This window comes from Hanstruepera marina (assembly GCF_019880635.1).
Classification (GTDB): domain Bacteria; phylum Bacteroidota; class Bacteroidia; order Flavobacteriales; family Flavobacteriaceae; genus Hanstruepera; species Hanstruepera marina.
Genome location: NZ_JAINVX010000005.1, coordinates 230,686 through 395,195, shown reverse-complemented (window position 1 = coordinate 395,195; position 164,510 = coordinate 230,686). Strand labels below are relative to the sequence as shown.

Below are 164,510 nucleotides of genomic sequence, written 5' to 3'. Positions count from 1 at the left end.
TCTCGGAAATTCCTACGTGTTTGCTAACTTTGGTTTACGGCGGAATAGTTCTCCCGAACCATTCCGCAACGAAACCATAGCCAAAACCGTTGTACATAATGCTGAAAAAACTGAATTACATATCAATTTTCGTTCTGATTTTAATCAGTATTTCGTGCAAAAACGAAAAGAGAAATAACGGACTGAACTCAAATACGGAATCGGAATTAAAAACTGATTCTCTAAATGGATACAATGAATTGGCAAATCCTGACAAACAAGAAACGTTTACGATTTCAGAATATAACACTGACAACCCTGAAATAGAAAATATAAAACGTCCTGAAAAAACAATCATACGGAATTTAACGATTGACACAACTCAAGCGTTCGGAATTTGGACTCAAGACCCAAATGGACCACACGCCATTTTTGGTTGACTGCAAAGGATTTCCTTGTGGCTGACTACGATGGCGATGGACATATGCCATACATTTTAGACGGAAATAAAATCACGATATTTTATAATGACTTTGTTCAAAAAGGAACAATAACTTCAGCAGAAAATGACACGCTGAAAATTAAATGGGTGGAATTTGACTTTGAAACTAAATATGTGAAATTTAAAAACTAAAAGCACTATGTACAACACCGGCTATAGTTCATTGCGGCGGAATTTCCTCTCGGAAATTCCTGCGTGTTTGCTAACTTTGGTTTACGGCGGAATAGTTCTGCCGAACCATTCCGCAACGAAACCATAGCCAAGACCGTTGTGTGCAATTTGCCTACGTTACCAAGATTTGGTATATTTGATAAAATTTAATTCAAAATGGGAAAAAACACATCAATATCACTCGGAAATCATTTTGAGGATTTTATAAGAGAAGAAGTAAAATCTGGAAGATATGGTTCGGTTAGCGAAGTAATTCGTTCCGCATTACGTTTATTAGAACGTGAAGAAAAAAAGGAAAGAGAATTGATTAAAGCGCTCGAAGTTGGAGAAAACAGCGGATTTGTTGAAAATTTTGACCCAAAACAGCATCTGAAAGAATTACATCGTAAACACTTATGAGTAAAAATAAATATCGCATAAGTCAACAAGCGATTGAGGATTTAGATAAAATTTGGATTTATACTCTTAACAAATGGTCTAAAGAACAAGCTGATAGATATTACGACTTGATAATTACGGAAATCGAATTTATAGCTGATAACTTTATGACAGGAAAGTCAGCAGAACAAACTCGAAAGAATTATCGAGTGACTAAAATAAAATCACATCTGATTTTTTATAGAAAAGTGGAAAATGATATCGTAGAAATTGTTAGAATTTTACACCAACGAATGGACATTAAAAAACGACTGAAATAAAAAACTGCACACAACAATGGCTATAAATAATTGCTTGTTCTAGCCTACTTCTGAAAATCCTCGCGGATTTTCAGTTTGGTGTGTACTTGCTAAGTTTAGTGCTAAACCACGCAACTACTCATAGCCGAGACCGTTGTAGTGCATTTGAGAAAAAACTTTGGGAAGAAAAAAGAAGAAAAAATATTGGAGTAAAAAAGACAAAGTCTATTCAGTTTTAACAGTTGTCGGAATTGTAACTTGTTTAACAGTTTTAATTACACACAACCGAAAGAATCGAGCTGAAAAATTGGAAAATGAGTCTTTTGAAACATATGGAATTATTGAAAAATTAAGACCGAATGTTTCCAAAAGTACAACAACTCGGAGAGATGTTGTTTACTTCTATTTCGTGAAAAATGATTCCGTATTTCATAAGATAAAATATTTGACCAATGGTGGAATTAAGAATCTTGGAATAAAACTGAACGAAAGTTATGCTTTAAAAGTTGTTGAATCTGACTACGGAATTTTTGACATTGATTTCAAAAAACGGAAAGACACATTAATTGACAAAAGAAAATATAAAGTCCAAATTTACAATACGACTATTCATCGAAATATAATTGAATGAAAAAACGCACTACAACAATGTATAACCGCAATTACGGCGGATTCGACTACGTCCGAATCCACTCGGAATTGCTAAAGTCTGTGCTTAACCGAAAAGTCTGCGAATATTAACCCGTAACTGACGGTTATACTAGACCGTTGTACACCATTTAAGAAAACGCAGAATTGAATCAAGAAATCAAAATATCACGTTCGGACTTAATCGCAAAATGCGACCAATATCTGAATGGTGAAATTCGAGAAAAGGATTTTGAGAATTATGCGTGGAATCTAATCACAGAAGACCATTTTGATTGGGACGATGATGTAATATCTGATATTATTTTTCAATGGGACAATCCAGAAATTAACTTTCCGATTACAGAACAAAACATAAGACTTTGGAAACATCAATTGGAAACGGATGAGGATTTATTAGCGGATTACAATTTGTGGAACGTACATATCGACCGACAAAAAAAGATTTGCGAAAAATATGAGTCTAATTGGAATCCGATTAATAAAAAACTGAAAATCGGAATTGGTTCTGACTTGAATGCTGACCCAATTCACGGATTGAGACATCCAAAGGAAAAAGGAACTACAGGTTGGTATATTTGGACAGGAGAATATTCGGAATCTGATGACTTTTTCCGACCAATGTGTGCCGAACATTTGCTTCAAATGCGACCTGAATTAATTAAATATTTCGGACTTGATGTTGGCTATCGATTTTTAATTGACAAAAACGGATACGAAGATGTTTGGTTTGACGAAAAAATAAAAATAACGGAATGAAAAAACGGTGTACAACAATGTATAACCGCAATTACTGCGGATTCGACTACGTCCGAATCCACTCGGAATTGCTAACGTCAGTGATAAACCGAAAATCATTAACTTTAATCCCGTAACTGACGGTTATACGAGACCGTTGTGGTGCATTTAAGCAACCATTCCGAAACAAAGAAAATTAAGTGAAAGCTGAAATAATAAATCAACCATACTCTGGAGAATTTGAAGAACGAATTTATGACGTAGAAAGCGTGTGGAATTCTCAATCTTGGACCTGGATAAAGTTCACAGACGAAAGCGGAATAGAAAAAGTCGGACAGTTTCGCGGATTCCCAAAAGACGTAAAAGTATCTAAACAGAAAAACGAAATTCTTGTTTTGACTTCTGACTGTGCATTTCGTATGGATTCGCTTGAATTGAATATCATCGAATCGGAAAAACAAGCTGATTATGGAAACTTGGAAGTAACACCAAACGGAACTTTTATCCTTTCAGAATATAGCGACATTTATAAATTGGAGAATTCACTTTCTGATTTGCAAATTATCAAAAGTCCCTTTGAGATGGATATGATAGAATTTAAAAGTTGGAACGGAAATATATTGGAATTTGAATGCACAGAAATTGCCAATTACGAAAGAAATGAATTGATGGAATTAAACACAACTGATTGGACAATAAAAATAAAAAAAACGACACCACAACAACGTGTATAGCTCATTGCGGCTGAATTCCTTATCGGAATTCATTGCAATTTGCTATCTTTCGGTTACGGCGGAAAATCATAGCTGATTTTCCGCAACAAGCCATACACAAACCCGTTCAGATCAATTCACCTGCGGTGAACTTTAATCTGCGCTGCTTCGCAGACTCTGCATCTTAAAGTAAATTGATCTGAACTACGGGGCTAAACCAAATTACTACTTAATCCTTAACCTTTTAATAGTCACCGCAGGCGGGCTTCGAGCCCAAACTGAACTGAACGTCGGCTAAAAGTAATTTGGCACAACCATTCTAACTCCCAATAAGATAAAATGGCAATTAACGATAATTTCATTATCTAATTGAAAACCGATGCCATGATCATTAACAGAACACTATCATGGCATCGTTATCCATTTTATCGTATCTTCGTTATAATGGCTGAACTACGTTTAGCCCCGTAGTTGTGTGTAATACCGAAACCATCTAAATGAAAAAAATCCTTCCTCTTCTGATTGTCTTTCCTTTATTTTTTCAATGCTCAACTGGAATGAAATTAGATTATGAGATTGATTTAAATACACCATTTAATCTCATTGTTTTCAAGGAAACAGATAATTCTAAATTATCTTCTGAATATTTAGAAATAGAACCTTCAAGTGAAAAATGGATTCAAATCAACGACTGGATTAAATCTAATATATATGGCTGGAGTGAAAGCAAATATCCTAAAATGACAAAAAAAACTTTTATAATTGAACAAGGGGATTTTCGCATCATTTCTGAATATAACTCTGATTTTGTAATAATTGCTTTTTCTGATTCAAACGGAATTGACCAAGATTATATCAAAACTATTGACAAAAAAGAATTAAGTTTTATTATTGATTAAAAGTACATACACACAACATTGGCTATAATTCAGTGTGGAGATGGTACATAAACCAAAAGTAAAACCTATATTTAAACTGATTTCTTGTGTGGAATAGTCCTGCGGACGATTCCACGCCGAAATCATAGCCGAGACCGTTAGGTAACATATGAAACCGACTTCAGAACTATATAATAAATCATTCCGAATTCTATTCTTCGACGAAATGTGGGAATATGAAAAAACAATATCGGAATTGAATGAAAAACTGAAAACGGAGAAAAATAGCAATGCGTATAATAATTTAGGAGTTGCTCATTTTGAGATTGGACAACTTGAAAAAGGAATTGAAAATCTGAATTTAGCAATTGAATTTGATAAGCGGAATTCCATAGCTTACTCAAATCGAGCGGAATTGAATAAAAAGTGGAATAAAAATCAGGACGCTGAAAGCGATTACGGAAAAGCAATCGAGTTAAACCCAAAAGACGCAACCTTTTGGAGATGTCGAGCTTATTTGAGAAAAGAAAATGGAGAATTAGAAAAAGCCTTATCTGACTTTAAACAAGCAAAGAAAATTGAACCAAGATTTCAACCAACAAAGAACGAAATAGCTGAATTGGAAAAAGAACTCGGTATCGAACCAAAAAATTGGATTGAAAAATTAATCGGAAAATGACAAAACAAGAGTTCTTATTTCATTTACAAGGTGCAAGTTTAGTTGCTTTAAAATTTGCGGAGAATTATATAAAAAATAAGTTGACAACTGATTTCAAGTATAATGTAGTTTTAAATGCTTCGACAGATGACCCAAGTCTTTCTCAATTTGATATCTATCGAGAAGATGATGGAAAAATGGAATTGGATATAACTGACCAAGAGGTTGTTGAATTACTTTATCGCAATGGAAAAGTACCTGTTTGGATTGATATTAATGTGCTAAAATCGAGTAGAAAAAGTACAACTTTCAATCTGCTTTGTTCAGGTAGATATTCGGATGATAAAAAAGAATATTATTATAATGACAATGGTTCTGGACCATTTGGAATAAAAAGTCCAAAATTGCCAGTTGATTATAAAGAAGGAAAGAAATTTAAACTAAAATAAATACGTTGCCTAACAATGGCTATAAGTAATTGCTCGTTCTCGCCTACTTCTGAAAATTTGCTAGCGCACAGTTCGCACTTCGTGCTCGTGTCTCGCGGATTTTCAGTTTGGTGTGTACTTGCAAGGTTAAGTGCTAACCCACGCAACTATTCATAGCCGGAGACGTTAGCAAAAAACACCTAGTTTATTGTTTCTTTTTTTTTTTGAATTTTAAAGTAGTATTTTCAAAAAAACTATGTGTACTCAACTCAAATTTTTAGCTCCAACTCTTCATAAGTATATGGTTCAATAATGTCAGGAACATCACTAATAACTTTTGTGTTAAACAAATCCTTGCTAACAGAGTAAGCATCCAATCGTTCTTCAGGAAAGGAATAATTAATAACCTCACTTATATCTTCCTCATTTAAATCTGCTGAAAGCCAATTGTGAGCGTGATTCATACCCAATATTAAGGGTTGACGCCTCTTTAAATTATGGACTTTTTCAAAAAGTGGTGATGCTTTCCTTGTAAGTATTGTAAATGTTATGTACGTGTCTATGTTTGTATATAACCCCGCTAATGCCAACGGTTCATCCTCCTTACCACGAAATAAAAATGGATACTTTTTACCTTTTTGGTCGTGTGGTTCAAAAAAACCAGAGACAGGTATAATACACCTATTATACATAATTGAATCCCTGTAAATAAAATGATTGAATACCTTCTCGGATTGTCCGTTCAGTCCACCTCCAAACCTTACAGCTTCTTTATAGTAATCCTTTATCTCATCATGTTTTTTGTTATTTGGAACAATACCCCACACAGCTGGAGCAAGCACATCAGATTTCTCTTGTGGAATCACCATCATATTGGGATGTGAAAAGCCATTTAAATGGTATCTTGGTTTTTTAAAATAAGGTCTCAAACGTTCATCACTTAATTTGACCCTAAACTTTTTTTCCCAATACTCTGGTTCTTTCCAAATTGCAGTATGAAAGCACATAATCTGTAGTTTTATGTGTTAAATTACAAAAATTCTAATTCAGTCTAGGGTCTGGTTTCAAGCTCAATTTAGTAGTCCGAATAATTTCAACGCTACAAAATCCAAATTCCTCAATAATTTTCCCATAACAGGCATAAATACCAATACCATGTATAGGATATTTATCTACTGTATCATGAAAATGTACCGTATCAAAATAATCCCCTACACTATCAACTAATGTGCAGAATCGCATAAGCTTGCCGTTAGATGCTTTATGAAATCGGGTGTTAACTAACTTACCATATAAAAGAACGCTTTTGTTTACATTATGCATCATTTCACTTGCCAGTATATGCGGGTGTAATGGTTCATTTATCAAATCAAAATAATTACATAGAGGGAAACCCAATAATTCCATTTGGTCATAGGAATCTTCAACCCAAGTAGTATTAAATTTTGGAAGGTTAAAAACCTTATGGTTTAATCTAAACAATGGTTTTTGTGTGACATTAGCATTGCTACTATTAACCTTAAAAATGGCATTCCACAATAACTCTGATTTTGAAATGCCTGTAAAACCGAAAGCTCCAATTCTAATTAGAATAGTTAATTGTTCAATACTTACTGTTACACGATCAATAAAATCATCCAAAGATTTATAATTTCCATTCAGTTGACGCTCGGTTAAAATGCGCTTTATCGTAAAAATCTCTAAATTCTTTAGATAACCAAACCCTAAATAGATGATGTTTCCCTTAATTATGTTTGGGTGGTCACTATTATTAATGCATGGGGCCTTTACAATACCACCACACATTTTGGCTTCGTGAATGTAATGTTCCGTACTATAAAACCCGCCACCATTGTTTAAAACAGCTACCATAAACTCCAAAGGATAGTAACATTTTAAAAATAAACTTTGGTAACTCTCAACAGCATAAGATGCTGAATGCCCTTTTGCAAATGCATAACCTGCAAAGCTTTTAATTTGGTTCCAAACTTCCAAAGTCAATTTATCGTCATAGCCTTTATCTTTACAATTAGCAATAAATTTATCCTCAACTGCTTTAAATTCCGCTCTTGAACGAAATTTACCGCTCATCCCCCTACGCAATACATCAGCCTCACCCAAGTCCAAACCTGCAAACTGATTTGCCACCTTCAGAACATCCTCTTGATAAACCATGATACCGTAGGTTTCTGGCATTATTTCCAAAAGTATCTTATTGGCATTTTTTCTTTTTTCTGGGTGTCTTTGCCTGATTATAAACTCATTTTTCATGCCTGAACTGGATACTCCTGGTCTAATAATTGAACTTGCTGCAACCAATCCCAAATAATCCTGTGTTTGTAGTTTACACATTAAGCCCCTCATAGCTGGAGATTCAACATAGTATGCACCTGTAGCCTTGCCTTCTTTTAGCATGGCATTTACATTTGGGTCTTTCTTGAACTTTTCAACCTGCGTTATGTCAATTGCAGGTAATTCAGGTCTGTTGTACTTGACAATATCTAAAGTATCCTTAATTTTTGCTAATCCTCTTTGACCTAAAATGTCAAATTTGAAGATTCCTACATCTTCAGCAATTATCATATCAAATTGAACGGTCGGAAATCCTTTGGGTGGCAAATCAGTTGCAGAATAGTAATATATTGGCTTGTCTAAAATTAATATACCACAAGAGTGGACACTTACATAATTAGGAAACCCCTTGATTAACTTCCCATACTTAACAACCAATTCTCCCAATTCATCTAATTGTGGTGTTTCATATCGTCCAGTACTTAACTTATCTATCTCCTCTTTTGGCAACCCAAAGACCTTTCCCAATTCCCTGACTACTGAACGATATTTAAACGTGTTATAAACTGCCAATAGCGCCACGTGTTCAAACCTGTTAAAAATATACTCTGTTATTTCCTCTCGTTCTTTCCATGAAAAATCAATATCAAAATCTGGTGGAGAACTTCTATATGGGTTGATGAATCGTTCAAAGTATAAATCTAATTCAATGGGATCAACATCCGTAATTCCTATTATATAAGCTACAATACTATTGGCTCCACTTCCCCTACCTACATGAACAAAACCTTTACTTTTGGCATAGTTTACTATATCATAATTAATTAGAAAATATGCCACAAAATTCATGTCTCTAATGGTATTTAGTTCTCTTTCAAGACGATGTTTGACTTTATTGGAAGGATCTGTGTAACGCAACGGTAACTTTTCAAAACAGAGGTTTTTTAACAAATCAAAATCTGCTTCTTTAGAGTCTAAATACAAACCTTGGTTTTGTGAAATTCTATCAACACCAAATTCAAATTCAATGCTACATTGTGACATTAAATTTTCAGTATTTTTTAATATGAATGGGAAAAGTTCAAAGTACTTATTCAAATCGTCTTTGGAGTATATTTTATCATTTTCTGAACATTCTTCCGATTTTGACAATTTGCTCAACAAAGTGTTTTTGTCAATTGCCCGTAATAACCTATGCGCATTAAAGTCTTTTTTGTTTCTGATGGTTACCTGCTGTTGCAAAACCAATCTGTCCACAAAATCCTTATAGATTGTAAACGGAAGTTTTTTAAGGTCATTGATACTTATTCCTATAAATTCATGGGATTGAAAACTCCTTTTTTCAATCTGCATGACCTGTTCCAGTGGATAGACTACAATTGCATTTTTAAAACTAGGAGCTATATCATCAAACGGTTTTTTACTATGTGACTGGTTTGACAAAAAACGGTTTAACTCATAAAAACCATTATTGTTTTTTGCTATCCCTACAAACTGTTGTTTTGCACCATTCCTAAAATCAATTCCAACAATCGGTTTGATACCAAAATCTTTAGACTTACGAATAAAGTTTAGACATGCTGAAGTATTGTTAATATCCGTAAGTGCAATGCTCTTTAAATTGTTGGCTATTGCAAGCTCCAAAAGTTCAACTTCTGAAAATGTGCCAAATCTTAAAGAGTAGTATGTGTGACAATTGAGATACATTATTGTTTACGATGGGCTAATACAATTGGTGGTTCGCCACTAAATGGATTGTTAAATCTCCCAATGGTTTTGGCTCCCATTGATGCTGCTCTTTGAATACTTAATTCTCCATATTTGCTCCTTATAGTATCCATTGCATTATACAGGTTCAACATTTCTTCGGTGTCATCAAATAGGTTAATTTGATAATTACCACTGACTATATTACTGAACTTAACACCAACCAATCTGATTAGCAACCTGCGCTCATATAATTTGTCAAAAAGCTCCAATACAGCAGGAACAATTACATGGTCAGCACTGGTGTAAGGAATCTTAAGTTGTTTGGTATAGGTATTAAAATCTGAATACCTAATCTTTACCGCAATACAAGCTGATAATTTATTAGCTCTTCTTAATTGAAAAGCCAAGTTTTCAGCCATAGCGAATATGGTCGTCCTCAATTTAACAATGTCAATGGTATCTTTAGTAAATGTCCGTTCTGTAGAAATTGATTTTCGTTCATGAAATGGAATCAATGGCGGATTGTCCAAACCGTTTGCTCTTTTCCAGATTGTTTTGCCATTTAAACCCAAAACACTTATCATCAACTCCAATGGCATCTGCTGAACAACCCTTACCTTATCAACACCAAAATTTCTTAAAACTTGATAGGTTTTATCTCCAACAGAGGGAATTTTACGAATGGATAGAGGTGCTAAAAACGATTTTTCATACCCCATATCAATGCGCAATTGGTTATTGGGTTTTGCTTCACCAGTTGCAACCTTGGAAACAATCTTATTTGTTGACAGTCCGAAAGAAATTGGCAGACCTGTTTCACTTATTATTTTTTGACGTAGTTCTGAAGCATACTTATAGCTTCCAAAAAACTTATCCATGCCACTTAAATCAGCATAAAACTCATCTATACTAGCCTTTTCAAAAACGGGCACGCGCTCTTTGATTATTTCGGTGACCATATGGGAGTATTTAGTATAAATTGAAGAATTACCTCTTATGACTACTGCTTCAGGACACAACCGCCTTGCTACTTTCATGGACATACCAGAATGCACTCCAAATTTTCTAGTTTCATAACTACAAGCAGCTACAACACCTCTATCTCCTGTTCCACCAACCATAAGTGGACGTTTTTTTAGCCGACTGTCAATTAATCGTTCACAGGACACAAAGAATGTATCTAAATCAAGATGTAAGACTTGTTTATTCATATAACAAAATTAGCTACATTTATAAGCATTTATTGCTTATATTTGTAGCAATATGGAAAATATCCAAAAAAACATCAGACACTTAAGAAATCTGAAGTCTTTAACCCAAGAGGAGCTTGCAGAGGATTTAAAAGTTACTCGTTCACGGATAAGTTCCTATGAAGAGGGACGATCAGCTCCCAATATTAAAATGCTGGTTTTGTTGTCGGACTACTTTAAAATACCCGTTGACATCTTAATCAAAAATGATTTGACCAAATCAAAGGACACATCCTTTATAGAAGTGGGAAACAAACGTGTATTGTTTCCAATTACTGTTGATGAAAGTAATGAAAACCTTATTGAAGTAGTTCCTGTTAAGGCATCTGCTGGCTATTTATCTGGGTATGATGATCCCGAATACATTGAACAGTTACAAAAGATTAAATTACCTTTTTTGCCTTCTGGAAAGCATCGTGCTTTTCCTATTAAAGGTGATTCCATGTTGCCGTTAAAGGAAGGTTCTTATGTAGTTGGAAAATTTATAGAGGATCGAAAGGATATAACAGATAATAAAACCTATATTCTCTTGACATTAAATGATGGTATGGTTTACAAACGGATTAATAATAACATAAAAGAGCGTAACTCGTTATTATTAATTTCGGACAATCCTCTTTATCAACCTTATGAAATATCAATTGATGAAGTTTTGGAAATTTGGGAATATACCTGTAGCATTAACACCCAAGAATATGACAAGGAAGAACTTAAAATAAGCAGTATCATTTCTATGTTTAATAGTTTGGGTGTTGAGTTAGAAGCATTAAAAAAAATCAGTTAATTGTATTAACTCTATCCATAACGAAAAACGACTTCGCCTTTTTCCAAATCAAAATATGGGCTTTGACCTATATTATTTTTTGACATAATTTCAATTGCAAAGATGAATAGTAATTGGAAGTATAAACTATACTAGGATTAATCTATTCTAAAATTTTGTGATAACAATTATTGAGGTATGTGTGTGATTATTATAAGGTTTTACACCCAAAAGCGGCTGTTTTAGACCACATTTGTAGTCTAAAACAATGGTTTGTTGCTCTCGTTTGTATTTTGTGATAAAAAATTATCACAGATTTTATCACAATTATTTTTGTTCTAAATTCGGAATATTAAACCCCTTTAAATCGGGCACTTCAATATTCTTGACTCCTTTAGTGTTTAAAAATACTTGTTGCATTCTTTCATCCAAGAAGTATTCTTCAACCGACTTCAAATTAAATTTTTGGTATTCACGACTGGCTGCATGAAACTCAAATTTACTCCTAGATGCATAGCTGTTATCATCTCTTAAATCTATTACATCCTTAAGAACTTTATCAAACTCTCTAGTAATTTTTTGAGGAAGATGTCCATCAATATTTTTCAATGTTTTTATATACCTATCCAATTCATTCTTTTCTATCTCTAACTCCCCTATTTCCTTCTTCCTGTAAATCCATATCATTAATTGTAAAAATTCTTTAGAATACAAGAATGATTCTACCCTATCCTTTACCTGTTCTTTGTAACAGTAATCACCATTAAGTACGCTCTCTAACAAGTCTCTTAAATATGCCGAACTCGTTTGATTTTTTTCTTGAGCCTTTTCTTCAATAGATGCCTTTAGTTCTTTGGGCAACCTAAAGTTTATGGAAGGGTCACTATTCTTAATAGGGTTTTTTTTTGACATAATGATTTACTTTTAATGGTAATCTTGAACTTGATGCTTTCAATACTATGAATTTACCTTGAAAACTGTTTTGAGCAAGAACTTCTCTGCTTCCTCATCTGTTACAAGTATTTTCTTTTCTTTCTTTTTAGGTTTTAGTTTCGCATTTATACCATGTTCCGTTTTTGCTACATTGGGAATATTAATCAGATTATTTACCGTCTTGAGATCTTCTTTCTTGATTTCCCCTTCAAGTGGATTAGTAGTTTGGTGGTCTTCCTTTTTAAAGTTTTCTTGTAAATAATTCCAATGTTCCTGGAAAATTTCCATCTGCTTCTCAAATGAAAACAAGGTCTCTTTTCGAATCTCCTTGATGTCTGTTATGATATTGTCATACATCCATTTGGAAATCCTGACATAAAAGACGAGGTTCTTTAAATAATTATCCAATAAAAAACGAAAAGAAGGATCGTTTTGTTTTTCCTTTAGATCAAATAAGTCATAGGTGTTTTTACTCAACACCAATCCTTTTGGAAGAATGTAAAAGTTGGATGGGCCATCATCAAGAGCTTGATTGCTTCCATCCTCCTTGATAAGGACAACCGTATCAAACACGCCATCAAACTTTTCATGATCCCAATTCCCTTTTGGATCTAGTTCCGTGTAAAGCCTTCTGGGTATATAGAATATGAAAGGTTTATAAAGCCTTTCAACAAATCTCTGGTGTTTGTCCTTGAGTGATTCTTCCATGTTTACATTTAAGGTTTTATTAGCTCGGAATAATCTTCAGGAAGTTCAGCATCAATCTCTCTCAAGTATTTTTCAAGTGCTTTCATCGATGTATGTCCAGTAATTTGCATCAAATGGCTTTTTGCTTCAAATGGAGTAGCTGTTTTCCTTATCTGACGGTAAAGCTTGGTAATAAATGTATGCCTAAAACTGTAAAGTCCAAATTCCGGACCTAGTCCAAATTTATCCTTGACAGTCCTTTTAAAACGTTTGGTAAAGTAGTCACGCCTATTCTCAAGTTCAGTATTCCAATCTCCTCCAATTCCTTCTGGAGTAAACAGCCACATTCCTTTTTTCATTTTCGATAGATCAGGAATCTCTTCAATCATGATGTCAGGAATAATTTTAGTCTTTAGGGGACTATTTTTTGCTTGAAAATTGACTTTCTTGTGCTTTATGTCCAAATCACCAACTTTCAGTCTACAGACTTCAATGGGTCTCAAAAAATTATAAGAAATAAATTTGATGAAAAGCAACAAGTCCTTATCATGCTTTTCAAGGTATTCAAATATTTCTTCTTGTACTTCTGGAGAGTAAGCTTTATTTCGTTTAGGTATGGATTTGAGAACTGGTATTTTTTTTATGAAATTTGCCTCAATAATGTCATCATCTTCCAATGCCTGGAATAAACTGCTTAAGTCAGTTCTATAATTATTTCTGTTCCTTGGACTTGTCCTACCCAACATCTCGTTTAAAAAGTCCATAACAAGTCTCTTGTCAATTTCCGTTATGGAAGTCTTTTCAGGATGGTTGTCGATTATCCATTTACCAAAGTTCTTTATTCGGTTTTCAAAACTCCTCTTGGTTGTATTGCTCAAAAGCTTATCCTTTAGCTTTAAACCTCTTGAAAAGGCATCTTGTATCGATATAGAAGGCTCTGCAACATCAATTGACCCTTTAGGCTCTTCAATGCTATCAGACGAAATAAATTCCTCAACTTTCTCATCAGAACTTTTTTGATTTCGTTTTTCAATAAGTTTAGAATTATCTTCAAATGGATTAAAACCTTCTTTTAATAATTGCTTTAACTTGTTTCTGTAAACTGTTAGAACTGCTAAACGGTCTTCTTTGGAATCATAATTATTTGCAGTTCCATAAATATTCTTCATTCTTTGAAGCTTTCCTGTTTGAGGATTTCGAAATGAAAAATAAACATACCAGCGCCTGCTTAAATTACCATTGGCATTGTAGATTTTTGGAGAGGAGAAATTTTTCTTTTTTAGCAAATTGTGTTCTAAATCGTGTTCAATTCCGTGTTCATCGGCAAGATAATCATTTAATGTAAACATAAAAAAAATGGTTTTGCGTAAACAAAACCATTGATTTTAAAACCGATTATCGATAGTAGCGGGAACTGGACTCGAACCAGTGACCTTCGGGTTATGAGCCCGACGAGCTACCTACTGCTCTATCCCGCGATGTGGACTGCAAATATACAACCGTTTTTAAATATAACAAGCATTATTTGCATAAATTATTGCTCAATACTTTTGGCTTCAAACAATATCACCTCTGCTTTATCAATTATGAATTGAATTTGAATAGGGTTACAACATACTTCACAATCTTCAATATAGTCTTGTTTAGTAATGGATTCATCCAAAAACATAGATATAGTTTCCCAACAATAAGGGCATTGAAAAAATTGCTGAACCATACCTTAAAAATACAAAAAAAGAGGCCTTTAATTTGACCTCCTCTTTTTTAATGATATTAAAACTTAATAATTAATCATTATCTGTAATTGTTGTTGCTTCAGTACTGGCATTGAAATCCAGGAAATTTGGATTATTGCCATTTATCATACTAATGTAGTCTTGATTTAATTTGTTGTCACTTACCATAAACGTTTCTAATTTAGGAAAATGAGAAATCTCGAACGGCAAGTCACCTGTTAATTCATTACTGGCTAAAATCAATTCTTCCAATTGTAATAATCCTGCAATCTCAACTGGTACTTCACCAGAAATCTCATTATCGATTAAACTTAATTTTTGTAGGTTAATTAGGGTAGCTATTTGAGTTGGAATAGTTCCTGTTAAATTGTTGCTTCCAAGTAATAATTCTTTCAAATTGGTTAGGTTACCAATAGTTGTTGGAATTTCTCCTATTAAATTATTACTGTATAATCTTAATATTTCTAAATTTGAAAGTTGTCCAATTTCGTTAGGAATTTTACCTTCTAAACTATTCATGAATAATTCTAAAGACACCAATTCCTTTAAGTTTCCAATAGAAGTCGGCAATTCTCCAGAAATCTTATTAAAACCTAAATTTAGTTTTTGTAAATAAGCAAGTTCACCTATTTCTTGTGGCAAAGGCCCTTGAAGGTTATTAAACTCTAAACTCAATTCAACAACATGATTGTTTTTAAGGGTTACTCCGTACCATGTTTCAACTGGAGCATTCAAATCCCAAGTATTTTTCCACTGCTCGCCTTGTGTTGAGTTATATAAAGCTATTAGTACTTCCTTTTCGTTTGTAGAGACATTTGCAAACGTAATCGCAGAAACAAAAAGACACATAAGTGTTTGTGTAAAAGTTCTCATATTTCAATAGATTTGGGTTTAATCTATATCAATATTAGACTTAATTAGGTTTAAAACCAAATTTATTCGACGAACTGCACGTTTCGTTAAGAATTTATAGTACTAATTATCAATTAATTACTAGAATCTATAGCTTCTTGGACCGTTTCCCATTCAGCCATTAGGCTTTCCAATTTCTCCTTTTTGGCATTATATTTATCAAAAAATCTAGGGTTGGATACCACTTCATCATAATTAGTTGCAAGCTCAACATCAATACCTTTTATTTCGTTTTCTAGGTCGTGAATTTTAGACTCTAAATTACTCAACTTATTGTTTAGAGATTTTAGCTTCTTTTGAGTTTCATAAGAGTCTTTATTACTTGCTTTAGGCTTTTCTTTTTCAACATTACGCTTTTCAACCTCTCTTAAATTCTCCACATTGCGTTGCTCTAAATAATAGTCTATGTTACCTAAATACTCTTTTATTTTGTGATCTTTAAACTCATAAATTGTTTCTGTTAGACCTTGTAGAAAATCACGGTCATGTGATACTAAAATTAAAGTGCCATCAAAGTTTTTTAAAGCCTCTTTTAGTACATTTTTCGATTTGATATCTAAATGGTTTGTAGGCTCATCCATTACCAAAACATTAAAGGGTTGAAGCAATAATTTAGCCAAGGCCAATCTATTCCTTTCACCTCCTGAAAGCACGCGAACGTATTTTTCTACTTCGTCGCCACGAAACAAAAACGAACCCAGTATATCCCTTACTTTACTTCTGTTTGATTCATTTGCCGCATCAATCATCGTATCCAATACAGTTTTATTACCATCAAGATATTCTGCCTGATTTTGGGCAAAATAGGCTATCTGTACATTGTGCCCTAATTTTAATTCGCCTTGGTGCTTTAAATCTCCTACAATTATTTTAGCCAAAGTAGATTTCCCCTGACCATTTTGTCCTACAAAGGCTGTTTTAGTATCTCGTGGTATAGATAGGCTAATATTGTTTAATACTTGTAAGTCACCATAGCTTTTAGAAACATTTTGCGCTTCAACCACCACCTTTCCAGGGGTTACAGAAACAGGAAATCTTAAAGTCATTACACTATTATCGTCTTCATCAACCTCAACACGGTCCATGCGGTCCAATTTCTTTATTAAAGATTGGGCCATAGTAGCCTTTGAAGCTTTGGCTCTAAACTTTTCAATTAACTTTTCTGTTTGTTGTATATGCTTCTCTTGATTTTTTTGCGTAGCTAGCTGTTGCTCTTTTATTTCTTTACGAAGTTCTAGAAACTTTGTATATGGTTTATTGTAATCATAAATACGCCCTAAAGAAATTTCAATGGTACGATTGGTTACATTATCTAAAAACATCTTGTCATGCGATACAATAACAACAGCACCAGGATAATTTTTTAAGAACCCTTCTAGCCAAATTATGGATTCAATATCCAAATGGTTTGTAGGCTCATCTAACAACAGTAAGTCATTATTTTGAAGCAAAAGCTTGGCGAGCTCAATACGCATTCGCCAACCTCCAGAAAACGTGTCGGTTAGCTTATTAAAATCTTCCCGTTTAAACCCTAGCCCTTGTAATATCTTTTCGGTCTCACCTTGATAATTATAACCACCATGAATCTCATACTGATGCTGCAACTCATTTAAATCAATCATTAATTGATGATAACTATCGCTTTCATAATCCGTTCTTTCGGCCAATTGCGTATTGACTTCGTCTATTTCACGTTCAATTTTTTTAATCTCATGAAAAGCTTCATAAGATTCTTCTAAAACCGTTCTACCAAACTCAAAATCCAAATCCTGCTTTAAAAACCCTATCTTCAAGCTTTTGTCAGCAGCTATTTGCCCTGAATCTGGGTCTAGTTCTTTTGCAAGAATTTTAAGCATGGTTGACTTACCTGCTCCATTTTTTCCAATTAAACCAATACGGTCTCCCGCAGATAATTTAAATGCAATCTCCTCGAACAAGTATTCGCCTTGAAATGAAATAGAAAGATTATGAATATTAAGCATTATGTTACAATTGTTACCGGAGGTTACTAAATAAAAGTATAATTTTGTATTCCTAAAGCGCAAAAATAAACTTTTAAATATGATAACAAAAGGAACCAAGCTATATAGTATACTTACAGGTGCTTGCCCAAAATGCCATCAGGAGTCTATGTATGAAAACAAGAATCCTTACGTTTTATCAGATGTTTTGAAAATTAAGGAAACTTGCTCGAAATGTCATACCAAATACCGTATTGAACCGTCGTTTTTTTATGGTTCTATGTATGTTAGTTATGCTGTTGGAATTGCCTTTGCTGTAGCGGCATTTGTTATTAGCTATTTATTTATAGGCACCAGTTTATTAACGGCTTTTATAGCTATCGTAGGCACTTTAATATTATGCGGACCTATTATTATGCGTTTATCGCGTAACATATGGATTAACATTTTTATGCATTACGATAAAACACTTGTTAAGAAATAAAGCGCGAAATATCTATTTCAGGATTTAGGGATGCACCTTCTTCTATATTATTATAAAGTTGCCCTGCGACATAAGGCCCTATCATGACACCTCTTGTACCTAACCCATTTAAAACATGAATATTTTTATACTTGTTATGTGAACCTACCAATGGCCTTCTGTCCTTTACGGTTGGGCGAATTCCTGCTTTTTGACCAATTACTTCAAAACTACATTTTAAAAACGTTTTCACTTTAGCAACTAATTCTTCTCTTGCCTCATGGGTTGGTTGGTTGGTTTTATCTTCCCAATTATATGTTGCTCCAACAGAATAAATATCGTTTCCTTCTGGAATTAGAAACACTGAAGCTTTTAATGAAAAGTCAATCTTTAAATCTGGAACTTTTATTGTAATTAGTTCGCCTTTTGTACCATTTAAAGGTAAATGATTAAAGTATGGGTTGGCTTTCAGTCCGAATCCTTCGCAAAAAACTATATGTTTTGCTGTTATTCCTTTGTATGAAATAATACTTTTTTCTGAATTTAATTCAGCATAATTAAACGATTCATTAAAAAACACACCTTCATTTTTTAAATAATTCACATATTCCTCTAACAATACATCTGTGTCTATTCTGCCTGCATTTAAAACCTCTCCAAAGCCAAACGGTGCATCTATACAGGAATTATAGTTATGGACCAATGAGGTGCTTAAAAAAGGCTCTAAAACAGGGTTATCGGTAGCATGAAACCACATATTCTGTTCTTCTATGGAAGCAAACCGTCTTAAAACCGATAATTTATAATCAATTTTTTTATTTAAAATAAGTTCCAATTCCTTATAAAAAGGCAAAGCTATCTCCAACTGTTCTTGCGCCTTCCAAACTTCAGAAAATCGTTTTAAAATTACCGGATTATACATACCTGCAGCAACTAACGACGAGCGTTGCGAAGCATTGTCTATTACTACAAACGATTTCTTGGCGTTACGCAAGGTTTCAGCAAACGAAATGCCTGCTAATCCACAACCAACAATTATATAGTCCACATTCATAACAACAAAAATAGCATTCTTTAAGCTAGAGGTAAAAAAAACGCCCACTTAAAAAGTGAGCGTTCAATTTTATTGTATTATCCGCCTAATTAATAGGCCCACATATCTAATTCGAAGTTTCTAATCTTCTCTTTAATTCTATCTGATTCCAATAACTGCATCAATGCGTTTTCAGAAATGTATTCGGTTACCTTACGGTCGCCATATACATTTTCCTCTTTATAAACGTAACCATTAAAACGTCTTGAATTTAATAGATGATCAAACGAATACGGCATGGCACTATTCTCATTATTAAAGGCTTTTGCCTCATGCAGAATATCTCTTGCATCTGGATAGAATACCCAGAATAATGGAATTGGTTCTTTATTGGCCTCATCATCTGAATCTAAAAAGTTTACGTCTGGAGCAGCAGGTGCTATTCCAATTAAACGGAACTTCATTTCAGCTTGACGCTTATCAAAATACCATAAACCTTTAATTAAATAGGCACTAATATGATACGATGTAATATCAGTCTTCACAATATACTCTGGATCAACATACCCATCAGCATTATATTGTTCGTAACCAATATCCAAAGTATCTATTTTAGACATACTAGCTTTAAGATCATTCATTGTACGTTTAGCTGTAAAATAAGAGTCATCGTACATGTTTTCTAAATCACCATTTTTAACGCTTTTCCATAAAACATCAAATAACGATCTTCTGTTTTTACCAATATTCATGGTGTCTATTGGGTAGTACAGCGGGAAATTAACACGCTCGTCAAGAACTACCTTTTCCCATGTCATTTTAGAATACATAATATCTCTATCATCTACATAACCATATTCTAATGGTTTATCATCATCTAAAGCTTTTTGCGCTTCTGTTTTAACACCAATTTCTTCTGGAGATTTGGCATTTAACAGATTTGCTTGAGCCATAGAATTAGCAGCAAATGACATGCATAAAACGGTTAATAAAAAACTTTTAAATTTCATCTGTTTTAATTTTAGTTATTAGGGCTTATCATCAGATGGTAAAACCTTATATTAATTTGAAATTTCAACAATTACAGCAGAAACTCCTTTTAACTTGTAAGAAGAATTCCCTCTAATTTGAGCTTTAATATCAAATATTTGAACATTATCGCCACGTCTTGCTTTACGCAACGCATTTTTCGCTTGAGAGTTTAATTTAGTACCATTTACATTCACTGAAGGCTGACCTGGAACCTTAAACTTAAACGACGTTACTTGAATTGGTAAATCGAAATCAAAATCATCTAACATCGCTCCTACTGTACCAATCTCTACACTATTACGTGGTAATTTAACTAAACCATCTTGACCACTAATAGTACCTGTTGGTTTAGGAATATCTTTAATTCTGAATTTAGCATTATCGCTAACTTTAGTTCCATCTGGTAATGTACCTGTAACATTAATAGATACTTCTCTACCTTTTCCTGGATTCATAACGTATTTACCAACACCTGATACTTTACTTAAACCAGGCGCACTTGCAGACACATTGTTATCAGAAACACCAGCAAAAGAAATAGTCATTGGGTTAGATACACCACGATATACTACATTCATTTTATCAGCTGAAATAGTTGCTGAATTTGGTTTAGGCACAACTGCATAAGTAGACTTAACCGGAATGGTAATAATAGAGTCACCTTCCTTAAATTGGAATTCACCTTCTATTTCACGTTCACCTACAGCACCTGCAGGGAACTTCAATAACGTTTGTCCTGCTTGCATAGATGTATCAGCTAATTCAGTACCATTAATAATTACTTTATCAGCTTTTAACGTTTTATCGTTCTTACCTAAAATAATACGTCCTGTAAAGTCTTCACCTGAAAAGAACGCTGTTTTATCTGGTACAACAATAGCATCAAAATTAGTTAAAGAGGCTTCAACTTTTAATTTACCAGCTAGCATAGATGATAATACTTCAGATTCTGTAGTCTTAACATCGGCTTGTAACTGTGTCATTTTTGTTAATGACGCTACTAATGGGAAACCTTTATAGTGATAATCTAGCCAATCGATTTTATTGTTATCTCGATTAACTACTGGCTCTGTTGCAAATTTCTTTTTAACATCGTCAGCTATATCAGCTAAATCAGGGTTTTGCTGAAGTACAGCAACAACACCTTCTCTAAATTTAGTGATCTCATCGATAAATTTTTGCCCTTCTGGCTTTAATTTATCACCAATAAAAAAGTGTTCGTCAAGAAAATCACCTTTATCCATAATCTCATAATCTTGAGGATTATCAACGGTTGCGGTCATCTTCCCTTTTAATTCAGTTAAATAACTATTAAAATCGTCAGCCAATTTACTTATTTGATCAGCTTGTTGTTTTAATGGTTGATATTTAGCTGGTTGTTCAGATACTTTTTCAGCTAAACCTTGCATAAAGGCTTGGTTACGTTCTTCGGCTAACTCATTTGATTCGGTTAATTTTTCATTCATTAAACCAAATGCAGATAGCACTTCTTTTGACATATTTAAGGCAAGCATCGCAATGAATACCAAATACATCAAGTTAATCATTTTCTGCCTTGCAGATAATTTTCCTCCTGCCATTTCTAATTAGTTTTTTTAGTTAATTGTTAAAATAAAATTTAGCTTTTAAACTAATTAGCTTTTGTTCATTGCAGATAACATTCCACCATATACACCATTTAATGATGATAAGTTAGATGCTAATGATTGCATTTGTTCTTTTAATTTAGTTGCATTTTCAACAGCTTCTTCATTGATAGCAGCTTGTCTGTTTGCAGCGTCCATTTGAACTTTATATAAACTGTTTAATGATTCCATTTGTGCAGCGGCTAATGACATTTCTTCGCCATACTTTTTTGTTGCAGCAATAGAGTCTACAGTTGGGCTAATTCCTTTTGCAGCACCTTCAAAGTTTTTGATACTCTCACCTAAACTAGACATTAATTCAGCATCAATTTTAGCTTCTTTTAATAAGTTGTCTAATTTTTTAGATAATAGACCTTCTGCATCTTTAGGCTCTTCTTTCTTTTTGCCCATAGACTTTCCACCTGCTAATTCAGGGTATACTAATGACCAATCTAATTCGTCATCAACTGGTTCGAATGCTGAGATAGCAAATACAATTGCTTCTGTTACCAGACCTAATGTTAACATTACGTTACCAGTAAGTGGTCCTATTTCAAAGTGAATAATTTTAAATAGTGCTCCAATAATTACAATTGATGCTCCAAATCCATAAGACATAGTCATGAATTTCTTAAATGCTCTTGATTGTCCTGCCATAATTTTAGGTTTTAGTTAAGTAAATATTACTTAGGTAGTTTAATAGTTATAGTTATTGTTTAATTATTTGTTTTTTGCATTTAGAGTAACATCTGTACCCATATACTGTTGCACAGTTCTGAATCCAATGTAACTTCTAGCTGAATCTGCATACTCATAGTCCCTTGAGCTTACTTGCATGTAATAAGCAACATCTTTCCAAGAACCACCACGAACAACTTTACGTTGGTTATCAACATCATTTACACTTGGATTTACAGATGACACAAATTCATAAGAAGATGGATCATAAGATGCATGCACCCATTCTGAAACATTACCTGCCATATTATATAAATTATAATCGTTTGGCTCGAATGATTTTGCTTCTACTGTATATAATGCTTGATCTGCTGCATAATCTCCACGAAGCGGTTTAAAGTTTGCCATAAAACAACCTCTGTCGTTTTTAGTATAAGGCCCACCCCAAGGATATGTTGCAGCTTGCAGTCCACCACGAGCAGCATATTCCCATTCTGCTTCAGATGGTAATCTATACTTATTTACAAAATGTTGTTTTTTCTGTTTTCTGTATTCATTGTGATGTAAAGTTCTCCACTCACAAAATGCTTTTGCTTGTTTCCAAGAAACACCAACAACTGGATACTCGTCGTAAGCAGCATGCCAGAAATAATCGTTATGCATTGGCTCATTATACGAATAAGCGAAATCACGGATCCAAGCCGTAGTATCTGGATAAACTTCTACTTCTTCAGTAATGATGAATTCAGAACGTTTTTTCCCTTTATTTTTAGCTTTGGCTGCTTTTTCAATATCCATATACTTATATTGGAACTTGAACTTTGTTACATCCCAAGTACGTTGACCGTTATAGGATTCTTCCAATGGTAGGTACATGGTATCCATAACTTCAGCATAGTACTCATCTATGTAATTAGCAGTGTCAAATTCTATATCTATATCCTTGTTTAGCTTTCTTCCTTCGTAACCTGTAGGACCTAAACCTGCATAGTTATCATACATGTATTTTTCATACACAGACATATCTTCTTCATTTGCATCAACAAAAGCATAGTCTCCAATTGTACCAGCATCGGTTTGCGTTAAACCTACCTCATCGGCCAAAATAGCCAAACGGGTTCTGATAGTAGAATCACGTACCCACTCTACAAACTGTCTATATTCACTATTTGTGATTTCAGTTGCATCCATATAAAAAGATGTTACTGTAACAGTTTTAGCAGGTGCATCATGAATACCAGCAAGATCATCGTCTGCTTTACCCATAATAAATGCGCCACCTGGAACCAATTCCATACCGAATGGTTTTTCAGGGTGCCATTTCTTTCCTTTAGCTCCAACAAGCTGTCCTCTGTCGCCAGATCCACAGCTAGAAAGTATAGCTAAAATTGCGGTTAATAAAAATAATTTCTTCATATCCATAGAAAACTCGAGGTTAATAATTGTCTTAAAAAAAATTTAAGAGCGTAAACATATTTATATAATTTGTAAAAAACAACTTTTTTTACTAAAAAAATTACATTTCATCGTTAAAAAAGTGCGTTTTACCGATGAAAAATAGCACTAAACACACTAAAAATCTACACACAATTCTTCTGAAACGCTTTATACCAGCGCTCTGGAACACTATTAGCACAAGCATCAAGATAATCCTGATGTGTGCAAGGTAATAACGTATGTCTTTTTAATTTATTATTTATTTCCTCTAAAAAAGGTATTTCAATCCACCATCTTTCAGTTTTTACACTTTTATAAAAGATTAATTCTTGATCATCTACTAAAGTGATGAATTTCTTGAAGTTACTGTCATTTAAAAAATCGTCATCTTTAACTCGGTAGTTAACACCTTCAATAAAATACCAAATCATTTGGGCTATTAAACCTGATGTAATTTCATCGTCTTGTGATGGTTTATATTCATAAATACCAAAACTTGACACCTTATTACTTATACCCGCGTAACGCGAAATGGCACAAATTTCTTTTCCATCCAATCCATTTGGTGAGAATTTCTGCCTCAAGTTAACTTCTGAAGCTTTTAGTGCATTTAAATCTACACTTACTATATTAGCGTCTCTTAAAACTGGCTCAACTATAGTAATATCTTTGGATACTTGCCCCAACCTGTACGATTCAAAATACAACTTATCCATCAAGTCTATTTCCTCTTGCGAATTAAAATAGGTTTGGTACCCAATGGTCGCATAGTTAAACAAGTTGTAAGGTTGGTCTAAAATAACTTTGCCTACAAAACTGTTGTTCTTCATTGGTTTTGCCGAATCACCCAAATCAAATCTAGAATCCACATTAACAATATTAACCATGGGCATTAATGTGTCGTAAGCACGATAATTTGGATAGGTTAAATCTTGACTTCCTCCTATAATAATAGGTATGATGTTTTTTTGAACTAAAATTGAAATAGTAGTTTTTAAGGCAAAATACGTGTCTTCAACAGACTCCCCTTTATTAATGTCGCCTAAATCGGCTATTGCTGTATGCCAATTCCCAGGAAATAGTGCATATAGGGATTTTCTAATTTCATTTAAATTAAACTCCTCACCTATATAATTAATATCATTTCTATTTTCAAGAACACCCAAAATAGCAATCTTAACATCGTCTATTTCCGGAATACCATTCTGTTGCGAGTGAATTTTAATTTTTTTACCCATTGTTTGTTGCGCCAATAATTCATTATGGGCAAGTACACTGTCTGGAACAGGAGATAAAAAATTAAAATTCATTAGGTATTATTACTTTTTTTTGGTTGTTTTTTTCTTGACTGCTTTCTTCTTTGGTGCGTTTTTTTCAATTATGGCTTTAGCCTCTTCTAGTGTCATATCAGACACATCTACTGTTTTCGGTAACTCAACTTTTGTTTTCCCTTTAATAACATTATGTCTTCCCCAACGCGCCTTTTCTACACGAATACCTTCATCTTCCCAACTGTGAATGAGTTTATCTTTTTCTTTTTGAATTTTATCCTCAATCAGAGTTACAATATCATCTTCGCTTAAATTATCCCAATCATATTTTTTGTTCACATTTATAAACATGTTGTTCCATTTAATAAATGGACCGAAACGCCCCTTACCTTTTTGCACAGGTAAATCTTGATATACATATATAGGTGCATCGGCTTTTTTCTTTGCTTCAATTAATTGAATAGCATCATCAAGTTCAACACTCAAAGCATCCATACCTGCAGGTAATGAGACAAATTGTTTCCCAAATTTTACATACGGTCCAAATCGACCATTGTTAACCTGTACCTCTTCCCCTTCATAAGTTCCTAGATCTTTAGGCAATTTAAACAAATCCATAGCCTCGTCATAGGTAATGGTGTTTAATTGTTGGTCTGGAGACAAACTTGCAAACAATGGTTTCTCTTCTTCTTCGGCTGTTCCAATTTGAACCATTGGCCCAAACTTACCTAAACGCACACTAACCTGACGACCTGTTTTTGGATCTGTGCCTAAAACGCGCTCTCCAGACTCCCTATCTGCATTCTCTTGAACATCTTCAACAACAGGATGAAAATTTTTATAGAAGTCTTTCATCATTTTAGACCAATCAACCTTGCCTTCGGCAATATCATCAAAATCTTCTTCAACTTTTGCCGTAAAATTATAATCCAAAATCTGCTGAAAATGATTTACCAAGAAATCTGTTACAATCATTCCAATATCAGTTGGTACCAATTTCCCTTTGTCAGAACCTACTTTTTCGGTCAATAGCTTATCCTTAACAATACCTTTTTCAAGGGTTAATTGCGAGTAGTTTCTTTCTACTCCTTCAACAGTTCCTTTTTCAACATAGTTTCTATTTTGAATGGTTGAAATAGTTGGCGCGTAAGTTGATGGTCGACCTATACCAAGCTCTTCCAACTTCTTAACCAACGAAGCTTCTGTATATCTAGCCGGAGGTCTCGTATAACGCTCGGTTGCTGTAATATAAGTATTGAGAAGCATTTCGTTAATCTTCATAGCAGGCAACATACCATCTTGCTCTGTATCTTCATCGTCAGTACCTTCAAGATAGACTTTTAAAAAGCCTTCAAACTTAATCACCTCTCCATTTGCAGTAAACGTTTCATTATGTGTTGAAGCTCCTATCTTAACATTTGTACGCTCCAATTGCGCATCGCTCATTTGTGATGCGATAGCTCGTTTCCAAATTAAATCGTATAACCTAGACTGATCTCTTTCAACATTCACAGATTGCGCTGAAAAATTAGTTGGTCTAATAGCCTCATGTGCTTCTTGGGCTCCTTTTGCTTTGCCTTTATAATTTCGCGGCTTACTAAATTCAGAACCATAAGTGTTTTTTATTTCTTCTTCAGCTCCTTTTCTAGCTTCATCAGATAAGTTCACACTATCAGTTCTCATATAAGTTATTAAACCAGCTTCATACAACCGCTGGGCGTTAGACATGGTTCTACTTACTGAAAATCCTAATTTTCTGGCCGCTTCCTGTTGCAACGTTGACGTCGTAAATGGTGCTGCCGGCGATTTTTTGGCAGGCTTTTTTTGCAAATCGTCTACTTTAAAAGTCGCATTAATGTTAGCCTCTAAAAACGTATTAGCCTCTTCTTTTGTAGCTATGTTTTTTGGTAATTTAGCTCTAAAGGATTGCCCTTCTTCATTTGAAAATTCCGCATCAATTCTGTAAGATGCTTCTGGAGTAAAATCTTGAATTTCGCGTTCGCGTTCTACAATTAATCTTACTGAAACCGATTGTACACGACCAGCCGAAAGACCTCCTTTAACCTTTCGCCATAAAACAGGAGATAATTCATAGCCTACTATTCTATCTAATACACGACGTGCCTGTTGTGCATCAACCAAATCGTAATCAATTCCTCTTGGATTTTCAATAGCTTTTTGAATGGCCGATTTAGTAATCTCGTGAAAAACAATACGCTTGGTTTTACTTTTATCTAAATCCAACGATTCTGCTAAATGCCAAGCAATAGCCTCTCCCTCCCGGTCCTCATCACTAGCTAACCAAACCATCTCAGCTTTTTTGGCTAAATCTTTCAGTTTTTTTACAACAGCTTTCTTGTCTTTCGAAACTTCATATTTTGGTTTAAAATCGCCATCAACATCTACGCCCAACTCCTTGGAAGGCAAATCGGCTATGTGCCCAAAACTAGATTCAACTTTAAAATCCTTTCCTAAAAATTTTTCTATTGTTTTGGCCTTGGCAGGTGACTCAACAATTACTAAATTCTTTGCCATGTATCATTTTTTAAGGCTACAAATGTATATGAAAAAAACGGTATGTTCCTAATTTTAAAATTCTCAAGATTCAGAATTAGTGTTCAACCGAACAAAAAAACCTGTGAATTTCAAGTTGTGAAAACACAGGTTTATTGGTCTAAAAATTTTTGTTTGCAGGTTACTCCACTATATGATTTACTGTTTCCTCATCTTTAAAACCCACAACATTCTTATACACTAAATATGTTGGATGGTAAACAAAAGCAGCTGTAAAAAACACGCCTATACCACAAAGTATCATCCCAACTATTTGAGCCAATAACGACGAAACTATAAGCAGCCCAAAAACCAACCACCATTTTTTGTTTCCTAAAGCAAAGCTACCTTTTATAATGTCTCCAACTGTTAAATCAGGATTATAAGCAAAAAACATTGTAAAGAAAGACATGGGCACCATCACATAAATTAAAGGCAAGAAACATAATAATGTAGCAAGAGTCGAAATAAAAACCGAGGCTAACATTAGCACAAATAATTTACCCAAATATTTTCCTTTTATAAAATAAAAAAAGTCAGAAGTCAAAACATCTTCATCATGGTCTAACCGTTTCATAATTCTGAAAAAACCAGCTTGCAAAGCAATGGTTACAACGCTCAATACCAGAGCACCTATAATTATTAAAATGATAAACAAAACTGAAAAGCCAGCAAAAACCGCATTATAGGCATCAGGATCTACTTGACCACTTTCAACTTGTGCTATATAAACTCCAATTAAGGGCACATACACAATAAGTATAAGAGGCAACATAATAATCATTGAAAATATTTGTAATAAAAACCCTTGTATCCAAGTTTTTTTAAACAGATCAATTGAATCGCTAAAAATATTCCCAAAGTCTAAACTTGGTGCAGATTCTATACGTTCTAAAATTCGAGTTAGTGAAGTCATTTTGTGTGATTTTTGTTAGTGTTATTACTCAAAGTAAATACATATTAACAGTATAAACAAAAATATTTTTACCGTATGACACTTTGTCATTATCATGAAAATAATTGTAACTTTGCAAGCGCCTGTAATTACAGGCATGAATATTGACTATTTATTATTTGAAATTTAAGATTCCCTGATTTGGGAAATTGATTATGGAGAAGATTATAGACGAATCTATACAAGGACAAAGCCTTAATTTAGAAGCCAAAAAAAATAACGCACGCAAACTTTTTATTGAAAGTTACGGTTGCCAAATGAATTTTAGCGATAGTGAAATTGTGGCTTCAATTCTTTCCAACGAAGGATTTAATACCACTCAAAATCTTGAAGATGCCGATTTGGTATTGGTTAACACCTGCTCTATTCGGGATAAAGCTGAACAAACCGTGCGTAAGCGTTTGGAGAAATACAATGCCGTAAAGAAAATAAATCCTAAAATGAAAGTTGGTGTTTTGGGCTGTATGGCTGAACGCCTAAAAAGTAAATTTTTAGAAGAAGAGAAAATAGTCGATTTGGTAGTTGGTCCAGATGCCTATAAAGATTTACCTAATTTATTATCTGAAGTTGAAGATGGTCGTGATGCCATTAACGTCATCCTTTCAAAAGAGGAAACTTATGGCGATATATCACCTGTACGTTTAAACACCAATGGTGTTACGGCATTTGTATCCATCACTCGTGGCTGTGACAACATGTGTACATTTTGTGTTGTGCCATTTACTCGTGGCCGCGAACGTAGTCGCGACCCTCAAAGTATTATAGAGGAAGTCAACGATTTATGGAACAAAGGCTATAAAGAAGTTACGCTTTTAGGTCAAAATGTAGATAGCTACTTGTGGTATGGTGGCGGATTGAAAAAAGATTTCGACAAAGCCAGTGATCTTCAAAAAGCTACTGCTGTAAATTTTGCAAAACTATTGGATATGTGTGCACAGGCACAGCCAAAAATGCGCTTTCGTTTTTCAACATCTAATCCGCAGGATATGACATTGGATGTTATAGAAACTATGGCAAAGCATCGAAATATCTGTAATTACATCCACCTACCAGTTCAAAGTGGTAGTAATCGTATATTAAAAGCTATGAACCGTCAGCACACACGTGAAGAATATTTTAAGTTGATTGACGATATAAGAGCCATTATTCCTGATATTGCCTTAAGCCAAGATATGATTGCCGGTTTCCCTACCGAAACAGAAGAAGACCATCAGGACACATTAAGCCTAATGGAGTATGTAAAATATGATTTTGGTTTTATGTTTGCATATTCTGAACGCCCAGGAACATTAGCCGAACGTAAACTAGATGATGATATTCCTGAACCAGTTAAAAAAAGACGCTTGCAGGAAATTATAGATTTACAGCGTAAGCATGGTCATTATAGAACGCAACAACATTTAGGTAAAGTAGAAGAAGTATTGATTGAAAAAGAATCTAAACGTTCAAACACGCATTGGTCAGGTAGAAACACGCAAAACACGGTTGTAGTTTTTCCAAAGGAAAATTATAACGTAGGTGATTTTGTGAATGTAAAAATTACAGATTGTACGACTGCTACACTTATTGGTGAAGCTGTTGGGCTTTCTGAAAATAATTAAACTATGGAATCTGTTCAAGCTATAAAACAACGTTTTGGTATTATTGGTAACGATCCCAGTTTAAATCGTGCTATAGAAAAAGCTATCCAAGTGGCTCCAACTGATATTTCGGTACTAGTCACTGGAGAATCTGGTGTTGGTAAAGAAAGTATCCCTAAAATAATACATCAATTATCGCACAGAAAACATGGTAAATATATTGCCGTTAACTGTGGTGCTATTCCAGAAGGGACTATTGACAGTGAATTATTTGGACATGAAAAGGGTGCTTTTACAGGAGCTACCCAAACCCGATCGGGTTATTTTGAGGTAGCTGATGGTGGCACTATTTTTCTTGATGAAGTAGGCGAATTACCATTAACTACACAAGTTCGTTTGTTACGTGTACTGGAGAATGGTGAGTTTATAAAAGTAGGTTCCAGCAAAGTTCAAAAAACCAACGTACGTATTGTGGCAGCAACAAACGTCAACATGTTTGAAGCCATTAAGAAAGAAAAATTTCGAGAGGATTTATATTACAGGTTGAGTACTGTAGAAATACACTTACCTGCACTTCGTGAGCGTAAAGATGATATCCATTTATTATTCAGAAAATTTGCAAGTGACTTTGCATTAAAATATAAAATGCCGACTATCAAATTATCTGATGATGCTGTAAATTTGTTATTGAAGTATCGTTGGAGCGGTAACATCCGTCAATTGCGAAATGTTGCTGAACAAATTTCTGTTTTAGAGCAAAATAGAATCATTAGTGCTTCAACACTTCAAAGCTATTTACCCAATTCAGGAAGCAATTTACCAGCAGTTATAAACAACTCCAAGTCTGAAAGCGATTTTAGTAACGAACGTGAAATACTGTACAAGGTACTTTTTGATATGAAAAGTGATCTTAACGATTTAAAAAAATTAACCTTGGAACTTATGAAAAGCGGAAATGCTTCAGAAGTTCAAAAACAAAACGAGGGCCTTATTCAAAAAATATATGGTGATGACGATAGTACAACCGAAGAAGATGTTGAAGAATTAGAAGTGCTTTCTATTCCTGAAAAGTCATCAGAAACCCAATATTCAAGTACACCAGAAGACACTCAAGATAAATATCACTTTGCTGAAGAAATTGAAGAAGAAGAAACCTTATCTTTACACGATAAGGAACTGGAACTTATAAAAAAATCGCTTGAAAGACATAACGGTAAGCGTAAATTAGCCGCTCAAGAATTAGGCATTAGCGAGCGCACCTTATATAGAAAGATTAAACAATTTGACCTATAAAATACATGAGATTTTTAAAATATATCGTATTACTAGTTATCGTTGTTTCCATTAATGGTTGTGCCGGAGGATATTCATTTACAGGAGCCTCCATATCATCAGATGTAAAATCATTTCAAGTTAATTTCTTCCAGAACAATGCCCTTTTGGTAGAACCTGGGTTAGATCGTGATTTTACAAATTCATTAATCGATTTACTTTTAAATCAAACCAACTTAGATTTAGTAAAAAGTAATGGGCATTTAATTTACGAAGGCGAAATTACCGAATACCGTATCTCCCCTACTACTGCAACTGCAGAAATTACTGCTGCCCAAAACCGATTGACCATGACTGTTAATGTTCGATTCTTCAACATGAAAAATGAAGAAGACAATTTTGAACAGCGTTTTTCATTTTTTTATGATTATCCAGCAAGCGCGCAATTAACAGGAGCTGTTAGAGCAGCCGCCTACGAAGAAATTTTTGAGCGCCTAACACAAGACATTTTTAATGCTTCATTAGCTAAATGGTAAAAAATGACTGCTACTCTGTTTTCTGAAATAATTCAAGACCCTCAAAAAATAACTTCTGAATATACAGATGAACTTTCAGATATCATTAGTCAGTTTCCTTATTTTCAATCAGCTCGAGCAATTTATTTAAAAGCCTTAAAAAACAAACAGAGCGTTAAATATAACCAAGAGTTAAAAACAACTGCTGCCTATACCACAGACCGTAGTATTTTATTTGATTTTATAACTTCAGAAGAATTCATTCAAAACGAAATTTCCCAATTCATTAAACAGAATACCGAAAACGTTCGTGATTTAGATGTAACTATTGAAGATATTTCAGTTAACAAAAGTGTCCAAATTGACGACGCTCTTAAGGAGCAGATTAAAGACACCCAAAATGTTCTCGATCCAGAATTATTTCAGCCTAAAGTAGAACGTACAAAAATTGCCAACTTCAAACTGGACACCGAAGCTAAAATTGAGGAATCATCAGAATCAGAAAAGACTGAGGCAAATATTCCGGAAGTCGTTTTAAACTTGGGAGCGCCTTTGCAATTTAGCCATGACGAAAAGCACTCTTTTAATGAATGGTTAAAACTTACAAGTTTTAAACCTATTGACAGGGAAATCCAAAAAGAACCTGAAGAAAAAGCTCATATTAAAGTTACAGAAGTAAACCTAGCTTCTAATTCACGTGATAAAAAATTTGAATTAATTGATAGTTTTTTAAAGAAAACACCAAAATTAAAACCCACAAAAACGGCTGCTAAAAATATCAATCTAGCCGAAGAGCAAATGATACAGCCAGAAGCTTTAATGACTGAAACTTTGGCACGAATTTATGTGGAGCAAAAGAACTATAAAAAAGCCATTCAATCTTATAAAATTTTAAGTTTGAAATATCCAGAAAAAAGTGGTTTCTTTGCAGACCAAATTAAAGCAGTAGAACAATTACAAGAACAAAATAATATAGAATAATGAGTACGTTTACAATATTTTTAGCCTTAATAGTTGTTGTAGCATTTTTATTAGTTGTAGTAATCATGGTACAAAATCCAAAAGGTGGTGGATTATCGTCTTCATTTGGAGGTGGTGGCACACAACAATTAGGAGGTGTAAAAAAGACTACAGACTTTTTAGACAAAAGTACTTGGACATTAGCAACACTTATGCTAGTCTTAATTTTACTTTCTAACGTTGCTATCAACAGAGGTTCTGGCGATGCCGAATCTAAAGCCATTGATGACGTTAATACAGAACAACCTGTAGTTCCTGCCACTACACCTGACCAAACCGACAATGGTGGTGTAGCAAATGATTCTGCACAATAATTTTAACGAGAAAAACATTTTAAAAGCCAACTTAAAAGTTGGCTTTTTTTATACTATAAAACTAGTGATGAAAATTTGTCAGTATGAGTCTATTGGCACATTTTTGGCTTATTCATTAATCATTAAAACAAGTTTAATTAATCAAAATAATATAAAAATGGCATTAAACATTAAACCATTAGCAGATAGAGTTCTTATAGAACCTGTTGAAGCTGAAACTAAAACAGCATCAGGTATTATAATTCCTGACAACGCCAAAGAAAAACCACAACAAGGGAATGTTATGGCTGTTGGAAAAGGAACAAAAGACGAACCAATGACTGTGAAAGTTGGCGATAAAGTTCTTTACGGAAAATATGCTGGAACCGAATTAAAGCTAGACGGAAAAGACTATTTAATCATGCGAGAGAGCGATATTCTTGCAATTGTTTAATCATTATTAAAAAACTAAAAAAATGGCAAAAGACATAAAATTTGATATTGACGCACGCGACGGATTAAAACGTGGTGTAGATGCATTGGCAGACGCCGTAAAGGTGACGTTAGGTCCAAAGGGTAGAAACGTAATTATTAGTAAAAGCTTCGGAGCACCTCAAGTAACTAAAGATGGTGTTACTGTTGCAAAAGAAGTAGAGTTAGAAGACGAGCTTGAAAACATGGGTGCTCAAATGGTAAAAGAAGTAGCCTCTAAAACTAACGATTTAGCAGGTGACGGTACAACTACAGCAACCGTTCTTGCTCAAGCTATCGTTAAAGAAGGTTTACGCAATGTTGCCGCTGGTGCTAACCCAATGGATTTAAAGCGTGGTATAGACAAAGCCGTTGAAGCTATTACTAATGATCTTGAAAAGCAGTCAAAACAAGTCGGTAATTCTTCTGAAAAGATAAAGCAGGTTGCCTCTATTTCTGCAAATAACGATGATACTATTGGTGATTTAATTGCAAAAGCTTTTGGTAAAGTTGGAAAAGAAGGTGTTATTACTGTTGAAGAAGCTAAAGGAACTGATACTTATGTTGATGTTGTAGAAGGTATGCAGTTTGATAGAGGGTATTTATCGCCATACTTTGTAACTGATGCTGATAAAATGATTGCCGATTTAGAAAATCCTTACATTTTATTATTCGACAAAAAAATATCTAACTTACAAGAAATCCTTCCAATATTAGAACCAGTTGCTCAATCTGGCCGTCCATTATTAATCATCGCTGAGGATGTTGAAGGACAAGCATTAGCTACTTTAGTAGTAAACAAACTACGTGGCGGGTTAAAAATAGCTGCAGTAAAAGCACCTGGATTTGGTGATAGACGTAAAGCAATGCTTGAAGATATTGCTATCTTAACAGGTGGTGTTGTAATTTCTGAAGAAAGAGGATTCTCTCTAGAAAATGCTGATTTAAGTATGTTAGGTACTGCTGAAACAGTAACTATTGACAAAGACAACACGACTATTGTAAATGGTTCAGGTAAAGCTGCTGACATCAAAGCTAGAGTGAATCAAATTAAAGCTCAAATTGAAACGACAACTTCAGATTACGATAAAGAAAAACTACAAGAGCGTTTAGCTAAATTAGCAGGTGGTGTTGCTGTATTATATGTTGGCGCAGCGAGTGAAGTGGAAATGAAAGAAAAGAAAGACCGAGTAGATGATGCATTACATGCTACAAGAGCAGCTGTAGAAGAAGGTATTGTTGCTGGTGGTGGTGTTGCATTGGTAAGAGCTAAAAAAGTCCTTGAAAAAATTACCACTGAAAATCTTGATGAAGTTACTGGTATTCAAATTGTAGCACGTGCTATTGAAGCACCGTTAAGAACAATTGTCTCTAATGCAGGTGGCGAAGGTAGTGTTGTAATTTCCAAAGTAATGGAAGGCAAAAAAGATTTTGGTTTCGATGCTAAAACTGAAACTTATGTAGATATGCTTAAAGCTGGAATTATCGATCCTAAAAAAGTTACACGTGTAGCTCTAGAGAATGCGGCTTCTGTTGCAGGTATGATCCTTACCACAGAATGTGCGTTAGTTGACATTAAAGAAGACACTCCTGCAATGCCTCCTATGGGTGGTGGCGGAATGCCAGGCATGATGTAAAATCATATTAAATACAAATAATTTAAAAACGCTTCAAGAATAATCTTTGGAGCGTTTTTTATTCTATATTTATTCCCCAATAAGTCACAAACAAATGAAGATTAACCACTTTTGTCTATTTATTTTATTACTTACTTTTAGCCTTACAAATGCCCAAAATGATTCTATAAAAAGTATTGAGGAACAATACATTGATTACTTTAGTTTAAATCATGAAACGATTTACACTCAACTTAATAAAACTAAATTTTTCACAGCAGAAGATTTATGGTTTAAAACATATGTATATTATACCAAAACTCAAAAACCATATCGTAGAACCACTAATATTTATGCTAGTATTTTTGATTCCAAAGGCAATTTAATTGAGAAAAAGTTACTCTTTGCAAAAAACGGTATGACCTCTGGAAACTTTGATTTAAAACCTGATTATCCGCCAGGAACTTACTATTTAAAAGTATCCACCAACTGGATGCGTAATTTTAAAGAAGATCATTACAGTCTTGATAAATTTCAAATAGTTGGTGCTAATTCTGAAGAAAACATATCAAAGAACACTTTAGAAAAGGAATTCGATTTTCAGGTTTTACCAGAAGGCGGACATGCCTTAAACCATGTAATTAATAATTTTGGATATAAAATTATTGACAAAAAAGGCGAAAGTGTAAAAATAGACTCTGGCTATGTAATTGATAGTCAAAACAACAAAATAACCACTTTTAAGAGTAACGATTTCGGAATGGGACAATTTAGCCTATTGATTGATGAAAAAGAGCATTATACAGCGGTCGCTATATTAAAAGATGGAAAAACAGTTCGAAAGCCCTTACCATTGGCAAAACCAATTGGAGTCGTTATGAATGTATTTAATAATACTGAAAAAAGTGATATCGCAGTTGCAATTAAAACCAATAAAGCGTCCTTGCCAAAATTAGTAGATAAATCATACTTCTTACTTGTTCACAGAGATGGTTTAGTCTATAAAATAAATGTAAAATTTGAACCAAATAAGCACACTTACTTACTTAAAATCCCCAAAGCCAATTTATATTCTGGCATCAATATTATCACCCTATTTAACGATAGCAATCAACCTATATCTGAACGTTTGACCTATAACTATACCGACAAATCGGTTAAAAACATTTTGCTTTTGGGCTTCACCAAAGAGGAAGACTCAACTATAGTAAGGTTTGGATTTAATGGTAAAAAGGATTCCATTTCCCAAAACATGAGTGTATCTGTTTTGCCAGCAATCACAAAATCTTATAACCAAGATAAAACAATACTTTCAAAATTTCTATTAAGCCCCTATGTTAAAGGTCATATTGAAAATCCCAATTACTATTTTAATAGTGAAAGCCCAAAAGCAGCTTATGATTTAGATGTTCTTTTAATTACTCAAGGATGGAGCAAATATTCTTGGAGTAATATTTTCAATTCTCCGCCAAAATCTTATTTCCCTTTTGAATTTGGTATAACCATTAATGGTACCATTTCAGATAAAAATGATTTATCCCAAGGCGAAATTATGCTTGTTTCTGGACTTAATGAAATTTTCTTACGTTCCGATATAAAACCTGGCAATAAATTTACTTTTGAAAAACTATATTTATCTGATGATTCCAGAGTGTTTTTTAGCCTAAAAGATAAAAGCGGTAGAGTTACCACTCCAAAGGTTTATTTCAATGCTTTCCCTAATTTAATTAAAGAGTCCATTAGGACGGAAACTGACACAATGCAAGAAGATAAGTTAAACCTTCAAATTAGAATGGATGAGTTTATCTATGATAATGTAACTATACTGGACACTGTAGATCTAAAACATTCCCGAGACACCTTAAGACATACTTCAAGATACACTAATAGGTATGAATCGGCTTTACGAGTAGGAAGCTCTGACTATCGCAATATTTATGCTAGAAGCAATAGAAATTATGACATTCGAATTTTTGAAGGACAATACGGCAGATATGCTGGTAGCGGTAGGTACTCCAACAACATCTATGGCCAAGGTGGCTATTTTGGAACGCGTGACGTTGCTCCGGGAGATTTTAATCAAATATTTACCCAACACAACCCCATGATTCGTAGTAATCTAGCTAGTCAAACTCACTCTACCATTTTTAACGCTGTATCTGCCCCTAATTTTGATTACCAAGATTATCAAAAAAAGGCGATGATTGAAATAAAAAACTCTATGATTGAATTTGGCTTTTCTAGACCTGAAACTTATTACACCCCTTTTTACAACAAATCACAACGAGATACTTTTGCAGCATATGGAGTATTACATTGGATACCCAATGTAACTTCAAATTCTAATGGTATATTTAGTTTTAAGATTCCTAACTATTTTTATGGAAGTATTAATTTACATATAAATGGTATGGGAAATGATGGTAGTTTATTTTCAAAAGTTGAGACCATTGATTTAAAGTAATTTTTCTATTTCTAAAAACATTTAAGTCTATAGGTATAAAAACAAAAAACACGGTTTAGAACCGTGTTTTTTGTTTTATTTAGATAGGTGTTATTACTTTATATGCAACGAATTCCACATTAAGTTAATCATTTCTACACCCTCAGGGTCTATTTCGTCATTCATATTCATAGTCATAATTAATATCCCCTCATCCTTACCTCCAAGAGCAGTAATTTCATAAGTTTCAATCTCACCTTTATACTCCAAAACAGATTTTAAAATCTCTAACTTTTGTCCAGACACTAAAGCCCGTTCGTAATCTTGACGCTCCATGGTGTAACCATAACTAATACTTTCTTTGGTCACTTCATTAAGCATCATTTCTTGCAACATTGTAGGATCAAACGCCTCATACTTCTGAATTAAAACACCTGACCCAGAAGCTGTCATGATCATGATTTGCTCTATCCCTTCTTCCAATACCGTTTTTGAAATACTGTAATCTTTTATATACTTAAAATTATAAAAGGAATCTTCATAAACCAATGTATCTTTCTCTCGAACGGAAATTGTTATTGCTTTACCATTAACTTTAAATTCGTTGCTCTCATCTAGAGCAATTTCATGAGACTCGTCTCCAATGGTTAGGATAAAATCTTTCTGACTAAAACTCACCAAAGTTATTAGGAAACATGCTAGACATATTAAATTTTTCATAAAATAGGTTTACTGGTTAATGAAACGAAAATAACCAATTGAAACAATTAACACTTAAATAAGTTGTTATTTTTTATGATCATCTTGAACCTCTTCATCTCTATACCTACAACAGTCATGAACAGAATTATAGGCTTCATCTGTTGCTTTTAATTCTTTAGTATCATGACCTACGGCAACAATGTTTTCTGTTATTGTTTTCAGATTTGTTTTGCGCTCATCATAAATTAATTTTAATTCATGAGTTTCAACATTCCATACGGCAGATTTTACGCCTTTTGTTTTAATACATGCTTTTTCAATTCGTTCTTTACACATATTACAAACACCATCAACTTCCATACTAGCCTTTGCATTTTTGTTTTGCGCGAAGCTTAATGCGCCAAAAAACACGAACAATACAACTATTAATTTTTTCATCTTTTTATTTTTTAAGTTTTTAATTTATTTTAAATCGTAATCCAGCATAATACATACTTCCAAAAACTGGACCATACACAAAGGTTGTATCAAAATTTGATTCAAATGGATTATCTGCAGACATTACTGGATTATTCTGTCTAACATTAGTAATATTCTCACCTCCTAAATATACTTCAAATTTAGGAGAAAACACTTTGGTTATTTGCGCATTCAACGTAGCAACAGTTGGCGAATATTCTGGCAACTGATATTGCTGGGGGTTATTAGCCGTTGATGAAAAACGTTGCTTGCTTAACCAATTAAAAGTAGCATCAAATTTCCAGTGGCCAGACCCGACTTCCTTTAAGTGGGTTTCATAGGCTGCATTAGCAAAAAAGCGATGCTTTGGGGTTAAAGGATTTTCCAACTGTCCTGACAGATATTCTGTCTGTACATTATAGTATTTATAGGCTAATCGCAAATCAAACCGTTCGAAAACATTATAGTTAACTTCGGTTTGAAAACTATTAGCGAAGCTTTTCCCTTGAAGGTTATAAAAGTTTACTTCTAATGGGTTTTCATAATCAACTACTATTTGATTTGTAAAATCGGTTCTATAAAAGTCTAATGTTACATCACCCTTCCGATTAAACAAGTTAAACCCTTGTAAAAACGAAACTCCATAGTTCCAAGCTATTTCTGGATCTAAACCATAAATATCTCCTCCAGAGCTTAAAATATTAATCTGTCTAGAAGTTGAAAATAGTTTTTGATTTTCTGCAAAAATATTAGCACTTCGTTTACCTCTTCCTATAGATGCTCTAAAAGCTGATTTTTCCCAAGGGGTATATCTTAAATGCAATCTGGGAGTTACAAAAAAACCGAGTAAATTATGTTGATCCACCCTAACTCCTGCGGTCAAGTTTAACTTATCTAAATTATCATAATTGTACTCAAAAAAACCACCTATTGAGGTCTCCGTGCGTTCATAATCTGCTGTATTAACCAACTCATCATAATGGTCGTAAGTATAACTTACGCCTGTTTTTATTTTATGACGCGAATCGCTAATAATTGAATTATACACTACATTAGTATACAAGCTGTTGTGCCTAATATCGTATATATTAAAGCCAAAATACGAATCTTGTTTATGGCTACTAAAAGCGGTTTGAACGCCCAAACTTTGATAAGGTATTTCTGGGTTTACATAACCAAATTTAGCAGACAACTCGTAGCGCTTGGTATTTATTTCACTTCCCCAGGAGTTTGTTGTAAACTTATCGGTATCAGGATTATAATCCACTTGACCCGCCAACTTGTTATCTGACAGGTATTTTAAGTTTATAAAACTGACCAAACCCTTTTCTGGATTAGTATATTGCCAACGGTTCATAACATTTACTTGATCGTACAAAGGCATATCCATAAAACCATCGTTATTAACATCGTGTCGCTTGTTATGATAATTTCCATGCAGGTACAAACCTGTACTCCACTTATCACTAACTTTAGTATTAAAATGTGTGTTTAATTCCACACGCTGGCTACTTGCGCCATATAAGTTTACAAACAGTTTATCATCGGTTAAAGGTTTAACCAATTCGGTATTTATTTGTCCAGCAATACTTTCAAAACCATTTACAACACTACCAGAGCCTTTGGTTATTTGAATACTCTCTACCCAGGTTCCTGGTATAAAACTCAATCCAAAAGCTTGCGAAGCTCCTCTAATAGATGGAATATTTTCAGTTGTAATTAAAATATACGGACTCGTCAACCCCAACATTTTAATTTGTCGGGTTCCTGTTAAGGCATCAGCAAAATTAACATCAATTGAAGGGTTGGTTTCAAAGCTTTCTGACAAGTTACAGCAAGCAGCCTTCAATAACTCATCACTGCTAACCATTATTACATTCTGCGCTTGCAAATACGATTTTGCCGTTGCTTGCTTTCTAGAAGTCACAACCACTTCATCTAAATTACTTGTGGGTTCTAAAAAGTGTTCAATTGATTTAGCTGAACTTATAGTTAAGGTATCGGTTTTATAACCAACATAGCTAATTATCAATTTTTTATATTCCGAACTATACGGAACAGTGAATTTCCCGTTAAAATCAGTAACATCACCCACTTCGGAATTTAACCAATATACATTTGCGCCTGGTAATGGAATTGTTTGATTTGAATCGTTTTTGTCAAAAACGGTTCCTTGCAATTCTTCTTGAGAAAAAAGCATTCCAGGTAACATAATTATCAATAACAAAAACGTCCTCATGAGTAGTAGGTTTTAAATATCATTATAATCGCCATAACTATCATGACAGTATTCTCTATAAATGTGGCCTTGGTCATCGGAAGTTTTAAAGCAGTTCCCAAACATGCGCATTGAATACTCTTTTTATCCAATAATGTTTTTGTTACACCAATAGTTGTAATTCCCAAAATCACCAATGTGATTACTAATGCCAAAAGAATTTGAAAACGCATGAAAAACATCAACCCTAGCACTACCTCCACAAAAGGATATATCCAACCATAAGCGGGAAATATTTTAGCCAACGGATCATACATTTTAAATGATTCTGGGAAACCCTTTAAATCCAATAGCTTAAAAAAGCTAAAAACAATATAGAACAAGCCCATAAAATCGAGCATAAAATTGCTCCAATCCATTGGATTATTATTTAGCAGAAATGATGCAATAATGATGTAGCCAAAAATTAAAAACAAAGGAAATAATTGTTTTAACTCCGATTCTTCTTCTTGATTTACAGTAGATGCAAATACATTTATCTCCTGTTTCTCTGAAATTTGATATTTGTCAGATAAAGCCTCTTGCAAGGTTTTAGTTGCTATGTGTTGAGACATGGTAATTATAGCTTCGCTATTTTCTAAATTCACCTTAACAGTGTCAATATTGGCAACATGTTGTAGAGCACTTTCAACTTTTACTCTACAGTTATTACAGGTCATACCTGTAACCGTATATATATGTGTCATTTTTATTTGATTTTATTGATTGAACAATTAGTTATTCTATCCGTTTTCACGAAAATTGTTCAAAAAATCAAATTAAGAAGGCTTGGTCACGAACCTGTATGTCGTAAACCAAGTTGGGAGGGGAATAGTCTTGGTGAGAAATTTCCCTTTCCTGTAAATCCTCAAAAAGGTTTAAATAAGAATATGAAAAAGTTGTAAGAAAAACCTGTTGTTCAAACTCAAGATCATCGAAGGTCTTTACTGTAAGCTCATCCTGTCCCTGAACTACATCAATCGTGTCTTTACAACAACTTTTTTTAGTTATTGAAGATTGCTCCATTTCATAAGCTTCCATAGCGCATTTTTGGACTTCTGCAAACAAAGAAACATCTACCAAAACATCACCACAATAGTGTTTTTCAACAGTAAAAGAAACCGTTGAAAACAACACTAAAAGTGCCATGCCTACCGAAAATACTCTATGAACTATGTCTTTCATTATATTGCAAATTTACAAAAAATCGCACACTTGGGGATAATTTAAAATACTATTAACACTTAAGCTCGTTGCTGGTGATAGTAAAATGCTGGAATAAGGAGCAGTAATATAACAGGTTGAATTAGGAATCTACGCGTATTAAAAAATAAATAATAGTCAGATTGTTTAGGGTTAATTACAAAATACAAAAACAAAGTTATAAGGGTGACATAAGCTATTACATAAATAAGGGTTGCAAATTTTAGCACTCCTAAATCCTTAAACAAAACAAACAAAATACCGAGCGAAATTATAGTATTCATAACATAGCGTAACGTTGTAAATAATGTTAGTTTAAATACTTCCTGTCTAGGTGAATCTATATACAAATAGTCATTTTTAAAAAACGCCAAATATGGGTCGTAGAATAATTGCTCCTCAAATACACGTATTAAGATCAACAGTCCAAAGAGCAAGACTAAACTTATATATTTGAGAGCTTTAGTCATTAACCTTTTTTATATTAGAAAAACGATTGACCCAAAATACCCATAATAAACAAACCATTCCATAAATAATTCCAGGAAAAATAACCGTGTGCAAAATGTCTTTTCGCCATGGGTAATGATATAAGCCAATAGACAAGATTACCACTCGAAATAAATTAGCAATGTAAATCAATACACTTCCTGCAAAAATATATAAAACCGTAACTTTAAAATGACCAGAAAAAGCAATAACAAATGAAACAAACAAAATTATAACACTTACCGAGTTACATCCTTCTATGACACGCGCAACATATTTTTCATTAATAATCAACTTAATTGAGGCTTCATTTGGATGTGGAATTACCTGCGCCCTATAATCCAAATCATGCAATAAATCTGCACTCTGTTGAGCAACAATATATGTCATATAATCTGGGTAATATTTTTCACCAGTTGATAACTGCAAATAGAATTTATAAGTAATAGTGAGTACAGAATACACCAATAAAAAACTGAAAATAAATTTTATGACCGACTTATATTTGCTAATTAGTTTTTTCAAAAAAAATACACCTAAAATTGTAGTTAAATTTATATAAAATTAACCTATGTATTCGTGCTTTTTAAATACTTTTGTTTAAACTTTTAAACAATGACGCTCCAAGAACTAAAACCTTTAGTTACAGAAATTACAACAGATAGTTCACTATCTGTTAATGATAGACTTTTAGCTGTATGCCAACTTCTTGAAAAAGAGGTGCCATATTATAATTGGGTAGGGTTTTATTTTAAAAACGGAGATAAAAACGAGCTAAAACTTGGACCATATATTGGCGAGCCCACAGACCATACAATCATTCCATTTGGCAAAGGCATTTGCGGGCAAGTTGCTGTCAGCAATCAGAACTTTGTAGTTCCAGATGTATCAGCTCAAGACAATTACATTGCATGTAGCATTACTGTAAAAGCAGAAATTGTTGTCCCAATTTTTGTTAACGGACTAAACATTGGGCAAATAGATATCGACTCAAACACACCAGATCCTTTTACAGAAGCTGACGAGCGCTTTTTGGAATTTGTTTGTAAAAAGGTCTCCTCGATTTTATAGTTGTTAATAACTTCCACTTTAAGTTAAAAAAATCGAGCATTTGCTTTGTTTTTAAGCTTCAATTTTTGATTGAATTACCTACTTTTGCATCCATATAACAACACATCAAAAATGAGCAACAACAAAACCATTAAATCAGCCTTAATTTCAGTTTTTAGTAAAGACGGATTAGAGCCAATTGTTAAAACATTACACCAACAAAATGTCACTATTTATTCAACAGGTGGAACAGAAAGGTTTATAAAAGATCTTGGTATTCCAGTTGTACCAGTTGAAGACGTTACATCCTACCCTTCTATTTTAGGTGGCCGTGTTAAAACCTTACATCCAAAAGTATTTGGAGGTATTTTAAATCGCCAAAACAATGAGAGTGATGTGGCTGAATTAGCAGATTTTGATATTCCGCAAATTGATTTAGTAATTGTTGATTTATACCCTTTTGAAAAAACTGTTGCTTCTGGAGCAAGCAATCAGGACATTATTGAAAAAATTGATATAGGTGGTATTTCATTAATTCGAGCTGCAGCTAAAAATTATGCTGATGTTGTATGCGTATCTTCAGTAGAAGATTACAGCGAATTTTTAGAACTATTAGAAACTAAAAACGGAGAGACTTCTGAAGAAGACCGCAAGCGTTTTGCAGCCAAGTCTTTTAATGTATCTTCACATTACGACTCTGCTATTTTTAATTATTTCAACAGTAATCACGATATAGCCAGTTTAAAAATAAGCGAACAAAAAGGTCAGGTTTTACGATATGGTGAAAACCCACACCAACGTGGTTTTTTCTTTGGTGATTTTGATGCCATGTTTACCAAACTTCATGGTAAAGAATTAAGCTACAATAACCTACTTGACGTTGACGCAGCAGTTAATTTAATGTTAGAATTTAAAGGTGAAGCGCCAACTTTTGCTATTTTAAAGCATAACAATGCTTGTGGTTTTGCTCAACGCGACTCTATTTCCAAGGCTTATGTTGATGCATTGGCTGGCGACCCTGTTTCAGCATTTGGCGGTATTTTAATTGCCAACACTGAAATTGACGAAACAACAGCCAGTGAAATCCATAAACTCTTCTGCGAAGTTGTTATTGCACCATCTTTTTCTGATGAAGCATTAGAGATTTTAAAAGGGAAAAAGAATCGAATTCTTTTGGTTTTAAAAGATATCGAACTCCCACAGACTACAGTTAGAACCTGCCTTAATGGTGTTTTAGTTCAAGATAGAGACAATAAAACGGACAGTATTGAAAATTTATCTCATGCCACAAACAATAAACCAACAGAAAGTGAGTTAGAAGATTTGATTTTTGCATCCAAAATTTGCAAGCACACCAAATCTAACACCATAGTATTGACAAAAAACAAACAATTATGCGCAAGCGGAACTGGTCAAACCAGCCGCGTTGACGCACTTAACCAAGCCATTCACAAAGCGCAATCTTTTAATTTTGACTTAAAAGGAGCTGTTATGGCCAGCGATGCGTTTTTTCCATTTCCAGATTGTGTTGAGATTGCCAACAATGCAGGAATTAAAGCTGTAATCCAACCAGGCGGCTCTATAAAAGACCAATTGAGTATTGATTATTGCAATGATAATAACATGGCTATGGTATTTACAGGAACACGTCATTTTAAACATTAATTTTATTACATTTACGAGATAGACTTAATTAACCTCAAAAATTTACTTAAAGCCCATGGGATTTTTTGACTTCTTAACCGAAGAAATTGCAATCGATTTAGGAACCGCCAATACACTTATCATCCACAATGATAAGGTGGTTGTAGATAGCCCCTCTATTGTTGCCAGAGATCGAATTTCAGGAAAAATTATTGCAGTTGGTAAAGAAGCCAGCATGATGCAGGGAAAAACTCATGAAAACATTAAAACCATTAGGCCATTAAAAGATGGTGTAATTGCTGATTTTGATGCCAGTGAGCAAATGATAAGTATGTTTATTAAAAACATTCCTGCACTTAAAAAGAAGTTATTCCCACCATCACTACGAATGGTAATCTGTATTCCTTCTGGTATTACCGAAGTAGAAATGCGAGCGGTTAAAGAAAGTGCCGAGCGTGTTAACGGTAAAGAGGTTTACTTAATTCACGAGCCTATGGCTGCTGCCATTGGTATTGGTGTAGACATCATGCAACCTAAAGGAAACATGATTGTTGATATAGGTGGAGGAACTACGGAAATTGCCGTTATTGCTCTTGGCGGCATCGTCTGTGATAAGTCGGTAAAAATTGCTGGTGATGTGTTTACAAACGATATCATATACTATATGCGTACGCAACACAATTTATATGTTGGTGAGCGTACTGCCGAAAAAATAAAAATCCAAATTGGTGCGGCAACTGAAGATTTAGAATTGCCACCAGAAGACATGAGCGTTCAAGGTCGTGATCTGTTAACTGGTAAACCTAAACAGGTTTCTATATCATACCGCGAAATTGCCAAAGCTTTAGATAAATCTATTTTACGTATTGAAGATGCTGTCATGGAAACTTTATCGCAAACACCTCCTGAATTAGCTGCTGATATTTATAATACAGGTATTTATTTAGCTGGAGGCGGATCTATGCTTCGTGGGCTTGATAAACGATTATCTCAAAAAACGGATTTACCTGTTTATATTGCTGAAGACCCTTTACGGGCAGTAGTTCGCGGAACGGGAATTACACTTAAAAACTTATCTAAATACAAAAGCGTATTGATAAAATAGCATTTAAACCATGCAACAAATTATAAACTTCTTTTTAAGAAACAAAACGTTTTTGTTGTATTTGTTTTTACTGTTTCTGTCTTTAGTTTTCACTATTCAGTCTCATTCATACCACAAAAGCAGATTTATTAATTCAGCTAATTTTTTAACGGGTGGCATTTACAATTCGGCCAATAACATACAATCGTTTTTTAATTTAAAATCACAAAACGAACTGCTTCAGGAAGAAAATAATTATTTAAAATCTCTGCTTTATAACTCATCAGGTAAACCCCAAGAAGGTTTTATTGATAGCACGCGTTTTTCAAGCAATTATAAATTTACACCTGCCAGAATCATTAAAAACAGTTACGCGTCAACCAATAACGTTTTACTTCTAAATAAAGGAAAAAACGATAGTATAAGTCAAGATTTCGGCGTAATAACCTCAAAAGGTATTTTAGGAATTGTTGATGAAACCAGTAACAAGTATGCTACTGTTATCTCTGTATTAAACACCAATATCAAAATTAGTGCACAACTAAAAAACACCAACCATTTTGGATCTTTGGAGTGGGACACAAAAAACCCAAACCGTGTTCAATTACATGAAATTTCAAAAATAGCGCCCTTAAAAAAAGGAGACACCATTGTTACATCTGGTCGTTCAATAATTTTCCCGAAAGGGATTCCTATTGGCACCATTGAAACCTTCAATTTAGATTCGGCTGAAAATTTCTACACCATTGAAGTTAATTTGTTCAATGACATGACCAATATAGAACATGTGTATATTATAGAAAATACAGATAGGAAAGAAATAAACAACCTACTGAATAATGAATAATACCATTATCTCACATACAATTCAGTTTATTGCGTTGGTTTTATTACAGGTTGCCGTACTTAACCATATCAATTTTTTAGGGGATATTAATCCGTATTTATACGTTATTTTTATTTGCCTTTTCCCAATTAACAACAACCGAATTGCGTTTATTTTTTTAAGCTTCTTATTGGGTTTATCAATAGATTTATTTTCAGACTCAGGAGGCGTTCATGCTGCTGCATCGGTTACTATTGCATTTATAAGACCAGTTATTCTAAAATTTTGTTTTGGATCAATATATGAACATCAAACTATAAAATTCAAACAGGTTGACTTTGGTGCCAAAGTCATCTATTTTATAATAATAATATTTATACATCATCTCATTTTATTTTCGCTAGAAATTTTTAACTTAAGCAATATACTTTTAGTGCTTAAAAAAACGTTGTTTTCTGGTATATTTACCTTACTCTTATGCGTAATTACAACTGTCATTTTTAGTAGAAAAAAATAATGCGACAACTTTTACTTTTCTTTTTAATAATAATTGTAGGTCTCACCTTTATTGGGCGTCTATTTTATTTACAAGTTTACACCTCATCAGCTCATAATTTGTATGAGGATAATGCCATTAGAAAAGTATATGATTACCCTAAACGTGGTTTTGTTTATGACAGAAATGGGAAGCTTTTGGTAGGCAACCAACCGTCTTACGATGTTATGGTTATTCCAAGAGAAGTTAAACCATTAGATACTGCTGAATTTTGCTCACTTTTAAAGATAACCAAGGAACAGTTTATAAAAACTTACGAAAAAGCATATAGGTACTCACCGCGTTTACCTTATGTCTTTATTCCGCATTTGTCAAAGGAAGACTATGCTGTGCTTCAGGAAAAAATGCGTAAATATGAAGGGTTCTACATACAAAAACGATTATTGCGCGATTACCAAACACAATACGCAGCCAATGTTTTGGGTTTTATAGCCGAAGTTACCCAAAGTCAAATTGAAAAATCGCCTTACTATAAAATGGGTGATTTAATTGGCAAACAAGGTGTAGAATTATCTTATGAAGAAGAACTACGTGGCGTTAAAGGCATTAAATTTATTCAAAAAGACCGATTTAATCGTGACATTGGCCCTTACAAGGAGGGAAAATTTGACACCTTACCTCAACAAGGCAAAGACATTACTATCACTATTGATTCCAAATTACAGGAGTATGGCGAATGGCTAATGAAAAATAAAAAAGGAGGTATCGTTGCCATAGAACCATCGACTGGTGAAATTTTAACATTAGTTTCTGCGCCATCATACAACCCAAACCTTTTGGTTGGAAGAAAACGGTCAAGAAACTACACCAAACTCCATAACGATAGTATTCATTTACCCCTTATAGACAAAAGTCTTTTACGTGAGCACGAACCAGGATCACCGTTTAAAGCACTTGTAGCTTTAACAGCTTTACAAGAAGGTGTTATTACTACTGAAACTGCTGTAAGTTGTTCAGGTGTTTATCATTATGGACGAAACGGAAAAATGGGCTGCCACTGTGGCGGTGGCAGACGTAGTCTAAATTTAGGTATTGCAAAATCTTGCAACTCCTATTTCGCCAATGCTTTCAGAAAAACAGTAGATAAATATGATGATTCTCATAAAGCCATGGATATTTGGAGTAATCATATAAAAAGCTTTGGTTTAGGACAATATTTAGGCACCGATTTACCTATTGGAAAAAAAGGAAACATACCCGATGGGGCTTATTACGACAAGTGGTACCCAGATTTTAATTGGGGAGCTACAACAATAATTTCAAATGCTATAGGTCAAGGTGAGATTCAAGTAACTCCTATTCATCTAGCAAATATGACTGCTGCCATTGCCAACAGAGGCTACTATTACACACCACATATTATAAAAGATATTGAAGGTCAAGAAATAAATAAAGATTTTGTAACCAAACATCAAACAACAATAAATGAAAATCATTTTGAGCCTGTAATTCAAGGCTTATATGATGTTTACAATAAAGGAACAGCTCACTTTTTGCAAGTACCTGGTATTGAAATTTGTGGCAAAACAGGTACTGCAGAGAATTTCACAGTAATTGATGGTCAGCGTACGCAATTAACAGACCATTCCATATTTGTGGCTTTTGCTCCAAAAGACAATCCCAAAATAGCCATAGCTGTATTTGTTGAAAACGGATATTATGGTGCTCGATTTGCTGGTAGAATAGCCAGTTTAATGATTGAGAAATATATTAATGATAAAATCAGTAGAACTGATTTAGAAAATTGGGTTTTAACACATAGTCTAGAAAATGAATATCAAAAACCGTTTTCTAGAGAGCCATTTAAAATCAATGCCGAATCTCAATATCAATTAATTGATTTGCCAGAAAAACTAGAGACAGTTAACAAACCAGTAGAAGCTCAAAACCAAACCATAACGATACCTGCTAATGAGACAAACCGATAGATACTTTAAGTTTGATTGGATTACCATAGTATTGTTCTTACTTTTAGTAGGTTTTGGATGGATGAATATTTTATCGGCTTCGCATATTGGTGAAACAATCGATTATTTCGACTTTACACAACCTTATGGCAAGCAGTTGGTTTTTATAATGCTTACGTTTTTATTGATAGTTATATTATTATCCATTGAAGCTAAATTTTATGAACGTTTCTCCAGTATTATTTATTTAATAGGCCTTTTATCTTTAGCCGGCTTATTTGTTTTTGGAAAAAACGTTAATGGAGCTACATCATGGTATGGTATAGGAGGCATGACCATACAACCAAGTGAGTTTGCCAAAGCTGCAACGGCACTTGCAGTGGCTAAATATGTTAGCGACATGAATACAGACATTAAATCGTTTAAAGACCAAATAAGACTCTGTGTTATCATTGCACTACCTGCTGTTCTTGTGCTTTTACAAAATGATGCAGGAAGCACTTTAGTATATGGCTCATTCTTTTTTGTTCTTTATCGTGAAGGTTTACCAAAAATATATTTATGGATAATAGTCGTCCTTGGTTTAATATCTGTAGCAGCATTAAAATTTGGCCCCTTAATTACTATTGCTGCAACTAGTGTTATTGTTTTTGGCTTTCATTTTCTACGGAAGAAAAAACCTTCTATAATCCAACCTATTGCTATGCTTTTAGCGGCAGTCATCTTGACATTTGGAGTCAACCTTTTCTATCAAAAAATATTGCAACCACATCAACAAGACCGTATTAGCCTTTGGTTACGTTTAGAAAAAGATCCTGAAAAAATTGAACAAATGCGTCGCGATATTTTATATAATCTTTACGAATCTGAAAAGGCCATTAGTTCAGGTGGTTTCAATGGAAAAGGATTTCTAGAAGGCACACGTACAACAGGGAAATTTGTACCAGAACAACACACCGATTATATTTTCAGTACGGTTGGTGAAGAATGGGGGTTTTTAGGAAGTGCACTTGTTGTTATTGTTTTTGTGTTACTGTTATTACGCATATTAAGGCTTGCTGAAATGCAAAAATCACAATTTAGTCGGGTTTATGGTTACAGCGTGGCCTCTATTTTATTCTTTCATTTTATGATTAATATTGGAATGGTTATGGGACTCATTCCGACCATAGGAATACCACTACCTTTCTTTAGCTATGGAGGCTCTGGACTTTGGGGCTTCACTATTTTATTGTTTATTTTTATTAAGCTAGACTCTAATAAAATTAACGAATGGTAGCTCGTTCTTCAATTTAAATTTTTTTTGCGGAAAATATTTCGCTACTTTTATTACTTAACTCTTTTTCTTTATTATTAAAAAGTTAAGTTCCAAATCTATTACAAAAAAGCATTACATTACACGATGTAATTTCTTACTTTTATAAAACTTATAACTATTTGAGTTATGTACAGGTTAAAATTTCATAAAACTACCATCACATGAAAAAGCACATTATATTTTACTCTTTCCTAATTACTGGATTACTAGGTTTCGGACAAACAACAAAAGACCACGATTCCACTGCTATTTTTATTCTCGACAAAATGGCTGACAATATTGGCAATTTAGAAGCTGTTTCTTTTAATCTAGCTCATTCATCTGATGAATTTGATGAAAATGGCAACGTTGTAACCCAATTTTCAACAAACTCTATTACCTTTTCTGGCCCAAGCAAACTCTTGGTTAGGAAAAATGGTAATAAAGGTAAAGTAGGTTTTTGGTATGACGGTACTTATATGACTTATTACAATTATGATGAAAATAATTATGTAACTCTAGAAGCTCCTGAAACAACCATTGAAATGATTGACACCATGCATGAAAATTATGATTTTGTTTTTCCTGCTGCCGATTTTTTCTACCCAAGTTTTACGGACGATATAATAGATCAATTTGATAGTATTTCCTATCTAGGCAAAAAGACTATTCATGGGGAAGAGTGTTATCATATCATGGCTCAAAATAAAGATTTAAGTGTCCAAATATGGGTATCTAACGAAACGTTTTTATTGCCTAAACATTTTGTGTTAATTAACAAGGCTAAATCTAATATGCAATATGAGTCAACTTTTAGCAATTGGTCATTAAACCCAATAGTGCCTGAATCGGCTTTTAGTTTTATGCCTCCTCCTACTGCAAGAATGATAAGTATTCTAAAAAAGTAACAACCATACATTTTAATAAAAAAATTACAAATCATGTCAACATATAATTTAAATATTAAACACCTACTTGGAATAGTTTTAGTCTTTTTTGCTCTTATACTTCCTTCAGAAATAAGTGCACAACGCATGAGACATAATGCCTCAAGAGGTGGAGGGCATACAATGTCAAGACCTACAAGCAGGCCATCAAACAATAGAGCCACCACGAATAGAAGCTCAAGTAGAAATAAAGCAACTACAAGGCCAACAACAACTAATAGAACACCAAATAGAAGTATTAATGGTGGCCATAACAAAAGCACCAATAGGAGCTATTCCAAAAATAAAATGCCTAATAGAAGTACCAATCGTACTACAAACAATAATGCTTCAAGAGATAGGTCGACAACTGGCAACAGGTCTGCACGCGATAAATCAACACGCGACAAGTCAGCCCCTAAATTAGACACCCGTAATCGTAAAACTTCAAATGTTAAAGATAGAAGTGGCAATAGAGGAAGCGGAAACCGAGGCAACAATGTTAATAGTGGCAATAGAAGAAATATTAATATAGATAATAGTAGAACCGTTAATGTTAACAGAAGAAACACGTATGTTCGCCCTAGTCCTCGGGCATACGCAAGACCGCCATACGCATATGGAGGATACCACTATTACTGCCACAGACCGTATTTCTATCATCCCTTTACTCCTTTTTATTGGGGACCCTATTACCACCCTTGGGGTTATTTTGTAACCTCTTTGGCAACAACAGCAATTATAGTAAGTATTGTTAACGACAATAATGATGACAATGATGAGGAATACCACTACGAAAATGGTAATTATTACCTTAAAACTGAAGATGGTTTTGTAGCTGTTCAAGCCCCTGTAGGCGCAGAAGTTCCAGAGATACCTGACGAAGCTGAAAAGGTTGAAGTAAACAATACCACTAACTATTACTATGGCGGTGCTTTCTATGAACAAAACAAAGATGGCTATATTGTAGTTCCAGCAACCGCTGGAACCATTGTTCCTGGATTACCTGAAGGTGGTGAAGAAGTTAAAATAGGTGATGTTACCTATGTGCAATTTGGCGAGACATATTACCAACCTATTCAAGTAGACGGTAAAGACATGTACGAAATTGTAGAAGTGAAGAAAGAGTAATCAAATAGAGAAATTTAATTAAACTATTAATCGATAAACTAAACCTTATGAAAAAAATAAACATTCTTTTTTTGCTAGCATTAGCTCCCTTGCTGGCAATTTCTCAAAACAACAAAAAACCCAATATTTTAGTGATATGGGGAGACGACATTGGCACTTGGAACATTAGCCACAATAACCGTGGTATGATGGGTTACAAAACACCCAACATTGATCGTATCGCCAAAGAAGGTGTTGGCTTTACTGATTATTATGCACAGCAATCTTGTACAGCAGGTCGTGCAGCCTTTATTGGCGGTGTAGTCCCTGTTAGAACAGGAATGACTAAAGTTGGTATGCCAGGCGCCAAGGAAGGTTGGCAAAAAACCGATGTCACCATGGCAACCGTTCTTAAAAGTCAAGGCTATGCTACAGGTCAGTTCGGTAAAAATCATCAAGGCGATCGTGATGAGCATTTACCAACCATGCATGGGTTTGATGAGTTCTACGGAAATTTATATCACTTAAACGCTGAAGAAGAACCAGAAAACTTTGATTATCCTGGTGATATGGTCTTAAAAGACGGACAAACCTTTAGAGAAAAATTCGGTCCACGTGGTGTCATTCACAGCTGGGCAGATGGTAAAGGCGGACAACGTATTGAAGATACAGGCCCATTGACCAAAAAACGCATGGAAAATGTCGATTACGAGACACTCGAAGCTGCCAAAGCATTTATCAAAAAGCAGGTAGAATCAGGAAAACCATTCTTCACTTGGTGGAATGCTACTAGAATGCACTTTCGCACACACGTAAAAGACGACATGCGCAATCCAGGACATGATGAATATACCGATGGGATGATTGAGCATGATATGCATGTTGGACAATTACTGGATTTATTGGATGAATTAGGCATTGCCGATAATACAGTAGTTATGTATTCTACCGATAATGGGCCACATTACAACACCTGGCCAGATGCTGGAACAACACCTTTCCATGGTGAGAAAAACAGTAGCTGGGAAGGAGCCTTTAGAGTACCTGCCTTTGTAAAATGGCCTGGGCATTTTCCAGAAAATGTAACCTTAAATGGTATTGTAGCTCATGAAGATTGGTTGCCAACTTTTGCCGCTATTGCAGGTAATCCAAATATCAAAGATCAATTGGCAAAAGGTACTTCCTTGAATGGCAGAAGCTATAAAAATCATATTGACGGATACAACCAATTAGATTATTTAACTGGTAAAACAAAAGAATCACCAAGAGAAGGCTTTATTTATGTAGATGATGGTGGATCTATTGCAGCCTTACGTTTTGGAGATTGGAAAGCCATGTTTCTAGAAAATAGAGCAAGACAACTACAAATATGGCTCGAACCATTTGTAGAATTACGAGCTCCCTTATTATTCAATCTACGACGCGACCCATTTGAAAAAGCTTATGAAGGGTCCAATACATATTACGATTGGTACATTGATAGAGCTTACATACTTATAGCTATTCAAAGTTATGCCTTTAATTTCTTGTCCACATTCAAAGATTATCCGCCAAGTCAAACGGCTGGAGATTGGAGTCTAGGCAAAGTTGAAAAGCAAATTGAAGCAATGGTTACTAAAAGCCATTAACAAATAATTTTAAGAAAGCTGTGTCTATTTAAGACACAGCTTTTTTTATTCAATTGATAATTATGAAAAAATATTTAGCCCTAATTGGAGTCGTACTAACCCTATTAACATGCAAAGAAGAAGGCAAAACAAACGCTGACACTGAAACTGTTGTAGGCACAGTAGAAGAAATTGACCCATTACCTTCTTGGAATGATACTGATACAAAAAAAGCTATCATGGCTTATGTTGAAGATGTTACCAATTCAGAAAGTCAAAATTTCATTCCTGTTGCAGATCGTATCGCTACATTTGATAATGATGGTAATCTGTGGAGTGAGCAACCGGCTTACTTTCAATTGTTTTTTGCCATAGACAGAGTAAAAGCTTTGGCTTCCGAAAATCCTGATTGGGAAACTACTCAACCATTTAAAGCTGTTTTGGAAGATGACATGAAAGCACTTGCTTCTTATGGTGAACATGGTTTATTGGAACTGGTTATGGCAACACACTCGGGCATTACGACTGATGAGTTTGAAACTATTGTTAAAGATTGGATAGCCACAGCTAAACACCCAAGATTTGACAAACCCTATAATCAACTGGTGTATCAACCCATGTTAGAACTCCTAGATTATTTAAGAGCCAATGATTTTAAAACTTTTATCGTTTCAGGTGGTGGCATAGAGTTTATGCGCCCTTGGACTGAAGAAGTCTACGGTATCCCAACTGACCAAGTAGTTGGCAGTAGTGTCGCAACAGAATACGATTACAATAACGGCAATCCAGTTATAAAACGTTTACCAAAAATCGACTTTATAGATGACAAAGTTGGAAAGCCTGTAGGTATTAATAAACATATTGGTAAAAAACCCGTTTTTGCTTCTGGAAACTCTGATGGTGATTTGCAAATGATGCAATGGACAGATTCCAATACCTATAAATCATTTCAATTGTACTTACATCATACCGATGCTGACCGTGAATGGGCCTACGATAGAAACTCACACATTGGAAAGTTAGATAAAGGACTAGATGAAGCTAAAGAAAAAGGTTGGACAGTAATTGACATGAAAAACGATTGGAAAGTAATCTATCCTTTTCAATTAAATTAAAATTATATGACTTTTTCAAAGTCTGAAATAAAACAACTTGTAAAAAAGTTTATTCCTTATTTAAAAAACAAAGAAGTGGATATTTTCTTAAAAATGTCTACTTATGAAGTTTATAATAACAAAGAAATAATTCTCAAAGGAGGACGAACCGATAAGTTTCTGTTTTTATTATTGAAAGGGAGTTCTAGAGCCTATATTATAGACGAAAAGGGAGAAGAATTAAACTGTCACTTGAGAGCAGAAGGCTATTTTTTTGGTGACGCCAGAGTTTTTGAAGACAAAGAACAAGTACTAAATGCTGAAGCTATTGGGGAGGCTCATATTCTAAAATTCAATGTTGAAGAGTTAGAGGAAATAGGATATCAAAATCCAAAAATCATGACTCTATATATAAATTTATTAAAAGAGGTTATTGCAGCTTTTTCACATCGAATTCACACATTTGTATCAATGACATCAGAAGAGCGATATTTAGACTTAATACAAATGAATCCAGAATATTTAAAATCAACTTTTGATAAACATATTGCAAGTTTTTTAGGTATAAAACCCTTAACGCTTCATCGCATCAAAAAAAAGCTAAAAGTTATCAAATGATATTTTTTTAAAGACAATGATGCAATAATTTTGTGAAGCTATAATTAATCATATAAACAAACAACTATGAAAAATCACAAATTAAGAAAGCAAAGCTTGTTCTATTTTTTTAGTTCACTTTTTTGCTTAATGCTAATCGCAGCATGTAACAATAAACAGGAATCACCTTCAGAAGAGCCTTCTGTAGCAGATGATGGTTTTAAAGGAAAAATAGCTCTAGATGTCAGAGACTCTGAAGCCGACTGGACTCCTTATGCACCAAAACAAGCACCTGAAGGCGCTCCAAATATTTTGTTCGTCCTTTATGACGATACAGGGTTAGGGGCTTGGTCACCTTATGGTGGTCGTATTAATATGCCAACTATGGATAGGTTAGCTGCCAATGGTTTAACCTATACACAATGGCATACAACTGCTTTATGTTCACCTACACGATCAACTATTTTAACAGGTAGAAATCATCACCTAAATGGTATGGCTTCCATTACAGAAACTGCTGATGGCTTCCCAGGATCAAATGGTCGTGTTCCAGACGATTGTGCTCCTTTTGCACAAATTCTTCGAGATAATGGTTACGGAACATTTTGGCTAGGTAAAAACCATAATGTCCCAGAAAGTGATATTGCTGCAGGAGGCAATCGTTCAGAATGGCCAACACAAATTGGTTTTGACCGTTTTTACGGATTTTTAGGAGGAGAAACAAACAATTGGTATCCAGATTTAGTAATGGATAACCATTTTATTGAACCTCCAGCAACTCCAGAAGAAGGCTATCACTTATCAAAAGATTTAGCAGATCAAGCAATTAATATGTTGCAAAACCAACGATCAACTAATCCATCTAAACCATTTTATATGTGGTTCAATCCAGGTGCTAATCATGCACCACACCACTCACCTGCTGAATATACAGCAAAGTACAAAGGTATGTTTGATGATGGTTACGATGCTTATCGTGATTGGGTTGTTAATCGTATGAAAGAAAAAGGAATTCTTCCAGAAGATACAGCAATGACACCTTTTAATCCTATGCCTGAAGATATGGCAAATCCAGCTGATTATGTTCGCCCTTGGGATGAATTAAATGATGACGAGAAAAAACTATTCTCAAGAATGGCTGAAGTATATGCTGGTTTTTCAGAATATACAGATGCTCAAGTTGGTAGAATCATTGATTACCTCGAGGAAACGGGACAATTAGAAAACACCATCGTACTTTATGCTGCAGATAATGGTGCTTCTGGAGAAGGAAGTCCGAATGGTTCTGTAAACGAAAACAAATTCTTTAATGGTTATCCAGATAGTTTAGAAGAAAATTTAAAATATATGGATGTTTTAGGTGGTCCTGAAACTTACAATCACTTTCCTACTGGTTGGGCAGCTGCATTTTCAGCACCTTTTAAAATGTTTAAGCGTTATTCTCAATTTGCTGGTGGAACTAACGATCCTTTAGTGATTTCTTGGCCAAAAGGAATAAAAGCTAAAGGTGAAGTTAGACATCAATATCATCATTCTGTAGATATTGTACCTACTTTGCTTGAAGCAATTGGCATTGAAATGCCCGAAGTTTATAACGGTGTTAAGCAAACGCCACTTTCTGGTGTATCTATGATGTATTCATTTGATGCTGAACCAGATGCTCCAACACAAAAAGAAGTACAATACTATACTATGCTTGGAACACGAGGTATCTGGAAAGATGGTTGGAAAGCTGTTGCTATTCACGCACCATTATCTGGAAAAAGTAACTTTGACAAAGATGTCTGGGAGCTATACAATGTAGAAGAAGATCGTTCTGAATCTAATAATCTTGCGGAAGAGTATCCAGAAAAACTTCAAGAATTAATTGATGAATGGTTCCGTCAAGCTGAAATTAATAAAGTATTACCTTTAGATGACAGAAGTGCTGCTGAAATTTTAACTATTGAAAGACCAAAAGAAGAACCACCTAGAGATCGTTTTATTTATAAACCTGGAACAGATCCTGTACCAGAAGGTGTAGCTGTTAATATTAGAGGTCGAGATTATAAATTATTAGCAAATGTTGAAATCACAGATGCTAATGCTCAAGGTGTTATTTTTGCACATGGTTCACGCTTTGGTGGACATGCTCTTTTTATTAAAGACAAAAAGTTATATTATGTATATAATTTCTTAGGTATTAAGCCAGAACAAGTTTTTGTTTCTAATGTGCCAATTCCAACTGGTAAACACACTTTTGGTGTTGAATTTAAAAAGCAAGATAAAGGTGAATATGGTGAACCAATAGGTTATACTAAACTATATATTGATGAAGAAGTAGTTGCAGAAGGTCCAATGAAAACACAACCTGCTAAATTTACGTTATCTGGTGATGGCTTGTGTGTTGGTTATGATAGTGGTGATGCTGTAAGTGAACATTATCCAACTCCAAGTGAGTTTGAAGGTGGAACTATATTTGGTGTTGGCGTAACTGCTGAAGGTACACCTTACATTGATTTAGAAGCTGAAGCGAAACGTTTAATGATGAGTCAATAAATTTTATAAATTGATTGATAGCACTGCAAAAAGGGAGTTCAAATTTAATGAACTCCCTTTTTATTTAAGAGTTATATTTTGATTCACATTTTTTTGTATCTTGACTATAATTTACTAATAATGATTACTTTATTATCTAACTAAAACTAAAATCATGAAAAAACTTTTAGCAGAATTTATTGGTACCTTTTGGCTTGTTCTAGGAGGTTGTGGAAGTGCTGTTTTAGCGGCAGGTGTTCCAGATATTGGCATCGGACTTGTTGGAGTCTCACTTGCCTTTGGGTTAACCGTTTTAACAGGAGCTTACGCATTAGGGCATATCTCAGGAGGCCATTTTAATCCAGCTGTATCTATTGGGTTATGGATGGGCGGACGATTTGAAGCCAAAGATTTACTTGGCTATATCGTTTCGCAAGTGTTAGGAGGCCTAGCTGGCGCAGCTATTTTATACTTAATTGTTAGTAGTGCTACTGATTTTTCTGGTTTTTCTGGTCCTGGAGCTTTTGCTACAAATTTTTACGATGCTAATGTTTATGGTGTAAACTATGGGTTGGTAGGCGCTCTTGTAACTGAGATTGTTATGACCTTTATGTTTTTAATTGTTATCCTTGGTGCCACACATAAAAATGCCTCTCCAGGCTTTGGCGGTATGGCCATAGGATTAGCTTTAACCTTAATCCATTTAATTAGTATTCCTGTTACCAATACATCGGTTAACCCAGCAAGAAGTACCAGTCAAGCTTTATTTGTTGGCGGTGATGCAACTGGTCAGTTATGGTTATTTTGGGTAGCACCTATTATTGGAGCAATTTTGGCAGGTATTGTCTACAAATATATGGCTCCAAACAAAGACTAATACAACCAATAAATATTTTAAAAATAGAGGAAGTTAAGTCTTTCTCTATTTTTTTAGCTCTAATTTTTCAGCAAAATAATCACAAAAATCTTTCATGGTTGCTGTCATTTTTTCGTCTTGCGTAGCACGATTGAAGGTATCACTCATGGCAACTAAAGTTTGATGAAAAAACACTTTCATTTCTTCAACAGGCATATCTTTTGTCCACAAATCTATTCGTAATGTCTCTTGCGATTTATGATCCCAAACCGATAAAAGCATAGCCTTTGCTTCTTCATTATTAATGCCTCCATCTTCAGCAGTCCAGCTTAATTTTTCGGGCACTCTATTATCATCTAACTCAACTTTCAACTCTATTGTAGATTCCATTCTTGCTATTCTTTACGTGGTTTGTATTTACTGTTATTAAATATGTTTATAGGCTCTTCAGTTAGCATATCCTTTAAAGACACATCGTTGTTTTCCATGTAAGCCTTTACAATCTGCCATCCTATAAAGCGACCTATTCTTCCAGGTGACTCATTATCTATTATCTCTAAATAAAATTTTGAAAACGGTGTAGGATTAACAAAACGGCTTGGTAATTTTGAATCTGTACTATACAACAATTCCTTATCAATAAAATAGTTCCATATAAAATACTCGTTGTCATGCGACCATTTGAGTTGCTCATCGGTATACCCAATTTTTTCAGCATCCGATTTAAAAGGAATCATTACATCTTTAAAGTATAATATCTTACCATAGTATATCATTTCGTCTAAAAATGTCTTGCGCTCTAATTGATAAACATATTTCTCGCCATAAGATGCTGCCATATCCACAACTATCTGGTCTTTATTGAAATTCTGTTTTAAATAGTTTTGGATACCATCATAAAACTCATGTTCTGCACCTAAATACGTATCTACAGATATTAAAGCAATAGTATCGGTAACAATAACTTTATTTCTATAATCTACATCAGAAGGTGTTGTTATTACACGAGGCACCGTAAATTCTGGAAAATAATATTTTAGATGTTGGAATAATTGCTCAACTTCTAATCTTACTTCGGTAAAATCATCAAATGCTGAAACGCTTTCTGCTAACAACTCCTGTCTCAAACTATCTTGCATACGCTCTATCCAAAATGAATCTGGATAAGAATTTGGGAACATAAAAGGATAGGCCTGTTTCAATTTGGGCAAATCTGATTCATTTGCTTCATAAAACGCCTTATCAAACCGCTCTACCATAAAATCAACATCAATTTTAGCAATCTCTTGCTCCACTTTAGATTCCTCATTGCAAGAAACCAAAACAAACATTGAAAATAATATTATAATATACTTCATATTTAAGATTCTAATCCTAATTTTTATTAGTTATGATATTGCCTTACTTTTGTGCAACAAAGGTACACTTCTTTGGTTAAAAAACTTCTATAAAATGCAAACAGAAAAAGTTATTGAACACATTGTAAATTGGCTTAAAACTTATGCAATTAATGCAAAAGTCAATGGTTTTGTTGTTGGTATTTCCGGCGGTATAGACTCTGCTGTAACTTCTACCTTGTGTGCCAAAACAGGATTAGATGTTTTATGTATTGAAATGCCAATCCACCAAGCAGCAAGTCATGTGAGTCGGGCACAAGAACATATAGCACAATTAAAGCAACGATTTGAGAATGTACGTGATGCTAATGTCGATTTAACACCTGTTTTTGAAGAATTTAAAACCGAAATTTCTTTGGAAGGCGAACAAGCCATAGTAGATATGGCTTTGGCAAACACACGGGCCAGATTGCGCATGACAACACTTTATTACTACGCTGGTCTACAAAAACTATTGGTTGCTGGAACAGGAAATAAAGTAGAAGATTTTGGAGTTGGATTTTATACCAAATATGGTGATGGTGGTGTTGATTTAAGCCCTATTGCCGATTTGCTAAAATCTGAAGTTTATGAACTTGGTGAATTTTTAAAGGTTCCTAAATCCATAATGGACGCTGCTCCAAGCGATGGGTTATTTGGTGATGCCAGGAGTGATGAAGATCAAATAGGAGCTTCTTATCCAGAACTGGAATGGGCAATGCAAATGGATGCCGAAGGAAAAACAACAGATGATTTTGAAGGTAGGAAACAAGATGTATTAAAAATATACCAGCGTTTCAACCGATCAAACAAGCACAAAATGCTACCTATTCCTGTGTGCGAAATACCAAACAATTTAAAGTAAGGCTCTTATTTATCATTAGAATTTATTATCTTTACTAGGCTACTAATATATTTGTAGCTTTTTAAGCCTCAACAATATCAACATCAAAAAAAATTTCTAGACATGATAAATCTGTTGGTAGTTGATAACCACCCTATTGTAAGAAAGGGCATTGAATTGCTTTTTGTCACCTCACCACATATTCAAGTTGTAGGTGGAGTTGGGAATGGTGAAGCCATTTTTGAATTCCTAAAAGAAAATAGAGTTGATATTATTTTGTGTGAAATTGATTTGCCAAAATTAAATGGTTTAACAGCTTTAAGGCGACTTAAAAAAGATTTTCCTGAAGTTAAGACCATTATATTTAGTGCGCAACCTGAAGGCATTTACGCTATCAACGCCATAAAAGCTGGTGCAGATGGTTATCTTTCCAAAACTGCTGGTATAATTACACTTAAAGAAGCCATTTTAAGGGTTCATGAAGGTGGAACGTATTTGAGTAATGATATGGAAGAGCAAATGAAAAAAGGCAGGCGTGTGGGGCGCTCTGGTTCGTATTATAGAAAATTATCTACACGTGAGATTGAAGTTTTAAAATTAATTTCGTCTGGACGAAAAAATAAAGAAATTGCTGCAGAATTAAACATCAACGAAAAAACGGTTAGCACCTATAAAGCGCGTTTAATGAAAAAATTACAGGTAGATAACATTGTAGATTTAATTAGTCGCGCCAAACTATTGGAATTATAACACCCTATTTAATTTTCTCGACAATAACATTTTAAGTCCAGAATAATCTTTAACCTCTTCTAAAACTTCTCGATTTACTTCAGTTTTATTCTCTAAAGTTTCTTGTTTAAATTCACTTACTTTTTGTTCAATTAAAAAGCATCTTAAACTCAAAATAGTCTCACTTACCAATTGTGCTATGGTTTGATTTTTTTCCTTTGGAAATATATTCTTACTCTCCCAATTGGCCAAAGTATAGCGTTCATCCTCCATAAGAATGGTTGTTATTTCGTTAGCATTTTTGGGATCAACCTTATTAATAAAACTCTCTAAAGGAAAATCAGGGTCCTGATTTAAAGTATCAATTATTATATAATATAAATCCTTGAAGGTTGGGTTTGAAAATTGCATTTCATCATCCTGTAAATCCAAATAAATTTTTTCAAAAACACGAGCTTCCTGTTTTACTGGCTCCAGTATTAATTCATTCTTCTCGTTTTCCTTTAAAATTAAATCTTCAAAATCTTCGATTCGATTTCCATAAAGCAGCAAAATTTGAATAATTTTTCGTTCTAATTCATACTGAACATCCACCTTTTTAACGGGCTCTTTATGTTTAATTACTTCAAAAGCCTTCTGTTCTTGTTTATATTGCTTGTTGGTTTCCTGAAACTCCTTTTTATTAATTTGTGCCAGCGTACTAAAAAGCACTTCTTCACTTATATCCATTATTCTAGCACACTCTTGAATATAAATTTCCTTTTTTATCCGGTCTGGTATTTTTGAAATACTATTTACAATATCACGAACTGTATCGGCTTTCTTAATAGGATCGTTTTTAGATTCTTCAAATAAAACTGAAGCTTTAAATTGAATAAAATCTTTTGCTTGCTCATCTAAATAAATGGACAGCTCTTCTAATGTATTCGCTTTAGCAAAACTATCTGGATCTTCACCTTCTGGAAACGTACAAACTTTCACATTCATACCTTGCTCTAAAATTAAATCGATGCCTCGAAGTGAGGCACGAAGTCCAGCTGCATCGCCATCAAACAACACAGTAATATTCTTGGTAAGCCTATTTATAAGCCTGATTTGCTCGGGTGTTAAAGCTGTACCCGAAGAGGATACCACATTTTTAATTCCTGTTTGATTAAACTGAATAACATCGGTATACCCTTCAACCAAATAGCAATTATCTTCTTTCGCAATACTTTGTTTGGCTTGATAAATACCGTAAAGCACTTTACTTTTATGGTAAATATCGCTTTCAGGTGAATTTAAATATTTAGCCGCCTTTTTATCATTGGTTAGAATTCGACCACCAAAACCAAGAACCCTACCACTCATACTGTGAATTGGAAACATAACACGCCCTTTAAATCTATCGAAACGTTTATCATCCTTTACAATAGTCAACCCCGTTTTCTCTAGAAAATCAAGCTGATAACCTTTTTTTAAGGCCTCGTCTGTAAAGGCTTGCCATTCATCCAATGAATACCCTAAATCAAATTTCCTGATGGTTTCAGTAGTAAAGCCGCGCTCTTTAAAATAACTTAAACCAATAGCCTTCCCCTGATCTGTTTTATGAAGAATATTTTGAAAATACTGACTGGCATATTCACTTACTAAATATAAGCTTTCGCGTTCATTAGCCTGCTCTTTTTCCTTATTTGACTGTTCGGTTTCTTCTATTTCAATATTATACTTTTTAGCTAAATATTTTATAGCTTCTGGATAAGTAAAATGCTCATGCTCCATTAAAAAAGCTACAACGTTACCTCCTTTACCACTTGAAAAATCTTTCCAAATTTGTTTTACTGGAGACACCATAAAACTGGGAGAGCGTTCATCGCTAAACGGACTCAACCCCTTAAAGTTGCTGCCTGCTTTTTTTAATTGCACAAAATCACCTATAACCTCCTCTACACGGGCAGTTTCAAATACTTGGTCTATAGTTGTTTTTGAAATCAATTGCTAAAAGTTAAAGTCTTGTAAAATTACTAAAAGATACGAGACTTTAAAGCATCTTCTATTTGATTTATAGCATAAATCGACTAACTTTCTAAAAAATTACATTAAACCACTACTCATGAAAATTTTTAAACATTCAGCACTGTTAATTATACTTTTTCTCTTTAGCTCATTTCAACTTGTTGCCCAGGAAAAAGTAGAACCTATTTTTGTAAATGGCGAAGCACAAGTTGTTCCTGAATTTAATAATCCAGATGAATGGATTAGACATGATTTATGGGTTGAGACAACCTTTGATACAGATGGTGATGGTAAATTAGACCGTATGCATGTTGCTGTTACCCGACCACCGCAAACAGAAAACGGATTAAAATTACCCGTAGTTTATGAGTCTAGTCCGTATTATGCAGGTGTTGCGCCCAATGTAGATGGTTTATTTTGGGATGTTCACCACGAACTTGGAGAAGAAGCTAAACCACGCACACAAGTAGAAGTTAAGCGCATTGGAAAGCGACCAATAATTTCAAATTCACAAATAAAAACTTGGGTTCCTCGTGGTTATATTGTTGTACATTCATCATCACCCGGAACTGGTTTATCTGATGGCGCTCCAACCGTAGGTGGCGACAATGAGTCTTTGGCCCCAAAAGCCGTTATCGATTGGCTTAATGGTCGTGCAAAAGGCTATACAGAGCGTGACGGTAACGAAGAAGTTGAAGCCTATTGGTCTACTGGGAAAGTAGGTATGACCGGCACATCATACAATGGGACAATTCCATTGGCCGCTGCAACAACTGGAGTTGAAGGCTTGGAAGCCATTATTCCCATTGCTCCAAACACATCATACTACCACTATTACCGATCGAACGGATTGGTACGTTCACCTGGTGGTTATTTAGGTGAAGATATAGATGTGCTTTATGATTTTATTCATAGTGGTGGCGAAGACTTAATTCTGAATAAAAACTATATCAAAGACAGTAAAGACTCCAAAAAATTTATTAGAAAAAGAGATTATAATAATGCTAAAATTCGAGATACCGAAATGAAAAATGGTATGGATCGTATTACTGGAGATTATAACGAATTTTGGGCTGGACGCGATTATTTAAATGATATGGAGCCTATGAAAGCTGCTTTACTTATGTCTCATGGTTTTAACGATTGGAATGTTATGCCAGAACATAGCTATCGTATTTATAAAGCAGCATCAGATAAAGGCTTACCTACGCAAATATATTATCACCAATTTGGACATGGCGGTCCACCACCAATTAGTATGATGAATCGTTGGTTTACACATTATTTACATGGTGTAGATAATGGTGTTGAGAATGATGCTAAAGCATGGATTGTTAGAGAAGATGATAATATGAAAGAACCAACAGCTTATAAAGATTATCCTAATCCAGACGCCAAAGATGTAACCTTACATTTAAACGCTGGTGGAAATGCAATTGGCAAACTATCGGTTGAAAAAAACAAAAAACAAGGCTCTGAAATCCTTGTAGATAATGCCAATATTTCTGGAAACGATTTAGCTCAAGCTAAAAACTCAAAAAACAGATTATTGTATGTTACACCTGAATTAAAAGAAGATATTCATATTTCAGGCTTGGCTAGCATATCGATAACATTAGCGAGCAGCAAGCCAGCTGCAAACTTGTCAGTTTGGTTGGTGTCTTTACCATGGAATACAGAAGGTAAGCCTAAAATTACCGACAATATTATTACACGAGGTTGGGCAGACCCACAAAACCACAAATCTTTAACTGAAAGTGAGCCTTTAAGCCCTGGCAAATTTTACAGCCTAAAATTTGATTTACAGCCAGACGATCAAGTGATTAAAAAAGGGCAACAAATTGGTTTAATGATATTCTCTAGCGACAGCCAATTTACCTTGTTGCCAGAACCTGGCACAGAATTGACTATAGATTTAGACAAAACAAGTTTGACCTTACCTATAGTTGGTGGTGAAGACGCTCTGAGAAAAGCAACAGAATAGCAATTGAAAAAAGGCTTCAATTTATTGAAGCCTTTTTTCTTACTAATTCAATGTAATTAACACTAATCCATATCAAAACGAATACCTAATGATATGTTATTTTGGTCTATTGCTTGATTATTAAATATAGGCTGTAAATCATATTTACAATAGATACCAATTCCGCCCCAAGCCAAATAGCCACTTAACCCATAAACAAAAGCATTGGTGTTATAATCTCTAAACTTATCCTTCTCCTTATTACCATTTTCAGAGTATTTTAGTTTTTGCTGAGATTGTAAATTTAATCCTGCATAACCTCCTAATCCTACTTTAAATTTTCTGTAAGTCGAATACCTAAAGTAATCCTCGCGCTCAATTTTTTTAGATGGGCCAAATTCAAAATGAATAGGAATTACCAAATTGGTTGTTCTGAATTTCGATTTATTGACGTTAACCCGAAACTCTTCTAAAGAGACATTGCCATCATCATCTTCTACAAAATAAAGATTGTCCTTAATATCTAATTTATTCCATTGAAAAGACACACCATATTTAAACCTTAACGCATTTGAGTTTTTAAACACACGTGTTTTCCAAGCCCAACCTAACTCCACAAAACCAGAACCTCCAATTTTGTATGGTGAGTCGCTTAACGATTGGCCTTCAATAATAGCGTTGTTGAAGCCAATGGCGAAAACTAAATCGCTTGTAGTGCGTCTATCGTATTTACGTGGTCGTCTCTTATGATCTGGGCCAATATAAAAACTGCCCATATCGTACTCATCTGACTCTTCATTTTTTCCAATTTCAATTTTAAAGCCTTCAAGGTTGGCACCAGTATCGTAATCAACATACTCATTACGCTCCAATAACGCAATGCGGTTGTCAATAATTGCCAAGCGGTTTTCAATGTTTAAAGCATGCTTTTCAGCTTGTTCATTTTTAAGTCTTGCGGCTTCTTCTAAAGAAATCTCACCGTCATCAAGTCTCTTATTTATGGCTTCAACCTCTTCTTTAAGCCGTGCTTTTTCTTCTTCTTTAACAACTTCTTTTTGTGTCTTTAAAGCTTCAATCTTTTCTGAATTGTCTTCTTGTGCAAAACTAAATTGCACAACGCATAAAAGCATGAAACATAGTAAGTGTTTAGTAATAATTTGCATAACTGTTTGATTTTTAATTGATGATTATTTAATCGTTTCTGTGTGCCACTGCAGTAGACACTTTTTTATAACTTGATTTTAATTTTTGAAACACTTTATCTCGAAAGGATTGGTCCAAATCGAATTCAATTTCTTCTAATAATCCTTGCGGACTTATTTTTAATTCCTCTTTGTTATCAGCTGTTTTCGAATACACATCCTTTTGGGCTTTGGATAATAAACTATCTATTTCATTATCAATGTTTTTCGTATTATCAGGAACTAAATCCGTGATAGCAAGTGTGCTTATTTTTTCTGCGCTTTCAATATTTAATTTGTTTATACCTTCTTCTTTATCATTAACTTTATTAGATGCCATTCTTTCAATCTTAACGTTTTTAGAACTCGTATTTCTTGGCTGGTTTTTCTTTTTAACAGTTGCAACTTTTTGTTGTTGTATAAAGTTTGGTTGAATTTTGTTGTCCTTCTCTATCTTATCTTTTTCGGTTTCATCATCAGAAACCTCATCGGTTGTAAAAGTCTCGCTACTATTTGGTTGTTCTTTAACTTCGCTACCTGTTTCATTACTGTTTACCACTTTAATGGTATTGGTTCCATTAGAAACTTCATTATTGTTAAAAAAGATATTGGAAACCACCAGTACAATTACAATACTTGCAGCTATTCCAATCAACCAAAACTTGGCATGAGATAATTTTTGGTCATTAGCATCTAACCTTTCGGCCAATTTATTCCATGCTGTTTCCCTAGGTTTTATAGCACGTTGCTCTAACTTATCTTTTATATGTTCTTCAAATTTAACTGGTGCCATAATTCTTACTATTTAATTCCTTTAATTTTTTCTGAAGCAATTTTCGAGCTTTTGACAGCTGTGATTTTGATGTGCCTTCGCTTATTTCCAACATCTTTGCTATTTCCTGATGCTTATAGCCTTCAATGGCATACATAACAAATACTACTCTATAGCCTTCTGGCAATGTATCTATCAGTTCCTGTATTTCGGCTACATTTATTTTGTCATAAATATCATTTTGATACTCTACTGCATAATTTGTGTCTTCTAAACTGAACTCAATTTTTTTTTGTTGCCTTAAAAACGAAATAGCCTCCCTAACCATTATTTTACGAAGCCAGCCTTCAAAACTTCCTTTGTCTTCAAACTGCTTTATGTTGGTAAAGGCTTTAAAAAATCCATTTAGCATAACCTCTTCGGCATGTTGAATATCCTTTATATAATATCTGCACACACTTAACATTTTAGGCGAATACTCCTCATAAAGTACATGTTGCGCTTCACGATTATTCTTCTTGGCTTTGCCAATTAGGTTAGTGTTATTATAAAGTTGAATAACCTTCAAAATAGCTTTCATTATATCTTCTATTTATAAAGACGCAAAAAAAATACAAATGGTTGCCTGACATTTATAATTTTATAAAAAATTATGTATTTAATATATACATTAATAATTAGTAGTTTTACCACTTAACAAAATCATTTCCTAATGACCTACTCTAAATTACCATTTTTAATACTGATTTTAACTTTATTTTTTACAGGTTGCAATAATGATGATGACTTTTCAATAAATAATCAACCAGACCCTATTGAATTATCACCAAATGTAGAAGTTTACAACTCTAATTTGGTTGAAAACAGCTATGTATTTGCCATTGAAAATGGAGGGACAAAATCGTATTTATTAAATAAGGCTGGATTTAAAGTCTATGAATGGGAATTAGACACTAGGTTAGGTAACGACTTGGAAATATTACCAGATGGAAGGCTAATCGGAATGTTTAAAGTAGATGACCCTATCTTTACTTTTGGCGGAGGTGGTGGTATTGTTAAAATTTTAAATATAGATGGTACTGTTGATTGGGAATATGAATATGCTTCAGAAAATTATATTGCCCATCATGATGTAGAGTTATTACCTAACGGAAATGTTATGTTTTTAGTTTGGGAAAGAATCCCAATGAATGAAGCTATCGCTACTGGTGTAGATACTGATCATGATATTTTTACTGAAACCCTTATTGAAGTAAACCCTACTTCCAATCAGATTGTTTGGGAATGGCATAGTTTTGATCATATTATTCAAGATCAGTTTCCTGCATTACCTAATTTTGGAAACCTAACAAACAATCCCAACCTAATTAATATTAATTATAACATTATTGATAATGGCGATATCATGCACGCTAATGGTATTGACCACGACCCATTAAACAATGTTATTTATATAAGTGTGAATTATTACAGTGAAGTTTGGGTAATAGACCATAGCACTACTACTGCTCAAGCAGCTACCTCAGAAGGTGGAAACTATAACAAAGGCGGAAATCTGTTATATAGGTTTGGTAACCCTGAAACCTACAACAATGTAGGTGAACGATTATTCTACAACAATCATTTTGCCAACATACTTGAAAACAATGTGCCTGGTAATGGTAATGTTTTAATTTATATGAACGGAAGCCATATTGAACAGTCTACTGTTTATGAATTTGAAATGCCATCTGCACTTGAGTTAACACCAAACGTTAATAATGAACCAACAGTGGTTTGGAGTTTTACAGATGATGATTTATTCTATGGTAGAATTTCTGGTGCCGTTAGACTACAGAATGGTAATACTCTAATTTGCGAAGGCGACTTTGGCTTTTGGGAAGTATCTCCTTTAGGTGAAATTGCATGGAAATATTCTGGTGATGATGGAACCTCGTTTTGGAGATGTTATAACTACAACCTAGATGATTCTGCTATAACAGACCTAGGGTTGTAAGCATTATTTTTTTCGGTCAATCACATAATTAACCATAAGTTCTAAAGACGAGCGGTAAGTTGATTCTGGATACGTTTCTAAAATAGCCAATGCTTGTTTTTGAAAATCTTTCATTTTTTCAATAGCATAATCTAATCCGTTATTGGCCTTTACATAAGCTATAACTTCTTTTACTCTGGTTTTATCCTTATTGTAATTCTTTATTGAGTTTATTAACCAGCTTTTGTCCTTCTTTGATGCATTGTTTAGAACATGAATTAATGGCAAGGTCATTTTCTGTTCTTTAATATCAATACCTGTTGGCTTACCTATTTTATCTTCACCGTAATCAAACAAGTCATCTTTTATTTGAAAAGCCATGCCTATCAGCTCCCCAAATTTCCTCATACGCTCCACATCGCTAGAATCTGGTTTTACAGAAGCTGCTCCCAAACTACAACAGGCAGCGATTAATGTTGCCGTTTTTTGTCTAATAATTTCATAATAAACGGCTTCGGTGATATCCAGTTTTCTTGCTTTTTCAATTTGAAGTAACTCACCCTCACTCATTTCCCGTACCGCAATTGAAATGATTTTTAATAAATCGAAATCATTATTGTCTATTGATAAAAGCAACCCTTTAGAAAGCAAATAATCACCAACCAAAACGGCTATTTTATTTTTCCATAAGGCATTAATTGAGAAGAAGCCACGACGCCTATTACTATCATCTACTACATCGTCGTGTACTAATGTAGCTGTATGAATTAACTCTATAACAGATGCCCCTCGATAAGTACGTTCGTTTACTTCACCATTTGCCACCATTTTGGCTACCAAGAAAACAAACATAGGCCGCATTTGCTTTCCTTTTCTGTTTACAATATAATGGGTAATACGATTTAAGAGTGCAACTTTGGAAGACATTGACAACTGAAACTTTTGCTCGAAAAGTTCCATTTCAAAGGCAATAGGGTGTTTTATTTGCTCTACAATTTTCAAATACCAATCTATAATTGAAGGGTAACAAACTTACTGAAAATGCACGTGAAAAACTATTCTGAAATATTGGAAAAAAGCCATCCACTAACTTTTATTGGCCAATTGGCCACAAGCAGCGTCGATATCCTTACCTCTTGAGCGCCTAACAGTAACTGTAATATTATTTTTTTCAAGCTGACTGACATACTTATCAATTGCCTGATTACTAGCCTGCTGAAATTCGCCGTCATCTATTGGATTATACTCTATTAAATTAACCTTACTTGGTGCAAACTTGCAAAATTCTACCAGGGCATCAATATCCTTTTGCTTATCATTGATATCCTTCCAAACTACATATTCGTAAGTAATTCTGTTTTTCGTTTTTAAGTACCAGTATTGTAAAGCTTCACGTAAATCAGCTAAAGGAAAGGTAGCATTAAACGGCATGATAGAAGTTCTAACCTCATCTATGGCAGAATGTAAGGACACGGCCAATTTAAATTTAACACCATCATCTGCCATTTTTTTTATCATTTTAGGCACACCTGAAGTAGATACTACAATTCGCTTTGGTGACATTCCCAAGCCTTCTTCTGAAGTAATTTTATCAATAGCCTTTAAAACATTATTATAATTCATGAGTGGTTCTCCCATTCCCATAAATACAATATTGCTCAAAGGTCTGTTGTGGTACAAACGACTTTCCTTATCAATTGCCACTACTTGATCGTAAATCTCATCTGGATTTAAGTTACGCATACGCTTTAATCGTGCAGTTGCACAAAACCTACAGTCTAAACTACAGCCTACTTGGCTAGACACACAGGCTGTTGTTCTATTTTTTGCTGGAATCAATACAGATTCAACAATTAATCCGTCATGTAATTTTACGGCATTTTTTATGGTGCCATCAGAACTTTTCTGCATGGCATCTACCTTAATGTGGTTAATAACAAAATTTTCTTCAAGCATAGCTCGCGTTTCTTTGGATATATTGGTCATATCGTCAAAACTGTGAGCCGATTTCACCCATAGCCATTCGTAAACTTGATTTCCGCGAAAAGCTTTATCTCCTTCTTTCACGAAAAAATCTCGAAGTTCTTCTTTAGATAGTGCCCGAATGTCTTTTTTGGTATTCATAATTGTACAACGAGTTAAACGTACAGCAAAAAAAAGCCTTGATTAACAAGGCTCTCTTTGTTTATAAAATTAGCATGGCATCACCATAACTATAAAATTTATACTTTTCTTTTACAGCCTCTTCATAAGCCTTTTTAATGAAATCGTGACCTGCAAACGCAGAAGCCATCATTAATAAAGTAGATTTTGGCATATGGAAATTGGTAATCATACAATTAGCGATACTGAAATCATAAGGTGGAAAAATAAACTTATTTGACCAACCATTGAATTCATTTAATGTCCCACTAGACGACACAGAACTTTCGATTGAGCGCATGGCTGTTGTACCTACTGCACACACTCTCTTTTTATTTTTTATTGCTGTATTAATTGTATTAACTGCTTTAGAATCGATAATAATCTCTTCACTATCCATTTTGTGTTTTGAAAGATCTTCAACCTCAACTGGATTAAATGTACCTAAACCAACATGTAAAGTAACTTCAGCAAAATTTACACCCTTGATTTCCAAACGTTTTAATAAATGTTTAGAAAAGTGCAATCCAGCTGTTGGTGCAGCAACTGCTCCTTCGTTTTTCGCAAAAATGGTTTGGTAGCGTTCTTCATCTTCTGGCTGTACATCTCTTTTAATATACTTTGGAAGCGGTGTTTCGCCTAGTTCTGTAAGTTTTGCCCTGAAATCTCTGTAAGATCCGTCGTATAAAAAACGTAAGGTTCGCCCTCTTGAGGTCGTGTTATCGATAACTTCTGCCACTAACGATTCTTCTTCTCCAAAATATAATTTGTTACCTATTCTTATTTTACGAGCTGGGTCTACCAACACATCCCAAAGACGTTGTTCTTCGTTTAATTCGCGAAGTAAAAAAACCTCTATTCTTGCTCCAGTCTTTTCCTTATTCCCATATAATCTTGCAGGAAACACTTTGGTATTGTTTAAAATCATCACGTCGTCTTCATTAAAATAATCAATGATGTCTTTAAACATTTTGTGTTCAATAGTTTGATCTTTTCTATTCAAAACCATTAATCGAGATTCATCTCTATTTTCAGATGGATACTCGGCTAATAATTCATCAGGAAGATCGAAGTTAAAATGGGATAATTTCATATGCCTATTATATTTTGTTTGTATTTAATTTTGCAAAGTTGCAAATATACAATCTGAAAGTAGGGGTTGTCAAGTATTTAGGCAATTATTATTGAGATACTTTAATTCCAAGAGTATTCATGTCATCCCAAAAGCTTGGATAAGATTTTGAAACCACAACTGCATCATTGATATAAATATCAGTTTTTAATGCCAAAGGTGCAAAAGCCATGGCCATTCTATGATCATTATAAGTGTTAATAAATACATTGCTTTTTATAGCTTTAGTTGTAGGGTGCAACATTAAGGTTGACTCTGTGACCTCTACCCTTGCCTCTAGTTTTTCCAGTTCAGCCTTTAAAGCTAATAGTCTATCGGTTTCTTTAATTTTTAATGTGTGTAATCCTGTAAGCTGACATTGTAAACCTAAACCAAAACATGTTACAGCAATGGTTTGTGCTATGTCTGGTGCGTCAGACAAATCCAATACAATTCGCGATGTATTATCAATATTCGCAACCTTACGAAGAACGAGTTTGTTGTTTTTGATGTTAGAAACCACTCCAAAGTGTTCATATATTTTTGTTAGTCGAGAATCACCTTGAAGACTATTTTGCCTATAGGATGTCAACGTAACTTGAGTGTTAATCTCACTTAAAGCTATTAAGCTGAAATAGTATGATGCTGATGACCAATCGCTTTCTACAGTAATTAATGTATCCTCAATTTTTGATTTTGGTTTAACAATTATTGTATTGTTTGAAAATAAGGTTTCAATTCCCAATTGGTCAAGTAAGCTCAATGTCATTTTTATGTATGGGACTGATGTTATTTTACCTTCTAAAGTCAGCTCAATACCGTTTTTTAGTTGTGATCCTATTAGCAATAATGCCGAAATGTACTGACTACTCACATTGGCCTGGAGGTTTACTTGACGTTTTGTTAATGCCTTACCATTAATTCTTAAAGGTGGAAAGCCAATGTTTTCTAAATAAGAAATATCTGCGCCTAATTGAACTAAGGCATCAACCAATATCTTTATTGGGCGTTCTTTCATTCTTGAAGAACCAGTTAGAACAACCTCTTGCCCTTGCTGCGTTGAAAAGTATGCAGTTAAAAAACGCATGGCTGTGCCTGCATGATGCACATCAACCTCTTTAGGGTTTTTAACACCTAGAGCCTTTTGCATGACCTTGGAATCATCTGAATTTGATAGATTATTAATTTTCAGATTTGGTAATAAAGCCTGAAGCAACAACAATCTATTAGATTCACTTTTAGAACCCGTTATTGCAATTGTAGTATCAATATTTGATAGTACCGATTTTTGAAGCTTTATAGTCATGATAACTATTTCAACTTGGTGTTGTTTTGATGACGGTCATGATCGCGCTTGGTTTTCTTGAGCATTTTTTTGGAAAAGGCTTCTTGCAAATCAATTCCGGTTTGGTTAGCTAAACACAGTACCACAAAAACAACATCGGCCAATTCTTCTCCTAAATCCTTGTCTTTGTCGCTTTCTTTCTCACTTTGCTCACCATAACGCCGTGCAATAATACGTGCAACTTCGCCAACTTCCTCTGTTAATTGAGCCATGTTTGTTAATTCGTTAAAATACCGAACACCATGTTCTTTAATCCAATTATCAACTTCTTTTTGCGCGTTTTCTAGATTCATTTTAAACTTTTTTAAGCACTATTTTTTCGGTTTCCTTCTCAATCATTAATTCAAAAAACTTCTTGAAATCTGGATAGTTTTCCGGAAGAATTAATGTTCTATTCATATCCAAACTTATAGTGAATTGTAACATTTTACCATTCTCTCTTGCAAGATAAGTAAATTCTCCTTCGTTATTGTTGTATTGAATTTTTGTACTCTCGGGCAAACTTTCAACGGCATAACCTTCTGGTAACATAAGGTTTACAACATATTTAGCTGATCTTGGATAAATAATATCAATAGGGTAAAGTCTGGTTTCTTGTTTAAATGGATTTTCTTTTGGCTCCATAAAAATCATTGGAGACATATACAACTTATCTCCTATTTCTTCTATAGCATTCTCTAGGTGGTAATCATACGAATACATAATTGGCTTACTTAATTCTTTATCACCATTTATCTCTAAATTTGAAATTTCTATTTCGCCTTTACCTTCTTCTAATTTTTGAATATAAAGTTCGTTATTGATATTGTTGTATTGTTCTCTAAAATTAAACGCTAAATGATTGGTTAAATGATCTCTTACTTTCCCATCAATTGACAAATCATCGTTTATTTTAACATTTAAGGAAATAGTTTCTTTTGATTGCGCAGTGCTATTTAAAGGAATCCATGCCGAACTACCATGTTCACGAACTATTCTGCCCTGCCAATTAATAACATGTTCTGGTAGGATATTTGCAGTTGCGTAAGGGTTGGTAGCATCTAATAAAATCAAACCATCTTGTACTTCTATTGCCGAAATAACGTAATTAAAACCCGAGCGCGTAGGCAATATTGGAATTCCATGACTACGTGTACTTACCAGAACAGGGTTTGCTGTTAAACCTGCATAACGCAGCATAGCAGTTAGCATTAAGTTGATTTCAGAAACATTACCTAAACCTGTTTTATAAGCATTCTTAACTCCATCGTTTGAATAAATAGAAACAATCTCGTTCCATTTTACTTTAGATTTAACAAAATTAAATACTCTAGCTGCTTTTTCCATAGGGTCTTCTATACCAGCTAAAACGGAATCTAGATCATCATCAAAATAACCTGTTTTATTAAGTTGCCCTCCAAAATTATCGTTTCTATATATGGTTTCAACAACTTTGTCCCATGTTGTCGAGTAGGTTTTTATTTCACCATCTGGTCCTTTAAAAAAAGCATAATCCCAAGAAATTCTGGTTTGATAATTTCTTAAATTATCTACATAGGGTTCATAAACCAAAGCCGGTATATTAGTTTCATGTACTTCTGTTTTACGTTCTTTAAATCTCCATTTCGAAGCTTCAGTCGTACTTGATTGTGTTCCTCGACTTGTAGTAACTCTATTTCTTGCATATGTATTTTCTACGCGATCATATTCTGAATCTAAAACTTCAGGATAATATGTTGATTTTGGGTTAACCGTTTTATTAAAATTAAAAAACTCTGGTATTCTTACTTCAAAATCCAATTGCTTGATTGGAATTAATTCTTGCAGAACCACATCTTCGATGCCGATATACGGAGAATGAATGGCATATTCATATTCAATAACAACGCCATCGTTAATATTAGGCAGCGTGAATTTTAGTATTTCCCAATCATCACTTTTTTTTTCGTTAAAAATGCTTTCATTTTTTAGTTTAGTTTTTTTCACTTTTCCACTCTCTAAATGGTAGGTATAGCCCCTTAAGTTTTTTAAATCCTCCCCGCTTGAAGCCGATTGATCATATAATCTGATTTGGTGAGTTGCCCAATCATAGCCTTCATTATCATAAATTTTAATACGTCGATATATTGTATTTACTTGTGAAAAGCCATCATTTTGACTGTACTGATAGTAGATTTCTTGATTGTGATACAAAATTGTGGCATGTGACGAAGTATCTTGTGGGTTTCGCTTTTCTAACAACTCCTCTTTGCTAACCTTCCCAAAACGGAAATCTTGTGAGGATGCATGCAAACTAAATAATGCTAATAAAATTAAAGTGATTTTTTTCATTTAGGACTTTTTTATTAAAGCTATTTTAGACTTATCATATTTTACAACCTTTAGCCAAAAGGCTCTAAAATCTTTATAATCTTCTTTAGGGAAGTTTCCTTTTTTCAGTAAGAACTTACGCTTAAATAATAGTTCATTATCATTAATCTGCTTGATACTGAATTCATATTCTCCAAACTTATTACTTATGTTTATATCATCTTGTAATGCTTCAACTTGAATTGAGCTAGGTAGTTTTATTATAAACTCATCATAATCTACAAAACCTCTATCAACCTCGACAGGCAATTTTCTTTTCTTATATCTAGGTGGTGCTTTTGTTACACGGTTAAACACATTAGGTTGAAAAAGCAGCCTATTTCCTGCTTTGGTTGCATATTTCAACCCTTCAACAGACACATTTTCAGTAAAAACCACATTATCCTTGTCATTGGTCAAGGACTTTGATATGATTGATAAATTATTAATGTAATCCCAGTATTCTTTGTAGTATAATTCTTGATCCTTATGTGTTTTATATAATAATCGTTCGTGGGTTCTATATTGGCTGCCTAAAGATTCTAGATTAACTTTGGCTACTATATTTCCAGAGGCATCCAATTCAATCGTTGCCTTGGTATTTAAAATATTGTCCTTATCCTTATACACTGTTGTGTGTACAATTTTCCCTCCATCGGGTGTAATTATCAAGGCATCTCTATCGTCAGTAAAATTAGCTATATATCCAAAAGGAACCGTTTGATTTGTACATTCCAGCCAAACATAATCTCCATTATTGGGCAGACAAAGTATAGCATGATTTCCTTGTGTAGCTGAAAACTCTTTATCAATATTTCTAATGTCTTTGTCACCATAAATTATAGTATAATATGATGGCACACCTACTTCGTCTAGTAATGATTTTGTGTAATTTGTCAATGCTTTACAATCACCATAGCCTAATCTATCAACATCTGAAGCATACATTGGCTTCCAGCCACCTATACCCACTTGAACACTAATATAGCGTGTTTTGCCCTGCATGTATTCATAGACTATTTTTGCTTTCTCTAAATCTGTAGTTGCATTTGCCGTCAAGGCTTTTACTTCAGATTTTACCGCTTCAGGTAATTCTTGTGTCCCGGTAATTAATTTGTCGTTCATCCACTGACCAAAATCTGTCCAATTATTGTTAACACCTTTTACACCTTCCATATCAAATTCAGTTAGGGCAGCTTTTAAATTCGGCGCAAATGTTTTGTAGGGCGGACTATATGATTCTGGTGCAATTGACATTAAATTCGATGCTTTGTAGTGAAAATCACTAAACTTTTCAATTCCGTAGTCTCCAAAATTTTCTGTTTTAACCTTAACAGTAGAACTTGAATTGTTGATAATTTGATATTCCGCATTTTGGGTACTAGAGTAATAGCCTTCAATTGGATACCACGACGGCAAAAACGCTGTTGTACGGTAGTCCACTTCCGATTCATACACAATAGTATAAGGATAGTTAATTGGTGTATAATCTAAATATTTCACTCTATTGTCTGAATACAACGAAATCCCATCAACAGCGCTTTCATCAATAAAGTCTTTTTCTCTAAACTTTTTTATTTCATTCCCTTTGGCATCATAAACTCTAGCCTCAAGGTCGCGGATACTGACATTATTACTATATGATTCATAGGTACCTGCATCAGAATCTCCATACTTATTAAACACTGTAACAATCCTATTATTGGTCACAATCATATGGTTGTAATCTTTAATCTCGATTACCATTTTATTCTGCCGTATAACAGAATTGGCTTTATTTTTCAATTGGAATGGAATAGAATCCGGAATGAGTAAAGCATTCTCTTGAGCTATGGAAATGTGAAAACATAAAATAGCGAAAAATGCAATAAGGTTGGTTGGTTTGGGCATGCTAATAAATTATGGATATAAAAATATGATTATTTTTATAAGCCTCTTAAGGAAAGCTTAAAGATTTTTGTCTTTTGAGTCTATTATTATTGTTACTGGTCCATCGTTAATTAATGAAACTTTCATATCGGCTCCAAATTCACCTGTTTGAATAGGCTTTCCCAAGCTGATCTCCAATGCTTTAATAAAAGCCTCGTAAAGTGGAATGGCAATATCTGGCTTTGCTGCTTTTATATAACTTGGCCTATTGCCCTTTTTTGTGTTGGCATGTAATGTAAATTGACTTACAACAATTATATCGCCTTTACAGTCTAAAACAGAACGATTCATAACACCATTGTCGTCTGGAAAAAGGCGCAAATTAACAATCTTTTTGGTCAGCCAACTTATATCTTCATGAGTATCATCATCAACAATTCCAAGTAACACTAGAAGCCCATTACCTATTACTGCAACTTGTTTATCATTAATAGTTACACTAGATTCTGAAACGCGTTGAAGAACTACTCTCATAATTAAACATTATCATAATTATCGGTTCGGTAATGCTCATCTTCGCCTTCTAAAATTTGCACATAACTACGGTAACGAGAATAGGCAATTTCATCATTATCTAAAGCTTCCTTTACCGCACATTTAGGCTCGTCAAGGTGTATACAATTGTTGAATTTGCAATCTTGCTTTAACGCAAAAAACTCTGGAAAATAATCACCGACTTCTTCCTTATCCATATCTACCACTCCAAAACCCTTTATCCCAGGTGTATCAATAATTTTAGCCCCAAAACCTAAATCGAACATCTCGGCAAAAGTGGTAGTGTGCTGACCCTGCATATGTTGTGACGAAATAGCTTTTGTTTTTAAATCCAGTTCAGGTTCTATGGCATTAACCAATGTAGACTTCCCAACACCAGAATGGCCAGCAAACATGCTTACCTTATCTTTCATTAAGGACTTAACCTGGTCTATATTTTTACCATTTTTAGCCGATATGCCAATGCACTCATAACCTATTTTACGATATACATGTGCTAAATATTTCACCTCATGAAGTGCATCACCATAATAGGTATCAATTTTATTGAACAATAAAATGGTCTTAACCGAATAGGCTTCTGCCGTTACCAAAAAACGATCTATAAAACTTGTAAATGTTGGCGGATTATCAATTGTAATCAGTAAAAAAACCTGATCTATATTGGCTGCAATAATATGGGTTTGCTTAGAAAGGTTAACCGATTTTCTAACAATATAGTTTTCACGGCCGTGAATATTTTCTATAACACCAGTAACCTCATCATTTTTAGTTTCGAGCTCAAAATCCACTATATCGCCTACCGCAATTGGATTCGTGCTTTTTATACCTTTTAAGCGAAATTTACCTTTAATTCTGCATAAATACGTAGCACCTAAATCGGTTTTTACCGTGTACCAACTTCCTGTAGATTTATAAACAATTCCTGTCATTACTACAAAGATGCTAAATTTCTAATTAGCATTTATAATCTTCTCTTGATGATTTATAGATTCTTGATGTACCGCTTTAAAAACCCGTAAAATAAATTCCTCACTTAAATTCTTTTCTTCTCCTTGCAAAATCATTTTACCTAATATTTCATTCCACCGTTTTGTTTGTAGTACTGCCACATTAAATTCTTTTTTAAGTGCTCCTATATCATCAGCAACTTTCATACGCTTACCGAGCATTTCAATTAGCTGGTGGTCTATCACATCTATCTGTGTACGAAGTGTGTTAATTTTATTTTTAAACTCTGCTGCTTCCCCAGTTTCTTTTCTAATTTTTAAATCTTCCATAAACTGAATTAGGGTCTCAGGTGTAATCTGTTGAGCAGCATCGCTCCATGCATTATCAGGATCAAAATGGGTTTCAACCATTAAACCATCATAGTTTAAATCTAATGCTGTTTGACATAAATCGAAAATAATATCACGTCGTCCAGCAATATGTGAAGGATCCAAGATTAATGGCAAGTCTGGAAACCTATTTTGCAAATCGATAGGTAACTGCCATTCTGGGTTATTACGGTAACGCGTTTTTTCATAAGTTGAAAAGCCTCTATGAATAACCCCTAAATTCTTAATATTTGCGGTATGAAAACGCTCTACGGCTCCAAGCCATAAAGCTAAATCTGGATTAACCGGATTTTTTATCATAACAGGTTTTTCGGTTCCTTTTAAAGCTTCTGCAATTTCTTGTACAATAAACGGACTTACTGTTGTTCTTGCACCAATCCATAACACATCAACATCGTGCTGTAAAGCTAATTCTACATGGTTGGCATTAGCTACTTCTGTAGAAATAAGCATTCCGGTTTCCTCTTTAGCTTTTTGCAACCACTTTAATCCCAAAGCACCTACTCCTTCAAAGTTTCCTGGCCTTGTTCTTGGCTTCCAAATACCGGCTCGTAAAACTGTAGCGTCACTATCTTTTAATTGATGAGCAATTTTAAGCACTTGAGATTCCGTTTCTGCACTACAAGGCCCTGCTATTACCAATGGATGACTTAATCCAAAGTTATCTAACCAATTTCTTAATTCTTTCTTGTTTTCCATACTCTTATTATTAAGCAATTCCGTTTAATATTTCTTTTATATGATTGGTATTAGCCATTTCATTATGAATTTTGTCAAAATTATCATTTTCCAAATGCGTTTTAAATGCTTTTAGATTCTGAATGTATTCCTCTAGGGTTTCAATCACATTAGTTTTATTTTGTTTAAATATTGGTGTCCACATATCTGGGGAACTTTTGGCCAAACGAACTGTTGAGGCAAAGCCACTTCCGGCCATATCAAAAATATCGCGTTCGTTTTTTTCTTTTTCAATAACCGTTTTCCCTAACATAAAGGAGCTTATATGCGATAAATGCGACACATAAGCAATGTGCTTGTCATGCGCTTCAGGGTTCATATAGCGAATGCGCATTCCCATAATTTTAAATATAGTTAAAGCGCGTTCTTGAAGCTTGAATGCTGTTTTTTCTATTTCACAAATTATATTGGTTTTGCCTTTAAATAAACCTAACAAAGCCGCTTCCGGTCCTGAAAATTCTGTACCTGCTATAGGATGCGTTGCCAAAAAATTTCTCCGTTTAGAGTGATTTTCAACAGCTTTACAAATTTCAACTTTAGTAGAACCAGATTCCATAACCAAAGTATCGTCACCAACTACATCTAAAACTTTAGGCAAAAGCTCTACAGCTGCATCAACCGGAATTGATAAAATAACACTATCAGCCTGTTTTAAATCGTTCCATTCTGCCTTAAAATCAATTACTCCCAGCTTTATAGCTTTTTCTAGATGTGCTTCATTGGTATCTATTCCATAAATTGAAATTTCAGGATTTAAGTGTTTAACATCCTTCGCAATACTACCGCCTATTAACCCTACACCTATTATATAAATATTCTTCATAATCTAAATTCTTGCAATAGCCTCTTCAATATCTTCTGTATTTGCACAAAGTGAAAACCTAACATAGCCTTCGCCATTACTACCAAAAATTGTTCCTGGCGCAATAAAAATGTCATTTTCCTTTAATAGTAAATCAATAAACTCTTCCGATTTTATATAAGGCGGCAACTTGGCCCAAACAAACATTCCCGATGCATTTTTATTGTAAGTACAATTTAAGGCATCGGCCAGTTTCCAGATTAGTTCACGACGCTGCTTATAAACCTGATTTAAGCTAACATACCATAGCTTTGAGCAATTTAAGGCTTCAATAGCTGCTTTTTGAACACCGTAAAGCATACCTGAATCCATATTACTTTTCACTTTCAAAATGGCATTAATAAATTCTGATTTTCCTAAAACCATCCCAACGCGCCATCCTGCCATATTAAAAGTCTTACTCAAACTATTAAGTTCCAAACACACGTCTTTAGCTCCCGAAACCTGAAATATGCTTTTAGGTTCTGTGTTTAAAATAAAACTATAAGGATTATCATTAACCAATAAAATATTATGCCGCTTGGCAAAAGATACTAACCTTGTAAAAATAGCATCACTGCCTTTTGCTCCTGTTGGCATATGCGGATAATTTATCCACATAAGTTTTACTTGTGATAAGTCTTGCTTTTCTAAAAGTTCTAAATCTGGCAACCAATCATTTTCTTCCGTTAAACTATATAAAATAGGTTTTGCACCTACCAACTTTGTAACTGATGTGTAAGTAGGATATCCTGGATTGGGAATTAAAACTTGATCACCTGCATTTAAAAACGCCATGGAAATATGCATAATACCTTCCTTACTTCCCATTAATGGCAATACCTCTGTTGATGGGCTTAAATACACATTGTATTGCTCTCTATAAAAGGAAACCATGGCTTCGCGCAACTCTGGAAGGCCTTGATAACTTTGATATTGATTGGCTTTAGGGTTAGTAAAACTCTCGGCTAAAGCCGAGATAACTTTTTGTGGCGGACTTAAATCTGGGCTACCAATTCCTAAATTAATAACGGGCTTACCATTTGCCATAAGCAACCTAACCTCTCTTAATTTTTTAGAAAAGTAGTACTCCTCAACCGTTTGTAATCGATTTGCTAATTCAATCATGATCTTGCTTGTTTATACAGCCCTAATACTTTAAAATCTTCTGCCATAATTTTGATAATGGATTGTGCTTTTTCAAAATCGTTGTAATCGTCAAAAGTAACATCAACAAAAAAGGCATATTTCCAAGGCGTTTCAATTTTTGGTAGCGATTGTATTTTGGTTAAGTTCAATTTACAATCGCTCATAACATTTAATATGGTAGCCAAGCTCCCTCGTTTATGCTCTAGTTGAAATTTTATAGATGCCTTATTTATTTCTCCTTTTGGAATTTCATGATTTTCACGCTTTACTATAACAAAGCGTGTTTCATTATGCTTAATTGTTTGAATACTTCTTGCTAATATGTTGAGCTCAAACAAATCAGCTGCAAGATAACTTCCAATAGCTGCAACTCCTTTTAATTGGTTTTGTTGAATACGTTTGGCCACTTCGGCTGTGTCCTTATCTTCAACCAACTTAATATGAGGATATTGTTTTAAAAACACCTTGCATTGCAACAAAGCCATAGGATGCGAACATACCTCATTAATATCTTCAATTGTTTGCCCTGGCAATACCATGAGATGGTGCTGAATATCTAAATAATATTCACCAACTATATGCAGGTTATATCCATCAATCAAAGCATAATTGGGTATTATTGAGCCTGCAATAGAATTCTCGATAGCCATAACAACAGCATCAGCTTGTTTTGACAATAGGGTGTCTACTGCTTTATCAAAAGACAAACATTCCTTTAAAACAACGGTATCACCAAAGTAGTTTTTTGCAACTATATGATGAAACGATCCTTGAACTCCTTGTATGGCAACAGATTTTATCATAAACAAAAAAAGTCTCGATTATTAACCGAGACTTTTATCTAATATATTTTTAATTAAAAATTACATATACTGCGTCTCGTTTCTTTTTTGATAAAAGAAATAAAACCAGTTATAATATGTAAAATTCGTACTTGCTTTCATAATTACATAGGCTAAAGTAATTAATAAATTGAAAAAACAAAATCTTTTTTCTGTTGTTTTAGCATTATAACGTTTTCGTAAAGTAAATCCTTTAAAAATAATAGTTATTTTTGAAACAAATTATAAGCGGTCTATGTCTATAAAAGTTGAAAACCTCACAAAACTTTACGGAACCCAAAAGGCGTTAAACAATATATCCTTTAACGTTAAAAAACCAGAAATTGTTGGATTTTTAGGTCCAAATGGCGCTGGCAAGTCTACTATGATGAAGATACTAACCACGTTTATTGAAGCTACAGATGGCATAGCACTAGTTAACAGTTTTGATGTTGACTCTCAAAAACAGGACGTACAAAAAAGTGTTGGGTACTTACCAGAACACAATCCGTTGTATTTAGACCAATATGTTAGAGAATATTTAGCTTTTAATGCCCAAGTTTATTGTGTTTCAAAAGATAGAATTCAAGAGGTTATTGAATTAACAGGGCTTACACCTGAAGCGCACAAAAAAATTGGCCAGTTATCCAAAGGATACAGACAGCGTGTTGGCTTAGCTAATGCCTTGTTGCATAATCCTGAAGTCTTGATTCTTGATGAACCTACAACAGGATTAGATCCAAATCAGTTAATTGATATTAGAAAATTGATTAAGAATTTAGGACAAGATAAAACCGTATTCCTTTCCACACATATTATGCAAGAAGTTGAAGCTATGTGCGATAGGGTTATTATCATCAATAAAGGTGAAATTGTTGCAAATAAAACACTTAAGGAATTACGGGATGACAAAGAACAAGTTGTAATAGTTGAATTTGATTATCGTGTTGAAGACGCTTTTCTTTTAAAATTACCTAAAGTGAAACAGGTAACAAACACTTACGATTTTGTTTATGAAATTACTTTTAATACTGCCGAAGACATGCGCTCTCATGTATTTGATTTTGCGCATGACAATCAACTAAAAATCCTTCAGCTCAATCAAAAAAATGCTAGCTTGGAAAGTTTGTTTAGGGAATTGACTAATTAGAGATAAAACTTCAGTTTAAGAAATTTTCTGCTTTTAGAATTTTCACTTAACCACTTCCAGAATTATAATTGGGAATTTATCTTTTAACCTCCTTTGTTCATCGCTATATCCTTCTGGATTCTCGTACTCATACTTCTTGAAGATTGTTTGATTAGCTTTCCGTAGTTGATTTATTGCATTAAAATGGGACGAAAGAACTGTGATGTAATTTTGATATGTTGCTTTATCCTCAAACTGATAAATAAAAATAGTTTCTTTAGATTGATGGGTTTTAAATTCTTTAATTAAGTCATCTTTATTCACAAATTTATTATTCCAATAAATTTGTTTACCAACAGAAATAAGAACACTATCCCTTAATCTTGATTTAGTCGCATCAAGCGAATCACTATCAAAAAATGAAGGTGGCAACAAGCTTTTAGCATCACTAATTTTTAAAAAACCTTTATTTAAACGTTTACTAATTTCTTTCTCTTCAAATCTATTTTCTAATGCCTCATCAGTACTTACTTTGTAAGAAATTAATCTCTGATCGATATTTAAAAGAATTTGTTCCAAACGTTTTAAATTATGGATGTTTAAACTTTTGTTGGCTTCAATGCTTATGGTAAAAAACGGAATCATCTCTTCTCTTATATTCGATCTTTCGCGAGTAATAAAATCTGGTATATCATCAAAAGTATACTTTTTCTTATTAGAGTAAAAATGAAGGATTCCTAAACTATCTTCATCTAGTTTTATCGTAACAGAATTAAATCTAAAATTTTTTTGCTCACTATAATAAGAAGAATATGGCAATTCCATTATTGGGTTATTCTTAAGCATAGCTTTGTCTAACCCTTTATAGTTAACGATGTTAATTTTACCTAATCCTAAAGAAATAAATAATAGGAATATAACATGTAACCCTATAAATTTTAAACGAGTTATATTTTTTAATAAAAAATTAAAAGATTTTAATGACTCTAAATATAATACTAGAATAAGAAGAAATGAGACTTCTTTAAAATATGGTAAAAATTCGTATTCCATACAACACATAGAAAAAACACCAAAGGAAAGGCCTATTTTTGCAAACCAGTATGAAAAATTAAAACTTAAAAAAATATTATCATTTAAAAGCCGTTTTCGCTTTGAGTTAAATCTATGAGTTACTTTTTGTGGTCTGCTAAAAACAAAATTAAATGCAATAGAATTACCAAAAACAACAGATAAAGAGGCAAAAAAAAGATTGTAATATTCTCTATTTTCTTCAGAAAGAATATTAGGCTCATTATCCAAACTTGTTGCCATTACTCTGAATACTTCTCTTAAAACATAAAAAAATGAATAGATAGTTAATGCAGATGCTATTCCAATAATGACAGCTATAATTAATCTGCCTTTAGGAATAGATTTCATTTTAATTGAAGAATCATAAAAAAGACTTCTAAACTTCATATTACAATTAGATATCAATTATAAGTATGGAATTGACATAAAAAGTTTCACAAATTAGAATGAAATTATTCAAAAATAAGTTCGCCAGTATAATGTTGAATAACATCTATAACATCAGGTCTATTAATCGATATTAAATTTCCTGTTCCATATAAATTTCCTGTTAATTCTTGTTGCGGATTCACAATAATATCATTGCTCCCTCTGTGATAGACATCAACATGTTGAGCCACCAAACTTTCACCTTCAAAACGGCCGATGCCAGAATAAAAACCTACAAATAAATTGTCTACTTCACCAGAAATATAAAAGGATGATAAATTGTTAGAAACGATACGAAGCCTATTGACATTAACAGCCAAACTAAAATTACCACTCGTTATAGTGCCTTCACCACTAACATCTTCAGAAAACAATTTTAAAACATCGTAATTTAATGTCCCTTCAGAAACAACAGAGTATTGTGTAGAACTTCTAATATCGGTAATATTAGGTGCTGAAACATAGATAGTGGTTAGTCCATATTCGCGAACAAAATTACAGGTATTGTTATTGTTAAGCTGCAACTCATCTCCAACAACCTTTGCTTCAACATCATTTATTAGATATTCACCAGATTCAACAATTACAGAAAAATCAGCCGCTTCCTTTACCACCAATTTAATATCGCGATTTACGAGAATTTTACTAAAACTTGTAACACTAACTTCCTGTTGAACTGTTGTTCCTGCATTTTGAATACAATCAAAAGCATCTTCCTTACTACAAGAAACAATCAGTACTACAGTTACTATGTAAATTATTCTTTTCATAATCATTACAATCGTATTCCAACACCAAATTCAACAGCCTCGGCCTTTGCTCCGTGAGACTTTAGAGAAATGGCCCCAAACCATTTATCGCCGAAATAACGTTTCAGTCCGATTCTAAAATAAGTCCTACCTTCAAAATCAAACGGATAATAAATATAATAACCTAATTGGGTAATAATTGAGAATCGGTTTATAAATAATTCGTGCCCAGCAAAAAGTCCAACACGTTTATAATCTTCATCGCCAGATACGTTTTCTTCAGGAAATGATACCGATTGATAATAAATCAACTCTTTTAAAAACATTGAAAAAAAGGCATCTACACCCAACTGTACAGCACTTTTATGCGATAGCCGTTTGTCGGCATAAGCAGATAGAATATAAAATGGATATTGCCCGCTTCCTACTACATCACTTTCATTGATTCCACTTCTAAAAACCAAATTATACTTTATGGGCTGTGTAAATTTTTCTTTAGTAATAGTATGAATATACTCCTGGTCTTCATCATCTAAATTATAGGTCATCCCTACATTAAAAGCAATAGTATTTATACTAGCGTTAGGTGCTTTTATATTGGCATTGGAATAATGAACCAAAGATAATCCGGCTTGAACCCCAAAATTTTTAAACAAGCGTTCTTTTTTATAATTAAGCATGACGTAGGTGCTGCTTAAAAAATGGGTACCAAAGGCATTGTTCCTATAATTTGTTTCTTTATCATAGGGGTTGGTTGTGTAGCCAATTCCCTGTCCTATTCTAAAGACTAAATGACGTTTTAAAAAGTAAAAATTGTAATGCGCATAAACGGCAAAATTGTTTCCTAAAACTTCATTCTTTAAATCTTGATAGGCAAATGACACACCATAATCAGGATAGCCATAGCGTTGTTCCCAATCTTCATTTCCAAATGTTTTTTTATTCCAACTCAAAATAAAACCACTAGGATGCCCTTGGATCAAATGCAGGATATCATCGTTATGATTGGCTATAGTCCCGTGAAAATAGTTGAGATCAAAATACGAATCTGTAAGCTTTTTTTGGGAATAAAGCAGACTAACACTCACGCAAAAAATACAAAATAGAAGTTTCTTCATGAAAAGGTTTAAGGCGTAAATGTAAATAATTTCTTATTAGATACTATTTTAATTGTTTTAAGGCGTTTTCCAATAAATTAAATATGGTTTCAATATCTTCTTTTTTGGCTGTACCAACAGACAGTCTAAACCAATTAGAATCTGTTGATGTTCCAAAAGCATAAAAAGGTACGATGGCTAACTTTGCCTCTTGAATTAGATAACTGGTAACATCTTGAATAGTATTAAGCACAGTTCCATTAGCAGTAGTCATTCCAACTAAATCAAATTGAACGGTTAAATATAAAGCTGCTTGTGGCTCAATAGCTTTAACTGAAAAGCCTTTACTTTCTAAATCGTTAAATCCTTTATAAAAAGCAACCAATCTCTCATTTAACTCACTTTTAATATGTTCTAAATAATTGGATACCGGTTTGTCTTGCTGTAAATAAGCAGCTGTAGCCATTTGTTCGGCTTTAGGAGCCCAAGCACCAATATGACTTAACATAGCTTTCATTTTACTAATGACATGATTTGGTCCAAATGCCCAACCTACACGAACACCGGTTGCGGCAAAAGCCTTGGAAATTCCATCAACAAAAATAGTATACTCTCGCATATCAGGAACTAATTCTACTGGATTGTAGTGTACGGTATCACCATAGGTTAATTGCCAATATATTTGGTCGTATAAAAGATAAAGTGGTTTCATGTTTTCACGCTCTCGCCTTTTGTTTTCCAATAGAACTAATTCAGAAATGTCTTGCAAAACCTCTTTCGTAAAGGTTGTTCCTGTTGGATTTAACGGTGAGCATAAAGCAATTAAGTTTACATCTTGAATATGTGGCTCTAAATCAGAAGCCGTTGGCATAAACTTATTTTCGGCTTTCGTTTCTACAATTACCGCATTGTTTCTAGACAAGTAGGTATAAGCATCATTATTCCATGATGGCACAGGATATAAAACGGTATCATTAATATCTAAAATGGTTTGATAAACGGCATAAATTAATGGTCTAGCGCCTCCTGAAATTAAAATATCGTCCTTAGAATACTCTAAACCTAAATTCTTTGATAGATATTTTGAAACACTTGCCCGCAAGCCTTCCATACCATTTGCAGCCGGATAATTGGTTTCGTTATTATTATAGGCTTTTACTATTTCAGTATTCAATTCTTCGGGGATTGGAAAAATTGACGCATCAAAATCACCAATAGTTTGATTATAAATCACTTCACCTTGCGCTTTCAATGCATTAACTTCTCCAGCAATTTTAATGATTTCTGAACCTTTTAAACCTTCGGCTAATTTTGATGTTTTCATGTTGAATTAATTTTTCGCAAAAATACAGTTTCTTGGCTTATTTCTGCAACAAGACAACCTGTTTTATCAAAACACCTGTGAAGCTATGGCTTTTATGTTATCACTTTTGCCCATAGAATAGTAGTGGAGTATTGGTATACCCGCTTTCTGCAACTCTTTGGATTGTTTAATACACCATTCTATCCCAACTTGCCTAACATGTTCGTTGTTTTTGCATTTAATAATTTCAAGAATCAAATCTTCGGGTAAATCAACATGAAATCTGTGCGGAATTAAGTTCAATTGTTTTTTGGTTGCAATGGGTTTTAATCCAGGTATTATAGGAATTGTAATGCCTTCTTGCCTGCATTTTTCCACAAACTTGAAGTATTTATCATTATCAAAGAACATTTGGGTTACAATATATTCTGCACCCTTCTTTATTTTCTTTTTTAAAAAATGGATGTCACTTTCTAAACTGGGAGCTTCCATGTGTTTTTCAGGATAGGCTGCTACACCTATGCAAAAATTGGTCTTTGATGAGTTTTGCAAATCGTCATCTAGATAATTCCCTTGATTTAACTCTTGTATTTGATGTACCAATTCACTTGCATAAGCATGCCCTTCTTTTTCGGGTTTAAAATAGGTCTCGGTTTTTACAGCATCGCCTCGTAAGGCCATGACATTATCGATCCCTAAAAAATCCAAATCAATCAAGAAATTCTCCGTGTCTTCTTTGGTGAAACCTCCACATAAAATATGTGGAATGGCATCTACGTTATACTTGTTCTGAATAGCTGCACAAATACCAACCGTTCCAGGTCGCTTTTTTACAACTTGCTTTTTTAGTAATCCATTACCAGCGTCCTTATACGTATACTCTTCTCGGTGGTAAGTAACATCAATAAATGGTGGTTTGAATTCTATTAAAGGATCAATGTTATCAAAAATGGATTGAATGTGCTGACCTTTTAATGGTGGCAAAATTTCGAATGAGAATTGTGTCTTTCCGTTGGCTTTTTTTATGTGTTCTGTAACTTTCATACTAATTTGTTAAGTTAGGATTCAACCATTTATTAGCGGCTTCTTTGCTTATGTTCCTTCGCTTAGCGTAATCTTCCAATTGGTCTTTGGTAATTTTCCCTAAACCAAAATATTTAGCTTCAGGATTTGCAAAATAATAACCGCTTACGCTTGCTGCTGGCCACATCGCAAGACTTTCGGTAAGTTTTACACCAATGGTTTCTTCAACTTTTAAAATATCCCAAATGGTCTTTTTCTCTAAATGATCTGGGCAAGCTGGGTAACCAGGGGCTGGACGGATACCTTTATAGTTTTCGGCAATTAATTCTTCGTTAGTTAAATGTTCTTCGGAAGCGTAATTCCAATGTTTGGTACGTACTTCTTTATGTAAATATTCTGCGAAAGCTTCAGCTAATCTATCGGCTAATGCTTTAATCATTATGGAATTATAATCGTCGTGATTCGCTTCAAATTCTTTTGCTAATTCCTCGGTTCCAAAACCTGTAGTTACGCAAAAACAACCGATGTAATCTTGAATTCCTGTGTCTTTAGGCGCAATAAAATCGGCTAATGCAAAATTGGGAACGCCTTCTCTTTTTTTAAGTTGCTGACGCAGTGTTAGGAATTGGTGTTTGGTGTTTGGTATTTGGTTTTCAACCGTTACTTCAATATCATCATCATTTACCGTATTTGCTGGAAATAAACCAAAAACGGCTTTAGCTTTCAGTAGTTTTTCATCAAATACTTTTTGAAGTAATACTTTAGCGTCTTTAAACAACTCAGTAGCTTGTTTACCAACAATATTGTCGGTTAAAATATCTGGATATTTTCCGTGTAAATCCCAACTTCTAAAAAATGGCGACCAATCGATATAGTCTTCTAAAATAGTAATATCAAAATCTTGAATATCTTGTATTCCTAATTGTTTTGGTTTTACAATTTCAGTTGTTTTCCAATCGATTTTAAATTTTCGTTCACGTGCTTCTTCAATAGAGACATATTCTTTTTGCTTACCGCGTTTTAAAAACTGTTCACGGAATTTTTCGTATTCCTCACGAATCTGTTCTTTATACACTTTGTTGTCTTTTTGCAACAGATTTCCAACAACCGTTACAGCTCGAGACGCATCGTTTACATGTACAACAGTATTGGAATAATGTGGTGCAATTTTTACTGCAGAATGTGCTCTAGACGTTGTTGCGCCACCAATTAATAAAGGAATATTGAAACCTTGTTTTTCCATTTCTTGTGACACATAAACCATCTCGTCCAACGAAGGTGTTATCAATCCGCTTAAACCAATCACATCGACATTTTCTTTTTTGGCAGTTTCAATGATTTTTTCTGGCGGAACCATAACACCTAAATCGACTATTTCATAGTTATTGCAACCCAAAACAACACTCACAATATTTTTACCAATATCGTGTACATCGCCTTTTACAGTTGCCATAAGAACCTTGCCCTGCCTCCTAACCTCCAAAGGAGGAACCGCAAGATTCTCCTTAATTCGTGTTAAAACATCATCTAACTTACCCAGCACTTCTTCATTAGTAAACCTAACAACACGGTAACCTTCATTTTCTAACCATTTTGTTCTTTCTTCATCTGAAGTTTTATTTTCTGGTAATTGATGTATTGAACCATCTACCTCAACAATAAGGTTGGCTTTAAGGCAAATAAAATCTGCTATATAACTTCCAATAATATGTTGTCTTCTAAACTTAAAACCATCTAATTGTTTATTACTTAAAACATTCCACAACAATGATTCGGCTTCAGTAGGTTGATTACGCATCTGTTTTGCAAAATCTTTTAGTAAACTATAAAGTAATGGATCGGCAGTTTTCCAATGTAAAGTCCCCTTTGGGGATTTAGGGGCTTTTTTTTCAGCTTCAATATAAGGTTGCAAATAAGCGACTGCTTTTTTCATCACACGAGCCGATTTTACGACTTGCGGCAAGAACATTTTTCCACTTCCAAACAAATCGCCAACCACATTCATCCCTATCATTAAATGACCTTCGATAACTTCAATAGGTTTATTTACAACTTGTCGCGCTTCTTCAACATCTTCAACAATAAACGCATCAATACCTTTTACCAAAGCGTGCGTAATGCGGTCTTGTAAAGGTTCGCTTCGCCATTCTTGCACTTTTGCTACATCGTCTTTTTTCTGTCCTTTTACAGTTTCGGCAAATTGTAGTAAGCGTTCGGTTGCATCGTCTCGTTTATCAAAAAGTACATCTTCAACGTGTTCTAATAAATCCTTCGGAATTTCGTCATACACTTCCAACATGGTTGGATTTACGATTCCCATATTCATTCCGTGTTGAATCGCGTGATATAAAAATGCTGCGTTAATGGCTTCACGCACGACATTGTTTCCTCTAAATGAAAACGATACGTTACTTACGCCACCAGAAACGCTAGCGTAAGGTAGATTTTCTTTAATCCATTTTGTGGCATTAAAAAAGTCTAAAGCATTTAAGCGATGCTCTTCCATTCCGGTTGCTACAGGAAAAATATTTGGATCGAAAATGATGTCTTCTGGTGGAAAATGAACTTGATTTACCAAAATATTGTAAGAGCGTTTACAGATTTCAATCCTGCGCTCATAGGTATCGGCTTGACCATCTTCATCAAACGCCATAACAATTACTGCTGCACCATATCGTTTAATAAGTTTCGCATGATGAATAAAGGTTGCTTCGCCTTCTTTTAAACTGATAGAATTTACGACCGATTTACCTTGTACGACTTGCAAACCAGCTTCGATAATGTCCCATTTGGAACTATCTATCATAATTGGTAATCGTGCAATATCTGGCTCTGATGCGATAAGATTTAAGAAGGTTACCATGGCGTGTTTTCCGTCAAGCATACCTTCATCCATATTAACATCGATGATTTGTGCACCACCTTCTACTTGATCTCTAGCAACATCCAACGCTTCGGCATAGTTTTCTTCTTTTATTAATCGTAAAAATTTACGTGAACCAGTAACGTTAGTACGTTCACCTACGTTTATAAAATTGCTTTCTGGTGTTATTATTAATGGTTCTAGACCGGAAAGTTTTAGATATCGGTTTTTATTCTCTTTCATACATTAAAAGTTCTCGACTGCGCTCGAACCGACAGCTCTTGGTTTGTAATTAGCAGCAACTTCAGCAATCGCTTTTATATGTTCAGGTGTTGTACCACAACAACCGCCGATAATATTTACCAAACCATCTTTTAGATAGTTTTCTATAAGCTGTTGCATTTGTTTGGCTGTTTGGTCGTACTCGCCAAATGCATTTGGCAATCCTGCGTTTGGATGTGCCGATATGTAAAATTCGGTTTCGTGAGATAAGCGTTTTAAATACGGTTGCAATTGGTCTGCGCCAAGTGCGCAATTAAAACCGACACTTAATAACGGGATATGTGATATTGAAATTAAAAACGCTTCGACAGTTTGACCAGACAAAGTCCTACCAGAAGCATCGGTAATTGTACCAGATACCATAACCGGAATATCAATATTGCGCTCTTCCTTAACTTCTTGAATGGCAAATAATGCTGCTTTGGCATTTAGCGTGTCAAAAATAGTTTCGACTAACAAAATATCGCTTCCACCATCTATCAAGGCTTCTACTTGTTGTTTGTAAGCTATGCGCAATTCGTTAAAGGTTACTGCGCGATATTCTGGTCTGTTTACATCTGGACTTAAGCTTGCTGTACGATTTGTTGGTCCAATACTTCCAGCTACAAAACGCGGCTTTTTAGGATTGGCTTTTGTGAATTCTTCGGCAACTTGTTTAGCAATTTTTGCAGATTCAAAATTTAACTCGTATACCAAATCTCCCATATGGTAATCTGCCATACCAATGGTTGTTCCCGAAAACGTATTGGTTTCCACAATATCTGCGCCAGCTTCGAAATACTTTCGGTGTACTTCGGCAATAGCTTCGGGTTGCGTTAGGGATAATAAATCGTTGTTTCCTTTTAATGGATGTTTAAAGTCTTTGAATCTTGAACCACGAAAATCGTCTTCAGTAAAATTATAACGCTGCAACATGGTTCCCATAGCGCCATCAAGGACGAGGATACGTTTGCGAATTTCTTCAACTACATCAGCCATTTTTTAATTAATTTAATTGGTTAGACAGTTTAATTACATCGGAAAGCAATCCTCTTGCCGTCACGGCCTTTCCTGCTCCAGCACCTTGGATAACCAAAGGGTTTTCACCATAGGATTCGGTAAAGATTTCAAAAATGGAATCGGCTCCTCGCAACTGACCTATAGCAGATTGCTTCTTCTCTGAAACCAATTTTACTTCCAGAGTTTGGTTTACAACATCCAATTCACCCACATATCGCAATACAGCATCATTAGACAGTGATGCTAATCGATTTTGAAAAGGCACATCTAATTCCTTAATACGTGTTTTGAACTGATGCAATGTGGTTTTTCCGTTTAGTTGTTTAGGTACTAAAGACTCTATACTGACTTGTTGGAACTCGGCTTTTAAATTAAGCTCACGTGCCAAAATCAATACTTTTCTAGCCACATCATTACCAGATAAATCTTGCCTGGCATCAGGTTCTGTCAATCCTAATTTAGAGGCTTCTTGCAATACTTTTGAAAATGACTTATTCCTTTCAGAAAACACATTGAAAATATAACTTAATGAGCCTGAAAAAACGCCCTTAATTTTGGTGATTTGTTCACCAGAACCATAAAGATTTTTAATAGTTTCAATAATGGGCAATCCTGCACCAACGTTGGTTTCATAAAGAAAGGACTTATTATGCTTCTTTAAGGTATTACGAAGTGTGTTGTAAAAATCGTAATGTAGTGTATTGGCCACTTTATTTGCTGAAACAATATGAAAGCCATTTTCAACCAAAGACACATAATTTTTTACAAAATCAGTACTTGCGGTCGCATCTATCGCTATCAAATTCTGAAATTGTTGAGCCTTAACAAAACTTATAATTTCATTTACTTTATAAGGCACAGAAAATTTCTGAAAATCACAGTCCCAAGTATGTGTTAATCCATCTTCATTATAAAATGCCAACTTTGAATTCGTTACTACAGGGATCTTAATAGTAATATTCTGTTGTTGCAATTGTTTTTTGGCTGTATGTATCTGTTGTATAAGGGTACTCCCCACATTCCCAATGCCAAAAACAACAAGGTTTATAGTTTTATGGTTTGACATAATTTCTAGATTTATTTATTGAAGCAAAAGCTTGATTTAAGTCGTTAATTAAATCTTGAGAATGTTCAATACCGCAAGACAAACGGATAAGAGAGTCTTTAATACCAGACCGCAATCGCTTTTCCCTCGGAATTGAAGCATGTGTCATTTGTGGCGGATGACACAACAAGCTTTTAACACCTCCAAGACTTTCTGCCAATTTAAAATAGCTGGTATGGGTTACAAAGTTATTGGCGGCTTCTTGCGTGTCTTCTTTTAAAGAAAAGGACACAATACCTCCAAATAATCCATTTTGTTGACGTTTAGCAATGCTGTGGTTTTTGTGGGTGACCAATCCTGGAAAATATACATCCTGAACAGCATGGTGGTTAATTAAAAATGCGGCCACAGCAAAGGCATTTTCGCATTGCTTTTTGTATCGCAACTCCAACGTTTCAATACCCCGAATGGTTAAAAAACAGTCCCAAGGCCCTAAAACAGCACCTGATGCATTTTGAATAAACTTAACTTTTTCTGATAGCTCTTGTGTTTTTGTCACTACTAAACCAGCTACCAAATCGGAATGCCCTCCAATATATTTAGTACCGCTATGGATAATGATATCTGCTCCCAACGACAATGGTTTTTGAGCTATGGGACTCGCAAAAGTATTATCAACCACCAAATAAGCACCAACACTTTTAGCGATGATACCAATGGTTTGAATGTCGGATACTTTTAATGTTGGATTGGTTGGCGACTCGATCCAAACCAATTTGGTTTTACTACTAATGAGGTTGGCTACATTTTCTGCATCTGTGGTATCAACATAATGCACTTTAACACCTAACTTCTCATAGACATGTGTAAATAAACGGTATGCACCACCATAAATATCATCAACAGCTATAATTTCGTCACCTGCAGATAAGAGTTTCAATACAGCATCAATGGCTGCTAAACCTGTAGAAAAGGCAAAGCCAGAATGGCCTCCTTCCAATTCAGCAACTACATCTTCCAGTACTTTTCGAGTTGGGTTATTACTTCTTGCATAATCGAAACCTTTATTTACACCAGGGGCTTCCTGTATAAAGGTTGATGTTTGATACACGGGTACCGAGATTGCTCCAGTAAGCGGATCGCTTGGAATGGAATGAATAATTTTTGTTGCACTCATTTTTCTAATTTTTTTGAGTTAATAAATAATTAAAACAAAAGCCAAATGCGTCTCGAAAGACGTACCTAATAGAAAAATGTTAAAAAGAAATTGGCGAATTACCGATAGGCAATTACGTTTGAGTTATCTATCCAACGTTTTATAAATAAAACATCAAGTAGAATGTAGCACCTTCTTTGTATGGAACAAAGGGTTGCTAAGGCTTCATAGGGTCTATTCCCTCCACCTTTCTTGATAACATTTCAGTAAGTTTTTGAACTTTGTGAGCACAAATATTGCAACACAAATTTTTAAAAACCAAATTATTTTACAAAAAAAATGAAATGAGGTTAGGTTTTATTTTATTTTTTTACTTTTGCCAAACAATTAATTAGAGGAAAAATTTGTCTGATTGCAACCTCATTAAAAAATGCTAAAGCAGTACTTTTTTCACTTCTTTAGCTAGCATGCCATCTCACTTATTTTTCTTAATTTAAACCCAATTTAAAATTAGGATTTATGCCATATTTATTTACTTCGGAAAGTGTTTCTGAAGGCCACCCAGATAAAGTAGCCGATCAGATTAGTGATGCCCTAATCGATCATTTTTTAGCATTCGATAAAGACTCAAAAGTAGCCTGTGAAACCTTGGTTACAACTGGTCAAGTTGTGCTGGCTGGAGAAGTCAAGTCTAACACGTATTTGGATGTTCAAAAAATAGCTCGTGACACTATTAATAAAATTGGCTACACCAAAAGCGCATATATGTTTGATGGTAATTCTTGTGGTGTGTTTTCGGCCATTCACGAACAATCTGAAGATATTAATCGTGGAGTAGATCGTGAAAGCAAAGAAGAGCAAGGTGCTGGCGACCAAGGTATGATGTTTGGTTATGCTACTCGCGAAACAGAGAATTACATGCCGTTGGCATTAGATTTAGCACACAGAATTCTAATTGAATTGGCAGAACTGCGCAGAGAAAACAAAGATATTAACTATTTAAGACCAGATTCAAAAAGTCAGGTTACCATTGAGTATAGTGATGATAATGTTCCGCAACGTATTGATTCCATTGTAGTATCTACACAACATGACGATTTTGGAACTGATGATGAGATGTTAGCTAAAATTCGTAAGGATATTGTTGAAATTTTAGTTCCAAGAGTGGTTGCAAAACTTCCTGAACAAATACAAGCTTTATTTAATACAGAAATAAAATACCATATAAACCCAACTGGAAAGTTTGTTATTGGAGGACCACATGGAGACACCGGTTTAACTGGACGAAAAATAATTGTTGACACGTATGGTGGTAAAGGTGCTCATGGTGGTGGCGCTTTTTCAGGGAAAGACCCAAGCAAGGTAGATAGAAGTGCTGCTTATGCTACCAGACATATTGCAAAAAACTTGGTAGCGGCTGGTGTTTGTGACGAAGTTTTAGTACAGGTAAGTTATGCTATTGGTGTTGTTGAACCAATGGGAATATTTATTGACACTTATGGGACTTGCCCATTTAATATGACTGATGGTGAAATTGCCCAAAAAGTTTCTGAAATTTTTGATATGCGACCATCTGCTATCGAGGAAAGATTAAAACTACGCCAACCGATGTATAGCGAAACAGCTGCTTATGGACATATGGGACGCAAAAGTGAAACGGTTAGCAAGACATTTGAGCAACCCAATGGTGACCCAATTACACTAGATGTAGAACTCTTTACTTGGGAAAAACTAGATTATGTTGATAAGGTTCGAAAAGCCTTCGATATTATGTAATGTATTAGAATAAAAAAGCCTCACAATTGTGAGGCTTCTTGTTTTATAAGTTATAAATAACCCTAAAGGTTACAAATCGTGGTTGTATAAAATATTCTGTAGCACTAACCGATAAACCACCAGCATTGGTATTCGCTTGAGACTGCGTATTTAATAAGTTAGTTGCTTTTAACTCAAACTCCCAATTAGCATCTGGATCTTTACGATATGCTAAAGATGCATCCCAAAAATCGAAACTGTTTAGGGTTCTATCTGGATCACTTAAACTTGTATATTGATATTCAGATCTTAAAGTTAATGACTTCCAAAGTAAAATGTCTATCTCTGCACGAGGAGTTCCCGTATAAAAGCGAGTTGTTTGGCTACCTTGATCGTTATTTTGGATTCTGTAATCATACCCTATTTCAAAGTTAGGTGCCTCTTTAAAATTAGAGCGTAATTCTAATCCGTAATTTTGAGTAAAGCTTTCGTTAACAGAACGCGTAAGATTATCAGGATCGTTACTTGTTGAAATAAATTGATTAAACTTTCCGTATGTGAAACTTGCATTAGCAGATGCTCTTAATTTACCAAACGATCTCTGAAAACGTCCAAAAGCATTAAAAGTTTCATCTGCAAAATTAGAATTAAAAGGCGAGCTAACCCTTACAACACTATTTTCCTGGAAAGTAGAAGCTGTACGTATTCTATCAATATTTTTAGTATAACTAATTCGTGCAAAAACATTGGTGTAATTAAACATGTTAAAACTGAAATAGTTTAAACTTAAATTATGTGCTAAAGCACTTTCTAGTTGTTGATTACCACTAAAAAATGCATTATAGTTATTTAAAACTAAACCTTCGGCTAATTGATTAACATCGGTAAATTGTGTTACCATCCGATAATCAAACGTAATTTGCTCACTTTTCTTAAGCTGAATTCTTGCATTAAAATCTGGTAATAGTCTTACAAAATTATCTGTAAAACTCACACCAAACTGATTATTTCTAGCACTGTACGTGTGCGCCGTAAATCCAGGGGTAAGTGTAAAAATGCCTAATTTTACACGATAATGTACGCCAAGATATACGTCTGAAAATGTATAATCTATATCGTTTTCTGGGCTATTATTATTAGGTTGATTGTTAAATTCTGAACCATTATCCAACGTTTGAAAAATACGTGAGTTAAATTTCTGGTTACTATAAATTGTACCCAACGTGAAATTAATATTACTCTTATCGTTTAATATATTCCAATAATCCACCTTGGCATCTATTTGATTTGTTTTAACACGACGCTCTTGGTTAACTACATAATTAACTTGATTTGGATCTAAGCCTAAAAAGTTTCCTGCATTTTCGTAAGAATCCTTGTCTTCAATTAAAGCATTATAAAATGGGTCTTCATCAGACCATAAATGTTGTGCTTCAAATGCAAAAATATTAGTGTCATTAAGTGTGTAATAATAGTTAAAGCGTTGATTAATGCTAAACGGATTTATATCTTCATTTTGATTCGTATTTCCTAAAACTGATGAGAAAAACTTTTGCTCTTGCGTTTCTTGAGACATACGCCCTAAAATTTCATAATCCAATTGGTTGTTAGCATTCTTTTTATAAGTTGTAGCTAATTTAATGGCACCTAAATCACTGCGTTGTGTTGTTCTGCTTTCGGTTTGTTCATCTGGTATGTCCAGTTCTGGATCTGTATAAACAATACTGTTATTTTCCTGCAGCTCAATTTTATTACCAGTATAAATTGCAAAACCAGTAATATCTAATTTATCATTAGGTGAGTAGCTAAAGTTAGCAGCACCAAATCTTGAGTTAATTTCTTTTGCTCTATCATTTTGCAGATTTAAAAATCCTAAGCCATTATTACCTAAACTAATATTAGTACCGTTATTTTGACTTGGCGCTCTATTGAAACCACCTCCGAAATTAAAATAATCTCGTCTAGAGAAAGCAATTTCACCTAAATTGTTGGCATCAGTAATGACATTGACGCTCATTTTTTTACTGTAATAAAATAATTTAGCTTGAGCGAGATATAAAGCCTGATCGGCAGCAGAAACACCGCCACCTCCAGTTACATTACCAAACCAGAAATTATCTTTACCTTCTTTTAGCTTAATATTCAAGGCAATATTATCTTGATTGTTTTGAACACCACTTAACTGACCAACTTCGGCATAATTTTTAAGCACTTGTACTTTATCAACCGCATTTGCAGGTATGTTTTTAGTAGCAAGTTTTGAATCACCATCAAAGAAATCCTTTCCTTCAACCATAACCTTGTTAACCACTTTACCTTCTACTTCCACTTGTCCATCTGCATTAATTTCAACACCAGGTAGGTTTTTAAGAACATCTTCTAATTTTCGTTCTGTTCCTGTATTAAAAGAATCGGCATTATAGATTAGCGTATCACCTTTAACGGTTACTGGCATTTCATATATTAACTCCACCTCATCTAAAGTATTATCGCTCTCTAAAACGAAGTCTCTAGTAACACTTTCTTCTTTTGTTGCAACAGCAACTTCAGCAGTTTTCATACCAATATAACTAACCTGAACTTTATAACTGGTATTCTTTTCTAATGATAATTTATAGCGTCCTTGGTCGTTTGTGATACCGTAAGAATCTAATTTATTAGTTTCCTGATTTATAGCAATAACATTTGCAAGTTCCAAAGGGTTGCCTATGCTATCTTTAACTACGCCTTCAATTTTAATTTGACCATAAGTAGAAATTCCAATTAAAAGAATAACTGCTGTTAATACGTGTTTCATTTAGTTTAAAATTTGGTTTGGTTGTCTTTTTTTTATTTAGAGCAAATTATCATCTGCCTCGTCTACCGCTATACATATCGCGCATTTCGGCCATTTTTGTTGTTATAATTTCCTGATACTCCATTTTGGTAACCTCTTTACCTTTATCTGGAGCTTCAATTTTATTTTTTTCTGTTGGATTCATTACAATTTTTGAACATAACATAGTGGTATTTCCTGCATTTACTTCAAGAATTAAACCAGGTAAACCCCAATATTCTAGTGGTCCGTGGCTTACAGGTATTTGAGGTGTGTACCATGCCACTATTTGCGTCATGTTTACTTCTTGAATTTTGGAAGTATCTCCATCTGCTACCTCATTATTACTTTCATTTTTATCTTCTTCTTTCTTTTGATTTCTTAATTTATCCCAAGAAAAATCATACCATGATAGTTGCTCACTAGGAACCACGGCTACTGCTTTCATGCACATGTATTCACCTATTTGTTTTGTGTCTGCTGTCATATTCCATTCTAACTTTAGCAATTGGTCTTTAACTAAAAACTGTTTGCCATAAAACTCTTGATCTTGCAATAACGTGTTAGTTTTTACATTTTTATATTGTTTTCCTGGAGTGAAATTTTTGCCCCAAGAGTCTGTAGCTCCAGAAATGGCATCTAGCTTTTCATCTTCTTTAAACAAAGACTCTTCAACACTAAAGGTTAAAATATAAGTTTTCTCCAATCTGTTTTTCAAGCGTTCTTGAACTTGTTTTTTTTGTGCCTCACTCAATCGTGATCCCCATCTACCTAAATCTAGGGTAGATTTTGAGAAATAATATGCTTGTCCTTGAAAATCCTGCGCAAACAATCCTGTACATAGAAAAAAAAGTCCAAATATTGATGATAAAATGAATCGTTTAGTATTCATGATGGTTTATTTTTGTTTAATTTTTTGTATTCAAAATTAAACAAAATAATTATTAAGCTGACATGAGATTTAATCTTTTAAGTAAATTTTAATACTTTACTAGATATCAATTAATTAACGCCCTCTACCTCCACCGCGATTACGACCTCCATACATTTCGCGCATTTCTGCCATTTTATCTTTAACGATCTGATTGTATTCTGCTCGTGTTACTTCTTTTCCTTTTGAAGGTTTTTTTATGTCGTCTTTCTCTTCAGGGTTCAGGACTATTTTTGAGCAAAGCATTGTAGTTCGTCCAGCACTGACCTCTAAAATTAATCCTGGTAAGCCCCAATATTCACCTGGCCCGTTGTTAACTGGAATTTGAGGTGTGTACCATGCTGTTACCGTTATTGTTTCAGGAACTTCTATTTCAGACATAGGATCATCAGATTTTTCAGCCGTGTCAGTAGAATCTTTTTTCTTTTCATCATCTTCCTTGTTATCTCTTCGTCTCATATTACTCCAATCAAATTCATCGACTTTTTTTACAGCTGTTGCTTTAAAGCACATATATTGGCCTATCTGTTTTGTTTCGGTTCCCATTTCCCATTCAAACTCTGGCAATGAATCTTTTACCAAAAACTGCTTTCCAAAAAACTCTTGGTCTTGCAATATTTCTTTGTCTTTAATATTCTTGTATTGAGCGCCTCCAGAAAAACTACTCATCATACCAAATCCTCGACCTCCTCCACCAGGAGCTTCTAACTTTTCTTCTTCCTTGTATAAAGATTCTGACTGTGTAAAAGTTAAAACGTACTGTTTTTCTAAAAAACTTTTCATACGTTCCATCATTTGCTTTTTTTGTTGTTCACTTAATTGACGTCCTCCCCAATTATCTAAATCCATTGTGGTTTTAGTTTGGTAATAGGCTTTTCCTTGAAAGTCTTTTTGGGCAAAAGAAAATAAAGTAATCAATAAGAAAAATGCAATTAAAGGCATTTTTGTAGTTTGTAGTTTCATTGTATAGCGTCTTAAAAGTTATAATCGAAATTACGATTAATTCCTATATGACTAACAAACGCTTGAAACGTTTAACCTTTGACTGTTAAAATTTTCACAAAAAATTAACCTCCAATACGAATCTCAACATTTTGTCCACCATCGTCACTCCACGACGAACGCATACGCTCCTGCATCTCTTGAATTTTCTTTTCCATTATTTCATCGTACTTGGCTTGATCAAGTTCTTTTCCTTTTGTAGGCTCTTCAATTTTAACTTTCTTGTCTGGATTTAACACAATCTTACTGCAAATCATTGTTGAAGTACCATCGTTAACTTCTAGAATAAGACCTGGTAACCCATGATAATTTTGAGGACCATTATTAACTGGAATAGCCGGCGCATACCAGGCTGTAACAACAACTTCGCGCATTTTTGGTTCAGCATCCATATCGGCTTCTAAATCTTTATCTCCATTAATACTTATACCGCTCTCTAAAACCTCCTCTTCTCTTGTAGTAGTTGCCTTATAACATTCATAGTCGCCAATGAATTTTGTTTCTCCTGTCATTTCCCAATCTAACTCTTGAAGCTTATCCTTTATTAAAAATAACTTGCTAAAAGATTCATTTTGATTGGTATATCGTTTCTCTTTTAAATTTTTGTAAAGTACATCAGACCCACTGGTATTGACCACCATAATTTCCACACCTGCTGGTTGGGGCGACTCAAGTGGTTTATCTTCTTTGTAAATGGACTCTTCCTTATTAAAGCTTAAAATAAATGTTTTTTGAAATTGTTTTTTAACCATCTCTAGCATAAGCTTGTGTTGATCCGAACTCATTTGAGTACTATCCAGTTGAATATCTATTTTACGGGACGTTTTATAGGTTGCTTCTCCTTGAAAATTTTGTGCAAATGCAAATTGAAGTGCCAAAATAAATAGTAAAAATGTTATTGTTTTTTTCATGATTGCATGTTTTTAAGTTTCACTATCACAAATATGATATGTAAATTAAACAATAACAGTTAATGAGTGTTAACGTGTGTTAACCGATTAGCAATACTAATTTTTTACCTATACATTTGAATTATGAATGACATACGTTATAAGTGGATTTTAAACACCATTGTGGTTGTTATTTTATGCACAATAGCTATACAGGTATATTGGAACTACAAGAATTATTTGACCAACAAACAACAGCTTATTAATGATGTTCAAATAAGTTTAGACAATGCTGTAGATGGCTATTATACAAGTATTGCACAGCATAACACAATGGCTTTTGCATTTGAATTAAATAATGAATCAGACTTAAAAAATAAACAGAAACAAATTGATAGCATTATACAGAATATTGATTTGATTTCTCAAAACATTTTAAATGACGACTCTTTAAGAATAGATATATTAGAAGATATTTCGGTTATAAAAGAAAACGATTCTATTAAAAATAAGGTTGTAAAAAAATGGATGCCTTCACAGTTGGAAATTAGAGCAACAAACCATTCGCATTTAGATTCCCTAACCGAAGACTCTTTTAAATTACTGACTTCAAAAGTCATTTATTCCATGACAAATGATAGCTTAAAAATTGACAGATTAGACTCGCTTATACAACTAGAACTCGATAGAAAAAGCTTAAATGTTGATTACGCCCTGCTATTTAAATCTCCTTTTGATACGTTACAATCTAAAAATTACAGTTCGATTAAAAACAGCCATTTAAAAACGATGTCAAAATCAGCCTATTTACCAAAAGGTAGCTTACTGGAAATTCGTTTTACCAACAGCACGGCTATAATTTTGAAACGCATACTATCTGGTCTTTTCTTATCACTTTTGTTGGTTTTAGGTGTTATTGGGTGTTTATTTTACCTATTAAAAGTTATTAAGCACCAAAAGCAATTGGCTGAAGTAAAAAACGATTTAATAAGCAACATTACGCATGAATTTAAAACTCCAATTGCCACCATTGGTGTTGCTCTAGAGAGTATTAAGAATTTTAATATCATAAACGACAAGGAAAAGACCAAAAGCTATTTAAACATGTCTGAAGAGCAATTAAAAAAGTTAAACACCATGGTGGAAAAACTTTTGGAAACAGCTTCACTTGATAGTGATAATTTAGAGCTTAAAAAGGAATCTGTTAATGTCTCTGAATTAATTGAAAAATTGGTTTACAAACATCAATTACAAATACAATCCAAAACTTTAGAACTAACTGACTTTAACTCTGATATTTTTGGAACTGTGGATGTTTTTCATTTTGAAAATGCCATTAACAACATAATTGACAATGCCATTAAATACGGTGGAGACACCATTAAAGTTAGCCTATCTAAAAACAGCATTGGCTTCACAGTTTCGGTTTCTGATAATGAAAATAGTCTAACAGAAGAGCAAAAACATAGGATATTCGAAAAATTCTATCGCATACCCAAGGGCAACACACATGACGTAAAGGGTTTTGGTATTGGCTTGTATTACACCAAAAAAATAATAGAAAATCATGGCGGTGTTATTTCATTGAAATTAGGAAACAATCAAAAAATCTTTAAAATAACTTTACCTAATGGCTGAAAAAACAACCATTTTATTAGCCGAAGACGAACCTGCTTTAGGCCAAATTATTAAAGAAAGCTTAGAAACACGTGATTTTGAAGTCTTACTTTGCGCAAATGGTGAAGATGCTTTTAAAACCTATAACCAAGAATACCCTGAACTTTTGGTTTTGGATGTTATGATGCCAAAAAAAGATGGCTTTACATTGGCTAAAGAAATACGTGCTATAGACCATACCATTCCTATTATTTTTTTAACAGCCAAATCGCAAACTCATGATGTTGTTGAAGGATTTACCATAGGCGGCAATGACTATCTAAAAAAACCCTTTAGCATGGAAGAATTAATTGTTAGAATTCACAATCTATTAAACCGTTCTGCTAAAGAACAAACTAAAGTAAGCTATCAAATAGGTAATTATGTGTTCGATTTTCCAAAACAAACTCTGTCCTATAAATCTGAAAAACCTGTTCAGCTAACACATAGAGAAACCCATTTATTATTTCATTTAATAAAAAATAAGAATCACGTTTTAGATCGTTCGGTTATACTAAATAAACTTTGGGGGAATGACGATTTTTTTAATGCTAGAAGTATGGATGTTTTTATAACCAAACTTCGCAAAAAACTTAAAAAAGATGAAAGCGTTCAAATATTAAATGTTCGCGGGTTTGGTTATAAATTAATCTGTTGATTTTTGGATTGATTTTTGTACTTTTCGATTTCGTATGAAATGGACATTCTCTTTTTTATTATTTTTTTCAGTACAACTATATTCTCAAGATAGCCTTAAAGCTGCTTTGCTTGAATCTTCACCTTTAAAAGTACAATCTATCGTTGGAACAGATAATTTCGATGCGCAATACTACATAAACAATAATGTCTTTCATAAAAAAACGGATACTAAAACTATAAATTTTAGCGCTATTCAATTAGGGGAAATTGCATCTACCGATATTTATAATCCGCTTAAAATGATACTTTTTTATAAGGATTTTAATACCGTAATTGTTTTAGACAACCGATTGGCAGAGATATATAAAATAGACTTTAATGTTAGACAGCCTTATCGAAATGTAAGCCATGTTTCAGTTGGAAATGACAATACTATTTGGACATTCAATCTAGATTTACAGCAATTACAATTATATGATTATTTAAACAATCAGGTTCGAGCTACAGCCTTACCCGTGGTTTCAAATGTTTTGGATTTAGCCAGCAATTACAACTACGCTTGGCTTCTTACTGAAAATTACATCTACAAGTATAGTTATTTTGGTAGTATGCTGTATAAAATAAAAAATGACGGCTATACAGCTGTTGAAGAACGCAATGATGATGTCGTATTAAAAAAGGGCGAAAAACTATACTTTCTTAAAGACAAAACTGAAGAAATCATACCTATCAACCTACCTGAATTGTTAATAAATCAGTTTTTTGTAACGGGTGAAACCTTGTATATTTACGATTCTGAAATCCTTTATAAATTCCAACTAAAAAACTATTAAACTATGCATGTTGCAGTAGCGGGAAATATTGGCGCTGGAAAAACTACGCTAACAAAATTATTGGCAAAACATTACAAATGGGAACCACAACTGGAAGATGTTGTGGACAACCCCTACCTTGATGATTTTTACAATCAAATGGAACGTTGGAGTTTTAACCTACAAGTTTATTTTTTAAATAGCCGTTTCAGACAAGTCAATCAAATAAGACAGAGTGGCAAAGATATTATTCAGGACCGTACCATTTATGAAGACGCACATATTTTTGCGCCCAATTTGCACGCCATGGGCTTAATGACCAATCGTGATTTTGAAAATTACCGTTCGTTATTTGACTTAATGGAGTCGTTTGTTCAAGGACCAGATTTATTAATCTATTTGCGTAGCTCAATACCTAATTTAGTTAATCAAATCCACAAACGCGGGCGCGATTATGAAAACTCTATTAGCATAGATTACTTAAGCCGTTTAAACGAGCGTTATGAAGCCTGGATTCATGGTTATGATAAAGGGAAACTTTTGATTATAGATGTTGACAATATGGATTTTGTTTCTAACCCTGAAGACCTAGGAACGATAATAAATAAAATCGAAGCTGAAATTCATGGCTTATTCTAAAATACAGAATTAATTAAAAAACCACGCTTGATGCGTGGTTTTTTTATAGCTATTTATAAAAAGAAACTATTTATTCTTTTACGATTTCTTCCTCAACTTCTTTTGTTTTATCAATAACTTTTTCTTTAAATTGAGTAGCCTCGCCTTTAAGTTTATCTACTTTGGCTTGAACCTCTTCTGGAGTTCCAGAAATAACAGATTCTTTAACTTGAGACTCCCCATTTACAACAGTTGTAGTTTTTACAATAGCCTTGGCTAAGTTCTCGTTTAAAATATTCATTTCAACCAATACCTTCTTAACCTTTTGCCCCTCTACAACCTCAACTTCATTGTCATTCATGGCAACACCTTCTTCAATAGCGTGGCCTCCTAATATTGGAGCAATTACCAGACCTACTAAACAAGTTAGTTTAATTAAAATGTTCATAGAAGGCCCTGAAGTATCTTTAAAAGGATCACCAACAGTATCACCAGTTACAGCTGCTTTATGCGCATCTGAACCTTTATAGGTCATTTCACCATTGATTTCAACACCAGCTTCAAATGATTTTTTAGCATTATCCCATGCACCTCCTGCATTGTTTTGGAAAATAGCCCACATAACACCAGACACACAAACACCAGCCATATAACCACCTAGAGGTTCAGCACCAAATACCAATCCGATGATGATAGGTGTAATAATTGTAATTAAACCAGGCAATATCATTTCTTTTAACGCTGCTTTGGTAGAAATATCTACACATTTTGCATATTCAGGAGTTCCTGTTCCTTCCATAATACCTGGAATTTCTCTAAACTGACGACGTACTTCCTGAACCATTTCCATTGCTGCCTTACCAACTGATTGCATAGCCAAAGCGGAAAAGATTACCGGAATCATACCTCCAACAAATAACATGGCTAATACATCCGCTCTAAAAATATTGATACCGTCAATTCCCGTAAATGTCACATAAGCCGCAAATAATGCTAAAGCTGTTAAAGCTGCCGAAGCAATAGCGAAACCTTTTCCAACAGCGGCAGTAGTATTTCCTACTGAATCTAAAATATCTGTACGCTCACGAACGTGAGGCTCTAATTCACTCATTTCAGCAACACCACCAGCATTATCAGCAATTGGTCCAAACGCATCGATAGCCAACTGCATAGCAGTTGTTGCCATCATGGCAGAAGCAGCTAAAGCCACACCATAGAAACCTGCTAATTCATAAGAACCATAAATTGCTGCAGCAAATAATATAACCGATAAAAACGTAGACTTCATTCCTACTGCTAGTCCCGCAATAATGTTTGTTGCCGCTCCAGTTGAACTATTTTTAACGATGTCTAAAACTGGTTTTTTTCCTAAACTTGTATAGAATGCTGTTACCATAGAAATTAATGCACCTACAGCCAAACCAATACAAGCTGACCAAAACACATTCATTGAAGGAATGGCTTTATAACCCTCTCCAAAGAATTTCATATTCATAGTTTCTGGCAACATCATATCAATTAAGAACCAACTAGCAATTAATGTAATGATGATAGATACCCAGTTACCCATATCCAATGCTTTTTGAACTTGCGGTTCTTTAGCATCGTTGTTTGAGATTTTAACCAAGAATGTTCCAATGATTGAAGCCAAGATACCAACACCTGCAATAACGATTGGCAATAAAATTGGTCCCATGTTATTAAAATCATCAGTAAAAGGTGCGTTTAAAGACATATCCTTAATCAAATAATTCCCAAGCACCATTGCAGCTAAAACAGTCGCTACGTAAGAACCAAATAAGTCAGCTCCCATACCTGCAACGTCACCAACATTATCACCTACGTTATCAGCAATAGTAGCTGGGTTACGAGGATCGTCTTCTGGAATCCCTGCTTCAACCTTACCAACTAAATCAGCACCAACATCAGCAGCTTTTGTATAGATACCACCACCAACACGTGCAAACAAGGCAATAGACTCTGCACCAAGTGAGAATCCAGCCAATGCTTCAAGGGCCATGGTCATATCAGTATAGAATGATGAACCTCCATCCACAAACATTTTTACAAATACGAAAAAGAACAAACTCAATCCTAACACAGCTAAACTAGCTACACCCAGCCCCATAACAGTTCCTCCACCAAACGAGACTTTTAAAGCCTGTGGCAAACTTGTTTTAGCAGCTTCTGCAGTTCTAGCATTGGCCTCGGTTGCAATACGCATACCAATGTTTCCAGCTAAAGCTGATGCAAATGCTCCCACAATAAAAGCCACAATAATTATCCAATGGGTTGTATCCACCAACATTGAAATAACACCTAGTGCTACTGCTGCAATTACAACGAATACCAATAATAAACGATATTCAGCACCTAAAAATGCTAAAGCTCCTTCCTTAATAGCTTTAGATATACCCTGCATTTTCTCACTTCCGGCTGGTTGCTTTTTAACCCAAGCCATTTTCACCATCATAAACAGAAGGCCAAGTACTGCCATTGCAATTGGCACAAAAATCATGTTTGATTCCATATTAATTAGTTTATATTTTTAATAATTAGCAGGGCAAAAGTAGTGAAATGGATTTTAATAGAAAAACCCTACCAAATGTATTGTTTAGTAGGGTTTTAAATTTAATATTCCGTTTAAACTATATGGTAAAATCACCATTGGTTTTGTGTTCACTATTTTCATAGCGCTCCACACACTTGTTGAATATTTCATAGGCTTCTTGAGCATTTCCCCAACCACCAACATCAACTTTCTTTTTTTCAAGATCTTTATATACTTGGAAGAAATGGGTAATTTCTTTTTTTCTATGCGGATTCAAATCCTCAATATCCTTGTAGCTATTCCATATTGGGTCACTAACAGGCACGCAAACCAATTTTTCATCTGGTCCTTTTTCATCAGCCATATGGAAAACACCAATGGGTTTAACTTCCATAACGCACATAGGGAAGGTAGGCTCCGTACCCATAACCAATACATCCAAAGGATCGCCATCTAGGGCCAAGGTTTCTGGTATAAAACCATAATCACCAGGATACATCATTGATGAAAACAGCATACGGTCAAAACGTATTTTGTTAAGTTCAAAATCATATTCATATTTATTTCGACTACCTTTTGGTATTTCAATCAGTACATCAAATGTGGTTTTACCTGTATTTGTCATTCTTATTTTTTTTAGGACTGCAAAGGTACGGAAGAGTTTAGGTTTGGGCAACAGATAAATTAACTTTAAAATTATATTCTTAATTTTGAGCAAGAGCTTATTCAATATGAAACTTAAAATTTTCATTTTTTGTTTAATATTATTCTCTCTATTTGGATATCTACAATGGGGAGATAATAACCATATATTTTTATTTCAAGCAGAAATAGAAATCATCCAAAAATTATTTCAGGATCCTGGTTCAGTAATTCATCCGCTTACTTTACTTCCATTAATCGGTCAAGTGTTATTACTCATTTTATTATTTCAGAAAAAACCTAGTAAACTCTTAATATTTATTGGCATGGGTGGAATAGGGCTATTGTTTCTTTTAATGCTTTTTGTAGGATTAATTGGCCTTAATATCAAAATCATACTATCTACTTTGCCCTTTTTAATAATCTGTGTTTTAATCATTAGATATTTTCGGGGCTTGAAACATTTAGACTCACAAATGTTAAAATAAAACCACACATTTCATTTTTTCATATCTTGTTGTTTCAATCAAAAAAATAATCAAACCATACAGCATGAGAAATATAGTAATCTTCCTCGTTTATATTTTTTGTTTTTCAACTATGCAGTCACAAACACAACCTTGGCAAGGTAAGTTTGAACCTATTGACAATATGATTGCACCTCCCAATAGCTATCGCACAGCCAGCGGTGCACCAGGTAAAGCCTATTGGCAACAACGTGCCGATTATAAAATAAAAGCCACGCTAGACGAAAAAAACAATATCCTCTCTGGAGAAGAGACTATTACCTACCACAACAATTCACCAGATGATTTGAGCTATCTATGGATTCAATTGGAACAGAATGTCAATAAGAAAGGGAATCCAGATTTTGGTGATGCTTTTGGTGGTGTTCGAGATAACATGACCACCAAACAAATGCAAAGTTTAACTCGTGCCATTGATTTTCCTGCCGGTTACACTATTAAATATATCAAGGATGCTTACGGTAACAGTATGAAAGCTTTTGTAAACAATACCATGATGAAAGTCATGCTAAACAAGCCCCTAAAACCTGGCGAATCCATGAATTTTTCTTTGGCTTGGTCCTATCCCATAACCGACAGAAGTATGTTTTTGTTGTCACGCGAAGGCTATGAATACTTCCCTGAAGATGATAATACAGTCTATCTAATTGCCCACTGGTTTCCAAGAATGGCTGTTTACAACGACACCGAAGGTTGGCAAAACCAACAGTTTCAAAGGTTAGGTGAATTTGCTTTAGAATTTGGCGATTACGAAGTTGAAATATCTGTGCCTGAAGACCATATTGTAGCCTCAACTGGGCGACTTCAAAATAGTGAGTCAGTATTGACCAAAACACAAAGACAACGTTTAGCGCAAGCTGAAAACACATTTGACAAAACCGTAATGATTGTTACAGAAGATGAAGCTAGAGCCAATGAAAAGTCTAAAACAACCCAACTAAAAACCTGGAAATACACAGCTAAAAATGTCCGAGACTTTGCCTTTGCTTCTTCAAGAAAATTTATTTGGGATGCTCAAGCTGTTCAATTGGAAACCAACAAAGTTATGGCCATGTCATTTTATCCCAAAGAAGGCTTGCCTGTTTGGAGTGAAGAATCAACCAAAGCTGTAAAAGCTGCTTTGGAAGTGTATTCTGAAGCGACTTTTGAATACCCATATCCTGTGGCTATTTCTGTCAATACATCCAATATTGGCATGGAGTTTCCTATGATTAGTTTCAATGGTGGCAGACCACGTAACGGTAAAATGAGTGATAATGCCAAATCGGGAATGATAGGGACAATCATTCACGAAGTGGGGCATAACTGGTTTCCTATGATTGTAAGTTCCGATGAACGCAAATGGATGTGGATGGATGAAGGACTCAATACTTTTTTGCATCAACGAACCGTTGCAGAACGCTACCCAGAATTCCATAGTACAGAACCCAAAGATATTGTTCCTTTTATGCAAGGTGACAAAAACATTTTACGCCCTATTATGACCACTTCAGATAGTGAGTTGCTCACTCAATTTGGTGCAAATTTTTATCAAAAGCCAACCGTAGGCTTACAAATGTTACGTAACTCTATTATAGGCGAAGAATTATTTGACCAAGCGTTTAAAGAATATGCCAATCGTTGGAAATATAAACACCCAAATCCAGGTGATTTATTCAGAACATTGGAAGATGCTACAGCAACGGATTTAGACTGGTTTTTTAGAGGGTGGTTTTTTACCACAGATAATGTGGATATGGAATTAACAGATGTAAAGTGGTATAAGGTTTATGAAGAAGATTTGAATATTGAAGACCAACAGAAAAAAGTTAAAATAGCAGCTACAGGAGAAGGCACTGAACAAAAAGCAAAAGATTTTTCAAGCGGCCCAGATATGATTAAACTATCAGAAACACCAGATCAAGCTTATGGTCAATTTTTATCACGTTTAGATGAAGACGCATTACGCAAGCAAGTTTCAGGTAAAAATATTTACGAAGTAACCATAAAAAATGTTGGTGGATTAGTGATGCCTGTAAAAATAGAATGGATTTATAAAGACGGCACAAAAGAAACCGATATGCTTCCCGCAGATATTTGGAGAAGAAATGAATATGAAATCACTAAAACATTTCTAAAAGATAAAGAGGTTGAAAAGGTGAATTTAGACCCAAACTTTGAATTTGCTGATACGGATATGGCTAACAATAGTTTTCCAAAAGTTGAAGAATCCTCGCAATTTGATGAGTTTAAAGAAGAAAAACAAAATTAGAATTCAAATCCAAAACTGCCTGTGATTCCAAAATCTCGGGCATTTGGGCTATCTAGGTAATTGCCTCTAAAATTAAAGTCAATTCTAAAGATTTTAAAAATATTACCTATACCGAAGCTGTATTCGTAATAAATTTCATTATTTGGAGCGACCAAAGGAATGTTTGCAGGAGCACTTAATGCAATGTTTTCATCAGAAAGGCTTCCCCAAACTCCTCGAATACTAACAATTTCCCTCCAATCTAATTTTCGCAATAATGGTATTCTAGAAAACAAACGACCATTAAAATTATGCTCTAAAAACAACGCAAGATACGTATCAGTTACAAACTCATAAAAATCCAATTGCGAAAACGATTTGTAAATTGAAAAATACGATTGGTTACCAGGAACAACACTCAATAAACCAAGAGGTACTTCTCCAAAAGTCTTACCGGCTTCAATTGTAGAACGCAAACGTCCGAAGCCACCTATTTGCCATGGTTGAATATATGAAAACTGCAATTTTGTATATTCAAAATCACTATTCAACAAATCTTTTCTACCTACACTCAACTGCGCAAATATTGACGCGTAATTATCGTTAGCATTAGTACGCTCTACACCATGCCCTGTCATCTTTCTGTTTGGAAAATAAGATAGTGCCAACGTATTTTCCAACTGTTTAATTTCAGACGAAACACCTGTTGGTGAATCTGGATCAACATAATCTAAACTAAAGGTTGGTGACGCAGAAGACAAGGTTCTATAATCAGCACCATATCTTATCAAGAAATTTTTAACAGGCTCAATTTCCAATGCAATAGTGCTTAAAAATATGTTACTTAACTTATCGTTTGGGGCTGTTGTAAATACTGCATTCGACGCCAAACTTCTCCCTAAAACATCTTGCGACGTTGTTAAACTAGCACCTATTTGTTCAATATCGCGCCTATGTCCTGCAGAGATAATAAGCCTATTTCTTTTATTCAATAGCCATTTTGCCGAAATACCATATTTAAACTTATCGTCTTTAAAACCATAAGCTAAAAATCCTTGCAAACGCCATAAATCATTTCGTCCAAAATAGGTTCGCCCACCTGTTCGCAACCTTAAGCCTTCAACATCGTTATACCCAAAAGTTGATAAAATTGGGCCATAATCAATGTTCCATCTATCAATCTCCACATATCCAGAAGCCAAAATAGAACCGTAATTATAGAGTCGCTTAAACTTGGCAACCGTTTTTAATGTGTCTAGCATTTTATAGACTCCACGTTCGTCTTTACTCAAGGATTCCATTCTATTTTGATCCCAAAAGGCATCATCACGATTATACGCATCCTCGTTGTAATTAAAAACTTCCTCTTTATAGAACTTTTCGTCTTTTACTTCATTAAACACATAATTGTCATACAAAGTGGTTCGCTTACCATAAATACCACGTGATTTCTCTTTTTTATTAAAGGTGAAATCAGACATAAAATAATCACGCTTAATTAAAAAGAGTGTATCGTTTACAACTTCAAATTCTTGTTCAATATAAATTTCCTTTACCCAGTTAATGTTAGCACTTTTAGAGGCCTGCATATTAATTTCTTTGAGTGCGTAAGTTGAATCGTTTACCCAGAAATCGCCTTTAAATGTCAATTCATTCTTACGTCTTGGGTAATATATAATATTGTAGCACCATTTGTTATCAATAAAAGCACTATCGGCCAATACGTAATTATAGGTATTAATTCCTGTTGTTGAAATTGGACTTACAAAACTCTTGTCAAAAAACTTTAGATAGTTATCGTAAACATCATATTCTGAATAAAGATCTTTTATAAAATCAATAATAGACTCATTATTACTAAAACCTGAATTTTTGTTACCCTTAAGTTCAACCTTTTCTTTATTTAGAATATTGTCACCGTATACTTTGGCAACTTCCTCATTAATAAATATGGGCAAATAGGTTTTCCCCGTGACTTTGGAGGTATCAACCTGTTCAAAAACAAATTCCATGCCTTTAAACAGCTTCCCATTCATTAAGGCACTATCAATTGTATTTAAATCAAATTCAACTTTCTCATATCTATCATAAGCATATTGTTTGAACTGCCGTAAACCGTTTTGTCGTTTACGCTCCCATATTTTTTGCATGATAGCAATTGCAGGGTTCTCTTCAGCCTTTTTCGATTGCTTTCCAGTAACAATAACAACTTCGCTTAAGGCAGCAGCCTCCTCCTTTATTACAAACTTTAAATTATAGTTTACTTTCTTTTCCAGTGATACCTCAATAGTTTCATAACCTACAAAAGAAACAATTAAAGTCTCCCATGTACTATCTGATTCTAAATAGAAACGTCCCTCTTCGTTTGTTATGGTACCTTCAAAAGAACCTTTAAATATAATATTGGCAAAGGCAACGGGATCATCATTCTCATCATACACATAACCGCTAACTTTTGTTTGAGCAAAAGCTGAAACCAAAGCCAGAAAAAAACAAGTTATAAGTAGATTAAATTTCATAATGACAAAAAAACTTCATCAACAATGCTGCCAATGAAGTTTATAAACGTAAGAAATATTTTTTTATTTGTATAAAACCTTCTTAACTGCCTTAACAACATCGTTGCTATTTGGCAGCCATTCTTCCAATAAAACTGGCGAATAAGGCGCAGGTGTATCTGCTGTATTTATTTTCACAATAGGTGCATCTAAATAATCAAAAGCTTTAGACTGTACTTGATAAGTAATCTCGGTAGCAACATTGCCAAAAGGCCAAGCTTCTTCTAAAATCACTAATCGGTTGGTTTTTTTAACCGAATTTAAAATGGCATCATGATCCATTGGTCTTACTGTTCGTAAATCTATGATTTCACACGATATGCCATCTTTTTCTAATTCATCAGCAGCTTTGTAAGCTTCCTTAATAATCTTTCCAAAGGATACAATGGTAACATCAGAACCTTCACGCTTGATATCGGCAACACCTAGAGGTATAGTATATTCCCCTTCTGGCACTTCACCTTTATCTCCATACATTTGCTCACTTTCCATAAAAATAACTGGATCGTCATCTCGTATGGCCGATTTTAAAAGTCCTTTGGCATCATAAGGATTTGAAGGCACAACTACTTTTAAACCAGGAGTATTAGCATACCAACTTTCAAAAGCTTGTGAGTGAGTTGCCGCTAACTGACCAGCAGAAGCTGTAGGCCCACGAAATACAATTGGGCATTTAAACTGTCCACCAGACATCTGTCTAATTTTAGCAGCATTATTAATAATTTGATCAATACCTACCAAAGAGAAGTTAAAGGTCATAAACTCAACAATTGGTCTGTTACCCGTCATAGTTGAACCTACAGCTATTCCAGCAAAGCCTAACTCGGCAATTGGTGTATCTATAACGCGTTTTGGACCAAACTCATCTAACATACCTTTACTCGCTTTGTATGCTCCATTATATTCAGCTACTTCCTCTCCCATTAAATAAATGCTGTCATCACGACGCATTTCTTCGCTCATAGCCTCACAAACCGCTTCTCTAAATTGTAATGTCTTCATATTCTATTCATAATTAGGAAGAGCAAAAATAGGAAATATTAATAATAAAATTGTATAAAAAAAACTGTATATTTTGCAGTGCAAACCATAAGTCTTACCTTTATTTTTCAACATTATCATTATGCTTCACCATAAATTATTAGTACTTCCAATTTTATTGGTTTCAGTATTAGGTTTTTCACAAAACCCTATATTATGTCCTCATTTATCTGATACATTTAAAATCTCTGAATCAAGTAATGTTCCAACAATAACAGAAAATGACGATGGCACAATTATGCTCATAAGCCCTCAACAATATATTACAGATATTTTTAATAACTATAGCATATATGGATTTGAAAGAAGTTTCCCAACAGCAGATTCAGAACCATTGTCTCAATATTATACTATATTCTTTGAAAACAAAGATTTAATTGTCGATTTATATCATAATGTCCCTTCAGAAATATTTGAATTTAATTATGATGATGAAACGGTTCCAACAATAACGACAATTGACCAAAATATAATTGATAACCTCAACGGTAAAACTTTTTATTTAAAATCAAGGTGCTTCACAGGTTCTGGTGGATTAACTTGTGAAAACACTGAAGAAGAAACCCCAGAAGATATGATTATTTTATTAGAATTCAACTATGATAGTAGCACTGAATTATTGAATATTTCTTCTCCTGAAATAACACCTTGTGGCAATAGTTTTAATATTGATTATACTGGAAAAACACATAATCAAATTTCAATTTGGAATTCGGTGCCAGAAATTATAAATGAAAGTTATGAAACTCCTTACCCAGACTGTCATGCTTTTGAGAGTTCATTATACAGAATTCTCGGCGTGACGTGTGATGCTAATCTTTATGAATTTATGAACTACAGCTATAATAACAATGAGCTGACACTATCAAAAGAAACAGGTCTTGAAGCAATAGAATATTTGAAATTTGAAGATTACAGCCTATCTACACCTTCAAATAATTTAGATAACATTCAATTAATTACTCCTTCAAACAGTGAACAAATTTATTTTAAGAATATGAAAGATTCCTCGTATCAATTTGAGATTTTTGACGTGTCTGGCAAAAGCTTTATTAATTCTACAATTTATGGCAAAGACAAAATATCAATCAATCAATTGCCTAAAGGTCTATATTTTATTAGACTTAACAACTCCAAGAGTAAAAAGGTATTTAAGTTCATTAAAAAATAACCCTACTTCATTCCTTAATTACCAATTCTAGAATTAAAATACTATGCGTGCATAGTAAAAAATCGGAATAAAATAATTACCTTCGTAACCTCAAAAAAATATACTTTTTACTAAAAATTATAGATATGAAAATATTAGTGTGTATTAGTCACGTTCCTGATACGACTTCCAAAATTAATTTTGCTGACGCCGACACAAAATTTGATACCAATGGGGTACAATTTGTAATCAACCCTAATGATGAATTTGGCTTAACGCGAGCTATGTGGTTTAAAGAAAAACAAGGTGCCAATGTTACTGTTGTTAATGTAGGTAGTGCCGAGACAGAACCAACATTACGAAAGGCTTTAGCTATTGGTGCAGATAGCGCCATTAGAGTAAACACTGAAGCCAAGGATGGCTTTCAAGTAGCTAAAGAACTAGCTAAAGTTGTGCAAGATGGTGGTTACGATTTAGTAATTGCAGGTCGTGAGTCTATTGATTACAATGGCGGAATGGTTCCTGGAATGCTTGCAGGCTTAACCAATGCTAATTTTGTAAATAACTGTATTAGTTTAGAAGTTGATGGTACTAATGCCAAAGCCGTTAGAGAAATTGATGGTGGTAAAGAAACTGTTTCAACAAGCTTACCATTAGTTATTGGTGGACAAAAAGGTTTAGTTGAAGAAAGTGATTTACGAATTCCAAACATGCGTGGTATTATGATGGCTCGTCAAAAACCGCTACAAGTAACAGAACCAACAGGAGCAAATGCCGAAACTACATCAATTAAGTTTGAAAAACCAGCTCCAAAAGGTGCTGTAAAATTAGTTGATGCCGATAATGTAGGTGAACTTGTAAACTTACTTCACAACGAAGCAAAAGTTATTTAATTAACGCTTAAAAAAAGAAAACATGTCAGTTTTAGTATATACAGAATCAGAAGAAGGAAAATTTAAAAAAACCGCTTTAGAGGTAGCCTCTTACGCAAAGACTGTTGCAGACCAAATGGGCACAACTGTTACCGCCATTGCTTTTAATGCCAATGACACTAATGTTCTAGGCAATCATGGTGTTGAAAAAGTATTACAGGTTAATAACAGTTCATTAGACAAGTTTAATGCCAATGCCTATGCAAATGTTATAGCTCAAGCAGCTAAACAAGAAGGCGCAAAAGTTGTCGTTATTAGCTCAAGTGCAGATAGTAAATATTTAGCACCTCTTTTAGCTATAGATTTAGATGCTGGTTATGCTTCAAATGTTGTTGAAGCGCCTTCAAGCACATCTCCTTTTACAGTAAAGCGCACAGCTTTTACAAACAAGGCTTTTAACAATACAACAATCGATACCGATGTAAAATTAGTTGGTGTTTCTAAAAATGCTTTTGGCGTCCATGAGAGTTCGGCCTCGGCTTCAGTTGAAGAATTTTCTGCTAACGTTCCAGAAATGGGTGTACAAGTAGAGTCTGTTGATAAAGTTACAGGTAAAGTCACTATTGCAGATGCAGAAATTGTAGTTTCTGGTGGTCGTGGTTTAAAAGGCCCTGAAAATTGGGGAATGATTGAAGAATTAGCGGATGTTCTAGGTGCCGCTACCGCCTGTTCTAAACCTGTAAGCGATTTAGGCTGGAGACCACATAGCGAACACGTTGGACAAACCGGAAAACCAGTTGCATCTAACTTGTATATAGCTGTTGGAATATCTGGTGCTATTCAACATTTGGCAGGTATTAACGCTTCAAAAACCAAAGTTGTTATTAATACAGATCCTGAAGCCCCTTTCTTTAAGGCTGCCGATTACGGTATAGTGGGAGACGCTTTTGAGGTTGTTCCTAAATTGATTGAGAAATTAAAAGAATTTAAAGCTCAACAGTAATTTATTTTTTTATAAATTGTAATTATATAAAGGGCTGTTTTAATTGGGTTTTACAAGGTTAATTAATATTTTAATGTTGTAAATTTAAAGTAACAAATCTGTCTATTTTTACTTATAGAAGTTGTTAAAGTCCTAATTAAAACAGTTCTTTGTGTTTTATAAACTATGAGTTTAGTTCGACTAAATATAAAGGGAATATCATATAGCCAGACACAAAATGGCGCCTATGCTTTAATTTTAAACGAGGTAGATGGTGATAGAAAACTACCCATTGTTATTGGTGCTTTTGAAGCGCAATCTATCGCCATAGCATTAGAAAAAGAAATACGCCCTCCTAGACCCCTTACACACGATTTATTTAAAAATTTTGCCGACCGATTTGATGTTGTTGTCAAGCAAGTTATTATCCACAAATTGGTTGATGGTGTGTTTTACTCCAGCATTATTTGTGAACGTGATAAAATTGAAGAAATTATTGATGCCAGAACCAGTGACGCTATTGCATTAGCCTTAAGATTTCAAGCACCAATATTTACTTATAAAAACATTTTAGATAAAGCAGGAATCTATTTAAAAATCAACCCAACTAAAGAAGAAGATGCTGAAGATGATAGTGTTTTGGTTAACGATTTAATTGCTGAAGAATTAGAGGCTGGCGCTACTCAAGATGATTTAAAAGACAAAACGTTGGAAGAACTGCATAACATGTTAGACGAAGCTGTTTCTAACGAAGATTATGAAAAGGCCGCCAAATTGCGTGATGAAATTTCAAAACGCTAAACACACAAACAAATGAAACATTTTTTATTAGCTTTTACGGCTATTTTTTTTGGAATTACAATTAGTAACGCACAAAGCATTGAAAAAAAATGGCAATTTCAGTCTGTAGAAAATGACTCTATTTCTAATCTTTTTGAATTATCAGAGTCCGATGTTTTTGTTTTAGATAAAGGTGATTTTAACTACAATATTGAATCTCGAAACCTTGAGGCTTCAGGAGATTATATTCACCAAAATAATCTTTTGGTATTTTATTACAATCAACCAAACGATACTATTAGGCGATATAAAATAACCGAGCTAACGGACTCTACTTTAGTCTTTAATGAAAATAATATTCGTTATAGTTTTAAGTCTGTTCGTGAAATAGTAAAAGATGAATCCACTATACTAACCAATGGCGACCAAGATACTATAATACCAAGTCAAGGTTTTTCTTTTAATAGTCTTTGGCGAGGTATATTAGGTATGGTTTGCCTAATTTTTATAGCCTTTTTATTTAGTAGTAACAGGCGTGCAGTTAACTGGAAAACAGTAGGTATTGGATTGGCTTTTCAGTTGGTAATTGCCATAGGGGTTTTAAAAGTGCCTGTTATTCAAAAAATCTTTGAAACTATTGGAAAACTGTTTATAAAAGTACTTGATTTTACAAGAGCTGGAAGTCAGTTTTTATTTGAAGGATTAGTAGTTGATATGGATACGTTTGGGTTTATTTTTGCCTTTCAGGTACTTCCTACAATTTTGTTCTTTTCTGCCTTAACATCAGTATTATTCTATCTAGGTATTATTCAACGTGTAGTAAAAGCATTTGGATGGTTATTATCAAAGCTTCTCAAAATCTCTGGAGCCGAAAGTTTAAGTGTAGCAGGAAATATCTTTTTAGGACAAACTGAAGCGCCACTTTTAATAAAAGCGTATTTAGAAAAGATGAATAAATCTGAAATGCTTCTAGTTATGATTGGCGGCATGGCAACCGTAGCAGGTGCTGTGTTGGCTGCTTATATTGGCTTTTTAGGTGGTGATGATCCTGTATTACGTTTGGTTTACGCTAAACACTTATTGGCTGCATCGGTTATGGCAGCTCCAGGCGCTATTGTTATTTCTAAAATACTTTATCCTCAAACCGAAAAAATTAATACAGATGTCTCTGTAGAATCAGAAAAAATTGGTTCAAACTTTTTAGACGCTATAGCTAACGGAACAACCGAAGGTTTAAGGTTAGCAGTAAATGTTGGAGCTATGCTTTTAGTTTTTGTAGCGTTTATTGCCATGATAAACTATATATTCCTACAAATTGGAAGTTTTTCTGGATTAAACACATGGATAGCTGCCAATACTCCATATCCTAATTTATCACTTGAGCTTATTCTGGGCTATATATTTGCGCCTCTTATGTGGCTTATTGGTGTAGCTAAAGAAGATATGATGATGATGGGCCAACTACTAGGAATTAAATTAGCAGCTAGTGAGTTTGTTGGCTACATTCAGTTAGCCGATTTAAAAAATGTGGCAAGTGCAACACATTTAAATTACAATAAATCTATTATTATGGCAACTTATATGCTATGTGGATTTGCAAACTTCGCCTCAATTGGAATTCAGATTGGCGGTATTGGCTCTTTAGCACCAGGTCAGCGTAAAACGCTTTCAGAGTTTGGAATGAAAGCTTTAATTGGCGGAACCATAGCCTCATTAATTTCAGCCACAATTGCTGGTATGATAATTGGATAATTGCATCAACAATTCGTTAATAACTTTTTATATAATTTAAGGGTTAAATCATTTTGGTTTGACCCTTTTTTCTATTTTTATTTCCCATAAAATCCGATTGAAGATGAAGCAATATCACGACCTTGTTAAGCATGTTTTAGAAAATGGAAATGAAAAAGCAGATCGCACTGGCACTGGAACAAAAAGTGTTTTCGGCTACCAGATGCGTTTTGATTTAAGTGAAGGTTTTCCTATGGTAACCACCAAAAAGTTGCATTTAAAGTCTATTATTTACGAATTATTGTGGTTTTTAAAAGGTGATACCAACATCAATTACCTAACAGAAAATGGTGTTAGAATTTGGAATGAATGGGCTGACGAGAACGGTGATTTAGGACCTGTTTATGGTCATCAGTGGCGTAATTGGAATAGCGACGAGATAGATCAAATAAAAGATGTTATCCAAACACTAAAAACCAACCCAGATAGCCGTCGTATGTTGGTTTCAGCCTGGAATCCTTCAGTGCTTCCAGACACATCAAAATCGTTTTCAGAAAATGTGGCTAATGGGAAAGCTGCCTTACCGCCTTGTCATGCATTTTTTCAGTTTTATGTTGCTGATGGCAAACTATCATGTCAGTTATACCAACGTAGTGCTGATATCTTTTTAGGCGTTCCCTTTAACATTGCTTCTTATGCCCTTTTCACTATGATGATGGCCCAGGTATGTGGTTATCAACCAGGTGATTTTGTACATACTTTTGGTGATGCGCATATTTACAGCAATCATTACGAACAATTGGAACTACAACTGTCTCGCGACCCTAGACCATTACCTAAAATGATTCTAAATCCAGAAGTTAAAGATATTTTTGATTTCACGTTTGAGGATTTTACATTAGTAGACTACAATCCACATCCACATATTAAAGGGGTTGTTGCAGTATAGTTTAGCTATTGTTTTTTAATTTCCTAGAATAAAAAAGCTAAATTTACATAAGATAAGTATTTAGACATGTTCGGAAGAAAGAAAAACAAACCACAAGTAAATCAAGCAGAATTAGAGTTGTTAAAAAATGCCCAACGACGCTTAAAACAGAAGAAAGGTGTCTACACCCATTTTATTCTGTTTATAATAGGCTCTGTTTGCTTTATAGTTGCCAATCTGGTTTTAGGTATTGGCGAAACGGTTACCATTTTTAACACGCATTGGTTTGTATCTGCTATTGCATTGTGGTTTATATTATTTCTATATCACGCTTTTAAGGTATTTGTTACCGATTCGTTTATGGGAAAGCAATGGCAAGACGAACAATTAAATACATTAATTGCCAAACAAAAAGCTAAAATTGCCGAGTTGCAAAAACAAGTTGAAAACGATTATCCACTACCTAGTATAAAATCAACAGGTAACACATCAAAAAAATCGAATATTACACTTATTGTTGCTGCTGGCGAAGATAATGCCATTGGTAAAGACAACGATTTGATTTGGCATTTAAGCGACGACCTTAAACGGTTTAAAAACCTTACTAATGGACACCATATTATTATGGGGCGCAAGACCTTTGAAAGCTTTCCTAAACCGTTACCTAACAGAACGCATATTGTCATTACACGGCAAGATAATTATCAAGCTCCAAGTGGTGTAATTGTTGTCAATAATTTAGAAGATGCTTTCGATGCTGCCCGAAGCGATAGTAATCCTTATGTTATTGGCGGTGGTGAAATCTATAAACAAGCTATGCCTTATGCTGATAAAATAGAATTGACACGTGTACACCAAAGCTTTGAAAATGCGGACACCTTTTTCCCTGAAATAGATGAAAGCGTTTGGAAAGAAACACAAAAAACCTTTCATGATAAAGATGAAAAACACCAATACGCGTTTTCATTTATCACCTATTTACGAAGCTAAAAAAGCTTAATTCGTTACAATTTAGTACATTAGCCTTACTAGAATCCCAAATCTAAGCGTTATGAAACGATTCCGTTTTAATTTTTTAGCTATAGCATTAACTGTTATAATGCTCTTGTTTTCATGCCAATCCATGAATAATTTAACCATGAGCGTAACAGAACCTGCGCCAGTTTATGTGCCAACATCAATACAAAACATTGGTATTTTAAACCGAAGTTTAGCTTCTAAAAAGAACAAACCTTTAGACGATATTGACCAAATACTTTCCATTGAAGGTAAAAATTTAGATACTGAAGGCGCAAAATATACCATTCAAAGTATAAAAGAAACCTTTGAAAAAGACAGTCAATATAATACTGTTGAAATTATAACTTCTGAAAAGATTGAGAATCCTGGTTTAGGTATTTTTCCAAGTGCTTTACCTTGGGAAACGGTTGACATGCTTTGCAAAGAAAACCAACTCGATGCCATAGTAACCTTGTCTTTTTATGATACCGATGCTAAAGTATCCTATAAAACCAGAACTGTAGAACAGTTAAACGCTTTTGGTATAAAAATACCAATGATAGAGCACGAAGCTACCATAACCACACATATAAAAGCAGGGTTTCGAATTTATGACAACATCAATAAAGTTGTTCGAGATGAAATCGCACTAGACCGCTGGATAACTTCTGTAGGCAAAGGCATTAACCCAACTAAAGCCATTGAAGCAATAATAGGCAGAAAAGAGTCTTTACTGCAAGCAAGTACCGTTATTGGCCAAGATTATGTATATAGAACCTACCCATTTAAAATTCGAGTTACTAGGCAATATTATGTAAAAGGCACGGACAATTTTGAAATAGGAAAAAGACGCGCTCAAACAGGTGATTGGGATGGCGCAGCAGAATTATGGGAACAGGAACTTAACAATCCTAAAGGAAAAATTGCAGGTCGTGCTTGTTATAACATGGCCATCATTAATGAAATTAATGGTGATCTGGAAACAGCTATGACATGGGCTTCAAAAGCCTACACTGATTACGAGGACAAAAATGCATTACGTTATTTAAACATCCTTAAAAACAGACAAAACAAAAACGCCTTATTAGAGCAACAATCTCAATAAATTAATGATTAGATGGTTTGGTATATTGATGATTGTACTCATTCCTAAAAACGGAATTTCTCAATCATTAACAAACATTCCTATTGCAAACGGCAATATTCATGTTACCACTTTCGGAGTTGGCGAGCCCATTCTTATAATAAATGGAGGCCCAGGCATGAATAGTGAAGGGTTTGCTTCGTTAGCTAAAGAAATTGCCAAAACTAATCTAGCTATTTTATACGATCAACGCGGAACAGGAAAATCTACTATTTCTAAAATCAATTCAGAAACGATGACGATGGATTTAATGGTTTCTGATATCGAAGTTATTCGACAGTACTTTGGCTATAAAGATTGGACGATACTAGGTCATTCATTTGGAGGTATGCTTGCCTCCTACTATCTTAAAAAACATCCCGAAAGGATAAAAGGCTTAGTTCTATCTGGTTCTGGTGGCTTTAACTTAAATATTTCAAGACATTTAAATTTACTATCAAGACTCAACAAAAAAGAGCGTGATTCACTAAACTATTGGAATAACAGAATTGGCCAAGGCGATACCACATATAAAGCACGCTATAATCGTGGTAAGTATTTAGCCCCAGCTTATGTGTATGATAAAAAATATATTCCTGTAATTGCAGAACGCTTAACACAAAGCAACCGAACCATAAATAGTTTAGTTTGGCAAAATATGCGTACCATTGATTTTGATTGTAGTGATGCCTATAGAAGCTTTAAAAATCCGGTTTTAATCATTCAGGGAAAGCAAGATGTCATGGGAGATACTATTGCCAAAGAAGCGCATAAATTATTCGAAAATTCTGAATTGGTGTTTTTGGATGACTGTGTACATTATGGTTGGCTCGAACAGCCTGAATCATATTATAGAAAAATAAATAGTTTTTTAGATAAACTTTAAAATACTTTGCTATTATGTATCAAATAATAACTAAAATTGCCTTAAATAACTCAACTCTAACTTATGATTCAAAAAGAGGTTTCATTATCTAACGAATTCAAAACCCAAACCACAAAAGCAATTACATCAATATTTATTTTTGCTATTGTTTATTTATTAACTTTTTTTTTAGCAATTGGATTAACCGTACTTTGTGTTTATGGTGCAATTTCACTTATAGTCGCTCATCCTAGGTTTTTTACTTTAGCTCTTGGTGTTGGGTTAGCAAGTATTGGCTTTCTCGTTCTCTTCTTCTTGCTGAAATTTTTGTTCAAAAAAACAAAAAAAGACAGAGGTCATTTGTTAGAAATTAAAAAGGAAGATCAACCTCTCCTTTTTGAAATGATAGATGAAATTGTAAACGAGGTAGGTACTCAATTTCCAAAAAAGGTCTATTTATCACATGAGGTCAATGCTTCCGTATTTTATGACTCTAATTTTTGGAGTATGATTCTTCCTGTGAAAAAGAATTTAATGATAGGTTTTGGGTTGGTAAATTGTATATCAAGAAATGAGTTAAAAGCTATTCTATCGCATGAGTTTGGTCATTTTAGTCAAAAAACCATGAAAGTTGGAAGTTTTGTTTATAATGTCAATCAAATTATTCATAACATGCTTTATGAAAATGAATCTTATGACAAAATGATTCAGAGTTGGGCTAACGCAAGTGGTTACTTTACGATTTTTGTAATAATTGCCGTAAAAATTGTTGAAGGGATACAATGGTTATTAAAGCAGATGTATGGGTTTGTAAATAAAAATTATTTAGGCTTATCTCGTGAAATGGAGTTTCATGCCGATGAAATTGCCGCAAATGTAACTGGTCATGAACCTTTGGAGAATTCTCTATTACGTATGAATCTTTGTGATTATTCTTTCAATTCAGTTTTAAGCTTTTATGAAGGAAAAATTGAACAATGCTTAAAAAGTAAAAACGTGTTTTTAGATCAATGGTTTGTTCTAAATTTCATATCAAAAGAAGATAATATTGAAATAAAAAATGGCCTTCCTAATGTGACTCTAGAGGAGCTTAATAAATTTAATAAATCTAAACTTGTTATAAAAGATCAATGGGCTTCGCATCCAAGTACAGAAGATAGGATTGAAAGATTGAAAAAATTAAATCTAAAAAAAACAACTAACAACGATCGACTTGCAAATGAAATTTTTCAGAATTTAAATGTATTACAGGAAAAACTAACAGAAATCCTATTTTCAAACGTCATCTATAATAAAGAACCTGATTTTACGACGCATGAATATTTTGAAACCGAATTCAAAGAACAATACTTAAGTAATACATTCCCAAAAATATTCAATCAATACTATGACAATAAAAACCCAATACAGTTTGAAGTTAGTAATATTTCTTTAAGCAATATTCAGATTCATTTTAGCAATCTATTTAGTGATGAAAAAGTAAATTTAGTTTACCAGTCAATAGCATTACAAAATGACATAGCTACCATTAATCAAATATCAAGTGATGGTTTAAAATTAAAAACTTTTGACTATGATGGTAAAAAATATTCAAAAAAAGAAGGAGTTAAATTGAGTTTAAGTCTTAAAAAAGAATTAGAAACAATTAATAAAGAAATTGATCAAAATGATAAGCAAATTTTTCAGTATTTTTTAAACGCTGAAAGTAGTTTGGGAGATATTACCAAGCTAGAAAAGCTATATAAAAATTTATCAGAATTTGATAATTACTACGACGAAAAAATCTCAATATACAATGAGTTATCGTCCAAATTAGATTTCATTAATTATAATACACCATTTGATAAAATAAAATCGAACTTTGATAACATAAAGCCTTTAGAAAACAAACTTAAAGAAAGTATTAAAGAGTTATTAGAACAGAATAAATACAATAGCAATTTAAAACTTGAAGTAAAAGAATGTTTTAATTCTTTTACAGAAAAAGAATTAAAGTACTTTTTAGGTGAGCGCTACATCGACGAGAATTTGGAAATATTATTCACATCACTCAATAATTACTATTTTCTTTTATCCGAAGGATTCCTAATCAACAAAAGAGAATTGCTTAACTATCAGGCATCATTAATTAAAGAATAGTTTTAAATTCCTATTTTTGCACAAACAAAATTTGAAATACATGAACGCATATATATTTCCAGGTCAAGGTGCTCAATTTACAGGTATGGGATTAGATCTTTATGAAAATTCGCCTTTAGCTCAAGAACTATTTGAAAAAGCTAATGAAATATTAGGCTTTTCTATTACCGACACTATGTTTGAAGGATCAGCTGAAGACTTAAAAGAAACTAAAGTTACCCAACCTGCTATCTTTTTACATTCGGTTATTTTGGCCAAAACATTAGGAGATAGCTTCAAACCCGATATGGTTGCCGGTCACTCATTAGGCGAGTTTTCCGCATTGGTTGCCAATGGCACTTTAAATTTTGAAGATGGTTTAAAATTGGTTTCACAACGTGCCATGGCTATGCAAAAAGCCTGCGAATTAAAGCCTAGTACAATGGCTGCTGTTTTAGGATTAGATGATGATGTCGTTGAAAAAATCTGTGCTATGACTGACGGAATAGTTGTGGCTGCAAATTACAACTGCCCAGGTCAACTAGTAATTTCAGGCGAAGTTGAAGCTATAAATAAAGCCTGTGAATCATTAAAGGCTGAAGGTGCTCGCCGTGCATTGGTTTTGCCTGTTGGTGGTGCATTTCACTCACCACTTATGGAACCTGCTCGCGAAGAATTGGCAGCGGCTATAGAGAATACCACATTTAGCAAGCCAATTTGTCCTATTTACCAAAATGTATCCACAACAGCGGTAACAGATGAAAATACAATAAAAGCTAACTTAATTTCACAGTTAACCGCTCCTGTTAAATGGACACAATCTGTGCAGCACATGATTGCAGATGGCGCTACTCTATTTACTGAAGTTGGACCAGGAAATGTACTTCAAGGGTTAGTAAGAAAAATTAATCGTGAGGCCCAAACAGCTTCAGCAGCATTTGAAACCAAAGCTTAATGAAATTATCGCGTACAGCTTTTATTATTGTGCTGATTGCTTTTAATATTGCAATCGATCAAATCTCTAAAGTTATTGTCAGAGCTAATGTCACTCCTAAAAGTGAAACCGAAATAATAGGTGATTATTTTACACTGCACAACGTTGAAAATACAGGAGCCTTTTTAGGCATGGGAAGCGATTTTAATCCAACCTTAAAGCTCGTTCTACTCTTATTACTACCAATAGTTGTATTAGGTTATATACTATACTATATTCTAAAAAACAAAAATTTGGATAACTATTCGCTTATAGGGTTTTGTTGTGTAATTGGTGGAGGCATTGCCAATGTTTACGATAGAGTTGTATACAAATCAGTAACCGATTTTTTCCATATTGATTTAGGAGGCGTATTTAGAACAGGCATCTTCAATGTAGCCGATATGTCTGTCATGTTTGGTATGGGACTACTACTCTATGGTAGTTTTAAAAACACTAAAAAAGAAAAAGCCTCGAATTAATCGAGGCTTTATTATATTTTATCTTGCCAATTCGCAAGCTTCACAATCTTTTATTTCGCCATAATAGGTTTCTCTATACTTGTGTAAGGTTTTAAAAGGAATACTTAAAAATTGCTTTTTAATGTAAGTCACTTTTGTTAATAATTCACCCATTTTAGGTGTGAATCTTTTTTCGGTTTGCGTTTCGCGTTTTACTGTAATCAATTTCATAATATCATTTATCATTTGATGCAAAGTAACAAAGGATAAGACGTTTATCCAAAATTTAAACAGTAAACCTTTGTTAATCAAATAATTAATACAAATCTGTCAACGATATTTAGATATAGCTAAAAGATTCTTAATGATTAAGGCAAATTGTTAACAGTTTTAAAACGCTATTTTTTATAGATTTTTCCAGATTTCATGACAAAAACAACATTTTCTGTTGTTTCAATATGCTCTACCGGATTGTCATTTGTTGCAATAATATCAGCAAAAAAACCAGGTTGTAATTGACCGATTTCATTTTCCATATCAAGCAGTAATGCGTTTGTAATAGTAGCACTTTGTAAAGAAAACATAGGTGACCATCCCGCATCAACCATATATCTAAACTCTTTTGCATTATCACCATGAGGAAATACGCCTGCATCCGTTCCAAATGCAATGGGAACATTTTCATTTATTACCATTTTAAAAGTATCATCCAATACTTCCATTGTACTTGCTATTTTAGGGAGGATTACTGGAGGATAATAATTTGGAATTTTTGCTTTTTCCTCTACGTAGCGACCTGCGGAAAGTGTAGGCACTAAATAGGTGTTGTTTTGTTTCATTAGTGCAGCTACTTCTTTGTCCATAAATGACCCATGTTCTATAGTTTGAACACCAGCTATTACAGCTCGTTTCATACCTTCTTTGCCATGCGCATGAGCTGCAACCACCATTCCATATTCTTTAGCAGTTTTAATGATCTCATCAACTTCTTCTTGAGTAAACTGTGCATTCTGTCCATTTTTGGCCACGCTCAAAACACCACCTGTTGCAGTAATCTTTATTAAATCTGCACCATTTTTATAACGTTGACGAACAGCTTTTCTTGCTGCTTCAGGACCGTTAATAACACCTTCAGCAGGACCAGGATCGCCCATTAATTCTTTTTTCATCCCGTTTGTAGGATCAGCATGACCGCCAGTCGTTGCTAACGCTTTTTCAGCTGTAAAAATCCTTGGTCCATCTACTTTACCAGAATTGATAGCATTACGAAGTGACACATTAACTCCAGACCCTCCTAAATCTCGTACTGTTGTAAAACCAGCAAGTAAGGTTCGGTTAGCATAATCAATTGAATTAAAAGCCACATCTGCATCGTTTAAAGTGAATCGCTCTAGATACCGATTCGGATTAGTTTCGCCTTCTAAATGCACGTGCATATCAATAAATCCAGGCATGACTGTTTTATTCTTTAAATTGACAACCATATCTTCAGAAGTAGCTGGTTCAGTATAACCATCTTCAACAGATAAAATTTTATCTCCCGAAACAATAATGGTTTTAGACTCTAAAACTTGTCCATTTTTAGTATCAATCAATTTTCCGCAATGCAAATAGGTATTCTGACCTATTAAAACGGAAGTGAATAATAGGGCTGTAAAATAAATGAGCTTTTTCATTATAGTGGTTTTATAAATTTCTAATCTGCTTTTCCCATAACCAAGCGGATTTCATAGCATCATCTAACGTAGATTCAGCTTTCCAACCTAATTGTGTGTTAGCTTTGCTAGTATCGGCAAAAGCTTGGGTAACATCGCCTTCTCGCCTGGGAGCTATTTTGTAATTTAAGGATAATCCTGAAACCCGTTCAAAAGACTTAATGACTTCTAAAACCGAACTCCCTACTCCTGTCCCTACATTAAAGGTTTCGTAATTAGCTTCATTTTCATTTGAAAGTAATCGCTTCAAGGCTACAACGTGTGCCTTTGCCAAATCGACCACATGAATATAATCGCGAATACAGGTGCCATCTTCAGTAGGATAATCATCGCCAAAAACAGAAAGACAATCGCGTAAACCAGCTGCTGTTTGGGTAATAAAAGGCACTAAATTTTGAGGGACTCCCAAAGGCAACTCCCCTATTTTCGCACTTGGGTGCGCACCAATTGGATTAAAATATCGTAAGGAGATAGCTTTTAAATTTGGAGTGACCTTGCAAGTATCCTGAATAATTTCCTCACCTATTTGTTTCGTATTGCCATAGGGTGATTCCGCAGGTTTTACAGGAGCGTCTTCGGTTATAGGCATCACATCGGCCTGACCGTAAACCGTACATGATGAACTAAATATAAAATTGGCATCTGACATATTAGATAACTCCTGAAGGACATAAACCAAGGTATTAATATTATTTTCAAAATACATTAATGGTTTCTGAACACTTTCACCAACCGCTTTACTTGCCGCAAAATGAATAACGCCTTTAATGTCTTGGTGTTTCTTAAAAAATTCTTGAACTTTAGGTTTATCCTTTAAATCCAGTTTTTCAAAAATTGGTGTTTTACCTGTTATGGAAGCAATTCCGTTCAACACATCAATTGAAGAATTAGATAAATCATCAATAACGACCACTTCAAAACCTTCATTCTGCAATTCGACAACTGTATGTGAACCTATAAAACCTAAACCTCCAGTAACTAGTATTTTATCCATTAACAAATTCTAAAACTTTCGAGGTGATGAATGCTATTTGCTCATCATCCAATTCTGTATGCATTGGCAAAGAAATGACATCCTTTACTAGCTGATTAGTTACAGTAAAATCAGGTTCATTGTAACGTTCATCTTGGTAAGCCTTTTGCTTATGCAATGGTATTGGATAATAAACACCACAAGGAATATCATTAGCATTTAAAAATTTAACCAAGCCATCACGATCAACTCCGTTTAATTTTAAGGTATATTGATGAAATACATGACAGTTACAGTTGTCACAATTTCCAGAACAATCATTGCTTTTTCGGTATGGTATTTCAATTTTTGGATGATTTTTAAAGGCTTCATCATATTTTGAAGCTGCTTCTTGTCGCGCTTTGTTGTATGCATCTAAATGAGGGAGCTTCGCATCTAACACAGCAGCTTGAATAGAATCTAACCGAGAATTCACGCCAACCACATCATGGTGATAGCGTTCATACATACCATGATTAACAATCCCTCTAATAGTATGAGCTAAATTGTCATCATTAGTAAATATAGCACCTCCATCTCCATAACAACCTAAATTTTTTGATGGAAAAAATGATGTTGATGAAACATGACCAATGGTTCCTGTTTTTGCTTTTTTTCCATTACTAAAAGTATAATCGGCCCCTATACCTTGAGCATTATCTTCAATAACATATAAGTCGTGTTCTTTGGCAATTACCATTATGGCTTCCATATTGGCGGCTTGACCAAATAAATGCACAGGAACAATAGCTTTGGTTTTAGGTGTGATAGCCTTTTTTATAGCTTCGACACTAATGTTAAAATCATCTGGATTAACATCAACCAAAACAGGTGTTAGCTGAAGCAAAGCAATAACCTCAACTGTGGCAGCAAAGGTAAAATCGGCTGTTATAACTTCATCTCCTGGTTTTAAGCCAAGACCCATCATGGCAATTTGTAAGGCATCGGTTCCATTTGCGCATGGGATAACATGCTTAACGCCTAAATAATTTTCAAGATTTTTTTGAAATTGATGAACCATGGGTCCATTAACGAATGCTGTGGTTTCTATTACTTCCTGAATAGATGGATTTACAACATCTTTTATACGATTATATTGACCTTTAAGGTCAACCATTTGGATTTTTCTCATAAGTTACGAAATTACAAAATTCGCTGTTGCCAACCAATGAAAGATAGTTGATAAAAATCAATTTTATAAAGAAAATATTTTAAAGAAATGTATTTTAGCAATTAAAGCACAGAATTTGAATATCATTTATAACATTGCAATTGGTTTAACGGAGCTTGCTTTAAAGTTCATTGCTTTATTCAACACAAAAATTAAGCTAGGTGTTAATGGGCGTTCGCGAACATTTTCAATTTTAAAGAATACTATTCAATCTACTGACAAGTATATTTGGTTTCACTGCGCTTCTCTTGGCGAATACGAACAAGGTCTACCTGTTTTTAAAGACATTAAAAAGCTTTATAAAAATCATAAAATAGTTTTAACGTTTTTTTCACCTTCAGGATATGAAATTCGTAAAAATACCGATGTTGCTGATGTTGTAGTTTACCTTCCAATTGACACCAAACAGAATGCAAAACGTTTTTTTAATTTAGTTAATCCAGAATTAACCGTTTTTGTAAAGTATGACATTTGGCCCAACTATTTAAAAGAACTTAAAAAAAGGCAACGTCGGGCGATTCTAATTTCGGCCCTATTTCGAGAAAACCAATCATATTTTAAATGGTATGGTAGCTTTATGCGCAACAAATTATTTGCCTTTGAACACATTTTTACTCAAGACGAAAAATCAAAACATCTATTAGAATCTATAGACTACTCAAATGTTTCAGTTTCTGGAGACACGAGGTTTGACCGTGTAACCAGCCAACTTGACCAAGATAATACTTTAGATTTTGTTTCAGAATTTAAAAACAACCGCCTCTGTTTTGTTGCCGGAAGCACATGGCCAGAAGACGAAAAAATACTCGTTGATTATATAAATACCACAACCGAAAATATAAAATTCGTTATAACGCCTCATAATATAAAAACCGCCCATGTTCAAAAGTTAAAGCACAGTATTCTTAAGAAAACCATTTTGTTTTCTGAAAAAGAAAGTGTTTCTCTCTCTGATTTTCAAGTCTTAATTATTGACACTATTGGTCTACTTTCTAGAATATACAGTTATGCCAATATAGCTTATGTAGGTGGCGCCATTGGTTCTACTGGCTTACATAATATATTAGAGCCGGCAGTCTTTGGTGTCCCGATAATAATTGGTAATAATCATGAAAAATTCCCGGAAGCTAATCTAATGATAAAAAATGCCGGTGTTCTAGAAATAAAAAATATTGAAGATTTTAAATTGATAATGAGTCAATTAACCCAAGACAAAGAATTTTTAAATTCATTGGGTGAAAAAAATTCAAATTTTATTAAAAAAAATAATGGAGCCGTAATCCAAATAACCGATTACTTACGTATATAGTACCGAAAGCGAAAAAGGCAGATGTTAAAAAATGTTAATTTTTTTAATCTCAATTAAAAATTTGTTTTTAAATTCGCAACTATATAATTAACACTAAAACTTAAACAAATGAAAAAATTATTCTTAAGCATAGCAATGTTATTAGCTTTAAGTATTGCTTTAACTTCTTGTAGAGACGAAAAGAAAGCTGATTCTGCTGAAGAAGCTGTTGAAAACGCAGTAGACGCTACTGAAGACGCAATGGACGAAGCTGCTGATGATGCTGAAGGCGCTATGGAAGAAGCTGGAGAAGCTATCGATGATGCAGTTGACGCTGCTGGCGAGGCTGTAGACGATGCTGCTGACGCAGTTGAAGGCGCGGCAAATGATGCTGCAGATGCGGTTGACCAAGCTGTAGATGATGCTGCAGATGCAACAAACAAAGCTGTTGATAAAGCTGCTGCTAAAGTAAAAGGAGAAGACGAATAAAACTAACTTTTCTCGAAAACAAATAAAAAAGGTCTTGAATTAATTCAAGACCTTTTTTATTACACCATATTAAAATCTAGATTCTCAAAACTCACCAACACCTCTCTATATGACATATGGTGTCGTAAATTATGGTATGATCAAATAATATATTTGTTCCATAATACGAGCACAAAAAAGCATGTTCAAAAAAGCTAACAATTTAAAATCCAATGAACTTCAGTCGGAACTCAAGTTTAAGGAAATCTCTAGCCTATCTCGTATTGAAACAGCATTAAATGATTTACAAGCGCTTAATGTTGAAAAACAAAACACTTCTATCAGTAAGACTGAATACTTTTTAAGAAAATCTAAAATCATTAAAAAGCTTTATGCTCCTGATTTATGAAAATTAAAGAGAAATTACTTGTTATGGAATATCAGTTAATTTCAAATATTCCGGTAGATACTGCAAAAATTAAAGCTATTAAAAAATTAAAAACAGCTTTAATGCATATTGATTTTAATACAGAAAGCATCCCATTTAATGATATCGATCGACTAACAAAGTTATTTGAATCGCTTCTTGACAGAAAACTGACTAAACCTGAAAACAGCATTATAGAATCTTTAATTGAAGATTAAAAATCAACATACATATTAGAAAAACATGCTGCCCATACAAAAAAAGCCTTTATCTTTCGATAAAGGCTTTTGTACTGAAGGCGGGACTTGAACCCGCACGGCCATAATGGCCATTGGATTTTAAGTCCAACGTGTCTACCAATTCCACCACTTCAGCATCTTGGTATATTTTCAAGAAAGTTTTCAGAGCGAAAGACGGGATTTGAACCCGCGACCCTCACCTTGGCAAGGTGATGCTCTACCCCTGAGCTACTTTCGCAGTCTTTTAATGAACGTACAATCTCTCGATTGCGGATGCAAATTTAAAATATTTCTAGGAAAAGCAAAGCCTTTTTTAAAAAATAATACAATTTATTTTAAGCGTGTTTTTTCTTTACCAACATACGCTTTATTTCATTGAGTTTCATCAAGGCTTCAACAGGAGTTAAGGTATTTATATCTATATGAAGGATTTCGTCTTTAATACTTTCCAATAGTGGATCATCTAAATTGAAGAAGCTCAATTGCATCTCGTCATCTTGTAATGATTTCACTTTATCGGTTAACTCTTCACTGGAATGCGATTTTTCTAATTTCTTTAAAATCTTATTCGCTCTATGAATCACTTGCTGCGGCATACCAGCCATTTTTGCTACATGAATACCAAAACTATGCTCACTACCACCTTTCACAAGCTTACGTAAAAAAAGCACATTATCTTTCAATTCTTTAACCGAAACATTAAAGTTCTTGATACGCTCAAACGTCTCCGTCATTTCGTTTAATTCATGATAATGTGTAGCAAATAAAGTTTTAGCTTTTGCAGGATGTTCGTGCAAGTATTCACTAATAGCCCAAGCAATTGAAATGCCGTCATAAGTACTGGTACCACGACCAATTTCATCAAGTAAAACCAAACTGCGTTCGGAAATGTTGTTCAGAATAGATGCTGTCTCGTTCATCTCCACCATAAAGGTCGACTCACCCATTGAAATGTTATCACTGGCACCAACTCGTGTAAATATTTTATCTATTAACCCTATTCTTGCCGATTTTGCAGGCACAAAACTTCCCGTTTGCGCTAACAATACAATAAGGGCTGTTTGACGTAAAATAGCCGATTTACCAGACATGTTGGGGCCTGTAATCATAATCATTTGCTGTTTCTCCCGATCTAAATAGACATCATTGGCAATATAAGCCTCACTAGGAGGTAACTGTTTTTCGATTACAGGATGGCGACCATCTTTGATATCTAAATCATGTGAATCATCTATTATTGGGTAGATATAATTATTGTCAATGGCCAATTGAGCAAAACCACATAAGCAATCTAATTGCCCAATTAAGTGCGCATTTTGCTGAACGGGTTTAATATATTGGGTCATCCACTGAATCAATTCAGAAAACAATTGCTGTTCAATGGCTAGAATGCGCTCTTCAGCACCTAAAATTTTAGCTTCATATTCTTTAAGCTCCTCGGTAATATAGCGTTCGGCATTGACTAACGTTTGCTTACGAATCCACTCTTGAGGGACTTTATCCTTATGTGTATTCCGCACTTCAATATAGTAACCAAACACATTGTTGGAAGCTATCTTTAAAGACGTAATACCTGTTCGTTCGCTTTCTCGCTCCAACATCCCATCTAAATAATCCTTACCAGAAGTCGACAAGGCACGTAGTTCATCCAATTCAGTAGAAAAACCTTCCGCTACTGTATTTCCTTTCAACACATTTACAGGCGCATCTTCATTTAAAGTTTCCTTTATTTTTTCACGCAGCACATCACAACTTTGCAAGGAATCTCCTATGATTTTTAGCGCTTCATTATCGGTATTAGAAGTCAATGCTTTGATGGGAACAATAGCTTCCAAAGAATTTTTTAGTTGAATAACTTCTCTAGGGTTCACTTTTGCCGTCGCAATCTTGGAAATCAAACGCTCAAGATCACCAATATGCTTGATGTGGTTCTGTATTTTTTGAAGAATGGATATGTTCTTACTTAAAAAGTCAACCACCTCATGGCGTTGTTTGATTTTTTTGACATCCTTTAGAGGCAAAGCCAACCAGCGCTTGAGCATGCGACCACCCATTGGCGATATGGTTTTATCAATAACGTTCAGCAAGGTTACTGCATTGTTATTCGTTGAATGATATAGCTCCAAATTTCGAATGGTAAACTTATCCATCCACACATAATCATCTTCGGCTATACGACTAATAGATGTAATATGTTGTAATTTGTGATGTTGCGTTTCACCTAAATAATGAAGAATAGCCCCAGAAGCAATAATACCTTCATATAAATCTTTAATACCATACCCTTTTAATGTTTTGGTATTGAAATGTTTGATTAGAGTTTCATGGGCATAATCGGTTTGATAAACCCAATCTTCCAAATAAAAGGTGTGAAAATCCTGACCGAATGTTTCATTAAAATGCATCCGTTTTTGCTTGGAAACCAGTATTTCACTCGGACTAAAATTCTGAAGTAACTTATCAATATATTCCGCATTTCCTTGAGAGGTAAGAAATTCACCAGTAGATATATCTAAAAAAGAAATCCCAATAAAGTTTTTACCAAAATATACCGAACATAAGAAGTTGTTGGACTTTGATTTCAGAACTTCGTCATTCAAAGCGACTCCAGGTGTTACCAATTCCGTTACACCACGTTTTACAATGGTTTTGGTTTGCTTAGGATCTTCCAGCTGATCACAGATGGCCACACGTTCACCAGCTTTAACCAATTTTGGTAGATAGGTGTTTAAAGAATGATGTGGAAAACCGGCCAATTCGGTTTCGCTCTCACTACCAGCACCGCGCTTTGTTAAAATGATATCCAATATTTTGGCCGTACGTACGGCATCTTTACCAAAGGTTTCATAAAAATCACCTACACGAAATAACAGTAAAGCATCAGGATATTTAGCCTTGATGGTATTGTATTGCTTCATTAACGGTGTTTCCTTCTTTCCTTTTTTTGCCAATGTCTAACTGATTTTTAAATATTACTTTTGCATAAAATGCAGGATTGCTAAAGTACTTATTAATTTAAGGTTTTTAAAACCTGAAACTTATAAGTTATCTACAATTATCATAAGAAATTAACATGCGTAAATTAAAAAATAGCGAGCTGGACCGATTGAGTGTTGACGAATTTAAAAACACCGAAAAGACACCTTTAATTATTGTTTTGGACAATATCCGGAGTTTAAACAACATTGGATCGGTGTTTAGAACTAGTGATGCTTTTTTAATTGAAAAAATTTATCTCTGCGGCATTACAGCCAAACCACCTCATAAAGATATTCATAAAACTGCCTTGGGCAGTACCGAAACAGTGGCATGGGAATATGTTGCAGACACGCTTGAATTGGTAAAAAAACTTCAAGCTGAAAACATAATCGTTTGTTCCATTGAACAAGCAGAAAACGCCATGATGCTTAATGACTTTAAACCAGAGCCTAACCAAAAATATGCTCTAGTATTCGGTAATGAGGTTAAGGGCATTCAACAAGGTGTGGTTACGGCAAGTGATGTCGTTTTGGAAATTCCGCAGTTTGGTACCAAGCACTCCTTAAATATTTCTGTTAGCTGTGGTTTAGTGGTTTGGGATGTGTTTAGCAAACTACAAAGATGGTAAAAGATTCTTGTTTGGTGGGAGTTAAATTTTTATTTATTCTTTTTTACAAAAAATTTATTGTTTTTTAATAAATTTTTATCGTTATTTGTTTTGTAATTTTAAATCATATTAATTATGAAAACAAATACGGATCGCATTCTTTCCATCATGAAATTCTTGTTTTGGTTGGTATTTATTGGTTTATGCATTAAAACAGGTGCCATAATATTGTCATTTATTATCAGTTTGTTTTCCCGTTCGGAAGCAGCAGGTGATTTATACCTGGGACTTAATTTAGCGGAGCTTCACCAAAACCATTTTTGGTATTTCATTTGTTTGGTGTCACTCATTATTGGTCTTTCAGCCATGAAAACGTACATTGCCTTTTTGGTGACAAAAATTTTTACGAAAATTAACTTCGACACGCCTTTTAATAATACTACCGCTCATTTATTAACCAAAATTAGCCATGTGGCTTTAGGTGCTGGCATTTTAGCTTTGATTGCAAATGCTTATAATATGTATTTATTTAAACGCAGTTTAATCGTTTTATCAGCGCAATCTTTTGTTGAGGGCAGTCGTGAGTTTTTATTCTTGGCTGGTATTATTTTTATTATTGCTCAAATATTTAAAAAAGGAGTCGATTTACAATCTGAAAACGAATTAACCATTTAAGCCATGCCAATCATTGTAAATTTAGACGTCATGATGGCGAAACGGAAAATGTCCCTAAACGAACTCTCGGAACATGTTGGAGTAACGCTCTCCAACCTATCCATACTCAAAACTGGTAAAGCGAAGGCTGTCCGCTTTAGTACTTTGGAAGCCATTTGCAAAGCTTTGGACTGCCAACCAGGTGATATTTTGGAATTTGAAGAATAGACCATGACCAAAAAGTCCAAAAAACCTTGGCCTACCAAACCGGTAATGGAGCAAATCTATGACCAGCATCTTTGGGGTGGCAAAGACCATGATTTTTATTCAGGAGAAGGTTCACACAGGGCACTTATAGTCAAACCGTATATAGATAGTGTCAGAGCGTTTCTACAAAGCCATGAAAACTCTTTAACGGTTTGCGATTTAGGTTGTGGTGATTTTAATATCGGTAAGCAATTGACACCTTTTACTAAAAGTTATGTGGGTGTGGATATTGTTGATGCCCTTATTAAAAGAAACCAAAAGCTGTATCATAATGACCATATAAACTTTGCGTGTCAAGATATTTCCAAAGACGAACTCCCTCAAGCGGATTGCATTATTCTACGACAAGTGCTGCAGCATCTTTCCAATGCTGAAATACAAAACATATTGAAAAAGTTGACAGCTTACCAATACATTATCCTTACTGAACACCTCCCAATGGGTGACTTTATTCCAAACCAAGATATCATTTCTGGGCAAGGTATTAGATTGAAACACAACAGTGGCGTTGATATAACACAACCGCCTTTTAATTTTAAAGTTAAATCCCAACAAATTCTGAACGAAATTGTTTTGGATGATCATAAAGGGCGGATTGTGACAACACTTTTTAATTTGAATTAGAAAAGTCGATTCAATAGGATTAATATGCTATTGTCATTACATTACACTTGACTAAAAATTTAAAAAGTATCCATGTAATTCGACAGTGAAGAATCACTTCAACCTCACAGGCACCCATACCTGTTCTTCATTAATCAGGTTTTGCGGATTGTAGCTTTCAGGTAACTTTTCAAAATGTGGTCTGTTATCTAATTCATATTTAGAATTAGGCAACCAATCGGTTAAAATAGTTTGCCAGAGTTTTGGGAAATCGGCCAAGCTCCCTTTATAATCAACCACTAAATAGTCGCCGTCTTTTAAAACAAAGGATTGCATACCATCAGGAATGTGGTTATGGCTTTCAACTTCAACAGCTACCCATTTATCAAATGTGGTTTGTGGTGTTATGGCATTAAAATTTTGATCAGCATAGTCTTGAATGGAAAAACTATGTGTCCCTACTCTGCCTACAATCTCATGTCTTCTAGGCATAAACTGTCTTGCCAATTTACCTATTTTCATAGGCATAGTCTGTAACGTTACTTGGGCTTTCATGCCAACAACCAAGATATCGTTTTGGGTAACGAACCTATATTCCATTATTAATTTCGTTTAAAATCCACAGGTAGTCTTCACGGTTTTTTACAAAATCTCGATCGGAAATGTCAATGGTTTTGACATTCAAATCCGTCTGATTCTTTAGAAATTCCAAATATCCGGCATTGATTTTATCTAAATAGTCATTATCGATATTCTGCTCATAATCACGGCCGCGCTTTTTAATGTTTTCCTGTAAACGCTCCGTGTTCTGATAGAGATACACGTACAATTCGGGTTTGGCAATATCTTTGTACATTAGATAAAACAAACGTCTGTACAATCTGAACTCGTCTTCAGGCAAAGTGATTTTTGAGAAAATTAAAGATTTATAGATGTCATAATCGCTCACAATGAAATCCTTAAACAAATCCAATTGCGATAAATCATCAGAAATTTGTTGGTATCTATCAGCTAAAAAACTCATTTCCAAAGTAAAGGCATAACGCTTGGCGTCTTCATAGAACTTCGGTAAAAACGGATTGTCCGCAAAACGCTCTAAAATAAGTTTGGCATTAAAATCGGCTGAAACTTTAGTTGCCAGACTAGTTTTTCCGGCACCTATATTCCCTTCAATAGCAATGTAATTGTATTGCGATAAATTAAATTGCTTGCTAGGGTTTTTCAACCAAATATTTATAGGCTCTAAAATACTGTCATCACTACTGTTTTTTAGCAATTCAGAAATAGTTTCTTTTAAAACTGGATGTACTTTTTTAGGTGCAATTTCATACAAAGGTTGCAAAACAAACCTACGATTAGGGATTTGCGGATGTGGAACCGTTAAAGTTTTACTATGGATAACCTCATCATTAAACAACAAAACATCCAAGTCGATAGTTCGTGACTCGTAGCCTCCCGATTTAGAACGCTCACGTCCCATTTTTGTTTCTATATTAAGTAAATGCTCCAAAACTGTTGGTGCATCCATTTCGGTAAAAGCAACTAAACAGGTATTGAGAAAATCAGAACCCTCAAACCCTAAAGCAGGAGTGTTATAAACCTTGGCTATAAGTTGAATGTTGCCTATGCGTTTAAAAATAGCATCAACCGCTAATTGCAGGTTTCTCAATCGATCACCTTGATTGCTTCCCAGAGATATGTAAACCGTATTTGTTGAATTCATAATAGCGCATGCCAAAATAACTAAAAGAAATTTTAATAGTTTATATTTACAAGGCCTATTTATCCACAATTTTAAATGACCGTAAAAGACAAACTTCTCGCGCATCGTATTTACTTACTATTGGCTGCTTTGTTTATTACGTCGTTGGTGGTTTCCAATCTTATTTTTCAGAAGTTTTTTTATTGGTATCCTGTAGATATTGAAATTTTCGACACCAAACTATTTGAAATTTCGGTAGGCATACTGCCTTACCCTATTACCTTTTTAATCACTGATTTAATCAGTGAAATTTACGGTAAAAAGGCAGCCAATCAAGTAGTGGTTACAGGAATTTTTGCCTCTATGTTTTCTATGGCTATTATTTATACTGCAAATGCCATTCCTGCAACATCATGGTCTCCCGTACCTGATGATTTATTTACAACCGTTTTCGGCAGCACAGCTATAGCTGTTATGGCCAGTATGTTGGCGTATTTATTTGCACAGTTTATAGACATACAAATCTATCATTTTTGGAAAGGCCTTACCAAAGGGAAACACTTATGGTTACGCAATAACTTTTCGACTTTTTTCTCGCAATTTGTTGATACCTGTACAATTCTGCTATTACTTTGTTCCTTTGGTATTATTGAATGGGATAAGTTTATGGGCTTATTAGTTGCTGGTGTAATATTCAAGGTCATGATAGCAGCTTTAGATACACCGTTTCTGTATTTAGGGGTGTTTTTGTTTAGAAGGCGTTTTAAACTAAAAGTAAACGAGGAAATCCACTTACTTTAATTACTAAAATTTTATTAAAGTTTTGGTTTTCAGCATCTATTCGATTAGTATTTACGTATATCTATAAAACCAATCACACTATTATTTATGAAAAAAGTATTCAAAATTATTGGAATTACTTTACTTATTATTCTTTTACTCTTTTTGGCGCTCCCGTTTGCCTTTCAGTCACAAATTGAAAAAATTGTACAACGCTATGCCGATGAAAACTTAAATGCCAAAGTATCATTCAGTTCAGTTAACTTAAGCTTTATAAGAAGCTTCCCGAATGCTCAAGTAGAGATCAACGATTTGGTTATTACCAATTTTAAACCTTTTGAAGGTGAAACCTTGGCCACATCAAAATCCATATCCCTTTCGTTGCCCATTAAAGAGGTTTTTAAAAGTTCAAGTGATGAGCCACTAACTATCAACACCATAGATTTAGACGAAACACTCCTAACCCTTAAAACCAATAAACTTGGTGATGTTAATTATGACATATTAAAAGAATCTGAAACACCTGATACAGGCAATAGTGATTCAAAAGGTTTCACATTTGATGTGCAAGATTACGCTATTAAAAACAGTGCTTTAACTTATATTGACGAAACATCAAAAACCACTTTTTTCATTACAGAATTCAACCATAAAGGCAAAGGCACATTTTCGGGCAACGTTTCTGAATTAGACACAGAATCTGAAGCACGAATTAGTTTAAGCATAGATAGCACAAGTTATTTAGACAACAACACTTTAAAACTGGATGCTTTAATTGATCTGGATTTAAACAACAACAAATACACTTTTAAGGAAAATAAAGGCCTTATAAACCAATTACCTATCACCTTTGATGGATTTGTACAGCAAATTGAAAACGGCCAACTAATTGATATTACTTTTGAGAATCCAGGAGCCTCTTTCAAAGATTTTTTGGCCGTTATACCCAAAGCCTATTCTAAAGATATTGAAGCAGTAGAAACCACTGGTGATTTTAAAATTAACGGATTGATTAAAGGTGAAATTTCTGAAAACACAATACCAAACCTAGATATTCAAGTCAATTCCAACAATGCCTCATTTAAGTATCCTGATTTACCAAAACGGGTTGAAAGCATCAATATTGATGTAGCCTTAAAGAACACAACAGGAAATTCAAAGGAAACCTATTTAGATATTAACACTTTAAATTTTAAAATTGAAGAAGATGTCTTTAAAGCATCAGGCACACTTAAAAACATTACAGACAATATACTAGTCAATATGGATATTGATGGCGTTTTAAATTTGGGCAATATTTCCCAAGCCTATCCCATTAAATTGGAAAAGCAGTTAAGTGGTGTTTTAAAAGCAAAACTAAACACTGCTTTTGACATGAATGCTGTTGAGACCAATGCTTATAGCAGAATAAAAAACACGGGGATAGCTTCGGTTACTGATTTCACATATTCATCCGAAGATATTGTAAATCCTATTAAAATCTCTAAAGCCGACATGACATTTAAACCTGGTACCGTTTCATTAAATAATTTTAATGCCGTAACAGGAAATAGTGATTTAGCTGCAACAGGAACCATAAATAACTTATTGGGTTATCTATTAAGCGACAAAAAATTACAGGGTAATTTTAATGTTACTTCACAACAATTTTTAATCAGCGATTTTATGGAAGCTGATGAAGACACAAAAAAAACCAATAAAACAACAGCAGATAGCGAATCGTTGAAAATCCCTGAGTTTCTTGACTGCACCATAAATGCTAATGCCAAAACCGTTGTATATGACAATCTTAACCTAAAGAATGTTGTAGGCACATTGATTATTAAAGACCAGCGTGCACAACTGAACAATATGACATCAGATATATTTGATGGTAAAATGACGATAAACGGAGATGTATCAACTCAAGACGACACGCCTATTTTTAATATCAATTTAGGTGCTGATGGGTTTGATATTGCACAATCGTTTAAAGATTTAGATTTATTACAAAATATAGCTCCAATTGCTAAAGTACTAGAAGGAAAATTGAATACAACAATTAACCTTAAAGGAAATTTAAACGAATCATTCTCTCCAAATTTACAATCTGTTTCTGGTGACGCCTTTGCTGAAGTGTTAACAAGAGAACTCAATGCTGAAAGCAGCAAATTACTTAATGCACTGGAAACTAATTTAGATTTTATTGATTTCAATCAATTAGATTTGCGCGACTTAAAAACTAGCTTAACATTCGAAAATGGCAAGGTTAACATCAAACCATTCTATCTGAAATATAAAGATATTGACATTGCAATAGCTGGTAGTCATGGATTTGATAAAACCATGGATTATGATGTGATTTTTAACGTTCCTGCTAAATATTTGGGTAGTGACGTCAATCGCTTAATTGGTAAAATTGATGATCCAGAAGTTAATAAAATCACTATTCCGGTTTCAGCTAATCTTACAGGTTCTTTTAATAACCCTAAAGTAAGCACAGATTTAAGCTCAGGTGTTTCCAAGCTCATGCAACAATTGGTCGAAATTCAAAAGCAAAAGCTACTGAACCAAGGGGGAGACACTATTAAAGATATTTTAGGTGGTATTATGAGTGGTAATTCTGGGGGTACTACTCCCAATGACTCAACAAATGTTCAAACTGACACCACAGAAACAACAACGCCAAGCACAGAACAAACTATTAAAAACATACTTGGCGGCTTGTTAAACAAGAATAAACAAAAGAAAGATACTGTTAATTTAAAATAATAGTGTTACCTTTGTCATCCTTAAAATTTAAAACGAATTATGTTAAGAATAGAAATTAAAGAAGGTGAAAATATAGAACGTGCATTAAAGCGTTATAAGCGTAAGCATAGAAACGTTAAGGTAATGCAGAACTTAAGAGAAAAACAATTTTTTACAAAACCTTCTGTTAAACGTAGACGTGAAATTCAAAAAGCAGCTTATATCCAAGGCTTAAGAGACGCTGAAGACATATAAGCTTATTTAAATATATAACACAAAACACGCTCTTGAAGCGTGTTTTTTTTATAGTATTTTAATTACTACAACCAATCCTTCATTAGAGCGAATATTAAAAACCGTTTCGTCCTCAAAAATTAAATATTGCCCTTTTATACCAACCAATTTTCCCGTGTAAGTTTTTGTTTTTACAATATTTAAACTTTTTGGTTTTTCAGGGTATTTCTCAACCGGAAAGCTCAAATTAGTCTCTGTATTGTTGGCAATGTAATAATCGATAGCTTCTTTTGGGATATATGATTTTAAGCGCTCACGCCATTCAACCAAATTTTCGTCTTGAATGTCATTCTTTAACATACTACGCCAATTGGTTTTATCGCTAACGTGGTTTTTAAGTGCAACCTCTGTTATTCCTGCTAGATACCTATTGGGAACTTCAACAATTTCAATAGCCTCATGAGCACCTTGGTCAATCCAACGAGTAGGAACTTGGCTTTTTCTGGTAACACCAACTTTAACATTGCTACTATTGGCCAAATACACTATATGGGGTTGCAACTGAACTTTTTTCTCATACTCTAAATCACGATCTTCCTTATCTAAATGTGCTGTACTTAATTCAGGGCGCATAATCCAATCGGCCGCCTGGGGAATATCATAAAAACAACTTTTACAAAAGCCCTGTCTGTAAATAGGTTTGTTTAAACCACAGTTTAAACATTGATAGCCAACAAATTCTATTTCAATTCTTTTATCCAACAGTTGATTTATATTTATAAAATCGTTTTCAAACACCAAATAGTACTGAATAGGGTCTGCAAATTCAGTTTCCATTTTTGTTAAAACACCTTGGTAGGTCATAAAAAAAAGTATTATTTTTAGTTTTTTAAATATACTGCAAATATGCCAATTCCTATAGTAAATTCCATTGCTTCATGGTTTTTAAAAAAACGGTTTCATCAAATCGATTTATTTTTAAAATACCCAAATGAGGTACAAGAAGAATTGCTTACAAACTTATTGATTAAGGCAAAGGATACCGAAATTGGCAAAAAATACGGCTTTGAATCTATAACCAACTATCAAACGTTTGCAGAAAGAGTACCTATTTCAGCTTACGAAGATTACCATCAACTCATTGAGCGTTCTCGGTTAGGTGAAAACAATATTTTTTGGCCGCAACCCATAAAGTGGTTCGCTAAATCTAGTGGTACGACAAATGCCAAAAGTAAGTTTATTCCCGTGAGCGAAGACTCTTTAGAAGATTGCCATTATGCTGCCAGTAAGGATCTACTTTGTATGTATTTGAATAACAATGAAAACTCACAGTTGTTCACTGGGAAAAGTCTACGCCTTGGCGGAAGCAAAGAACTCTATAAAGAGAACGGCACGGTGTTTGGCGACTTATCTGCTATCCTTATTGACAATATGCCTTTTTGGGCCGAGTTTAGCAGCACACCAAGTAGTAAGGTTTCTCTTATGAGTAACTGGGAAGAAAAAATGCAGGCCATAGTTGACGAAACCATTCAAGAGAATGTAACAAGCCTTGCTGGTGTACCATCTTGGATGCTTGTATTACTCAACAATGTTTTAGAAACTACAGGAAAAAAGAATTTATTTGATGTTTGGCCAAACCTAGAAGTTTATTTCCATGGTGGCGTAAGTTTTTTACCCTACGTTGACCAGTACAAAAACATATTACCAAAATCAGACTTTAGGTATTATGAAATTTACAATGCTTCTGAAGGATTTTTTGCTATTCAAGACCAAAACAAATCGAGTGAATTATTACTGATGTTGGATTATGGCATTTTTTACGAATTCATTCCGATGGACACTTATGGTACAACAAACGAAAAAGTTATTCCTTTAAGTGAAGTTGAAACCAATAAAAACTACGCTGTAATTATTACAACCAATGCTGGCTTGTGGCGTTACAAGATTGGTGACACCATTAGATTTACATCAATAAGCCCTTATCGCATTAAAATTTCAGGCCGCACCAAACATCATATCAATGCATTTGGCGAAGAACTCATTATAGAAAATGCCGAGGATGCCTTAAAAAAAGTTTGTAAAAAAACCAAAGCTGAAATTGTAGACTATACAGCTGCTCCTATATTTATGAGTGGCAAAGAAAAAGGCGCGCATGAATGGCTAATAGAATTTAAAACGCCTCCAAATGATATTGACTATTTTAATGAGCTATTTGACAATGCATTAAAAGCCTTAAATTCTGATTACGAAGCCAAGCGTTATAACAATATGACCCTTAACAAACCTACTATCCACATAGCTCGTGAAAGGCTGTTTTATGATTGGTTAAAAGCAAACAATAAATTAGGCGGCCAGCATAAAGTACCAAGGTTATCAAATTCCAGAGATTATTTAGATGATCTTTTAGAATTGAATTCCTAACGCGAATTATCGATAAAATTTACAAAAAATCTTCAATAAACGTGTTTATTAAGACATTAATCTAAAAACCTAATCAAGAGTTTTTTTCTTAAACAAAAAAATATAGTTTTACAGAGCTATTAATCAAAACTAGATAATTTTTCATAATGTTAAATTATTAATTAACATCCATTAAAACGATGAAATTAACCACTCCAATTAAGGGTGGTTTTTTTTATTTTAGCTACTCAATAAAACCAAAAAAGCCTTTCAATATTTGAAAGGCTTTTTTAAAATCATTTATTTTATACTAATTACGAAACCGCTTTTAATTTCTTTAAAGTGGTTTTAGTAATTTTATCTTCGGCATATACTTTGGTTACCTTAAGTTCTTTTTCATTACTTCCAGGCATTTCAAACATAGCATCGGTTAAAATTTCTTCACATAGAGATCGTAACCCACGTGCTCCTAACTTATACTCAATGGCTTTATCTACAATAAAGTCCAAAGCCCCATCGGTAATACTAAACTCAATATCGTCCATTTCAAACAACTTTTTGTATTGCTTAATAATAGCATTTTTAGGCTCGGTTAGAATAGCACGAAGGGTTTTTGCATCTAACGGGTTCATGTAAGTTAGCACAGGTAATCGACCAATAATTTCAGGAATTAATCCAAAGTCCTTTAAATCCTTTGGAATAATATACTGCAATAAATTGGCTTGGTCTACGCGCTCATCAGACATTGAAGCACTATAACCAACTGCTTGCATATTTAAGCGTTTTGAAATCACTTTTTCAATACCATCAAAAGCACCACCAGCAATAAATAATATATTTTCGGTGTTGACCTCAATAAATTTTTGATCAGGATGTTTTCTACCCCCTTTAGGCGGCACATTCACTGTTGTTCCTTCCAAAAGTTTTAATAAAGCCTGCTGCACACCTTCACCAGAAACGTCTCTTGTTATAGAAGGATTATCACTTTTTCGAGCTATTTTATCTATTTCATCAATAAATACAATACCCTTTTCAGCTTTCTCCAAATTATAATCTGCAGCCTGTAATAGGCGCGTTAATATACTTTCAACATCTTCACCAACATAACCCGCTTCGGTTAAAACTGTTGCATCAACAATAGCCAAAGGTACATTCAACATTTTAGCGATTGTTTTAGCCATCAAGGTCTTACCCGTTCCAGTTTGACCAACCATAATGATGTTACTCTTTTGAATTTCAATATCATCATCAGAAGGCGGTTGCAATAAACGTTTGTAGTGATTGTAAACAGCAACAGACATCACCTTCTTGGTGGTCTCCTGCCCAATGATATACTCATCTAAAAACGATTTGATTTTTTGTGGTTTACGCAGCATTAATTCTGCCGAAAGATCACTGTTATCTGATTGTTTAGACTCCTCTAAAACAATGCCATGAGCTTGCTCGATACACCTATCACAAATATGTGCATCCAAACCTGCTATTAACAGATTGGTTTCCGGCTTTTTCCTACCACAAAATGAACATTCTAAATCCTCTTTTGCCATAATATAGCTTTCTATTCTTGTTTATAACGATTAACTACGTACTAATATTTCGTCAATCATTCCGTATTCCTTGGCTTTATCAGCCTTCATCCAATAATCACGATCACTATCGGCATACACTTTGTCGTAGTCCTGACCTGAATGCTTACTTATTATTTTATATAATTCTTCTTTTAAGATAAGGATTTCTCTGGCTGTAATTTCAATGTCACTAGCTTGACCTTGTGCACCTCCCAACGGTTGATGAATCATAACTCGCGAATGTGTTAAACCACTTCTTTTTCCTTTTTCTCCAGCACATAATAATACAGCTCCCATTGAAGCCGCCATACCAGTACAAATAGTCGCTACATCTGGTTTAATAAATTGCATAGTATCATAAATACCTAGTCCTGCATAAACACTACCTCCTGGGGAATTTATATAGATTTGAATATCTTTAGAAGAATCCGTACTCTCTAAAAATAGCAATTGTGCTTGAATGATATTTGCAACTTGATCGTTGATTCCTGTTCCAAGAAAGATTATACGATCCATCATTAAACGCGAAAACACATCGAAAATAGCGATGTTCATTTGACGTTCTTCTATAATATTAGGTGTTAAATTAGTAGGATACATGCTACTTATAATCTTGTTATAATATGTACTACTAATTCCTTGATCTTTTATTGCGAATTTCTCGAATTCTTTTGCGTAATCCATAGTTCTTTTTAAAATTTTTGATAAAAAATTAGGCGCTGAATTTTTGTGTTTCAGCGCCTAAATATAAGGATTTATTCTTTATAAGTCTGCAACTTATTTATCGCCATAAACTTCTTTAACGAAGTCGTCATACGTGATTTCTTTAGTTTTAATATTAGCTTTTTCTTTGTAAAGTACTAATAACCTTTGGCTAATAATTTGTTCAGACATACGACGTGCTTCCTCTTGGTTTGACAATACACGTGCTGCAATATCTTCAAGTTCTTTATCTGAAGGATTCATCTGGCCAAACTGCGCCATTTGAGCTTTAATCATATTTTTAGCATGATCTTTAATATCATCCATTGTTACCTTAATATCATTATCAGTAATTAATTTACCTTCAATTAATTGGTATCGTAAGCTTTTTTCAGATTTCTCGTATTCTTCTTTAGCTTGCTCTTCAGTCAATTCATTTTCACCAGCTGTCTGCATCCACTTTTGTAAAAAAGCTGTTGGCAAATCAAACTTGGTGCTATCTACCAAATATTCTGTAACATCGTTCAATAACTTCTGATCAGATTGTTGTGTAAATTGCTTTTCTGCATCTTCTTTTATCTTTTCTTTTAATTCAGTTACTGAAGTTACGTTTCCTTTTCCAAACAATTTATCAAATAACTCCTGGTCTAAATCAGCTAGCTCGCGTGTGTTGATTTCTGTAATTTCGAAAGTTACTGGAATATCCAAACCGTGAACATCATCATGAGTTAATTTTAAAGCATGCATTAATTCATGTTCATCATCATAAAGTCCTTTGGTTTTTAATTCAATAACATCACCCACTTTAGAACCTATGAATTTCTTTTCAGTAGCTTTGCCTTTAAACTTATCTAAAGTTAACGTTACCGTGTTTTCAATTTCACGCTCTTCGTTTTTAAATACACCCGTAATTTCACTTTCTTTAGCTACTTCTTTTTCAGAAATTAGCTTACCATATTGCTTCTGGATGTTTTCAACTTGATCGTTGATCATTTTATCTCCAGCTACAATATTATAATGTGTAAAGGCTTTTTTTGGCTTTAAATTTACCTCGAATTCTGGTGCTAAACCTAATTCGAATTCAAAAGATAACTTATCAGCATCCCAATCCAAATCATCTTGTACTTTTGGTAATGGATTTCCTAAAACGTCTAGCTTTTCTTCAGTTAAATATTTGTTTAACGCATCTTGAAGTAATTTATTTACCTCATCAACCAATACAGCTTTACCATATTGTTTCTTAACCATTCCCATTGGCACATGTCCTTTTCTAAATCCTGGAATGTTAGCTGTTTTACGATAATCAGACAAGATTTTTTCAACTTTGTCGTTATAATCTTCTTTAGCAATATCTACTTTTACTACAGCATTTAATGCATCAATGTTTTCTCTTGTAATATTCATTTTCTAACTATAAAAATTGGAGTGCAAAAGTAGTACTTTTTTACACTCCAACAAAGTATTTTAACGTATTGTATTTCAGTCTGTTTTCTCGTCTCCTAAAACCGAATAAAATATTGATTGCAATATGGTTAAAAGGATACTAAATAGTAAAGCAGTCCAGAAACTACTCACTGCAAATCCACTAACCAAATTATCGGCAAGAAGAATGATGCATGCATTGATAACAAATAAGAATAATCCCAATGTTAAAATCGTTGCAGGCAGAGTAAACAAAACCAATAATGGTTTTACAAAAATATTGAGTAACCCCAAAACAGCTGCTACAATTATAGCCGTTGTGTAACTATCTACTGAAACTCCAGATAAAAATTTGGACAATAGCACTACAGCTACAGCCGTAAGCAAGACCTTTAAAATAATTCTCATGGTATATGTTTTTAGTTTCTAAAAAGGTACGAATTATTTTAATTCAGAAATGCCATTACAGCATTATAAAAATCTTTGGGGTTTTCTGCATGCAGCCAATGCCCTGCATTTGCAATAGTTACGATTTTGGAATTAGGAAAATGGCTATTAATAATCGCTTCATCTTGATGGCCTATGTATTCTGATTTATCACCTCGTAAAAACAATGTACCCCCTACAAATCTCGCATGCATGGGTAGCGGCTCGCCAACTTCAGATACCTGTTCCTTTAGCACTTTTAGATTCATACGAAGTGCCAATTGCCCTTTTTCTATCCAATATAAGTTTTTTAGCAAAAATTGCCGCGTCCCATAGTCCGAAACATATTGGGCTAATTGTTTGTCCGCTGCTCCTCTACTTTTTAGTAACGAAAAATCCAGGCTACTTAACCCATTCAAAATAGTTTCATGATGAATAGGGTAATAACGTGGTGAAATATCTGCAACAATTAACTTATTGACCATTTCAGGATATTGCGTCGCAAACAACATAGCCGTTTTTCCACCCATAGAATGTCCTAAAAGCACAATGTCATTTAAACCATTAGCATCCAAATAATGTTTTAAGTCGGTTATCATGACTTCGTAACTAAAATTTTCATCATGAAAACTTCTGCCATGATTACGCTGGTCCACCAAATGCACTTCATAACCCTGTTCACTAAATTGTTGACCAAGAGTCTTCCAATTATCGCCCATGCCCAAAAAACCATGTAATATTATAAATGGCTTACCTTCTCCTAGAACATTTGAGTACAAATCCATTATTTGAGTTTATTTAAATACATTTGAACAACATTCTCTGCTCCTAAATAGATGCTTTCTGCAATTAAAGCATGACCAATGGATACCTCCAATAAATTAGGAATGTTTTCTTTAAAAAAACGGATATTATCCAATGATAAATCATGGCCAGCATTAACGCCTACATCCAGGCTTTCGGCCAAAACAGCACATTCTGTGTAGGGTTGAACTGCATTTTTATTTCCTAATCCATATTGATGTGCATAAGCTTCAGTATACAGCTCTATTCTATCGGCTCCTGTTTCTTTGGCGCCTTCAATTTGTTTTAAAACAGGATCCACAAAAATTGATGTACGAATCCCATTGCTTTTAAACTCCTTAATAGTTTCCTGTAAAAAACTTTTGTTTGCAATAGTATCCCAGCCTGCATTGCTGGTAATGGCATCCACAGCATCGGGAACCAGTGTTACCTGGGTTGGTTTTATTTCTAAAACCATATCAATAAATTTTTTTATTGGGTTTCCCTCAATATTATATTCGGTGTAAACTTCAGGCTTTAAATCGTAGGCATCCTGATAACGTATGTGACGCTCATCTGGTCTTGGATGGATGGTAACCCCTTCTGCACCAAAACGCTGCACATCTTGGGCAAACCTCACTACATTAGGCTCGTTTCCACCTCTTGAATTCCTTAAGGTAGCTATTTTATTTATATTAACACTTAATTTAGTCATTCTCTAGTTCTTTTGAAATACAAAAATACAAACTCATTAAGGCTTAATGTAGTATTTTTTAATTAATTTGCAAGTTCAATCTTTCTATTAAAATGAATCTTTCAGATTATATCATAAACGACATAAAACCGCTAAAAAACACAGACTTGGTCGGCGACATTCAAGGGCTCTTCAATCAGTTAACCTATTCGCACATTCCAATTAAAAATGAATACAATGCATATGTGGGTTGTATGTCTGAAACCGATGCGCATTGTTTTGATAGCGAAAAGCCCATAAACCAATATGCACACGCTATTGAAGGTTTTTTTGTTAGAGAAAATACAAATTGGCTGGATGTACTTGAAGCCTTTGCCATGAATTCTGCCAACATCATGCCTGTTTTAAGCCCTAAAAATGTTTATTTAGGTTATTATGAATTAAACGATATTATTGGCCTTTTTAATGAAACCCCATTTTTTGCAGAGGCAGGTGGCATTTTAATTGTTGAAAAAGGTTTGGTTGATTATTCTTTTAGTGAAGTTTGCCAAATTGTTGAATCCAATGACGGAAAACTCTTAGGCGCTTTTATTTCAAAAATTGAAAATGACATCGTCCAAATAACACTTAAAATTGGAAACACAGGACTAAACGACATTATGCAAACCTTTAGACGTTATAGCTATAATGTTGTATCTGGACATGAAGAGGACAGCTATTTACAAAGCCTTAAGGAACGATCAGAATATTTGAATAAATATTTAAACATGTAATATGAAAATAGCCGTTTTTGGTCAATCTTTCCATAAAAGCAACGAAGAATCTCTTCATGTACTATTAGACTGTTTAAAAACAAAGAAAGTTACTGTTTATATTGAACGCCAGTTTTTTAACACTACCAAAAACCTATTTAATAATCTTTTGGACTCAGAGACCTTCAGTACGTTTGATATTTTAGATTCCAGTTATGACTTACTTATTAGTATTGGCGGTGATGGAACCATACTTCGCGCCATTACGTTTGTAAAGGATTTAGAAATACCCATAATAGGCATAAATACAGGTCGTTTAGGGTTTTTAGCCACTATTCAAAATGATGATATTGTCGCAGCTATTGAGGCTATACTTAATAAGAAATACAAAATATCTGAACGCAATCTATTGTCTATTTCTACAAATCCCGAACATGAAGATTTCAATATCCTTGACTTTGCTTTAAATGAAATTGCCGTTAGTCGTAAGAACACGACCTCTATGATTACTGTTGAAACACGATTAAACGGTGAATATCTAACCTCCTATTGGAGCGATGGCTTAATAATTTCCACACCAACGGGATCTACAGGATATTCCTTAAGTTGCGGCGGACCAGTTATTACACCTGACACCAACAGTTTTGTTATTACTCCTATTGCTCCACATAACTTAAGTGCCAGACCATTAGTAATTCCAGATTCAACAGAAATTCAATTAAAAGTTAATGGTAGAGAAGATAATTTTTTGGTTTCGTTAGACTCGAGAATTGCAACCCTTTCCAACGACACCATTGTAACTATCAAAAAAGCTCCATTCACTATAAAAATGGTGGAATTACTCGACGAAAGCTTTTTAGACACGCTTCGAAAAAAACTACTTTGGGGAGAAGACAAACGCAATTAAACAATAATTTTGATTAAAAACAGTTTAAATCGCATACAATTCGATTCAAATTGTTATAGGCTAATCTTATTTATTATATTTGCAAACTTTTGAACATTTATGAGGTATTTAACCGTATTAATATTATTTTTCTTAGGAACTGTTTTTAGTCTGGCTCAGACTTATGAAGTTGGTGTCTTATTGGGTGGAAGCAATTTTATTGGTGATGTTGGCGCAACCAATTATATAGCACCTAACAAACCGGCCTTTGGAGCACTTTTTAAATGGAATAGAAGTTCTAGACATTCATTTAGGTTCTCACTTATGTATACAGAACTGGAAGGAAAGGACTCAAAATCTGACGACCCAAGACGAATTGAACGAAACTATAGTTTTACCAATCAAATTATTGAAGCTTCGTTAGGCTTGGAATTCACATTTTTTGAATGGGATCTGCACGATGAAAAAGTTCATGCAACACCTTATCTATATTCTGGTATAACAGCAGCGTATCATGATAACTTTTTTTTCTCAAGACAAGGTGTTTTAACTCCAGAAAATACTTCGAGTATTGCTTATGGAATCCCAATGGTTTTTGGTTTTAAAACTAATGTTATAGGCAATATTATTATAGCGGCTGAAATTGGCGCTAGATATACATTTTCCGATGAACTGGATGGCAGCGTTCCAGATGCCGAAAGCAGACAAGATGCATTAAGCTTTGGAAACACAAATAATAACGATTGGTATATGTTTACTGGTATTACCCTAACCTATACTTTTGGTGACAAACCCTGCTTTTGCGTTTTTTAAGTGAGTTTAATTGAACATATACATACCGATTATTTACCAAAGCATATTGCCATCATTATGGATGGTAACGGTCGTTGGGCTAAACAAAAAGGATTGTTAAGAACTGTGGGGCACGAAAACGGCACTAAATCCGTTCGTCAAACCGTTGAATCTTCAGCTGAATTGGGCATAAAGAATTTAACGCTCTATGCGTTTTCAACAGAAAACTGGAACAGACCAAAATTAGAGGTCCAAACCTTAATGAAATTGTTGGTCTCCTCACTTAAAAAAGAAATTAAAACCTTACAAAAAAACGATATAAAACTAAATGCTATTGGATGCCTAAATGAACTTCCTCAAAAGGCACAAAAGGAGTTATTAGAGGTTATTGAGAAAACAAAAAACAATAATCGTATGTGCTTAACCCTAGCATTAAGTTATGGTTCTAGAGAAGAATTAATAAATACCGTTAAAAAAATAAGTATTAAAGTTAAAAATAATATAATTTCGCCCGAAAATATTGATGAATCGGTTATAAATGAGCATCTTTACACGCAAAATTTACCAGACGTTGATTTGCTTATTAGAACAAGTGGCGAACAACGAATAAGTAATTTCCTTTTATGGCAAATTGCTTATGCGGAATTGTATTTTACAAAAGTACTTTGGCCAGATTTTACCAAGGAACATTTGTATGAAGCTATTATAGAATATCAAAAAAGAGAACGACGATTTGGGAAGACAAGTGAACAAATTAACTAATTTAACATCATTGAAAACATATATAGGTCTACTTATTACTTTTATAGTATTTATTTCATCTTTCAGTGTTCAAGCACAGACCATAACCAATCCTGATGCAAAAAAATATGTTCTTGGTGACATTACTGTTTCCGGGAGCACTCACTTTAGTGCACAAACTATTGTTACATACTCTGGATTGAGAAAAGGTCAAGAAGTTTTTATCCCAGGTGAAGAAATTAGTAACGCCATTAAGAAACTTTGGAAGTCCAATTTATTTAACGACATCAATATCTATTTAGTAAAAACTGAAGGCGATGTTGCATACCTTGAAATAAGACTTTTTGATTTACCCGAATTACATGACATAAAAATTAATGGCATAAAAAAATCGAAAAAGAAAGAAGTTATTGAGGAAAATAATTTAGTTGCCGGTGTTAAGGTAACCGAAAATTTAGTTACTACTACCAAAAACTATTTAACCAATAAATATAAAAAGGATGGTTTTGTAAACACCAAAGTTTATATTAATACTATTGAACGCAACGATACTATTGGCGGTAGACCGCAAATAGATATGGTTGTTAACATTGACAAGGGTAAAAAAGCAAAAGTCAAAGAAATTAACTTTATTGGAAATGAGGTAATCCCTTCTAAAAAGTTAAGAAGAGCCATGAAGAATACAAAACAAAAAAGTATTACCCATGTCTTTAAACGTTCAAAATACATAGAGGCAGATTACAAAGAAGACCTTATTAGTGTTATTGATAAATATAAAGAAAATGGGTATCGCGATGCTCGTATTATATCAGATTCCCTTTCACATATAGACAAAAAGAACGTAGCCTTAAATATACGTGTTGAAGAAGGCGAACAATACCGTTTTGGTGAGATTACATTTATTGGTAACACAGTATACACCGATCAACAATTGCGTAATATTTTGCGAATAAACAAAGGGGATATATATAATGGTGTGTTATTAGAAAAACGTATAGCAGACGATTCCAGTCCAGATGCGCAAGACATTACAAACGCTTACCAAAATAACGGGTACTTATTTTCAACCATAAGCCCAGTTGAAGTCAATACAAATGGTAATGTAATTGATATGGAAATTCGCATTACCGAAGGAAAACCTGTTTACTTTAACAACGTTTCTGTTTCTGGTAACGATGTTACTAACGACCATGTTATTTACCGTGAATTACACACACGACCAGGCCAATTATACAGTAAGGAAAATGTAGTTAGAACCATTCGTGAGTTAAGCCAATTAGGTTATTTCGATCCCGAACAAATAGCTACAAACTTTTCTAACCCTAATCCAAATGAAGGTACAATTGATTTAGATTATGGTTTAGTAGAAACAGGCTCGAGCCAAATTGAATTGCAAGGTGGCTATGGTGGTGGTGGCTTTATTGGTACTTTAGGTTTATCTTTTAACAACTTCTCACTTAAAAATATTTTTAATCTTGATGCTTACAAACCTGTTCCTAGAGGTGATGGCCAAAAGCTTTCCTTGCGTTTGCAGGTAAGCCAGTTTTTTAGAACCTATAGTTTTTCGTTTGTTGAGCCATGGTTAGGCGGTAAAAAACCAGTTCAATTCTCTACATCGTTCTCTCACTCACAACAGTTTTTGTACGATCCAGCAACAGGAAAAGCAGATAAAGACAAGCGCTTTAATATTACAGGCGTAACCGTGGGTTGGGCTAAACGTTTAACTAAACCCGATAACTGGTTTACATTATCGCAAGCCTTATCGTTTCAGCATTATAATTTAAAAAATTATAACACGGGCTTATTTACTTTTGGTGATGGTTATTCTAACAACTTGGCATATACCATTGGTTTAAGTAGAAATAATACATTTAATGATCCTATATTCCCAATGGGAGGGTCTAGCTGGAGTGTTACAGCTAAATTATCTCCGCCTTATTCCCTATTTAATGGCGTAGATTACAAAGCCTTGTTAGAAGAACGTGATGAATATTTTGACATTTACACAAATACTAGTAGTAACACATTAAGGGAACAGGCCTATGAACAGATGGGCATTATTGACCAAGAACGTTATAAATGGCTAGAGTTTTATAAAATTAAATTAAAGGGTGATTGGTATACTCGTGTTGTAGACAAACTTGTATTGAGGTCGGCTTTAGAATTCGGATTTTTAGGAGCCTATAACCAATATAGAGGTGTAATACCATTTGAACGATTCTTTTTAGGTGGTGATGGTTTAGGAAGTTATAGTTTAGATGGTAGAGAGGCCATAGCCCTTCGCGGATATCCTAATCAATCATTACAACCTGTATTAGACAATGGACGGGTAACTAATGATGGTGGAACTATTTACAATAAATTCTCTTTAGAATTACGTTATCCTATAAGTTTAAAACAACAGGCTAAAATTTATGTATTAGGATTTATGGAAGGCGGTGTATCCTATTTAGAATTCCAAGATTACAATCCGTTCTCACTATATAGATCATCTGGTGCAGGCTTAAGAATTTTCATGCCAGCATTCGGGTTATTAGGTATTGATTTTGGTTACGGATTTGACCCATTACCAGGTCAAAATAAACCAAATGGTTGGGAAACACATTTTATAATTGGACAGCAATTTTAATTTTGGCACGATATTTTCTGTTAACAGATTAATTATTTAAATCTTGAATTAAATTATTTAAAATTAATTTTCCTTAATTTTGAGTGATTAATTCAAAATGAACAGAATAATTATAAAGCTCTGTCGTTTTAGAATTTATGTGTCAATAAATTATAAAAAATGAAACAGATGAAATTAAAAGTTCTTTTTTTAGTGACTATTGCTTGTATGCTTAGCATGGCCAGCTACTCCCAACGAGGTGTAAGGATTGGCTATATAGATACTGAATATATTTTAGAAAATATTCCAGAATATCAAGAGGCAACAGCACAATTAGAATCAAAAGTTCAAAAATGGAAAGGTGAAATTGAAACACAGTTGAGTGGAATTGAACAAAAGCGCAAAGATTTAAGTAATGAAAAAGCGCTTTTAACAAAAGAACTAATAGAAGAACGCGAAGAAGATATTGCTTTTGAAGAAAAAGAAATATTAGATTATCAACAAAAACGTTTTGGACCCAATGGCGATTTAATGATTCAGAAAAAACAACTGATTCAACCTATACAAGATCAAATATTTGCAGCGGTTCAAGATATTGCAGAAAAACAAAAGTACGATTTTGTTTTCGACAAATCTGCTGATGTCGTCATGTTGTATTCAGCGGATCGTTATGATTTTAGTGAGCAGGTGATACGCAGTATAACCAGAAGTGCTAAACGAACTCAAGCCACAAATAAAAAAGAGCGCAAAGCTGCTGAAGAAGAAGATGTGGTTGTAGAAATAAATGAAGAGCTTGAAGCTAAACAAGCTGAAGATGATGCCAGAAAAAAAGCCGTTCTAGATGAACGTGAAGCAAGAAAATTAGCTGCTCAAAAACGTAGAGACAGTATTATAACAGCACGAGAAGCTGCGAGACAAGAAAAATTAAATGCTAGAAACAAAGATACTGAAGCAGTAGATGACATACAGCAACAATCAAGCGATGATGCTGAAAGTTCTGAAAAAGCAAATGAAGAAGCGGCTAAAACACCAGAACAAGTTGCTGAAGAACGTAGACAAGCCAAAATAGCAGATCGAGAGCGTAGAAAACAAGAATTAGAAGACCGAAAAAGACAGATTTTAGAAGATAGACAAAGAGCAAAAGAGGAGCGCGAAGCTCAAAGAAATAATAATAACGAAGAAGACGAACAACCTACCGACGATGACGAAGGAGGCAATTAATTAACAATTTATAATACATATTAACACTTTTAAAAATGAAACAATTTAAAACCCTTTTATTTGCTGCAGCATTATTTATTGGAGCTACAAGTTTTACACAAGCCCAGAGTAAAGTAGCTCATATTAACACCCAAGAATTAATTCAAGCCATGCCAGAAATGGCAACAGCTCAAGCTGAAATGGATAAATTGGGAAAAACTTATCAAGCTGATATTCAAGCTATGGCTACTGAATACCAAAACAAAATGAAGCAGTACGAGGCTGAAGCTCCAACTAAAACTGATGAGGAGAATCAAAAAAGAGTTCAAGAAAGACTTACAATGGAGCAAAATATTCAGCAGTATCAAGCAGAGGCTCAACAACAAATGCAGAAAAAAGAAATAGACTTATTAAAGCCTATTACCGAAAAGGCGAAAGCAGCTATCTTAAAAGTTGCTAGAGCTCAAGGATTTGATTATGTACTAGATTCTACACAAGGTGGAGGCGTTATCATGGCAGATGGCAAAAACCTTCTTGATGACGTAAAGAAAGAAATGGGAATTTAATTCTTTATAAAATATATAACCAAAAGCCACTTCTATCAAGTGGCTTTTTTTATTTTTGGTATCATGAACGTTCAACCTATTGGCATATTTGATTCAGGTGTTGGTGGCACCTCCATTTGGCAAGAGCTACACTTAAGGCTTCCAAATG

At 34.1% G+C, this 164,510-nt stretch carries 152 protein-coding genes, 3 tRNA genes and 1 riboswitch (1 of these 156 running past the window's edge); of the genes, 78 read left to right on the top strand and 77 right to left on the bottom strand.

The features are described 5' to 3' along the window. The first annotated feature begins 98 nt into the window (after positions 1-98). The 10 genes from K7G76_RS14260 (at position 99) to K7G76_RS14215 (ending at position 5,413) form a co-directional block, all read left to right on the top strand. Positions 99-419, top strand: coding sequence for a hypothetical protein (locus K7G76_RS14260; RefSeq protein WP_223034883.1), 321 nt, complete (start codon positions 99-101; stop codon positions 417-419). A gap of 17 nt (positions 420-436) precedes the next feature. Beyond that, positions 437-613, top strand: a complete 177-nt coding sequence (locus K7G76_RS14255; protein WP_223034882.1) for a hypothetical protein — start codon at positions 437-439, stop codon at positions 611-613. 195 nt (positions 614-808) lie between these two features. After that, positions 809-1,051 carry a type II toxin-antitoxin system ParD family antitoxin gene (locus K7G76_RS14250; protein WP_024742610.1) on the top strand — a complete coding sequence of 81 codons (243 nt, stop codon included), beginning with the start codon at positions 809-811 and terminating at the stop codon, positions 1,049-1,051. Beyond that, positions 1,048-1,350, top strand: coding sequence for a type II toxin-antitoxin system RelE/ParE family toxin (locus K7G76_RS14245; protein ID WP_062623211.1), 303 nt, complete (start codon positions 1,048-1,050; stop codon positions 1,348-1,350). Before K7G76_RS14250 ends, K7G76_RS14245 begins: the two co-directional genes overlap by 4 nt. Before the next feature lie 157 nt (positions 1,351-1,507). Continuing rightward, positions 1,508-1,960 carry a hypothetical protein gene (locus K7G76_RS14240; protein ID WP_223034881.1) on the top strand — a complete coding sequence of 151 codons (453 nt, stop codon included), beginning with the start codon at positions 1,508-1,510 and terminating at the stop codon, positions 1,958-1,960. Between the two features lie 164 nt (positions 1,961-2,124). Further along, positions 2,125-2,736, top strand: coding sequence for an immunity protein Imm33 domain-containing protein (locus K7G76_RS14235; RefSeq protein ID WP_223034880.1), 612 nt, complete (start codon positions 2,125-2,127; stop codon positions 2,734-2,736). 179 nt (positions 2,737-2,915) lie between these two features. Next, positions 2,916-3,449, top strand: a complete 534-nt coding sequence (locus K7G76_RS14230; protein WP_223034879.1) for a hypothetical protein — start codon at positions 2,916-2,918, stop codon at positions 3,447-3,449. Positions 3,450-3,925: 476 nt separating this feature from the next. Continuing rightward, a complete protein-coding gene (locus K7G76_RS14225; protein WP_223034878.1) occupies positions 3,926-4,327 on the top strand; it encodes a hypothetical protein in 402 nt (133 codons plus the stop codon). A 235-nt stretch (positions 4,328-4,562) separates the two neighbouring features. Continuing rightward, the gene (locus K7G76_RS14220; RefSeq protein ID WP_223034877.1) at positions 4,563-4,985 is read left to right on the top strand and encodes a tetratricopeptide repeat protein; all 423 of its coding nucleotides are present in this window, start codon (positions 4,563-4,565) and stop codon (positions 4,983-4,985) included. Further along, positions 4,982-5,413 carry a hypothetical protein gene (locus tag K7G76_RS14215; protein WP_223034876.1) on the top strand — a complete coding sequence of 144 codons (432 nt, stop codon included), beginning with the start codon at positions 4,982-4,984 and terminating at the stop codon, positions 5,411-5,413. Before K7G76_RS14220 ends, K7G76_RS14215 begins: the two co-directional genes overlap by 4 nt. Before the next feature lie 248 nt (positions 5,414-5,661). Here K7G76_RS14215 and K7G76_RS14210 read toward each other — a convergent pair whose 3' ends face one another. From K7G76_RS14210 to K7G76_RS14200, 3 genes are read right to left on the bottom strand one after another with little or no spacing between them, the layout of a single operon-like run. Next, positions 5,662-6,399, bottom strand: a complete 738-nt coding sequence (locus tag K7G76_RS14210) for an SOS response-associated peptidase (RefSeq protein ID WP_223034875.1) — start codon at positions 6,397-6,399, stop codon at positions 5,662-5,664. A gap of 34 nt (positions 6,400-6,433) precedes the next feature. After that, positions 6,434-9,391: a DNA polymerase III subunit alpha gene (locus K7G76_RS14205; protein WP_223034874.1), complete on the bottom strand. Its 2,958-nt coding sequence runs from the start codon at positions 9,389-9,391 to the stop codon at positions 6,434-6,436. Beyond that, positions 9,391-10,605 (bottom strand): DNA polymerase Y family protein, encoded by a 1,215-nt coding sequence (locus tag K7G76_RS14200; protein ID WP_223034873.1) that lies wholly within the window; start codon positions 10,603-10,605, stop codon positions 9,391-9,393. Before K7G76_RS14200 ends, K7G76_RS14205 begins: the two co-directional genes overlap by 1 nt. A 52-nt stretch (positions 10,606-10,657) precedes the next feature. On the opposite strand from K7G76_RS14200, the gene K7G76_RS14195 reads away from it, so the two are divergent. Then, the gene (locus tag K7G76_RS14195) at positions 10,658-11,428 is read left to right on the top strand and encodes an XRE family transcriptional regulator (protein WP_223034872.1); all 771 of its coding nucleotides are present in this window, start codon (positions 10,658-10,660) and stop codon (positions 11,426-11,428) included. 306 nt (positions 11,429-11,734) lie between these two features. On the opposite strand, the gene K7G76_RS14190 is transcribed toward K7G76_RS14195, so the two are convergent. The 7 genes from K7G76_RS14190 to K7G76_RS14160 form a co-directional block, all read right to left on the bottom strand. Next, positions 11,735-12,319, bottom strand: a complete 585-nt coding sequence (locus K7G76_RS14190; protein WP_223034871.1) for a hypothetical protein — start codon at positions 12,317-12,319, stop codon at positions 11,735-11,737. 45 nt (positions 12,320-12,364) lie between these two features. Next, entirely contained in the window at positions 12,365-13,048 is a 684-nt protein-coding gene (locus K7G76_RS14185) for a hypothetical protein (RefSeq protein ID WP_223034870.1), read from the bottom strand. 8 nt (positions 13,049-13,056) lie between these two features. Next, positions 13,057-14,376 carry a tyrosine-type recombinase/integrase gene (locus tag K7G76_RS14180; protein ID WP_223034869.1) on the bottom strand — a complete coding sequence of 440 codons (1,320 nt, stop codon included), beginning with the start codon at positions 14,374-14,376 and terminating at the stop codon, positions 13,057-13,059. A gap of 56 nt (positions 14,377-14,432) precedes the next feature. Beyond that, positions 14,433-14,505 (bottom strand) — tRNA-Met (locus K7G76_RS14175). Positions 14,506-14,561: 56 nt separating this feature from the next. Continuing rightward, entirely contained in the window at positions 14,562-14,744 is a 183-nt protein-coding gene (locus K7G76_RS14170) for a CPXCG motif-containing cysteine-rich protein (protein WP_223034868.1), read from the bottom strand. A 70-nt stretch (positions 14,745-14,814) separates the two neighbouring features. After that, positions 14,815-15,636 carry a Two component regulator three Y domain protein gene (locus K7G76_RS14165; protein ID WP_223034867.1) on the bottom strand — a complete coding sequence of 274 codons (822 nt, stop codon included), beginning with the start codon at positions 15,634-15,636 and terminating at the stop codon, positions 14,815-14,817. 113 nt (positions 15,637-15,749) lie between these two features. Beyond that, the gene (locus K7G76_RS14160) at positions 15,750-17,657 is read right to left on the bottom strand and encodes an ABC-F family ATP-binding cassette domain-containing protein (protein ID WP_223034866.1); all 1,908 of its coding nucleotides are present in this window, start codon (positions 17,655-17,657) and stop codon (positions 15,750-15,752) included. 79 nt (positions 17,658-17,736) lie between these two features. On the opposite strand from K7G76_RS14160, the gene K7G76_RS14155 reads away from it, so the two are divergent. Then, the gene (locus tag K7G76_RS14155; RefSeq protein ID WP_223034865.1) at positions 17,737-18,120 is read left to right on the top strand and encodes a DUF983 domain-containing protein; all 384 of its coding nucleotides are present in this window, start codon (positions 17,737-17,739) and stop codon (positions 18,118-18,120) included. On the opposite strand, the gene K7G76_RS14150 is transcribed toward K7G76_RS14155, so the two are convergent. From K7G76_RS14150 to K7G76_RS14115, 8 genes are all read right to left on the bottom strand, one after another. Further along, a complete protein-coding gene (locus K7G76_RS14150) occupies positions 18,110-19,201 on the bottom strand; it encodes an NAD(P)/FAD-dependent oxidoreductase (protein WP_369412207.1) in 1,092 nt (363 codons plus the stop codon). The two genes, K7G76_RS14155 and K7G76_RS14150, sit on opposite strands and share 11 nt — an antisense overlap. A gap of 41 nt (positions 19,202-19,242) precedes the next feature. Further along, complete coding sequence (gene porN, locus K7G76_RS14145; RefSeq protein WP_223034864.1) at positions 19,243-20,142, bottom strand: type IX secretion system ring subunit PorN/GldN; 900 nt, start codon at positions 20,140-20,142, stop codon at positions 19,243-19,245. Between the two features lie 51 nt (positions 20,143-20,193). Next, positions 20,194-21,744 carry a type IX secretion system motor protein PorM/GldM gene (gene porM / locus K7G76_RS14140; protein WP_223034863.1) on the bottom strand — a complete coding sequence of 517 codons (1,551 nt, stop codon included), beginning with the start codon at positions 21,742-21,744 and terminating at the stop codon, positions 20,194-20,196. A 54-nt stretch (positions 21,745-21,798) separates the two neighbouring features. Then, positions 21,799-22,446 carry a type IX secretion system motor protein PorL/GldL gene (gene porL, locus K7G76_RS14135; protein ID WP_250434754.1) on the bottom strand — a complete coding sequence of 216 codons (648 nt, stop codon included), beginning with the start codon at positions 22,444-22,446 and terminating at the stop codon, positions 21,799-21,801. 63 nt (positions 22,447-22,509) lie between these two features. After that, positions 22,510-23,883 (bottom strand): T9SS ring complex lipoprotein PorK/GldK, encoded by a 1,374-nt coding sequence (gene porK, locus K7G76_RS14130; protein ID WP_456237535.1) that lies wholly within the window; start codon positions 23,881-23,883, stop codon positions 22,510-22,512. Between the two features lie 164 nt (positions 23,884-24,047). Then, positions 24,048-25,214 (bottom strand): formimidoylglutamase, encoded by a 1,167-nt coding sequence (locus tag K7G76_RS14125; RefSeq protein WP_223034861.1) that lies wholly within the window; start codon positions 25,212-25,214, stop codon positions 24,048-24,050. Positions 25,215-25,223: 9 nt separating this feature from the next. Next, a complete protein-coding gene (gene topA / locus K7G76_RS14120) occupies positions 25,224-27,710 on the bottom strand; it encodes a type I DNA topoisomerase (RefSeq protein WP_223034860.1) in 2,487 nt (828 codons plus the stop codon). Positions 27,711-27,870: 160 nt separating this feature from the next. Beyond that, the gene (locus K7G76_RS14115; RefSeq protein WP_223034859.1) at positions 27,871-28,644 is read right to left on the bottom strand and encodes a hypothetical protein; all 774 of its coding nucleotides are present in this window, start codon (positions 28,642-28,644) and stop codon (positions 27,871-27,873) included. A gap of 194 nt (positions 28,645-28,838) precedes the next feature. Between K7G76_RS14115 and miaB the strand changes: the two genes are divergently transcribed. From miaB to K7G76_RS14075, 8 genes are all read left to right on the top strand, one after another. After that, positions 28,839-30,284 carry a tRNA (N6-isopentenyl adenosine(37)-C2)-methylthiotransferase MiaB gene (miaB, locus tag K7G76_RS14110; protein WP_223034858.1) on the top strand — a complete coding sequence of 482 codons (1,446 nt, stop codon included), beginning with the start codon at positions 28,839-28,841 and terminating at the stop codon, positions 30,282-30,284. A 3-nt stretch (positions 30,285-30,287) separates the two neighbouring features. Next, positions 30,288-31,556: a sigma-54 interaction domain-containing protein gene (locus tag K7G76_RS14105; protein WP_223034857.1), complete on the top strand. Its 1,269-nt coding sequence runs from the start codon at positions 30,288-30,290 to the stop codon at positions 31,554-31,556. A gap of 5 nt (positions 31,557-31,561) precedes the next feature. Further along, positions 31,562-32,071: an LptE family protein gene (locus tag K7G76_RS14100; RefSeq protein ID WP_223034856.1), complete on the top strand. Its 510-nt coding sequence runs from the start codon at positions 31,562-31,564 to the stop codon at positions 32,069-32,071. A 3-nt stretch (positions 32,072-32,074) separates the two neighbouring features. Then, the gene (locus tag K7G76_RS14095) at positions 32,075-33,031 is read left to right on the top strand and encodes a hypothetical protein (protein ID WP_223034855.1); all 957 of its coding nucleotides are present in this window, start codon (positions 32,075-32,077) and stop codon (positions 33,029-33,031) included. After that, positions 33,031-33,384: a preprotein translocase subunit SecG gene (gene secG / locus K7G76_RS14090; RefSeq protein ID WP_223034854.1), complete on the top strand. Its 354-nt coding sequence runs from the start codon at positions 33,031-33,033 to the stop codon at positions 33,382-33,384. Before K7G76_RS14095 ends, secG begins: the two co-directional genes overlap by 1 nt. A gap of 157 nt (positions 33,385-33,541) precedes the next feature. Next, a complete protein-coding gene (gene groES / locus K7G76_RS14085; RefSeq protein WP_223034853.1) occupies positions 33,542-33,817 on the top strand; it encodes a co-chaperone GroES in 276 nt (91 codons plus the stop codon). Between the two features lie 22 nt (positions 33,818-33,839). Further along, positions 33,840-35,471 carry a chaperonin GroEL gene (groL, locus tag K7G76_RS14080; RefSeq protein WP_223034852.1) on the top strand — a complete coding sequence of 544 codons (1,632 nt, stop codon included), beginning with the start codon at positions 33,840-33,842 and terminating at the stop codon, positions 35,469-35,471. Between the two features lie 94 nt (positions 35,472-35,565). Continuing rightward, positions 35,566-37,914 carry a hypothetical protein gene (locus tag K7G76_RS14075; protein ID WP_223034851.1) on the top strand — a complete coding sequence of 783 codons (2,349 nt, stop codon included), beginning with the start codon at positions 35,566-35,568 and terminating at the stop codon, positions 37,912-37,914. A gap of 93 nt (positions 37,915-38,007) precedes the next feature. Here the strand turns inward: K7G76_RS14075 and K7G76_RS14070 are convergent, their stop codons facing one another. The 7 genes from K7G76_RS14070 to xrtF all read right to left on the bottom strand — a co-directional run bounded on the left by K7G76_RS14070 (position 38,008) and on the right by xrtF (position 43,528). Beyond that, entirely contained in the window at positions 38,008-38,613 is a 606-nt protein-coding gene (locus tag K7G76_RS14070; RefSeq protein WP_223034850.1) for a hypothetical protein, read from the bottom strand. A 66-nt stretch (positions 38,614-38,679) separates the two neighbouring features. Continuing rightward, positions 38,680-39,033: a heavy-metal-associated domain-containing protein gene (locus K7G76_RS14065; protein ID WP_223034849.1), complete on the bottom strand. Its 354-nt coding sequence runs from the start codon at positions 39,031-39,033 to the stop codon at positions 38,680-38,682. A gap of 19 nt (positions 39,034-39,052) precedes the next feature. Beyond that, positions 39,053-41,293, bottom strand: a complete 2,241-nt coding sequence (locus K7G76_RS14060; protein WP_223034848.1) for a TonB-dependent receptor — start codon at positions 41,291-41,293, stop codon at positions 39,053-39,055. After that, complete coding sequence (locus K7G76_RS14055) at positions 41,290-42,018, bottom strand: heavy-metal-associated domain-containing protein (RefSeq protein ID WP_223034847.1); 729 nt, start codon at positions 42,016-42,018, stop codon at positions 41,290-41,292. The genes K7G76_RS14060 and K7G76_RS14055 overlap by 4 nt, the downstream gene beginning before the upstream one ends. 67 nt (positions 42,019-42,085) lie before the next feature. Continuing rightward, entirely contained in the window at positions 42,086-42,499 is a 414-nt protein-coding gene (locus tag K7G76_RS14050; protein ID WP_407928000.1) for an HYC_CC_PP family protein, read from the bottom strand. 56 nt (positions 42,500-42,555) lie between these two features. Next, positions 42,556-42,984, bottom strand: a complete 429-nt coding sequence (locus tag K7G76_RS14045; RefSeq protein ID WP_223034846.1) for an exosortase F system-associated membrane protein — start codon at positions 42,982-42,984, stop codon at positions 42,556-42,558. Further along, entirely contained in the window at positions 42,977-43,528 is a 552-nt protein-coding gene (gene xrtF, locus K7G76_RS14040; protein WP_369412206.1) for an exosortase family protein XrtF, read from the bottom strand. Before xrtF ends, K7G76_RS14045 begins: the two co-directional genes overlap by 8 nt. A 90-nt stretch (positions 43,529-43,618) precedes the next feature. Here xrtF and K7G76_RS14035 point away from each other — a divergent pair, with 90 nt between their 5' ends. From K7G76_RS14035 to aqpZ, 14 genes are all read left to right on the top strand, one after another. Beyond that, positions 43,619-44,074 (top strand): GAF domain-containing protein, encoded by a 456-nt coding sequence (locus K7G76_RS14035; RefSeq protein ID WP_223034845.1) that lies wholly within the window; start codon positions 43,619-43,621, stop codon positions 44,072-44,074. Positions 44,075-44,185: 111 nt separating this feature from the next. Further along, on the top strand, positions 44,186-45,718 hold the full coding sequence (gene purH / locus K7G76_RS14030; RefSeq protein ID WP_223034844.1) for a bifunctional phosphoribosylaminoimidazolecarboxamide formyltransferase/IMP cyclohydrolase: 1,533 nt from the start codon (positions 44,186-44,188) through the stop codon (positions 45,716-45,718). Positions 45,719-45,773: 55 nt separating this feature from the next. After that, positions 45,774-46,802, top strand: a complete 1,029-nt coding sequence (locus tag K7G76_RS14025) for a rod shape-determining protein (RefSeq protein ID WP_223034843.1) — start codon at positions 45,774-45,776, stop codon at positions 46,800-46,802. Between the two features lie 10 nt (positions 46,803-46,812). Continuing rightward, entirely contained in the window at positions 46,813-47,628 is an 816-nt protein-coding gene (gene mreC, locus K7G76_RS14020; RefSeq protein WP_223034842.1) for a rod shape-determining protein MreC, read from the top strand. After that, positions 47,621-48,124, top strand: coding sequence for a rod shape-determining protein MreD (locus K7G76_RS14015; RefSeq protein ID WP_223034841.1), 504 nt, complete (start codon positions 47,621-47,623; stop codon positions 48,122-48,124). The genes mreC and K7G76_RS14015 overlap by 8 nt, the downstream gene beginning before the upstream one ends. Beyond that, positions 48,124-50,091: a penicillin-binding protein 2 gene (gene mrdA, locus K7G76_RS14010; RefSeq protein ID WP_223034840.1), complete on the top strand. Its 1,968-nt coding sequence runs from the start codon at positions 48,124-48,126 to the stop codon at positions 50,089-50,091. Before K7G76_RS14015 ends, mrdA begins: the two co-directional genes overlap by 1 nt. After that, entirely contained in the window at positions 50,075-51,349 is a 1,275-nt protein-coding gene (gene rodA, locus K7G76_RS14005) for a rod shape-determining protein RodA (protein ID WP_223034839.1), read from the top strand. Before mrdA ends, rodA begins: the two co-directional genes overlap by 17 nt. Before the next feature lie 200 nt (positions 51,350-51,549). Beyond that, complete coding sequence (locus K7G76_RS14000) at positions 51,550-52,275, top strand: DUF2092 domain-containing protein (protein ID WP_223034838.1); 726 nt, start codon at positions 51,550-51,552, stop codon at positions 52,273-52,275. A gap of 33 nt (positions 52,276-52,308) precedes the next feature. Then, the gene (locus K7G76_RS13995) at positions 52,309-53,424 is read left to right on the top strand and encodes a DUF6515 family protein (RefSeq protein ID WP_223034837.1); all 1,116 of its coding nucleotides are present in this window, start codon (positions 52,309-52,311) and stop codon (positions 53,422-53,424) included. A gap of 47 nt (positions 53,425-53,471) precedes the next feature. After that, complete coding sequence (locus K7G76_RS13990; RefSeq protein WP_223034836.1) at positions 53,472-55,031, top strand: arylsulfatase; 1,560 nt, start codon at positions 53,472-53,474, stop codon at positions 55,029-55,031. A 62-nt stretch (positions 55,032-55,093) separates the two neighbouring features. Next, on the top strand, positions 55,094-56,125 hold the full coding sequence (locus K7G76_RS13985; RefSeq protein WP_223034835.1) for an HAD family hydrolase: 1,032 nt from the start codon (positions 55,094-55,096) through the stop codon (positions 56,123-56,125). 6 nt (positions 56,126-56,131) lie between these two features. Next, on the top strand, positions 56,132-56,722 hold the full coding sequence (locus K7G76_RS13980; protein WP_223034834.1) for a Crp/Fnr family transcriptional regulator: 591 nt from the start codon (positions 56,132-56,134) through the stop codon (positions 56,720-56,722). 66 nt (positions 56,723-56,788) lie between these two features. Further along, positions 56,789-59,239: an arylsulfatase gene (locus K7G76_RS13975; protein WP_255573036.1), complete on the top strand. Its 2,451-nt coding sequence runs from the start codon at positions 56,789-56,791 to the stop codon at positions 59,237-59,239. 151 nt (positions 59,240-59,390) lie between these two features. Then, positions 59,391-60,095, top strand: a complete 705-nt coding sequence (gene aqpZ, locus K7G76_RS13970) for an aquaporin Z (protein WP_369412209.1) — start codon at positions 59,391-59,393, stop codon at positions 60,093-60,095. Between the two features lie 45 nt (positions 60,096-60,140). Here the strand turns inward: aqpZ and gldC are convergent, their stop codons facing one another. Together gldC and gldB are read right to left on the bottom strand one after the other, a co-directional pair. Further along, positions 60,141-60,464 carry a gliding motility protein GldC gene (gene gldC, locus K7G76_RS13965; protein ID WP_255573035.1) on the bottom strand — a complete coding sequence of 108 codons (324 nt, stop codon included), beginning with the start codon at positions 60,462-60,464 and terminating at the stop codon, positions 60,141-60,143. Positions 60,465-60,469: 5 nt separating this feature from the next. After that, a complete protein-coding gene (gldB, locus tag K7G76_RS13960) occupies positions 60,470-61,432 on the bottom strand; it encodes a gliding motility lipoprotein GldB (protein WP_223034832.1) in 963 nt (320 codons plus the stop codon). A 94-nt stretch (positions 61,433-61,526) separates the two neighbouring features. On the opposite strand from gldB, the gene nadE reads away from it, so the two are divergent. Beyond that, positions 61,527-62,315, top strand: a complete 789-nt coding sequence (gene nadE, locus K7G76_RS13955; RefSeq protein ID WP_223034831.1) for an NAD(+) synthase — start codon at positions 61,527-61,529, stop codon at positions 62,313-62,315. A gap of 102 nt (positions 62,316-62,417) precedes the next feature. Beyond that, positions 62,418-63,044, top strand: a complete 627-nt coding sequence (locus K7G76_RS13950; RefSeq protein WP_223034830.1) for a response regulator — start codon at positions 62,418-62,420, stop codon at positions 63,042-63,044. Here K7G76_RS13950 and dnaG read toward each other — a convergent pair. After that, positions 63,039-64,997 (bottom strand): DNA primase, encoded by a 1,959-nt coding sequence (dnaG, locus tag K7G76_RS13945; protein ID WP_223034829.1) that lies wholly within the window; start codon positions 64,995-64,997, stop codon positions 63,039-63,041. The genes K7G76_RS13950 and dnaG overlap by 6 nt on opposite strands. A 118-nt stretch (positions 64,998-65,115) precedes the next feature. Between dnaG and K7G76_RS13940 the strand changes: the two genes are divergently transcribed. Beyond that, entirely contained in the window at positions 65,116-67,002 is a 1,887-nt protein-coding gene (locus K7G76_RS13940) for a Xaa-Pro dipeptidyl-peptidase (RefSeq protein ID WP_223034828.1), read from the top strand. 62 nt (positions 67,003-67,064) lie between these two features. Here the strand turns inward: K7G76_RS13940 and K7G76_RS13935 are convergent, their stop codons facing one another. The 3 genes from K7G76_RS13935 to K7G76_RS13925 are packed head-to-tail and all read right to left on the bottom strand — an operon-like array spanning position 67,065 to position 69,514. Beyond that, on the bottom strand, positions 67,065-68,144 hold the full coding sequence (locus K7G76_RS13935) for a hypothetical protein (RefSeq protein WP_223034827.1): 1,080 nt from the start codon (positions 68,142-68,144) through the stop codon (positions 67,065-67,067). 28 nt (positions 68,145-68,172) lie between these two features. After that, positions 68,173-68,955: a hypothetical protein gene (locus K7G76_RS13930; protein WP_223034826.1), complete on the bottom strand. Its 783-nt coding sequence runs from the start codon at positions 68,953-68,955 to the stop codon at positions 68,173-68,175. Next, complete coding sequence (locus tag K7G76_RS13925) at positions 68,942-69,514, bottom strand: RNA polymerase sigma factor (RefSeq protein WP_255573034.1); 573 nt, start codon at positions 69,512-69,514, stop codon at positions 68,942-68,944. Before K7G76_RS13925 ends, K7G76_RS13930 begins: the two co-directional genes overlap by 14 nt. A gap of 132 nt (positions 69,515-69,646) precedes the next feature. On the opposite strand from K7G76_RS13925, the gene K7G76_RS13920 reads away from it, so the two are divergent. Beyond that, positions 69,647-70,930 carry an aryl-sulfate sulfotransferase gene (locus K7G76_RS13920; RefSeq protein ID WP_223034825.1) on the top strand — a complete coding sequence of 428 codons (1,284 nt, stop codon included), beginning with the start codon at positions 69,647-69,649 and terminating at the stop codon, positions 70,928-70,930. Positions 70,931-70,933: 3 nt separating this feature from the next. On the opposite strand, the gene K7G76_RS13915 is transcribed toward K7G76_RS13920, so the two are convergent. From K7G76_RS13915 to K7G76_RS13855, 13 genes are all read right to left on the bottom strand, one after another. Then, positions 70,934-71,911: a polyprenyl synthetase family protein gene (locus tag K7G76_RS13915; RefSeq protein ID WP_223034824.1), complete on the bottom strand. Its 978-nt coding sequence runs from the start codon at positions 71,909-71,911 to the stop codon at positions 70,934-70,936. 84 nt (positions 71,912-71,995) lie between these two features. Continuing rightward, positions 71,996-73,033 carry a 23S rRNA (adenine(2503)-C(2))-methyltransferase RlmN gene (gene rlmN / locus K7G76_RS13910; protein WP_223034823.1) on the bottom strand — a complete coding sequence of 346 codons (1,038 nt, stop codon included), beginning with the start codon at positions 73,031-73,033 and terminating at the stop codon, positions 71,996-71,998. 61 nt (positions 73,034-73,094) lie between these two features. After that, positions 73,095-74,144 carry a tRNA preQ1(34) S-adenosylmethionine ribosyltransferase-isomerase QueA gene (gene queA / locus K7G76_RS13905; RefSeq protein ID WP_223034822.1) on the bottom strand — a complete coding sequence of 350 codons (1,050 nt, stop codon included), beginning with the start codon at positions 74,142-74,144 and terminating at the stop codon, positions 73,095-73,097. An 88-nt stretch (positions 74,145-74,232) separates the two neighbouring features. Next, positions 74,233-75,468, bottom strand: coding sequence for a 3-phosphoshikimate 1-carboxyvinyltransferase (locus tag K7G76_RS13900; protein ID WP_223034821.1), 1,236 nt, complete (start codon positions 75,466-75,468; stop codon positions 74,233-74,235). Between the two features lie 5 nt (positions 75,469-75,473). Continuing rightward, the gene (locus K7G76_RS13895) at positions 75,474-75,800 is read right to left on the bottom strand and encodes a nucleotide pyrophosphohydrolase (RefSeq protein WP_223034820.1); all 327 of its coding nucleotides are present in this window, start codon (positions 75,798-75,800) and stop codon (positions 75,474-75,476) included. Between the two features lies 1 nt (position 75,801). Next, positions 75,802-77,817 (bottom strand): DUF3857 domain-containing protein, encoded by a 2,016-nt coding sequence (locus K7G76_RS13890; RefSeq protein ID WP_223034819.1) that lies wholly within the window; start codon positions 77,815-77,817, stop codon positions 75,802-75,804. Next, positions 77,818-79,725 (bottom strand): DUF3857 domain-containing protein, encoded by a 1,908-nt coding sequence (locus K7G76_RS13885; protein ID WP_223034818.1) that lies wholly within the window; start codon positions 79,723-79,725, stop codon positions 77,818-77,820. A 57-nt stretch (positions 79,726-79,782) separates the two neighbouring features. Then, on the bottom strand, positions 79,783-80,238 hold the full coding sequence (gene dtd, locus K7G76_RS13880) for a D-aminoacyl-tRNA deacylase (RefSeq protein WP_223034817.1): 456 nt from the start codon (positions 80,236-80,238) through the stop codon (positions 79,783-79,785). A 2-nt stretch (positions 80,239-80,240) separates the two neighbouring features. Further along, complete coding sequence (rsgA, locus tag K7G76_RS13875) at positions 80,241-81,191, bottom strand: ribosome small subunit-dependent GTPase A (RefSeq protein ID WP_223034816.1); 951 nt, start codon at positions 81,189-81,191, stop codon at positions 80,241-80,243. A gap of 21 nt (positions 81,192-81,212) precedes the next feature. Beyond that, positions 81,213-82,298 carry a bifunctional 3-deoxy-7-phosphoheptulonate synthase/chorismate mutase type II gene (locus K7G76_RS13870; RefSeq protein WP_223034815.1) on the bottom strand — a complete coding sequence of 362 codons (1,086 nt, stop codon included), beginning with the start codon at positions 82,296-82,298 and terminating at the stop codon, positions 81,213-81,215. 10 nt (positions 82,299-82,308) lie between these two features. Then, positions 82,309-83,160 (bottom strand): prephenate dehydrogenase, encoded by an 852-nt coding sequence (locus K7G76_RS13865; RefSeq protein ID WP_223034814.1) that lies wholly within the window; start codon positions 83,158-83,160, stop codon positions 82,309-82,311. Between the two features lie 3 nt (positions 83,161-83,163). After that, positions 83,164-84,306 (bottom strand): pyridoxal phosphate-dependent aminotransferase, encoded by a 1,143-nt coding sequence (locus K7G76_RS13860; RefSeq protein ID WP_223034813.1) that lies wholly within the window; start codon positions 84,304-84,306, stop codon positions 83,164-83,166. Then, positions 84,303-85,130, bottom strand: a complete 828-nt coding sequence (locus K7G76_RS13855; protein WP_223034812.1) for a prephenate dehydratase — start codon at positions 85,128-85,130, stop codon at positions 84,303-84,305. Before K7G76_RS13855 ends, K7G76_RS13860 begins: the two co-directional genes overlap by 4 nt. A 274-nt stretch (positions 85,131-85,404) precedes the next feature. Here K7G76_RS13855 and gldA point away from each other — a divergent pair, with 274 nt between their 5' ends. Next, positions 85,405-86,298 (top strand): gliding motility-associated ABC transporter ATP-binding subunit GldA, encoded by an 894-nt coding sequence (gene gldA, locus K7G76_RS13850; RefSeq protein WP_223034811.1) that lies wholly within the window; start codon positions 85,405-85,407, stop codon positions 86,296-86,298. Between the two features lie 42 nt (positions 86,299-86,340). Here gldA and K7G76_RS13845 read toward each other — a convergent pair whose 3' ends face one another. The 9 genes from K7G76_RS13845 to K7G76_RS13805 all read right to left on the bottom strand — a co-directional run bounded on the left by K7G76_RS13845 (position 86,341) and on the right by K7G76_RS13805 (position 98,318). Then, a complete protein-coding gene (locus K7G76_RS13845; RefSeq protein ID WP_223034810.1) occupies positions 86,341-87,699 on the bottom strand; it encodes a hypothetical protein in 1,359 nt (452 codons plus the stop codon). A gap of 104 nt (positions 87,700-87,803) precedes the next feature. After that, entirely contained in the window at positions 87,804-88,550 is a 747-nt protein-coding gene (locus K7G76_RS13840) for a head GIN domain-containing protein (RefSeq protein ID WP_223034809.1), read from the bottom strand. A 5-nt stretch (positions 88,551-88,555) separates the two neighbouring features. Next, entirely contained in the window at positions 88,556-89,647 is a 1,092-nt protein-coding gene (locus tag K7G76_RS13835) for an acyloxyacyl hydrolase (RefSeq protein WP_223034808.1), read from the bottom strand. A 43-nt stretch (positions 89,648-89,690) separates the two neighbouring features. Then, positions 89,691-90,950: a pyridoxal phosphate-dependent aminotransferase gene (locus K7G76_RS13830; RefSeq protein ID WP_223034807.1), complete on the bottom strand. Its 1,260-nt coding sequence runs from the start codon at positions 90,948-90,950 to the stop codon at positions 89,691-89,693. A 66-nt stretch (positions 90,951-91,016) separates the two neighbouring features. Beyond that, positions 91,017-91,973, bottom strand: coding sequence for a methylenetetrahydrofolate reductase [NAD(P)H] (gene metF / locus K7G76_RS13825; RefSeq protein WP_223034806.1), 957 nt, complete (start codon positions 91,971-91,973; stop codon positions 91,017-91,019). Position 91,974: 1 nt separating this feature from the next. After that, positions 91,975-95,058, bottom strand: a complete 3,084-nt coding sequence (locus K7G76_RS13820; RefSeq protein WP_223034805.1) for a vitamin B12 dependent-methionine synthase activation domain-containing protein — start codon at positions 95,056-95,058, stop codon at positions 91,975-91,977. A 3-nt stretch (positions 95,059-95,061) separates the two neighbouring features. After that, positions 95,062-96,075: a homocysteine S-methyltransferase family protein gene (locus K7G76_RS13815; RefSeq protein ID WP_223034804.1), complete on the bottom strand. Its 1,014-nt coding sequence runs from the start codon at positions 96,073-96,075 to the stop codon at positions 95,062-95,064. Positions 96,076-96,082: 7 nt separating this feature from the next. Beyond that, positions 96,083-97,162 (bottom strand): homoserine dehydrogenase family protein, encoded by a 1,080-nt coding sequence (locus K7G76_RS13810; RefSeq protein WP_223034803.1) that lies wholly within the window; start codon positions 97,160-97,162, stop codon positions 96,083-96,085. After that, a complete protein-coding gene (locus tag K7G76_RS13805; protein ID WP_223034802.1) occupies positions 97,149-98,318 on the bottom strand; it encodes a trans-sulfuration enzyme family protein in 1,170 nt (389 codons plus the stop codon). Before K7G76_RS13805 ends, K7G76_RS13810 begins: the two co-directional genes overlap by 14 nt. A 120-nt stretch (positions 98,319-98,438) precedes the next feature. Next, a riboswitch (SAM riboswitch) is annotated at positions 98,439-98,559 on the bottom strand. A gap of 257 nt (positions 98,560-98,816) precedes the next feature. Here K7G76_RS13805 and metK point away from each other — a divergent pair. Then, entirely contained in the window at positions 98,817-100,073 is a 1,257-nt protein-coding gene (gene metK / locus K7G76_RS13800; protein ID WP_223034801.1) for a methionine adenosyltransferase, read from the top strand. Positions 100,074-100,116: 43 nt separating this feature from the next. On the opposite strand, the gene K7G76_RS13795 is transcribed toward metK, so the two are convergent. The 4 genes from K7G76_RS13795 to K7G76_RS13780 all read right to left on the bottom strand — a co-directional run bounded on the left by K7G76_RS13795 (position 100,117) and on the right by K7G76_RS13780 (position 105,711). Then, a complete protein-coding gene (locus tag K7G76_RS13795) occupies positions 100,117-102,849 on the bottom strand; it encodes a carboxypeptidase regulatory-like domain-containing protein (RefSeq protein WP_223034800.1) in 2,733 nt (910 codons plus the stop codon). A gap of 49 nt (positions 102,850-102,898) precedes the next feature. After that, the gene (locus K7G76_RS13790) at positions 102,899-103,759 is read right to left on the bottom strand and encodes a GLPGLI family protein (protein ID WP_223034799.1); all 861 of its coding nucleotides are present in this window, start codon (positions 103,757-103,759) and stop codon (positions 102,899-102,901) included. A 114-nt stretch (positions 103,760-103,873) separates the two neighbouring features. After that, a complete protein-coding gene (locus K7G76_RS13785; RefSeq protein ID WP_255573033.1) occupies positions 103,874-104,761 on the bottom strand; it encodes a GLPGLI family protein in 888 nt (295 codons plus the stop codon). 104 nt (positions 104,762-104,865) lie between these two features. Then, positions 104,866-105,711 carry a GLPGLI family protein gene (locus tag K7G76_RS13780; RefSeq protein WP_223034798.1) on the bottom strand — a complete coding sequence of 282 codons (846 nt, stop codon included), beginning with the start codon at positions 105,709-105,711 and terminating at the stop codon, positions 104,866-104,868. Between the two features lie 123 nt (positions 105,712-105,834). Between K7G76_RS13780 and K7G76_RS13775 the strand changes: the two genes are divergently transcribed. The 4 genes from K7G76_RS13775 to K7G76_RS13760 are packed head-to-tail and all read left to right on the top strand — an operon-like array spanning position 105,835 to position 109,436. Beyond that, entirely contained in the window at positions 105,835-107,328 is a 1,494-nt protein-coding gene (locus tag K7G76_RS13775) for a sensor histidine kinase (protein ID WP_223034797.1), read from the top strand. Next, the gene (locus K7G76_RS13770) at positions 107,321-108,004 is read left to right on the top strand and encodes a response regulator transcription factor (RefSeq protein WP_223034796.1); all 684 of its coding nucleotides are present in this window, start codon (positions 107,321-107,323) and stop codon (positions 108,002-108,004) included. Before K7G76_RS13775 ends, K7G76_RS13770 begins: the two co-directional genes overlap by 8 nt. 34 nt (positions 108,005-108,038) lie before the next feature. After that, positions 108,039-108,818, top strand: a complete 780-nt coding sequence (locus K7G76_RS13765) for a hypothetical protein (protein WP_223034795.1) — start codon at positions 108,039-108,041, stop codon at positions 108,816-108,818. 3 nt (positions 108,819-108,821) lie between these two features. Then, complete coding sequence (locus K7G76_RS13760; protein WP_223034794.1) at positions 108,822-109,436, top strand: deoxynucleoside kinase; 615 nt, start codon at positions 108,822-108,824, stop codon at positions 109,434-109,436. A gap of 70 nt (positions 109,437-109,506) precedes the next feature. Here the strand turns inward: K7G76_RS13760 and K7G76_RS13755 are convergent, their stop codons facing one another. Continuing rightward, entirely contained in the window at positions 109,507-111,945 is a 2,439-nt protein-coding gene (locus tag K7G76_RS13755) for a sodium-translocating pyrophosphatase (protein ID WP_223034793.1), read from the bottom strand. A gap of 118 nt (positions 111,946-112,063) precedes the next feature. Further along, a complete protein-coding gene (locus tag K7G76_RS13750) occupies positions 112,064-112,591 on the bottom strand; it encodes an inorganic diphosphatase (RefSeq protein ID WP_223034792.1) in 528 nt (175 codons plus the stop codon). Positions 112,592-112,697: 106 nt separating this feature from the next. Between K7G76_RS13750 and K7G76_RS13745 the strand changes: the two genes are divergently transcribed. Both K7G76_RS13745 and K7G76_RS13740 read left to right on the top strand, forming a co-directional pair. Beyond that, positions 112,698-113,096, top strand: a complete 399-nt coding sequence (locus K7G76_RS13745; RefSeq protein WP_223034791.1) for a hypothetical protein — start codon at positions 112,698-112,700, stop codon at positions 113,094-113,096. 112 nt (positions 113,097-113,208) lie between these two features. Further along, positions 113,209-115,386, top strand: a complete 2,178-nt coding sequence (locus tag K7G76_RS13740; protein ID WP_255573032.1) for a M1 family metallopeptidase — start codon at positions 113,209-113,211, stop codon at positions 115,384-115,386. Here K7G76_RS13740 and K7G76_RS13735 read toward each other — a convergent pair. Then, the gene (locus K7G76_RS13735) at positions 115,383-117,884 is read right to left on the bottom strand and encodes a DUF5686 and carboxypeptidase-like regulatory domain-containing protein (protein WP_223034789.1); all 2,502 of its coding nucleotides are present in this window, start codon (positions 117,882-117,884) and stop codon (positions 115,383-115,385) included. The two genes, K7G76_RS13740 and K7G76_RS13735, sit on opposite strands and share 4 nt — an antisense overlap. 63 nt (positions 117,885-117,947) lie before the next feature. Further along, on the bottom strand, positions 117,948-118,925 hold the full coding sequence (locus tag K7G76_RS13730; RefSeq protein WP_223034788.1) for a pyruvate dehydrogenase complex E1 component subunit beta: 978 nt from the start codon (positions 118,923-118,925) through the stop codon (positions 117,948-117,950). 121 nt (positions 118,926-119,046) lie between these two features. Between K7G76_RS13730 and K7G76_RS13725 the strand changes: the two genes are divergently transcribed. The 12 genes from K7G76_RS13725 (at position 119,047) to lspA (ending at position 131,967) form a co-directional block, all read left to right on the top strand. Then, positions 119,047-120,135 carry a T9SS type A sorting domain-containing protein gene (locus tag K7G76_RS13725; protein ID WP_223034787.1) on the top strand — a complete coding sequence of 363 codons (1,089 nt, stop codon included), beginning with the start codon at positions 119,047-119,049 and terminating at the stop codon, positions 120,133-120,135. Between the two features lie 125 nt (positions 120,136-120,260). Beyond that, complete coding sequence (locus K7G76_RS13720) at positions 120,261-121,007, top strand: electron transfer flavoprotein subunit beta/FixA family protein (RefSeq protein WP_223034786.1); 747 nt, start codon at positions 120,261-120,263, stop codon at positions 121,005-121,007. Positions 121,008-121,029: 22 nt separating this feature from the next. Then, the gene (locus tag K7G76_RS13715; RefSeq protein ID WP_223034785.1) at positions 121,030-121,989 is read left to right on the top strand and encodes an electron transfer flavoprotein subunit alpha/FixB family protein; all 960 of its coding nucleotides are present in this window, start codon (positions 121,030-121,032) and stop codon (positions 121,987-121,989) included. 165 nt (positions 121,990-122,154) lie between these two features. Further along, positions 122,155-122,769 carry a bifunctional nuclease family protein gene (locus K7G76_RS13710; protein WP_223034784.1) on the top strand — a complete coding sequence of 205 codons (615 nt, stop codon included), beginning with the start codon at positions 122,155-122,157 and terminating at the stop codon, positions 122,767-122,769. 12 nt (positions 122,770-122,781) lie between these two features. Then, positions 122,782-124,500: a nucleoside transporter C-terminal domain-containing protein gene (locus K7G76_RS13705; RefSeq protein ID WP_223034783.1), complete on the top strand. Its 1,719-nt coding sequence runs from the start codon at positions 122,782-122,784 to the stop codon at positions 124,498-124,500. Between the two features lie 103 nt (positions 124,501-124,603). Then, on the top strand, positions 124,604-125,428 hold the full coding sequence (locus tag K7G76_RS13700) for a thymidylate synthase (protein WP_223034782.1): 825 nt from the start codon (positions 124,604-124,606) through the stop codon (positions 125,426-125,428). A gap of 66 nt (positions 125,429-125,494) precedes the next feature. Continuing rightward, the gene (locus K7G76_RS13695; RefSeq protein ID WP_223034781.1) at positions 125,495-126,397 is read left to right on the top strand and encodes a dihydrofolate reductase; all 903 of its coding nucleotides are present in this window, start codon (positions 125,495-125,497) and stop codon (positions 126,395-126,397) included. A gap of 61 nt (positions 126,398-126,458) precedes the next feature. Then, positions 126,459-127,511, top strand: coding sequence for a DUF6340 family protein (locus K7G76_RS13690; protein WP_223034780.1), 1,053 nt, complete (start codon positions 126,459-126,461; stop codon positions 127,509-127,511). Positions 127,512-127,515: 4 nt separating this feature from the next. Next, on the top strand, positions 127,516-128,415 hold the full coding sequence (locus tag K7G76_RS13685) for an alpha/beta fold hydrolase (protein ID WP_223034779.1): 900 nt from the start codon (positions 127,516-127,518) through the stop codon (positions 128,413-128,415). Between the two features lie 63 nt (positions 128,416-128,478). Next, the gene (locus tag K7G76_RS13680) at positions 128,479-130,533 is read left to right on the top strand and encodes a M48 family metalloprotease (RefSeq protein WP_223034778.1); all 2,055 of its coding nucleotides are present in this window, start codon (positions 128,479-128,481) and stop codon (positions 130,531-130,533) included. Between the two features lie 40 nt (positions 130,534-130,573). Next, positions 130,574-131,467, top strand: a complete 894-nt coding sequence (fabD, locus tag K7G76_RS13675; RefSeq protein WP_223034777.1) for an ACP S-malonyltransferase — start codon at positions 130,574-130,576, stop codon at positions 131,465-131,467. Beyond that, complete coding sequence (lspA, locus tag K7G76_RS13670) at positions 131,467-131,967, top strand: signal peptidase II (protein ID WP_223034776.1); 501 nt, start codon at positions 131,467-131,469, stop codon at positions 131,965-131,967. Before fabD ends, lspA begins: the two co-directional genes overlap by 1 nt. 18 nt (positions 131,968-131,985) lie before the next feature. On the opposite strand, the gene K7G76_RS13665 is transcribed toward lspA, so the two are convergent. From K7G76_RS13665 to K7G76_RS13650, 4 genes are all read right to left on the bottom strand, one after another. Next, complete coding sequence (locus tag K7G76_RS13665; protein WP_223034775.1) at positions 131,986-132,177, bottom strand: hypothetical protein; 192 nt, start codon at positions 132,175-132,177, stop codon at positions 131,986-131,988. Between the two features lie 167 nt (positions 132,178-132,344). Beyond that, on the bottom strand, positions 132,345-133,622 hold the full coding sequence (locus K7G76_RS13660) for an amidohydrolase family protein (RefSeq protein ID WP_223034774.1): 1,278 nt from the start codon (positions 133,620-133,622) through the stop codon (positions 132,345-132,347). Between the two features lie 10 nt (positions 133,623-133,632). Beyond that, on the bottom strand, positions 133,633-134,655 hold the full coding sequence (galE, locus tag K7G76_RS13655) for a UDP-glucose 4-epimerase GalE (RefSeq protein ID WP_223034773.1): 1,023 nt from the start codon (positions 134,653-134,655) through the stop codon (positions 133,633-133,635). Further along, positions 134,648-135,805, bottom strand: coding sequence for a DegT/DnrJ/EryC1/StrS family aminotransferase (locus tag K7G76_RS13650; RefSeq protein ID WP_223034772.1), 1,158 nt, complete (start codon positions 135,803-135,805; stop codon positions 134,648-134,650). Before K7G76_RS13650 ends, galE begins: the two co-directional genes overlap by 8 nt. 115 nt (positions 135,806-135,920) lie before the next feature. Between K7G76_RS13650 and K7G76_RS13645 the strand changes: the two genes are divergently transcribed. The 4 genes from K7G76_RS13645 to K7G76_RS13630 all read left to right on the top strand — a co-directional run bounded on the left by K7G76_RS13645 (position 135,921) and on the right by K7G76_RS13630 (position 138,245). Then, the gene (locus K7G76_RS13645) at positions 135,921-137,153 is read left to right on the top strand and encodes a 3-deoxy-D-manno-octulosonic acid transferase (protein WP_223034771.1); all 1,233 of its coding nucleotides are present in this window, start codon (positions 135,921-135,923) and stop codon (positions 137,151-137,153) included. 108 nt (positions 137,154-137,261) lie between these two features. Further along, a complete protein-coding gene (locus K7G76_RS13640; protein WP_223034770.1) occupies positions 137,262-137,621 on the top strand; it encodes a hypothetical protein in 360 nt (119 codons plus the stop codon). Positions 137,622-137,802: 181 nt separating this feature from the next. Beyond that, entirely contained in the window at positions 137,803-138,009 is a 207-nt protein-coding gene (locus K7G76_RS13635; protein WP_223034769.1) for a hypothetical protein, read from the top strand. Then, the gene (locus K7G76_RS13630; protein ID WP_223034768.1) at positions 138,006-138,245 is read left to right on the top strand and encodes a hypothetical protein; all 240 of its coding nucleotides are present in this window, start codon (positions 138,006-138,008) and stop codon (positions 138,243-138,245) included. Before K7G76_RS13635 ends, K7G76_RS13630 begins: the two co-directional genes overlap by 4 nt. Positions 138,246-138,317: 72 nt before the next feature. Here K7G76_RS13630 and K7G76_RS13625 read toward each other — a convergent pair. The 3 genes from K7G76_RS13625 to mutS form a co-directional block, all read right to left on the bottom strand. Next, positions 138,318-138,402: transfer RNA gene (locus K7G76_RS13625), tRNA-Leu, on the bottom strand. 30 nt (positions 138,403-138,432) lie between these two features. Continuing rightward, positions 138,433-138,504 (bottom strand) — tRNA-Gly (locus tag K7G76_RS13620). Positions 138,505-138,601: 97 nt separating this feature from the next. Further along, positions 138,602-141,217, bottom strand: a complete 2,616-nt coding sequence (mutS, locus tag K7G76_RS13615) for a DNA mismatch repair protein MutS (protein WP_223034767.1) — start codon at positions 141,215-141,217, stop codon at positions 138,602-138,604. A 122-nt stretch (positions 141,218-141,339) separates the two neighbouring features. Between mutS and K7G76_RS13610 the strand changes: the two genes are divergently transcribed. From K7G76_RS13610 to K7G76_RS13595, 4 genes are all read left to right on the top strand, one after another. After that, positions 141,340-141,873: an RNA methyltransferase gene (locus tag K7G76_RS13610; RefSeq protein ID WP_223034766.1), complete on the top strand. Its 534-nt coding sequence runs from the start codon at positions 141,340-141,342 to the stop codon at positions 141,871-141,873. A gap of 114 nt (positions 141,874-141,987) precedes the next feature. After that, a complete protein-coding gene (locus tag K7G76_RS13605; protein WP_223034765.1) occupies positions 141,988-142,527 on the top strand; it encodes a DUF2975 domain-containing protein in 540 nt (179 codons plus the stop codon). Between the two features lie 3 nt (positions 142,528-142,530). Further along, positions 142,531-142,734, top strand: coding sequence for a helix-turn-helix domain-containing protein (locus tag K7G76_RS13600; RefSeq protein ID WP_223034764.1), 204 nt, complete (start codon positions 142,531-142,533; stop codon positions 142,732-142,734). Between the two features lie 45 nt (positions 142,735-142,779). Continuing rightward, positions 142,780-143,397 (top strand): class I SAM-dependent methyltransferase, encoded by a 618-nt coding sequence (locus K7G76_RS13595; RefSeq protein ID WP_255573031.1) that lies wholly within the window; start codon positions 142,780-142,782, stop codon positions 143,395-143,397. Between the two features lie 93 nt (positions 143,398-143,490). On the opposite strand, the gene K7G76_RS13590 is transcribed toward K7G76_RS13595, so the two are convergent. After that, positions 143,491-143,976 (bottom strand): GyrI-like domain-containing protein, encoded by a 486-nt coding sequence (locus K7G76_RS13590; protein WP_223034762.1) that lies wholly within the window; start codon positions 143,974-143,976, stop codon positions 143,491-143,493. Further along, the gene (gene folK, locus K7G76_RS13585) at positions 143,966-145,099 is read right to left on the bottom strand and encodes a 2-amino-4-hydroxy-6-hydroxymethyldihydropteridine diphosphokinase (protein WP_223034761.1); all 1,134 of its coding nucleotides are present in this window, start codon (positions 145,097-145,099) and stop codon (positions 143,966-143,968) included. Before folK ends, K7G76_RS13590 begins: the two co-directional genes overlap by 11 nt. A gap of 75 nt (positions 145,100-145,174) precedes the next feature. Here folK and K7G76_RS13580 point away from each other — a divergent pair, with 75 nt between their 5' ends. From K7G76_RS13580 to rpsU, 3 genes are all read left to right on the top strand, one after another. Further along, the gene (locus tag K7G76_RS13580) at positions 145,175-145,879 is read left to right on the top strand and encodes a queuosine precursor transporter (protein ID WP_223034760.1); all 705 of its coding nucleotides are present in this window, start codon (positions 145,175-145,177) and stop codon (positions 145,877-145,879) included. Positions 145,880-145,966: 87 nt separating this feature from the next. Next, the gene (locus tag K7G76_RS13575; RefSeq protein WP_223034759.1) at positions 145,967-148,609 is read left to right on the top strand and encodes an AsmA-like C-terminal region-containing protein; all 2,643 of its coding nucleotides are present in this window, start codon (positions 145,967-145,969) and stop codon (positions 148,607-148,609) included. A gap of 39 nt (positions 148,610-148,648) precedes the next feature. Further along, on the top strand, positions 148,649-148,843 hold the full coding sequence (gene rpsU, locus K7G76_RS13570; protein ID WP_104734739.1) for a 30S ribosomal protein S21: 195 nt from the start codon (positions 148,649-148,651) through the stop codon (positions 148,841-148,843). Between the two features lie 48 nt (positions 148,844-148,891). Here the strand turns inward: rpsU and K7G76_RS13565 are convergent, their stop codons facing one another. Further along, positions 148,892-149,686, bottom strand: coding sequence for a DUF2797 domain-containing protein (locus K7G76_RS13565; protein ID WP_223034758.1), 795 nt, complete (start codon positions 149,684-149,686; stop codon positions 148,892-148,894). A gap of 42 nt (positions 149,687-149,728) precedes the next feature. Here K7G76_RS13565 and K7G76_RS13560 point away from each other — a divergent pair, with 42 nt between their 5' ends. After that, positions 149,729-151,243 (top strand): GH3 auxin-responsive promoter family protein, encoded by a 1,515-nt coding sequence (locus tag K7G76_RS13560; protein ID WP_223034757.1) that lies wholly within the window; start codon positions 149,729-149,731, stop codon positions 151,241-151,243. Between the two features lie 293 nt (positions 151,244-151,536). On the opposite strand, the gene clpX is transcribed toward K7G76_RS13560, so the two are convergent. The 6 genes from clpX to K7G76_RS13530 form a co-directional block, all read right to left on the bottom strand. Then, on the bottom strand, positions 151,537-152,769 hold the full coding sequence (clpX, locus tag K7G76_RS13555; protein WP_223034756.1) for an ATP-dependent Clp protease ATP-binding subunit ClpX: 1,233 nt from the start codon (positions 152,767-152,769) through the stop codon (positions 151,537-151,539). 30 nt (positions 152,770-152,799) lie between these two features. Then, positions 152,800-153,474, bottom strand: a complete 675-nt coding sequence (clpP, locus tag K7G76_RS13550) for an ATP-dependent Clp endopeptidase proteolytic subunit ClpP (RefSeq protein WP_223034755.1) — start codon at positions 153,472-153,474, stop codon at positions 152,800-152,802. A gap of 93 nt (positions 153,475-153,567) precedes the next feature. Next, positions 153,568-154,896 (bottom strand): trigger factor, encoded by a 1,329-nt coding sequence (tig, locus tag K7G76_RS13545; protein ID WP_223034754.1) that lies wholly within the window; start codon positions 154,894-154,896, stop codon positions 153,568-153,570. Between the two features lie 75 nt (positions 154,897-154,971). Further along, positions 154,972-155,322, bottom strand: coding sequence for a phage holin family protein (locus K7G76_RS13540; RefSeq protein ID WP_223034753.1), 351 nt, complete (start codon positions 155,320-155,322; stop codon positions 154,972-154,974). A gap of 38 nt (positions 155,323-155,360) precedes the next feature. Continuing rightward, complete coding sequence (locus tag K7G76_RS13535; protein ID WP_223034752.1) at positions 155,361-156,125, bottom strand: alpha/beta fold hydrolase; 765 nt, start codon at positions 156,123-156,125, stop codon at positions 155,361-155,363. Beyond that, the gene (locus K7G76_RS13530) at positions 156,125-156,838 is read right to left on the bottom strand and encodes a pyridoxine 5'-phosphate synthase (RefSeq protein ID WP_223034751.1); all 714 of its coding nucleotides are present in this window, start codon (positions 156,836-156,838) and stop codon (positions 156,125-156,127) included. Before K7G76_RS13530 ends, K7G76_RS13535 begins: the two co-directional genes overlap by 1 nt. 92 nt (positions 156,839-156,930) lie before the next feature. Between K7G76_RS13530 and K7G76_RS13525 the strand changes: the two genes are divergently transcribed. From K7G76_RS13525 to murI, 8 genes are all read left to right on the top strand, one after another. Next, positions 156,931-157,590: a CBS domain-containing protein gene (locus K7G76_RS13525; protein ID WP_223034750.1), complete on the top strand. Its 660-nt coding sequence runs from the start codon at positions 156,931-156,933 to the stop codon at positions 157,588-157,590. A 1-nt stretch (position 157,591) separates the two neighbouring features. Next, on the top strand, positions 157,592-158,476 hold the full coding sequence (locus K7G76_RS13520; RefSeq protein ID WP_223034749.1) for an NAD kinase: 885 nt from the start codon (positions 157,592-157,594) through the stop codon (positions 158,474-158,476). Between the two features lie 99 nt (positions 158,477-158,575). Continuing rightward, the gene (porG, locus tag K7G76_RS13515) at positions 158,576-159,268 is read left to right on the top strand and encodes a type IX secretion system protein PorG (RefSeq protein ID WP_223034748.1); all 693 of its coding nucleotides are present in this window, start codon (positions 158,576-158,578) and stop codon (positions 159,266-159,268) included. Continuing rightward, a complete protein-coding gene (locus K7G76_RS13510) occupies positions 159,269-160,009 on the top strand; it encodes an isoprenyl transferase (RefSeq protein WP_223034747.1) in 741 nt (246 codons plus the stop codon). After that, positions 159,981-162,617, top strand: a complete 2,637-nt coding sequence (gene bamA / locus K7G76_RS13505) for an outer membrane protein assembly factor BamA (protein ID WP_223034746.1) — start codon at positions 159,981-159,983, stop codon at positions 162,615-162,617. The genes K7G76_RS13510 and bamA overlap by 29 nt, the downstream gene beginning before the upstream one ends. Before the next feature lie 168 nt (positions 162,618-162,785). Next, positions 162,786-163,817 (top strand): OmpH family outer membrane protein, encoded by a 1,032-nt coding sequence (locus tag K7G76_RS13500; RefSeq protein WP_223034745.1) that lies wholly within the window; start codon positions 162,786-162,788, stop codon positions 163,815-163,817. Between the two features lie 35 nt (positions 163,818-163,852). Next, positions 163,853-164,362, top strand: coding sequence for an OmpH family outer membrane protein (locus K7G76_RS13495; RefSeq protein ID WP_223034744.1), 510 nt, complete (start codon positions 163,853-163,855; stop codon positions 164,360-164,362). Between the two features lie 63 nt (positions 164,363-164,425). Then, positions 164,426-164,510: the start of a glutamate racemase gene (gene murI / locus K7G76_RS13490; RefSeq protein ID WP_223034743.1), read on the top strand. 695 nt of this gene lie beyond the right edge of the window; the window shows 85 of its 780 coding nt (coding positions 1-85); it begins with the start codon at positions 164,426-164,428; the stop codon falls past the right edge of the window.

Excerpts from the sequence above, each read along its gene's own strand:
- K7G76_RS14260 (WP_223034883.1), top strand. The coding sequence starts at position 99 with ATGCTGAAAAAACTGAATTACATATCAATTTTCGTTCTGATTTTAATC.
- K7G76_RS14250 (WP_024742610.1), top strand. The coding sequence starts at position 809 with ATGGGAAAAAACACATCAATATCACTCGGAAATCATTTTGAGGATTTT.
- K7G76_RS14245 (WP_062623211.1), top strand. The coding sequence starts at position 1,048 with ATGAGTAAAAATAAATATCGCATAAGTCAACAAGCGATTGAGGATTTA.
- K7G76_RS14225 (WP_223034878.1), top strand. The coding sequence starts at position 3,926 with ATGAAAAAAATCCTTCCTCTTCTGATTGTCTTTCCTTTATTTTTTCAA.
- K7G76_RS14215 (WP_223034876.1), top strand. The coding sequence starts at position 4,982 with ATGACAAAACAAGAGTTCTTATTTCATTTACAAGGTGCAAGTTTAGTT.
- K7G76_RS14210 (WP_223034875.1), bottom strand. The coding sequence starts at position 6,399 with ATGTGCTTTCATACTGCAATTTGGAAAGAACCAGAGTATTGGGAAAAA.
- K7G76_RS14205 (WP_223034874.1), bottom strand. The coding sequence starts at position 9,391 with ATGTATCTCAATTGTCACACATACTACTCTTTAAGATTTGGCACATTT.
- K7G76_RS14200 (WP_223034873.1), bottom strand. The coding sequence starts at position 10,605 with ATGAATAAACAAGTCTTACATCTTGATTTAGATACATTCTTTGTGTCC.
- K7G76_RS14195 (WP_223034872.1), top strand. The coding sequence starts at position 10,658 with ATGGAAAATATCCAAAAAAACATCAGACACTTAAGAAATCTGAAGTCT.
- K7G76_RS14190 (WP_223034871.1), bottom strand. The coding sequence starts at position 12,319 with ATGTCAAAAAAAAACCCTATTAAGAATAGTGACCCTTCCATAAACTTT.
- K7G76_RS14185 (WP_223034870.1), bottom strand. The coding sequence starts at position 13,048 with ATGGAAGAATCACTCAAGGACAAACACCAGAGATTTGTTGAAAGGCTT.
- K7G76_RS14180 (WP_223034869.1), bottom strand. The coding sequence starts at position 14,376 with ATGTTTACATTAAATGATTATCTTGCCGATGAACACGGAATTGAACAC.
- K7G76_RS14170 (WP_223034868.1), bottom strand. The coding sequence starts at position 14,744 with ATGGTTCAGCAATTTTTTCAATGCCCTTATTGTTGGGAAACTATATCT.
- K7G76_RS14165 (WP_223034867.1), bottom strand. The coding sequence starts at position 15,636 with ATGAGAACTTTTACACAAACACTTATGTGTCTTTTTGTTTCTGCGATT.
- K7G76_RS14160 (WP_223034866.1), bottom strand. The coding sequence starts at position 17,657 with ATGCTTAATATTCATAATCTTTCTATTTCATTTCAAGGCGAATACTTG.
- K7G76_RS14155 (WP_223034865.1), top strand. The coding sequence starts at position 17,737 with ATGATAACAAAAGGAACCAAGCTATATAGTATACTTACAGGTGCTTGC.
- porN (WP_223034864.1), bottom strand. The coding sequence starts at position 20,142 with ATGAAATTTAAAAGTTTTTTATTAACCGTTTTATGCATGTCATTTGCT.
- porM (WP_223034863.1), bottom strand. The coding sequence starts at position 21,744 with ATGGCAGGAGGAAAATTATCTGCAAGGCAGAAAATGATTAACTTGATG.
- porL (WP_250434754.1), bottom strand. The coding sequence starts at position 22,446 with ATGGCAGGACAATCAAGAGCATTTAAGAAATTCATGACTATGTCTTAT.
- porK (WP_456237535.1), bottom strand. The coding sequence starts at position 23,883 with ATGAAGAAATTATTTTTATTAACCGCAATTTTAGCTATACTTTCTAGC.
- K7G76_RS14125 (WP_223034861.1), bottom strand. The coding sequence starts at position 25,214 with ATGAATTTTAATTTTTTATCTCCTGTTCCAGACAGTGTACTTGCCCAT.
- topA (WP_223034860.1), bottom strand. The coding sequence starts at position 27,710 with ATGGCAAAGAATTTAGTAATTGTTGAGTCACCTGCCAAGGCCAAAACA.
- K7G76_RS14115 (WP_223034859.1), bottom strand. The coding sequence starts at position 28,644 with ATGACTTCACTAACTCGAATTTTAGAACGTATAGAATCTGCACCAAGT.
- miaB (WP_223034858.1), top strand. The coding sequence starts at position 28,839 with ATGGAGAAGATTATAGACGAATCTATACAAGGACAAAGCCTTAATTTA.
- K7G76_RS14105 (WP_223034857.1), top strand. The coding sequence starts at position 30,288 with ATGGAATCTGTTCAAGCTATAAAACAACGTTTTGGTATTATTGGTAAC.
- K7G76_RS14100 (WP_223034856.1), top strand. The coding sequence starts at position 31,562 with ATGAGATTTTTAAAATATATCGTATTACTAGTTATCGTTGTTTCCATT.
- K7G76_RS14095 (WP_223034855.1), top strand. The coding sequence starts at position 32,075 with ATGACTGCTACTCTGTTTTCTGAAATAATTCAAGACCCTCAAAAAATA.
- secG (WP_223034854.1), top strand. The coding sequence starts at position 33,031 with ATGAGTACGTTTACAATATTTTTAGCCTTAATAGTTGTTGTAGCATTT.
- groES (WP_223034853.1), top strand. The coding sequence starts at position 33,542 with ATGGCATTAAACATTAAACCATTAGCAGATAGAGTTCTTATAGAACCT.
- groL (WP_223034852.1), top strand. The coding sequence starts at position 33,840 with ATGGCAAAAGACATAAAATTTGATATTGACGCACGCGACGGATTAAAA.
- K7G76_RS14075 (WP_223034851.1), top strand. The coding sequence starts at position 35,566 with ATGAAGATTAACCACTTTTGTCTATTTATTTTATTACTTACTTTTAGC.
- K7G76_RS14070 (WP_223034850.1), bottom strand. The coding sequence starts at position 38,613 with ATGAAAAATTTAATATGTCTAGCATGTTTCCTAATAACTTTGGTGAGT.
- K7G76_RS14065 (WP_223034849.1), bottom strand. The coding sequence starts at position 39,033 with ATGAAAAAATTAATAGTTGTATTGTTCGTGTTTTTTGGCGCATTAAGC.
- K7G76_RS14060 (WP_223034848.1), bottom strand. The coding sequence starts at position 41,293 with ATGAGGACGTTTTTGTTATTGATAATTATGTTACCTGGAATGCTTTTT.
- K7G76_RS14055 (WP_223034847.1), bottom strand. The coding sequence starts at position 42,018 with ATGACACATATATATACGGTTACAGGTATGACCTGTAATAACTGTAGA.
- K7G76_RS14045 (WP_223034846.1), bottom strand. The coding sequence starts at position 42,984 with ATGACTAAAGCTCTCAAATATATAAGTTTAGTCTTGCTCTTTGGACTG.
- K7G76_RS14035 (WP_223034845.1), top strand. The coding sequence starts at position 43,619 with ATGACGCTCCAAGAACTAAAACCTTTAGTTACAGAAATTACAACAGAT.
- purH (WP_223034844.1), top strand. The coding sequence starts at position 44,186 with ATGAGCAACAACAAAACCATTAAATCAGCCTTAATTTCAGTTTTTAGT.
- K7G76_RS14025 (WP_223034843.1), top strand. The coding sequence starts at position 45,774 with ATGGGATTTTTTGACTTCTTAACCGAAGAAATTGCAATCGATTTAGGA.
- mreC (WP_223034842.1), top strand. The coding sequence starts at position 46,813 with ATGCAACAAATTATAAACTTCTTTTTAAGAAACAAAACGTTTTTGTTG.
- K7G76_RS14015 (WP_223034841.1), top strand. The coding sequence starts at position 47,621 with ATGAATAATACCATTATCTCACATACAATTCAGTTTATTGCGTTGGTT.
- mrdA (WP_223034840.1), top strand. The coding sequence starts at position 48,124 with ATGCGACAACTTTTACTTTTCTTTTTAATAATAATTGTAGGTCTCACC.
- rodA (WP_223034839.1), top strand. The coding sequence starts at position 50,075 with ATGAGACAAACCGATAGATACTTTAAGTTTGATTGGATTACCATAGTA.
- K7G76_RS14000 (WP_223034838.1), top strand. The coding sequence starts at position 51,550 with ATGAAAAAGCACATTATATTTTACTCTTTCCTAATTACTGGATTACTA.
- K7G76_RS13995 (WP_223034837.1), top strand. The coding sequence starts at position 52,309 with ATGTCAACATATAATTTAAATATTAAACACCTACTTGGAATAGTTTTA.
- K7G76_RS13990 (WP_223034836.1), top strand. The coding sequence starts at position 53,472 with ATGAAAAAAATAAACATTCTTTTTTTGCTAGCATTAGCTCCCTTGCTG.
- K7G76_RS13985 (WP_223034835.1), top strand. The coding sequence starts at position 55,094 with ATGAAAAAATATTTAGCCCTAATTGGAGTCGTACTAACCCTATTAACA.
- K7G76_RS13980 (WP_223034834.1), top strand. The coding sequence starts at position 56,132 with ATGACTTTTTCAAAGTCTGAAATAAAACAACTTGTAAAAAAGTTTATT.
- K7G76_RS13975 (WP_255573036.1), top strand. The coding sequence starts at position 56,789 with ATGAAAAATCACAAATTAAGAAAGCAAAGCTTGTTCTATTTTTTTAGT.
- gldC (WP_255573035.1), bottom strand. The coding sequence starts at position 60,464 with ATGGAATCTACAATAGAGTTGAAAGTTGAGTTAGATGATAATAGAGTG.
- gldB (WP_223034832.1), bottom strand. The coding sequence starts at position 61,432 with ATGAAGTATATTATAATATTATTTTCAATGTTTGTTTTGGTTTCTTGC.
- nadE (WP_223034831.1), top strand. The coding sequence starts at position 61,527 with ATGCAAACAGAAAAAGTTATTGAACACATTGTAAATTGGCTTAAAACT.
- K7G76_RS13950 (WP_223034830.1), top strand. The coding sequence starts at position 62,418 with ATGATAAATCTGTTGGTAGTTGATAACCACCCTATTGTAAGAAAGGGC.
- K7G76_RS13940 (WP_223034828.1), top strand. The coding sequence starts at position 65,116 with ATGAAAATTTTTAAACATTCAGCACTGTTAATTATACTTTTTCTCTTT.
- K7G76_RS13935 (WP_223034827.1), bottom strand. The coding sequence starts at position 68,144 with ATGCAAATTATTACTAAACACTTACTATGTTTCATGCTTTTATGCGTT.
- K7G76_RS13930 (WP_223034826.1), bottom strand. The coding sequence starts at position 68,955 with ATGGCACCAGTTAAATTTGAAGAACATATAAAAGATAAGTTAGAGCAA.
- K7G76_RS13925 (WP_255573034.1), bottom strand. The coding sequence starts at position 69,514 with ATGAAAGCTATTTTGAAGGTTATTCAACTTTATAATAACACTAACCTA.
- K7G76_RS13920 (WP_223034825.1), top strand. The coding sequence starts at position 69,647 with ATGACCTACTCTAAATTACCATTTTTAATACTGATTTTAACTTTATTT.
- rlmN (WP_223034823.1), bottom strand. The coding sequence starts at position 73,033 with ATGAATACCAAAAAAGACATTCGGGCACTATCTAAAGAAGAACTTCGA.
- queA (WP_223034822.1), bottom strand. The coding sequence starts at position 74,144 with ATGAAATTATCCCATTTTAACTTCGATCTTCCTGATGAATTATTAGCC.
- K7G76_RS13900 (WP_223034821.1), bottom strand. The coding sequence starts at position 75,468 with ATGACTATAAAGCTTCAAAAATCGGTACTATCAAATATTGATACTACA.
- K7G76_RS13895 (WP_223034820.1), bottom strand. The coding sequence starts at position 75,800 with ATGAATCTAGAAAACGCGCAAAAAGAAGTTGATAATTGGATTAAAGAA.
- K7G76_RS13890 (WP_223034819.1), bottom strand. The coding sequence starts at position 77,817 with ATGAAAAAAATCACTTTAATTTTATTAGCATTATTTAGTTTGCATGCA.
- K7G76_RS13885 (WP_223034818.1), bottom strand. The coding sequence starts at position 79,725 with ATGCCCAAACCAACCAACCTTATTGCATTTTTCGCTATTTTATGTTTT.
- dtd (WP_223034817.1), bottom strand. The coding sequence starts at position 80,238 with ATGAGAGTAGTTCTTCAACGCGTTTCAGAATCTAGTGTAACTATTAAT.
- rsgA (WP_223034816.1), bottom strand. The coding sequence starts at position 81,191 with ATGACAGGAATTGTTTATAAATCTACAGGAAGTTGGTACACGGTAAAA.
- K7G76_RS13870 (WP_223034815.1), bottom strand. The coding sequence starts at position 82,298 with ATGGAAAACAAGAAAGAATTAAGAAATTGGTTAGATAACTTTGGATTA.
- K7G76_RS13865 (WP_223034814.1), bottom strand. The coding sequence starts at position 83,160 with ATGAAGAATATTTATATAATAGGTGTAGGGTTAATAGGCGGTAGTATT.
- K7G76_RS13860 (WP_223034813.1), bottom strand. The coding sequence starts at position 84,306 with ATGATTGAATTAGCAAATCGATTACAAACGGTTGAGGAGTACTACTTT.
- K7G76_RS13855 (WP_223034812.1), bottom strand. The coding sequence starts at position 85,130 with ATGATAAAATCTGTTGCCATACAAGGAGTTCAAGGATCGTTTCATCAT.
- gldA (WP_223034811.1), top strand. The coding sequence starts at position 85,405 with ATGTCTATAAAAGTTGAAAACCTCACAAAACTTTACGGAACCCAAAAG.
- K7G76_RS13845 (WP_223034810.1), bottom strand. The coding sequence starts at position 87,699 with ATGAAATCTATTCCTAAAGGCAGATTAATTATAGCTGTCATTATTGGA.
- K7G76_RS13840 (WP_223034809.1), bottom strand. The coding sequence starts at position 88,550 with ATGAAAAGAATAATTTACATAGTAACTGTAGTACTGATTGTTTCTTGT.
- K7G76_RS13835 (WP_223034808.1), bottom strand. The coding sequence starts at position 89,647 with ATGAAGAAACTTCTATTTTGTATTTTTTGCGTGAGTGTTAGTCTGCTT.
- K7G76_RS13830 (WP_223034807.1), bottom strand. The coding sequence starts at position 90,950 with ATGAAAACATCAAAATTAGCCGAAGGTTTAAAAGGTTCAGAAATCATT.
- metF (WP_223034806.1), bottom strand. The coding sequence starts at position 91,973 with ATGAAAGTTACAGAACACATAAAAAAAGCCAACGGAAAGACACAATTC.
- K7G76_RS13820 (WP_223034805.1), bottom strand. The coding sequence starts at position 95,058 with ATGAAAGAGAATAAAAACCGATATCTAAAACTTTCCGGTCTAGAACCA.
- K7G76_RS13815 (WP_223034804.1), bottom strand. The coding sequence starts at position 96,075 with ATGGCTGATGTAGTTGAAGAAATTCGCAAACGTATCCTCGTCCTTGAT.
- K7G76_RS13810 (WP_223034803.1), bottom strand. The coding sequence starts at position 97,162 with ATGTCAAACCATAAAACTATAAACCTTGTTGTTTTTGGCATTGGGAAT.
- K7G76_RS13805 (WP_223034802.1), bottom strand. The coding sequence starts at position 98,318 with ATGAGTGCAACAAAAATTATTCATTCCATTCCAAGCGATCCGCTTACT.
- metK (WP_223034801.1), top strand. The coding sequence starts at position 98,817 with ATGCCATATTTATTTACTTCGGAAAGTGTTTCTGAAGGCCACCCAGAT.
- K7G76_RS13795 (WP_223034800.1), bottom strand. The coding sequence starts at position 102,849 with ATGAAACACGTATTAACAGCAGTTATTCTTTTAATTGGAATTTCTACT.
- K7G76_RS13790 (WP_223034799.1), bottom strand. The coding sequence starts at position 103,759 with ATGAATACTAAACGATTCATTTTATCATCAATATTTGGACTTTTTTTT.
- K7G76_RS13785 (WP_255573033.1), bottom strand. The coding sequence starts at position 104,761 with ATGAAACTACAAACTACAAAAATGCCTTTAATTGCATTTTTCTTATTG.
- K7G76_RS13780 (WP_223034798.1), bottom strand. The coding sequence starts at position 105,711 with ATGAAAAAAACAATAACATTTTTACTATTTATTTTGGCACTTCAATTT.
- K7G76_RS13775 (WP_223034797.1), top strand. The coding sequence starts at position 105,835 with ATGAATGACATACGTTATAAGTGGATTTTAAACACCATTGTGGTTGTT.
- K7G76_RS13770 (WP_223034796.1), top strand. The coding sequence starts at position 107,321 with ATGGCTGAAAAAACAACCATTTTATTAGCCGAAGACGAACCTGCTTTA.
- K7G76_RS13765 (WP_223034795.1), top strand. The coding sequence starts at position 108,039 with ATGAAATGGACATTCTCTTTTTTATTATTTTTTTCAGTACAACTATAT.
- K7G76_RS13760 (WP_223034794.1), top strand. The coding sequence starts at position 108,822 with ATGCATGTTGCAGTAGCGGGAAATATTGGCGCTGGAAAAACTACGCTA.
- K7G76_RS13755 (WP_223034793.1), bottom strand. The coding sequence starts at position 111,945 with ATGGAATCAAACATGATTTTTGTGCCAATTGCAATGGCAGTACTTGGC.
- K7G76_RS13750 (WP_223034792.1), bottom strand. The coding sequence starts at position 112,591 with ATGACAAATACAGGTAAAACCACATTTGATGTACTGATTGAAATACCA.
- K7G76_RS13745 (WP_223034791.1), top strand. The coding sequence starts at position 112,698 with ATGAAACTTAAAATTTTCATTTTTTGTTTAATATTATTCTCTCTATTT.
- K7G76_RS13740 (WP_255573032.1), top strand. The coding sequence starts at position 113,209 with ATGCAGTCACAAACACAACCTTGGCAAGGTAAGTTTGAACCTATTGAC.
- K7G76_RS13735 (WP_223034789.1), bottom strand. The coding sequence starts at position 117,884 with ATGAAATTTAATCTACTTATAACTTGTTTTTTTCTGGCTTTGGTTTCA.
- K7G76_RS13730 (WP_223034788.1), bottom strand. The coding sequence starts at position 118,925 with ATGAAGACATTACAATTTAGAGAAGCGGTTTGTGAGGCTATGAGCGAA.
- K7G76_RS13725 (WP_223034787.1), top strand. The coding sequence starts at position 119,047 with ATGCTTCACCATAAATTATTAGTACTTCCAATTTTATTGGTTTCAGTA.
- K7G76_RS13720 (WP_223034786.1), top strand. The coding sequence starts at position 120,261 with ATGAAAATATTAGTGTGTATTAGTCACGTTCCTGATACGACTTCCAAA.
- K7G76_RS13715 (WP_223034785.1), top strand. The coding sequence starts at position 121,030 with ATGTCAGTTTTAGTATATACAGAATCAGAAGAAGGAAAATTTAAAAAA.
- K7G76_RS13710 (WP_223034784.1), top strand. The coding sequence starts at position 122,155 with ATGAGTTTAGTTCGACTAAATATAAAGGGAATATCATATAGCCAGACA.
- K7G76_RS13705 (WP_223034783.1), top strand. The coding sequence starts at position 122,782 with ATGAAACATTTTTTATTAGCTTTTACGGCTATTTTTTTTGGAATTACA.
- K7G76_RS13700 (WP_223034782.1), top strand. The coding sequence starts at position 124,604 with ATGAAGCAATATCACGACCTTGTTAAGCATGTTTTAGAAAATGGAAAT.
- K7G76_RS13695 (WP_223034781.1), top strand. The coding sequence starts at position 125,495 with ATGTTCGGAAGAAAGAAAAACAAACCACAAGTAAATCAAGCAGAATTA.
- K7G76_RS13690 (WP_223034780.1), top strand. The coding sequence starts at position 126,459 with ATGAAACGATTCCGTTTTAATTTTTTAGCTATAGCATTAACTGTTATA.
- K7G76_RS13685 (WP_223034779.1), top strand. The coding sequence starts at position 127,516 with ATGATTAGATGGTTTGGTATATTGATGATTGTACTCATTCCTAAAAAC.
- K7G76_RS13680 (WP_223034778.1), top strand. The coding sequence starts at position 128,479 with ATGATTCAAAAAGAGGTTTCATTATCTAACGAATTCAAAACCCAAACC.
- fabD (WP_223034777.1), top strand. The coding sequence starts at position 130,574 with ATGAACGCATATATATTTCCAGGTCAAGGTGCTCAATTTACAGGTATG.
- lspA (WP_223034776.1), top strand. The coding sequence starts at position 131,467 with ATGAAATTATCGCGTACAGCTTTTATTATTGTGCTGATTGCTTTTAAT.
- K7G76_RS13665 (WP_223034775.1), bottom strand. The coding sequence starts at position 132,177 with ATGAAATTGATTACAGTAAAACGCGAAACGCAAACCGAAAAAAGATTC.
- K7G76_RS13660 (WP_223034774.1), bottom strand. The coding sequence starts at position 133,622 with ATGAAAAAGCTCATTTATTTTACAGCCCTATTATTCACTTCCGTTTTA.
- galE (WP_223034773.1), bottom strand. The coding sequence starts at position 134,655 with ATGGATAAAATACTAGTTACTGGAGGTTTAGGTTTTATAGGTTCACAT.
- K7G76_RS13650 (WP_223034772.1), bottom strand. The coding sequence starts at position 135,805 with ATGAGAAAAATCCAAATGGTTGACCTTAAAGGTCAATATAATCGTATA.
- K7G76_RS13640 (WP_223034770.1), top strand. The coding sequence starts at position 137,262 with ATGAAAAAATTATTCTTAAGCATAGCAATGTTATTAGCTTTAAGTATT.
- K7G76_RS13635 (WP_223034769.1), top strand. The coding sequence starts at position 137,803 with ATGTTCAAAAAAGCTAACAATTTAAAATCCAATGAACTTCAGTCGGAA.
- K7G76_RS13630 (WP_223034768.1), top strand. The coding sequence starts at position 138,006 with ATGAAAATTAAAGAGAAATTACTTGTTATGGAATATCAGTTAATTTCA.
- K7G76_RS13610 (WP_223034766.1), top strand. The coding sequence starts at position 141,340 with ATGCGTAAATTAAAAAATAGCGAGCTGGACCGATTGAGTGTTGACGAA.
- K7G76_RS13605 (WP_223034765.1), top strand. The coding sequence starts at position 141,988 with ATGAAAACAAATACGGATCGCATTCTTTCCATCATGAAATTCTTGTTT.
- K7G76_RS13600 (WP_223034764.1), top strand. The coding sequence starts at position 142,531 with ATGCCAATCATTGTAAATTTAGACGTCATGATGGCGAAACGGAAAATG.
- K7G76_RS13595 (WP_255573031.1), top strand. The coding sequence starts at position 142,780 with ATGGAGCAAATCTATGACCAGCATCTTTGGGGTGGCAAAGACCATGAT.
- K7G76_RS13590 (WP_223034762.1), bottom strand. The coding sequence starts at position 143,976 with ATGGAATATAGGTTCGTTACCCAAAACGATATCTTGGTTGTTGGCATG.
- folK (WP_223034761.1), bottom strand. The coding sequence starts at position 145,099 with ATGAATTCAACAAATACGGTTTACATATCTCTGGGAAGCAATCAAGGT.
- K7G76_RS13580 (WP_223034760.1), top strand. The coding sequence starts at position 145,175 with ATGACCGTAAAAGACAAACTTCTCGCGCATCGTATTTACTTACTATTG.
- K7G76_RS13575 (WP_223034759.1), top strand. The coding sequence starts at position 145,967 with ATGAAAAAAGTATTCAAAATTATTGGAATTACTTTACTTATTATTCTT.
- rpsU (WP_104734739.1), top strand. The coding sequence starts at position 148,649 with ATGTTAAGAATAGAAATTAAAGAAGGTGAAAATATAGAACGTGCATTA.
- K7G76_RS13565 (WP_223034758.1), bottom strand. The coding sequence starts at position 149,686 with ATGACCTACCAAGGTGTTTTAACAAAAATGGAAACTGAATTTGCAGAC.
- K7G76_RS13560 (WP_223034757.1), top strand. The coding sequence starts at position 149,729 with ATGCCAATTCCTATAGTAAATTCCATTGCTTCATGGTTTTTAAAAAAA.
- clpX (WP_223034756.1), bottom strand. The coding sequence starts at position 152,769 with ATGGCAAAAGAGGATTTAGAATGTTCATTTTGTGGTAGGAAAAAGCCG.
- clpP (WP_223034755.1), bottom strand. The coding sequence starts at position 153,474 with ATGGATTACGCAAAAGAATTCGAGAAATTCGCAATAAAAGATCAAGGA.
- tig (WP_223034754.1), bottom strand. The coding sequence starts at position 154,896 with ATGAATATTACAAGAGAAAACATTGATGCATTAAATGCTGTAGTAAAA.
- K7G76_RS13540 (WP_223034753.1), bottom strand. The coding sequence starts at position 155,322 with ATGAGAATTATTTTAAAGGTCTTGCTTACGGCTGTAGCTGTAGTGCTA.
- K7G76_RS13535 (WP_223034752.1), bottom strand. The coding sequence starts at position 156,125 with ATGGATTTGTACTCAAATGTTCTAGGAGAAGGTAAGCCATTTATAATA.
- K7G76_RS13530 (WP_223034751.1), bottom strand. The coding sequence starts at position 156,838 with ATGACTAAATTAAGTGTTAATATAAATAAAATAGCTACCTTAAGGAAT.
- K7G76_RS13525 (WP_223034750.1), top strand. The coding sequence starts at position 156,931 with ATGAATCTTTCAGATTATATCATAAACGACATAAAACCGCTAAAAAAC.
- K7G76_RS13520 (WP_223034749.1), top strand. The coding sequence starts at position 157,592 with ATGAAAATAGCCGTTTTTGGTCAATCTTTCCATAAAAGCAACGAAGAA.
- porG (WP_223034748.1), top strand. The coding sequence starts at position 158,576 with ATGAGGTATTTAACCGTATTAATATTATTTTTCTTAGGAACTGTTTTT.
- K7G76_RS13500 (WP_223034745.1), top strand. The coding sequence starts at position 162,786 with ATGAAATTAAAAGTTCTTTTTTTAGTGACTATTGCTTGTATGCTTAGC.
- K7G76_RS13495 (WP_223034744.1), top strand. The coding sequence starts at position 163,853 with ATGAAACAATTTAAAACCCTTTTATTTGCTGCAGCATTATTTATTGGA.